The organism is Enterobacter cloacae complex sp. 2021EL-01169, from assembly GCF_020733125.1.
Lineage (GTDB): Bacteria > Pseudomonadota > Gammaproteobacteria > Enterobacterales > Enterobacteriaceae > Enterobacter > Enterobacter roggenkampii.
In genome coordinates this window covers 57,672-226,492 of sequence record NZ_JAJFTC010000008.1, presented here as the reverse complement: position 1 = coordinate 226,492, position 168,821 = coordinate 57,672, and the positions used below count along the sequence as shown (strand labels likewise).

The 168,821-nt window shown below is 55.7% G+C and carries 143 protein-coding genes, 3 pseudogenes, 1 riboswitch and 1 other annotated feature (1 of these 148 only partly in view); of the genes and pseudogenes, 80 read left to right on the top strand and 66 right to left on the bottom strand.

Annotated elements, in window-relative coordinates:
- Positions 1-466, bottom strand: a 466-nt coding sequence (locus LLF79_RS19025) for an alcohol dehydrogenase catalytic domain-containing protein (protein ID WP_227880167.1), incomplete at its 3' end; no start/stop codon positions are given.
- Positions 467-574: 108 nt separating this feature from the next.
- Here LLF79_RS19025 and LLF79_RS19020 point away from each other — a divergent pair.
- Positions 575-1,474, top strand: coding sequence for a LysR family transcriptional regulator (locus LLF79_RS19020; RefSeq protein ID WP_045353184.1), 900 nt, complete (start codon positions 575-577; stop codon positions 1,472-1,474).
- A 92-nt stretch (positions 1,475-1,566) separates the two neighbouring features.
- Here LLF79_RS19020 and ettA read toward each other — a convergent pair whose 3' ends face one another.
- The gene (ettA, locus tag LLF79_RS19015) at positions 1,567-3,234 is read right to left on the bottom strand and encodes an energy-dependent translational throttle protein EttA (protein ID WP_021240576.1); all 1,668 of its coding nucleotides are present in this window, start codon (positions 3,232-3,234) and stop codon (positions 1,567-1,569) included.
- 227 nt (positions 3,235-3,461) lie between these two features.
- Between ettA and sltY the strand changes: the two genes are divergently transcribed.
- The gene (sltY, locus tag LLF79_RS19010; RefSeq protein WP_227880166.1) at positions 3,462-5,399 is read left to right on the top strand and encodes a murein transglycosylase; all 1,938 of its coding nucleotides are present in this window, start codon (positions 3,462-3,464) and stop codon (positions 5,397-5,399) included.
- 55 nt (positions 5,400-5,454) lie between these two features.
- Positions 5,455-5,781 (top strand): trp operon repressor, encoded by a 327-nt coding sequence (gene trpR / locus LLF79_RS19005; protein ID WP_039265268.1) that lies wholly within the window; start codon positions 5,455-5,457, stop codon positions 5,779-5,781.
- Here trpR and yjjX read toward each other — a convergent pair.
- Complete coding sequence (gene yjjX, locus LLF79_RS19000; RefSeq protein ID WP_023326667.1) at positions 5,778-6,293, bottom strand: inosine/xanthosine triphosphatase; 516 nt, start codon at positions 6,291-6,293, stop codon at positions 5,778-5,780. The two genes, trpR and yjjX, sit on opposite strands and share 4 nt — an antisense overlap.
- A 50-nt stretch (positions 6,294-6,343) precedes the next feature.
- Here yjjX and gpmB point away from each other — a divergent pair, with 50 nt between their 5' ends.
- The gene (gene gpmB / locus LLF79_RS18995; protein WP_008502057.1) at positions 6,344-6,991 is read left to right on the top strand and encodes a 2,3-diphosphoglycerate-dependent phosphoglycerate mutase GpmB; all 648 of its coding nucleotides are present in this window, start codon (positions 6,344-6,346) and stop codon (positions 6,989-6,991) included.
- Here the strand turns inward: gpmB and robA are convergent.
- On the bottom strand, positions 6,988-7,857 hold the full coding sequence (robA, locus tag LLF79_RS18990; RefSeq protein WP_008502056.1) for an MDR efflux pump AcrAB transcriptional activator RobA: 870 nt from the start codon (positions 7,855-7,857) through the stop codon (positions 6,988-6,990). The two genes, gpmB and robA, sit on opposite strands and share 4 nt — an antisense overlap.
- 211 nt (positions 7,858-8,068) lie before the next feature.
- Here robA and creA point away from each other — a divergent pair, with 211 nt between their 5' ends.
- Genes creA through creD form a run of 4 tightly spaced genes read left to right on the top strand, consistent with a single transcriptional unit; the run spans position 8,069 to position 12,076 of the window.
- Positions 8,069-8,539, top strand: a complete 471-nt coding sequence (gene creA, locus LLF79_RS18985) for a protein CreA (protein WP_021240573.1) — start codon at positions 8,069-8,071, stop codon at positions 8,537-8,539.
- 14 nt (positions 8,540-8,553) lie between these two features.
- The gene (gene creB / locus LLF79_RS18980; RefSeq protein WP_032649878.1) at positions 8,554-9,243 is read left to right on the top strand and encodes a two-component system response regulator CreB; all 690 of its coding nucleotides are present in this window, start codon (positions 8,554-8,556) and stop codon (positions 9,241-9,243) included.
- Positions 9,243-10,667 carry a two-component system sensor histidine kinase CreC gene (creC, locus tag LLF79_RS18975; RefSeq protein ID WP_227880165.1) on the top strand — a complete coding sequence of 475 codons (1,425 nt, stop codon included), beginning with the start codon at positions 9,243-9,245 and terminating at the stop codon, positions 10,665-10,667. The genes creB and creC overlap by 1 nt, the downstream gene beginning before the upstream one ends.
- 56 nt (positions 10,668-10,723) lie before the next feature.
- The gene (creD, locus tag LLF79_RS18970) at positions 10,724-12,076 is read left to right on the top strand and encodes a cell envelope integrity protein CreD (RefSeq protein ID WP_227880163.1); all 1,353 of its coding nucleotides are present in this window, start codon (positions 10,724-10,726) and stop codon (positions 12,074-12,076) included.
- Between the two features lie 46 nt (positions 12,077-12,122).
- Here creD and arcA read toward each other — a convergent pair whose 3' ends face one another.
- Positions 12,123-12,839 carry a two-component system response regulator ArcA gene (gene arcA, locus LLF79_RS18965; RefSeq protein WP_003856501.1) on the bottom strand — a complete coding sequence of 239 codons (717 nt, stop codon included), beginning with the start codon at positions 12,837-12,839 and terminating at the stop codon, positions 12,123-12,125.
- A 95-nt stretch (positions 12,840-12,934) separates the two neighbouring features.
- Here arcA and yjjY point away from each other — a divergent pair, with 95 nt between their 5' ends.
- From yjjY to LLF79_RS18930, 7 genes are all read left to right on the top strand, one after another.
- On the top strand, positions 12,935-13,075 hold the full coding sequence (gene yjjY / locus LLF79_RS18960) for a protein YjjY (RefSeq protein ID WP_085928893.1): 141 nt from the start codon (positions 12,935-12,937) through the stop codon (positions 13,073-13,075).
- Between the two features lie 399 nt (positions 13,076-13,474).
- A complete protein-coding gene (locus LLF79_RS18955; RefSeq protein ID WP_032675919.1) occupies positions 13,475-14,161 on the top strand; it encodes a tRNA/rRNA methyltransferase in 687 nt (228 codons plus the stop codon).
- 211 nt (positions 14,162-14,372) lie between these two features.
- Complete coding sequence (gene thrL, locus LLF79_RS18950; RefSeq protein WP_015572623.1) at positions 14,373-14,441, top strand: thr operon leader peptide; 69 nt, start codon at positions 14,373-14,375, stop codon at positions 14,439-14,441.
- Positions 14,380-14,497 (top strand) — a sequence feature (Thr leader region). Its footprint overlaps the gene before it by 62 nt.
- 24 nt (positions 14,498-14,521) lie before the next feature.
- A complete protein-coding gene (thrA, locus tag LLF79_RS18945) occupies positions 14,522-16,984 on the top strand; it encodes a bifunctional aspartate kinase/homoserine dehydrogenase I (protein WP_008502052.1) in 2,463 nt (820 codons plus the stop codon).
- A gap of 1 nt (position 16,985) precedes the next feature.
- Positions 16,986-17,915, top strand: a complete 930-nt coding sequence (gene thrB / locus LLF79_RS18940; RefSeq protein WP_227880162.1) for a homoserine kinase — start codon at positions 16,986-16,988, stop codon at positions 17,913-17,915.
- A 3-nt stretch (positions 17,916-17,918) separates the two neighbouring features.
- Complete coding sequence (gene thrC / locus LLF79_RS18935) at positions 17,919-19,205, top strand: threonine synthase (RefSeq protein ID WP_135345810.1); 1,287 nt, start codon at positions 17,919-17,921, stop codon at positions 19,203-19,205.
- A 308-nt stretch (positions 19,206-19,513) separates the two neighbouring features.
- On the top strand, positions 19,514-19,795 hold the full coding sequence (locus LLF79_RS18930; protein WP_023293318.1) for a DUF2502 domain-containing protein: 282 nt from the start codon (positions 19,514-19,516) through the stop codon (positions 19,793-19,795).
- 32 nt (positions 19,796-19,827) lie between these two features.
- On the opposite strand, the gene yaaA is transcribed toward LLF79_RS18930, so the two are convergent.
- Positions 19,828-20,601: a peroxide stress protein YaaA gene (gene yaaA, locus LLF79_RS18925; protein WP_008502047.1), complete on the bottom strand. Its 774-nt coding sequence runs from the start codon at positions 20,599-20,601 to the stop codon at positions 19,828-19,830.
- Between the two features lie 66 nt (positions 20,602-20,667).
- Positions 20,668-22,098, bottom strand: coding sequence for a sodium:alanine symporter family protein (locus LLF79_RS18920; protein WP_045415575.1), 1,431 nt, complete (start codon positions 22,096-22,098; stop codon positions 20,668-20,670).
- Positions 22,099-22,360: 262 nt separating this feature from the next.
- Between LLF79_RS18920 and tal the strand changes: the two genes are divergently transcribed.
- The 3 genes from tal (at position 22,361) to LLF79_RS18905 (ending at position 25,457) form a co-directional block, all read left to right on the top strand.
- Positions 22,361-23,314 (top strand): transaldolase, encoded by a 954-nt coding sequence (tal, locus tag LLF79_RS18915; RefSeq protein ID WP_008502045.1) that lies wholly within the window; start codon positions 22,361-22,363, stop codon positions 23,312-23,314.
- Positions 23,315-23,424: 110 nt separating this feature from the next.
- Positions 23,425-24,012 (top strand): molybdopterin adenylyltransferase, encoded by a 588-nt coding sequence (mog, locus tag LLF79_RS18910; RefSeq protein ID WP_227880161.1) that lies wholly within the window; start codon positions 23,425-23,427, stop codon positions 24,010-24,012.
- A gap of 122 nt (positions 24,013-24,134) precedes the next feature.
- On the top strand, positions 24,135-25,457 hold the full coding sequence (locus LLF79_RS18905) for an MFS transporter (protein WP_227880159.1): 1,323 nt from the start codon (positions 24,135-24,137) through the stop codon (positions 25,455-25,457).
- Here LLF79_RS18905 and satP read toward each other — a convergent pair.
- Positions 25,434-26,000, bottom strand: coding sequence for an acetate uptake transporter (gene satP / locus LLF79_RS18900; RefSeq protein ID WP_008502042.1), 567 nt, complete (start codon positions 25,998-26,000; stop codon positions 25,434-25,436). The genes LLF79_RS18905 and satP overlap by 24 nt on opposite strands.
- Before the next feature lie 296 nt (positions 26,001-26,296).
- On the opposite strand from satP, the gene dnaK reads away from it, so the two are divergent.
- The 4 genes from dnaK (at position 26,297) to nhaR (ending at position 31,750) form a co-directional block, all read left to right on the top strand.
- Positions 26,297-28,210 carry a molecular chaperone DnaK gene (dnaK, locus tag LLF79_RS18895; protein ID WP_008502041.1) on the top strand — a complete coding sequence of 638 codons (1,914 nt, stop codon included), beginning with the start codon at positions 26,297-26,299 and terminating at the stop codon, positions 28,208-28,210.
- 87 nt (positions 28,211-28,297) lie between these two features.
- The gene (gene dnaJ / locus LLF79_RS18890) at positions 28,298-29,443 is read left to right on the top strand and encodes a molecular chaperone DnaJ (RefSeq protein ID WP_008502040.1); all 1,146 of its coding nucleotides are present in this window, start codon (positions 28,298-28,300) and stop codon (positions 29,441-29,443) included.
- A 173-nt stretch (positions 29,444-29,616) separates the two neighbouring features.
- Positions 29,617-30,792, top strand: coding sequence for a Na+/H+ antiporter NhaA (gene nhaA, locus LLF79_RS18885; protein WP_023326672.1), 1,176 nt, complete (start codon positions 29,617-29,619; stop codon positions 30,790-30,792).
- A 58-nt stretch (positions 30,793-30,850) separates the two neighbouring features.
- On the top strand, positions 30,851-31,750 hold the full coding sequence (gene nhaR, locus LLF79_RS18880) for a transcriptional activator NhaR (RefSeq protein ID WP_008502038.1): 900 nt from the start codon (positions 30,851-30,853) through the stop codon (positions 31,748-31,750).
- 59 nt (positions 31,751-31,809) lie between these two features.
- On the opposite strand, the gene rpsT is transcribed toward nhaR, so the two are convergent.
- Positions 31,810-32,073: a 30S ribosomal protein S20 gene (rpsT, locus tag LLF79_RS18875; RefSeq protein WP_008502037.1), complete on the bottom strand. Its 264-nt coding sequence runs from the start codon at positions 32,071-32,073 to the stop codon at positions 31,810-31,812.
- Between the two features lie 115 nt (positions 32,074-32,188).
- Here rpsT and LLF79_RS18870 point away from each other — a divergent pair.
- The 10 genes and pseudogenes from LLF79_RS18870 to LLF79_RS18825 form a co-directional block, all read left to right on the top strand.
- Positions 32,189-32,395 (top strand): annotated as a pseudogene (locus LLF79_RS18870) (DUF2575 domain-containing protein); the annotation flags it as partial.
- 7 nt (positions 32,396-32,402) lie between these two features.
- Entirely contained in the window at positions 32,403-33,329 is a 927-nt protein-coding gene (gene ribF / locus LLF79_RS18865) for a bifunctional riboflavin kinase/FAD synthetase (RefSeq protein WP_021240557.1), read from the top strand.
- Positions 33,330-33,374: 45 nt separating this feature from the next.
- Positions 33,375-36,191: an isoleucine--tRNA ligase gene (gene ileS / locus LLF79_RS18860; RefSeq protein ID WP_227880158.1), complete on the top strand. Its 2,817-nt coding sequence runs from the start codon at positions 33,375-33,377 to the stop codon at positions 36,189-36,191.
- Positions 36,191-36,691, top strand: a complete 501-nt coding sequence (gene lspA, locus LLF79_RS18855; protein ID WP_008502034.1) for a signal peptidase II — start codon at positions 36,191-36,193, stop codon at positions 36,689-36,691. The genes ileS and lspA overlap by 1 nt, the downstream gene beginning before the upstream one ends.
- A 117-nt stretch (positions 36,692-36,808) precedes the next feature.
- Positions 36,809-37,258, top strand: a complete 450-nt coding sequence (fkpB, locus tag LLF79_RS18850; RefSeq protein ID WP_008502033.1) for an FKBP-type peptidyl-prolyl cis-trans isomerase — start codon at positions 36,809-36,811, stop codon at positions 37,256-37,258.
- A 1-nt stretch (position 37,259) separates the two neighbouring features.
- Positions 37,260-38,210, top strand: coding sequence for a 4-hydroxy-3-methylbut-2-enyl diphosphate reductase (gene ispH / locus LLF79_RS18845; protein WP_032654909.1), 951 nt, complete (start codon positions 37,260-37,262; stop codon positions 38,208-38,210).
- 205 nt (positions 38,211-38,415) lie between these two features.
- Positions 38,416-39,237 (top strand): 4-hydroxy-tetrahydrodipicolinate reductase, encoded by an 822-nt coding sequence (gene dapB, locus LLF79_RS18840; protein WP_227880156.1) that lies wholly within the window; start codon positions 38,416-38,418, stop codon positions 39,235-39,237.
- Between the two features lie 454 nt (positions 39,238-39,691).
- Positions 39,692-40,840 carry a glutamine-hydrolyzing carbamoyl-phosphate synthase small subunit gene (carA, locus tag LLF79_RS18835; RefSeq protein ID WP_213802508.1) on the top strand — a complete coding sequence of 383 codons (1,149 nt, stop codon included), beginning with the start codon at positions 39,692-39,694 and terminating at the stop codon, positions 40,838-40,840.
- Between the two features lie 18 nt (positions 40,841-40,858).
- Positions 40,859-44,083 carry a carbamoyl-phosphate synthase large subunit gene (gene carB / locus LLF79_RS18830; protein ID WP_008502028.1) on the top strand — a complete coding sequence of 1,075 codons (3,225 nt, stop codon included), beginning with the start codon at positions 40,859-40,861 and terminating at the stop codon, positions 44,081-44,083.
- 139 nt (positions 44,084-44,222) lie between these two features.
- A complete protein-coding gene (locus tag LLF79_RS18825) occupies positions 44,223-44,456 on the top strand; it encodes a YgdI/YgdR family lipoprotein (protein ID WP_021240552.1) in 234 nt (77 codons plus the stop codon).
- 48 nt (positions 44,457-44,504) lie between these two features.
- Here LLF79_RS18825 and LLF79_RS18820 read toward each other — a convergent pair whose 3' ends face one another.
- Positions 44,505-46,718: an autotransporter outer membrane beta-barrel domain-containing protein gene (locus LLF79_RS18820; RefSeq protein ID WP_227880155.1), complete on the bottom strand. Its 2,214-nt coding sequence runs from the start codon at positions 46,716-46,718 to the stop codon at positions 44,505-44,507.
- A gap of 10 nt (positions 46,719-46,728) precedes the next feature.
- Here LLF79_RS18820 and LLF79_RS26980 point away from each other — a divergent pair, with 10 nt between their 5' ends.
- From LLF79_RS26980 to folA, 4 genes are all read left to right on the top strand, one after another.
- Positions 46,729-47,298 carry a hypothetical protein gene (locus LLF79_RS26980; protein WP_227880150.1) on the top strand — a complete coding sequence of 190 codons (570 nt, stop codon included), beginning with the start codon at positions 46,729-46,731 and terminating at the stop codon, positions 47,296-47,298.
- 335 nt (positions 47,299-47,633) lie between these two features.
- Positions 47,634-48,164 carry a glutathione-regulated potassium-efflux system oxidoreductase KefF gene (gene kefF / locus LLF79_RS18810; RefSeq protein WP_227880149.1) on the top strand — a complete coding sequence of 177 codons (531 nt, stop codon included), beginning with the start codon at positions 47,634-47,636 and terminating at the stop codon, positions 48,162-48,164.
- Positions 48,157-50,022 carry a glutathione-regulated potassium-efflux system protein KefC gene (gene kefC, locus LLF79_RS18805; protein ID WP_219369281.1) on the top strand — a complete coding sequence of 622 codons (1,866 nt, stop codon included), beginning with the start codon at positions 48,157-48,159 and terminating at the stop codon, positions 50,020-50,022. Before kefF ends, kefC begins: the two co-directional genes overlap by 8 nt.
- Positions 50,023-50,136: 114 nt before the next feature.
- The gene (folA, locus tag LLF79_RS18800) at positions 50,137-50,616 is read left to right on the top strand and encodes a type 3 dihydrofolate reductase (protein WP_227880148.1); all 480 of its coding nucleotides are present in this window, start codon (positions 50,137-50,139) and stop codon (positions 50,614-50,616) included.
- Between the two features lie 41 nt (positions 50,617-50,657).
- Here folA and apaH read toward each other — a convergent pair whose 3' ends face one another.
- From apaH to lptD, 6 genes are read right to left on the bottom strand one after another with little or no spacing between them, the layout of a single operon-like run.
- Positions 50,658-51,506, bottom strand: a complete 849-nt coding sequence (gene apaH, locus LLF79_RS18795) for a bis(5'-nucleosyl)-tetraphosphatase (symmetrical) ApaH (protein WP_032654900.1) — start codon at positions 51,504-51,506, stop codon at positions 50,658-50,660.
- Between the two features lie 4 nt (positions 51,507-51,510).
- Positions 51,511-51,888: a Co2+/Mg2+ efflux protein ApaG gene (apaG, locus tag LLF79_RS18790; protein ID WP_008502021.1), complete on the bottom strand. Its 378-nt coding sequence runs from the start codon at positions 51,886-51,888 to the stop codon at positions 51,511-51,513.
- Between the two features lie 3 nt (positions 51,889-51,891).
- Complete coding sequence (gene rsmA / locus LLF79_RS18785; RefSeq protein ID WP_008502020.1) at positions 51,892-52,713, bottom strand: 16S rRNA (adenine(1518)-N(6)/adenine(1519)-N(6))-dimethyltransferase RsmA; 822 nt, start codon at positions 52,711-52,713, stop codon at positions 51,892-51,894.
- Entirely contained in the window at positions 52,710-53,696 is a 987-nt protein-coding gene (pdxA, locus tag LLF79_RS18780) for a 4-hydroxythreonine-4-phosphate dehydrogenase PdxA (protein ID WP_227880147.1), read from the bottom strand. The genes rsmA and pdxA overlap by 4 nt, the downstream gene beginning before the upstream one ends.
- Entirely contained in the window at positions 53,696-54,982 is a 1,287-nt protein-coding gene (surA, locus tag LLF79_RS18775) for a peptidylprolyl isomerase SurA (protein WP_008502018.1), read from the bottom strand. The genes pdxA and surA overlap by 1 nt, the downstream gene beginning before the upstream one ends.
- A 53-nt stretch (positions 54,983-55,035) precedes the next feature.
- Entirely contained in the window at positions 55,036-57,387 is a 2,352-nt protein-coding gene (gene lptD, locus LLF79_RS18770) for an LPS assembly protein LptD (RefSeq protein WP_045353209.1), read from the bottom strand.
- 239 nt (positions 57,388-57,626) lie between these two features.
- Here lptD and djlA point away from each other — a divergent pair, with 239 nt between their 5' ends.
- Positions 57,627-58,442, top strand: coding sequence for a co-chaperone DjlA (djlA, locus tag LLF79_RS18765; RefSeq protein ID WP_008502016.1), 816 nt, complete (start codon positions 57,627-57,629; stop codon positions 58,440-58,442).
- 60 nt (positions 58,443-58,502) lie between these two features.
- On the opposite strand, the gene LLF79_RS18760 is transcribed toward djlA, so the two are convergent.
- The 7 genes from LLF79_RS18760 to araB all read right to left on the bottom strand — a co-directional run bounded on the left by LLF79_RS18760 (position 58,503) and on the right by araB (position 72,512).
- The gene (locus tag LLF79_RS18760; RefSeq protein WP_227880145.1) at positions 58,503-62,015 is read right to left on the bottom strand and encodes an autotransporter outer membrane beta-barrel domain-containing protein; all 3,513 of its coding nucleotides are present in this window, start codon (positions 62,013-62,015) and stop codon (positions 58,503-58,505) included.
- Between the two features lie 308 nt (positions 62,016-62,323).
- Positions 62,324-62,983, bottom strand: coding sequence for a bifunctional tRNA pseudouridine(32) synthase/23S rRNA pseudouridine(746) synthase RluA (gene rluA / locus LLF79_RS18755; protein ID WP_008502014.1), 660 nt, complete (start codon positions 62,981-62,983; stop codon positions 62,324-62,326).
- A gap of 12 nt (positions 62,984-62,995) precedes the next feature.
- The gene (gene rapA / locus LLF79_RS18750) at positions 62,996-65,902 is read right to left on the bottom strand and encodes an RNA polymerase-associated protein RapA (protein ID WP_008502013.1); all 2,907 of its coding nucleotides are present in this window, start codon (positions 65,900-65,902) and stop codon (positions 62,996-62,998) included.
- Between the two features lie 128 nt (positions 65,903-66,030).
- Positions 66,031-68,388, bottom strand: a complete 2,358-nt coding sequence (gene polB / locus LLF79_RS18745) for a DNA polymerase II (RefSeq protein ID WP_227880143.1) — start codon at positions 68,386-68,388, stop codon at positions 66,031-66,033.
- Positions 68,389-68,504: 116 nt separating this feature from the next.
- Positions 68,505-69,200 (bottom strand): L-ribulose-5-phosphate 4-epimerase, encoded by a 696-nt coding sequence (araD, locus tag LLF79_RS18740; RefSeq protein ID WP_227880141.1) that lies wholly within the window; start codon positions 69,198-69,200, stop codon positions 68,505-68,507.
- A gap of 89 nt (positions 69,201-69,289) precedes the next feature.
- Positions 69,290-70,792 carry an L-arabinose isomerase gene (gene araA, locus LLF79_RS18735; RefSeq protein ID WP_227880170.1) on the bottom strand — a complete coding sequence of 501 codons (1,503 nt, stop codon included), beginning with the start codon at positions 70,790-70,792 and terminating at the stop codon, positions 69,290-69,292.
- Positions 70,793-70,802: 10 nt separating this feature from the next.
- A complete protein-coding gene (araB, locus tag LLF79_RS18730) occupies positions 70,803-72,512 on the bottom strand; it encodes a ribulokinase (protein ID WP_227880139.1) in 1,710 nt (569 codons plus the stop codon).
- 337 nt (positions 72,513-72,849) lie between these two features.
- Between araB and araC the strand changes: the two genes are divergently transcribed.
- Together araC and LLF79_RS18720 are read left to right on the top strand one after the other, a co-directional pair.
- Positions 72,850-73,695, top strand: a complete 846-nt coding sequence (araC, locus tag LLF79_RS18725; RefSeq protein WP_023293301.1) for an arabinose operon transcriptional regulator AraC — start codon at positions 72,850-72,852, stop codon at positions 73,693-73,695.
- Positions 73,696-73,823: 128 nt separating this feature from the next.
- The gene (locus LLF79_RS18720) at positions 73,824-74,591 is read left to right on the top strand and encodes a DedA family protein (RefSeq protein WP_008502007.1); all 768 of its coding nucleotides are present in this window, start codon (positions 73,824-73,826) and stop codon (positions 74,589-74,591) included.
- 13 nt (positions 74,592-74,604) lie between these two features.
- Here the strand turns inward: LLF79_RS18720 and LLF79_RS18715 are convergent, their stop codons facing one another.
- From LLF79_RS18715 to sgrR, 11 genes are all read right to left on the bottom strand, one after another.
- A complete protein-coding gene (locus tag LLF79_RS18715; protein WP_039024330.1) occupies positions 74,605-75,984 on the bottom strand; it encodes a hypothetical protein in 1,380 nt (459 codons plus the stop codon).
- Positions 75,984-76,241, bottom strand: a complete 258-nt coding sequence (locus LLF79_RS18710) for a PAAR domain-containing protein (RefSeq protein ID WP_039024331.1) — start codon at positions 76,239-76,241, stop codon at positions 75,984-75,986. Before LLF79_RS18710 ends, LLF79_RS18715 begins: the two co-directional genes overlap by 1 nt.
- Before the next feature lie 17 nt (positions 76,242-76,258).
- Positions 76,259-76,948 (bottom strand): hypothetical protein, encoded by a 690-nt coding sequence (locus tag LLF79_RS18705; protein ID WP_045415595.1) that lies wholly within the window; start codon positions 76,946-76,948, stop codon positions 76,259-76,261.
- Positions 76,949-76,951: 3 nt separating this feature from the next.
- On the bottom strand, positions 76,952-77,644 hold the full coding sequence (locus LLF79_RS18700; protein ID WP_045415596.1) for a hypothetical protein: 693 nt from the start codon (positions 77,642-77,644) through the stop codon (positions 76,952-76,954).
- A 3-nt stretch (positions 77,645-77,647) separates the two neighbouring features.
- Complete coding sequence (locus LLF79_RS18695; protein WP_032654867.1) at positions 77,648-78,340, bottom strand: hypothetical protein; 693 nt, start codon at positions 78,338-78,340, stop codon at positions 77,648-77,650.
- A gap of 23 nt (positions 78,341-78,363) precedes the next feature.
- On the bottom strand, positions 78,364-80,544 hold the full coding sequence (locus LLF79_RS18690) for a DUF3274 domain-containing protein (protein WP_227880137.1): 2,181 nt from the start codon (positions 80,542-80,544) through the stop codon (positions 78,364-78,366).
- Positions 80,544-83,054 carry a type VI secretion system Vgr family protein gene (locus tag LLF79_RS18685; RefSeq protein WP_227880168.1) on the bottom strand — a complete coding sequence of 837 codons (2,511 nt, stop codon included), beginning with the start codon at positions 83,052-83,054 and terminating at the stop codon, positions 80,544-80,546. The genes LLF79_RS18690 and LLF79_RS18685 overlap by 1 nt, the downstream gene beginning before the upstream one ends.
- 338 nt (positions 83,055-83,392) lie before the next feature.
- Positions 83,393-84,094 carry a thiamine ABC transporter ATP-binding protein ThiQ gene (gene thiQ / locus LLF79_RS18680; protein WP_227880135.1) on the bottom strand — a complete coding sequence of 234 codons (702 nt, stop codon included), beginning with the start codon at positions 84,092-84,094 and terminating at the stop codon, positions 83,393-83,395.
- On the bottom strand, positions 84,078-85,688 hold the full coding sequence (gene thiP / locus LLF79_RS18675; RefSeq protein WP_045406416.1) for a thiamine/thiamine pyrophosphate ABC transporter permease ThiP: 1,611 nt from the start codon (positions 85,686-85,688) through the stop codon (positions 84,078-84,080). Before thiP ends, thiQ begins: the two co-directional genes overlap by 17 nt.
- Positions 85,664-86,647 (bottom strand): thiamine ABC transporter substrate binding subunit, encoded by a 984-nt coding sequence (gene thiB / locus LLF79_RS18670; RefSeq protein WP_023345430.1) that lies wholly within the window; start codon positions 86,645-86,647, stop codon positions 85,664-85,666. Before thiB ends, thiP begins: the two co-directional genes overlap by 25 nt.
- 31 nt (positions 86,648-86,678) lie before the next feature.
- A riboswitch (TPP riboswitch) is annotated at positions 86,679-86,779 on the bottom strand.
- 36 nt (positions 86,780-86,815) lie between these two features.
- The gene (gene sgrR, locus LLF79_RS18665; protein ID WP_023326690.1) at positions 86,816-88,471 is read right to left on the bottom strand and encodes an HTH-type transcriptional regulator SgrR; all 1,656 of its coding nucleotides are present in this window, start codon (positions 88,469-88,471) and stop codon (positions 86,816-86,818) included.
- Between the two features lie 88 nt (positions 88,472-88,559).
- Between sgrR and sgrT the strand changes: the two genes are divergently transcribed.
- Entirely contained in the window at positions 88,560-88,712 is a 153-nt protein-coding gene (sgrT, locus tag LLF79_RS18660; RefSeq protein WP_008502002.1) for a glucose uptake inhibitor SgrT, read from the top strand.
- Positions 88,713-88,832: 120 nt separating this feature from the next.
- Positions 88,833-90,011, top strand: a complete 1,179-nt coding sequence (locus LLF79_RS18655) for a sugar efflux transporter (RefSeq protein ID WP_032664609.1) — start codon at positions 88,833-88,835, stop codon at positions 90,009-90,011.
- 58 nt (positions 90,012-90,069) lie between these two features.
- Here LLF79_RS18655 and leuD read toward each other — a convergent pair whose 3' ends face one another.
- From leuD to leuL, 5 genes are all read right to left on the bottom strand, one after another.
- Positions 90,070-90,675: a 3-isopropylmalate dehydratase small subunit gene (gene leuD / locus LLF79_RS18650; RefSeq protein ID WP_023324149.1), complete on the bottom strand. Its 606-nt coding sequence runs from the start codon at positions 90,673-90,675 to the stop codon at positions 90,070-90,072.
- Positions 90,676-90,685: 10 nt separating this feature from the next.
- Positions 90,686-92,086 carry a 3-isopropylmalate dehydratase large subunit gene (gene leuC, locus LLF79_RS18645; protein ID WP_008501999.1) on the bottom strand — a complete coding sequence of 467 codons (1,401 nt, stop codon included), beginning with the start codon at positions 92,084-92,086 and terminating at the stop codon, positions 90,686-90,688.
- Between the two features lie 2 nt (positions 92,087-92,088).
- Positions 92,089-93,180 (bottom strand): 3-isopropylmalate dehydrogenase, encoded by a 1,092-nt coding sequence (gene leuB / locus LLF79_RS18640; protein ID WP_021240531.1) that lies wholly within the window; start codon positions 93,178-93,180, stop codon positions 92,089-92,091.
- Positions 93,180-94,751 carry a 2-isopropylmalate synthase gene (gene leuA / locus LLF79_RS18635; RefSeq protein ID WP_021240530.1) on the bottom strand — a complete coding sequence of 524 codons (1,572 nt, stop codon included), beginning with the start codon at positions 94,749-94,751 and terminating at the stop codon, positions 93,180-93,182. The genes leuB and leuA overlap by 1 nt, the downstream gene beginning before the upstream one ends.
- Positions 94,752-94,842: 91 nt before the next feature.
- Entirely contained in the window at positions 94,843-94,929 is an 87-nt protein-coding gene (gene leuL, locus LLF79_RS27085; protein WP_071530973.1) for a leu operon leader peptide, read from the bottom strand.
- Between the two features lie 606 nt (positions 94,930-95,535).
- Between leuL and leuO the strand changes: the two genes are divergently transcribed.
- From leuO to mutT, 23 genes are all read left to right on the top strand, one after another.
- Entirely contained in the window at positions 95,536-96,480 is a 945-nt protein-coding gene (leuO, locus tag LLF79_RS18625) for a transcriptional regulator LeuO (protein WP_025912169.1), read from the top strand.
- A 380-nt stretch (positions 96,481-96,860) separates the two neighbouring features.
- Entirely contained in the window at positions 96,861-98,585 is a 1,725-nt protein-coding gene (gene ilvI / locus LLF79_RS18620) for an acetolactate synthase 3 large subunit (RefSeq protein ID WP_227880134.1), read from the top strand.
- 1 nt (position 98,586) lies between these two features.
- Positions 98,587-99,078: an acetolactate synthase small subunit gene (gene ilvN / locus LLF79_RS18615; protein ID WP_008501994.1), complete on the top strand. Its 492-nt coding sequence runs from the start codon at positions 98,587-98,589 to the stop codon at positions 99,076-99,078.
- A 179-nt stretch (positions 99,079-99,257) separates the two neighbouring features.
- Positions 99,258-100,265, top strand: a complete 1,008-nt coding sequence (gene cra, locus LLF79_RS18610; protein WP_008501993.1) for a catabolite repressor/activator — start codon at positions 99,258-99,260, stop codon at positions 100,263-100,265.
- Positions 100,266-100,865: 600 nt separating this feature from the next.
- Positions 100,866-101,324, top strand: coding sequence for a division/cell wall cluster transcriptional repressor MraZ (mraZ, locus tag LLF79_RS18605; protein WP_021240528.1), 459 nt, complete (start codon positions 100,866-100,868; stop codon positions 101,322-101,324).
- Between the two features lie 2 nt (positions 101,325-101,326).
- Positions 101,327-102,268, top strand: coding sequence for a 16S rRNA (cytosine(1402)-N(4))-methyltransferase RsmH (gene rsmH / locus LLF79_RS18600; protein ID WP_021240527.1), 942 nt, complete (start codon positions 101,327-101,329; stop codon positions 102,266-102,268).
- Entirely contained in the window at positions 102,265-102,630 is a 366-nt protein-coding gene (gene ftsL, locus LLF79_RS18595) for a cell division protein FtsL (RefSeq protein WP_008501989.1), read from the top strand. Before rsmH ends, ftsL begins: the two co-directional genes overlap by 4 nt.
- 15 nt (positions 102,631-102,645) lie before the next feature.
- Positions 102,646-104,412, top strand: a complete 1,767-nt coding sequence (locus LLF79_RS18590) for a peptidoglycan glycosyltransferase FtsI (RefSeq protein WP_008501988.1) — start codon at positions 102,646-102,648, stop codon at positions 104,410-104,412.
- Positions 104,399-105,886, top strand: coding sequence for a UDP-N-acetylmuramoyl-L-alanyl-D-glutamate--2,6-diaminopimelate ligase (gene murE, locus LLF79_RS18585; protein ID WP_227880133.1), 1,488 nt, complete (start codon positions 104,399-104,401; stop codon positions 105,884-105,886). Before LLF79_RS18590 ends, murE begins: the two co-directional genes overlap by 14 nt.
- Positions 105,883-107,241, top strand: coding sequence for a UDP-N-acetylmuramoyl-tripeptide--D-alanyl-D-alanine ligase (gene murF, locus LLF79_RS18580; RefSeq protein ID WP_023293291.1), 1,359 nt, complete (start codon positions 105,883-105,885; stop codon positions 107,239-107,241). The genes murE and murF overlap by 4 nt, the downstream gene beginning before the upstream one ends.
- Positions 107,235-108,317 (top strand): phospho-N-acetylmuramoyl-pentapeptide-transferase, encoded by a 1,083-nt coding sequence (gene mraY, locus LLF79_RS18575; RefSeq protein WP_008501985.1) that lies wholly within the window; start codon positions 107,235-107,237, stop codon positions 108,315-108,317. The genes murF and mraY overlap by 7 nt, the downstream gene beginning before the upstream one ends.
- A gap of 2 nt (positions 108,318-108,319) precedes the next feature.
- Positions 108,320-109,636: a UDP-N-acetylmuramoyl-L-alanine--D-glutamate ligase gene (gene murD / locus LLF79_RS18570; protein ID WP_023345434.1), complete on the top strand. Its 1,317-nt coding sequence runs from the start codon at positions 108,320-108,322 to the stop codon at positions 109,634-109,636.
- Positions 109,636-110,880 carry a cell division protein FtsW gene (gene ftsW, locus LLF79_RS18565; RefSeq protein ID WP_008501983.1) on the top strand — a complete coding sequence of 415 codons (1,245 nt, stop codon included), beginning with the start codon at positions 109,636-109,638 and terminating at the stop codon, positions 110,878-110,880. Before murD ends, ftsW begins: the two co-directional genes overlap by 1 nt.
- On the top strand, positions 110,877-111,941 hold the full coding sequence (gene murG, locus LLF79_RS18560) for an undecaprenyldiphospho-muramoylpentapeptide beta-N-acetylglucosaminyltransferase (RefSeq protein WP_021240525.1): 1,065 nt from the start codon (positions 110,877-110,879) through the stop codon (positions 111,939-111,941). Before ftsW ends, murG begins: the two co-directional genes overlap by 4 nt.
- A 56-nt stretch (positions 111,942-111,997) precedes the next feature.
- Positions 111,998-113,473: a UDP-N-acetylmuramate--L-alanine ligase gene (gene murC, locus LLF79_RS18555; RefSeq protein ID WP_023326695.1), complete on the top strand. Its 1,476-nt coding sequence runs from the start codon at positions 111,998-112,000 to the stop codon at positions 113,471-113,473.
- Entirely contained in the window at positions 113,466-114,386 is a 921-nt protein-coding gene (locus LLF79_RS18550; protein ID WP_227880132.1) for a D-alanine--D-alanine ligase, read from the top strand. The genes murC and LLF79_RS18550 overlap by 8 nt, the downstream gene beginning before the upstream one ends.
- Before the next feature lies 1 nt (position 114,387).
- Positions 114,388-115,230 (top strand): cell division protein FtsQ, encoded by an 843-nt coding sequence (ftsQ, locus tag LLF79_RS18545; RefSeq protein ID WP_008501979.1) that lies wholly within the window; start codon positions 114,388-114,390, stop codon positions 115,228-115,230.
- Positions 115,227-116,483, top strand: a complete 1,257-nt coding sequence (gene ftsA, locus LLF79_RS18540) for a cell division protein FtsA (protein WP_006173845.1) — start codon at positions 115,227-115,229, stop codon at positions 116,481-116,483. Before ftsQ ends, ftsA begins: the two co-directional genes overlap by 4 nt.
- Before the next feature lie 63 nt (positions 116,484-116,546).
- Positions 116,547-117,698, top strand: coding sequence for a cell division protein FtsZ (ftsZ, locus tag LLF79_RS18535; RefSeq protein WP_008501978.1), 1,152 nt, complete (start codon positions 116,547-116,549; stop codon positions 117,696-117,698).
- A gap of 101 nt (positions 117,699-117,799) precedes the next feature.
- Positions 117,800-118,717 (top strand): UDP-3-O-acyl-N-acetylglucosamine deacetylase, encoded by a 918-nt coding sequence (gene lpxC, locus LLF79_RS18530; protein ID WP_008501977.1) that lies wholly within the window; start codon positions 117,800-117,802, stop codon positions 118,715-118,717.
- Between the two features lie 278 nt (positions 118,718-118,995).
- Positions 118,996-119,499 carry a secA translation cis-regulator SecM gene (gene secM / locus LLF79_RS18525; RefSeq protein WP_227880130.1) on the top strand — a complete coding sequence of 168 codons (504 nt, stop codon included), beginning with the start codon at positions 118,996-118,998 and terminating at the stop codon, positions 119,497-119,499.
- Positions 119,500-119,557: 58 nt separating this feature from the next.
- Positions 119,558-122,263 (top strand): preprotein translocase subunit SecA, encoded by a 2,706-nt coding sequence (gene secA / locus LLF79_RS18520; RefSeq protein WP_008501975.1) that lies wholly within the window; start codon positions 119,558-119,560, stop codon positions 122,261-122,263.
- Positions 122,264-122,320: 57 nt separating this feature from the next.
- Positions 122,321-122,722: an 8-oxo-dGTP diphosphatase MutT gene (gene mutT / locus LLF79_RS18515; RefSeq protein ID WP_008501974.1), complete on the top strand. Its 402-nt coding sequence runs from the start codon at positions 122,321-122,323 to the stop codon at positions 122,720-122,722.
- Positions 122,723-122,747: 25 nt separating this feature from the next.
- On the opposite strand, the gene yacG is transcribed toward mutT, so the two are convergent.
- Genes yacG through coaE form a run of 3 tightly spaced genes read right to left on the bottom strand, consistent with a single transcriptional unit; the run spans position 122,748 to position 124,315 of the window.
- The gene (yacG, locus tag LLF79_RS18510) at positions 122,748-122,942 is read right to left on the bottom strand and encodes a DNA gyrase inhibitor YacG (RefSeq protein WP_045415391.1); all 195 of its coding nucleotides are present in this window, start codon (positions 122,940-122,942) and stop codon (positions 122,748-122,750) included.
- A gap of 9 nt (positions 122,943-122,951) precedes the next feature.
- Positions 122,952-123,695 carry a cell division protein ZapD gene (zapD, locus tag LLF79_RS18505; protein ID WP_008501972.1) on the bottom strand — a complete coding sequence of 248 codons (744 nt, stop codon included), beginning with the start codon at positions 123,693-123,695 and terminating at the stop codon, positions 122,952-122,954.
- The gene (gene coaE / locus LLF79_RS18500) at positions 123,695-124,315 is read right to left on the bottom strand and encodes a dephospho-CoA kinase (protein ID WP_227880128.1); all 621 of its coding nucleotides are present in this window, start codon (positions 124,313-124,315) and stop codon (positions 123,695-123,697) included. Before coaE ends, zapD begins: the two co-directional genes overlap by 1 nt.
- Before the next feature lie 228 nt (positions 124,316-124,543).
- On the opposite strand from coaE, the pseudogene LLF79_RS18495 reads away from it, so the two are divergent.
- Positions 124,544-125,586, top strand: a pseudogene (locus tag LLF79_RS18495) (GMP reductase).
- A gap of 41 nt (positions 125,587-125,627) precedes the next feature.
- On the opposite strand, the gene hofC reads toward LLF79_RS18495, so the two are convergent.
- From hofC to nadC, 4 genes are all read right to left on the bottom strand, one after another.
- The gene (gene hofC / locus LLF79_RS18490; protein WP_045415388.1) at positions 125,628-126,812 is read right to left on the bottom strand and encodes a protein transport protein HofC; all 1,185 of its coding nucleotides are present in this window, start codon (positions 126,810-126,812) and stop codon (positions 125,628-125,630) included.
- Entirely contained in the window at positions 126,802-128,184 is a 1,383-nt protein-coding gene (gene gspE, locus LLF79_RS18485) for a type II secretion system protein GspE (protein ID WP_025912176.1), read from the bottom strand. The genes hofC and gspE overlap by 11 nt, the downstream gene beginning before the upstream one ends.
- 10 nt (positions 128,185-128,194) lie before the next feature.
- Positions 128,195-128,632, bottom strand: coding sequence for a prepilin peptidase-dependent pilin (ppdD, locus tag LLF79_RS18480; protein WP_023293279.1), 438 nt, complete (start codon positions 128,630-128,632; stop codon positions 128,195-128,197).
- Between the two features lie 174 nt (positions 128,633-128,806).
- The gene (gene nadC, locus LLF79_RS18475) at positions 128,807-129,700 is read right to left on the bottom strand and encodes a carboxylating nicotinate-nucleotide diphosphorylase (protein ID WP_021240514.1); all 894 of its coding nucleotides are present in this window, start codon (positions 129,698-129,700) and stop codon (positions 128,807-128,809) included.
- A gap of 87 nt (positions 129,701-129,787) precedes the next feature.
- Here nadC and ampD point away from each other — a divergent pair, with 87 nt between their 5' ends.
- Entirely contained in the window at positions 129,788-130,339 is a 552-nt protein-coding gene (gene ampD / locus LLF79_RS18470; protein ID WP_008501965.1) for a 1,6-anhydro-N-acetylmuramyl-L-alanine amidase AmpD, read from the top strand.
- 9 nt (positions 130,340-130,348) lie between these two features.
- A complete protein-coding gene (gene ampE, locus LLF79_RS18465; RefSeq protein WP_008501964.1) occupies positions 130,349-131,203 on the top strand; it encodes a beta-lactamase regulator AmpE in 855 nt (284 codons plus the stop codon).
- Between the two features lie 18 nt (positions 131,204-131,221).
- Here ampE and LLF79_RS18460 read toward each other — a convergent pair whose 3' ends face one another.
- The 4 genes from LLF79_RS18460 to LLF79_RS18445 all read right to left on the bottom strand — a co-directional run bounded on the left by LLF79_RS18460 (position 131,222) and on the right by LLF79_RS18445 (position 135,389).
- The gene (locus LLF79_RS18460; RefSeq protein WP_227880126.1) at positions 131,222-132,172 is read right to left on the bottom strand and encodes a family 43 glycosylhydrolase; all 951 of its coding nucleotides are present in this window, start codon (positions 132,170-132,172) and stop codon (positions 131,222-131,224) included.
- 10 nt (positions 132,173-132,182) lie between these two features.
- Positions 132,183-133,580 (bottom strand): glycoside-pentoside-hexuronide (GPH):cation symporter, encoded by a 1,398-nt coding sequence (locus tag LLF79_RS18455; protein WP_227880124.1) that lies wholly within the window; start codon positions 133,578-133,580, stop codon positions 132,183-132,185.
- Positions 133,581-133,744: 164 nt separating this feature from the next.
- Complete coding sequence (gene aroP, locus LLF79_RS18450) at positions 133,745-135,115, bottom strand: aromatic amino acid transporter AroP (protein WP_227880122.1); 1,371 nt, start codon at positions 135,113-135,115, stop codon at positions 133,745-133,747.
- A 46-nt stretch (positions 135,116-135,161) separates the two neighbouring features.
- Positions 135,162-135,389 (bottom strand): hypothetical protein, encoded by a 228-nt coding sequence (locus tag LLF79_RS18445; RefSeq protein WP_021240510.1) that lies wholly within the window; start codon positions 135,387-135,389, stop codon positions 135,162-135,164.
- Between the two features lie 263 nt (positions 135,390-135,652).
- Between LLF79_RS18445 and pdhR the strand changes: the two genes are divergently transcribed.
- The 4 genes from pdhR (at position 135,653) to lpdA (ending at position 142,714) form a co-directional block, all read left to right on the top strand.
- Complete coding sequence (gene pdhR, locus LLF79_RS18440; RefSeq protein WP_008501960.1) at positions 135,653-136,417, top strand: pyruvate dehydrogenase complex transcriptional repressor PdhR; 765 nt, start codon at positions 135,653-135,655, stop codon at positions 136,415-136,417.
- Between the two features lie 123 nt (positions 136,418-136,540).
- Positions 136,541-139,204, top strand: coding sequence for a pyruvate dehydrogenase (acetyl-transferring), homodimeric type (gene aceE / locus LLF79_RS18435; protein WP_008501959.1), 2,664 nt, complete (start codon positions 136,541-136,543; stop codon positions 139,202-139,204).
- Positions 139,205-139,218: 14 nt separating this feature from the next.
- Positions 139,219-141,114 (top strand): pyruvate dehydrogenase complex dihydrolipoyllysine-residue acetyltransferase, encoded by a 1,896-nt coding sequence (gene aceF / locus LLF79_RS18430; protein ID WP_227880120.1) that lies wholly within the window; start codon positions 139,219-139,221, stop codon positions 141,112-141,114.
- Between the two features lie 175 nt (positions 141,115-141,289).
- Complete coding sequence (lpdA, locus tag LLF79_RS18425; protein WP_003856313.1) at positions 141,290-142,714, top strand: dihydrolipoyl dehydrogenase; 1,425 nt, start codon at positions 141,290-141,292, stop codon at positions 142,712-142,714.
- Between the two features lie 53 nt (positions 142,715-142,767).
- On the opposite strand, the gene LLF79_RS18420 is transcribed toward lpdA, so the two are convergent.
- A complete protein-coding gene (locus tag LLF79_RS18420) occupies positions 142,768-143,559 on the bottom strand; it encodes a DUF2950 domain-containing protein (protein WP_227880118.1) in 792 nt (263 codons plus the stop codon).
- 10 nt (positions 143,560-143,569) lie between these two features.
- A pseudogene (locus tag LLF79_RS18415) lies at positions 143,570-145,121 on the bottom strand (DUF3300 domain-containing protein).
- A gap of 398 nt (positions 145,122-145,519) precedes the next feature.
- Between LLF79_RS18415 and acnB the strand changes: the two are divergent.
- A complete protein-coding gene (gene acnB, locus LLF79_RS18410) occupies positions 145,520-148,117 on the top strand; it encodes a bifunctional aconitate hydratase 2/2-methylisocitrate dehydratase (RefSeq protein ID WP_032675958.1) in 2,598 nt (865 codons plus the stop codon).
- Positions 148,118-148,324: 207 nt separating this feature from the next.
- Positions 148,325-148,687: a protein YacL gene (yacL, locus tag LLF79_RS18405; protein ID WP_008501954.1), complete on the top strand. Its 363-nt coding sequence runs from the start codon at positions 148,325-148,327 to the stop codon at positions 148,685-148,687.
- A 31-nt stretch (positions 148,688-148,718) separates the two neighbouring features.
- Here the strand turns inward: yacL and speD are convergent, their stop codons facing one another.
- The 3 genes from speD to LLF79_RS18390 all read right to left on the bottom strand — a co-directional run bounded on the left by speD (position 148,719) and on the right by LLF79_RS18390 (position 150,846).
- Complete coding sequence (gene speD / locus LLF79_RS18400; protein WP_008501953.1) at positions 148,719-149,513, bottom strand: adenosylmethionine decarboxylase; 795 nt, start codon at positions 149,511-149,513, stop codon at positions 148,719-148,721.
- Positions 149,514-150,383: a polyamine aminopropyltransferase gene (gene speE / locus LLF79_RS18395; protein ID WP_047745503.1), complete on the bottom strand. Its 870-nt coding sequence runs from the start codon at positions 150,381-150,383 to the stop codon at positions 149,514-149,516.
- Positions 150,384-150,498: 115 nt separating this feature from the next.
- Entirely contained in the window at positions 150,499-150,846 is a 348-nt protein-coding gene (locus tag LLF79_RS18390; RefSeq protein ID WP_014882582.1) for a YacC family pilotin-like protein, read from the bottom strand.
- 145 nt (positions 150,847-150,991) lie between these two features.
- Here LLF79_RS18390 and cueO point away from each other — a divergent pair, with 145 nt between their 5' ends.
- Positions 150,992-152,560, top strand: coding sequence for a multicopper oxidase CueO (gene cueO / locus LLF79_RS18385; protein WP_227880116.1), 1,569 nt, complete (start codon positions 150,992-150,994; stop codon positions 152,558-152,560).
- Positions 152,561-152,646: 86 nt separating this feature from the next.
- Here the strand turns inward: cueO and LLF79_RS18380 are convergent, their stop codons facing one another.
- Positions 152,647-155,037, bottom strand: coding sequence for a glucose/quinate/shikimate family membrane-bound PQQ-dependent dehydrogenase (locus LLF79_RS18380; RefSeq protein ID WP_023293268.1), 2,391 nt, complete (start codon positions 155,035-155,037; stop codon positions 152,647-152,649).
- Between the two features lie 208 nt (positions 155,038-155,245).
- On the opposite strand from LLF79_RS18380, the gene hpt reads away from it, so the two are divergent.
- Complete coding sequence (hpt, locus tag LLF79_RS18375) at positions 155,246-155,782, top strand: hypoxanthine phosphoribosyltransferase (RefSeq protein ID WP_008501948.1); 537 nt, start codon at positions 155,246-155,248, stop codon at positions 155,780-155,782.
- A 91-nt stretch (positions 155,783-155,873) separates the two neighbouring features.
- Here hpt and can read toward each other — a convergent pair whose 3' ends face one another.
- Positions 155,874-156,536 carry a carbonate dehydratase gene (gene can, locus LLF79_RS18370; RefSeq protein ID WP_008501947.1) on the bottom strand — a complete coding sequence of 221 codons (663 nt, stop codon included), beginning with the start codon at positions 156,534-156,536 and terminating at the stop codon, positions 155,874-155,876.
- Between the two features lie 107 nt (positions 156,537-156,643).
- Between can and LLF79_RS18365 the strand changes: the two genes are divergently transcribed.
- From LLF79_RS18365 to LLF79_RS18350, 4 genes are all read left to right on the top strand, one after another.
- Positions 156,644-157,570, top strand: a complete 927-nt coding sequence (locus tag LLF79_RS18365) for an ABC transporter ATP-binding protein (RefSeq protein WP_008501946.1) — start codon at positions 156,644-156,646, stop codon at positions 157,568-157,570.
- Complete coding sequence (locus LLF79_RS18360; RefSeq protein WP_008501945.1) at positions 157,567-158,337, top strand: ABC transporter permease; 771 nt, start codon at positions 157,567-157,569, stop codon at positions 158,335-158,337. Before LLF79_RS18365 ends, LLF79_RS18360 begins: the two co-directional genes overlap by 4 nt.
- Positions 158,338-158,441: 104 nt before the next feature.
- Complete coding sequence (locus LLF79_RS18355) at positions 158,442-158,882, top strand: PTS sugar transporter subunit IIA (RefSeq protein WP_008501944.1); 441 nt, start codon at positions 158,442-158,444, stop codon at positions 158,880-158,882.
- A gap of 64 nt (positions 158,883-158,946) precedes the next feature.
- Positions 158,947-160,194 (top strand): polysaccharide deacetylase family protein, encoded by a 1,248-nt coding sequence (locus LLF79_RS18350; RefSeq protein WP_227880114.1) that lies wholly within the window; start codon positions 158,947-158,949, stop codon positions 160,192-160,194.
- 3 nt (positions 160,195-160,197) lie between these two features.
- On the opposite strand, the gene panD is transcribed toward LLF79_RS18350, so the two are convergent.
- The 9 genes from panD to thpR all read right to left on the bottom strand — a co-directional run bounded on the left by panD (position 160,198) and on the right by thpR (position 167,137).
- Positions 160,198-160,578 (bottom strand): aspartate 1-decarboxylase, encoded by a 381-nt coding sequence (panD, locus tag LLF79_RS18345; protein WP_003856284.1) that lies wholly within the window; start codon positions 160,576-160,578, stop codon positions 160,198-160,200.
- 34 nt (positions 160,579-160,612) lie between these two features.
- Positions 160,613-161,464: a pantoate--beta-alanine ligase gene (gene panC / locus LLF79_RS18340; RefSeq protein WP_008501942.1), complete on the bottom strand. Its 852-nt coding sequence runs from the start codon at positions 161,462-161,464 to the stop codon at positions 160,613-160,615.
- Positions 161,465-161,475: 11 nt separating this feature from the next.
- Positions 161,476-162,267 carry a 3-methyl-2-oxobutanoate hydroxymethyltransferase gene (gene panB, locus LLF79_RS18335; RefSeq protein ID WP_023293249.1) on the bottom strand — a complete coding sequence of 264 codons (792 nt, stop codon included), beginning with the start codon at positions 162,265-162,267 and terminating at the stop codon, positions 161,476-161,478.
- Between the two features lie 123 nt (positions 162,268-162,390).
- Positions 162,391-162,870, bottom strand: a complete 480-nt coding sequence (folK, locus tag LLF79_RS18330; RefSeq protein WP_059358737.1) for a 2-amino-4-hydroxy-6-hydroxymethyldihydropteridine diphosphokinase — start codon at positions 162,868-162,870, stop codon at positions 162,391-162,393.
- Complete coding sequence (gene pcnB / locus LLF79_RS18325) at positions 162,867-164,264, bottom strand: polynucleotide adenylyltransferase PcnB (protein ID WP_072203850.1); 1,398 nt, start codon at positions 164,262-164,264, stop codon at positions 162,867-162,869. The genes folK and pcnB overlap by 4 nt, the downstream gene beginning before the upstream one ends.
- Before the next feature lie 42 nt (positions 164,265-164,306).
- Complete coding sequence (gluQRS, locus tag LLF79_RS18320) at positions 164,307-165,197, bottom strand: tRNA glutamyl-Q(34) synthetase GluQRS (protein ID WP_008501938.1); 891 nt, start codon at positions 165,195-165,197, stop codon at positions 164,307-164,309.
- Between the two features lie 59 nt (positions 165,198-165,256).
- The gene (gene dksA, locus LLF79_RS18315; protein ID WP_001155232.1) at positions 165,257-165,712 is read right to left on the bottom strand and encodes an RNA polymerase-binding protein DksA; all 456 of its coding nucleotides are present in this window, start codon (positions 165,710-165,712) and stop codon (positions 165,257-165,259) included.
- Between the two features lie 176 nt (positions 165,713-165,888).
- The gene (sfsA, locus tag LLF79_RS18310; RefSeq protein ID WP_021240498.1) at positions 165,889-166,593 is read right to left on the bottom strand and encodes a DNA/RNA nuclease SfsA; all 705 of its coding nucleotides are present in this window, start codon (positions 166,591-166,593) and stop codon (positions 165,889-165,891) included.
- On the bottom strand, positions 166,583-167,137 hold the full coding sequence (gene thpR, locus LLF79_RS18305) for an RNA 2',3'-cyclic phosphodiesterase (protein WP_227880112.1): 555 nt from the start codon (positions 167,135-167,137) through the stop codon (positions 166,583-166,585). Before thpR ends, sfsA begins: the two co-directional genes overlap by 11 nt.
- 73 nt (positions 167,138-167,210) lie before the next feature.
- On the opposite strand from thpR, the gene hrpB reads away from it, so the two are divergent.
- Positions 167,211-168,821 carry the 5' portion of an ATP-dependent helicase HrpB gene (hrpB, locus tag LLF79_RS18300; RefSeq protein WP_227880110.1) on the top strand. 819 nt of this gene lie beyond the right edge of the window, so the window shows 1,611 of its 2,430 coding nt (coding positions 1-1,611); it begins with the start codon at positions 167,211-167,213; its stop codon lies off the right edge, out of view.

The following is a 168,821-nucleotide window of genomic DNA, read 5'->3' as shown; positions in this document are numbered from 1 at the left end:
CCCCGCCGACGATCAGCAGGGTTTTGTCCGTACCGGCATCCTGAATATTCAGCCGTTCAAACAGGCCTTCCCACGCGGTGAGCGCGGTCAACGGCAGCGCGGCGGCAGCCGCCCAGCCGAGGCTTGACGGTTTGTGCCCGACAATGCGCGCATCGATCAGCTGATGTGTGGTGTTGCTGCCCGGACGAGTGATGTCGCCTGCGTACCACACTTCATCTCCCGCTTTGAATCCGGTGACGCCAGCCCCAACGGCTTTGACGATCCCGCTGGCATCCCAACCCAGCACGCGCGGCTCCTTCAGCCCGCTTTTAGCAATGCCCGCGTGGACTTTGGTATCGACCGGGTTAACGGAGACGGCTTTCACCTCCACCAGCAGATCGTGCTCGCCGGGCTGCGGCATCGGTGGAGTGATTTCAATGAAAGTAGAGGGATTTTCAGGGTTAACGGCGATGGCTTTAACTGACATGGTGTGCTCCTCAATGGCATGCGTTTTGTTGAGGCTAGTCTATTAAGTGGCCATCTGCATGATAAGATGGACAATCAAGAACTCAGCGTTCGTACAGGATGAACAATCATGTTTAAACAGCTGCAGGATATGGCGCTATTCGCGCTGGTGGCCGAGATGGGCAGCTTTACCGCGGCAGCCCAGAAGGCGGAGCTGCCAAAATCCAGCGTGAGCCAGCGGATTAGCCAGCTGGAGCAGCAGGTGGGCATTCGCCTGCTTAACCGCACCACGCGCAGGCTGAACCTGACGTTTGCGGGCGAGCACTATCTGGTGCACTGCCGCGAAATGCTGGCAGCCAGCGAGCGGGCGGAGTACGCCATCCAGCGCCTGCGCGAAAACCCCAGCGGGCGGCTGCGCATCACCTGCCCGGCGGGGATTGGCGCGACGCTGCTGGCGCATATGAATGCCGAGTTCCAGCTTCGCTATCCTGAGGTTTCGCTGGACGTGTCGATCTCTGATGACGTGGTGGATCTGGTCGAGGCCGGCTTTGACGTGGCGCTGCGTACCGGCAAGCCGCAGGACTCCTCCCTGATTGGCCGCATGATCGGGCACTGCCCGCGCTATATGCTGGCTTCGCCGGACTATCTGGCGCGCCGGGCGCCGCTGACGCATCCCCGTCAGCTGGTGGAGCACCGCAGCATTACGCATCGGGCGTGGTCAGAGTGGCTTCTGCGAAGCGAGAGCGAGGATTACCGCTACCTGCCGGATAACGCGCACATGACCGATAACCTGGTATACGCCCGCGAATGTGCGATTGCCGGTGCGGGGATTACGCTCCTTCCGGCTTTTTTGCTGGAAGATAAGGTCGAGAAAGGGGCGCTGGTGCAGGTACTGCCGGAGTGGAATGTTGAAGGAAACGACCTGTGGCTGGCCTATCCGAGCCGTAAGCTCAACTCACCCGCGCTGATGAGCTATATCGACTTTGCAATGCAGTTTGATGAGGTGAAGCGGTATTACGTGGGTAAATAAAAAAGCCGGGTGGCGGCTTCGCCTTACCCGGCCTACAAACAGCGCAGAACCGTAGGCCGGGTAAGCGTGAGCGCCACCCGGCTTTTGAGCACTTACTTAGAAATACGCTTGTACTTAATACGCTTCGGCTCCAGCGCGTCGGCGCCCAGCGTGCGTTTCTTGTACTCTTCGTATTCGGTGAAGTTACCTTCGAAGAACTCCACTTTACCTTCATCCTGGTAGTCCAGAATGTGGGTCGCGATACGGTCAAGGAACCAGCGGTCGTGCGAGATAACCATTGCACAGCCCGGGAACTCCAGCAGGGCGTTTTCCAGCGCGCGCAGGGTTTCGATATCCAGGTCGTTTGTTGGTTCATCGAGCAGCAGAACGTTACCGCCCACCTGCAGCAGCTTCGCCAGGTGCAGGCGACCGCGCTCACCGCCGGACAGCTCGCCCACGCGTTTGCCCTGGTCGGTGCCTTTGAAGTTAAAGCGGCCAACGTAGGCGCGGCTTGGCATCTCGGTGTTGCCGATACGCATGATATCCAGACCGCCGGAGACTTCTTCCCACACGGTTTTGCTGTTATCCATCGCGTCACGGAACTGGTCAACGGAGGCCAGCTTCACGGTCTCACCCAGGGTGATAGAGCCGCTGTCTGGCTGTTCCTGACCGGACATCATGCGGAACAGGGTCGATTTACCCGCGCCGTTCGGACCGATGATGCCCACGATAGCGCCTTTCGGTACGGAGAAGGTCAGATCGTCGATCAGCACGCGGTCGCCGTAGGACTTACGCAGGTTGGTCACTTCAACCACTTTATCCCCCAGACGTGCTCCAGGTGGAATAAACAGTTCGTTGGTTTCGTTACGTTTCTGGTATTCGGTGTTGTTCAGCTCTTCGAAGCGTGCCAGACGGGCTTTGCCCTTAGACTGACGGCCTTTCGTGCCCTGACGCACCCACTCCAGCTCTTTCTCGATAGACTTACGGCGCGCCGCTTCCTGAGACGCTTCCTGAGCCAGACGCTGATCTTTCTGCTCCAGCCAGGAGGAGTAGTTGCCTTCCCACGGAATACCTTCACCGCGGTCCAGCTCCAGGATCCAGCCGGCGACGTTGTCGAGGAAGTAACGGTCGTGGGTGATCGCCACAACGGTGCCTTCGAAGTCGTGCAGGAAGCGCTCCAGCCACGCCACGGATTCCGCATCCAGGTGGTTAGTCGGTTCGTCGAGCAGCAGCATGTCTGGTTTTTCCAGCAGCAGGCGGCACAGCGCCACGCGGCGGCGTTCACCCCCGGAGAGGTTCGCGATTTTTGCATCCCAGTCCGGCAGACGCAGGGCATCCGCCGCGCGCTCCAGCTGCACGTTCAGGTTGTGACCGTCGTGCGCCTGGATGATCTCTTCATACTTGCCCTGCTGTGCGGCCAGCTTGTCGAAGTCCGCATCCGGTTCGGCATATTTGGCATACACTTCATCCAGACCTTTCAGGGCGTTAACCACTTCGGACACCGCTTCTTCAACGGATTCGCGAACGGTGTGTTCCGGGTTCAGCTGAGGTTCCTGCGGCAGGTAACCAATCTTGATGCCAGGCTGCGGACGGGCTTCACCTTCGATGTCTGTATCAATGCCGGCCATGATGCGCAGCAGGGTGGACTTACCGGCACCGTTGAGACCCAGAACACCGATTTTTGCGCCCGGGAAGAAGCTCAGCGAGATATTTTTAAGAATATGACGTTTCGGCGGGACAACTTTGCCGACACGATGCATGGTATAAACGAATTGAGCCACGTTGGACTTCGCCTCTTTTATCGTAATGAGAAGGAATTTCAGCCTCGAAGTGTAGCCTTTTTCCCGCCCTAATCCCAGCCAGGAACGTCGGGAGTGTTAAAACGCGCAAGAAAGGTAAAAAAGTGTCCATGACGTGGCGCGTTGCAGGATGCCTGGTTAGCATAAGTTAATGAGACTTTGACGTGGCAAGACGCTGCAATTGACGAAAAAACAATGAGGAAGAGCTTGTGGAAAAAGCCAAACGGGTGGTCTGGCGTCTGCTGGCTGCCAGCGTATGCGTAATGGCGGTAAGCCAGGCGGTGCATGCCGATTCACTGGATGAACAACGTAACCGGTATGCCCAGATTAAGCAGGCATGGGACAACAAGCAGATGGATACCGTGCAGGCGCTGATGCCGACGCTCAAGGATTATCCGCTGTATCCGTATCTGGAGTATCGTCAAATTACGGACGATCTCATGAACCAGCCCACCGTTACCGTGAATAACTTCATTCAGGCGAACCCGACCCTGCCGCCAGCCCGGAATCTTCAGTCTCGTTTTGTGAACGAACTGGCGCGACGTGAAGACTGGCGCGGGCTGCTGGCGTTTAGCCCTGAAAAGCCGAATACCACCGAAGCGCAGTGTAACTACTACTACGCAAAATGGGCGACCGGCCAGCAGGAAGAGGCCTGGGCCGGGGCGAAAGAGCTCTGGCTGACCGGGAAAAACCAGCCGAACGCCTGTGATTCCCTGTTCGGCGCGTGGCGTGCTTCCGGCAAGCAGGATCCGCTGTCCTACCTTGAGCGTATCCGCCTGGCGATGAAAGCCGGTAATACGCGTCTGGTGACTGCGCTGGCGGGGCAGATGCCGTCCGATTACCAGACTATCTCCACGGCAGTTATCTCGCTGGCAAACGATCCCAACAGCGTCCTGACCTTTGCCCGCAGTACGGGCGCGACCGATTTTACCCGCCAGATGGCGGCGGTGGCTTTTGCCAGCGTGGCGCGTGACGATGTGGAAAACGCGCGGCTGATGATCCCGCAGCTGGTGCAGGCGCAGCAGCTTAATGAGGAGCAAACGCAGGAGCTGCGCGATATCGTGGCGTGGCGACTGATGGGCACCGATGTGACCGACGAGCAGGCGCGCTGGCGAGACGATGCGATTATGCGTTCGAACTCCACGTCGCTGGTGGAACGCCGCGTGCGAATGGCGCTGGGTACGGGCGACCGTCGTGGGCTCAATACCTGGCTCGCCCGGTTGCCTATGGAGGCCAAGGAGAAAGATGAATGGCGTTACTGGCAGGCCGATCTGCTGCTGGAACGCGGTCGTGATGATGAAGCCAAAGATATCCTCCATACGCTGATGCAGCAGCGCGGGTTCTACCCGATGGCGGCCGCGCAGCGCCTGGGCGAGGAGTACACCTTCCGCATCGATAAAGCGCCCGCTAACGCGAATCCGGCGCTGACCCAGGGGCCAGAAATGGCGCGCGTTCGAGAGCTGATGTACTGGAATATGGACAACACCGCGCGCAGCGAGTGGGCGAATCTGGTGACCAGCCGCACCACCGATGAAAAAGCTCAGCTTGCCCGCTATGCGTTTGATAACCACTGGTGGGATCTGAGCGTGCAGGCGACGATCGCCGGTAAGCTGTGGGATCATCTCGAAGAGCGTTTCCCGCTGGCTTACAAGGATCTGTTCGATCGCTACACCCGCGGCAAAGATATCCCGCAAAGTTACGCGATGGCGATTGCCCGTCAGGAAAGCGCCTGGAACCCGAAAGTCCGTTCCCCGGTGGGCGCCAGCGGCCTGATGCAGATTATGCCGGGCACGGCGACGCACACGGTGAAGATGTTTAACATCCCTGGATACAGTAGCCCGTCACAGCTTCTCGATCCGGATACCAACATCAACATCGGTACCAGCTACCTGCAGTATGTGTATCAGCAGTTCGGCAATAACCGTATCTTCGCGTCGGCGGCATACAACGCGGGGCCGGGTCGTGTGCGCACCTGGCTCGGCAACAGCGCCGGACGCATCGACGCCGTGGCGTTTGTCGAGAGCATCCCGTTCTCGGAAACGCGCGGCTACGTGAAGAACGTGCTGGCTTATGACGCCTACTATCGCTACTTCATGGGGCAGAAAGATACCCTGATGAGCGATGCCGAGTGGCAGAGACGTTACTGATCGGCGTGGGTTGTGTTATGCTGTACTCGCTAAAGAGTACAAGAGGCAGCATAACATGACCCAGCATTCCCCATATTCCTCGGCGATGGCCGAACAGCGTAACCAGGAGTGGCTTCGTTTTGTGGAGCTGCTTCGCCAGTCTTACGAGCAGGATTTGCATTTACCCCTGATGCAGCTAATGCTCACGCCAGACGAGCGTGAGGCGCTGGGCACGCGCGTGCGGATCATTGAAGAGCTGCTGCGCGGCGAGATGAGCCAGCGCGAGCTGAAAAATGAGCTCGGCGCGGGCATTGCGACGATTACCCGCGGATCGAACAGCCTGAAGTCGGCGCCCGTTGAGCTGCGCCAGTGGCTGGAAGCGGTGTTGTTGAAAAACGCCTAACGATAGATCGCGTTATGGAACGGGCTTAACGCCAGGATCACCGCCTGATGGTAAACGCCTGAACGCGTCAGCGCACCGGCGGTAAAGACGCCAATCGCCCCTTCTTTACGGCCAATCTCATCAATGCCGGTGTACTCCGACATCACCGGCCCGAGCGCTTCACCCGCACGCACTTTTTCCAGAATGATCTCCGGCAGGGGCAGGGTGGCCGAACGCGCTTCGCCGCGCTGCTCGCGGCTTTCGATCACCACCCAGCTAAAGGTTGCGCCTTCGTCGATACCGGCTTCAATCGCCACCCAAAAGTCCGCATCCGGGGCCGCAGCCCTGGCATTTGCCACGCGATTTCGTGCGCCAGCGCGCGTTTCCTCGCTGCCAAACGGCTGTTCAGGAACGCCACTCTCGACGCCGATGGCCTCAATATGGCAGGATCCTGCGCCGAAGATCTCGTCAAATGCCCTTAGAATTGCCTGAATTTTGGCAGGATTAGTGGTAGCAGAGACAACATGGTGCATAATTAAGCTCGATTCAAAAAAAACTCATCGCAGTATAACGGAAAAAAAGCATGTTACAGGTATACCTTGTTCGCCACGGTGAAACGCAGTGGAACGCCGAGCGACGTATTCAAGGCCAGTCAGACAGTCCTCTCACTGAGAAGGGTGTGCAGCAAGCGTGGCAGGTGGCGGAACGCGCCAGAACGCTGGGCATTACCCACGTGATTACCAGCGATTTAGGTCGCACACAGCAGACGGCGCGCATCATCGCGGACGCCTGCGGCTGTGACGTCATGCTTGAGCCGCGCCTGCGCGAGCTGGATATGGGCGTGCTGGAAAAACGCCATATCGATACGCTGACGGAAACGGAAGAGGGCTGGCGCCGCACGCTGGTAAACGGTACCGAAGATGGCCGTATTCCTGAGGGCGAATCCATGCAGGAGCTCAGCGTACGTATGCATGCCGCCCTGGCGGAATGCCTGAAGCTCCCGGCGGGAAGCCGTCCGCTGCTGGTGAGTCATGGGATTGCGTTGGGATGCCTGGTGAGCACCATTCTGGGACTACCGGCTTACGCTGAGCGCCGTTTGCGTCTGCGCAACTGCTCTATTTCCCGAATTGATTATCAGGAGAGCGCATGGCTGGCGTCAGGTTGGGTGGTGGAGATGGCAGGGGACATTTCGCATCTCGATGCCCCTGCGCTTGACGAACTGCAGCGTTAACGACGTATCGGAATCAAGAATTCCATACGCAGATTGATTGGGCCTTCTTCCGGTTTGGCATCCTGCGCCGGGTAGTAGCGCTCAATGTCCTGACCCTTACGGCGATTCAGATTCAGCATCGGCATGCAGGTTCCGTAAACGGTCAGGATGAACTCCTGAACGCCCGTTCCCAGCCCTTCATAGGCGAACATCACGTATTCACCGCCTTCCAGCACGACAGGTTTTGAACCCTGAATGTAGCCATTGGCCATCTCTGGCGTCAGCGCGGTGGTGTAGAACACCTCCTGCTCGTCGTCCTTTTCCTGGCTTGGGTGCGTTTCGTTGAGACCATACAGAATAGGCGGGATCGCCGGTGCGTGGCTCAGGAAGTCGCGCCAGAACTGGACGCGCATCTGATGACGGAACTCGGAAATCTGCTCCAGCGAACAGGAGTAGCTCTGCGTCGTGCCGATCAGATGGGTTTCCGGCAGGGTAATAATTTCATACTTCGGCATCGCGAACTCGCCCAGACGCAGCGGCGGACGCATGCCAAACGAGCTCCAGTCAGGCGAGCGACGATACAGCGCTGGCGTCAACGAGAACTGTTTTTTAAAGGCGCGGGTGAAGGTCTGCTGCGAATCGAAACGATATTGCAGGGCAATATCAAGAATCGGGCGCGCGGTCAGGCGCAGAGCCACAGCAGATTTCGATAAACGACGTGCGCGAATATAGGCCCCGATAGCATGACCGGTGACATCCTTGAACATCCTTTGCAGATGCCACTTGGAATAGCCTGCTTTAGCCGCCACATTATCCAGTGACAAAGGCTGGTCGAGATGACCTTCCAGCCAGGTGAGCAGGTCGCGAATAATTCCAGCCTGATCCATATACTATCCTCATCCTTAAAACAGCAGGTGCCTGATAACAGGTTAGCGGATAATAGCATTTTTTGATGTTTTAGCATTCAGTGTTTTTTTTGCGCATTCATGCTTTTTGCAGGGCATTATGGGCAAATATATTCTAATCCTGTGATCTTGCTACATTTTTGTCTAAAGTGTTGAATAATCGCTCAGTGTAATTTTAAAGAATGGTAACAATATGAAATACAAGACTTTGCTCTTCACCGCGCTGATGTTGATGGCCGGGCGCGTGGCACAGGCGGAACAGATAGGTTCTGTCGACACCGTGTTCAAAATGTTTGGCCCGGACCACAAAATCGTGGTGGAGGCGTTTGACGATCCGGACGTGAAAAACGTCACCTGCTATGTCAGCCGTGCGAAAACGGGCGGTATCAAGGGCGGTCTGGGGCTGGCGGAAGACACCTCCGATGCGGCGATCTCCTGTCAGCAGGTGGGCCCGGTTGAATTGAGCGATAAAATTAAAAACGGCAAAGCGCAGGGCGACGTGGTATTCCAGAAACGAACCTCGCTGGTGTTCAAAAAGCTGCAGGTTGTGCGTTTCTACGATGCCAAACGCAATACGCTGGCTTACCTGGCCTATTCCGACAAAGTGGTGGAAGGTTCACCGAAAAACGCGATCAGCGCGGTGCCGATTATGCCGTGGCAGTAATTCAGGGATGAATCATGCAACAACCTGTGGTCTGGCTGGTTGAAGACGAAACCAGTATCGCCGATACGCTGATCTACATGCTTCAGCAGGAAGGATTCGCGGTAAAGGCGTTTGAACGCGGCTTACCCGTGTTGGAGGAGGCGCGGCGGCAGGTTCCGGCGCTCGCCATTCTGGATGTCGGACTGCCCGACATCAGCGGGTTTGAGCTTTGCCGTCGGCTGCTGGCGCAGCATCCCTCGCTGCCTGTGCTGTTTCTGACGGCGCGCAGTGATGAAGTCGATAAGCTGCTTGGCCTGGAAATGGGCGCTGATGACTACGTTGCGAAACCTTTCTCCCCTCGTGAAGTCTGCGCCCGGGTGCGGACGATTTTGAGGCGCATGCAAAAATCCGCTGCACCGTCAGAAACGTTGCGTATCGGGCAGTTTGAACTGAACGAACCTGCCGCGCGAATCAGCTGGTGCGGGGAAGCACTGCCCTTGACCCGCTACGAATTCTTGCTGCTCAAAACCTTGTTACAGGCACCCGGGCGGGTCTTTTCGCGTCAGCAGCTCATGGACAAGGTATGGGGTGAAGACGGCGACAGCTTCGATCGTACCGTGGACACCCACATCAAAACCCTGCGCGCCAAGCTGCGGGCGGTGAACGAGGAACTGTCCCCCATCAGCACCCATCGCGGTATGGGCTACAGTCTGGGCCTTTACTGATGCGCATTGGGATGCGGTTGTTGCTGGGATACTTCCTCATCGTGGCCATTGCCGCGTGGTTTGTGCTGTCGATCTTTGTTCAGGAAGTGAAGCCCGGCGTGCGCAGGGCAACCGAGGGCACGTTAATCGATACCGCGACCCTGTTGGCCGAAATCGGACGTGATGATTTGCTTTCGGGTCATGCGCAGCAGGGCAAGCTGGCACAGGCCTTTTCCCAGCTTCATCAGCGCCCTTTCCGCGCCAATATCGGCGGGATCCATAAAGTGCGTAACGAGTATCACGTCTACATGACCGATGCGCAGGGCCGCGTCGTGTTTGATTCCGCCGGTCTGGCCGTGGGGCAAGATTACTCGCGCTGGAACGATGTCTGGCTGACGCTTCGCGGCGAATACGGCGCGCGCAGTACCCAGAGCCATCCCGACGATCCGGAGAGCACGGTGATGTATGTTGCCGCGCCGGTTGTGGATCAGGGCAAGATTATCGGCGTGCTGTCCGTGGGGAAACCGAACAGCGCGATGGCGCCGGTGATTCACCGCAGCGAGCGACGGATACTGTGGGCAGGCGGTGCGCTGCTCGGCATTGCCCTGCTGATTGGCTTGGCGGTGGCGTGGTGGATCAATCGATCTATCGGTACGTTATCGCGCTATGCCGACTCGGTAACCACCGATACGCCTCTCCCATTGCCTAATCCAGGCAGTAGCGAGCTGCAAAAGCTGGCACAGGCGCTGGAAAATATGCGTATTCGCCTTGAAGGAAAAAACTACATTGAACGCTATGTCCATGCGCTGACCCATGAGCTGAAAAGCCCCATCGCCGCTATACGCGGCGCGGCAGAAATTCTCTCCGAGCAGCCGCCGCCGCAGGTTGCCACGCGGTTTATCGATAATATTCTGGTGCAAAATGCGCGCATGCAGTCGCTGGTTGAAAAGCTGCTCACTCAGGCGCGGCTTGAAAATCGTGTCGAGATTACGCCTGATGCTGTCAGCGTTGACTCGCTCTTCACTCGGCTTGCAGACGCGCGAGCGACGCTGTTGGCAGCGAAAGAAATTGTGCTGACCCTTCAGCCGACATCGCTTTACGTGGCGGGCGATCCCGACCTTCTCGAACAGGCGCTCGGCAATTTGCTGGATAACGCTATCGATTTCACCCCGCAGGGTGGCGCCATTGCGCTGGCGGCCCGTGAAGATCGCAGGCAGGTAGAGCTGATCGTCACCGACAGCGGAAGCGGGATCCCGGATTACGCGCTGGAGCGTATTTTTGAGCGCTTTTATTCCCTTCCGCGCGAGAACGGGTTAAAGAGCAGCGGGCTCGGGCTGGCGTTTGTTCAGGAGGTGGCGCGTCTGCATCAGGGAGAGATTACATTGCGTAATCGTGATGAAGGTGGCGTGATGGCCACGCTGAGACTTCACCGTCCCTTCACATAACTTCAAACTGGCCCCACATAGCCTGGTTACGCTCTCCTCATCACAAAGGAGACGTAATGATGAAATCCCCCCTGTTCTGGAAAGTTAGCACCCTGCTGGGGTGCATCCTGCTGCTGTTAGTCCCGCTTTTTATGGTCAGTAACCTGATATCAGAGCGAGAGAGCTACCGCAATGATGTTGAAAATACGCTGCGTCAGAGTACCAGCGGGCCGCAAAAACTGGTCGGGCCGCTGATTGCTATCCCGGTAACGGAGATTTTTTACAAGGTAGAGGATGAGAAGAAAGTCGAGTACAAGAAAAGCTATATGCATTTTATTCTGCCGGAGTCACTGGTTGTTGAAGGTAGCCAGCACGTTGAGTCCCGAAATATCGGGATCTATGACGGACAAATCTGGAACACTGATCTCAGGATAAAAGTGCGGTTCAGCACCGAGAAAATGGCGCAGCTTAAAGGGGAAACGATGACCCTTGGGCAACCGTTTATCGTTGTCGGCGTGGGGGATGCGCGGGGCATTGGCACGGTGAACGTCTCCAGTATCAACGGTGAGACGCTGGGCGTAGAGCCGGGTTCAGGCGTGTATGGGGGGCTTTCCGGGATTCATATCCCGCTGACTGACAAAACGCTGGAGTCAAAAACGTTTGCCCTGGAGATGTCCCTGAATCTGGCCGGAACGGGGAGTTTTGCCGTGGTTCCTGTGGGACGCAACAGTGAAATGATGCTCAACAGCAACTGGCCACATCCGGGCTTTATGGGTAACTATCTGCCGGTAAAGCATAAAATTGGTGATTCTGGCTTTCAGGCGAACTGGCAGAGCAGCTGGTTTGCGAACAATCTTGAGAGCTGGTTTAACGGCAGTGAATCGCCAGAGTGGGAATCAATCCCTGCTTTTAGCGTTACGGTAGCCACGCCCGCCGATCAGTATCAACTGACTGACCGGGCGATAAAGTACGCTATTTTACTGATTGCGCTGACGTTTATGGCCTTCTTTGTTTTCGAAACTCTGACCGGGCTGCGCCTGCACCCGATGCAGTATCTGCTGGTGGGGCTGTCGCTGGTGCTGTTCTATCTGGTGCTGTTGGCGCTGTCAGAACACGTCGGCTTTACGCCAGCTTGGGTTGTTGCAAGTCTGGTTGGCGCGGCGATGAACGGGATGTACCTGCGGGCTGTGCTGAAAAGCTGGAAGCGTAGCGGGCTGTTCGTGCTGGCCCTGCTGGGGCTGGACGTGGTGATGTGGTTCTTGCTGCGCTCGGAGGATAGCGCGCTGCTGTTGGGGTCAGCGGTGCTGGCGCTGGCACTGTTCGCCGTGATGTACCTGACCCGACATCTCGACTGGTATTCACTTTCACAGCCGAAGCGGCCTGAGCCACCTGCATCGCCGGATGACGATACGATGCGGATCTGGAAATAAAAAAAACGGCGCAAATGCGCCGTTTTTTAATGCGTTAACTGCGGGATTACTCCTGCAGGTCACCGCAGAAACGGTACCCTTCGCCGTGGATCGTGGCGATGATTTCCGGCGTATCTGGCGTAGATTCGAAGTGCTTACGAATACGACGGATGGTGACGTCTACGGTACGGTCGTGCGGCTTCAGCTCACGGCCGGTCATTTTCTTCAGCAGCTCTGCACGGGACTGGATCTTGCCCGGGTTTTCGCAGAAGTGCAGCATCGCGCGGAATTCACTGCGCGGCAGTTTATACTGCTCGCCGTTCGGGCTAATCAGCGAACGGCTATTGATATCAAGTTCCCAGCCGTTGAATTTGTAGCTATCGACGCTACGACGCTCTTCGCTGACCGTGCCCAGGTTCATGGTGCGGGACAGCAGGTTGCGTGCACGAATGGTTAACTCGCGAGGGTTGAACGGCTTGGTGATGTAATCATCCGCACCGATTTCCAGGCCAAGAATTTTATCAACTTCGTTGTCACGGCCCGTCAGGAACATTAACGCGACGTTCGCCTGCTCGCGCAGTTCGCGCGCCAGAAGAAGACCGTTTTTGCCCGGCAGGTTAATATCCATGATCACCAGGTTGATATCATTTTCAGAAAGGATCTGATGCATCTCTGCGCCATCGGTCGCTTCAAAGACATCGTAGCCTTCTGCTTCGAAAATGCTCTTTAACGTGTTGCGTGTTACCAACTCGTCTTCAACGATAAGAATGTGCGGGGTCTGCATGTTTGCTACCTAAATTGCCAACTAAATCGAAACAGGAAGTACAAAAGTCCCTGACCTGCCTGATGCATGTCGCAAATTAACATGATCGGCTTAACGTGACTAAAGTACGTAATTGCGTTCTTGATGCACTTTCCATCAACGTCAACAACATCATTAGCTTGGTCTTGGGTACTTTCCCTTTGGACCCGACAGTGTCAAAAACGGCTGTCATCCTAACCATTTTAACAGCAACATAACAGGCTAAGTGACACCAGACACCCAATAAAACTACGCTTCGTTGACATATATCAAGTTCAATTGTAGCACGTTAACAGTTTGATGAAATCATCGTAGCCGAATGCTAGCCTTTGTCACAATTTTTCAATAAACCAACTAGTTGCGGACATTGATTTATAAACGAAGCGAATCCAATCAGAATAGAGTATTCATGTCACTATTATCATTATAAAACATAGGGATAATAGTGTTCTGTTAACATTCTAACTGATTGTTCAGACACAGAATAGTTTAGCGTTTTTAATTTGTTATGAAACGCTATTTCGGTGATTTGTGTTGCAATTTTGTAAATTCGCGCTGCGTAATATGTTGAAGTGCATCACATTTTTACCGGCTAACTGATTAAAAAGAGAGCATAAATGCATCTGTCGATTGTACTGGTTGCACCAGCCAGAGCAGAAAATATAGGCGCAGCGGCGCGTGCGATGAAGACCATGGGTTTTACCGATTTACGTATTGTGGACAGCACGGCCCATCTGGAGCCAGCCGCCCGGTGGGTGGCGCACGGTTCGGGAGATATTCTCGATAATATAACCACTTATGCTACGCTTGCCGACGCGCTGCATGACATTTCGTTTACCGTTGCAACCACCGCGCGCAGCCGGGCGAAGTTCCACTATTACGCCACGCCTGCTGAACTGGTACCCATGCTCGAAGAGAAAAGCCAGTGGCTGGAGAAAGCCGCGCTGGTATTTGGACGTGAAGATTCCGGATTAACCAACGAAGAGCTGGAATTGGCGGACGTTCTTACCGGTGCGCCGATGGTGGCCGATTATCCTTCCCTGAATTTGGGCCAGGCGGTCATGGTCTATTGCTATCAATTAGCCTCCCTAATGCAAATCCCTCAACCTCAGCCACAAGCGGCAAATGAAAATCAGCTGGCCGCGCTGCGAACTCGCGTGCAGGGGCTGTTATCGAGCCTTGGCGTCGCGGACGATCAGAAAATGGCCGACTGGCTGCAGCAGCGTCTTGGTCGTCTTGAGCAACGGGACACCGCCATGTTGCACCGTTTGCTGCACGATATTGAAAAAAAATTGACCGAGTAAAATACTGCCATAAGTTTTTATTATGGCGAATAAGTCTGTCTGAACGGGTTGCGTTTGGGGGAATTGGATGAAAATAAAGCGGTACGCAGCGGGACGTGAGAGTCTTCCGAAATGTGATCAAATTAAAAATCCATTGACTTAAGGGGCCCGATCCTTTAACCCTAAAAGAATACAGCACAGACAGATAATAATGACAGAGTACACAACATCCATGAAACGCATCAGCATCACCACCATTACCACAACCATCATCATTACCACAGGTAACGATGCGGGCTGACGCGTACAGGAAAAACAGAAAAAAGCCCGCACCTGAACAGTGCGGGCTTTTTTTTCGGCTAAAGGAAACGAGGTAGAACCATGCGAGTGTTGAAGTTCGGCGGTACATCAGTGGCAAATGCAGAACGTTTTCTGCGTGTTGCCGATATCCTGGAAAGCAACGCCAGGCAGGGGCAGGTTGCGACCGTGCTCTCTGCCCCGGCAAAAATCACGAACCATCTGGTGGCGATGATTGAAAAAACCATCGGTGGCCAGGATGCACTTCCGAACATCAGCGACGCAGAGCGTATCTTCGCTGACTTACTGCAAGGCCTGGCAGAAGCGCTGCCTGGCTTCCCGCATGCGCAGCTGAAGTCTTTTGTTGAACAAGAATTCGCGCAAATTAAACATGTCCTGCACGGCATCAGCCTTCTCGGCCAGTGCCCGGACAGCATCAACGCGGCGCTGATTTGTCGCGGTGAAAAACTCTCTATCGCCATCATGGCCGGCGTGCTGGAAGCGCGCGGCCATAGCGTGACCGTGATCGATCCCGTTGAAAAACTGCTGGCGGTGGGCCACTACCTCGAATCCACCGTTGATATTGCCGAATCCACCCGCCGTATCGCCGCCAGCAAAATTCCCGCTGACCACATGATCCTGATGGCAGGCTTCACCGCCGGTAACGAGAAGGGCGAGCTGGTGGTGCTGGGCCGTAACGGTTCCGACTACTCCGCCGCCGTGCTGGCCGCCTGTTTACGCGCGGACTGTTGTGAGATCTGGACTGATGTTGACGGCGTGTATACCTGCGATCCGCGCCAGGTACCGGACGCCAGGCTACTGAAGTCGATGTCGTACCAGGAAGCGATGGAGCTTTCCTACTTCGGCGCCAAAGTACTTCACCCGCGTACCATCTCCCCGATTGCCCAGTTCCAAATCCCTTGCCTGATTAAAAACACCGGTAACCCGCAGGCGCCGGGTACGCTGATTGGCGCGAGTACCGATGAGGACGGACTGCCGGTGAAAGGCATCTCCAACCTGAACAACATGGCGATGTTCAGCGTCTCGGGTCCGGGGATGAAAGGGATGGTCGGCATGGCGGCACGCGTGTTTGCGGCCATGTCCCGCAACGGTATTTCGGTGGTGCTGATCACCCAGTCTTCCTCCGAGTACAGCATCAGCTTCTGCGTGCCGCAGGCTGACTGCCTTCGTGCTCGCCGCGCGCTGGAGGAAGAGTTCTATCTGGAGCTGAAAGAAGAATTGCTGGAGCCGCTCGCGATTCAGGAGCGTCTGGCGATCATCTCCGTGGTGGGCGACGGTATGCGCACCCTGCGCGGTATCTCCGCCAAATTCTTTGCCGCGCTGGCGCGCGCCAATATCAATATCGTGGCGATTGCCCAGGGCTCGTCAGAGCGTTCAATTTCTGTTGTTGTGGATAACGACGATGCCACCACCGGCGTTCGTGTGGTTCACCAGATGCTGTTCAACACCGATCAGGTCATCGAGCTGTTCCTGATTGGCGTGGGCGGCGTCGGCGGCGCGCTGCTGGAGCAGGTGAAGCGTCAGCAGGAATGGCTTAAGAAGAAACACATCGACCTGCGCGTCTGCGGGATCGCGAATTCCAGAGCGCTGCTGACCAACGTCCACGGCCTGAACCTGGAAAACTGGCAGGCCGAGATGAATGAGGCAAAAGAGCCGTTCAACCTGGGTCGGCTGATCCGTCTGGTAAAAGAGTATCATCTGCTTAACCCGGTGATCGTTGACTGTACCTCGAACCAGGCGGTGGCCGACCAGTACGCCGATTTCCTGCGCGAAGGTTTCCACGTGGTGACGCCGAACAAAAAGGCCAACACCTCGTCGATGGATTACTATCACCAGCTGCGTCTGGCAGCGAGCAAGTCGCGCCGCAAGTTCCTCTACGACACCAACGTGGGGGCAGGCCTGCCGGTTATCGAGAACCTGCAGAACCTGCTTAACGCGGGCGATGAGCTGCAGCGTTTCTCCGGCATTCTCTCCGGCTCGCTGTCGTTTATCTTCGGCAAGCTGGATGAGGGAATGAGCCTCTCGGAGGCCACCCGCGCCGCGCGTGAGCTGGGCTATACCGAGCCGGATCCGCGTGACGACCTTTCCGGTATGGACGTGGCGCGCAAGCTGCTGATCCTCGCGCGCGAAACGGGCCGTGAGCTTGAGCTTTCCGATATTGTGATTGAGCCGGTCCTGCCGGCAGAATTTGACAGCAGCGGTGACGTCAGCGCCTTTATGGCCAGGCTGCCGCAGCTTGACGACGCGTTTGCCGCCCGCGTGGCGAAAGCCCGTGATGAAGGTAAGGTATTGCGCTATGTTGGCAACATTGAAGAAGATGGCGTGTGCCGGGTGAAGATTGCCGAAGTGGATGGCAACGACCCGCTGTACAAAGTCAAAAACGGCGAAAACGCCCTCGCGTTTTACAGCCACTATTATCAGCCACTGCCGCTGGTGCTTCGCGGCTATGGCGCAGGGAACGATGTTACGGCGGCGGGTGTCTTTGCCGATCTGCTGCGTACCCTGTCATGGAAGTTAGGAGTTTAACATGGTCAAAGTTTATGCCCCGGCTTCCAGCGCGAATATGAGCGTCGGATTTGACGTGCTGGGTGCGGCGGTAACGCCGGTGGACGGTTCGCTGCTGGGCGATACGGTGACGGTGGAAGCGGCAGACAGCTTCAGCCTGAATAACGTGGGTCGCTTCGCCAGCAAACTGCCGTCTGAGCCACGCGAGAATATCGTCTATCAGTGCTGGGAGCGTTTCTGTCAGGAGATCGGTAAAAACGTGCCGGTCGCCATGACGCTGGAAAAAAGTATGCCGATTGGCTCCGGGCTGGGTTCCAGCGCCTGCTCGGTGGTCGCCGCGCTGGTGGCGATGAACGAGCACTGCGGCAAGCCGCTGAACAACAACCGCCTGCTTGCCTTAATGGGCGAGCTGGAAGGGCGTATCTCCGGCAGCATTCATTATGACAACGTCGCGCCATGCTTCCTCGGCGGCATGCAGCTGATGATCGAAGAAAATGGCATCATCAGCCAGCAGGTGCCAGGGTTTGATGAGTGGCTGTGGGTGCTGGCCTATCCGGGTATCAAGGTATCAACCGCGGAAGCGCGTGCGATCCTGCCCGCGCAGTATCGCCGTCAGGTCTGTATCGCCCACGGGCGTCATCTGGCGGGCTTTATCCACGCCTGCTACACCCGTCAGCCGCAGCTGGCGGCCAAACTGATGAAGGACGTCATTGCCGAGCCGTACCGCACGAAGCTGCTGCCCGGCTTTAACGAGGCGCGACAGGCGTCCATGGATATCGGCGCGCAGGCGTGCGGCATCTCCGGCTCCGGCCCGACGCTGTTCGCCCTGTGCGACAAGCCTGACACTGCGCAGCGCGTGGCGGACTGGCTCTCTAAACACTACCTGCAAAATCAGGAAGGCTTTGTTCATATTTGCCGTCTGGACACGGCTGGCGCACGAGTACTGGGATAATTAATGAAACTCTACAACCTTAAAGATCATAACGAGCAGGTCAGCTTCGCGCAGGCGGTGACTCAGGGACTGGGCAAAAATCAGGGGCTGTTTTTCCCTCATGACCTGCCGGAATTCCAGCTGACCGAGATTGATGACCTGCTGAAGCAGGATTTTGTCACCCGCAGCACCAAAATTCTGTCCGCGTTTATCGGGGATGAAATTCCGCAGGAGCTGCTGGAAGAGCGCGTACGCGCGGCATTCGCCTTCCCGGCGCCGGTTCAGCAGGTTGAGCCTGATGTTGGCTGCCTGGAGCTGTTCCACGGTCCGACGCTGGCGTTCAAAGACTTCGGCGGCCGCTTTATGGCGCAGATGCTGACCCACATCAGTGGCGACAAGCCGGTGACCATCCTGACCGCGACCTCCGGGGATACCGGCGCGGCGGTCGCCCACGCGTTCTACGGCCTGAAAAACGTCCGCGTGGTGATCCTCTATCCGAAAGGTAAAATCAGCCCGCTGCAGGAGAAACTGTTCTGCACCCTCGGCGGCAACATTGAAACCGTGGCAATTGACGGCGATTTCGATGCCTGCCAGGCGCTGGTCAAGCAGGCCTTCGACGACGAAGAGCTGAAGGTGGCGCTGGGTCTGAACTCCGCCAACTCCATCAACATCAGCCGTCTGCTGGCGCAGATCTGCTACTACTTCGAAGCGGTGGCGCAGCTGCCGCAGGAAGCGCGTAACCAGCTGGTGATCTCCGTGCCGAGCGGTAACTTCGGTGACCTGACGGCTGGCCTGCTGGCGAAATCCCTGGGTCTGCCGGTGAAACGCTTTATCGCCGCCACCAACGCTAACGACACCGTGCCGCGCTTCCTGAAAGACGGTAAGTGGGCGCCGAACGCCACGCAGGCGACGCTCTCCAATGCGATGGATGTGTCTCAGCCGAACAACTGGCCGCGGGTGGAAGAGCTGTTCCGCCGTAAGATCTGGCGTCTGGGCGACCTGGGCTATGCTGCGGTGACGGATGAAACCACCAAATCCACCATGCGCGAGCTGAAGGCGGTGGGGTATACCTCTGAACCGCACGCGGCGATTGCTTACCGCGCGCTGCGCGACCAGCTTAACCCAGGTGAATACGGCCTGTTCCTGGGGACCGCACATCCGGCGAAGTTCAAAGAGAGCGTGGAGGCGATCCTGGGCGAAACGCTGCCGCTGCCGAAAGAACTGGCCGAGCGTGCCGACCTGCCGCTGCTGTCCCATGACCTGCCGGCGGACTTTGCGGCGCTGCGTAAGCTGATGATGACCCGCGCGTGATTTTTGTCGGGTGCGGCTACGCCTTACCCGACCTACAACTGATGATGACGCGTGCGTGATTGTGTTGCCCGGTGGCGGCTTCGCCTTACCGGGCCTACAAAGACGAACAAATCGTAGGCCGGGTAAGCGAAGCGCCACCCGGCTTTTTTTGTGAAGAAATTAAGGAGAAAAATAGCAGGGAAAAAGCAGAAATTCCCAATAAATGCGGTCACTTAGCGTTTAGGATTGCAGAGAATAACATCCCCCGTTCCCCTCGCGTACTCTCCTTACATCGGCCCACGTTGGGCAACGATAATAAGGAGTCACCGATGTCAAAACTGAAACCTGCGCTGATTGCGCTTTCACTGATGCTGGTCGCTCCCATGGCGGTTCAGGCATCTGAAATTACCCTCGTACCTGCGGTCAAACTGCAGATTGGCGACCGGGATAATAACGGGCACTACTGGGACGGTGGCCGCTGGCGCGACCATGACTGGTGGAAGGCGCATTATGACTGGCGCGATAACCGCTGGCGTCCTCACGATGAGCATCGCGAGCGTGACCATCATCATGACGATCATCGTCCAGGTCCGGACTGGAAACACCACTAATGCAAAACCCCGCCAGCCGGCGGGGTTTGTTTTTACTGCTCGTGGCGCTTAAACACCAGTTCGCCTTTCCCTGACGACGCCTCGTCAAAGAAATAGCCTTCGCTGTTGAAGGCGGTTAGCTGCTCCGGCTTCGTCAGGCGGTTCTGAATGATGTAGCGGCTCATCAGACCGCGCGCTTTCTTGGCGTAGAAGCTGATCACTTTGAACTTGCCGTTTTTCTCGTCGAGGAATACCGGCTTGATGATGTCGGCATCCAGTTTTTTCGGCTTCACCGACTTGTAGTATTCATCGGATGCCAGGTTAATCACCACGTTATCGCCCTGCGCGCGCAGCGCCGCATTCAGCTTATCGGTAATGATATCGCCCCAGAAATGGTACAGATCTTTGCCTTTGGCATTCTCCAGGCGAATCCCCATCTCCAGACGATAAGGTTGCATCAGATCCAGCGGTCGCAGTACGCCGTACAGGCCCGACAGCATACGCAGATGCTGCTGGGCAAAATCAAAATCGGCTTCGCTAAAATCTTCCGCCTGCAGGCCGGTGTACACATCGCCTTTAAACGCCAGAATCGCCTGGCGAGCGTTGGCAGGGGTGAAATCCGGGTGCCACTCGTGAAAGCGGGTCGCGTTCAAATCGGCCAGCTTGTCGCTGATGCTCATCAGCGAGGCGATTTGCGGCGCAGAGAGCTTACGCGCTTCGCGGATCAGCTGTTGCGAATAGTCCAGCAGTTCAGGCTGGGTATAGCGCTCGGTGGCGAGCGGGCTCTGGTAGTCGAGCGTTTTTGCAGGTGAAATCAGAATCAGCATATCCAGTCCTTGCAGGAAATTTAGAGCGACTTTAGCAAAAAATCGCCCTGAATTGATCGATAGCTGTTATTGCCGTGGCAAATCATCCCACGTGCCGGGGGCAAGCTGCGCCTTGATATCGGGATAGCGGGCGGGATCAAAGACCGGCGGAACGCCGAGTTTGCGCTGGCGCAGATAGTCTCTGGCAATCAGGGTCACCACGGGCGAGAGCAGCAGGATCGCCGTGAGGTTCGTGATTGCCATCAGCGCCATAATGATATCGGCCAGTTGCCAGACCAGCGGCATACTGAGCAGGGAGCCTGCTACCACCATCAGGATAACCCCCAGACGCAGGGTTCCGATCGCGGCGCGGGAGTCGAGTTTCAGGAAAATAAGGTTATTTTCGGCGTAGAGGTAATTCACCACAATCGAGCTGAAGGCAAACAAGATCAGGATGAGCGAGACAAATCCGGCTCCCCAGCCGCCGGTCAGGTTCACCAGCGCCTGCTGGAGAAGCTGTATCCCGACGGTTCCCGACGCGTGCGGTACGGGGCCTGCCAGCAGCAAAATCATGGCGCTGGCGGAACAGATAATAATGGTATCGGTAAAGACGCCAATCATCTGCACAATACCTTGTGCGGCCGGGTGTGGCGGCCAGGAAGAGGCGGCGGCTGCCGCGTTGGGGGTTGACCCCATACCGGCTTCATTGGAGAACATGCCCCGCTGAAAACCCGCCATCAGCGCCTGGCTGAAGGTGTAGCCCAGCGCGCCGGATGCCACTTCGCGCCAGCCAAAGGCGCTTTTGACGATGGTGGCAAGCACGCCCGGCACCTGGTCGAGATGCAGTGCGGCGACGAACAGGCTCGCGGCAACCCAGAGCAGCGCCATAATGGGCACCAGCCACTGCATCAGGCGAGCGATACCCTTGAGACCGAATGAAATGGTAAGCAGAACGATCGAAGCTAAAGCGAGACCCGCGAGCCACTCGGGGCAGGAGAAGGCATAGCGCATGGCATGGGCGACCGAGTTAGCCTGGACGGTATTAAAAATAAGACCGTACGCGAGCAGTAAAAAAAGCGAGAACAGGACGCCCATCCAGCGCATCCCCAGGCCACGCGCCATGTACCAGGCTGGACCACCGCGAAACTGGCCGCGCTTATCTTTCTCTTTGTAGAGTTGCGCAAGCGAACTTTCGGCAAAGGAGGTGGCCATACCGAGAAGTGCCGTCATCCACATCCAGAAGACCGCGCCTGGCCCACCGGCGCTGATGGCCAGTGCTACCCCCGCCAGATTCCCGCTGCCCAGGCGTGCCGCAAGGCTGGTACAGAGCGCCTGAAACGACGTTAATCCGCCCGGCTGGGGCGTGACGCTGTTTTTCAGACTTCTGCCAAACTTGCGAATATAGCGAAACTGGATAAACCCACTGCGTAGCGTAAACCAAATACCTGCTCCCAGAAGCAGGTAAATCATTATCGAACCCCAGAGGACTTCGTTAATAAAGAAAAAGAAATCAGGCATTAACGTCCCTCTTGTTGATGCCAACGTGAATATGTAAGCGCTACCACTGATTGGGCATGCTGTTGCTTAGCAGCCTGTTAATATTCTGAGTTTATCATACTCTGCCTAAGCGCACTGTCTGCGGTTGCGCTACCCCTCCGTCGTGTTATCATCAGGGCAGACCGGTTACATCCCCCTAACAAGTAAACCTGTCATTTTTCCGCTGCAGGCATGCTGTCGGTAGCGTGAATTATCCAGGGCACGTTAAAAGAGAAACACTATCATGACGGATAAATTGACCTCCCTTCGTCAGTTCACCACTGTCGTAGCTGACACCGGAGATATCGCGGCAATGAAGCTGTACCAGCCGCAGGATGCCACAACTAACCCTTCTCTGATCCTTAACGCCGCACAGATCCCTGAGTATCGCAAACTGATTGACGAGGCTGTGACCTGGGCGAAAGCGCAGAGCAACGACCGCGCGCAGCAGGTTGTGGACGCTACTGATAAACTGGCCGTGAACATCGGTCTCGAGATCCTGAAACTGGTTCCGGGCCGTATCTCTACCGAAGTAGACGCACGTCTTTCCTACGACACCGAAGCGTCTATCGCGAAAGCAAAACGTCTGATCAAACTGTACAACGATGCGGGCATCAGCAATGATCGTATCCTGATCAAACTGGCTTCTACCTGGCAGGGTATCCGCGCGGCAGAGCAGCTGGAAAAAGAGGGTATCAACTGTAACCTGACCCTGCTGTTCTCCTTCGCGCAGGCGCGTGCATGTGCAGAAGCTGGCGTATACCTGATTTCTCCGTTCGTGGGCCGTATTCTGGACTGGTACAAAGCCAACACCGATAAGAAAGAGTACGCACCGGCTGAAGATCCAGGCGTGATTTCTGTGACTGAAATCTACGAATACTACAAACAGCATGGCTATGAGACTGTGGTTATGGGCGCAAGCTTCCGTAACGTCGGTGAAATCATCGAGCTGGCTGGCTGTGACCGCCTGACCATCGCGCCAGCGCTGCTGAAAGAGCTGGCAGAAAGCGAAGGCACCCTGGAGCGTAAACTGTCTTACACCGGTGAAGTGAAAGCACGCCCAGAGCGCATCACTGAATCCGAGTTCCTGTGGCAGCACAACCAGGATCCAATGGCGGTAGACAAGCTGGCGGACGGTATCCGTAAGTTTGCTGTTGACCAGGAAAAACTGGAAAAAATGATCGGCGACCTGCTGTAATCATTCCGCGTGACCGGGCTCCCGGTCACGCGACTGCTTTCGTACCCTGTCTGAATTTCCTCTCTGCGTGTATCATTCCCTTTAATCAGTACTCTTTGAATGGAATGGATATGAATACCTTACGCATCGGCTTAGTGTCGATTTCTGACCGCGCCTCCAGCGGTGTTTACCAGGATAAAGGCATCCCCGCTCTGGAAGCGTGGCTGGCCAGTGCACTGACTACCCCGTTTGAGATCCAGACTCGCCTTATTCCCGACGAACAGCCGATTATCGAGCAGACCCTGTGTGAGCTGGTGGATGAGATGAGCTGTCACCTGGTGTTAACCACCGGCGGAACCGGGCCCGCGCGCCGTGATGTGACGCCGGACGCGACGCTGGCGATTGCCGATCGTGAAATGCCGGGCTTCGGCGAACAGATGCGCCAGATCAGTCTACACTTTGTCCCGACGGCCATTCTTTCCCGCCAGGTAGGGGTGATCCGCAAGCAGGCGTTGATTCTAAACCTCCCGGGCCAGCCGAAGTCGATCAAAGAGACGCTGGAAGGGCTAAAAGCGGAAGACGGCAGCGTCATCGTTCACGGCATCTTTGCAAGTGTACCGTATTGTATACAGCTGCTTGACGGCCCGTATGTCGAAACCGATGAGAAAGTGGTAGTAGCTTTTCGTCCTAAAAACGCGCGTCGCGAAACAATCTCCTGAAATTAATCAATATGTGACATAAGCTGAAGCGGCGATAGCGTGGTAACGGTTTTACGGTATAGTAATTTTTTCTTTACGATTGCTGTAAAAATAAATCCACAATACACGCACAATGGTTCGCTATGTCACATAACACCCGACCTCTGAATCGACAGGACTACAAAACCCTCACGCTCGCGGCCTTAGGCGGTGCGCTGGAGTTTTACGATTTCATTATCTTCGTCTTCTTCGCTGCCGTAGTGGGGGAGCTCTTCTTTCCGGCCGATATACCGGAGTGGCTGCGTCAGGTGCAAACCTTCGGCATTTTTGCTGCCGGGTATCTGGCGCGTCCGCTGGGCGGCATTATCATGGCCCACTTTGGCGATCTGGTCGGGCGTAAAAAGATGTTTACCCTCAGCATCCTGCTGATGGCGGTCCCCACGCTGGCCATTGGTCTGCTGCCCACCTATGCCTCGATGGGCATTCTCGCGCCGTTGCTGCTGTTGCTGATGCGCGTGCTTCAGGGCGCGGCGATTGGCGGTGAAGTGCCGGGCGCGTGGGTGTTTGTCGCAGAGCATGTTCCGGCGCGCCGCATTGGTATCGCCTGTGGAACCTTAACCGCGGGGCTGACCATCGGGATCCTGCTCGGCTCGGTGGTCGCCACCATTGTGAATACCAGCATGACGCAGCAGGCCGTACACGACTGGGGCTGGCGTATTCCGTTCCTGCTGGGCGGGGCGTTTGGCCTGGTGGCGATGTACCTGCGCCGCTGGCTGCAGGAGACACCGATTTTCCTCGAAATGCAGCAGCGTAAAGCGCTGGCGCAGGAGCTGCCGGTGAAGGCGGTTGTGGTACGTCATAAAAAGGCGGTGGTGGTGTCGATGCTGCTCACCTGGCTACTCTCGGCCGGGATTGTGGTGGTGATATTGATGTCTCCGGTGTGGCTGCAAAAGCAGTACGGTTTCGCCCCTGCCGTGACGCTACAGGCAAACAGTATCGCGACAATCATGCTCTGCTTTGGCTGTCTGGCCGCCGGGCTGGCGGCAGATCGTTTCGGGGCCAGCGTTACCTTTATTGTCGGCAGCCTGCTACTGGCCGCATCAAGCTGGGCGTTTTACCATCTGGCTGGCAGCCATCCTGAACAGCTGTTCCTGCTGTACGGCGTGGTAGGGCTGTTCGTGGGCGTTGTCGGCGCGGTGCCGTATGTCATGGTGCGCGCATTCCCGCCGGAGGTTCGCTTCACCGGGATCTCATTTTCCTACAACGTGTCGTATGCCATTTTCGGTGGGCTGACGCCGATTGCGGTGACGGTCCTGATGGGCGTGTCTCCCATGGCTCCGGCCTGGTACGTGCTGGCGCTGTCGGTGATGGGGCTGGTATTGGGATTTTGGCTTCGTCAGGCGGGGGGATGTCGTGCCCGCGAGGCGGGCACGACAGAGGGATCAGTGTTTTTCACCAATCGGTAGAACGGTGCGGTCAAACTGCTCGTTCAGCACTTCACCCATTGCCAGGTAGATAGCGCTTGCGCCGCAAACCAGACCAATCCAGCCGGCAACGTGAACGATGCCTTCGTTATCCACCAGGTGACCGATTGCCAGCAGGGCAAACAGCACGGTCAGGCTCAGGAAGACGAACTGCAGCATGCGGTTGCCTTTCAGGGTACCGAAGAACATGAACAGGGTGAAGACGCCCCACAGGCCCAGGTAGACACCCAGGAAGTGGGCGTTTGCCGCGTCTGCCATGCCCATTTTAGGCAGCAGCAGAATGGCGACCAGGGTCAGCCAGAAAGAACCGTAAGAGGTGAAGGCGGTTAAGCCGAAGGTATTGCCTTTCTTATATTCCAGCAGGCCCGCAAAGATTTGCGCGATACCGCCATAAAAAATGCCCATCGCCAGGATGATGCCATCCATCGGGAACATCCCGATATTGTGCAGGTTCAGCAGAATAGTGGTCATGCCAAAACCCATCAGGCCCAGCGGAGCCGGATTAGCCAACTTAGTGTTGCCCATAAGTCCTCAAAAAAATCATCATTAATATGGTGAAATGGTTAAACCCGCGTCAGTTCTCCCTGACGGGGCGCGGCATCATAATGGGCGCAATCGATGGCGTCTATGATCTCATCAGGGTGAAATTAAAATTTTTTTTATGCTTGCCCCTTGATGGATGCCGTCGCGACCCCATCTTGTAGTCAACCGCAGTGTGTGGACCTGAAAAAAATCAAATCTGGGCAGTTGAAAAAGCACGTTCTGCCCTTATTACAGGTACACAACCACATGTTGACTGAATTTTTAGTGGAGACGTTTAGATGGGTAAAATTATTGGTATCGACCTGGGTACTACCAACTCTTGTGTAGCGATTATGGATGGCACTACTGCACGCGTGCTGGAGAACGCCGAGGGCGATCGCACCACGCCTTCTATCATTGCTTATACTCAGGACGGTGAAACTCTGGTTGGTCAGCCGGCTAAACGTCAGGCAGTGACAAACCCGCAAAACACTCTGTTTGCGATTAAACGCCTGATCGGTCGCCGCTTCCAGGACGAAGAAGTTCAGCGTGACGTTTCCATCATGCCTTACAAAATCATCGCGGCAGATAACGGCGATGCATGGCTTGATGTGAAAGGCACCAAAACGGCACCACCGCAGATTTCTGCTGAAGTGCTGAAAAAAATGAAGAAAACCGCTGAAGATTACCTGGGTGAGCCGGTAACTGAAGCTGTTATCACCGTTCCTGCATACTTCAACGATGCTCAGCGTCAGGCAACCAAAGATGCTGGCCGTATCGCAGGTCTGGAAGTAAAACGTATCATCAACGAACCAACCGCGGCTGCTCTGGCTTACGGTCTGGATAAAGAAGTCGGCAACCGTACTATCGCGGTTTACGACCTGGGTGGTGGTACCTTCGATATCTCTATTATCGAAATCGACGAAGTTGACGGCGAAAAAACCTTCGAAGTTCTGGCAACCAACGGTGATACCCACCTGGGTGGTGAAGACTTCGATACCCGTCTGATCAACTACCTCGTTGACGAGTTCAAGAAAGATCAGGGCATTGACCTGCGTAACGATCCGCTGGCTATGCAGCGCCTGAAAGAAGCCGCTGAGAAAGCGAAGATCGAGCTGTCTTCCGCTCAGCAGACCGACGTGAACCTGCCGTACATCACTGCAGACGCGACCGGTCCTAAACACATGAACATCAAAGTGACCCGTGCGAAACTGGAAAGCCTGGTAGAAGACCTGGTGAACCGTTCTATCGAGCCGCTGAAAGTTGCTCTGCAGGACGCTGGCCTGTCCGTGTCTGATATCAACGACGTTATCCTCGTTGGTGGCCAGACCCGTATGCCAATGGTGCAGAAGAAAGTGGCTGAGTTCTTTGGTAAAGAGCCACGTAAAGACGTTAACCCGGACGAAGCAGTGGCTATCGGTGCTGCGGTTCAGGGTGGCGTACTGACCGGTGAAGTGAAAGACGTACTGCTGCTGGACGTTACCCCGCTGTCTCTGGGTATCGAAACCATGGGCGGTGTGATGACTGCGCTCATCAACAAAAACACCACCATCCCAACCAAGCACAGCCAGGTGTTCTCTACCGCTGAAGACAACCAGTCTGCGGTAACCATCCATGTGCTGCAGGGTGAGCGTAAGCGTGCGGCGGATAACAAATCTCTGGGTCAGTTCAACCTGGACGGTATTAACCCGGCACCGCGCGGCATGCCACAGATCGAAGTCACCTTCGACATCGATGCTGACGGTATCCTGCACGTGTCTGCGAAAGACAAAAACAGCGGTAAAGAGCAGAAGATCACCATCAAGGCATCTTCTGGTCTGAACGAAGCGGAAATCGAAAAAATGGTTCGCGATGCCGAAGCTAACGCGGAATCCGACCGTAAGTTCGAAGAGCTGGTTCAGACCCGCAACCAGGGTGACCATCTGCTGCACAGCACCCGTAAGCAGGTTGAAGAAGCAGGCGATAAACTGCCAGCGGAAGACAAGACTGCTATCGAAGCTGCACTGAGTGCGCTGGAATCCTCACTGAAAGGTGAAGATAAAGCGGACATCGAAGCGAAGATGCAGGAACTGGCACAGGCTTCTCAGAAGCTGATGGAAATCGCTCAGCAGCAGCACGCTCAACAGCAGGCGGGCGCTGACGCTTCGGCGAACAATGCAAAAGACGACGACGTTGTCGACGCTGAGTTCGAAGAAGTTAAAGATAAAAAATAATCGCCCTGATGCAGGGTAATTAATCGGCACGGGCGTAGGAGAACTCTCCACGCCCGTGCTCGCATGTTAAGGGGCTTAAAAAAACCAATGGCAAAGCAAGACTATTACGAGATTTTAGGCGTTCCGAAAACTGCGGAAGAGCGTGAAATCAAAAAGGCGTATAAGCGCCTGGCCATGAAATTCCACCCGGACCGTAATCAGGGTGACAAAGAGGCTGAAGCCAAATTTAAAGAGATCAAAGAAGCCTACGAAGTCCTGACCGATGCACAAAAACGTGCAGCCTATGACCAGTACGGTCACGCAGCCTTTGAACAGGGCGGCATGGGCGGCGGTGGATTCGGTGGCGGCGGCTTTGGCGGCGGTGCCGACTTCAGCGATATCTTTGGTGATGTGTTTGGCGACATCTTCGGCGGCGGTCGTGGTCGTCAGCGCGCGGCGCGCGGCGCGGATCTGCGCTACAACATGGATCTGACGCTGGAAGAGGCCGTTCGCGGTGTTACCAAAGAGATCCGTATTCCGACGCTGGAAGAGTGTGACGTCTGCCACGGCAGCGGCGCGAAAGCGGGTACTCAGCCGCAGACCTGTCCAACCTGTCACGGCTCCGGTCAGGTCCAGATGCGTCAGGGCTTCTTCGCGGTACAGCAGGCCTGTCCTCACTGTCACGGTCGCGGTACGCTGATTAAAGATCCGTGCACCAAATGCCACGGCCACGGTCGCGTTGAGAAAACCAAGACACTGTCCGTTAAAATCCCGGCTGGCGTGGATACGGGCGACCGCATCCGTCTGGCGGGTGAGGGTGAAGCTGGCGAACACGGCGCACCGGCAGGCGATCTGTACGTTCAGGTGCAGGTGAAACAGCACGCTATCTTCGAGCGCGAAGGGAATAACCTGTACTGTGAAGTGCCGATCAACTTCGCGATGGCGGCTCTCGGCGGCGAAATCGAAGTGCCGACGCTGGATGGTCGCGTCAATCTGAAGATCCCGGGCGAGACCCAGACCGGTAAGCTGTTCCGCATGCGCGGGAAAGGCGTTAAATCCGTTCGCGGTGGTGCGCAGGGCGACCTGCTGTGCCGCGTCGTCGTGGAAACGCCGGTTGGCCTGAACGATAAGCAGAAACAGCTGCTGAAAGAGTTGCAGGAGAGCTTTGGTGGTCCGACGGGAGAGAAAAACAGCCCGCGCTCCAAAAGCTTCTTCGATGGCGTCAAAAAATTCTTCGATGATTTGACCCGCTAATCCGTTAGCTGGTTTTCATCTTCAAAAAGCCCGGAAGCGATTCCGGGCTTTTTTTATTTACGGTTATTGCTCGGTAAAAGTGAATCTATACTCAATATTAATCTGTTTTTGCCGAGCTATTTGGCTTGGTATTATGGTTTTATCGAGGTATTGTTGTAAAAGAGAGAACTTTAATGAAATTACTACACCGTTTCTTTAGCAGTGAGGCGTCCGGTGGCGTGCTCCTGATTATTGCCGCAGCGGCCGCGATGGTGCTGGCTAATCTTGGCATCACGCGGGATCTCTATCATGCATTTCTGGAAACGCCCGTTGAGCTGAAGGTCGGGGCGCTGGAAATTAACAAGAACATGCTGCTGTGGATCAACGATGCGCTGATGGCGGTGTTCTTCCTGCTGGTGGGGCTTGAAGTTAAGCGTGAGCTGGTGCTGGGCTCGCTTGCCAGCCGCCAGCGCGCGGCGTTCCCGGTCATTGCCGCGCTCGGTGGGATGGTGGTGCCGGCGCTGCTCTTCCTGGCGTTCACCTGGCAGGATCCGGTTGCACGTCACGGCTGGGCGATCCCGGCCGCGACGGATATCGCCTTTGCGCTCGGGGTGCTGGCCTTGCTGGGAAGCCGCGTGCCGGTTGCCCTGAAAATCTTCCTGATGGCGCTGGCGATCATCGATGATCTTGGCGCCATTGTGATTATCGCGCTGTTCTACACCAGCGATCTGTCGATCCTGTCTCTGAGCGTGGCTGCCGGAGCGATTGCGGTACTGGCGCTGCTGAACATCTTTAATGTGCGCCGCATTGGTATCTACATCCTCGTGGGGATGGTGCTGTGGACGGCGGTGCTGAAATCCGGCGTGCACGCCACGCTGGCTGGGGTGATCGTCGGCTTCTTCGTGCCGCTTAAGCCGCAGGACGGCAAGTCGCCGGCCAAACAGCTGGAGCATGTACTGCACCCGTGGGTCGCCTTTATGATCCTGCCCCTGTTTGCGTTTGCCAATGCCGGGGTTTCGCTGGGCGGCGTGACGCTGGACGGGCTGACGTCCGTGCTGCCGCTGGGCATTATTGCCGGTCTGTTTATCGGTAAGCCGCTGGGTATTAGCCTCTTTTGCTGGCTGGCGACGAAACTGAAGCTGGCGTCATTGCCGCACGGCACCACGTTTAAGCAGATTATGGCCGTCGGCGTGCTGTGTGGAATAGGGTTTACGATGTCGATCTTTATCTCGACGCTGGCGTTTGGCGCGCATGCGCCTGAGCTGATCGTCTGGGCGAAACTCGGCATTCTCATCGGGTCATTACTGGCCGCCGTAATTGGTTATACCTTGTTGAAGGTGAAATTGTCCGGACAGGCCGTCCAGGCATAACGGAACACCGGGAGAAGGCGATCCTTCTCCCGAAACACACTCAAGGAGCGAAGACGCGATGTCTCATTTGAATTACAACCATCTTTACTACTTCTGGCACGTCTATAGACAGGGCTCGGTGGTCGGGGCTGCAGAGGCGCTCTACCTGACGCCGCAAACCATTACCGGGCAAATCAAGGCGCTGGAAGAACGTTTGCAGGGCAAGCTGTTCAAGCGTAAGGGGCGCGGGATTGAACCCAGCGAGCTGGGTGAGTTGGTTTTCCGCTACGCGGACAAAATGTTTACCCTTAGCCAGGAGATGCTGGATATCGTCAACTACCGCAAAGAGTCGAACCTGCTCTTTGATGTTGGCGTGGCGGATGCGCTGTCCAAACGGCTGGTGAGCGGCGTGCTGGATGCGGCGGTGGTCGAAGACGAGCAAATCCACCTGCGCTGCTTTGAATCCACTCACGAGATGCTGCTGGAACAGCTGAGCCAGCACAAGCTGGACATGATTATCTCGGATTGTCCGATCGACTCCACGCAGCAGGAAGGGCTGTTCTCGGTGAAAATTGGGGAATGCGGCGTGAGCTTCTGGTGCATTAATCCGCCGCCGGAGAAACCCTTCCCGGCCTGCCTGGAAGAGCGTCGACTGCTGGTGCCGGGAAGGCGTTCCATGCTGGGGCGCAAGCTCCTGAACTGGTTTAACTCGCAGGGGCTGAACGTGGAAATCCTCGGCGAATTTGACGATGCGGCGCTGATGAAAGCCTTTGGTGAAGCGCACAACGCCATCTTCGTTGCGCCAACGCTCTACGCGCACGATCTCTATTCGGACGACAAGATTACGGAGATAGGCAGAGTGGATAACGTGATGGAGGAGTATCACGCCATCTTTGCTGAAAGGATGATTCAGCATCCGGCGGTACAGCGAATCTGTAACCGTGACTACTCGGCGCTGTTTACGCCACCGGCAATCTGAAGATATAAAAAAACCCGCGTTAAGCGGGTTCTTTTAAAACAAGCAACAACAAGCGGCGATTAAGCCAGTTTGTTGATCTGCGCGGTCAGGTTTGCTTTATGACGCGCTGCTTTGTTTTTGTGGATCAGACCTTTAGCAGCCTGACGATCCACGATTGGTTGCATTTCGTTAAATGCGTTCTGCGCAGCAGCTTTGTCGCCAGCTTCGATAGCTGCGTATACTTTCTTGATGAAAGTACGCATCATAGAGCGACGGCTTGCATTGTGCTTACGAGCCTTTTCAGACTGAATAGCACGTTTCTTAGCTGATTTGATATTAGCCAAGGTCCAACTCCCAAATATGATCTATGTGGACAATTCAAAGGCCGAGGAATATGCCCTCTATACCTTCTTTTGTCAATGGATTTGTGCAAATAAGCGCCGTTAATGTGGCGACGCTACGTTACGTAGTGATGGCGCAGGATTCTACCAGCTTGTTGTCCGTGAATACAGCTTTTCGGCATAAAAATCGCAGTTCGCGAGCAGATTTTTTCGCTGCGAAAGGTCAGCCTGATGAAATCATTACGGCTTTCTGTTTTGCACGAACAATCGCCGGTTAACCTTAACCGCTGTACAAGGTATACTTTGGCGATTTTCACTGTTTTGAGCCAGACATGAAGCTGATACGCGGCATACATAATCTCAGCAGAGCCCCGCACGGGTGCGTGCTGACCATTGGTAATTTCGACGGCGTGCATCGTGGTCATCAGGCGCTGTTGCAGGGATTGCGTAAAGAAGGGGAGGCCCGCGGCCTGCCCGTTGTAGTGATGATTTTCGAACCGCAGCCGCTGGAGCTGTTTGCGGGCGATAAATCTCCCGCCCGTCTTACACGCCTGCGCGAGAAGTTGCGCTATCTGGCTGAGTCCGGCGTGGACTATGTATTGTGCGTACGTTTCGATCGCCGCTTTGCCGCGCTGACAGCACAAAATTTCGTCAGCGACCTGCTGGTGAAGCGTCTTGGCGTGCAGTTTCTTGCCGTGGGCGATGATTTCCGCTTTGGCGCTGGTCGTCAGGGTGATTTCTTGCTATTACAGAAGGCTGGTCTGGAGTACGGTTTTGACGTCACCAGCGCGATGACCTTCTGTGAAGGCGGCGTGCGCGTCAGCAGCACGGCAGTGCGGCAGGCGCTGGCCAACGATGAACTGGATACGGCAGAAAACCTGCTGGGACATCCGTTCACCATCTCTGGTCGCGTGGTCCATGGCGATGCGCTGGGCCGCACGATAGGTTTCCCGACGGCGAATATACCGCTGCGTCGTCAGGTTTCCCCGGTTAAAGGGGTCTATGCGGTAGAAGTGGCAGGACTGGGCGATAAGCCGTTCTACGGCGTCGCCAATATTGGCACGCGTCCGACCGTTGCCGGTGTGCGTCAACAGCTAGAAGTGCACCTGCTGGACGTTGTAATGGACCTGTATGGTCGCCATATAGATGTGATACTGCGTAAAAAAATACGCAACGAGCAGCGATTTGGTTCGCTGGATGAACTCAAAGCGCAAATTGCGCGAGATGAATTAACAGCCCGCGAGTTTTTTGGGCTTTGAACCCGGCTTAACTGCCTACGTGATAAATACGGAACCGAGAATCTGATGAGTGACTATAAATCAACCCTGAATTTGCCGGAAACAGGGTTCCCGATGCGCGGCGATCTCGCCAAGCGTGAACCGGGAATGCTGGCGCGTTGGACCGATGATGACCTGTACGGCATCATTCGTGCAGCCAAAAAAGGCAAAAAAACCTTCATTCTGCATGATGGCCCTCCCTATGCGAATGGCAGCATTCATATTGGTCACTCTGTAAACAAGATTCTGAAAGACATTATCGTGAAGTCCAAAGGACTCGCGGGATATGACTCGCCTTACGTTCCGGGCTGGGACTGCCACGGCCTGCCAATCGAGCTGAAAGTTGAGCAGGAATTTGGCAAGCCTGGTGAGAAATTCACCGCCGCTGAGTTCCGTGCGAAGTGCCGCGAATACGCAGCCACCCAGGTTGACGGTCAGCGCGCTGACTTCATCCGTCTGGGCGTACTGGGCGACTGGTCGCATCCGTACCTGACCATGGACTTCAAAACCGAAGCCAACATCATCCGTGCGCTGGGCAAAATCATCGGTAACGGCCACCTTCACAAAGGCGCGAAGCCGGTGCACTGGTGCGTGGACTGCCGTTCTGCGCTGGCAGAAGCGGAAGTGGAGTATTACGACAAAACCTCTCCGTCTATCGACGTGGCGTTCCACGCCGTCGATCAGGATGCGGTGAAAGCCAAATTTGGCGTATCGTCCGTTAACGGCCCGATCTCGCTGGTGATCTGGACCACCACCCCGTGGACCCTGCCAGCCAACCGTGCGATCTCCCTGTCCGGCGAGTTCGAATACGCGCTGGTGCAGATTGACGGCCAGGCGGTTATCCTGGCGAAAGATCTGGTTGAGAGCGTGCTCAAGCGCGCGAATATCGCCGACTACACCGTGCTGGGTACCGTAAAAGGCGACGCGCTGGAGCTGATGCGCTTCAAACACCCGTTCCTGGACTTCGACGTTCCGGCGATCCTGGGCGACCACGTGACGCTGGACGCGGGTACCGGTGCGGTACATACCGCCGGTGGCCACGGTCCTGACGACTACAACATCAGCCTGAAGTACGGTCTGGAAATCGCCAATCCGGTTGGCCCGGACGGTTCTTACCTGCCTGGCACCTACCCGGCGCTGGACGGCATCAACGTCTTCAAAGCGAACGACATTATTGTCGACATGCTGCGCACCAGCGGCGCGCTGCTGCACGTTGAAAAAATGCAGCACAGCTATCCGTGCTGCTGGCGTCACAAGACGCCAATCATTTTCCGTGCGACCCCGCAGTGGTTCGTCAGCATGGATCAGAAAGGCCTGCGCGATCAGTCTCTGAAAGAGATCAAAGGCGTGCAGTGGATCCCGGACTGGGGTCAGGCGCGTATCGAATCCATGGTGGCTAACCGTCCTGACTGGTGTATCTCCCGTCAGCGTACCTGGGGCGTGCCGATGTCGCTGTTCGTGCATAAAGAGACGCAGGAGCTGCACCCGAACACCCTGGAACTGATGGAAGAAGTGGCGAAGCGCGTCGAAGTTGACGGCATCCAGGCGTGGTGGGATCTCGACGCCCGCGACATCCTGGGCGCTGATGCGGATAACTACGAGAAAGTGCCGGATACCCTGGACGTATGGTTCGATTCCGGGTCTACCCACTCCTCCGTGGTTGACGTGCGTCCGGAATTTGCCGGTCACGCTGCCGATATGTATCTGGAAGGGTCTGACCAACACCGCGGCTGGTTCATGTCATCTCTGATGATCTCCACCGCCATGAAGGGTAAAGCGCCTTACCGTCAGGTACTGACTCACGGTTTCACCGTGGATGGTCAGGGCCGTAAGATGTCTAAATCTATCGGTAATACCGTTTCTCCACAGGATGTGATGAACAAGCTGGGCGCAGACATTCTGCGTCTGTGGGTGGCGTCGACCGACTACACCGGCGAAATGGCGGTGTCTGACGAGATCCTGAAACGCGCTGCCGACAGCTATCGTCGTATCCGTAACACCGCGCGCTTCCTGCTGGCGAACCTGAACGGGTTTGATCCGGCAAAAGACATGGTGAAACCGGAAGAGATGGTGGTGCTGGACCGCTGGGCGGTAGGCTGCGCGAAAGCGGCGCAGGAAGATATCCTGAAGGCCTATGAGTCTTATGACTTCCACGAAGTGGTGCAGCGCCTGATGCGCTTCTGTTCCATTGAGATGGGCTCGTTCTACCTCGACATCATCAAAGACCGCCAGTACACCGCGAAAGCGGACAGCGTGGCGCGTCGTAGCTGCCAGACCGCGCTGTTCCATATCGCAGAAGCGCTGGTACGCTGGATGGCGCCGATCATGTCCTTCACCGCGGATGAAATCTGGGGTTACCTGCCGGGCGATCGTGAGAAGTATGTCTTCACCGGCGAATGGTACGAAGGTCTGTTCGATCTCTCCAGCACCGAAGCGATGAACGATGCCTTCTGGGACGAGCTGCTGAAAGTGCGTGGCGAAGTGAACAAGGTTATCGAGCAGGCGCGTGCTGATAAGAAAGTCGGCGGCTCTCTGGAAGCGGCAGTGACCCTGTACGCGGAGCCAGAGCTGGCGGCGAAGCTGACGGCGCTGGGCGATGAATTACGATTTGTCCTGTTGACCTCCGGTGCGAAAGTTGCGGATTATGCCGAGGCTTCTGCTGATGCTCAGCAGAGCGAACTGCTCAAAGGACTGAAAGTCGCGCTGAGCAAAGCCGACGGTGAGAAATGCCCGCGCTGCTGGCATTACACCACCGATGTCGGTCAGGTGGCGGAACACGCAGACATCTGCGGACGCTGTGTAAGCAACGTCGCCGGTGACGGCGAAAAACGTAAGTTTGCCTGATGAGTAAAACTCTCTGTTCAACAGGACTGCGCTGGCTGTGGCTGGTTGTGGTGGTGCTGATTATCGATCTGGGCAGCAAGTTCCTGATCCTCCAGAACTTTGCTCTGGGGGAGACGGTGCCTTTGTTCCCGTCGCTTAACCTGCACTACGCGCGCAACTACGGTGCGGCGTTCAGTTTCCTTGCCGACAGCGGTGGCTGGCAGCGCTGGTTCTTTGCGGGTATCGCTCTCGGTATCTGCGTGATCCTGGCGGTGCTGATGTACCGCTCGAAGGCAACGCAAAAGCTGAATAACATCGCCTACGCGCTGATCATTGGCGGCGCGCTGGGCAACCTGTTTGATCGCCTGTGGCACGGCTTTGTGGTCGATATGATCGACTTCTACGTCGGCGACTGGCACTTCGCGACCTTTAACCTCGCTGATAGCGCCATTTGCATCGGTGCGGCGTTAATCGTGCTGGAAGGCTTCTTGCCGAAACCGGCCGCGAAAGAGCAGGCGTAAGCATCAATGCCGGGTGGCGCTACGCTTACCCGGCCTACAGAATTTGTGGCTGCCCGTAGGCCCGGTAAGCGTAGCGCCACCGGGCAACAGGTGACCCAAAACAAGCGAGCAATTTGCATGTCTAAATCCGTACAGAGCAACAGCGCGGTTCTCGTTCACTTTACGCTGAAGCTGGATGACGGCTCCACGGCCGAATCCACCCGCAACAACGGCAAACCGGCCCTGTTTCGTCTTGGTGATACCTCCCTGTCTGAAGGCCTTGAACAGCAGCTTCTGGGTCTGAAAGAGGGTGAGAAAAAAGCCTTTTCGCTGGAGCCGGATGCCGCGTTTGGTGTCCCGAGCCCGGATCTGATCCAGTACTTCTCCCGTCGTGAGTTTATGGACGCGGGTGAACCGGAGATCGGGGCAATTATGCTCTTTACCGCTATGGACGGCAGCGAAATGCCTGGCGTGATCCGCGAAATCAACGGTGACTCGATTACCGTTGACTTCAACCATCCGCTTGCCGGGCGTACCGTTCATTTTGATGTTGAAGTGCTGGAGATCGATCCGGTACTGGAGGCCTGAAATGCAGATCCTGTTGGCTAACCCGCGCGGCTTTTGCGCCGGTGTAGACCGCGCTATCAGCATTGTTGAAAACGCGCTGGAGATTTACGGCGCGCCGATTTATGTGCGTCACGAAGTGGTGCATAACCGCTACGTGGTCGACAGCCTGCGCGAACGCGGTGCCATCTTTATCGAGCAGATCAGCGAAGTGCCTGACGGTGCGATCCTGATCTTCTCCGCGCACGGCGTCTCTCAGGCGGTCCGTAACGAAGCGAAAAGTCGCGATCTGACCGTCTTCGATGCCACCTGCCCATTGGTGACCAAGGTGCATATGGAAGTGGCGCGCGCCAGCCGTCGTGGTGAAGAGTCGATTCTGATTGGCCATGCCGGGCATCCGGAAGTCGAAGGCACCATGGGCCAGTACAGCAACCCGGAAGGGGGAATGTATCTGGTGGAGTCGCCTGAAGATGTGTTAACGCTGAACGTGAAAAATGAAGCGCGACTGTCGTTTATGACCCAGACCACGCTCTCCGTAGACGATACCTCTGACGTGATTGACGCCCTGCGTCAGCGCTTCCCGAAAATCGTCGGGCCGCGCAAGGATGACATCTGCTACGCCACCACCAATCGTCAGGAAGCGGTGCGCGCGCTGGCTGAACAGGCGGACGTGGTGCTGGTGGTCGGCTCTAAGAACTCCTCCAACTCCAACCGTCTGGCTGAACTGGCACAGCGAATGGGCAAAGCGGCGTTCCTGATCGACGATGCCACGGATATTCAGGAAGCGTGGGTTAAAGACGCGGCCTGCGTTGGCGTGACGGCCGGGGCGTCCGCGCCGGATATTCTGGTACAAAACGTCATTTCCCGTCTGCAGGAGCTGGGCGGCGGCGAAGCGGTGCCGCTGGAAGGACGTGAAGAGAACATTGTTTTCGAAGTGCCGAAAGAACTGCGCATCGACGCCCGCGAAGTCGAATAGTCCCTTTTCTGATGAAAGGCCAGCACCTCCTGTGCTGGCCTTTTTTTTACCCGTTACTTTATCGTGACGACAAAATCATGTCTTTTACTGATATTTAAGTCGGTTTCACGTTAAATTCTAATTATTGGTGTTTTCAGTTGGCAGTGCTCAGAAAGGCTGGTTAATCTGAAAACGGTTTACATCATTTTAACGTAAGAGAATAACTATGCATGATGCACAGATCCGTGTCGCCATTGCGGGCGCGGGTGGACGTATGGGCCGTCAGCTGATTAAGGCGGCACTTCAGATGGATGGCGTAGCACTTGGCGCGGCGCTGGAGCGTGACGGTTCATCACTTCTGGGGACCGATGCTGGTGAGCTGGCGGGCGCGGGAAAGACCGGCGTCACCGTACAAAGCAGCCTGGAGGCGGTTAAAGAGGACTTCGATGTCTTCATCGATTTTACCCGCCCGGAAGGGACGCTCACGCATCTGGCATTTTGCCGCCAGCACGGCAAGGGGATGGTGATCGGCACCACCGGTTTTGACGATGCGGGCAAGCAGGCTATCCAGGATGCATCCAAAGAGATTGCGATTGTCTTCGCCGCAAACTTTAGCGTGGGGGTTAACGTCATGCTGAAGCTGCTGGAGAAGGCCGCGAAGGTGATGGGCAACTACACCGATATTGAGATTGTTGAAGCTCACCACCGCTATAAGGTTGATGCGCCATCCGGCACGGCGCTGGCGATGGGCGAAGCGATTGCTCATGCACTTGATAAAGATTTAAAAGACTGTGCGGTCTATGCCCGCGAAGGCCACACCGGGGAGCGCGTGCCAGGCACTATTGGTTTCGCAACCGTCCGGGCGGGTGACATCGTCGGCGAACATACCGCGATGTTCGCCGATATTGGCGAGCGCGTCGAAATTACGCATAAAGCGTCCAGCCGAATGACGTTTGCCAATGGTGCCGTTCGGTCCGCTTTGTGGTTGAAAGAGAAGAAAAATGGACTTTTTGATATGAGAGATGTGCTGGATCTCAACAATTTGTAAGCATTATTACCCATCGTGATGTGGTTATTGCAGTCGTAATCATTTGATTGCATAGGGCAATAATTTATTGCCCTTTTATTTTATCTGTTTCGTGATTATTTTGTTCATTTAGCCTTGAAAGTATAGCTGTTCCTCTTGATTCTCGTTACTGAAATGTAAATTTTGACCATTTGGTCCACTTTTTGATGCTGCGTCGACTCATTTTTCATTAAACCCGGCGCGCAAGCGTTTTCCGCAGTGATTTACCTGATCTTTTTGTCGCTTAAGCTTCACTCGCCTCGCCAGATACGCAAAAGACTAAACAAAATATCGGTTTTAAGTTGACTTTTACCCACCAAATCTCCAGAATGCCGCCGTTTGCCAAAAATCCGCTGGCAACACATTTGCATTGATCCATGACATGGTTATGAATTAATATGCAAATAAAGTGAGTGAATATTCTCTGGAGGGTGTTTTGATTAAGTCAGCGCTATTGGTTCTGGAAGACGGAACCCAGTTTATCGGTCGGGCCATAGGGGCAACGGGTTCGGCGGTTGGGGAAGTCGTTTTCAATACTTCAATGACCGGTTATCAAGAAATCCTCACTGATCCTTCCTATTCTCGCCAAATCGTTACTCTTACTTATCCTCATATCGGCAATGTTGGCACCAATGCGGCTGACGAAGAATCCTCTCAGGTACATGCGCAAGGCCTTGTCATTCGTGACCTGCCGCTGATTGCCAGCAACTTCCGCAACACTGAAGATCTCTCTTCTTACCTGAAGCGCCATAACATCGTGGCGATTGCCGATATCGATACCCGTAAGTTAACGCGTCTGCTGCGTGAGAAGGGTGCACAGAACGGCTGCATCATCGCAGGTGATAACCTCGATGCGACGCTGGCGCTGGAAAAAGCGAAAGCTTTCCCGGGCCTGAACGGCATGGACCTGGCGAAAGAAGTGACTACCGCTGAAGCCTACAGCTGGACTCAGGGTAGCTGGACGCTGGAAGGCGACCTGCCGGAAGCGAAAAAAGAGAGCGAGCTGCCGTTCCACGTGGTGGCCTACGATTTTGGCGCCAAGCGCAACATCCTGCGCATGCTGGTTGACCGCGGCTGCCGCCTGACGGTGGTGCCTGCAGAAACGTCTGCCGAAGACGTGTTGAAGATGAATCCGGACGGTATTTTCCTGTCCAACGGCCCTGGCGACCCGGCGCCGTGCGATTATGCCATCGCTGCTATCAAGTCCTTCCTGGAAACCGATATCCCGGTATTCGGCATCTGCCTCGGCCATCAGCTGCTGGCGCTGGCGAGCGGTGCGAACACCGTCAAGATGAAGTTCGGCCACCACGGTGGTAACCACCCGGTGAAAGACATCGATAACAACACGGTGATGATCACCGCGCAGAACCACGGCTTTGCCGTCGATGAAGCCTCAATGCCGGCTAACCTGCGCGTGACCCATAAGTCGCTGTTCGATGGCACCCTGCAGGGGATTCATCGCACCGATAAGCCAGCGTTCAGCTTCCAGGGCCACCCGGAAGCGAGCCCGGGCCCACACGACGCCGCGCCGCTGTTCGATCACTTCATCGAACTTATCGAGCAATACCGTAAGACCGCTAAATAATCAGGAGCCGAGAAGACAATGCCAAAACGTACAGACATAAAAAGCATCCTGATCCTTGGCGCTGGCCCGATCGTCATCGGCCAGGCCTGCGAATTCGACTACTCCGGCGCGCAGGCGTGTAAAGCCCTGCGTGAAGAGGGCTACCGCGTCATCCTGGTGAACTCTAACCCGGCCACCATCATGACCGACCCGGAAATGGCTGATGCAACCTACATCGAGCCGATTCACTGGGAAGTGGTACGTAAAATCATCGAAAAAGAGCGCCCGGACGCGGTGCTGCCAACCATGGGCGGCCAGACGGCGCTGAACTGCGCGCTGGAGCTGGAGCGTCAGGGCGTGCTGGCCGAGTTCGGCGTGACCATGATTGGCGCGACCGCCGACGCGATTGATAAAGCCGAAGACCGTCGCCGCTTCGACGTGGCGATGAAGAAAATCGGCCTCGACACCGCGCGCTCCGGTATCGCACACAACATGGAAGAAGCGCTGGCCGTTGCGGCTGAAGTGGGCTATCCGTGCATCATCCGTCCATCGTTCACCATGGGCGGCACCGGCGGCGGTATTGCCTACAACCGCGAAGAGTTCGAAGAAATTTGCGAACGCGGTCTGGATCTTTCCCCAACCAAAGAGCTGCTGATTGATGAATCGCTGATTGGCTGGAAAGAGTACGAGATGGAAGTGGTGCGTGATAAAAACGACAACTGCATCATCGTCTGCTCCATCGAAAACTTCGATGCGATGGGTATCCACACCGGCGACTCCATCACCGTTGCGCCAGCCCAGACGCTGACCGACAAAGAGTACCAAATCATGCGTAACGCCTCGATGGCGGTACTGCGTGAAATCGGCGTGGAAACCGGCGGTTCTAACGTGCAGTTCTCCGTGAACCCGAAAACCGGCCGTCTGATTGTTATCGAAATGAACCCGCGCGTGTCCCGTTCCTCCGCGCTGGCCTCTAAAGCGACCGGCTTCCCGATTGCGAAAGTGGCGGCGAAACTGGCGGTGGGTTATACCCTCGACGAGCTGATGAACGACATCACCGGTGGCCGCACCCCTGCGTCCTTCGAGCCGTCCATCGACTACGTTGTGACCAAAATTCCTCGCTTTAACTTCGAGAAATTCGCAGGCGCGAACGACCGTCTGACCACCCAGATGAAATCCGTCGGTGAAGTGATGGCGATTGGCCGCACGCAGCAGGAATCCCTGCAGAAAGCGCTGCGCGGCCTCGAAGTGGGCGCGACCGGCTTTGACCCGAAAGTGAGCCTGGACGACCCTGAAGCGCTGACCAAAATCCGCCGCGAGCTGAAAGACGCGGGTGCGGAGCGCATCTGGTACATCGCCGATGCCTTCCGTGCCGGCCTGTCCGTCGACGGCGTGTTCAACCTGACCAACATCGACCGCTGGTTCCTGGTACAGATTGAAGAGCTGGTGCGTCTGGAAGAGAAAGTGGCAGAGCTGGGCATCAACGGCCTGGACGCAGACTTCCTGCGCATGCTGAAGCGTAAAGGCTTCGCCGACGCGCGTCTGGCTAAGCTGGCGGGCGTGCGCGAAGCGGAGATCCGCAAGCTGCGCGACCAGTATGACCTGCACCCGGTTTACAAGCGCGTCGACACCTGTGCGGCAGAGTTTTCTACCGACACCGCGTACATGTACTCCACCTATGAAGACGAGTGCGAAGCGAATCCGTCAGTTGACCGCGACAAGATTATGGTGCTGGGCGGCGGTCCAAACCGTATCGGCCAGGGCATCGAGTTCGACTACTGCTGCGTACACGCCTCGCTGGCGCTGCGTGAAGACGGTTACGAGACCATCATGGTCAACTGTAACCCGGAAACCGTCTCCACCGACTACGACACCTCTGACCGCCTCTACTTCGAGCCGGTGACGCTGGAAGACGTGCTGGAAATCGTGCGCATCGAGAAGCCAAAAGGTGTTATCGTGCAGTACGGTGGCCAGACTCCGCTGAAGCTGGCGCGCGCGCTGGAAGCGGCAGGCGTACCGGTTATCGGTACCAGCCCGGATGCGATTGACCGCGCGGAAGACCGTGAACGTTTCCAGCAGGCGGTTGACCGTCTGAAGCTGAAACAGCCGGCGAACGCCACGGTGACGGCCATCGAACAGGCCGTAGAGAAGGCGAAAGAGATTGGCTACCCGCTGGTGGTGCGTCCTTCTTATGTGCTGGGCGGCCGCGCGATGGAAATCGTCTACGACGAAGCCGACCTGCGTCGCTATTTCCAGACGGCGGTGAGCGTCTCCAACGATGCGCCAGTACTGCTCGACCGCTTCCTCGACGATGCGGTAGAAGTGGACGTTGACGCCATCTGCGACGGCGAAATGGTGCTGATTGGCGGCATCATGGAGCATATCGAGCAGGCGGGTGTACACTCCGGCGACTCCGCCTGTTCTCTGCCAGCGTACACCCTGAGCCAGGAGATTCAGGACGTGATGCGCCAGCAGGTACAGAAGCTGGCCTTCGAGCTGCAGGTTCGCGGCCTGATGAACGTCCAGTTCGCGGTGAAAGATAACGAAGTCTACCTGATTGAAGTCAACCCGCGTGCGGCACGTACCGTACCGTTCGTCTCTAAAGCCACCGGTATTCCGCTGGCGAAAGTGGCGGCGCGCGTGATGGCAGGCCAGACGCTGGCACAGCAGGGCGTGACCAAAGAGATCATTCCACCGTACTACTCGGTGAAAGAAGTGGTGCTGCCGTTCAACAAATTCCCGGGCGTTGACCCGCTGTTAGGGCCAGAAATGCGCTCAACCGGGGAAGTGATGGGCGTGGGCCGTACCTTCGCAGAAGCGTTTGCCAAGGCGCAGCTGGGCAGCAGCTCTACCATGAGAAAATCGGGCCGTGCGCTGCTCTCCGTTCGCGAAGGCGATAAAGAGCGCGTGGTTGACCTGGCAGCCAAGCTGCTGAAGCAGGGCTTTGAGCTGGACGCGACCCACGGTACGGCAATTGTGCTGGGCGAAGCGGGTATCAACCCGCGTCTGGTGAACAAGGTGCATGAAGGTCGTCCGCACATTCAGGATCGTATCAAGAATGGCGAATACACCTACATCATCAACACCACCGCAGGCCGCCAGGCGATTGAAGACTCCAAGCTGATTCGCCGCAGCGCACTGCAGTACAAAGTGCACTACGACACCACCCTGAACGGCGGTTTCGCAACGGCCATGGCGCTGAACGCGGATGCCACCGAGAAGGTGATTTCGGTTCAGGAAATGCACGCGCAGATTAGCAAGTAAGTAAAAATGCCCGGTGCCGTTCGGTTGCCGGGCATTCACCCCATCTTCAGAACCTTCTGGTTTTTCATCCTCTTTCAGTCAGTTAGCCTAAAATTGTTAGGTCGATAACGAAATTCAACTGAGAGCAGGGGAAAACACCATGCAAAATAAATTACTGATCGCCACCCTTCTTGCCGCCACTGCAACGTTTACCGTCGCGGGCTGTTCCTCTAACCAGGCAGTGAAAACCACCGATGGCAAAACTATTGTCACCGACGGAAAACCGCAGGTCGATGACGATACCGGTCTGGTGTCGTATAAAAATGCGGAAACGGGTCAGACCGAGCAGATCAACCGCGATCAGGTGAAATCAATGGGCGAGCTGGATAACTAATAAAAAAAGCCGTGGCGTTTGCCACGGCTTTTAGTCTTTCAGGAACGATTACCAGCGGTGGTTCAGCAGGATATGACCGCCATAAGCAGCATAGCTGTTCTCACCCCACTCGCCGCTGGCGCGCAGGGAGAGCGTCGTGGTTTCGTTCAGGTTGCCGGTGACGCCCAGCTCTAACTGACCACGATCTTCCGGCGTATCGTTGCTGACGGTCTCGCCGTTAAACGCCAGATCGTTCTGACCTGCGCCTTTCAGCCAGTTCACGGCAACGTACGGCTGCCAGGCTTTCACGTCTTTCTGTTCGAAGTAGCTTGATTTGACGCCCAGACGACCAAACAGACCGTCGTTGTCCAGCGTGGTAATCCGCACGCCGTCGCGATCGGTATGGTTTTCCTGATCCAGATAGCTGTAGATAACCTGCGCCTGAGGTTCGATTTTCCAGGTGCGTTCATTTTCTGAATCAATCACCCATGCATGGCCCACTTCGACGGATGCCGCGAAGCCCTCACTGTCGTAATCTTCATCATTACGGTTGCTGGTCACTTTATTGTTGTACCAGCTATAGGCGGCCCAGGTATCAACGTAGCTGCCCAGACGCAGCTTCTGATCTTCCTGCCAGGTTGCATACAGGCCGACGTTAAAGCCATCCACTTTGCCCTGCGCATCACGTACGTTGTGTTTTGCATCAGAGTGGGTCTTCGCCTGGCCTGCCCCGAACATGCCACCCGCACGCAGGATGCCGTTGTCCATTGGCTTACTCATGAAGTCGCTGCCTACCTGAAGGACAGTGGTGGTGGTGTCATAGCTGACTTTGTCACCGCCCGCATTGTTTTCATGGTAGCGACCTTTGACGTACATCCAGGTGTTGAGATCTTCCTCGTTACGGAAGGTGATCTGATCGCGATCGTCACGCTTGTGCAGGAACATGCTCTGCGCGGCAAGGTAGTTACCTAAGTAAGCGCCGACCTCAGGAGCCATGACTTCGGGACCGCTATTGCTGCCGTTGTCGGTGTTACCACCGTTGTCGGTATTATCAGACGGTTCATCGGAAGGCGTGGCCTTTGACTCCAGGTACCAGTTGCCGTTGCTGTGCTGATAGAGATTATATTCCCACGCACCGGCAACCACCGGTTTGGCAAGGGTCAACTTGGCTTCGGAGCTGCCGCCAATGCTGACAATTTCCATGCCGTTAACGGTTTGCGCGCCCAGGCCGCCAATGTTGTTCACGCTGACGTCGGACTGGCCAAAGCTGCTGCCGGTAATGGTGAGATGATCGGTTGGCGAGTTGTCTTCACCCAGGGTACTGTTCATCACGATCTGACTGCCCGCAGAGCCGGTATAGTCGCCGTTAATAGTGAAATTATTGCCAACGCTGTGATTGGCGGCGCTGAGTAACAGTGTGCCACCATTGGTGACGTTGCCGTTGACCGTATCGATACCTGAAACGCTCAGCGTATCGTTACCCTGAATCGCATTCCATGCTGCCAGCGTACCACCCGTGAGGATGTTGATATTGTCGTTTACTTCGCCAGCAGTGGCAAACTGAGCGCCATTTTCGACAGTAATCGTCGCGTTGCTACTCTTTGTACCAAGCGTTGAACCAACAGCGACCAGCGTGGTGCCGCTATGCAGAACGGTATCACCCGTGTAGGTGTTTTTGCCGGTTAGCGTCAGGGTGTTGGAATCCACTTTTTCAACATTGCCGCTACCGGTAATGCCGGTGGCGAACGCCGTATTACTGCCCTGATTAAAAATAAGTGTGCCGTTGTTGGTCAGTCCACCACTCAGCGTCGCGGTTTTCGTACCATCACCCAGCTGGAGAGAAGCATCTTTGGCAACGAGAGTCGTACCTGCATTAGACACATTCCCCGACAGGATTAAATCACCGCTGTTAACCAGCAGCGAATTGCCAGAACCGATAATGTCGATATTCCCTGAGAGCGCCCAGCTTTCGCCGTCCATTTCTAAAGAAGCAAAGCCATCGCCTTCCGATAAGCCAACAAAATTGCTGTCTTCTGTGCCGGTTCCTGCCAGGGTTATCGTATTTCCTTTAGAGATGCTCGAAATGACGTCGCCTTTCAGTGACGAGCCAGTGTCAAGCACCAACGTATTATTTTTGCTGCTGGCAAACGTAATAGCCGTACCGCCACCACCGATCGAACCGTTGTTAATGATATCAACTTTCGCCGTATCCGTTACGTTGATGCCGTTTTGCGCACCCTGAACGGTTCCAGTATTGGTGATTTTTGAATTGCCTTCGCTCACGGTAATACCATTGTCACTTGTACCGCTTATTGTACCGCTGTTATTTATACCGGCACCTGTTTGGGCGTTGATACCTGTCTTGCCTTTTATCACTCCCGATGACTTGTTGTTAATATTTATTGCAGAAGAGGACTCACTGACAAAGATTCCATTTTCAGAACCGGAAATATTCCCCTCATTATTTAAATCTCCCAGCATTGACTCGATGTTAATGGCGTTGCCAGTTGTAGATGTAATATTTGCGTTGAGATCGTTATTAATAATGACATGTTGCGCACGAGTATTAATCTCCAGACCATTTTCCATTCCAGAAATATTACCCTGGTTGGTGACCGTTTTTACGTTAAATCCTGTAACGGAGACGGCAGCTTCATTCCCGGAAGAGGTTATCGTAACGTCTTTATTAATGACGTATTCAGCGTCGGTGGAGAAGTTTTGTGGAATTGAGGTTGATTGGTCAATCGTGCTGGCAAAAGCGCCGGCGGGGGTGAATAACAATAGGGCAGGAAAGAGACTTCCCAGAGTTTTAGTCGTTTTATTGAGTCTGAAATTTTTGTTGCTCATTTACACATCCATTTGAATTAGAAAGGCGCGATACGACGTATTAAAATCACGTCAGTATGCGGAGAAAAAGAATGAGCTCGCTACAAAGAGCGTAAAATTATTATTTTTTCAATGTTTTATGTATAGATCGATTTATTAAATAATTATTTTAGATTTTCTTAAAATATCTCATTCCTATATGGATTGAAGTGAGATATTCACATCCTGGATTTTTTGGAGAGGAAAAATCGTCCAACGAATGATGATTACCAATAGCTGCGCTTTCCTTTTCATGGCTGCTGCGCCCCTTTCACCGGGCGGGTTAACTGTCTACACTCACTGCTACAAGAAGAGAAGAAGACAGGCCATTTGATGATACTCATAATTTATGCGCACCCCTATCCGCAGCACTCGCATGCGAATAAGCGGATGCTTGAGCAGGTAAGGACGCTTGAAAACGTCGAGATACGTTCCCTCTATCAACTCTATCCCGATTTCAACATCGATATTGCCGCCGAACAGGAGGCGCTCTCCCGTGCCGATCTGATCGTCTGGCAGCATCCCTTGCAGTGGTACAGCACGCCCCCGCTCCTGAAATTATGGATTGATAAAGTCTTCTCCCACGGCTGGGCGTATGGCCACAATGGCCATGTCCTAAAAGGGAAAAGCCTGATGTGGGCGGTCACCACGGGTGGAGGGGAAAGCCACTTTGATATTGGTTCCTTCCCGGGGTTTGAGGTTCTGGCACAGCCGCTGCAGGCGACCGCACTTTATTGCGGGCTGAACTGGCTCCCGCCTTTTGCGATGCACTGCACCTTTGTCTGCGACGATGAAACGCTGCAGGCGCAGGCGCGCCATTATAAACAACGCTTACTTGAGTGGCAGGAGGCGCACCATGGATAGCCATACGCTGATACAGGCGCTGATATACCTCGGCGCGGCGGCGCTGATTGTGCCCGTGGCGGTTCGCCTGGGACTGGGCTCTGTTCTCGGCTATCTGATTGCGGGCTGCGTCATTGGGCCGTGGGGCTTTCGACTGGTGACGGATGCAGAGGCAATCCTCCATTTCGCTGAAATCGGCGTTGTGCTTATGCTCTTTGTGATTGGTCTGGAACTCGATCCGCAGCGCCTGTGGAAGCTTCGCGCCTCGGTGTTTGGCGGCGGGGCGCTGCAGATGGTGGCCTGCGGCCTGCTGCTGGGTGGGTTCTGCATCCTGCTGGGCATGGACTGGAAAGTGGCAGAGCTTATCGGCATGACGCTGGCGCTCTCCTCGACCGCCATTGCCATGCAGGCCATGAACGAGCGAAATCTGACGGTCTCCCAGATGGGACGCAGCGCGTTCTCGGTGCTGCTGTTCCAGGACATTGCCGCTATCCCGCTGGTGGCGATGATCCCACTGCTGGCGGCCAGCGGTTCCGCCACGACGCTGGGGGCGTTCGCGCTGTCGGCATTAAAAGTCGTGGGGGCGCTGGCGCTGGTGGTGGTGCTTGGTCGCTACGTCACCCGTCCACTGCTGCGGTTCGTTGCCCGCTCGGGCCTTCGCGAAGTGTTCAGCGCCGTGGCGCTCTTCCTAGTGTTTGGCTTTGGTTTGCTGCTGGAGGAAGCCGGGCTGTCGATGGCGATGGGGGCGTTCCTGGCCGGCGTTCTGCTGGCGAGTTCCGAATACCGTCACGCGCTGGAAAGCGATATCGAGCCGTTTAAAGGCTTGCTGCTGGGGCTGTTTTTCATCGGCGTGGGGATGTCCGTCGACTTCGGCACGCTGGTGACGCACCCGCTGCGGATCGTCATCCTGCTGGTTGGCTTCCTGATCATTAAAATGGCGATGCTGTGGCTGATTGCGCGTCCGCTCAAGGTGCCGAATAAGCAGCGCAGCTGGTTTGCGGTTCTGCTGGGGCAGGGGAGTGAATTTGCGTTTGTGGTCTTTGGCGCAGCACAGATGGCAAACGTCCTCGACCCAGAATGGGCGAAAGCGCTGACGCTCGCGGTCGCGCTGTCGATGGCCGCGACGCCTATTCTGCTGGTGGTGCTGACGCGTCTGGAAAAATCGGGTAGCGAGCAGGAGCGCGAAGCCGATGAAATTGACGAAGAGCAGCCGCGCGTCATTATTGCCGGATTTGGCCGCTACGGGCAGATCGTTGGCCGTCTGCTGCTGTCCAGCGGGGTGAAAATGGTTATCCTCGATCACGACCCCGACCATGTCGATACCCTGCGAAAATTTGATATGAAGGTGTTTTACGGCGATGCAACCCGCGTCGATCTGCTGGAATCTGCCGGGGCGGCAAAAGCGGAGGTGTTGATTAACGCCATTGACGATCCGGAGACCAGCATGCAGATGGTGGAAATGGCGAAAGAACATTTCCCGAATCTGACCATCATTTCCCGCGCCCGCGATGTGGATCACTATATCCGGCTGCGGCAGGCGGGGGTAGAAGCACCGGAGCGTGAAACCTTTGAAGGTGCGCTGAAGTCTGGCCGCATGGCGCTGGAAAATCTGGGGCTCGGCGCGTATGAAGCGCGCGAGCGTGCGGACCTGTTCCGCCGCTTTAACACCGAGATGGTCGAAGAGATGGCGGCGATGGCCGGGAGTACGGCCACCGAGCGTGCGGCGGTGTTTAAACGCACCAGCGCGATGCTGACGGAAATCATTAACGAGGACCGTAATCACCTGTCGCTTATCCAGCGTCACGGCTGGCAGGGAACGGAAGAGGGCAAGCATACCGGGGATCCGGCTGACGAACCGGAGAGTAAACCTTCCGCGTGAAGTGGAGTTGCCAGCAATAATAAAAAATTTCTTTATCTTTACCCTGCCGCCAGTCGACGAAAGATTAAGCTTTCCGTATAGTGGCGGCAATTTTTTGCATCCGGGAAATTTTCAATGATCAGTCTGATTGCAGCGCTGGCGGTGGACCGCGTTATCGGTATGGAAAATGCCATGCCGTGGAACCTGCCTGCCGATCTCGCATGGTTTAAACGTACTACGTTAAACAAGCCGGTAGTGATGGGCCGCCTGACCTGGGAGTCGATTGGTCGTCCATTGCCGGGCCGTAAAAATATCGTTATCAGCAGCCAGCCGGGCACTGACGATCGCGTCGAATGGGTAAAATCAGCCGACGAGGCGATTGCTGCATGCGGCAATGCCGAAGAGATCATGGTGATTGGCGGCGGGCGCGTGTACGAGCAGTTCCTGCCAAAAGCGCAGAAGCTGTATCTGACCCACATTGATGCGGAAGTGGAAGGGGATACCCATTTCCCTGACTACGATCCGGACGAGTGGGAATCGGTATTCAGTGAATTCCACGACGCGGATGCACAGAATTCTCACAGCTACTGCTTCGAGATCCTGGAACGTCGTTAAGTGATTTTTTCCCTCTCCCGGCCGGGAGAGGGAAGTGCATATCAGGAGGCAACCGCCTCATCTCCCCCTAAATCCAGCTGTCGGTTGGACGGCTGAACAAAGTAAGTTTTATCTTCCCAGCGTAAGCAGGTTAACTCTCCGCCCCAGCAGCATCCGGTATCCAGACCGTAGATCCCTTCCGGCGTGCCTTTTCCTTCCAGTGCAGCCCAGTGACCAAATACCACGTTGTACTCACTTGTCACCGGCCCCGGAATGGCAAACCACGGTTTGAGCGGAGCGGGCGCGCTCTCCGGCGTCTCTTTGGAATACATGTCCAGCTGTCCGTTCGGGAAGCAGAAACGCATGCGGGTGAAGGCGTTGGTAATAAAGCGCAGACGCGCCAGACCGCTGAGATCCTCGCTCCAGTGGTTCGGCATATCGCCGTACATGGCATCGAGGAAGAAAGGATAGGAGTCGCTCGCCAGCACCGCCTCAACGTCGCGCGCACAGGTTTTCGCCGTCTCAAGATCCCATTGTGGCGTGATCCCGGCATGCGCCATGACCAGCTTTTTCTCTTCGTCGACCTGCAGCAGCGGCTGACGACGCAGCCAGTTAATCAGATCGTCGGCATCTGGCGCATCCAGCAGCGGGGTGAGGCGATCTTTAGGCTTGTTGCGGCTGATCCCGGCGAACACTGCCAGCAGATGCAGATCGTGATTGCCCAGCACCATGCGCACGCTGTCGCCTAGCGATTTGACGAAACGTAATACTTCAAGGGAGCCGGGGCCACGCGCGACTAAATCGCCCGTCAGCCAGAGTGTGTCCTGTCCTGGCGTAAAGTCGACCTGTTTTAATAATGCGATCAGTTCATCGTAGCAACCGTGAACGTCGCCAATCAGATATGTAGACATTAGATTAATGAATGAGTGTGGTTACGGCGAGACGGAACACAGGAATGGCAACGCGGAAATCATTGCCATCGACGTCGACCATTTCATAATGGCCTTGCATGGTACCCATCGGCGTTTCAATCACCGCGCCGCTGGTGTACTGGTATTCTTCGCCAGGGGCGATATGAGGCTGTTCACCGACCACACCTTCCCCCTGGACTTCGATTTCGCGGCCATTGCCGTTGGTGATAAGCCAGTAGCGTCCGCGCAGCTGCACGGGCGTCCGCCCCAGATTGCGAATGGTCACGGTGTAAGCAAAGACAAAACGTTCTTCATCCGGTGAGGACTGTGATTCAACATAGACGCTTTGTACATGGACACATACGCGGGGCGAATCAATCATGGCTTAACTCTCCTTCGGCGGCGCATTTTCGCTGATGTAATTAGCCAGCTTGCAGTATTGCTCTACGGAGATGTTCTCCGCACGCATTGCCGGGTCGATCCCAAGCTCAGCTAACACCTCAACGGTGAAGGAATTGCTGAGGCTGTTACGGATCGTTTTACGACGCTGGTTAAAGGCTTCAGTGGTAATGCGGCTCAGTACACGCAGATCTTTTACCGGGTACGGTTTCGTTTTGTGCGGCACAAGGCGCACAACCGCTGAATCCACTTTCGGTGGTGGTGTGAACGCTGACGGCGGTACTTCGAGTACCGGGATCACGTTGCAGTAATATTGCGCCATCACGCTTAAACGACCATACGCTTTACTGTTCGGGCCTGCAACCAGGCGGTTAACCACCTCTTTTTGCAACATGAAGTGCATGTCGGCAATGGCATCAGTATAGCTAAAGAGGTGGAACATGAGCGGCGTGGAGATGTTATACGGCAGGTTGCCGAATACGCGCAGCGGCTGACCCATTTTTTCTGACAGTTCGCCGAAGTTCATGGTCATGGCGTCCTGCTGATAGATGGTCAGCTTCGGCCCGAGGAACGGGTGCGTTTGCAGGCGTGCGGCCAGATCGCGGTCCAGTTCGATGACGGTCAGCTCGTCGAGGCGCTCGCCTACCGGCTCGGTCAGTGCGGCAAGGCCCGGGCCGATTTCGACCATCGCCTGGCCTTTTTGTGGATTAATAGCCGAGACAATGCTTTCGATCACGAACTGATCGTTAAGGAAGTTTTGCCCGAAACGTTTACGGGCTAAGTGGCCCTGATGGACTCGATTAGTCATTGAGTATTAACAATCATTTTGATGGCGAGATTAAGCGCCGTAATAAAACTGCCGACATCCGCCTTCCCCTGGCCTGCAAGATCCAGCGCAGTACCGTGGTCAACGGACGTTCGAATAAAGGGTAAGCCGAGGGTGATATTCACGCCGCGGCCAAAGCCCTGGTATTTTAGCACGGGCAGGCCCTGATCGTGGTACATCGCGAGCACGGCGTCGGCATTATCCAGGTATTTCGGCTGGAAAAGGGTATCAGCAGGCAGCGGACCGCTGAGATTCATCCCCTTCGCCCGCATTTCGTTGAGTACCGGAATGATGGTGTCGATCTCTTCGGTACCCATGTGCCCGCCTTCGCCGGCGTGCGGATTCAGGCCGCAGATCAGCACATGCGGCTGCGGGATCCCAAATTTTGTCTGCAGATCGTGATGCAAAATCCCGATGATCTCGCGCAGGAGTTCAGGCGTGATCGCATCAGGAATCGCTTTGATCGGCAGATGGGTGGTCACCAGCGCAACGCGCATTTCTTCCGTCGCCAGCATCATCACCACTTTCGGACTGTGCGAGCGCTCTTCAAAGAACTCCGTATGCCCGGTAAACGGTATGCCCGCTTCGTTGATCACGCCTTTGTGGACGGGGCCGGTAATCAGGGCGGCAAATTCGCCCTTCAGGCAACCGTCGCAGGCGCGCGCAAGGGTTTCAACGACATAGTGGCCGTTTTCCGTGCTGAGCTGGCCAGGAATGACCGGCGTACGAAGGGGAACAGAAAGAAGGGTGAGGGTACCGGCTTGCTGCGGTGCAGGCTGTTGACCTTCAAGGTAAGGGATGAGCGTTAAAGGCAGACCGAGCAGCGCTGCCCGGTCTTGTAACAGTGTTGCATCGGCGCAGACAACCAGTTCTACTGGCCAGCTGCGCTGAACAAGCTGGACAACGAGGTCAGGCCCAATCCCGGCGGGTTCGCCGGGCGTGATAACAACACGATGCTGTTTCATTAGTTGCTCAGCACTTTCACGTAAGCACTGGCGCGTTGTTCCTGCATCCAGGTGGCTGCTTCTTCAGAGAACTTACGGTTAAACAGCATGCGGTAGGCTCTGTCTTTTTGTGCTGCATCCGTTTTATCAACGTTACGAGTGTCCATCAACTCGATCAGATGCCAGCCAAACGAAGAGTGGACCGGCGCGCTGATCTGGCCTTTGTTCAGCTTCATCAACGCGTCACGGAAGGCAGGATCGTAAATATCCGCCGCTGCCCAGCCCAGATCGCCACCCTGGTTAGCAGAGCCAGGATCCTGAGAGAACTCTTTTGCTGCTTTCGCAAACGAGGTTTTACCGCTCTTAATATCTGCCGCAATCTGTTCCAGCTTCGCACGCGCCTGATCGTCAGTCATGATTGGTGACGGCTTCAGCAGAATGTGGCGAGCGTGAACTTCGGTAACGGAGATATTTTGGCTCTGGCCGCGCAGATCGTTCACTTTCAGAATGTGGAAGCCCACGCCTGAACGGATTGGACCAACGATATCGCCTTTCTTAGCCGTGCTCAGTGCCTGAGCAAAGAGGGATGGCAGCTCCTGAATACGTCCCCAGCCCATCTGGCCGCCTTTCAGCGCCTGTTGGTCTGCGGAGTAGGTGATGGCCAGCTTGCCAAAGTCACCGCCGTTACGCGCCTGTTCGACAATTGAACGTGCCTGGCTTTCTGCTTCCGCAGCCTGATCGGACGTAGGGTTCTCTGGCAGTGGGATCAGAATGTGGCTCAGGTTCAGCTCTGTGCTTGCATCGTTCTGGTTACCCACCTGTTTTGCCAGCGCGTCCACTTCCTGAGGCAGGATAGTAACGCGGCGACGCACTTCGTTGTTACGCACTTCCGAAATCAGCATCTCTTTACGGATCTGGTTACGGTAGGTAGCGTAGCTGATGCCGTCATAGGCCAGACGGCTGCGCATCTGGTCTAAAGACATATTGTTCTGCTTTGCGATGTTAGCGATCGCCTGATCGAGCTGCTCGTCAGTAACCTTCACACCCATTTTCTGCCCCATCTGAAGAACGATCTGATCCATGATCAGGCGTTCCAGGATCTGGTGGCGCAGCGTAGCGTCATCCGGAAGCTGCTGACCCGCTTCGCCCGAATTGAGCTTCACCGATTTCATCAGACCGTCAACGTCACTTTCAAGCACGACGCCGTTGTTAACCACAGCAGCGACTTTATCAACAACCTGGGGGGCCGCGAAGCTGGTATTCGCAACCATAGCGACACCGAGCAGCAGCGTTTTCCAGTTCTTCATACTTTTTCCATTTCAATTAACCGCAAAGCGGATTACGTTGCAAATCAAGCACATTACAAGGAACTGCGGTAAGGCAGAATGTTCGAGCGCAGCATTTTCTGCGTACCCAGACCGTAGTTGGAACTCAGGCCGCGTAACTCGAAGTTAAAGCCAATCACGTTATCGTATTTGCTCTGATTGTTTTCCCAGCCGTTAAGCTTACGTTCGTAACCGACACGCAGCGCGTAGCAGCAGGAGTTATATTGCAGCCCCAACATCTGGTCAGCAGCTTTATTGGTGTTAGTGTCAAAGTAGTAAGCGCCTACGATTGACCAACGGTCGGCGATAGGCCAACTCGCTGCGCCACCCACCTGCGAAATACCGTCTTTATACTGCTCGGCAGTACCATAGTTTGGTAATGTCGCCTGAATATATTCGGGACTGGCATAACGATAGGTCAATTGCACCATCCGATCTTCATCCCGGCGATATTCTATAGCCGCCGTGCTGTTAGCGATATTGTCGAGACGGGTGTCATACTGAACGCCACCACGCAGGCCCCAACGATCGGTCATACGCCAGTAGGTATCGCCAGCCCAAATCAGCGAACCCGTCTTATTATCTTTCTCCCACTTAATGTTGTCATCGCCCGTGCGAGACTCGGTGAAATAATAGATTTGACCAACAGAAACGTTAAAACGTTCAACGGCAGCATCATCATAAACGCGCGATGTGACCCCGGTCGTTAACTGGTTCGCTGATGCGATGCGGTCAAGGCCACCGTAGGTACGGTCGCGGAACAGGCCACTGTAGTCAGACTGCAGTAAAGAAGAGTCGTAGTTATTGATGTTGCTCTGATCGCGATAAGGCACGTACAGATACTGCATACGTGGCTCCAGCGTCTGGGTATAGCCATCCGCCAGAAGATCCATATCGCGTTCGAAGATCAGCTTACCGTCCATTTTGAACTGAGGAAGCGTACGGTTTACTGATTCTTCCAGGTGACCGGTATTGTTTGGGTTCGCGTTGTAATCATCTATGTTTTTCTGCTGATAGTGTGTCGCCATCAGCTTAGCTTCCGTGTTCAGACTAGCCCAGTCATTCGACCATGGAAGGTTAATGACGGGCTCCAGGTGAACACGGGTGGCTTCCGGCATAGAGGAATTGGTGTTTACAAAATGCACTGCCTGGCCATAAATGCGGGTATCAAATGGCCCTACGTCATTCTGGTACCAGTTAACGTCCAACTGCGGTTCGGCACCATAGGTACTCGCCGTCTGGCTTGAGAACACCTGGAACTGCTTACTGGTTACCGTCGCATCGAAGTTCTGCACCGCATAGCCAACGCTGAAGATCTGCGTTGCATAACCGTCGGTACTCGAACCGTATTTTGACGAAAAATCGTTGAAGTAGTTCGGGTCACTGACCTTGGTGTAATTGACGTTGAAACGCCACACCTGATCCATCACCCCGGAATGCTGCCAGAAATACATCCAGCGGTGCTTATCACCTTCAGTGGGATGCTCGTCCTGGAAGACTTTATCCGACGGCAGATAATCCAGCTCCATCAGACCCGCACCGGCGTGGGTCAGATAGCGGAACTCGTTCTCCCACATGACGTTACCGCGCTTGTGGATATAGTGCGGCGTGATCGTCGCATCCATGTTAGGCGCGATGTTCCAGTAATACGGCAGGTAGAACTCAAAGTAGTTCGTGGTGCTGTATTTGGCATTCGGGATCAGGAAACCGGAGCGACGTTTGTCACCCACCGGAAGCTGCAGATAAGGGCTGTAGAATATGGGGACCGGACCCACCTTGAAGCGGGCGTTCCAGATCTCAGCGACCTGCTCTTCGCGGTCATGGATAACTTCGCTCCCGACCACGCTCCAGGTATTTGAACCCGGCAGACACGACGTGAACGTGCCATTTTCCAGGATCGTATAGCGGTTTTCACCGCGCTGTTTCATCAGGTCTGCGTCACCGCGCCCCTGGCGACCCACCATCTGGTAATCACCTTTCCAGACGTTAGTGTCTTTGGTATTCAGGTTTGACCAGGCTTTCGGACCTTTCAGGATGACCTGATTGTCGTCATAGTGCACATTACCCAGCGCATCCACCGTTCGGACCGGCTCGGCCGCACCTTCCGGCTGCTTCTGGTGCAACTGCACTTCATCTGCCTGCAGGCGGCTATTGCCCTGGTTAATATCGACATTGCCTGTAAAGGTGGCATTGTCAGGGTAAGTCCCTTTTGAACTGTCGGCAGTAATGGTTACCGGCAAGCTATTTGTATCGCCACTCACCAGTGGGCGATTATAACTTGGGACGCCAAGCATGCACTGCGAGGCGAGATCGGCCGCCAGCCCCTGTTGACTGTACAGGGCGGTGCCAATCATTGTGGCCAGGAGGGTGGGGATACGTTTTTTCATACGTTGTATTTTATTGTTCCGTCATCAGTGGCTACGGCTTACAAACGCTCAGAGACTATCTTACTCATCTGCGCAGTACCAGCGTTAATCCTGCCCGTTTGCGTGCCAGAGTGTTAGGCTCGCTATCGAATGACGAGTATGATAAAGCAAATTATAGGCGATGTCCTTCAATTGACCGTGACTTGAACACAGTGATGATGACGTTGCGTCGGCCAGGAATATGACTATCCGGGGAGTATATGCAGTATTGGGGTAAAATAATCGGCGTTGCGTTCGCCATCATCATGGGTGCCGGGTTCTGGGGAATAGTGCTGGGGCTTATTATTGGCCATATGTTTGATAAGGCGCGCAGCCGTAAAATGGCCTGGTTTGCCAACCAGCGCGAGCGCCAGTCACTCTTTTTCTCCACCACTTTTGAGGTGATGGGGCATTTAACCAAATCCAAAGGGCGCGTCACGGAAGCCGATATTCAGATTGCCAGCGTCTTTATGGATCGCATGAATCTGCACGGTGACTCCCGCCTGGAGGCGCAAAATGCGTTTCGCATCGGGAAATCCGATAACTACCCGCTTCGCGAAAAAATGCGCCAGTTCCGCAGCATCTGCTTCGGCCGTTTTGATTTAATTCGGATGTTTCTGGAAATTCAGATTCAGGCGGCCTTCGCCGACGGCTCGCTTCACCCTAACGAACGCGATGTTTTATACGTGATTGCGGAAGAGCTGGGTATCTCCCGTATGCAGTTCGATCAGTTCCTGCGCATGATGCAGGGTGGCGCACAGTTTGGCGGCGGGTATCACCAGCAGTCTTCTGGCGGTGCCTGGCAGCAGGCGCAGCGTGGTCCGACGCTGGAAGATGCCTGCAACGTGCTTGGCGTAAAACCCTCTGACGATCAGACCACCATCAAACGTGCCTATCGTAAGCTCATGAGCGAGCACCATCCAGACAAGCTGGTTGCAAAAGGCTTACCGCCTGAAATGATGGAGATGGCGAAGCAAAAAGCGCAGGAAATTCAGAAAGCGTACGAGCTGATTAAAGAGAAGAAAGGCTTCAAATAAGCCCCTTTTTAGAATGATGAAGGGCCTGACGGCATGAGCTGCCAGGCCCTTTATACAGCGTTACCAGCTGTAGCGCACGTTCAGGCTACCGTTTACATCGCTGTAATCATTATCACCTTTCTGTCCGGAGACCTGGGCAATAACGCTCCATTGCTTGCTCACATTTGCCTGAATACCCGCTTTCAGCTCCGCACGATCGGCAGGAAGGTCCTGTTTGATCTGTGTGTCACCAAAGTCGACTGCCGTGTCTTCAGAGGTATGCAGCCAGTTGGCCTCCGCAAACTGCTGGATAACCGCGTCGTTCGACTTATTCATCTTGCTGTCAATGCGCAGGCCTAAACGGGTGGTCCAGCTTTCGCCGTTTTGCCCATCAATCGTCGTGCCGCTGCTGTCTTTGATGTCATCCGCACTGTAATCCTGCCAGACGACCTGTGCCTGCGGCGTAAGGCTCAGCGTGTTGTCGCCGAGTGCGATATCGTAGCGGTAGCCTGTTTCCAGCGAAACGGCGTTGGCGTTTGAATCGTAATCCGTTGAGCCAACGTCACCGTTATCTACGCTGTTGTGGTACATCCCATACTGATACCAACTGTCGACATAAAAACCCTGATGCTGTCGGGCATCGGCAAACCACGTTGCATAGACTCCGAGGTTATAGCCATCGACTTTACCGTCAGCGCTAAAGCGGCTGCCGTCAGCACCTTTATTGCCAGTGCTGTCGCTGCTGGCGTTGATATAGCTACCCATAACCCCGACCACCAGGCTTTGTTCGCCGTTGTTCCAGGCGGCAACATCGCCCCCAATCTGGAACTGGGAGTAGTTGCTGTCGATATCAATATTGCTCTCTGCTGCAGTAGACTGGTTCTTACCTGCTTTGAAACGCGCCCATGTCGTGCCGTTTTCCGATTTGAACTGACTGCCTTCTCGGTCTGACAGGGTCTGCATTTGCAGATCGCGAGCCAGCCACTGGTTGCTGAGGTATGAACCGATATCGGCACGATACTGAGGCGTTACGTCGCCATTATCACTCGTGGCCTGGGAACGAAGATACCAGTCCCCTGAGTCCTGATACAGGCGGTATTCGTAGGCGTTAATCTGGACCTGATTACCCTGAACAAAGGTACCGTTTGATGCACCGCCGACCTGAATCACTTCAATACCGTTTTGGGTCAGTGCGCCCTGACCGCCAACGTTGTTAATGTACAGGGTGGTGTTCCCGGACGTATTCCCCGTAATGTTAAGCATATCGGTTGGAGACGTGTCGTCGCCTAACTGCGTATTTAGCGTCACAGAACCCTGGTTGCTGGTGTAATCGCCGTTTACGATCAGCGTGTTGCCGGTCGTCGCACCATTGGTTCCCTCAATATTGCCGCTGACAATGCTGCCTGCGTTGCTCAGATCACCATTGATCGTTAGCGTGTCGTTGAACTTAACGGTGCCGTTGCTATTAACATTGCCGTTCACCACACCGTTGGAACCGCCAAACGTGGCGCCTGCCGCGACATTCACGGCCTGCTCGCTGTTTTGTACGCCGATAACGCCAGCCTCGTCCAGCCAGAGCGTGCCCTGGTTCACATCCGTTGTGCCGCTGTAACTGTTTGCGGCATTAAGGATCAGCGTACCTTGCCCCTCTTTGGTCAGCGATTTTCCGTCCCATCCGGTCGTGGCTTCGGCGTTTTGATCGACAAGCGCCGTGCTCAGCGTAAAGCTGCCGTCAGGATTGTTCAGAGTGAATGTGCCGTGAGCCGCTGTTGCCGCTGGGTTCTGGCTGGCATACCAGGTTAATGACGGTGTCAGGACGTAATTGGTCACGTCGGCGGGATCAATGGTGCCGCTAAAGGTGATGAAGTCAACGGAGCCAGATGCCATGCCCGCGACGGTGAGGTTGGTAAAATTGCCATTGATTGCATTTTCAGCGTCAATCACCGTGAAGGCGCTATCCGCGGAAAGCGTGCTGGCACTACCGTAACCTGTAATATTTAGTGTGCCATCAAGCGTCGCATTCTGAGCGACAATAGGCGCACTGGTCGCGTTTGCGTCAAGATAGACATCAGTTTGGCTGTTAGCCAGAAGGGTGAAATTACCGACATTGAGTGTACCAGTGCTGCCGTTTTCATCGCCGAGTGTGATGCGTCCGCTGCTGGTAAGATTACCGACGCTGGAATCGGCCGTCAGCAGCCATTGGCTGTTCGCATCCAGCGTCATGCTGACGTTATCACCGCTGGCCTTAACGGCGCCGGACAGCTTGCTGTTTTCAGCGCGAAGGGTGACTGCATCAGTGGTATTGGCCACGGTGAGCAGATTGTCTGCGTTCATCGTTTGCACATTCTTCACGTTAATATCGGCAGATCCGGAATCCACCGCAAAAGCACTTCCTCCTGACGCGGTTGCCGTAATGCTCCCTCCGTCAATCGTAGCGACATTTTTTCCACCGCTGAACGAGAAGGCGACATTGCTACCGGAAACGTTGCTGTGGGTGACGGTCGCGCTGCTGGCGCTTTCTAAGGCAATGGCAGCAGATTGTTCGCTGGTGATATCTGTGCTGTTCGCCTCAAGGGCTCCACCGTGAGTCATCGCCACTGCCCGCGAATTTTCTCCGGACGCGATCGTTGAACCGTTATTCAGTACGAATGTGCTCTTTGCCCCGTCAGAGGATATTGCGTCAGCATTTTTCCCATGAGTGACGATATGAGTGTCAGTGAGTTCTGCGCGTCCGGTATTCATTATGCCAACTGACTGCTCACCGTAAGTTTCAACGTGGGATGCCGCTAAATTAAATGTGTTGGTATAGTTTTGAATACCAAAGCTCTGACTTCCGGTAGTGGTAATCGTGACGTTTGAGCCGGTCAATTCACCGTCGTTATATATACCTGCATTACCAAAATCTCCCGTGGTGTTTATATTCACATTGTCTAATGAAAGGGTGGCATATCGGTTAACAATAGCCCGAGCCATGCCATACCCGGAAGTCGTAATGGTCGCGTTTTTTATCGTCAGGTCTGCGCCATTCAATATCTCAACACCATAAGAACCCTCTCCCGTCGCCGTATAGCTCCCCCCGTCAATGGTGCCTTTTGCATTAGAGCTAAACAATACGGCAGATGCGATCTCGCCTTCCGTCGAAACGGTAAGGTTGTTCAACATGGCTTCTGAGTTATCACCGACAATGGTTATCGCATGACTGCCTTCCCCGGAAGTGCGGATTGTGGATCCCGAATCATCGAGCGTGATTTTCGCTCCATTCGACACGGATAGCCCCATGCCTGCATCCCCGGTTGTGGATATCGTTAAGGCGCCGTTATCGGTGACGATGACATCAGAGCCAGAGGCGGATACCGCCGAGGTATTAGGGCTCGTCGTTGAATATTCACCACTGATGGTATTATTACCCGGGACTGCAACAAACGTCGTGTCACTGGCGTGTGCGGTACTCACAACACCTGACAAGATAAACGTTGCGATCGCGCTTCCGGCGCGTACGCAGGATTTGACTTTGCTGTCCCCTTTTGAAAACTCCGAGGCAACGATGTACATATTTCTGGCGCAATTCCAGACGATGTTATACGAACGGTTCATACACTTCCTTGTGAATCAATGAGTAAACTAAGTGTGGCTGTTGAGTAGAAAAATAACTCCGTTTGGATAGGGTAGAGTTAGTATTTCCTTAAAATGAGCTGGATTATCAGTAATAAATTGCATCGTGTTCAATTTAATATTTTTTAATCCAAACCTTAGTCTTTCTAAAAATACTGAGTGTTATTTAAGGAAGAGATAATTATCGTGAATGAACTTGGGCGGGTTTTCAGATGAGCAGGGGAGATATATATGCTGTGTGAATATTTACCGTCGACAGTGAGCTGACAGTAAATATTCACATCAGGAATTTAAAAATCGACCGGGGCTTTAAACGTCATCGCGTTACCGAAGGCCGGATGGGTGATGGTAAGCGTCTGCGCGTGCAGCTGCAGACGTGGCGCTAAGGCCAGCGCTTCAGGCGGCGCGTAAAAGCGGTCGCCCAGAATCGGATGACCCAGCGCAAGCATATGCACGCGCAGCTGGTGTGAACGTCCGGTAATCGGCTTAAGCAGGACGCGCGCAGTATTATCCGGCGCGTACTCAAGCACTTCATACTCGGTTTGCGCGGCCTTGCCGGTTTCATAACACACCTTCTGCTTTGGCCGATTCGGCCAGTCGCAGATCAGCGGTAAATCCACCAGCCCTTCCGCCTGCGCCGGGTGACCCCAGACGCGGGCGACATACTGCTTCTTCGGCTCGCGCTCGCGGAACTGGCGCTTCAGCTCGCGTTCTGCCGCTTTGTTCAGCGCCACCACAATCACGCCGCTGGTCGCCATGTCCAGGCGATGGACCGACTCCGCCTGAGGATAATCGCGCTGAATGCGCGTCATCACGCTGTCTTTGTGCTCATCCAGACGACCCGGCACAGACAACAGCCCGCTGGGCTTGTTGACCACCATAATGTGTTCATCCTGATACAGAATGACCAGCCAGGGATCCTGCGGCGGATTGTACGGCTCCATCACCATCTTGCGCTCCGTTTACTGATGCGTCACAACGATAAGACGCAGGGCATCCAGACGCCAGCTTGCCTGATCCAGGCTTTCCAGCACCTGCTGACGGTTGCTTTCAATCGCCGCCAATTCGTCGTCACGGATGTTCGGGTTCACGGCCTTCAACGCCTCCAGACGCGACAGCTCTGCAGACAGTTTCTCGTCGGCTTCACTGCGCGCGGCGTCAATTAGCGCTCTGGCCGCTTTTTCAATCTGGGTTTCACCCTGCTGGAGAATGGCATGCACGTCCTGCTGCACCGCATTGACCAGCTTGCTGCCGGTATGGCGGTTCACCGCGCTCAGCTGGCGGTTGAAACTCTCAAATTCAACCTGTCCTGCGAGGTTCGTGCCGTTTTTATCCAGCAGCAGACGCACCGGCGTTGGTGGCAGGAAGCGGTTGAGCTGCAGCTGTTTCGGCGCCTGCGCTTCCACAACGTAGATCAGCTCCAGCAGCAGCGTGCCTACGGGCAGCGCCTTGTTTTTCAACAGCGAGATGGTGCTGCTGCCGGTATCGCCAGAGAGGATCAGATCCAGCCCGTTACGGATCAGCGGGTGTTCCCAGGTGATGAACTGGGCATCTTCGCGGGACAGCGCCACATCACGCTCGAAGGTGATGGTGCAGCCATCTTCCGGCAGGCCCGGGAAATCTGGCACCAGCATGTGATCGGACGGGGTCAGGACAATCAGGTTCTCGCCGCGGTCGTCCTGGTTAATGCCAACGATGTCGAACAGGTTCATGGAGAAGCTGATGAGACTGGTGTCATCATCCTGCTCTTCAATGCTCTCAGCCAGCGCCTGCGCTTTTTCCCCGCCGTTGGAGTGGATCTCCAGCAGGCGGTCGCGGCCTTGTTCAAGCTGCGCTTTCAGCGCGTCGTGCTTCTCACGACAGGACTTAATCAGATCGTCAAAGCCGTCGGTGTTTTCCGGCGCGGCCAGATAGCCGATCAGATCGCCGTGCACCTGATCGTAAATGGTGCGGCCCGTCGGGCAGGTATGTTCAAACGCATCCAGACCTTCGTGGAACCAGCGCACCAGCACGGACTGGGCCGTTTTTTCCAGATACGGCACGTGGATCTGAATATCGTGCGCCTGACCGATACGATCCAGACGACCGATACGCTGCTCGAGCAGATCCGGGTTGAACGGCAGATCGAACATCACCAGGTTGCTGGCGAACTGGAAGTTACGGCCTTCAGAACCGATTTCAGAACACAGCATAACCTGAGCGCCGCTGTCCTCTTCGGCAAACCACGCCGCGGCGCGGTCGCGTTCAACGATGGACATGCCTTCGTGGAACACGGCGGCGCGAATGCCTTCGCGCTCGCGCAGGACCTGCTCCAGCTGCAGCGCGGTGGCCGCCTTGGCGCAGATCACCAGCACCTTCTGGGAGCGGTGCGCGGTCAGGTAGCCCATCAGCCACTCTACGCGCGGATCGAAGTTCCACCAGGTGCCGGTATCGCCTTCAAATTCCTGGTAGATTTGTTCCGGGTAGAGCATGTCGCGGGCGCGCTCTTCCTGCGTTTTGCGCGCGCCCATGATGCCGGAAACTTTAATTGCCGTCTGATACTGCGTCGGCAGCGGCAGCTTAATGGTATGCAGCTCGCGTTTCGGGAACCCTTTCACACCGTTACGAGTGTTACGGAACAGGACGCGACTGGTGCCGTGGCGATCCATCAGCATGTCGATCAGCTCTTTACGCGCGGATTCTGCGTTGTCGCTGTCGCTGTTAGCGGCCTGCAGCAGCGGCTCGATATCCTGCTCGCCAATCAGATCGCTCAGGGTGTTGAGTTCATCATCAGAAAGACGCTTGCCCGCCAGCAGCAGCGCGACGGCATCCGCAACCGGACGGTAGTTATTCTGTTCTTCAACAAACTGCCCGAAGTCGTGGAAACGGTTTGGATCGAGCAGGCGCAGACGGGCGAAGTGGCTTTCCAGACCCAGCTGTTCCGGCGTAGCGGTCAACAGCAGGACGCCAGGCACGCGCTCGGCAAGCTGCTCGATAGCCATATATTCGCGGCTCGGCGCGTCTTCGCTCCAGACCAGGTGGTGCGCTTCGTCGACGACCATCAGGTCCCACTCGGCATCGCACAGATGCTCAAGACGCTGCTTGCTGCGGCGCACGAAGTCGAGAGAACAAATCACCAGCTGTTCGGTTTCAAACGGGTTGTCCGCATCGTGCTGGGCTTCGGCGTAGCGTTCGTCATCGAACAGAGAGAAGCGCAGGTTAAAGCGGCGCAGCATCTCAACCAGCCACTGGTGCTGTAAGGTTTCTGGCACCACAATCAGCACGCGCTCGGCAGCGCCGGAAAGCAGCTGTTGGTGCAGGATCATACCCGCCTCGATGGTTTTACCCAGGCCCACTTCATCTGCCAGCAGCACGCGCGGCGCATGGCGACGGCCCACGTCATGGGCGATGTTCAGCTGGTGGGGGATCAGGCTGGTGCGCTGGCCGCGCAGGCCGCTCCAGGGCATGCGGTACTGTTCACTCTGGAACTTACGCGCGCGATAGCGCAGGGAGAAGCGATCCATACGGTCGATTTGCCCGGCAAACAGGCGGTCCTGCGGCTTGCTGAACACCAGCTTGCTGTCGAGCAGCACTTCGCGCAGGATGACATTGGCCTCGTCGGTGTCCAGGCGAGTGCCGATGTAGGCGAGCAGTCCATTCTCTTCTTTTACGTCTTCAATCTTGAGCTGCCAGCCGTCGTGGCTGGTCACGGTGTCACCCGGATTAAACATCACGCGGGTTACAGGGGAGTCATTGCGGGCGTACAGGCGGTTTTCACCGGTGGCAGGGAAGAGGAGGGTAACCATGCGCGCATCAACGGCAACGACGGTTCCTAATCCAAGTTCGCTTTCTGTATCGCTGATCCAGCGTTGACCAAGTGTAAAAGGCATAGTTGTTCGGCTCTAATCTTTAATTGCAGGCAATAGTTCGACCACCGTCAAAAAAGACGGTCATCGAAAAATGGGTCCGGGAATGGAAAGGGCGCTATGGTACTGGATGGCAGCCATTTCGTCACGCGTCAAAATAGGCCAAGTTGCCCTGTCACTAGTGTAGCAAAATCATCGTCGATGAAGGGCAAAATTCCGTCGGCAACCGGCTGAAGCTGACGCGTCAGATAGTGTTCATAATCCAGAGGCGAGTGCTGATAATCCACCGGTTCCGGACCGTTTATCGTCCAGACGTATTTGATGGTTCCCCGATTCTGATACTGCGGCGCGCGGCCACGGCGGACGTTTTCTTCGTCCGCGAGGCGCGCGGCGCGAACGTGCGGAGGAACGTTACGCTGGTACTCCGCGAGCGGGCGGCGCAGGCGTTTGCGATACACCAGCTGCGCGTCAAGTTCGCCTGCCATCAGGCTGGCGATCGTTTCGCGCACGTAGTCCTGATACGGCTCATTGCGAAATACCCGCAGATAGAGCGTTTGCTGGAACTGCTGGGCCAGCGGCGTCCAGTCGGTACGCACTGTCTCGAGCCCTTTAAACACCATCCGCTGCGCGTCGCCTTCCTGAATCAGCCCGGCATAGCGCTTCTTGCTGCCCTGATCGGTACCGCGGATGGTGGGCATTAAGAAGCGGGCAAAATGGGTTTCAAATTCCAGCTCCAGCGCGCTGGTTAAGCGCGATTTCTGCAGATGTTCCTGCCACCAGTCGTTCACGAAGGCAACCAGCGCTTTGCCGATTTGCGCGGCATCGTCTTCGGAATGCGCGCCCTTAAGCCATACAAAGGTGGAGTCCGTGTCGCCGTAGATGACGTCATAGCCCCGGGATTCAATCAGCGCTTTAGTCTGACGCATGATCTCGTGCCCACGCATGGTGATCGAGGAGGCCAGCCGCGGGTCGAAGAAGCGACAGGCGCTGGTGCCCAGCACCCCGTAGAAGGCGTTCATGATGATTTTCAGCGCCTGTGAGAGGGGCTTGTTGCCGTGGCGCTTGGCCTCGTCGCGGCCGTGCCAGATGTTGCCCACGATGTCGGGCAGGCAGTGTTTTTCCCGCGAGAAGCGTGCGCCGAGGAAGCCTTCGGTGCTGTGTCCATCATCCGGCTGGGCCAGCCCCTCAACCAGCCCGACGGGATCGATCAGGAAGGTGCGAATTATCGACGGGTAGAGGCTTTTGTAGTCCAGGACCAGAACGGAGTCATACAGTCCTGGTCGGGAATCCATGACGTAGCCGCCGGGGCTGGCCTGCGGCGGCACGTCCCCGAGGTTGGGGGCGACGTATCCTGCCCGGTGCATTCGGGGAAAATAGAGGTGGCTAAAGGCCGCCACGGAGCCGCCGTGCCTGTCGACCGCAAGGCCGTTTACCGTCGCGCGCTCCAGCAGGAAGGGCATGATTTCGGTTTTGTGGAAAATCCGCGTGACCAGCTCACAGTCTTTCAGGTTATAGGTGGCGAGCGCGGGCTTGTCTTCGTTAAAGCGCCGGTCGATCTCGTCCATTCTGTCCCAGGGGTTGTCGATGGATTTGCCTTCGCCAAGCAGCTCCTGCGCCACCGCTTCGAGGGCGAATGACGAGAAGTTCCAGAAGGCGGACTTGAGCGCCTCGATGCCGTCGATAATCAGGCGGCCATTCGCCTGTGCGAAGAAAACGCCGTTCTTAAAACCGTGTTCGCGCCACTCAAGCTCGCTGTTGCCGCGCCCGAGCATCAGCGGGATGCGGTAACGCTCGGCGTGTTTTTGCAGCACGCGCAGGTCGAACTGCACCACGTTCCAGCCGATCAGAACGTCGGGATCGAAGTCGGCAAACCACTGGTTGAGCTTCTCCAGCAGCTGCGGCCGGCTGGTAACATACTCAAGCCGGAAATCCAGCGCGGAGTCATCACCATTCGGTGGCCCAAGCATATAGACAACCCGATCGCCGCAGCCTTCAAGTCCTATACTGTACAGTTCGCCGTGACGGGTGGTTTCGATATCCAGGGAGACCCACTTCAGCGGCGGGCGGTAGTGCGGGTTCGGCTTCAGCCGCGCGTTAACGAGGCTGCCGTTGTGCGCGGTGCCATCGACCCAGACGGGCGCGGTAATAAACCGCTCCATCAGAAACCGTTCCGGTGGGCGGATGTCGGCTTCGTAGAGCGTCACGCCCGCCTCGCGGAGCAGTTTTTCATAGCGCATCAGCTGACGATGGGCGCGACAGTAGAGGCCGTGAACCGGCTGACGGTGGAAATCTTTCAGTTCAAGCGGGGTAATGCGCCAGCCGTTTTCACCGCGCAGCAGCTGCTTCACTTTTTCGACGTGCGCTTCAGGAATAAACGCCACGGACTCCTGCGGCGGCAGCGTCACCTGCAGCGGGCCGTTGTCCGTTGCCAGCCAGAATTCAACCTCGGTGCCCTGAGGCGTATCCCGCCAGTGTCGGGTCAGTAAAAAGCCTTCTTGCGCCTGCGCCACGCCGTTATCCCATAAAACAAAACCAGGCCTGATTATAGCCTGGTTGAGGTGGGTTTGCTGGGGTTTTATACAGTGCCTGTTTAGCCGGACGGCGCTGCACTTATCCGGCCTACAAGCTACTGCCCGTAATACGCTTTCGCGCCGTGCTTGCGCAGATAATGCTTATCGAGCAGGCTCTGCTGCATGTCCGGCAGCTGCGGCGCCAGCTGGCGGCAGAAGATCCCCATATAGGCGATCTCTTCGAGCACAATCGCATTATGCACCGCATCTTCCGCGTTTTTACCCCAGGCAAACGGGCCGTGGGAGTGCACCAGCACGCCGGGCATTTGCGCGGCGTCGATGCCCTGTTTTTCGAAGGTTTCGACAATGACGTTGCCCGTTTCCCACTCGTACTCACCGTTGATCTCCGCATCGGTCATCAGACGCGTGCAGGGAATGGTGCCGTAGAAGTAGTCCGCGTGGGTGGTGCCTGTCGCCGGGATGGACTGGCCCGCCTGCGCCCAGATGGTGGCATGGCGTGAATGGGTATGCACGATACCGCCGATGGTTGGGAATGAGCGGTACAGCAACCGGTGGGTTGGCGTATCGGAGGAGGGCTTTTTGTTCCCTTCCACCACTTCACCCGTTTCGATGCTGACCACCACCATATCGTCCGCCGTCATCACCGTGTAATCGACGCCGGAAGGCTTGATCACGAACACGCCTTTTTCGCGGTCAACGGCGCTGACGTTGCCCCAGGTCAGGGTGACCAGATTATGTTTCGGCAGCGCCAGGTTGGCTTCGAGCACCTGGCGTTTGAGCTCTTCTAACATTGTTGTCTCCAGTGCCGGATGGCGCTTCGCTTATCCGGCCTACAGGATCGTAGGCCCGGTAAACGCGGCGCCACCGGGCATTCAGTGCTTTAGCGTTTTGAACCGTAATAGACTTCGTTCCAGCGCAGCGCGTCTTTAAAGGCGGGCAGGCGGGTATCGTTATCAATCACGGTCAGCTCGACATCATGCAGCTCGGCGAACTGACGCATGTCGTTCAGATCCAGCGCGTGGCTGAAGACGGTATGGTGCGCGCCGCCGGCCAGGATCCAGGCTTCTGACGCGGTCGGCAGATCCGGCTGTGCTTTCCACAGGGCGTTGGCGACCGGCAGTTTCGGCAGGGAGTGTGGCGTTTCAACCGCATCGACGCAGTTCACCAGCAGGCGGAAACGATCGCCCAGATCGATCAGGCTGGCGTTGATGGCCGGGCCCGTGCGGGTGTTGAAGATCAGACGCGCCGGATCGGCTTTACCGCCGATGCCGAGGTACTGCACGTCGAGGATCGGTTTTTCCTCTACCGCGATGGAAGGACACACTTCCAGCATGTGCGAGCCGAGCACCAGGTCATTGCCGTTTTCGAAGTGGTAGGTGTAGTCCTCCATAAAGGAGGTGCCGCCCTGCAGACCGGTCGACATCACCTTCATGATGCGAAGCAGAGCGGCAGTTTTCCAGTCGCCTTCGCCCGCAAAGCCGTAGCCCTGCTGCATCAGGCGTTGTACTGCCAGACCCGGCAGTTGTTTCAGACCGTGGAGGTCTTCAAAGGTGGTGGTAAACGCGTGGAAGCCGCCCTGTTCCAGGAAGCGCTTCATGCCCAGCTCGATGCGCGCCGCGTCCAGCACGTTCTGGCGCTTGTCGCCGTTGATTTGTGCCGCAGGCGTCAGGCGGTAGCGGCTTTCGTACTCGTCCACCAGCGCGCTCACGTCGCCATCGCTGATGTCATTCACCACCTGCACCAGGTCGCCCACGGCCCAGGTATTCACGGAGAAACCAAACTTGATCTGCGCGGCCACTTTATCGCCGTCGGTGACCGCCACTTCACGCATGTTGTCGCCGAAACGCACCACTTTCAGGTGGCGGGTGTCCTGCTTAGAGACCGCCTGACGCATCCAGGCGCCGATACGCTGTTGCGCCTTGCCATCCTGCCAGTGGCCGGTGACCACCGCGTGCTGCTGACGCATACGCGCGCCGATGAAGCCGAACTCGCGGCCGCCGTGTGCGGTCTGGTTCAGGTTCATAAAGTCCATGTCGATGCTGTCCCACGGCAGGGAGGCGTTAAACTGGGTATGGAACTGCAGCAGCGGTTTGTTGAGGATAGACAGGCCGTTGATCCACATTTTTGCCGGTGAGAAGGTGTGCAGCCACACCACCAGACCGGCGCATTTATCGTCGTAGTTGGCGTCGCGGCAGATGTGGGTGATTTCGTCCGGCGTCGTGCCCAGCGGTTTCAGCACCAGTTTGCACGGCTGTTTGGCTTCCGCGTTCAGCGCGTTAACGACGTGCTCCGCGTGTTTCGTTACCTGCTGCAGCGCTTCCGGTCCGTAAAGATGCTGGCTGCCAATCACAAACCACACTTCATAATTATTAAAAATGGTCATCATCGTGTCCTTAATGGGTCAGGGTTGCCGTAGTGTCCGCGGTGCTTTTGGCCGGGGCGGCGACAGGGAGATAGTGAAGTTCGGCGCTTTTTGCCCATTGCTGGTAGCGCTGATAAAGCTGTTCAAAGCGTTGTGCCTGCTGGGCACGCGGCTGAAGGGTGTTTTCGACGGCACTCGCCATATGCTGCTGCGCGGTGGGGATATCCGCATGGACGCCAGCGGCTACGGCGGCGAAAATTGCCGCCCCCAGCGCGCAGCACTGATCGGAGGCCACAATCTGGAGCGGACGGTTCAGCACGTCGCAGCAGGCCTGCATGATCACCGGGTTTTTACGGGCGATGCCGCCCAGCGCCATCACGTTGTTCACGTCGATGCCCTGCTCGGTGAAGCACTCCATAATCGCGCGGGCGCCGAAGGCGGTGGCGGCAATCAGACCGCCGAACAGCGCAGGCGCGTCGGTCGCCAGGTTGAGGTCGGTAATCACCCCTTTCAGGCGCTGGTTGGCAAACGGCGTGCGGCGGCCGTTAAACCAGTCCAGCACCACCGGGAGGTGGTCGAGAGACGGATTTTTAGCCCAGGCGTCGGTAAGCTGCGGCAGGAGCTGCTTTTTGCTCTCGGCGATCTGGGTTTTCAGTTCAGGATGTGACGCCGCCAGCCGATCCAGCGGCCAGCCGAGCACGCGGCCAAACCAGGCGTAGATATCGCCAAACGCGGACTGACCGGCTTCGAGGCCGATAAAGTCTGGCACCACGCTGCCGTCAACCTGGCCGCAGATGCCTTTTACCGCGCGGTCGCCGACGGTGGCTTTATCTGCCGTCAGGATGTCGCAGGTGGAGGTGCCGATCACTTTGACCAGCGTGTTTGGCTGTGCGCCCGCGCCCACGGCGCCCATATGGCAGTCAAACGCGCCGCCGGAGATAGCTACGTTCTGCGGCAGGCCGAGACGCGTCGCCCACTCTTCGCAGAGGGTGCCGACGGGAATATCGGCGGTGAAGGTGTCGGTAAACAGCGGGTATGACAGGCTCTTGTTGATGATCGGGTCGAGCTCATCAAAGAACGCGGCCGGAGGCAGACCGCCCCAGCTTTCATGCCACAGGGATTTATGCCCGGCGCTGCAGCGGCCGCGGCGGATATCCTGCGGGCGCGTGGTGCCGGAGAGCAGGGCGGGAACCCAGTCGCATAGCTCAATCCAGGACGCCGCTGCCTGTGCGACAGACGCGTCCGCGCGGGTGACGTGCAGGATCTTGGCCCAGAACCACTCGCTGGAGTAAATCCCGCCGATATACCGTGAGTAGTCCGTTTTGCCCTGCTGATGGCATAAGCGGGTGATGGCTTCGGCCTCTTCCACGGCGGTATGGTCTTTCCACAGCACGAACATGGCGTTCGGGTTGTCGGCAAACTCCGGGCGCAGAGCCAGCACGCGGCCTTCGGCATCCACAGGGGCAGGCGTAGAGCCGGTGCTGTCGACGCCAATCCCCACAACATCGGCCCGCTGGGCGTCGGTCAGGTCTGCCAGAACGGTTTTGATCGCCGCTTCCATCGACTCGATGTAATCCCGCGGGTGGTGACGGAACTGGTTGTTTGGCGCATCGCAGTAGCGCCCCTCTTGCCAGCGCGGATACCACTCAACGCTGGTTGCTATCTCCTGGCCGGACGTACAGTCCACTGCCAGCGCGCGAACTGAATCGCTGCCAAAATCGAGGCCAATCGCAATTGCCATGGTGTTGCTCCATCGAAAAAACAGGTATGGAAGAACATTAGAGACTGGGGACAAAAGTCGTCAGGCAGGATCCGCTAATCTTATGGACTAAATTGCTGTTACAACGGAAAGTGTGACGCCGTGCAAATATTCAATGTGGACATTTCTGCCGCACTTATAGACACTTTTGTTACTGGTTATCTGCCTGCTCTGGCGGAGAAATCAGGGGGAAAGGCTGAAACATGGCGGACGTAAAAGCGGCGTGATGCTTTTTGGATCTTTTCGCGGGCCATTTTTAACCTGCATTTAGTGATATGGACAATTGGTTTCCTTCAGGACCCTTGGGAGAACTGAATCTATGGCCGAAACGCAGAACGATCCCCTGCTGCCGGGATACTCGTTTAACGCGCACCTTGTGGCGGGGCTGACCCCTATCGAGGCTGAGGGATATCTCGACTTTTACGTCGACCGACCGCTCGGGATGAAAGGGTATATCCTCAACCTGACCGTGCGGGGGGAAGGGATCATCAAGAACGGTGACCAGCAGTTCGTCTGCCGCCCGGGGGATATCCTGCTGTTCCCGCCGGGGGAGATCCACCACTATGGCCGTCATCCGGATGCCAAAGAGTGGTATCACCAGTGGGTCTACTTCCGTCCGCGCGCCTACTGGCAGGAGTGGCTTTCCTGGCCGGCTATTTTTGCTCACACCGGGTTTTATCGCCCGGATGAGGTGCATCTGGCGCAGTTTCGCGAGCTTTTTGCCCAGATAATCGAGGCGGGGCAGGCTGGTGGACGCTATGCCGAACTGCTGGCGATAAACCTCCTTGAACAGCTGCTGCTGCGGCGGATGGAGGCGATTAACGCGTCGCTGAATCCGCCGCTGGATAACCGCGTGCGCGACGCCTGCCAGTACATCAGCGACCACCTGGCCGATAGCCAGTTTGATATCGCCAGCGTTGCCCAGCACGTCTGCCTGTCGCCGTCGCGGCTGTCGCACCTGTTCCGCCAGCAGCTTGGCGTCAGCGTGTTGAGCTGGCGCGAGGACCAGCGGATCAGCCAGGCGAAGCTACTGCTCAGCACCACCCGGATGCCCATCGCCACCGTGGGGCGCAATGTGGGCTTTGAGGATCAGCTCTATTTCTCCCGGGTATTTAAAAAATGTACCGGTGCCAGCCCCAGTGAATTTCGCGCGGGATGTGAATAAACGGTAAAAAAAGATAAACAAACAGGTGAATGCGGGAAGCAACCTGTAAACTATTCAGACAATTGTTGCCTTGACGCGGTGCAGGGCGCTAAGCAGAATCGCTGATTCGTTTTCTGACCGGAATAGTTATGCAGGCATTGCTGGAACACTTTATTACCCAGTCCGTTATGTACTCGCTCATCGCCGTGGCGCTGGTGGCGTTTCTGGAATCGCTGGCGCTCGTCGGGTTAATCCTGCCCGGCACCGTGATGATGGCGGGGCTTGGGGCACTGATCGGCAGCGGCGAGGTCAATTTCTGGCAGGCATGGCTGGCCGGGATTATCGGCTGTCTGCTGGGCGACTGGATCTCATTCTGGCTGGGCTGGCGCTTTAAGAAGCCGCTGCACCGCTGGTCGTTCATGAAAAAGAACAAAGCGCTGCTGGATAAAACCGAGCATGCGCTGCACCAGCACAGCATGTTTACCATCCTCGTGGGCCGTTTTGTTGGGCCAACGCGTCCGCTGGTGCCGATGGTGGCCGGGATGCTGGATCTCCCCGTCGCGAAATTTGTGGTGCCGAACATCATCGGCTGCGTCTTCTGGCCGCCGTTCTACTTCCTGCCGGGTATTCTGGCGGGCGCGGCCATCGATATTCCTGACGGTATGCAAAGCGGTGAGTTCAAGTGGCTGCTGCTGGGCACGGCGGTGCTGCTGTGGCTGGCGGTCTGGCTCTGCTGGCGCCTGTGGCGCAGCGCGAAAGCGAGCGTCGATCGCCTGACGCGCTATCTCCCGCGCTCTCGTCTTTTGTGGCTGGCCCCGCTGACGCTGGGTGTGGCCGTGGTGGCGCTTGTGGCGCTGATTCGCCACCCGCTGATGCCGGTGTACGGTGAGATCCTGTTGAAGGTGGTGAGCCGTTAATCGGTTTCCCGCTCTAGTATCCCATATCTCGGTAAGCCCGGTTTGAGCTGATGATCGACAGTAAAGCGCCTGTTACCGCTGGAACCAGAACAGAGAGTATTATGCTTGCCGCTAATGCCAGTATGGAAGGCATCTCACCGGGCTTATTGGTTATCATCATAATGAAAAATAACGAGAATAATAAAAATAGCCCCGTCATTACCCCATTAACAAAAGGAAGCAGCCAAACGTCCCATCGGCAGATTTCGGGTACATGAGTTTCATGCGAGGAAAGGGCTGTGACGGAGAATTTATTCATTGCTGAATTTGCCACCAGCTGAGTTCCCTGCGCATATTTTACCGCATCGGCAGCCAGCGCCAGCGCCAGCCATCTGTATCCCTCGCTCTTTTCCCCGAGTGAGGATTCCATTTCCAGCCGTTCCATAACAACGTTTTTAGCATCCAGCGCCTGCATCAAAGGATATTTTTCCGTACGGGATAATCCGCTGTACCAGAGCGCTTTTGGGGCCGTCACAGGGCCAACATCCAGATAAACCGGCATCGTTTCTTCTACGTCCGTGATCTTACTCATCGGTTGGTACAGATAAACCGGTTTCTCTCCCTCTGTATGCACGTATTGGTTAGTGAACAGAAAAGCGCAGGCGTTTTCCATGCGCTTACTGTCACCGTCTTCACCATGCATATCGACGACGATCAGCAGCCTGTTAACGATGAACTTGTCGCTTGCCGCTATCCATTCCCCGATGAGCGAGTAGTCAGGGCACTCGCTGATAAACTGAATTTTGCCGCTTTGCGCACTGTGTAACTTCAGATTTCCCAGCACTCGTCTCAGATCCTCAACACAGTTCGCATCGCCCCCGCGAACCCAGACGTATGTTTGTCTTAGCTGATACGCACTCATTTTGAGCTTATCGGCCATCGGCGCGAGCAGGCGCGAAAAGACGGCTTCGTCTGGAGTCTGGTCAAACGCTTCGGTTGCCTCAATCTTTAGCGGCGTTTTGGGCGCCAGCGGAAACTCACCTTCAAGCTTTAGCATATTCAGCGCCAGCTGATCGACCGGAGAGAGAACCGACCAGGCTGCAATGGTAATGTTCTGACGCGCAAAACGTTTTAGCCGGATAGCCCTCTCCTTTGCTATATATTTGCGAGTTTCTGCATAGTTTACTGACGTACTTATTATCATTTTCAGCGCAAATACCAGACACGTTACCAGGCTGAGCGGAAGCAGTACGGACGGCAAGAAAAAAAAGAGCGTCACATGTTTATTCTGAGGCCAGTTAACAATCTCAAGAATGATCCCTACGACAACAGCGGCGACATACACAGCAACGATCGCTAATGTTGGCATTTTCACGTCAGCATCTTTCTGCTTCGAATATAACCACCACTCCATTATATAGCCCCCGCCGTTGGCAGCGTTGTCCTTATTTCACACCCGCACGCCGCTTTACACCGGTCGACAACCACGCCTCGTCCGAGCATCGTCCAGCGTGGATGGCACTCTGTAATCGGGTACTTCCCTTTGTGCAGCAGGCATTCAACGATGTCATCTTTTAGCGCCACGGGTTTACCCATGAAATTGGCCCCTGAAGCTGAAGTCACTTTTCCACCGTTCGCCAGCGGATCGTCTAAGCGAATTACGCCGTTCATTGTTTATCCTTAGTCGTTTATCGCGCATCCATGTCACAGCGCATATGGTCCCAGCCGGTGTAACCTTTCACTTCAGGGACCTTATCGGGTAAGTTCTGATAATTAGTATGGAATTTTGCCGTATCGTTCTCCAGTGCCTCCTTAGTGATGTAATCGAGCCCCCACGCAGGTCCTGGTGATTGTGGTTTAATTCTGTGAGTTACGCCTTCAACTACATAATCAATTCCTGGCCCACCAGTTGCCAGGCGTGGATCATCAAACGGTCTGGAGGACATATAAAGCCGGTGCTTTGTATGCAGAAAGCCTTGATCGTTTATTACCGTCAGAGATAGCACCTCATCATAAGCTGGTGAGGAATCACCATTCGGCTCGTTTTCTCCGGGAGAAAACTGCGCTAACTGCCAGGTCTTTCCGAAATCTTTTGATACGGTAAAGGCACCACCACCCCATGATGTGAGGACAATATATCGCTCTGAAGGGTGAATAAATTTTTTGGTAAAAATGCGATAAAATTGTGAATACGGCTGCGAATGAATCCCCCGCTGCGTATCGGTGTACCAGAGCTCGCCTTCGCAGTCCCAGCCCTTCAGTTCGAGATAACGATGGTCATCAAAACGATAGACTACCTGTGTCGGCGGCTCTTTCGCCTGACAGCCTGAAGTCATCAGTACAGCAGCGGCAGCTATGCCTGAGAATATTGCTTTCATCAGTTAGCGCCCCGCATCCATGTCACATTGCATATGGTCCCAGCCGGTGTAGTTTTTTACTTCAGGGACCTTATCGGGTAAATTCTGATAATTGGTATGGAATTTTGCCGTATCGTTCTCCAGTGCCTCCTTAGTGATGTAATCGAGCCCCCACGCAGGTCCTGGTGATTGTGGTTTAATTCTGTGAGGTACGCCTTCAACTACATAATCAATTCCTGGCCCACCAGTTGCCAGGCGTGGGTCATCAAACGGTCTGGATGACATATAAAGGCGGTGCTTTGTCAGCAGAAAGCCCTGGTCATTCACCACTGTGAAAGAAAGAACATCATCTCGCGGAGGTGAGTTCATTCCATCCGGTTCGTTTCCACCGGGAGAAAATTGTGCAACCTGCCACGTTTTCCCGTAGTCCTTAGAGACACGAAACCCACCGACTCCCCAGCCTGTAATAGCGATGTATCGTTCTGAGGGATGGACAAACTTTTTAGTAAATATTCTGTAAAACTGGCTGACAGGTTCAGAATGAATCCCCCGCTGCGTATCGGTGTACCAGAGCTCACCTTCACAGTCCCAGCCTTTCAGTTCGAGATAACGATGGTCATCGAAACGGTAAATCACCTGTGTCGGCGGCTCTTTCGCCTGACAGCCTGAAGTCATCAGTACAGCAGCAACAGCCAGGCCTGAACATAATGCTTTCATCAGTTAGCGCCCCGCATCCATGTCACATTGCATATGGTCCCAGCCGGTGTAGTCTTTTACTTCAGGGACTTTATCTGGCAAATTCTGATAATTGGATTCACGCCTGACGACTTTTCCCTCCAGCCATCCTTTTGTGAAATACACCATCCCCCATTTCCAGCCAGGTGCATCTGAAGTTATTTCGTCCACCTCTCCATTTTCAAGCTGGTACTTAATTCCAGAACCACCGGGCAATACGCGTGGATCGTCAAACGGTCTGGATGACATATAAAGGCTGCGCTTTGTCTGCAGAAAGCCCTGGTCATTCACCACTGTGAAAGAAAGAACATCATCACGTGGAGGTGAGTTCATCCCGTCCGGTTCATTCCCACCTGGTGAATAGCTGACAGACCGCCAGGTCTGGCCGTAATCTTTAGAAACGATGAAACCATCAACTTCCCAATTGGGGATCACGATGTAACGCTCTGAAGAATGGATAAATTTTTGTGTAAATACCCGATAAAATTGGAAGTAAGGCTGAGAGTGAATTTTTCTTTGAGTATCCGTATACCAGAGCTCGCCTTCACAGTCCCAGCCCTTCAGTTCGAGATAACGATGGTCATCAAAACGATAGACCACCTGCGTCGGCGGCTCGTTGGCCTGACAGCCTGAAGCCATCAGCAATACAGCCAAGGCTGTACCTATTCTATTTTTCATTTCCCTTTACTTCCCTGTTTTGTTCAATAAGGGCGAAGATCGAGCGCCGATATCTGATTTTGTAATCCCAGTTCACGGTCACTTTTTGTTTTGGGCATATCCCATTGCAGATTTGCGACTTCCTGGTTACCAGCTGCCAAATCTCGTGATAGTTTCACCGTAGTTGCATTGTTAAAGTCATTTACAACTCCAAAATTACCTGCGGGTAAAATTTCATTTGGCTTATTCATGTAATTTTTAGTCGTTGCTATAGGCAGCTTTCCTGAACGGTAATACTCCACTGCCTGCAAATTTGTATTCAGCGGATCCCGCCAGTCCGCACGGTGCAGCAGGTCTTCCCAGAATTTGCCCGCCTTATAATCAAAGGACCGGCACTGGCCGATGGCCAGGTCATAAGCCATCGCATGGGACGGGGCATATTCACTCATCACGATTGACGAGTGCTGGCTGTAACTTACCGGGTCGGACTTCGCCCATTCCTTTTCCAGCTCTTCGCGCGGGCGAAGCCAGGTTAATGTCACGGTCGGAAAATCCTTTGAACCTGCCACCACGCCGTTAATCACCTGGACACCGCGCTCATAGCTTTCCATTTTCAGCTCATCGGGCGTCAAGACATGGCCGGGATGCCAGCTTAGGCTTTGGTATCTGCTAACACCGTATGTGGCGCTTTGCGTCCGTTTGATGGCGTAGGCTTTTGCTGAGTAGGAGATATAGGCGTCCGGGCTGTCCGGATCGATGGAGGCGGTATACGGCTTATCTCTCGTTTTTGGATCGTCGCCTTTATAATTATTTGCCCCCTGCAATGTGAATATAAACTTCACCGGTAGCTCTTCACCGTTCACCATCACGTCATGCGCGGTGTAAGAGGCGTTACCGACTGAACCGTAATCCGCATCACCCGTTCTCACGGGCGGCAGGCTAAACGGTTTCCCGTCCGGCGTCGTTCCCACCTCTCCATGTTGATAAAATACCCGCTGATACAGGTTTGGAATATGGCTGGCAATATCTTCAGGAATACCGCGCCAGCCGAACCCCTGTATGTTCTTGAGGGAGACGGTGCCGTCATTCGGACAAAAATAGTTATAGACCCGGCCGTTATTATCGCGTCTGTATCTTGTATCCGTCCTTAACGGGTTGTCGGACGGTTTACGCAGCGTGCAGGCCGCTTCCATTGCCAGAATATCGGCTTCTGTTATCTCACCGCCTTTGTAATGCGTCGCCATCAGTGCGCAAAAGTTCTTAAACGTCTGCACCCGCGCATCGGATGTCTGATGATGACCCGGTTGAATATCTTCAGCCAGCCGACTTTCGAGCGAGTAAGGGGAGTGATTGAGAATGACGCAGTTAACCGGCTCATATCCCGCCTGCTTCACCAGCATGTTTGCCAGCATGGTGATAATCGTCCCCTGACTGTGGGCTACGATATTGATAACGTCATTTCTTGTTACGTCTTCTGCACGTATCTGAAGAATCACATCCGCTAGGCGCTGTGCGGCAAAGAACTGGTAAATCCGGTGAGGATTAGAAAAAATAGGATGGGTAAAATCACCATCATTCGCATGCAACGTTATAATCCCTGCTGCGGACGTTGCGAATCCCCCTGCGCCTGGCCCCAGCATATCCGGAATATTGGTTGTCGCATTCGCAAAGGTGCCGCCGCCCTTGGCATAGTTCACATCAAGCGCGTTACCAAAATTGTCGTTCTGGTATTTAAACGCCCCCTGGCCGTCATTACCCAAATCCGCTTTTTTCTTCGCATCATCCTCGGGGTAAGCGTCGAACGGCAGATGTGCCTCCGCCTTGAGCTTGCTGACTTCATTGCGATAGCGCTGCTGATCTGCGCGGTATTCTTCATGCGTTACAGGCTTATAGCCCCAGTAAAACGGGATAACAGGCGAGCGGCCCGGCGCCGCGATTTTCTTTTGCGCCTCTTCATTGTGCGTCATGATGAAGTGATTCCATTCATGCGCGTACATATCTGTCCGGTTAAGCCGTTTATTTAACCCGGCGATAATGCCCTTCTCCTGATTCTGATAAGCTTCACCCACATCGTTTACCCCATGAACCAGAATCACGATCCCCGGCATCGGACGAGGAATGCCCACCCTGCATGTCTGCGCCGTCAGGCTTAATGATTTGGGGACGGGGATATCGTTCTCAGAGACCACGCGCGGGCAATACGGGCTTTTCTTCTCATCAGCCATCAGAGTACCTCCAGTTTGTACGAATCAAGGTCGGCCGCATCCAGCAGCGGGGAACAGCCATTGCTGTCGGTCACGCCTTCAATCATTTGGCCCGCCGAGCTTTTAAGGCGGAACGCGCGATTAGCGAGGATCTGCTCCGGGTCGTCAGACGCATGCAGCTGATAGCGCTGTGCAAACGCGCCCTGGTTAAACGCAGGCGCTTGCGTTTGCACGCTTTCCGCCCCTTTATAGGCAAAATTCGGCGCTTTAATGTCCACGCCGGTTGGCGAGAAAATTTCAACCAGCCCGCTGGGACTAATACGAATGCCACCACCACCGCATACCAGCTGTATTCCCTGCTTCGCACTGCCGTTAATTTTGCCTGCCGTGCTCGTGACGGTGAAATCATCCTGAGAAAGCATGTGCAGGGCTCCGCGCTGCGCCTCTGTTTTGATATCACCGGCACTGGCAATCAGCTGTATGCCAAGTTTGCGGGCGAACAGAGAGAGCCTTTCCCCTACGGCCAGCGAGAACTTTTTCACCACGTTTACGCTGCCGTTGCGGCCAGCGGTTGCAATCAGATCCTGACCTGCCGAAAGCTGCAGGCTTTGCGGCGTGATGTGGGCCTGTCCTTCTCCGGCATAGGTCAGCAGGCCCGCGCCTGTAAGCTTATTCAGCGTCTTAAGCAGGGCATTTTGCCGTTCGGTATCCACCTCATCGGCACCGGCCGTCATTGCGCACTGCTGCAGCGTTATGGCCAGCGAGAGTGCTTTTTCGAGCTGCGCGATGGCCGCCGTCATATCCAGCTGTTGTCCCTGGGCGCGCGGTTGCGCTTCAGTGCTGATCATTACGCCTTTTGCCGCTCGCAGCGCCATCCAGTCATCTGTTCGCGCTTCAAGACCTTCCCCGCGCGGCTTTCCTTCCGCATCGACAAGATGGCCCACGCTGAGCTGTCCCTTTCCGCGCTCTGTTGAAATCTTGATATGTTCCTGGCCCCTCCTGTCTTCCAGACGGATTTTATTCAGGCCAGCAGTACGGATGATGTTGCGGGTATCATTGCGGTTTGTGACTAAATCAGTGTGCGCGCCGTTATGCATGGCATGGGCGATGAACGGGCGATCCGGATCGCCGCCTTCAAACGCAATGGCGACCTCCGTGCCTTCGAGCAGTGGAAAATGAAAACCGTAAACATCTCCGGCGTACGGTCTGGCAAGGCGCACCAGCGCACTTTCAAAGCCTGAACGTTTCTCATCGAGATCAAAATCGAACTTCACCCGGTAGCGTCCGGCGGCATCAATCCCCGCATAGATTTTATTGCTACCTATCGCCATTACCCGTGCGGGAACGGTACCTGCAATTTGTGGTCGGGGAAGAAATTCTGGCCTGAAACTATACTCATGCCGGCAAGGGATGCCTGACAGCAGGGCTTGATAATGCTCTGCGCGACTGCCCGTTATCGTCATTGACGTAACGAAAAAACCTTTCTTAAAGCCATCAGGGATTTGACCGGTTATGTCGAACTTTATGCCCGGCTGCAGTTCCGCTGCGCTGGTTGTGGCACCGAGTACACATTGGGTATTTAGCAGGCGCTCATAGCGCAAACGTGCATAGAACGTAGCGGTTTCACTTTCTTCTCCATAAAAATCCCCGCCCTGCAGAAAATGATCTGAATGGTGGTATTCGCTACCTGTCGTAATGCCACCGGGAATGTTGTTACTGACAATAGTTTTATCCGCCTGCGGTGAAAGAGGATCGCGGTAGTTATAGGACCTCACCATTATATTTTCGGGTATTAACGCGTGTCGTTCTTCCAGTTCTGTCACGTACTCATCATGACTGGTCATCCCGGAGCGACGAACAAAGGGGAATTTCTTCTCGCTAATGATATAGCGGCTGGCAGAGTCACCAAAAATAACGACCGTTTCCGTCGGCGTGGTGCTGTGATTTTCAAGACGGAACCATATTCCAACTTCGGCCAACAGGCGGCGAATAAACTCCAGGTCGGTCTCTTTCCACTGAATAATCATTTCCCTGCGTGGATAGGTACATCTGAGGCTGTCGAAATCAATATTGAAGCCTTCAAAATAACGGCTCTCTTTCATCAACTGCGTGACGACCTCCGGCACGGTGACATCGGTGTACACTGCCGAACGGAAGTTTCTGTTCAGTAACGCAAGCTCATGTTCAAGCACGCATTCATAGAGCGCTTCATCTGAAGATGACTTAACGCGGGAAAACGCAGTAATTGTTCCATTAATCTGGCGCACTGGGAGCCAGGATGACTGACCATGCCATGACGCCTTAGGGTTAGGGGCGCGAAGAAGAAATTCCGCCTTCTGATTCAAAATGGCGTCAGGTGAAATATTTGCATTGGGGCTGGTAAATCGGATGGTATAGCGATAGGGCTGGCTGAGTGCTTCTTCGCCTGTAAAGGAATGTACGTCATTTAACGCGTTAGCGTTACGTGGGAAAAAAAGTAAATATCGATTTAGCGTGTCGTTTTGCTGAAAGTTTCCTGGGCGCACTGCCATGATAATATCCCTTACAAGAGCAGTAGAATCATAAAATAATACTCTCTTAGCAAACAAACGTAAGGGTTGAAACCATTCTGATGTGTTTATTTTTTTCTTGATGTATTTATTGTTCGTATAATTAAAAATTATTAATTCATAAACGGAATGTGATTTAAAATAATAATGAAAAAGCTCGATTTATTATTGGTCAGGATCGTCGGTCGCCAAACCAGTTTATATGCGCTCTGACTTTTCATTCAGAGCGACATTCGGCTATGACATTAAAGAAGGGGCTTTCATTGCTTTTGAAAAAAATGACGGAGGACTTTTTAGTCCTTTTAGTGAAGGGGAGGGCATCAGATTGCCCTGATGCCTAACAGTGAAGACGCGGTAGCTTTACCACTCAGCAGTTCTTCTGTCTTCCCATTCCACAAAATACGTCCTTCGGCAACCACCACCGATCGCGGCGCAATCCGTGCGGCATCTTCGATACTGTGCGACACCATCAGCATCGTAAGCTGTTGGCGCTGGCAGACCTCCTGCACCAGGGCGAGCATCTCCTGGCGCAGCGCGGGATCGAGCGCCGAGAACGGCTCATCCAGCAGCAGCAGCGGCTGCTCGCGCACCAGACAACGCGCCAGCGCCACGCGCTGACGCTGGCCGCCGGAGAGCTCGCCCGGCAGCCTGTCGATGAATTCAGCGATCCCCATCTGTGCGGCAATCACTTCAAGTTTTTCGCGTTGGGCATCGTTCAGCCTGAGCCCCGGATGCATTCCCAGCGCGATGTTTTGCCGCACCGTCAGATGGGTAAACAGGTTGTTTTCCTGAAACAGCATCGACACAGGACGTTTAGCCGGAGGGGCGTTGGTGAAATCACGATTATCGATGGCTATCGACCCACTGGCAGGTTGCAGAAAACCGGCGATCAAATTGAGCAAGGTGCTTTTCCCGGCACCGCTTGGGCCAAGCACCGCAATCCGCTCGCCCTGCTGAACGGAGAGCGTAAAGCGCATCGGCAGATGCTGATAGAGCCAGGTTACATCAGTCAGTTTTAACATCACGCCCCGGGAGTTTTTCGATAACGGTAAATAAGGCAAAGCACAGCAGCAGCAGTAACAGCGCGGTAACCGCGCCGTCCTGACTGCGGTAAGAGCCGATTTGCTGATAAAGCCAGTACGGCAGCGTGCGGAAATCGTCATTACCGAACAGCGCCACAACCCCAAAGTCTCCAATGGAGAGCACGCAGGCAAACGCCAGCGCCTGAGCCAGCGGACGTTTTAGCGCGCGCAGTTCCACAACCTTCAGCCGCTGCCAGCCCTGCATGCCCAGCGACTGACACAGCAAACCGTAGCGGCTATTGACGTCGCGCATCGGGTTTTCCAGCACCTTAAGCGCGTAGGGGATGGCCATTAAGGCGTTAGTGAATATCACAATGCCATCGGCCCTTTCCGGCAGGCCGAGGGTGCTGTTGAACAGTAAAAAGAAGCCCGTTGCCAGCACGATCCCCGGCATCGCCAGTATCAGCATGCCCGTCAGTTCCAGCATTTGTCCGGCTTTTTGCGCCTGGCGGGCGTAGAGCTCACGGCTGCTCCACAGCAGCATCATGGTCAGCATAACGCACAGCAGTCCGGCAGCCAGCGCTATGCGTACCGAGGTCCAGGTCGCCTGCCAGAGAACGGGCTGTTGCAGGACGGATATAAGATTGAGGTTCAGGCCGTCAACGATAACGGCCAGCAGCGGCGGCAGCAACAGCAGCAGCGCCAGCGCGATCAGGATAACATCGCTGATGCGGCTGTGCAGGCTGTCCTGCGGATCGCGCCAGCCGGTTATTTGATGACTACCTGCGGGAATGGCTTTACTCAGCCGCTGGCTCAACAGCACCAGCACCAGACAGCACGCCATCTGGACTATCGCCAGCAGTGCGGCGCGACCGGGATCGTAGTCGTAACTCAGCGCCTGGTAAATCGCCAGCTCAATGGTGGTGGCCTGCGGCCCGCCGCCAAGTGACAGCACGGTGGCAAAGCTGGCAAAGCAGAGCATAAAGATTAATGCCGCCACGGGCGGGAGCTGGCGGCGCAGCCACGGCCATTCGACAAAACGAAAGAACGACCAGCCGCGCATGCCGAGCTGGGCGGCAATCTGCCGCTGCTCGCCGGGAATGTTCTCCAGCGCCTGCAAAAAGAGGCGCGTTGCCATCGGCATATTGAAAAACACGTGCGCCAGCAGAATGCCCTGCAGTCCGTAAGGCGAGAATGACCACTCAATACCAAGCTGGCCGAACAGCGAAGCCAGCCAGCCCTGACGACCGTAGACACTCAGAATGCCAAAAACGGCCACCAGAACCGGCAGGATCAGCGTCATGGCGCACAGGCGCAGCAGGGCCTGCCTGCCGGGGAAACGCCGCCGATAGAGCGCGCGTGCAAGAAAAATAGCCGGGATCGCCGACAGCAGGGCAGAAAGAGACGCCTGCCAGAAGGAGAACCGGATAACGTGCCAGAGGTAGCTGTCGTGCCAGAGGGCGAGCAGGTCGCTCTCCGGTGCGTTAAACCACAGCGCAAGAAAGGCTCCCAGACTGACCGCCACCATCACGACGGCGGCGAGCAATCCGGGGAGTAACCAGCCGGGAATTAACGGCTGACGGCGCGTTGCCATTCACTTACCCATGCGGCACGCTGCGCGGCGACCTGCTGCGGCGTAAACTCCAGCGAGGTTTTCGGCTTGGTCAACTGTTCAAAACCTGCAGGCAGCGCAACGCTGGTGACCGGATACATCCAGTTGCCCGCTGGAATGGCGTTCTGGAATGCTGGTGAAACCATAAACTTCAGGAACTTCTCGGCCAGTTCCGGCTGTTTGCTGGCGGCGGTACGCGCGGCCACTTCCACCTGCAGATAGTGCCCTTCCGCAAAATCAGCCGCAGCATAGTTGTCTTTCTTCTCGGCGATAATGTGGTAGGCCGGGGAGGTGGTGTAGCTCAGCACCAGATCGCTTTCACCTTTCAGGAACAGGCCATAGGCTTCGCTCCAGCCTTTGGTCACGGTGACGGTTTTGGCGGCCAGCTTCTGCCACGCTTCCGGCGCCTTATCGCCGTAGACTTTCTGCATCCACAGCAGCAGGCCCAGGCCCGGCGTGCTGGTCCGCGGATCTTCATAAATCACGCGCCACTTCTGGTCGCTTTCCACCAGCTCTTTCAGGCTCTTCGGCGGATTTTTCAGCTTGTTTTTATCGTAGACGAAAGCAAAGTAGCCGTAGTCGAACGGCACAAAGGTGTCGTTCTTCCAGCCGCCCGGCACGTTAACGGCCTCTGCCGCGACGCCGCTTTTGGCAAAGAGTTTGGTTTGCGAGGCGGCTTCCAGCAGGTTGTTATCCAGTCCGAGCACCACGTCGGCCTTGCTGTTTTTCCCTTCCATGCGCAGGCGGTTGAGCAGCGAAACGCCATCTTCCAGCGCCACGAACTTCAGCTCGCAGTTGCAGTCGGCTTCAAAGGCTTTTTTGACGACCGGGCCAGGGCCCCAGTCGGCAGAGAAGGAGTCGTAGGTGTAGACCGTCAGAACGGGCTTGGCTAAAGCGGGCAGCGCGAACAGCGCCAGCAGGGGGAGAACTTTTTTTAACACTTTGCACCTCAGGGTTGAGTGGCAAAGGATTTTGAGCGACAGCCTCAAATCCCTTCGCCGGCGTTATCCGGATCAGGTTCGACGGGTATTATCTCAGCGCACATCTGTGATGCAGCACCCCGTTGAGAACGACGCTATTGTAATGATTTGGTGAATATTACGAAAGCGTTATGGCTCCGGGGGCGCAAACCAGGCGGATTTAAAATCAAACCAGCCCAGGGTGTTCATCCGCAGGCCGCGCATGCTGCGCTGGCCCTGGATCATCAGCCAGTGGTGGATCAGCGGGACGATCGCCTGTTCGGCCAGCAGCTGCTGGCACCATACGGCAAGATTCATCTCGCCCGCACGCCACAGGGCGGCATCCTGCTGCCAGTCCCGGTCGATGCAGTGCTGGATCAGCGGGACTTCATACAAATGCGAGAAGAGGGAAAAATCGAGCGGCAGGGTAAAGTTAGCGCTGTTGAGCCAGATATCGCTGGCGATTTCCCCCTGATGCCATTCGTCATAGTCCACTTCCCTGATGTCCAGCCTGACCCCCTCCGCTGCCAGCAGGCGGGTCATGATTCTGGCGATAAAACGATGCTCAACATGCTCGCGGTAGTAGGTCAGGGTGATGGACTCCAGCCCTGCGGGTTTGTCGCAGCGCGTTGGTCGGGCATGGTGCCAGCGCGGAAGCAGGCCGTACGCCGGGAACCAGTATGTCTGGTACTGCTCTTCCGCATGGTAGATAAGATTGGAAGGAGACAGCACGTGGCTGATCCACTTGCGGACAGCCGGGTTTGCCCCACGGTGGGTGCGGCGGTCAAAGAGGAGATAGTAGCAGCCCTCCTCCAGGCGGCTCTCCACGGCCTTTTCTCCGGTGGTGGGACCTTCAAGCGTCAGCCCGCAGCTCAGGTCTTCATTGAGATCCGGCAATACCCACACGTTCACTTCGTCGATCAGCGCCCGATAGCCAAAGTAGTCATCGAACGCGCGGATTTTCAGCTGGTTGCTGTTATTGCGGGAGACGGAGTAGGGCCCGGTGCCAATCGGCAGGCTGGCAAAATTGTTCAGTGATTCCCACTCGGCGGGCAAAATCATCGACGGCACATAGCCCAGCAGCCAGGGAAGCCACTTGTCCTGCTGCGCCAGCTCGATATCCAGCGTCCAGGCCGTGGGGGAGTGGATGCGCGAAATATGCGAGTAGAGCGGCAGCCTGCGGGCGCGTTCCAGAGAGGCGATGACGTCGTGCATCTCCAGTTCGCGACCGTGGTGAAAGTGGATGCCGGGGCGTAAGAAGAAGCGCCAGTGGCGCGGGGAAAGCTGCTGCCAGTGGTGCGCGATATCCGCCTCCAGTTCCCCGTTTTCCTCATTTATCCGCGTCAGGCCGCTGAAGATTTGTCGGGCCATGTGGGTTTCAGAACGCCGTAACGCCGTGCCGGGCAACAGATTTTTCATCGGACGGTAGTAGAGCACCCGCAGAATGTGTCGGCCCTGACGAAAACTGCGTCCGAGATGGGAGACCAGCATCTGGCGCACGGCGGCCTTGTCGCCCACCAGCTGGACCAGCTGATCGATACGGTCCTGCTCGAGCAGGTCTTCTGCACGCTGCTGCTGCAATGCCAGCCCGGTGTAGAGAAAGGTCAACCGCGAGCGTTTCCCGCGTCCCGCCTCCGCTTCCCAGCTTAACCACCCCTGCTGCTGCATGGTATTGAGCAGCGTGCGCATATGGCGGCGGGAACAGCTAAGCAGGTCAGCCAGCTCGTTGAGCGTGGTTTCCTGCGATTGCCCCTCGCAGCACTGCCAGAGGCGGATAAATTGTTGCTGCAGACGACCGGAAGGCATAAAAGAGGAACTCCTGACAAAAAACCAGCAATTTATTAATCCCTATATTAGGCCAATAATGCTTCCCGATGAAGCGAGGAGGTAAATGATGAAGAGGTCTACCGCACGTCAGTTTTATCAGCAGTACTTTTCAGCGACAAAAGGATCGTCCTGGCTGGCCCGCCCGTGTGCAGAGCAACGGCTGAAAATGTTAGAAGAACTGATGCAGTGGGACGTTACGAAACCGGCCTCTTCTCGCTGACTCGCCTCGATCATGTGTGACTGAGTATTGGTGCTAATCACCCGCCAGCAAAATGTTTTTGCTGGCTTTTTTCGTTTATTCTTTCACCCAATTTCGATTCGCTTTCACAAGGACTTGCGCATGCTGTGGTTGATGACGATGGGGCGACGCCTGAACGGCGTGTATGCCGCTTTTATGCTGGTGGCCTTTATGATGGGCGTGGCGGGAGCGCTGCAGGCGCCGACGCTGAGCCTGTTTCTCAGCCGCGAGGTGGGGGCACAGCCGTTCTGGGTGGGGCTGTTTTATACCGTCAACGCGATTGCCGGGATCCTGGTCAGCCTCGCGCTGGCGAAACGATCGGACAGCCAGGGCGATCGTCGTAAGCTGATCCTCTTTTGCTGCGCCATGGCCGTGGGCAACGCGCTGCTCTTTGCCTTTAACCGCCATTACCTGACGCTCATTACCTGCGGCGTGCTGCTGGCCTCTCTTGCGAACACCGCCATGCCGCAGCTGTTTGCGCTGGCCCGGGAATACGCGGATAACTCGGCGCGGGAAGTGGTGATGTTCAGCTCGGTGATGCGTGCCCAGCTCTCGCTGGCGTGGGTCATTGGCCCGCCGCTGGCCTTCATGCTGGCGTTGAACTACGGCTTTACCGCGATGTTCTCCATCGCGGCCGGGATTTTTGTCATCAGCCTGGCGCTGATAGCCTTTGCGCTGCCGTCCGTGGCGCGCGTCGAACAGACAGCGGATAAACCGCTCACCCAGGTGAGCGGCTGGCAGGACAAAAACGTCCGCATGCTGTTTATTGCCTCCACGCTGATGTGGACCTGCAACACCATGTACATCATCGACATGCCGCTGTGGATCAGCAGCGATCTGGGCTTACCGGACAAGCTCGCGGGGATCTTAATGGGCACCGCTGCCGGGCTGGAAATTCCGGCGATGATTCTGGCGGGCTATTACGTTAAGCGCTTTGGGAAGCGTCGGATGATGATCGTCGCCGTGGCGGCCGGGGTGCTGTTTTACGCGGGACTGATCCTTTTCCATTCGCGTGAAGCGCTGCTGGCGCTGCAGCTGTTTAATGCTGTGTTTATTGGCATCGTTGCCGGGATCGGCATGCTCTGGTTCCAGGATTTAATGCCGGGCCGCGCCGGGTCGGCGACCACGCTTTTTACCAACAGCATTTCGACCGGAGTGATCCTGGCGGGGGTGATTCAGGGGGCGCTGGCGCAAAGTTACGGGCATGGCTCAGTTTACTGGGTGATTGCCGCGATTTCGGTGGTTACGCTTGGGCTGACTTGCCGGGTTAAGGATGTCTGATTCTGGAAGGCGGCTTTACGAAACAAATCAATGGCCCGCTTTTTGCGGGCCATTGTCTTTAGCCCATAAACGCAGGCTGTTTTTTCTCGTACGCGGAGATGGCGTCTTCGTGCTGGAGAGTTAAACCAATGCTGTCCAGACCGTTCAGCATGCAGTGGCGACGGAAGGCATCAATGCTGAAGCTGTAGGTTTTATCCCCGGCTTTCACCACTTCCCCTTCCAGATCCACTTCAAACGACATGCCCGGATTTGCCTTAACCAGCGCGAACAATTCATCGACCTGTTCGTCGCTCAGCGTCACCGGCAGCAGCTGGTTGTTGAAGCTGTTGCCATAAAAGATATCCGCGAAGCTGGGGGCAATGACCACCTTAAAGCCGTAGTCTGTCAACGCCCAGGGGGCGTGTTCACGCGACGAGCCGCAGCCAAAGTTTTCCCGCGCCAGCAGGATGGATGCGCCTTTGTACTCCGGGAAGTTCAGAACGAATTCCGGATTAGGCACCTCGCCTTTATCGTCCAGGAAACGCCAGTCGTTGAACAGGTGCGCGCCAAAGCCAGTGCGGGTCACCTTCTGCAAAAACTGCTTAGGAATGATCGCGTCCGTATCAACGTTAGCGGCGTCCAGCGGGACAACACGGCCCGTATGTTGGGTAAATTTCTCTGCCATGATTGTCTCCTTATTTCAGGCTGCGAATGTCGGCGAAATGACCGGTGACTGCCGCAGCGGCGGCCATTGCCGGGCTGACCAGATGGGTGCGCCCACCGCGGCCCTGACGGCCTTCAAAGTTACGGTTGCTGGTGGAGGCACAGCGCTCACCCGGATTCAGGCGATCGTTGTTCATGGCCAGGCACATGGAGCAGCCAGGCAGGCGCCACTCAAAGCCTGCTTCGATAAAGATCTTATCCAGACCTTCGGCTTCCGCCTGGGCTTTCACCGGACCGGAGCCTGGAACCACCAGCGCCTGCACGCCCGGTGCGACTTTACGGCCTTTGGCAATCTCTGCCGCCGCACGCAAATCTTCGATACGGGAGTTGGTGCAGGAGCCGATAAATACCTTATCAATGGTCACGTCGGTCAACGGTACGCCGGGTTTCAGCCCCATATAGGCCAGCGCTTTTTCCGCACTGGCGCGCTCGACCGGATCGGCGAAGGAGGCCGGATCGGGAATGGCGTCGTTGACGGAAATTACCTGGCCCGGGTTGGTTCCCCAGGTCACCTGAGGGGCAATCTCTTCTGCCTGCAGCGTGACAACGGTATCAAACGTTGCCCCGTCGTCGGTTTTCAGGGTTTTCCAGTACGCTACCGCGTCGTCAAAATCCTGGCCCTTCGGCGCGTGCAGACGGCCCTTCACATAGTTGAAGGTCGTTTCATCTGGCGCGACCAGACCGGCTTTGGCACCCATCTCAATGGCCATATTGCACAGGGTCATGCGACCCTCCATGCTCAGCGCCTGAATCGCGTCGCCGCAGAATTCAACGACGTGGCCGGTACCGCCTGCGCTGCCGGTTTTACCGATGATCGCCAGCACGATGTCTTTCGCGGTAATGCCAGGTGCCGCTTTGCCCTTCACTTCAATCTTCATCGTTTTGGCGCGGCCCTGCTTCAGGGTCTGCGTCGCCAGCACGTGTTCAACTTCAGACGTGCCAATCCCGAACGCCAGGGCGCCAAACGCGCCGTGGGTTGCGGTATGGGAGTCGCCGCAGACGATGGTCATGCCCGGCAGGGTAATTCCCTGCTCTGGCCCCATCACGTGAACGATGCCCTGATAGGGGTGGTTCAGATCGTACAGCTCAACGCCAAATTCGTTGCAGTTCTTGATCAGCTCCTGCATCTGGATACGCGCCATCTCACCCGAGGCATTAATGTCTTTGGTCTGGGTGGAAACGTTGTGATCCATCGTCGCGAAGGTTTTACCCGGCTGACGTACCGGGCGCTTGTGCGCGCGCAGGCCGTCAAATGCCTGAGGAGAGGTCACTTCGTGTACCAGATGACGGTCAATGTACAGCAGTGGGGTTTCGTTTGGTGCCTCGTAGACAACGTGCGCATCAAACAATTTTTCGTATAACGTTTTGGCCATGATTACACCCCTTCAGCGACATAGCGGGCAATAATGTCGCCCATTTCATCGGTACTGACTGCCGCCGCGCCGCGTGATAAATCACCGGTACGAACGCCTTCTTCTAACGCCCGGTTAATGGCATTTTCAATTGCGGTTGCTGCATCGCCTGCATCCAGGCTGTAGCGCAGCAGCAGGGCCAGAGAGAGGATCTGCGCAATCGGGTTAGCGATGTTTTTGCCCGCAATATCCGGCGCGGAACCGCCTGCCGGCTCGTACAGGCCAAAACCTTCTTCATTCAGGCTGGCGGATGGCAGCATGCCCATAGAGCCGGTGATCATCGCGCACTCGTCTGACAAAATGTCGCCGAACAGGTTGGAGCACAGCAGCACGTCAAACTGGGACGGATCTTTAATCAGCTGCATGGTCGCGTTGTCGATGTACATGTGCGACAGCTCAACGTCCGGGTACTGCTTCGCGACTTCGCTGACGATCTCGCGCCACAAGATGGAAGACTGCAGCACGTTCGCTTTATCAATGGAGGTCACTTTATGGCGGCGCTTGCGCGCTGACTCAAAGGCGATATGGGCGATACGTTCAATTTCGAAGCGGTGATACACCTCGGTGTCGAACGCCTTCTCATGCTGGCCGCTGCCTTCGCGCCCTTTTGGCTGACCGAAATAGATCCCGCCGGTCAGTTCACGCACGCACAGAATGTCGAAGCCGTTGGCGGCGATATCCGCGCGCAGCGGGCAGAACTCTTCCAGGCCCTGATACAGCTTCGCCGGACGCAGGTTGCTGAACAGCTTGAAATGTTTACGCAGCGGCAGCAGCGCGCCGCGCTCTGGCTGCTCTGCAGGCGGCAGGTGTTCCCACTTCGGGCCACCGACGGAACCAAACAGCACGGCATCGGCATTTTCACAGCCTTCCACGGTCGCTTTCGGCAGTGGCGTACCGTGGTTATCAATCGCAATACCGCCCACATCGTAGTGGCTGGTGGTGATTTTCATCGCAAAACGCGCGCGAACGGCTTCCAGTACTTTCAGCGCCTGTGCCATCACTTCCGGGCCAATACCGTCGCCCGGTAACACAGCAATATGGTAATTCTTCGACATTACACGGTTTCCTTGTTGTTCTCTTTATTCTGAGCTTTGCGTTGCAACTCTTTTTCGACTTCGGCGGCGCGCCAGATGTTGTTCAGCACATGCACCATCGCTTTCGCGGAGGATTCAACGATATCGGTCGCCAGGCCCACGCCATGGAAACGGCGGCCATTGTGGGTCACAACAATGTCGACCTGGCCCAGCGCATCTTTGCCGTGGCCCTTGGCCGTCAGGTCATATTTCACCAGCTCAACGTCGTACTCGGTGACGCGGTTGATCGCCTGATAAATGGCATCCACAGGGCCGTTTCCGTTCGCCGCTTCGGCCTTAATTTCATCACCGCAGGCCAGCTTGACAGAGGCAGTGGCGATGTCGCTGGAGCCGGACTGCACGTTGAAGTAATCCAGACGGAAGTGCTCTGGCTCTTCCTGCTGCTTGTTAATAAAGGCCAGCGCTTCCAGGTCGTAGTCGAACACCTGACCTTTTTTATCGGCCAGCTTCAGGAAAGCGTCGTACAGCTGATCCATGTTGTAATCACTGTCCTTATAACCCATCTCTTCCATGCGGTGCTTCACCGCCGCACGGCCGGAACGGGAGGTCAGGTTCAACTGGACCTGATTCAGGCCGATAGATTCCGGGGTCATAATTTCGTAGTTTTCACGGTTCTTCAGCACGCCATCCTGGTGAATGCCGGAGGAATGCGCGAAGGCGCCCGTGCCGACGATCGCTTTGTTGGCCGGAATCGGCATGTTGCAAATCTGGCTGACGGTCTGGCTGGTGCGCCAGATCTCGTTGTGATTGATGCGGGTGTGCACGTCCATGATGTCTTTGCGCACTTTGATCGCCATGATCACTTCTTCCAGCGAGCAGTTGCCCGCGCGTTCACCGATACCGTTCATCGCGCCTTCTACCTGACGCGCGCCGGCGTGGACGGCTGCGATGGCATTGCCCACGGCCAGACCCAAATCATCGTGGGTGTGGACGGAGATAATCGCTTTATCAATGTTCGGTACGCGGTCATACAGGCCGGTGATGATATTGGCGAACTCAAACGGCATGGTGTAGCCGACAGTGTCCGGAATGTTGATGGTTTTGGCGCCGGCATTGATGGCGGCTTCCACCACACGGGCCAGATCTTCAATCGGCGTGCGGCCCGCATCTTCACAGGAGAATTCAACGTCATCGGTGTAGTTGCGTGCGCGTTTCACCATATATACCGCGCGCTCAATCACCTCATCCAGCGTACTGCGCAGCTTGGTGGCAATGTGCATAGGTGAGGTGGCAATAAAGGTGTGAATACGGAACGCTTCGGCCACTTTCAGCGACTCAGCCGCGACGTCGATATCTTTTTCAACACAGCGTGCCAGACCGCACACGCGGCTGTTTTTAATGGTGCGGGCGATAGTCTGGACGGATTCGAAATCACCCGGAGACGAGACCGGGAAACCCACCTCCATCACGTCGACACCCATACGTTCGAGAGCCAGCGCGATCTGCAGTTTCTCTTTTACACTCAGGCTTGCCTGTAATGCCTGTTCACCGTCACGTAAAGTAGTATCGAAAATAATGACTTGCTGGCTCATGGGTTAGGTCCTTGTCAGTCTTAGGGCGCCTTGCTACGAGCATAAAAAAACCCGCGCAGTGGCGCGGGTTTTTAGTCTTACTGGTGACGATTCAACGCTGAATTTCGCCCGCCAGTCTACCGCGCACAGTGGATGCGTTTAGTAGTAGTAGACCGGTGAAACGAATGGTGCGAATCATGAATCGTGCTCCGTTAAATTCAATATGCTTTTAGTGGTACTGGATACGCCAGTTGATGTCAACCCCTGATGATAAAAACGGGCCCGACGGGCGTAATCAGCAGGATAATTACTTTAGCTAATTGTGCTGGTTTTGGCTTTTACGACCCGACTAATTGTCTAATTTTGGACTGAAGAAAACAGTTGCAGAAACAAATAAATATAATTGTTTCAAATGAGTGACGCGCGTTACTGAGAATGTTCTGTACGTAAAGGGTTTTAATATCATTAAGTTATAATTATGGTGAATCTATTGCGCTTCGCTGAAAAACGAAAAGAGATAACATGTTATTAACTAACTGCAGAGCGGTGGCGATAACAGTTTAATAATACTTAAGTCATCATTAACCTGGCGGTCATTGTGTATTTGTTTGGTTTATGGTTTCATTTTAATCCTAAAGTCAAACATATCATTTGCGCTATTTTCTTTTCGTTTATATAGCGTCTTTATATATTCTGAATTTTAAATAATTCTCTTTCGCTGATCGTATTTGCATGATAAATCATATTTTTCGAGATGATTAGCGTACGTTGGCAAAGGGAGTTTAGCGTGACAGTGGAGTCAGAAGTGCCAGAAAATAATATTAAACAACCTCAAGCTACTGATGGGATTAAACCGCAGTTACGCACGGTGGATCTTAATCTTCTGACGGTGTTTGATGCGGTCATGCAGGAACAGAATATCACCCGCGCCGCCCAGGCGTTGGGGATGTCGCAACCTGCTGTGAGTAATGCCGTTGCCAGACTCAAGCTCATGTTTAACGACGAATTATTCGTTCGTTACGGGAGGGGGATCCAGCCTACGGCACGCGCATTCCAGTTGTTCGGTTCCATCCGCCAGGCGTTGCAGTTGGTGCAAAATGAGCTGCCGGGATCGGGCTTTGAACCCTTGAGCAGCGAGCGCGTATTCCATCTTTGTGTCTGCAGTCCATTAGATAATTATTTAACGTCGATTATTTATAATAAAGTTGAAGAAATCGCACCAAATATCAATCTGGTTTTTAAATCATCCCTGAATCAAAACACGGAACATCAGTTACGCTATCAGGAGATCGAATTCGTGCTGGGGTATGAAGAGTTCCGTCGTCCGGAATTTTCCTGCGTGCCGCTCTTTAAAGATGAAATGGTTCTTGTCGCCAGTAAAAAACACCCACGTCTCAATTCTCCGCTGCGAGAACACGATGTTTATAACGAACAGCACGCCGTTGTTGCTCTCGACAGATATGCTTCCTTTAGCCTGCCGTGGTATGACACTGCGGATAAACAGGCGTGCGTGGCTTATCAGGGCATGGCTATGGTCAGCGTATTAAACGTGGTCTCCCAGACACAGCTGGTGGCGATTGCACCGCGCTGGCTGGCAGAAGAGTTTTCTGACCCATTAAATCTGCAAATTTTGCCACTGCCGCTCAAGTTAAATAGCCGAACCTGTTATCTCTCCTGGCATGAAGCGGCCGGACGGGATAAAGGACACCAGTGGATGGAAGAGTTGCTGGTTGGTATCTGTCGCCGGTAAACGCATCGGGATAAATCGCATCGGATCATGTGATTTATCCTGAGTTTTTTTGGATAGTTGCTATTTTGTTCTGTGAGTCTTTTTTTCGGGCGGCTCTTCGGCACGCAAAAATAGATGATTTCCTGCATTGTCCTGCTTTTCAGCGATGATTTATCACACCGCCCTCTATTCTCAGAGGAATTAACCATATCTTCTGTTAACGGCTGCGTTTTCTGCTTTACGCACCGTTTATCTCCCCGGGTTTGCTAATTGCCTGCCTCATAACGAGCGGTTAAGGTAAAGAACACTCTGCAAAATATAAGATTGGTTCATCCCAATCGTAAGACGGTGCGGAAATGAATTCGGCAGTCCGTCTATAACAAAATGCCTGGAGGCAAAGCATGGAGATGTTGTCTGGCGCGGAAATGGTCGTCCGGTCGCTGATCGATCAGGGCGTAAAGCAAGTGTTCGGCTACCCTGGCGGCGCGGTCCTCGATATTTATGATGCCCTCCATACGTTAGGGGGCATTGACCATGTTTTGGTACGTCACGAGCAGGCGGCCGTACATATGGCCGACGGCCTGGCGCGTGCGACGGGTGAAGTGGGCGTGGTCCTGGTCACGTCCGGCCCCGGCGCGACAAACGCCATTACCGGCATTGCGACGGCGTATATGGACTCTATCCCGCTGGTGATCCTCTCCGGGCAGGTAGCCACCTCGCTGATTGGCTACGATGCTTTTCAGGAGTGCGACATGGTTGGGATTTCGCGTCCCGTGGTGAAGCACAGCTTCCTGGTTAAGCAAACCGAAGATATTCCCGGCGTACTGAAAAAAGCCTTCTGGCTGGCGGCAAGCGGACGCCCGGGACCGGTGGTGGTCGATCTGCCTAAAGACATTCTGAACCCGGCAAACAAGCTGCCTTACGTCTGGCCGGAATCGGTGAGCATGCGTTCTTACAACCCGACAACGCAGGGGCATAAAGGTCAGATCAAGCGGGCGTTGCAAACGCTTCTGGCAGCCAAGAAACCGGTCGTCTATGTCGGGGGCGGAGCGATCAATGCAGCCTGTGAAGCCCAGCTTCGTGAACTGATTGAAAAACTCAACCTTCCTGTTGCGTCGTCGCTGATGGGGCTGGGGGCGTTTCCCGCCACCCACCGCCAGGCGCTGGGTATGCTGGGTATGCACGGTACCTATGAAGCCAACATGACGATGCACCACTCCGATGTGATCTTTGCCGTCGGTGTGCGTTTTGACGATCGTACCACCAACAACCTGGCGAAATATTGCCCGAATGCCACCGTGCTGCATATTGATATCGATCCGACGTCAATATCTAAAACGGTGTCGGCTGATGTGCCGATCGTCGGTGATGCCCGTCAGGTTCTGGAACAGATGCTGGATCTGCTGGCCCAGGAGAAAGCGACCCAGCCGCTGGATGAGATCCGCGACTGGTGGCAGCAGATTGAACAGTGGCGCGCGCGTCAGTGCCTGAAATATGACACGCAGAGCGAAAACATTAAGCCGCAGGCGGTCATCGAAGCGGTGTGGCGACTGACGAAAGGTGAAGCGTATGTGACCTCAGACGTGGGCCAGCATCAGATGTTTGCTGCCCTGTATTATCCGTTTGATAAACCGCGACACTGGATCAACTCGGGTGGCTTAGGCACCATGGGCTTTGGTCTGCCTGCCGCACTGGGCGTGAAGCTGGCGCTGCCGGATGAAACCGTCGTCTGCGTGACCGGAGACGGTAGTATCCAGATGAACATTCAGGAACTGTCTACCGCGCTGCAGTATGAACTGCCGGTTCTCGTGCTGAACCTGAATAACGGCTACCTCGGCATGGTGAAGCAGTGGCAGGATATGATTTATTCTGGCCGTCACTCACAGTCATACATGAAATCGCTGCCGGATTTTGTTCGTCTTGCTGAAGCTTACGGCCATGTTGGCATGCGGGTAACCGATCCGGCCGAGCTGGAAACGAAGCTCGCACAAGCGCTTGAGCACGTTAAAAACAACCGCCTCGTCTTTATGGATGTGATTGTTGATGGAACCGAGCACGTCTATCCGATGCATATTCGGGGTGGTGGTATGGATGAAATGTGGTTAAGCAAAACGGAGAGAACCTGATATGCGCCGGATATTATCAGTTTTACTGGAAAACGAGTCTGGCGCACTGTCGCGCGTCATTGGCCTTTTTGCGCAGCGCGGTTATAACATTGAAAGCCTGACCGTCGCCCCGACGGAAGACCCAACGCTGTCGCGCATGACGATCCAAACCGTTGGCGACGCTAAGGTGCTTGAACAGATTGAGAAACAGCTGCATAAGCTGGTCGACGTGCTGCGCGTGAGCGAGCTGGGGCAAGGGGCCTACGTTGAACGTGAGGTCATGCTGGTGAAAATTCAGGCCAGCGGCTACGGGCGTGAAGAAGTCAAACGCAATGCGGATATTTTCCGCGGACAGATTATCGACGTCACGCCTTCTCTTTATACCGTTCAGCTGGTCGGGACGAGCGACAAGCTGGATGCGTTCCTGGCGTCCGTACGGGATGTCGCAAAAATTGTCGAGGTGGCGAGATCGGGTGTTGTGGGTCTGTCACGCGGCGAGAAAATCATGCGTTAGTTGTCAAAAAGGTTCGCCTCTTTCTGCCCGGTCACCAAAGCCGGGCTTTTTTTTGCGTAATCAGCCGACAACGCAGATAAAAGCGGTTGCCGCGAAGGCTTTTCTGCGTTTAGATGTTAAAAGATTTAACCATAACCTTGACAGGGCCATGGACTCTTTTCTTTTTTTAAGGGGCAATTGTGAAACTGGATGAAATCGCCCGGCTAGCCGGCGTGTCACGAACAACGGCCAGCTATGTGATTAACGGTAAAGCAAAGCAGTACCGTGTCAGCGACAAGACCGTTGAAAAAGTTATGGCGGTGGTTCGTGAACATAACTACCATCCGAATGCTGTCGCAGCCGGTCTACGCGCCGGGCGCACCCGCTCTATTGGTCTGGTGATCCCGGATCTGGAAAACACCAGCTATACCCGTATCGCCAACTATCTTGAACGTCAGGCGCGTCAGCGCGGCTATCAATTGTTGATTGCCTGCTCGGAAGACCAGCCTGATAACGAAATGCGCTGCATTGAACATCTGCTTCAGCGCCAGGTGGATGCCATTATTGTTTCGACCTCCTTACCGCCGGAGCATCCTTTCTACCAGCGCTGGGCGAATGATCCGTTCCCGATCGTTGCGCTTGACCGTGCCCTCGATCGCGAGCATTTCACCAGCGTGGTGGGTGCCGATCAGGATGATGCCGAAATGCTGGCCGCAGAGCTGCGGACGTTCCCGGCGGAAACGGTGCTGTATCTTGGCGCGCTGCCTGAACTTTCCGTGAGCTTCCTGCGCGAGCAGGGATTCAGAACGGCATGGAAAGACGATCCGCGCGAGGTTCACTACCTCTATGCCAACAGCTACGAACGTGAAGCCGCCGCGCAGCTGTTCGAAAAATGGCTGGAAACGCATCCAATGCCTCAGGCGCTGTTCACTACCTCGTTTGCGCTCTTGCAGGGTGTCATGGATGTGACCTTACGTCGTGAAGGTAAACTGCCTTCCGATCTGGCGATTGCCACGTTCGGGGATAATGAGCTGCTCGACTTCCTTCAGTGCCCGGTGCTGGCGGTTGCACAGCGCCATCGCGATGTGGCTGAACGCGTGCTGGAGATTGTGCTGGCGAGTCTGGATGAACCCCGCAAACCGAAGCCGGGCCTGACGCGTATCAAACGTAACCTCTACCATCGCGGAATTTTAAGCCGCCAAAAATGAAATGACCGGGGCGGCGAAATCTGCCCCTTTTTGCTGCAATAATTCGTGCAGATAATTCCCGGAGAGAAATTAGGATAATTCTTGGGAGATCATAATCGCCTATTTTTCTTTATTCATTTTGGCTTTTAAATTGCCCTTTAAACAACATCTCAGCGATTTTAAACGGCACTCTTTGTATTATTTTGTTACAAACCCTCTTCGGTCGATGAATATTCAGACGTTTTTTCCTCTTCCTTTGACAGCTTACGCGATAACCACTGCGCTTACCGCTCGCCTGAGTGAATCTGGCGCTGTCATCCCCTGAGAATCTGTCATAAAATGCTGCCCGCGTCGCAAACTGACACTTTATATTTATCTGCGATGATATTGAGTGAGCCTTAACGCTAGTGTGCATATTCGGTTTTTTTCTTACAAATATTCATAACGTTAATTTTGCCTCGCCAGTTGTGCAGTTATTAACCAGGACTGTTTATCTCTGTAAATAGAGGGCTTTCGAGTCCTTATGCCGAGAGTCCTGGCTTGACAAGCTTTTCCCTCGCTCCGTAAACTCCTTTAGGTGGGAATTTGTGGGTTAAAGTGGTGAGGAGGGGTGAGACTGGCATGTTCCGTGGAGCTACGTTAGTCAATCTCGACAGTAAAGGGCGTTTATCGGTACCAACCCGATACCGCGACCAGCTGATTGAGAACGCTGCGGGTCAAATGGTTTGCACCATTGACATTAACTCCCCCTGCCTGCTGCTTTACCCCCTGCCTGAATGGGAAATTATTGAGCAAAAGCTGTCGCGACTGTCGAGCATGAACCCGCAGGAACGCCGCGTGCAGCGGTTGTTATTGGGACATGCCAGTGAATGTCAGATGGATAACGCAGGGCGATTACTGATCGCGCCTGTGTTACGGCAACATGCCGGTCTGACCAAAGAAGTGATGCTGGTCGGGCAGTTCAACAAATTTGAACTGTGGGATGAAACGACCTGGTATCAACAGGTCAAGGAAGATATCGACGCTGAGCAGTCTGATTCCGCGACATTATCGGAACGGCTGCAGGACTTGTCTCTATAAATATGATGGAAAATTATAAACATAAAACGGTGTTATTGGACGAGGCCGTTAACGGCCTGAATATTCGTCCGGATGGCATCTACATTGATGGCACTTTTGGTCGCGGTGGTCACTCGCGTTTGATCCTCTCCCAACTGGGTGAGGAGGGGCGTCTGCTGGCAATCGATCGCGATCCGCAGGCAATTGCCGTTGCACAGACTATCAATGACCCACGCTTTTCCATCGTGCATGGACCCTTTTCTGCGCTCGCGGACTATGTGGCTGAGCGCGGCCTGACGGGCAAGATCGACGGGATTCTTCTCGATCTTGGCGTCTCTTCACCCCAACTTGATGATGCTGAACGCGGTTTTTCCTTTATGCGTGATGGTCCGCTGGACATGCGTATGGACCCGACTCGCGGCCAGTCTGCCGCCGAGTGGTTACAGACCGCTGACGAAGCGGATATTGCATGGGTCATCAAAACCTTCGGCGAAGAGCGCTTTGGCAAACGTATTGCGCGCGCCATTGTTGAGCGCAATCGCATTGAGCCGATGACCCGCACCAAAGAGTTGGCCGAGGTGATCGCGGCGGCAACACCGGTGAAGGATAAGCACAAACATCCCGCGACCCGTACCTTCCAGGCGGTTCGCATCTGGGTAAACAGTGAACTGGAGGAAATAGAGCTGGCGCTAAAAAGCTCGCTCGACGTGCTGGCCCCGGGTGGGCGGTTATCCATCATCAGCTTCCATTCGCTGGAAGACCGTATTGTTAAACGCTTTATGCGTGAACAAAGCCGCGGTCCACAGGTACCAGCGGGGCTGCCGATGACGGAAGAACAACTCAGGAAACTGGGTGGCCGTCAGTTGCGAGCATTAGGCAAGTTGATGCCGGGCGAAGAAGAGGTGGCAGAGAATCCACGCGCCCGTAGTTCAGTGCTGCGTGTTGCAGAGAGGACGAACGCATGATCGGCAGAGTGACAGAGACCCTAAGCAAAGTTAAGGATTCGTTAGGAAGCAACGAGCGCCATGCCTTGCCTGGCGTGATCGGCGACGATCTTTTGCGGTTTGGGAAACTGCCACTCTGTCTGTTCATTTGCATCATTGTCACGGCTGTGACGGTGGTCACCACCGCCCACCACACACGTTTATTGACTGCGCAACGCGAGCAGATGGTACTGGAACGCGATGCGCTGGATATTGAATGGCGAAATCTGATCCTTGAAGAAAACGCGCTCGGCGATCACAGCCGGGTTGAACGGATCGCAACGGAAAAGCTGCAGCTGCAGCATGTGGATCCTTCACAGGAAAATATCGTAGTACAAAAATAAGGGAAAACGCGACGCATGAAAGCAGCGGCAAAAACGCTAAAACCAAAACGTCAGGAAGAACAGGCCAACTTTATCAGTTGGCGTTTTGCGTTGCTTTGCGGCTGCATTTTACTGGCGCTGGGTTTTCTACTGGGCCGCGTGGCCTGGCTGCAAATCGTCGCCCCTGACATGCTGGTACGCCAGGGCGATATGCGCTCTCTGCGCGTGCAGGAGGTTTCCACGTCCCGCGGGATGATCACCGACCGCTCCGGTCGTCCGCTGGCGGTGAGCGTGCCGGTGAAAGCGATCTGGGCCGATCCGAAAGAGCTGCACGACGCCGGTGGCATTACCCTTGATAACCGCTGGAAAGCCCTCTCTGATGCGCTGAAAATGCCGCTGGATCAGCTGGCTTCCCGCGTTAACGCGAACCCGAAAGGACGTTTTATCTATCTGGCGCGTCAGGTTAACCCTGACATGGCGGACTACATTCGCAAACTGAAGCTGCCGGGTATTCATCTGCGTGAAGAATCCCGCCGTTACTACCCATCCGGCGAAGTAACCGCTCACCTCATTGGCTTTACCAACGTCGACAGCCAGGGGATTGAGGGCGTTGAGAAAAGCTTCGATAAGTGGCTCACCGGCCAGCCGGGCGAGCGAATCGTGCGTAAGGACCGTTACGGGCGCGTCATCGAAGATATCTCTTCCACGGATAGTCAGGCAGCGCATAACCTGGCCCTGAGTATCGACGAGCGCCTGCAGGCGCTGGTCTACCGCGAGCTGAACAACGCGGTGGCGTTCAACAAGGCGGAGTCAGGCAGCGCCGTGCTGGTGGATGTCAGCACCGGTGAAGTGCTGGCGATGGCCAACAGCCCGTCCTACAACCCGAACAACTTTACCGGCACCGCAAAAGATGCCATGCGTAACCGGGCAATTACCGACGTGTTCGAACCCGGCTCCACGGTGAAGCCGATGGTGGTGATGACCGCGCTCCAGCGCGGTATTGTCAATGAAAACACGGTCCTGAACACTGTCCCATACCGTATTAACGGCCACGAGATAAAAGACGTGGCGCGCTACAGCGAATTGACCCTGACCGGGGTGTTACAGAAGTCGAGTAACGTCGGTGTTTCAAAGCTGGCGTTAGCGATGCCGTCCTCAGCGTTAGTAGAGACTTACTCACGTTTTGGACTGGGAAAGGCGACCAATTTGGGGTTGGTCGGAGAACGCAGTGGCTTATATCCTCAAAAACAACGGTGGTCTGACATAGAGAGGGCCACCTTCTCTTTCGGCTACGGGCTAATGGTAACCCCGTTACAGTTAGCGCGAGTCTACGCAACGATTGGCAGCTATGGCGTCTATCGCCCGCTGTCGATTACCAAAGTTGATCCACCGGTCCCGGGCGAGCGTATCTTCCCGGAATCCATCGTTCGTACCGTGGTGCACATGATGGAAAGCGTGGCGCTGCCGGGCGGCGGCGGCGTGAAGGCGGCGATTAAAGGCTATCGTATCGCCATTAAAACCGGTACAGCGAAAAAAGTGGGGCCAGACGGCCGCTACATCAACAAATACATTGCCTATACCGCAGGCGTTGCGCCTGCAAGCAATCCGCGTTTTGCGCTGGTGGTCGTGATAAACGATCCACAGGCGGGTAAATACTACGGCGGCGCCGTCTCCGCGCCTGTGTTCGGGGCCATCATGGGCGGCGTGTTACGCACCATGAACATTGAACCGGATGCGCTGGCGACGGGCGAAAAAAGTGAATTTGTAATTAATCAAGGCGAGGGTACAGGTGGCAGATCGTAATTTGCGCGACCTTCTCGCTCCGTGGGTGCCAAATGCACCGGAGCGAGCACTGCGAGAGATGGTACTGGACAGCCGCGTAGCGGCTTCTGGCGATCTTTTTGTGGCGGTGGTCGGTCATCAGGCGGACGGGCGTCGTTATATCCCGCAGGCGATTGCGCAAGGTGTGGCTGCCATTATTGCTGAGGCCAAATATGAGGCAACCGACGGTGAGATCCGTGAAATGCACGGCGTGCCGGTCATCTATCTCAGCCAGTTAAACGAACGTCTTTCCGCACTGGCGGGACGTTTTTATCACGAACCTTCCGACCAGCTGCGTCTGGTTGGCGTAACGGGTACGAACGGTAAAACCACCACCACGCAGCTGATGGCGCAGTGGGCACAGCTGCTGGGTGAAACCGGTGCGGTGATGGGGACCGTGGGTAACGGTCTGCTGGGCAAAGTGAGCCCGACGGAAAACACCACCGGCTCGGCGGTTGACGTACAGCACGTGCTTGCCGGTCTGGCAGGGCAGGGCGCAACCTTCGCCGCGATGGAGGTCTCTTCGCACGGTCTGGTACAGCACCGCGTCGCGGCGCTGAAATTTGCTGCATCCGTGTTTACCAACCTGAGCCGCGACCATCTTGATTATCATGGCGATATGGAGCACTACGAAGCCGCGAAATGGCTGCTGTTCTCTACTCACCATTACGGTCAGGCCATCATCAACGCCGACGACGAAGTGGGCCGCCGCTGGCTGGCGAAGCTGCCGGATGCGGTTGCCGTCTCGATGGAAGACCATATCAATCCGAACTGCCACGGCCGCTGGCTGAAGGCGGTTGAGGTGAATTATCACGACAGCGGGGCGACCATCCGCTTTGCCTCTTCCTGGGGGGAAGGCGAAATTGAAAGCCGCCTGATGGGGGCGTTTAACGTCAGCAACCTGCTGCTGGCCCTGGCAACGCTGCTGGCGCTGGGTTACCCGATGGCTGAACTGCTGAAAACCGCCGCGCGACTGCAGCCGGTTTGTGGCCGTATGGAAGTATTTAGCGCGCCGGGTAAGCCGACCGTTGTGGTTGATTATGCCCACACGCCGGATGCGCTGGAAAAAGCGCTGGAAGCGGCGCGCCTGCACTGTACCGGTAAGCTCTGGTGCGTGTTTGGCTGCGGCGGCGATCGCGACAAAGGCAAACGCCCGCTGATGGGGGCGATTGCGGAACAGTTCGCGGATATTCCGGTTGTCACCGATGACAACCCGCGTACCGAAGAGCCGCGCGCCATCATTAATGACATTCTGGCGGGTATGCTGGACGCAGGCCGCGCGCGCGTCGTGGAAGGCCGTGCTGAAGCCGTGACGAACGCCATCATGCAGGCGCAGGAGAATGATGTTGTTCTGCTGGCGGGCAAAGGCCATGAAGATTATCAGATCGTTGGCAATCGCCGTCTGGACTACTCGGATCGCGTAACGGCAGCTCGCCTGCTGGGAGTTGTCGCATGATTAGCCTCTCCTTAAGCCAGGCCGCAGAAGTACTGCACGGCGACCTGCACGGGCAAGACCTGACCATCGATGCCGTGACGACGGACACCCGTAAAGTCACCGCAGGCTGTCTCTTTGTGGCGCTGAAAGGCGAGCGTTTTGACGCGCATGATTTTGCCGAGCAGGCCAAAGAGAACGGCGCCGGTGCGCTGCTGGTCAGCCGCAAGCTTGATATCGATCTGCCGCAGGTTGTGGTGAAAGATACGCGTCTCGCGTTCGGTGAGCTGGCTGCCTGGGTTCGTCAGCAGGTGCCGGCTCGCGTCGTCGCGCTGACAGGGTCATCAGGCAAAACGTCAGTGAAAGAGATGACGGCGGCGATCCTCAGCCAGTGCGGCAATACGCTTTATACCGCGGGCAACCTCAATAATGACATCGGCGTGCCGATGACATTGCTTCGCCTGACCAAAGAGCATGACTATGCGGTGATCGAGTTAGGCGCAAACCACCAGGGTGAAATCGCCTGGACCGTGAGCCTGACTCGCCCGGAAGCGGCGCTGGTGAATAACCTCGCGGCTGCGCACCTGGAAGGCTTTGGCTCGCTGGAAGGCGTGGCGAAAGCGAAAGGTGAAATTTACACCGGCCTGCCGGATAACGGTATTGCCATTCTGAACGCCGATAACAACGACTGGCTTAACTGGCAGAGCATCATTGGTGCGCGTAAAACCTGGCGCTTCTCACCAAATGCGGCCAACAGTGATTTTACGGCGACCAATATCCATGTGACGTCGCACGGCACCGAGTTCACCCTCACTACCCCAACGGGTGGCGTGGAGGTGCTGCTGCCGCTGCCGGGTCGCCATAACATCGCCAATGCCCTTGCGGCGGCGGCGCTGGCAACGGCGGTGGGCGCTTCACATGCGGCAATCAAAGCCGGGCTGGCGAACCTGAAAGCCGTGCCGGGACGCCTGTTCCCGATTCAGCTTTCGGAAAACAAGCTACTGCTGGATGACTCTTATAACGCGAATGTTGGCTCGATGACGGCGGCGGTGCAGGTGTTATCTGAAATGCCGGGCTACCGCATCATGGTGGTTGGCGACATGGCAGAACTGGGCGACGAAAGCGAAGCCTGTCATACCCAGGTCGGTGAAGCGGCGAAAGCGGCGGGGCTGGACTGTGTACTGAGCACAGGAAAATTGAGCCAGGCGATTAGCCAGGCCAGCGGCGTTGGCGAGCATTTTGCCGATAAAGCCGCCTTGATTGAGCGCCTTAAGGCATTAATGACAGAAAAACAAATTGTGACAGTGTTAGTGAAAGGTTCACGTAGTGCCGCCATGGAAGAGGTTGTGCACGCATTACAGGAGAACGGGACATGTTAGTTTGGCTGGCCGAACATTTGGTCAAATATTACTCAGGCTTTAACGTCTTTTCATATCTGACGTTTCGCGCCATCGTCAGCCTGCTGACTGCGCTGTTCATCTCGTTGTGGATGGGCCCGCGCATGATTGCCCGTCTGCAAAAGCTCTCTTTCGGCCAGGTTGTGCGTAACGACGGCCCGGAATCGCACTTCAGCAAGCGCGGTACGCCGACCATGGGCGGGATCATGATCCTGACTGCCATCGTCGTTTCCGTGCTGTTGTGGGCGTACCCGTCCAACCCGTACGTCTGGTGTGTGCTGACGGTACTGGTGGGTTACGGGATCATCGGTTTCGTCGATGATTACCGCAAAGTCGTCCGCAAAGATACCAAAGGCCTGATTGCCCGCTGGAAGTATTTCTGGATGTCGGTGATCGCGCTGGGCGTGGCCTTCGCACTGTATCTTGCCGGGAAAGACACGCCAGCGACCGAGCTGGTCGTGCCGTTCTTTAAAGACGTGATGCCGCAGCTGGGTCTGTTCTACATTCTGCTGGCGTACTTTGTGATTGTCGGCACCGGTAACGCCGTTAACCTGACCGACGGTCTGGATGGCCTGGCAATCATGCCTACCGTCTTCGTGGCGGCCGGTTTTGCGCTGGTGGCGTGGGCGACCGGTAACATGAACTTTGCGAACTACCTGCACATCCCTTATCTGCGTCATGCGGGTGAACTGGTGATCGTCTGTACGGCGATTGTCGGTGCGGGTCTTGGCTTCCTGTGGTTCAACACCTATCCGGCTCAGGTCTTTATGGGTGACGTCGGTTCACTGGCTTTGGGCGGCGCGCTGGGCATTATTGCCGTGCTGCTGCGCCAGGAGTTCCTGCTGGTGATCATGGGCGGCGTGTTTGTGGTTGAGACGCTGTCGGTGATTTTGCAGGTCGGCTCCTTCAAGCTGCGCGGTCAGCGCATCTTCCGTATGGCGCCGATTCACCACCACTATGAACTGAAAGGCTGGCCGGAGCCGCGCGTCATTGTGCGCTTCTGGATTATTTCGCTGATGCTGGTGCTGATTGGCCTGGCAACGCTGAAGGTACGTTAATCATGGCAGATTACCAGGGCAAAAAAGTCGTTATCATCGGGTTGGGCCTCACGGGGCTCTCCTGCGTGGACTTTTTCCTCGCGCGTGGCGTGACGCCGCGCGTGATGGATACGCGTGTCTCTCCGCCGGGTCTGGACAAGCTGCCGGAACAGGTTGAACGCCACCTGGGTGGTCTGAATGATGACTGGCTGCTGGCAGCCGATCTGATTGTCGCCAGCCCGGGTATGGCGCTGGCGCATCCTTCCCTGAGCGCTGCCGCAGATGCGGGCGTTGAGATTGTTGGCGATATCGAGCTGTTCTGCCGCGAAGCGCAGGCTCCCGTTATCGCGATTACCGGTTCTAACGGTAAAAGCACCGTCACCACCCTGGTGGGGGAAATGGCAAAAGCGGCGGGCATGAACGTCGGCGTTGGCGGTAACATTGGTTTGCCTGCTCTGATGCTGCTGGATAAAGGCTGTGAACTGTATGTTCTCGAGCTTTCCAGCTTCCAGCTGGAAACGACCTCCAGCCTGCATGCTGCCGCTGCGACGATCCTCAACGTGACTGAAGATCATATGGACAGATATCCCTTTGGTCTGCAGCAGTACCGTGCCGCCAAGCTGCGCGTTTATGAGAATGCCAAAGTCTGCGTGGTGAACGCCGATGATGCGCTGACCATGCCGGTGCGTGGCGCAGACGAGCGCTGCATCAGTTTTGGCATCACCATGGGTGATTACCATCTGAACCGCCAGCTGGGCGAAACCTGGCTGCGCGTGAAAGGTGAGAAAGTGCTGAACGTGAAAGAGATGAAGCTCTCTGGTCAGCACAACTATACCAATGCGCTGGCGGCGCTGGCGCTGGCGGATGCCGTGGGGCTGCCGCGCTCCTCAAGCCTGAAAGCGTTAACCACGTTTTCTGGCCTGGCGCACCGTTTCCAGCTGGCGCTGGAGCACAACGGCGTGCGCTGGATCAACGACTCCAAAGCCACCAACGTGGGCAGCACGGAGGCCGCGCTGAACGGGCTGCACGTTGACGGTACCCTGCATCTGCTGCTGGGCGGCGACGGTAAGTCTGCTGATTTCTCGTCCCTGAAGCCGTATCTCTCCGGCGATAACATCCGTCTCTACTGCTTCGGCCGTGACGGCAGCGAGCTGGCTGAACTGCGCCCTGAGATCGCCGAGCAAACCGAAACCATGGAACAGGCGATGCGGCTGATTGCCCCTCGCGTGAAGCCGGGTGATATGGTGCTGCTCTCTCCGGCCTGTGCCAGTCTCGATCAATTCAAGAATTTCGAACAGCGTGGTGATGTCTTTACCCGCCTGGCGAAGGAGTTAGGCTGATGCGTTTATCTCTCCCTCGCCTGAAAATGCCGCGCCTGCCAGGATTTGGGATCCTGGTGTGGTTGTTTGCGGCGCTCAAAGGCTGGGTGATGGGCTCTCGTCAAAAAGATAACGACAGCCTGATCATGTACGACCGCACGCTGTTCTGGCTCACAATGGGGCTCGCGGCGGTCGGCTTTATTATGGTGACGTCAGCGTCAATGCCCGTCGGGCAGCGTCTGGCGAACGATCCTTTCCTGTTTGCCAAACGTGATGGTCTGTACATCATCCTGGCATTCTGCCTGGCGCTGGTGACCTTGCGTCTACCGATGGAGTTCTGGCAGCGGCACAGTACGGCCATGCTGATCGCCTCGATCATTATGCTGCTGATCGTTCTGGTGGTGGGGAGCTCCGTAAACGGGGCATCACGCTGGATCGCCTTTGGCCCGCTGCGTATTCAGCCTGCGGAATTTACCAAGCTCTCCCTGTTCTGCTACCTGGCGAACTACCTGGTGCGTAAAGTAGATGAAGTGCGTAACAACCTGCGCGGCTTCTTAAAACCGATGGGCGTGATTCTGGTGCTGGCGGTCTTACTGCTGGCGCAGCCTGACCTCGGTACCGTGGTGGTACTGTTTGTGACCACGCTGGCCATGCTGTTCCTGGCGGGCGCGAAGCTGTGGCAGTTCATCGCCATCATTGGGATGGGGATTTCAGCGGTTGTGCTGCTGATCCTCGCCGAGCCTTACCGTATTCGCCGCGTGACCTCTTTCTGGAACCCGTGGGAAGACCCGTTCGGCAGCGGTTATCAGCTGACGCAGTCACTCATGGCCTTTGGTCGTGGTGAGCTCTGGGGACAGGGGCTGGGTAACTCGGTACAGAAACTGGAGTATTTACCGGAAGCGCATACTGACTTCATCTTCTCCATTATTGCGGAAGAACTGGGTTATATCGGTGTGGTATTAGCGCTATTAATGGTATTCTTCGTCGCTTTCCGCGCCATGTCCATCGGCCGGAAAGCGCTGGAGATCGATCACCGTTTCTCAGGCTTCCTGGCCTGCTCAATTGGTATCTGGTTTAGTTTCCAGGCATTGGTTAACGTCGGGGCCGCAGCGGGTATGCTGCCGACCAAAGGTCTGACGTTGCCGTTGATCAGTTATGGTGGTTCTAGTCTGTTGATTATGTCGACGGCCATCATGCTGTTGTTGCGCATAGATTATGAAACGCGTCTGGAAAAAGCCCAGGCGTTTACACGAGGTTCACGATGAATCAACCGAAGCGGTTAATGGTGATGGCAGGCGGTACCGGCGGACATGTGTTCCCGGGACTGGCGGTTGCGCACCATTTAATGGATCAGGGCTGGCAGGTACGCTGGCTGGGAACCGCAGACCGCATGGAGGCCGACCTGGTACCGAAACACGGTATTGAGATCGACTTTATTCGTATTTCCGGCCTGCGCGGCAAAGGCCTCAAGGCAATGCTGCTGGCTCCGGTGCGCATTTTTAACGCCTGGCGTCAGGCGCGCACCATTATGAAGCGCTTTAAGCCCGATGTGGTGCTGGGCATGGGCGGCTATGTCTCGGGTCCGGGCGGGCTGGCAGCGTGGTCGTTAGGTATTCCCGTCGTACTGCATGAGCAGAACGGTATTGCCGGTCTGACCAACAAATGGCTGGCGAAAATCGCCACCAAAGTCATGCAGGCGTTTCCCGGCGCGTTCCCGAAAGCGGACGTGGTAGGTAACCCGGTCCGTGTGGACGTGCTGGCGCTGCCGTTGCCGGACGCTCGCCTGGCGGGCCGTGAAGGGCCGGTTCGTGTGCTGGTCGTCGGTGGCTCTCAGGGGGCACGCATTTTAAACCAGACGATGCCGCAGGTTGCTGCAAAGCTGGGGGATGCCGTCACCATCTGGCACCAGAGCGGAAAAGGCGCTCAGCAGACCGTTGAGCAGGCTTACGCCGAGGCGGGGCAGCCGCAGCATAACGTGACGGAATTTATCGACGACATGGCGGCAGCGTATGCCTGGGCCGATGTCGTGGTCTGTCGTTCTGGCGCCTTAACGGTAAGCGAAATCGCTGCCGCGGGTCTGCCAGCCCTGTTTGTGCCTTTCCAGCACAAAGACAGACAGCAGTACTGGAATGCCCTGCCGCTTGAGAAAGCCGGTGCGGCGAAAATTTTTGAGCAGCCACAATTTACCGCTGACGCGGTCGCCACCACCCTGGCGGGCTGGAACAGAGACGTATTGCTTGAGATGGCTGAACGCGCGCGCGCGGCGGCTATCCCTGATGCGACGGAACGGGTGGCAAAAGAAGTGAGCCTGGCAGCCCAGGCTTAACCCTCGCAGCGCGTGAAGCGCGGCACGAATTTTAAGTAGTCGATGGCGTTTAGAGAATGAATACACAACAACTGGCAAAACTGCGTTCAATCGTGCCCGAGATGCGTCGCGTCCGGCACATTCACTTTGTTGGCATCGGTGGTGCCGGCATGGGCGGTATTGCCGAAGTGTTAGCTAACGAAGGCTATCAGATCAGCGGGTCTGACCTGGCGCCAAACCCTGTAACGCAGCAGCTGGCGTCGCTTGGGGCGACTATCTATTTCAACCATCGCCCGGAAAACGTGCGCGATGCGAGCGTGGTGGTGGTCTCAAGCGCCATCTCTTCTGACAACCCGGAAATCGTTGCCGCTCACGACGCGCGCATTCCGGTGATCCGCCGTGCCGAAATGCTGGCGGAACTGATGCGCTTCCGCCACGGCATCGCGATTGCCGGGACCCACGGTAAAACCACGACCACGGCGATGGTTTCCAGTATTTATGCAGAAGCGGGTCTCGACCCGACGTTCGTCAACGGCGGCCTGGTCAAAGCCGCGGGCGTACATGCGCGTCTGGGCCACAGTCGTTATCTGATTGCTGAAGCGGACGAGAGCGACGCGTCGTTCCTGCACCTGCAGCCGATGGTGGCGATTGTCACCAACATCGAAGCTGACCATATGGATACCTACCAGGGTGACTTCGAGAACTTAAAGCAGACCTTTATCAACTTCCTGCACAACCTGCCGTTCTACGGGCGCGCGGTGATGTGCGTGGACGATCCGGTGATCCGCGAGTTGCTGCCGCGCGTGGGGCGTCAAATCACCACCTACGGCTTCAGCGAAGACGCTGACGTCCGCGTGGAAGAGTACAAACAGATTGGCGCGCAGGGACACTTCACGCTGGCGCGTCAGGACAAAGAGCTGCTGCACGTGACGCTGAATGCGCCAGGGCGCCATAACGCGCTCAATGCCGCAGCGGCAGTGGCCGTCGCGACGGAAGAAGGTATTGATGATGATGCGATTCTGCGCGCACTGGAAAGCTTCCAGGGCACCGGGCGTCGTTTCGATTTCCTCGGTGAATTCCCGCTGGATGCCGTGAACGGTAAAGCCGGTACGGCGATGCTGGTGGACGACTATGGCCACCATCCGACCGAAGTGGACGCCACCATTAAAGCCGCTCGTGCAGGCTGGCCAGATAAAAATCTGGTGATGGTGTTCCAGCCGCACCGCTTCACGCGTACGCGCGATCTGTATGACGATTTCGCCAGCGTCCTGTCACAGGTAGACACCCTGTTAATGCTGGATGTGTACGCCGCAGGCGAGACGCCGATTCCTGGTGCAGACAGCCGTTCTCTGTGTCGCACCATTCGTGGACGCGGTAAAGTTGACCCTATTCTGGTTTCTGACCCTGCGCAGGTGGCGGAAATTCTGGCACCGGTCCTGACAGGTAACGATCTCATTCTGATTCAGGGCGCGGGAAATATCGGCAAAATCGCCCGTACCTTAGCTGAAATCAAACTGAAGCCGCAAAACCAGGAGGATGAGCATCATGGCTGATAAGATTGCTGTCCTGTCTGGCGGCACCTCCGCCGAGCGCGAGGTTTCCCTGAATTCAGGCGCCGCTGTACTGGCTGGCCTGCGTGAAGGTGGCGTCAATGCGCACCTGGTCGATCCAAAAGAGGTCGACGTGACGCAGTTAAAAGCCATGGGCTTCGATAAAGTCTTTATCGCTTTACACGGTCGTGGCGGCGAAGACGGCACCCTGCAGGGGCTTTTGGATCTGATCGGTCTGCCATACACCGGCAGCGGCGTGATGGCGTCTGCTATCTCGATGGATAAACTGCGCAGCAAGCTGCTGTGGCAGGGCGCAGGTTTACCTGTTGCGCCATCGGTGGCACTGACGCGTCGCGAATTTGAATTGGGCCTGCCGGATAGCGTTAATGCACGCATTGCTGAACTGGGCTTACCGGTTATTGTAAAGCCCAGCCGGGAAGGCTCCAGCGTGGGAATGTCCAAAGTCGACAAAGCTGACGATTTAGCGTCCGCTTTAGCGCTGGCATTTCAACATGATGATGAAGTTCTGATAGAAAAATGGCTTAGCGGGCCGGAATTCACCGTCGCGATGCTTGGCGAAGAAATTTTACCGTCAATCCGTATCCAACCCGCCGGAGTCTTCTATGATTATGAGGCGAAGTATCTCTCTGATGAGACGCAATATTTCTGCCCAAGTGGTCTTGAAGCTGAGCGTGAAGACGATTTACAGTCCCTGGTGCTTAAAGCCTGGCATGTTCTGGGTTGCCAGGGCTGGGGACGCATCGACGTGATGCAGGACCGGGATGGACAATTTTATCTGCTGGAAGCCAACACCTCTCCGGGTATGACGAGCCACAGCCTTGTGCCGATGGCTGCGCGTCAGGCGGGGATGAGCTTCTCGCAGTTAGTCGTACGCATTCTGGACCAGGCGGGCTGATATGTCTCAGGCTGCATTGAACACGCGCAACCGCGATGACGAGGAAGAATACACCTCTTCACGCCGCAGTAATGGAACGCGTCTTGCAGGCATCATTTTCCTGCTCGGGGTGCTGTGCACCGTGTTTATCAGCGGCTGGATGGTCCTGGGCTGGATGGAAGATGCGCAGCGGTTGCCGCTTTCTAAGCTGGTGGTCACCGGTGAGCGTCACTACACGCGTAACGACGATATTCGCCAGTCAATACTGGCGCTGGGCTCGCCTGGCACCTTTATGACGCAGGACGTCAATATTATCCAAAGCCAGATTGAACGTCTGCCATGGATAAAACAGGCGAGCGTAAGAAAGCAATGGCCTGATGAATTGAAGATTCATCTGGTTGAATATGTGCCCATTGCGCGTTGGAATGATCAGCACATGGTTGACGTCGACGGAAATTCCTTCAGCGTCCCGACCGATCGTGTCAACAAGCAGAATTTACCGATGTTGTATGGCCCTGAAGGCAGCGAAAACGAGGTGTTACAGGGTTTTCGTGAAATGGGCCAGGTGCTGGCGAAGGACAGGTTTACGTTAAAAGATGCTGCAATGACGGCGCGCCGCTCCTGGCAGCTTACGTTAACGAACGGCATTAAGCTCAACCTGGGACGCGGGGACACCATGAAGCGTCTGGCGCGTTTTGTCGAACTTTACCCGGTTTTACAGCAGCAGGCACAGACTGACGGCAAACGGATAAGCTACGTTGATTTGCGCTATGACTCAGGCGCAGCAGTCGGTTGGGTACCGGCTCCGGTCGAGGAACCTAATCAGCAACAGAATCAGGCACAGGTACAGGCAGAACAACAATGATCAAGGCGACGGACAGAAAACTGGTAGTTGGACTGGAGATTGGCACCGCGAAGGTTGCCGCTTTAGTAGGGGAAGTTCTGCCCGACGGTATGGTCAATATCATTGGCGTGGGCAGTTGCCCGTCACGTGGTATGGATAAAGGTGGGGTAAACGATCTTGAATCGGTGGTGAAATGCGTCCAGCGCGCCATCGATCAGGCTGAATTGATGGCAGATTGCCAGATTTCTTCTGTCTATCTTGCCCTTTCTGGTAAGCACATTAGCTGCCAGAACGAAATCGGTATGGTGCCGATTTCCGAAGAGGAAGTGACGCAGGAAGACGTTGAAAACGTTGTGCATACGGCGAAGTCCGTGCGTGTTCGCGATGAGCATCGCGTATTGCACGTGATCCCGCAGGAATATGCGATTGACTACCAGGAAGGGATCAAAAACCCGGTTGGTCTGTCAGGCGTTCGTATGCAGGCAAAAGTGCACCTGATCACATGTCACAACGATATGGCGAAGAACATTGTAAAAGCCGTTGAACGTTGTGGCCTGAAAGTTGACCAACTTATTTTCGCCGGTCTGGCGGCAAGTTATTCCGTGCTGACCGAAGATGAACGTGAACTGGGTGTCTGTGTGGTCGATATTGGTGGTGGTACAATGGACATGGCCGTGTATACCGGCGGTGCGTTGCGCCACACCAAAGTGATCCCGTACGCAGGAAACGTCGTGACCAGCGATATTGCTTACGCTTTTGGTACGCCACCGAGCGATGCAGAAGCGATTAAAGTGCGCCACGGCTGTGCGCTGGGTTCTATCGTTGGCAAAGATGAGAGCGTTGAAGTGCCAAGCGTCGGTGGTCGTCCACCGCGCAGCCTGCAGCGCCAGACGTTGGCAGAGGTGATCGAGCCGCGCTATACCGAGCTGCTCAACCTGGTCAACGAAGAAATTTTACAGTTACAGGAACAGCTTCGTCAGCAGGGTGTTAAACATCATCTTGCGGCGGGGATTGTATTAACCGGCGGTGCAGCGCAAATTGAAGGTCTTGCGGCCTGTGCGCAGCGCGTCTTCCATACGCAGGTACGTATTGGGGCGCCGCTGAATATTACCGGTTTAACGGATTATGCTCAGGAGCCGTATTATTCAACGGCTGTGGGCCTGCTCCACTACGGGAAGGAATCTCATCTCAGTGGTGAAGCGGAAGTGGAAAAACGCGTCTCAGTGGGGTCGTGGGTCAAACGACTGAACAACTGGTTGCGAAAAGAGTTTTAATTTTTTTAAGAGACCGGAGAGAATTAGCGGTCTCGGGCGACAGGCACAACGGAGAGAGAAATTATGTTTGAACCTATGGAACTGACCAACGACGCGGTGATTAAAGTCATCGGCGTCGGTGGCGGCGGCGGTAACGCCGTAGAGCATATGGTGCGTGAACGCATTGAAGGTGTTGAATTCTTCGCGGTTAACACCGATGCGCAGGCACTGCGTAAGACGGCGGTAGGCCAGACTATCCAGATCGGCGGTGGTATCACCAAAGGGCTGGGAGCTGGGGCTAACCCGGAAGTGGGTCGCAATGCGGCTGAAGAAGATCGTGAAGCCCTGCGCGCTGCACTGGAAGGTGCGGACATGGTCTTCATCGCAGCAGGTATGGGGGGCGGTACCGGTACCGGCGCAGCACCTGTTGTGGCTGAAGTTGCTAAAGATTTAGGTATTCTGACCGTTGCTGTCGTGACCAAGCCTTTCAATTTTGAAGGCAAGAAGCGTATGGCCTTCGCGGAGCAGGGTATCACCGAGCTGTCCAAACATGTGGACTCGCTGATCACCATCCCGAACGACAAACTGTTGAAAGTTCTGGGTCGCGGTATCTCCCTGCTGGACGCCTTCGGTGCAGCAAACGACGTGCTGAAAGGCGCGGTTCAGGGTATCGCTGAACTGATTACCCGTCCTGGCCTGATGAACGTTGACTTTGCAGACGTTCGCACCGTGATGTCCGAAATGGGCTACGCGATGATGGGCTCTGGCGTGGCGAGCGGTGAAGACCGTGCAGAAGAAGCGGCTGAAATGGCTATCTCTTCTCCACTGCTGGAAGATATCGACCTGTCTGGTGCGCGCGGCGTGCTGGTCAACATTACCGCTGGCTTTGACCTGCGTCTGGATGAGTTCGAAACCGTGGGTAACACCATCCGTGCGTTCGCCTCTGACAACGCTACCGTGGTAATCGGTACTTCGCTTGACCCTGAAATGAACGACGAGCTGCGTGTTACCGTTGTTGCAACCGGTATCGGTATGGACAAGCGTCCTGAGATCACCTTAGTGACTAACAAGCAGACTCAGCAACCGGTAATGGATCGTTACCAGCAGCACGGTATGTCTCCGCTGACTCAGGAGCAGAAACCGGCCGCGAAAGTGGTGAACGACCCAACGCCGCAAACGGCGAAAGAGCCAGATTATCTGGATATCCCGGCGTTCCTGCGTAAGCAAGCTGATTAAGAATTGGCTGGAATTAGGGGATTTGCGCTCTTTGTGCTAAACTGGCCCACCGTTAGTGATATACACTCTCGGTTGGATAGTTAATTTGGCGAGATTATACGATGATCAAACAAAGGACACTTAAACGTATCGTTCAGGCGACGGGTGTCGGTTTACATACCGGCAAGAAAGTCACGCTGACGTTACGCCCTGCGCCGGCCAATACCGGGGTCATCTATCGTCGCACCGACTTGAATCCACCGGTAGATTTTCCGGCCGATGCCAAATCTGTGCGTGATACTATGCTCTGTACTTGTCTGGTGAACGAGCATGACGTGCGGATTTCTACCGTAGAGCACCTGAACGCCGCCCTGGCGGGTCTGGGTATCGACAACATTATTGTTGAAGTCGACGCGCCAGAAATTCCGATTATGGATGGCAGTGCTGCACCGTTCGTCTATCTGTTGCTGGATGCCGGCATCGAAGAACTGAACTGCGCGAAGAAATTTGTCCGCATCAAAGAGACCGTTCGCGTCGAAGATGGCGACAAGTGGGCTGAATTTAAACCGTACAATGGTTTCTCGCTGGACTTTACCATCGACTTTAACCATCCGGCGATTGATTCCAGCACCCAGCGCTATGCGATGAACTTCTCTGCCGATGCGTTTATGCGTCAGATCAGCCGAGCCCGTACGTTTGGCTTCATGCGTGATATCGAATATCTGCAGTCCCGCGGCCTGTGCCTGGGCGGCAGCTTCGATTGTGCCATCGTTGTTGACGATTATCGCGTACTGAACGAAGACGGCCTGCGTTTCGAAGATGAATTCGTTCGTCACAAAATGCTGGACGCTATCGGCGACCTGTTCATGTGTGGTCACAACATCATTGGTGCATTTACCGCGTTCAAATCCGGTCATGCGCTGAACAACAAACTGTTGCAGGCCGTCCTGGCAAAACAGGAAGCCTGGGAATATGTGACCTTCGAAGACGAAGCAGAACTGCCGTTGGCTTTCAAAGCGCCAAGCATGGTTCTGGCGTAACGGTTCACGCCGTTTCGTAAAAAATCGACTGGTTAACCTGGTACTCTCTCCGGCCAGGAAGACCAGTCGTTTTTATTTTTACCCTTCTTTGTTTGTCCCAGCGTTATTTCTAGTCTGTCCTGCGTAGAAAGTGTGTGCGTTAGCTGCATTCTTGACCGTTTTTCCCCGCGGCGGCGCCTCATTCCTGCTGATGTGTATTGGCTTTAGTGGTAATATCTGGGCGCTTAAAAAAATAACTGAAGATAGCCTGTAACAGGCTGGCTTATGTGGTGGAGCAAGTGAGCGGAATACTGACGCGCTGGCGACAATTTGGCAGACGTTACTTCTGGCCGCATCTCTTATTAGGGATGGTCGCGGCGAGTTTCGGCTTGCCTGTGCTCAGCAACAGTGCCGAAGCGGCGACGCCGACGAAGACCTCTACCAGCAAACACGATCTCAATACGCGGGTTAACTTTACAAATCTCGCCTGGCTTGAAGCCAATCGCCGCCCGAATTTCTCCGTTGATTACTGGCACCAGCACGCTATCCGCACGGTTATCCGACATCTCTCCTTCGCGATGGCGCCGCAGGCAATGCCTGTTGCGGAAGAGGCGCTGCCGGTGCAGGCGCAGCATCTTGCCCTGCTGGACACGCTCAACGCGCTGCTCACGCAGGACAGCCAGCCGCCGGTCATGGTTCGCCAGACGGCGCAACGCGCGCTCGTTCCTCCTGTTTCATTCTCTGTTTCAACCTGGATTAGCCAGGTTCACGGCATTCGCGCCGGGCCTCAACGCCTCAGCTAAATTAACTTTTTCAATACCTTAATTTATCTGCCCATGATGGGGCGTTTGAGAATTTATTATGCTAATCAAATTATTAACTAAAGTTTTTGGTAGTCGTAACGATCGTACCCTGCGCCGTATGCGCAAAGCTGTTGCCGTCATCAACGGTATGGAACCGGCGATGGAGAAGCTCTCTGATGATGAGCTGAAAGCGAAAACGGCGGAATTCCGTGCGCGTCTGGAAAAAGGTGAAACCTTAGAAAGCCTGATCCCGGAAGCATTTGCTGTCGTGCGTGAAGCAAGTAAGCGCGTGTTCGGCATGCGTCACTTCGACGTTCAGCTGCTGGGCGGGATGGTGCTTAACGAACGCTGCATCGCGGAAATGCGTACCGGTGAAGGTAAAACCCTGACCGCAACGCTGCCGGCTTACCTGAATGCGTTGACCGGTAAAGGCGTTCACGTCGTTACCGTCAACGACTATCTGGCGCAGCGTGACGCCGAAAACAACCGTCCACTGTTCGAATTCCTCGGCATGACCGTCGGCATCAACATGTCTGGCCTGCCTGCACCAGCCAAGCGTGAAGCGTATAACGCAGACATTACCTACGGTACCAACAACGAATACGGCTTCGACTACCTGCGTGACAACATGGCGTTCAGCCCTGAAGAGCGCGTCCAGCGTAAGCTGCACTACGCGCTGGTGGATGAGGTGGACTCCATCCTGATCGATGAAGCGCGTACTCCGCTTATCATCTCCGGCCCGGCTGAAGACAGCTCCGAGATGTACCGTAAGGTCGACAAAATCATTCCACACCTGCTGCGCCAGGAGAAAGAAGACTCGGATACCTTCCAGGGTGAAGGTCACTTCTCCGTGGATGAAAAAGCGCGCCAGGTGAACCTGACCGAGCGTGGTCTGGTGAAAATCGAAGAGCTGCTGGTGGCTGAAGGCATTATGGAAGAGGGCGAGTCTCTGTACTCCCCAAGCAACATCATGCTGATGCACCATGTGACCGCCGCGCTGCGTGCCCACGCGCTGTTCACCCGCGACGTCGACTACATCGTAAAAGACGGCGAAGTGATCATTGTCGATGAGCACACCGGTCGTACCATGCAGGGACGTCGCTGGTCTGACGGTCTGCACCAGGCTGTAGAAGCCAAAGAAGGCGTGGATATTCAAAACGAAAACCAGACGCTGGCGTCTATCACCTTCCAGAACTACTTCCGTCTGTACGAGAAGCTGGCGGGCATGACCGGTACAGCCGATACCGAAGCGTTTGAATTCAGCTCTATCTACAAGCTGGATACCGTGGTCGTTCCAACCAACCGTCCGATGATCCGTAAGGATATGCCGGACCTGGTGTACATGACCGAAGCGGAGAAAATTCAGGCGATCATCGAAGATATCCGCGAGCGTACCGCGAAGGGCCAGCCGGTACTGGTGGGGACCATCTCCATCGAGAAGTCCGAAGTGGTGTCTAACGAGCTGACGAAAGCAGGCATCAAGCACAACGTTCTGAACGCCAAGTTCCACGCTAAAGAAGCAGATATCGTTGCGCAGGCAGGTTATCCGGCAGCGGTAACCATCGCCACCAACATGGCGGGTCGTGGTACCGATATTATGCTGGGCGGTAGCTGGCAGGCCGAGGTGGCTGAGCTGGAAAACCCAACGCCTGAACAGATTGCTCAGATTAAGGCCGACTGGCAGGTGCGTCACGACGCGGTGCTGGCATCCGGCGGTCTGCACATTATCGGTACCGAGCGTCACGAATCGCGTCGTATCGATAACCAGCTGCGTGGTCGTGCGGGTCGTCAGGGTGATGCCGGTTCTTCCCGCTTCTATCTGTCGATGGAAGATGCGCTGATGCGTATTTTCGCCTCCGACCGCGTGTCCGGCATGATGCGTAAGCTGGGCATGAAGCCGGGTGAAGCCATTGAGCACCCGTGGGTTACCAAAGCGATCGCGAACGCACAGCGTAAAGTGGAAAGCCGCAACTTCGATATTCGTAAGCAGCTGCTGGAATACGATGACGTGGCTAACGACCAGCGTCGTGCGATCTACACCCAGCGTAACGAACTGCTGGACGTGTCCGACGTGAGCGAAACCATCAACAGCATTCGTGAAGATGTGTTTAAAGCCACGATTGATGCGCACATTCCGCCGCAGTCTCTGGAAGAGATGTGGGACATCGAAGGCCTGCAGGAACGCCTGAAAAACGACTTCGACCTCGACCTGCCAATCAAAGAGTGGCTGGATAAAGAGCCTGAGCTGCACGAAGAGACCCTGCGCGAGCGTATCTACGAAACCGCGCTGGACGTCTACAAGCGTAAGGAAGAGGTCGTTGGCGCTGAGATGATGCGTCACTTCGAAAAAGGCGTGATGCTGCAGACGCTGGACTCCCTGTGGAAAGAGCACCTGGCGGCGATGGACTACCTGCGTCAGGGTATCCACCTGCGTGGCTATGCGCAGAAAGATCCGAAGCAGGAATACAAGCGTGAGTCCTTCTCCATGTTTGCCTCTATGCTTGAGTCGCTGAAGTATGAAGTCATCAGCACCCTGAGCAAGGTTCAGGTGCGTATGCCGGAAGAGGTGGAAGCGATGGAACAGCAGCGTCGTGAAGAAGCCGAGCGTCTGGCGCAAATGCAACAGCTGAGCCATCAGACCGACGACAGCGAAGCCGCAGCGGCGATCGCCGCGCAAACCGGCGATCGTAAAGTGGGTCGTAACGATCCATGCCCGTGCGGTTCTGGTAAAAAGTACAAGGCGTGCCACGGCCGTCTGAGCTAAGTTCATAAAAAAACAAAAAGGCGCAGATTTCTGCGCCTTTTTTATGGAAGTGACAATATGAAAATACTGCAAATTGCCGTCGGGATTATTCGCAACCCGCAAAATCAAATCTTCATCACCCAGCGCGCTGCCGACGCCCATATGGCGAACAAGTGGGAGTTTCCAGGCGGTAAAATCGAGTCAGGTGAAACGCCGGAAGCGGCGCTGGTTCGCGAGCTTCAGGAGGAGGTGGGGATCACCCCGCTTGGCGCAACGCTGTTTGATAAGCTTGAATACCAGTTTCCGGACAGACACATCACGCTGTGGTTCTGGCTGGTGGAAAACTGGGAAGGTGAACCCTGGGGGAAAGAGGGGCAGCCGGGTAACTGGGTGGAGCTTCAGGCAAGTGATGCCGAAAAATTCCCGCCAGCTAATGAGCCTGTGATCCTGCGGTTAGTCGAACAACCGAAGGCCTGCTAAGCGACGCGCCAGCAGGCTTTACGGATTACTGCTGGCTTTCACTCCAGTCATCGCTGTCCGAAAAATCGCCTTTACTCGGAATGCGTTTCTCTTCCGCCGCCCATTCGCCCAGGTCAATAAGCTGGCAGCGTTTGCAGCAGAATGGGCGGAATGGACTCACTTCGCCCCAGACAACGGTTTTACCACAGGTCGGGCAGTTTACGGTGGTGACATCAGACATCGGCACTCCTTAACAACAGGCCAGTTCAAAATCGAGGCGTTCCGGCACGGTGCCATTTTCGCTGTCCAGCGGCATAAAGCGAATCGCAAAGCGGCTCTTATGCCCGGAAATTTGCGGATAAAGCTGTTCGCCAAGCGATAAATTCAGGCGCAGAAGATCGGCATCATCACCGTTGTCCTGGTAGAAACCGTTCAGGCTGGTTTGCTTGCGGAACGGCGCTGAGTTACGGATCAGATCGAGGATCAGCGACAGCGTCTGGTGCATCGGCTCCAGGCTTGCCAGCCAGCTGTTCACCTGCGCGTCACGCTGCGCTTGTGGCATATGGAGCCACATATGCAGCGTCGGCAGGTCGAAGCTGCAGCAACCGCCAGGGATGCTCAGGCGCTGGCGCACCAGGCCAATCAGGCGGTCCTCACGCAAAAACTGCCCGACGCGCGGTGCGGCCATCAGGATGCTGCTGCTGGTTTTAAGCTGCTGACGAAGGGAATCGATACGGCTTACGTCCACCCCCGGAACCTCAGCCCATGCCTGCAATTTACGCTGCTGGCGCTCCAGCTCTTTAAGCAATTCTGTGCGGACATCGCCGCGTTCAATCACATCCAGCAGATCGCCTACATTGCGGAAGAAGTGCAACGCCGTAGCATGATCGTTAACCGGCAGATGTTGTGAAAGCTGCTGAATGAGGAATTCGATGCGCAGCCAGGTACGCATTTTTTCGTTGAGCGGATGCTCAAAAAGGATGTGAGTCGACATTATGGTTTTTCCTGTGCAACGGCCTGCCCGGCTAACGTCAGATACTGCGCGTGCAGACGGGCAACATCCGATGCAATAGCATCTGGTGCGCCGTTATTATCAATAACATCATCCGCCACGGCAAGGCGCTGAGCGCGCGTGGCCTGAGCGGCGAGAATATGTTCAGCATGCTCGCGCGAGACGTGGTCTCGCATCATGGTTCTCTGGATTTGCGTCTCGGGTGCGACATCAATCACCAGTACCCGATCGGCTTTCTGATGCAGCTGATTTTCCACCAGCAGCGGAACCACCCACAAGACATAGGGCGAGCGGGCTTCGGCTATCTGACGCTGTGTTTCCTGGTGGATAATGGGATGGAGCAGGGCATTAAGCCAGGCTTTTTCCGCTGAATCGGAAAAAATGCATTCGCGAAGCTGACGGCGATTTAGCGTGCCATCGGCATTGATGATTGCCTGGCCAAACTGTTCTGCGATGGCCTTAAGCGCGGGTGTATTGGGCTCTACCACCTGGCGGGCAATAATATCGGCATCGATAATCGTGATACCCAAACGAGAAAACGCGTCTGCAACGGTACTTTTGCCACTACCGATGCCACCGGTTAATGCAACGATATACCCCATTAAATCAAATCCTGGGAATTATTCATTATTAAAATCAGTTGATTAAAACTCTCAGGTGCGCCAGCAACTGTTTAGCCCTGTTTACCGGCTTTTTACCAGGTAAATTTATAGGATTGTAGCGTAAAAAAAGAGAATTTCGCAGTCTTGCGGAGCAGGTATTAGTGCGTATGATAGCGTCACTGGAGTTGTGCTTTTAACATATTTGCCTCTAACCCCAGGAATCCGCACATGCGTATCGAAGAAGATCTGAAGTTAGGTTTCAAAGACGTTCTTATCCGCCCTAAACGCTCTACACTGAATGTCGCTCAGACGTTGAACTCGAACGTCAATTCACCTTTAAGCATTCCGGTCAGACCTGGTCTGGCGTGCCGATCATCGCTGCCAACATGGATACTGTGGGAACCTTTGAGATGGCAACCGCGCTGGCACAGTTCGGCATCCTCACCGCCGTGCACAAACATTACAGCCCTGAAGAGTGGGATGCGTTTGTGGCGTCCGCCTCTGCTGATGTGGTGAAGCACGTGATGGTCTCCACCGGTACCTCCGATGCGGATTTCGAGAAGACCAAACAGATTCTGAAGGCTAACCCGGCGCTGAACTTCGTTTGTATTGATGTGGCGAACGGTTACTCCGAGCACTTCGTACAGTTCGTCAGCAAGGCGCGTGAGGCCTGGCCGACGAAAACCATCATCGCGGGCAACGTGGTGACCGGTGAAATGTGTGAAGAGCTGATCCTCTCCGGTGCCGATATCGTGAAAGTGGGCATCGGTCCGGGCTCCGTATGCACCACGCGCGTCAAAACCGGCGTCGGTTATCCGCAGCTCTCTGCCGTCATTGAATGTGCCGATGCGGCGCACGGGCTGGGCGGCCAGATCATCAGCGACGGTGGTTGCACCATGCCGGGTGATGTTGCAAAGGCCTTCGGCGGCGGCGCGGACTTCGTGATGCTCGGCGGCATGCTGGCAGGTCACGAAGAGAGCGGCGGTACCGTAGTAGAAGAGAACGGCGAGAAATTTATGCTGTTCTACGGTATGAGCTCTGAGTCTGCGATGACCCGCCACGTCGGCGGCGTGGCAAAATACCGTGCGGCAGAAGGTAAAACCGTCAAGCTGCCTCTGCGCGGCCCGGTTGAAAACACCGCACGCGATATCCTCGGCGGCCTGCGCTCTGCCTGCACCTACGTTGGCGCCTCCCGCCTGAAAGAGCTGACAAAGCGTACGACGTTTATTCGCGTTCAGGAACAAGAAAACCGCGTATTCAACAGCCTGTAATGGCTATCGCTGGCGCATGCCCGTGCGCCAGCCCTGTTGTACTATCCCGCGCTCATCGCATCTCCCAGGTGGAATATCGGCAGGTACATTGCCACCACCAGCGTACCGATAATGACCCCCGTCACTATCAGAAGCACTGGCTCCAGAAGCGCCGCCAGATTCTCTGCACGTTGAAAGGTCTGTTCCGTATGATGGCGGGCAAGGTTTGCCAGCATGATATCCAGCGCACCTGACATTTCACCGGTTCGTAAAAGCTGAACACAGAGCGGGGTAAAGATTGCCGCTCTTTGAAAGGATGACCAGACGGGAAGGCCTTTTTCAATGTCCTCCCGCACGCCGCGCAGTATTCCCTGCCAGTACTGACTTTCAACGGTCTCCTCGGCACTCTCCAGGCCCTGTAAAAAGGGGATACCCGCCTGTTGCGTGAGTGACAGCACGGTAAAGACGTGTCCCAGCTTTTGACCTTTTGCCAGTGCGCCCATCACGGGCGTATGCAGCAGGATGCACTGCCAGCGAGGATTCTGCCGCAGAGCCCAGGCGACGGCTAAGGGGGCTAATAGCAGGACGAACAACGCAAGGGCATATGACTGCATAAAGGCGGCCATCCCCATAACCATCTGTGTCAGCACGGGAAGCGGGGTATTAAACGTTTTGTAGATCGCGGCAAATTCGGGCAGGACCAGAGTGACCATCGCCAGCACGACGAGCACAGCCAGCGTCAGGACGATCGCCGGGTAGCGCAGCGCCTTTTTCACTTTTGCACTGAGCTGCTGCTGCGCTTTTTGTTGCTGCGCGAGCTGACGACAGCACACCTCCAGCTTCCCCGTCAGCTCTCCGGTTTTCACCATCGAGACATGCAGCGGGCTAAAAACAGCTGGCCACTTTTTTAGCGACTCAGAAAACGGGCATCCTTCACTGAGCTCATCGGCAATGCTTTGCAGCAGCGCCTGCCACGGTTTTAACGGATGTTGCTCTGCCAGCATTTGCAGGCTGTGGGACAGCGTCAGCCCAGCCTGCAGCAGCGAGGCGAGCTGATGAAACATCTCGTCGCAGTGGTGTGGCCGCCAGCGCTGTCGCTGCGCGCATCGGGTCAGCGTCAGAGGATGGAGGTCGTTACGCATCAGCCGGGTGAAGGCCGCATTGCGGTCTGTGGCCCAGAGTGTCCCGCTTCGGGGTTCTCCATCTTTGGTGAGCGCACGCCAGCGCCAGAGCTGATTAGCCGCCATTGGGCATTCCCAGGACGCGCAGCAACTCTTCAATCGTGGTTAGCCCTTGTTCGACGGCCCTGCAGCCGTGTTCAAAAAGAGAAACCATCCCCGCCTGCCGGGCGCTCGCCTCTATGACGTCAGTTCCCGCCCCGCTGGCAATGGCCTGCCGCAGGGCATTGTCGATGGCGAGTACTTCAAAAATGGCCACGCGGCCATAAAAGCCGTGATAACAGCGATCGCAGCCGGTGGGCTGCCAGCGTGGAAGCGGCCTGGGCCATACTGAGCGAGGTAGTTGAGCCTGATCGCGGGTTTCCCGGCGACAATGTGGGCACAAACGCCGGACCAGTCGCTGGGCAATCACCATCGTCAGCGCGGAAGAAATCATCCAGCGCGCGACGCCCATCTGCTCCAGGCGAATCAGCGTTTCCGTCGTCGAGTTGGTGTGCAGGGTCGACAGCACCAGATGCCCGGTCTGGGCAGCATTAATGGCAATCCCGGCCGTTTCTCCGTCACGGATTTCGCCGACCATAATGATGTCGGGATCCTGACGTAGCAGTGCGCGCAGCACGTTCTGGAAGGTTAAACCCGCCCGGGGATTAATCTGCGTCTGGTTTAATCCGGCAAGGGGGATCTCAATAGGATCTTCCACGCTGCAGATGTTGACGTCAGGGGTGTTACGCGACTGCAAAGCGCTGTACAGCGTCACGGTTTTGCCGCTGCCGGTAGGGCCGGTGACCAGAATCAGCCCCTGCGGCTGGTGGAGAACCGCATTAAAACAGGCCAACTGTTCAGCATTCATGCCAAGCGCTTTCGGCTCAAGGGCCTGCGGAACCTGATGCAGGAGGCGCAGCACAATTTTTTCGCCGCCGCTGCAGGGAAGCGTCGCGATCCGAAACGAGACCGGCTCATTGGCCAGTTCAATCGTAAACTGGCCGTCCTGAGGCAGCCGGCGTTCTGCAATATCCAGGTTACCCAGCACTTTTAAACGTGCGCTTAACAGGTTAGCCAGTTCAGCGGCAAGCGGAGGCTGCGGACAAAGTACGCCGTCGATACGTAAACGAATCTGGCACGCGTGCTCCATCGGTTCGATATGAATATCAGAGGCGCGCTGGTTGATTGCCTGCTGCAGCGTGTGGTTAAGGACATCTACCGTAGAGTGTGTTTGCGAAACGCCGGGCAGATGCGATTGAGACGTCAGCTGCCGGTGTTTTTCCATGCGCTCCGCGCTCCAGCACTCAATATCAATCCGTTTCTGGGTCGCGAAACGCAGCGCCTCCATGAGTTCGGCCGCGGGCTTTCCCACGACGGCAATGTTGATCCTCTCACTGTCGCTGGATAACAGCAGTGCGTGATGGCGAAGACAAAGCGCCACGAGTTGATCGGTATTCATTCTCCGCTCCTCAGTTATTGCTGAAGCGGAAAACGTCTTCGCAGGCCTGCTTCAGAGCGCTATCAGCACTGATGTTGCAGACGCGCGTCCAGCCCGTCATACCGTTACCATCGCTCCACTGCGGCGTCATGACCACTTCCAGCCCGTTAAGACTTTCCTGTCCTGTTAAGGTCACGATCCCTTTCGCTACGCTCATTCCGGAAACGTAGCGTGTCGTGGTGGGGGAAGGGATGCCGTTGCTGTTGGCATCGCAGCTCTCCACACCACCGTGATCCAGCGCGCAAAGTTCAATGGCGGTGCGGTAGGGAACGAAGGTTTGCAGCATATCGGTCAGCGCCGCTTTGCGCAGGTAGTTCTGATAGGCAGGTATGCCGATGGCGCTCAGAATCGCAATAATGCCGATGACCACCATCAGCTCAATAAGAGTGAATCCGTGTTGTCTGTTCATATCTGCTCCTTACGTTAAGTGGCGCTACTCTGTCAGCGCAAAAGGGCAGAAACGAGGGGCAAAAAAGGGAACGGGAAAGCGCGTTCAGAGAATTAATGCGGTGTTGCAGGAAAGAACAGCGGATTTGCGAGCGGGGCTGAAATTCCCCTCTCCAGGCGGAGAGGGGAGGAATCACTATTTAAAACGCATCGAGAGGTCGAGGGCGCGAACGTGCTTGGTCAGCGCGCCGACGGAGATGTAATCCACGCCGGTTTCGGCGAATTCACGGATCGTTTCGAAGGTGACGTTTCCGGAGACTTCGAGCTGGGCCCGGCCATTGGTCAGTTTTACCGCCTCACGCATCTGCTCGGTTTCGAAGTTATCGAGCATGATGATATCGGCCCCGGCCTTAATCGCCTGCTCCAGCTCGTCCAGGTTTTCTACTTCTACTTCAACCGGCACATCCGGATGCAGCCAGAAGGCCTTCTCCACCGCCTGACGTACGGAACCCGATGCAATAATGTGGTTCTCTTTAATCAGGAAAGCGTCGGACAGGCCCAGACGATGGTTTGCGCCGCCGCCGCAGAGCACCGCGTACTTCAGCGCCGTGCGCAGGCCAGGCAGCGTTTTGCGGGTATCCAGCAGCTGGGTTCGGGTGCCGGCCAGCAGGTCAACGTAACGACGCACTTCGCTGGCGACGCCAGAGAGCGTTTGTACAAAATTGAGCGCGGTACGTTCGCCGGTCAGCAAGACGCGGGAAGGGCCGTCCAGCTCGAACAGCGGCTGATTTGGCGTGACGCTATCGCCGTCCTCCACGTGCCATGTGACCTGCACATCATCGCCCGCCAGCTGGGTAAAGACCTCTTCAACCCAGCGCTTACCGCAAAACACACCCTCTTCACGGGTGATAATGACCGCGTGGGAGCGCGTCTCTTTCGGCAACAATTGTGCGGTAATATCTTTATCGGCATTGACGTCACCGCCCAGATCTTCTTTCAAAGCATGGGCAACGCTTGCCGGAATATCCATATTAATACGTTCCAGAAGCGCTTCACGTCGGTGGTCGGGGTTGTAGCGGCGAGGCGGCATGATAAAACTCCAAATTGGTAACGAATCAAAATATTGAAACATGCTACTCTGAACCGAGTAACAGCACCATACATAAGGAGTTCCAGCATGTTGTTAGAAAACGGATGGCTGGTGGATGCGCGGCATGTGCCTTCGCCGCACCACGACTGCCGCCCGGAGGATGAAAAGCCCACACTGCTGGTGGTTCATAATATTAGTCTCCCGCCGGGGGAATTCGGCGGCCCGTGGATCGATGCGTTATTCACGGGAACGATAGATCCCGATGCCCATCCTTTCTTTGCTGAGATTGCGCATCTGCGCGTGTCGGCTCATTGCCTGATTCGTCGCGATGGTGAAGTGGTTCAGTATGTTCCCTTTGATAAGCGCGCCTGGCATGCCGGGGTGTCGATGTATCACGGGCGCGAACGGTGCAACGATTTTTCTATCGGGATCGAACTGGAAGGCACGGATACCACGCCCTACACCGATTCACAGTATCAACAGCTAGCGGCTGTGACCCGCACGCTTATCGGACTTTACCCGGCCATCGCCGACAATATTACCGGGCACAGCGATATCGCTCCGGCGAGAAAAACCGATCCCGGCCCGGCATTTGACTGGCCGCGGTTCCGCGCCATGCTCACCGCGTCGTCAGAATAAGGAGATACCATGACGTTGTTTACCATGCTGCTGGTTATCATCGCTGAACGCCTGTTCAAGCTCGGTGAGCACTGGCATCTGGATCACCGGCTGGAGGTGTTATTCCGCCGTATCAAGCACTTTTCCATGCTGCGCACGCTGCTGATGATGGCGGGCGTGATGGTGATTACGTTCCTGCTGCTGCGCGCGCTGTATGGACTCTTTTTCAACGTGCCGCTGCTAGTGGTGTGGATCCTGCTCGGCGTGCTCTGCATTGGAGCGGGCAAGGTGCGTTTGCACTATCACGCGTACCTTAAAGCTGCCTCCCGTGACGATGCCCATGCGCGCAATGCCATGGCGAGCGAGCTGACGATGATCCACGGCGTGCCGCCGGACTGCGACGAGCGCGAGTTCCTGCGCGAACTGCAGAACGCGCTGCTGTGGATTAACTTCCGTTACTACCTGGCGCCGCTGTTCTGGTTTGTGGTGGGCGGTCCATGGGGACCGGTCTTGCTGATGGGGTATGCGTTCCTGCGCGCCTGGCAGACCTGGCTTGCTCGCTATCTGACGCCGCACGAGCGTTTGCTGTCCGGCATTGATGCCATCCTGCACGTGGTTGACTGGCTTCCGGTGCGTCTGGTGGGCGTGGTGTACGCGTTAATTGGCCACGGTGAAAAAGCGCTGCCCGCGTGGTTCGCCTCGCTTGCCGATCGCCATACGTCGCAGTATCAGGTGTTAACGCGTCTGGCGCAGTTCTCGCTGGCGCGCGAGCCGCATACCGACAAGATTGAAACGCCGAAAGCCGCTGTCTCCATGGCGAAGAAAACGTCGTTTGTGGTCGTGGTTATCGTGGCGCTGCTGACGATCTACGGCACGCTGGTGTAAGCCAGCGCGCCGTAACGATTAAAGCGTGTCCGCAGGCGGGATGCCGAAATCAGGCATCCCGTTTTCGTCCCAGCGGACAAGCTTCAGGCGAGTATGACGGTTCGGATCGTAAAGCGGATCGCCTTCAATTTCGGTGTAATTTCTTGCGTGGTATACCAATACATCTTCCCCTTCCGGCGTTTGCGTAAAGCTGTTGTGGCCTGGCCCGTACTGGCGGTTCTCGTAGCTGGTGACGAAAACCGGGCGAGGGGATTTGTGCCAGTTTGCCGGGTTTTGCGGATCGGCGTTCAGGTCTATCCACAGTAATCCCATGCAGTAGTTCTCATCGGTGGCGCTGGCGGAGTAGCTGATAAACAGCTTATCGCCGTGAACCAGCACCGCCGGACCTTCGTTGACCCAGAAACCACGGCATTCCCAGTCGTATTCTGGCTTGCTGAGCATCACCGGCTCACCTTTCAGCGTCCACGGGTTCTCCATTTCGCACAGATAGAGGTTAGAGTTACCGGAAATATCCGGGGCTTTTTGCGCCCACAGGTACCAGCGTTTGCCCTGATGAACAAAGGTGGTGGCGTCCAGGGCGAAGGTGTCGAACGGGGTGTTGATTTGCCCTTTCTCGATCCAGGTACCGCTGAGCGGATCGCGGTCCGCACACTCAATCGCAAACATGCGGTGCTGGAACATCCCGAGCGCGTCGAGCGCCTGGGTGTGCGTGGCGGCAAAATAGATGTACCACTTTCCGTCAATGTGGTGCAGTTCTGGCGCCCAGATTAGCTGGCTCATCGGGCCGGTCTCGGATTTGCGCCAGACCACCACTTCTTCGGCATGACGTAAGCCTTCCAGCGAGTCTGCGCGGCGGATCGCCAGCCTGTCGTACTGCGGCACGGAGGCAATAAAATAGTACTGTCCCTCATGGCGTAAAATGTACGGGTCGGCGCGTTGTTCGATAAACGGGTTTGGCCAGTTATGCATGCGGCTTTCCTTATTTAGTCTCAGCGGCTTTGAGTTCCTGATAGTCATTCAGCTCGCGGTAATTGTTGCGGCGTTTTTCCAGATCGGACTGGATCTGCTTCATGGTCTCACGGTCCACTTTCAGCAGACGTACCACCCCAGCGGTAATTAAGTATCCAATGCCCGGAATGACGGTAAAGAGCAGTACGATCCCGTTAATGGCGTCCGCGCTTTGCGCTTTTGCGCCCGCGTCATAACCGTACCAGGAGAGCAGGAAGCCGACCATCGCACCGGCAATCGCCAGGCCCAGCTTCAGGAAGAAGATGTTACCCGAGAAGCTGATCCCGGTGATGCGTTTTCCGGTTTTCCACTCGCCGTAGTCGTCCACGTCGGCCATCAGCGACCAGTGCAGCGGAGACGGGATCTGGTGCAGGATGTTCAGCAGGACGTAGAGCACCACGATGGTGACGGTCGCTTTCGGGTCGAAGAAATAAAAGGCGCAGGAGAAAATCGCCAGCACGATGTTGGTCCAGAAGAAGACCTTCAGCTTGCACCAGCGGTCGGTCAGCACTTTTGCCAGCACGCTGCCGAGCATCATGCCGACAACGCCCAGGCTGATAAACAGCGTGGCGAAGTGGGTGCTCTGGCCCATCACCCAGGTGACGTAATACATGGTGGCCGCCATGCGGATAAAGCCCGGGCAGACGTTGCAGAGCGTCAGGAGCAGAATGCGCACCCACTGGTCGTTCTTCCACACGTCTTTCAGGTCGTTTTTCAACTGGTCATTGGTCTGGACTGCCGGGCGCACGCGCTCGCGCACGGTGGCGAAGCAGAACAGGAACATGCAGGTGCCAATCAGCGCCAGCACGGTCATGGCCATCTGGTAGCCTTTGGCTTTGTTGTCCCCGCCAAACCAGTCGGCCATCGGCAGCAGCGTTAATGAGAGCAGCAGCGTGGCGATGCCGACCAGCACGAAGCGATACGACTGGCAGGCCACACGTTCTTTTGGATCGTTAGTGATCACCCCGCCCAGCGAGCAGTAGGGGATGTTGATGGCGGTGTAGGTGAGTGACAGCAGGAAGTAGGTGACAAAGGCATAGATAACTTTGCTGTTATAGCTCCACTCTGGCGTGGTGAACATCAGGATGCTGAACAGCGCGTACGGGAAAGCGATCCACAGCAGCCATGGACGAAAGCGGCCATATTTGCTGCGGGTGCGGTCGGCAATCGCACCCATGATCGGGTCCGTTACGGCGTCAATCACGCGGACAGACAGCAGCAGCACGCCGACCAGCGCAGGAGCCAGACCAAAAATATCCGTATAAAAATAGTTAACAAACAGCATGATAGCGCCGAAGATGATGTTACATCCGGCGTCGCCCATCCCATAGCCGATCTTTTCTTTTACTGACAGCTTTGCGTTATCCATAGACTGCTCTCCGGGTTACGGTATGGAGAGAATTATTTGCTGGCGAAGGGATATATGCGTTGCAGTATCAGGGCGGTGATATGGATAAATGCGCTGTGGGCGTGAAAGTGTGAGGGAGGTAACAACGCGCGGCACCCGCAAAAGCAGGCACCGCGGTGGGAGGCTTAGTGCGCCTTCATGGCATTACGGCTTTTCTGACTGAAGAGATAGCCAACGCCGAGTAATGCAATCCAGACCGGAATCAGGTAGACGGAAATCGCCATACCTGGGGTGATCAGCATGATCACCAGCACGGCCGCCATGAACAGCAGGCAGATCCAGTTACCCAGCGGATAGAGCAGGGCAGGGAAGCGCGTGGTGACGCCCTGCTGCTGCTTCGCGCGGCGGAACTTCATGTGCGCCAGGCTGATCATCGCCCAGTTGATGACCAGCGCAGAGACCACCAGCGCCATCAGCAGGCCAAACGCCGATTCCGGTGCCATGTAGTTAATGAGCACGCAAAGGGCGGTCACGATGGCGGAAACAATGATGGTATTCACTGGCACGCCGCGTTTATCAACGTTAAGCAGCATCTTCGGCGCGTTACCCTGCTGGGCCAGGCCGAACAGCATGCGGCTGTTGCAGTATACGCAGCTGTTGTAAACGGAGAGCGCTGCGGTCAGCACCACGATGTTCAGCGCGTTGGCGACAAAGGTGTCGCCCAGCTCGTGGAAGATCAGCACAAACGGGCTGGTGTCAGCAGTCACGCGCGTCCACGGCAGCAGGGAGAGCAGCACCGCCAGTGAGCCCACATAGAAGATCAGGATGCGGTAGATAACCTGATTGGTGGCTTTCGGGATGCTCTGCTCCGGGTTGTCGGCTTCAGCAGCGGTGATGCCCACCAGCTCCAGGCCGCCGAAGGAGAACATTATGATCGCCATCATCATCACCAGGCCGGTCATGCCGTGAGGCAGGAAGCCACCCTGTTCCCAGAGGTTGCGCACCGTGGCCTGCGGGCCGCCGTTGCCGCTGAACAGCAGCCAGCCGCCGAAGATAATCATCGCCACCACGGCAATGACCTTGATGATGGCAAACCAGAACTCCATCTCCCCGAACACTTTAACGTTGGTCAGGTTAATGGCGTTGATAATGACGAAGAAGGCTGCAGCAGAAGCCCAGGTTGGGATTTCGGGATACCAGAACTGAATGTATTTCCCGACGGCGGTCAGTTCGGCCATGGCAACCAGAACGTACAGCACCCAGTAGTTCCAGCCCGAGGCGAAACCGGCAAAGCTGCCCCAGTACTTATAGGCAAAGTGGCTGAAGGAGCCTGCGACCGGCTCTTCCACGACCATTTCGCCCAGCTGGCGCATGATCAGAAAAGCAATGAAACCCGCAATCGCGTAACCCAAAATAATGCCCGGACCGGCAGACTGGATAACGGATGCGCTGCCCAGAAACAGGCCGGTACCAATCGCACCGCCCAGTGCGATGAGCTGAATATGGCGGTTTTTAAGCCCGCGCTTTAGCTGATCGCCGTGCTGTTGAGCTTCCATTTGAAACCTCGTGTGTGGTTGTTATGTTCACGCTGAGCGTGTGTAATTATGAAAATCCATATTCTGTATTTATTTCTTTACGGTTAACGAGACCGAAAAAAGCGGAGATGACTTCCGTAAGCGCCAGAATAGTGGTAAGTGCCTGCGAATGCACCTGCTTTATGAAGGGGTGATGACGACTTGAATAAAAAGAAAGCATTTGTAAATCGGCCCGCTCGTTGTTCCTCACCCAACCTATAGAATAGAAATGCGCCTTAAGTGGGCGAATTTTCATTATTTGCCTTGTTGAATCGCTTCAGATTGCAAAAACCCTCGTTTCATTATGGTTAAAACTCCCTCTTTGTGGGTAATCAACTCATTTGTGCAAAGTTACATTTCTGAAACGTTATTTCTGTAAGGTTGTTAAAATGTGCAGGGTTTACTGATTTCAATCAAAACCAATATGGACAGAAGGTGAATACTTTGTTACTTTAGCGATACGAAATAGAAATTGGTAAGACCAATTGACTCCGGGCAAAAAGGCGTAAGACAGGGAATATGGCCTACAGCAAAATTCGCCAACCAAAACTATCTGATGTGATTGAGCAGCAGCTGGAGTTTTTAATCCTCGAAGGGACTCTGCGCCCGGGTGAGAAACTTCCGCCAGAACGCGAACTGGCAAAACAGTTCGACGTTTCACGTCCCTCTCTGCGTGAGGCGATTCAACGTCTCGAAGCAAAGGGCTTGCTGCTTCGTCGCCAGGGCGGCGGAACCTTTGTGCAAAACAGCCTGTGGCAGAGCTTCAGCGATCCGCTGGTAGAACTTCTCTCTGACCACCCAGAATCCCAGTTTGACCTGCTTGAGACCCGTCACGCGCTGGAAGGTATTGCGGCCTATTACGCCGCCCTTCGCAGCACTGATGAAGATCGCGTGCGTATCCGCGAGCTTCATCAGGCCATTGAACGGGCACAGCAGTCCGGCGATTTAGACGCCGAGTCCAGCGCCGTCGTCCAGTATCAAATTGCCGTCACCGAAGCGGCCCACAACGTGGTGCTCCTCCATCTGCTACGCTGCATGGAGCCGATGCTGGCCCAGAACGTTCGTCAAAATTTTGAATTGTTGTATGCCCGTCGGGACATGCTCCCACTGGTAAGCAACCATCGCACCCGAGTATTCGAGGCGATAATGGCCGGGGAACCGGAGCAGGCGCGCGAAGCGTCGCACCGCCATCTGGCTTTCATTGAGGAAATCTTGCTGGACCGCAGCCGTGAACAATCGCGTCGCGAACGTTCATTACGCCGCATACAGCAACGAAAGGATTAAGCGCCAGGTACTTTTAGAGCGCGGCAACTAAACGCAGAACCTGTCTTATTGTGTTCTTGCCCAAGAGCACAATGGGACAGGTTCCAGACAAATCAACGTATTAGATAGATAAGGAATACCCCCATGTCAGAACGTCTCCAAAATGACGTGGATCCGATCGAAACTCGCGACTGGCTACAGGCGATCGAATCGGTCATCCGTGAAGAAGGTGTTGAGCGCGCTCAGTATCTGATTGATCAGCTGCTTTCTGAAGCCCGCAAAGGCGGCGTGAAGGTTGCTTCAGGTGCAGGGGCTAGCAACTACGTAAACACGATTGCCGTTGAAGACGAACCGGAATACCCGGGCAATCTGGATCTGGAACGTCGTATCCGTTCTGCCATCCGCTGGAACGCCATCATGACCGTTCTGCGCGCATCCAAGAAAGACCTGGAACTGGGTGGCCACATGGCGTCCTTCCAGTCTTCTGCGACCGTTTACGAAGTGTGCTTCAACCACTTCTTCCGTGCAGCGAACGAGAAAGACGGCGGCGATCTGGTGTACTTCCAGGGCCACATCTCTCCGGGCATCTATGCACGTGCATTCCTGGAAGGTCGTCTGACTGAAGAGCAGATGAACAACTTCCGTCAGGAAGTTCACGGTAAAGGTCTGTCTTCTTACCCGCACCCTAAACTGATGCCTGAATTCTGGCAGTTCCCGACCGTATCCATGGGTCTGGGCCCAATTGGTGCGATCTACCAGGCGAAATTCCTGAAGTATCTGGAACACCGTGGTCTGAAAGACACCTCTGAGCAGACCGTATACGCCTTCCTGGGCGACGGCGAAATGGATGAGCCAGAATCTAAAGGCGCGATCACCATCGCGACCCGTGAGAAGCTGGACAACCTGTGCTTCATCATCAACTGTAACCTGCAGCGTCTGGATGGTCCGGTAACCGGTAACGGCAAGATCATCAACGAACTGGAAGGCATCTTCGCAGGTGCTGGCTGGAACGTGATCAAAGTCATGTGGGGTTCCCGTTGGGACGAACTGCTGCGTAAAGACACCAGCGGTAAACTGATCCAGCTGATGAACGAAACCGTTGACGGTGACTACCAGACCTTCAAATCCAAAGACGGTGCCTACGTACGTGAGCACTTCTTCGGCAAATATCCAGAAACCGCAGCCCTGGTTGCAGACTGGACTGATGAGCAGATCTGGGCCCTGAACCGCGGTGGTCACGATCCGAAGAAAATTTACGCTGCACTGAAAAAAGCGCGTGAAACCAAAGGTAAAGCGACTGTAATCCTGGCCCACACCATCAAAGGTTACGGCATGGGTGATACCGCAGAAGGTAAAAACATCGCTCACCAGGTTAAGAAAATGAACATGGACGGCGTGCGCTATATCCGCGACCGTTTCAACGTTCCAGTGACCGATGAGCAGGTCGAAAACCTGTCTTACATCACCTTCCCGGAAGGCTCCGAAGAGCACAAGTACCTGCACGAACGTCGTCAGGCGCTGAAAGGCTACCTGCCAGCTCGTCAGCCTAACTTCACCGAGAAGCTGGAACTGCCAGCGCTGGAAGACTTCTCTCAGCTGCTGGAAGAGCAGAACAAAGAGATCTCTACCACTATCGCTTTCGTTCGTGCCCTGAACGTGATGCTGAAAAACAAGTCGATCAAAGATCGCCTGGTGCCAATCATCGCCGACGAAGCGCGTACTTTCGGTATGGAAGGTCTGTTCCGTCAGATCGGTATCTACAGCCCGAACGGCCAGCAGTACACCCCGCAGGACCGTGAGCAGGTTGCATACTACAAAGAAGACGAGAAAGGTCAGATCCTGCAGGAAGGTATCAACGAGCTGGGCGCAGGCGCATCCTGGCTGGCTGCTGCGACCTCTTACAGCACCAACAACCTGCCGATGATCCCGTTCTACATTTACTACTCCATGTTCGGGTTCCAGCGTATCGGTGACCTGTGCTGGCAGGCAGGCGACCAGCAGGCTCGCGGCTTCCTGATCGGTGGTACTTCCGGTCGTACGACCCTGAACGGTGAAGGTCTGCAGCACGAAGATGGTCACAGCCACATTCAGTCTCTGACTATCCCTAACTGTATCTCTTACGACCCGTCTTACGCGTATGAAGTGGCAGTCATCATGCATGATGGTCTGCAGCGCATGTACGGTGAAGCGCAGGAGAACATTTACTACTACATCACCACCCTGAACGAAAACTACCACATGCCGGCAATGCCAGCAGGTGCCGAGGAAGGTATCCGTAAAGGTATCTACAAACTCGAAACCATCGAAGGTAGCAAAGGTAAAGTTCAGCTGCTGGGCTCCGGTTCTATCCTGCGTCACGTTCGTGAAGCAGCGCAGATCCTGGCGAAAGACTACGGTGTCGGTTCCGACGTGTACTCTGTGACCTCCTTCACTGAACTGGCGCGTGATGGCCAGGATTGTGAGCGCTGGAACATGCTGCACCCACTGGAAACCCCACGCGTACCGTACATCGCTCAGGTGATGAACGACGCGCCAGCGGTGGCGTCTACTGACTATATGAAACTGTTCGCTGAGCAGGTTCGTACTTACGTTCCAGCTGATGATTATCGCGTTCTGGGTACTGACGGCTTCGGTCGTTCTGACAGCCGCGAAAACCTGCGTCACCACTTCGAAGTTGATGCTTCTTACGTGGTTGTAGCAGCACTGGGCGAACTGGCTAAACGTGGCGAAATCGATAAGAAAGTGGTTGCAGACGCAATTACCAAATTCAACATCGATGCAGAAAAAGTTAACCCGCGTCTGGCGTAAGAGGTAAAAGAATAATGGCTATCGAAATCAATGTACCGGACATCGGGGCTGATGAAGTTGAAATCACCGAGATCCTGGTCAAAGTAGGCGACAAAGTTGAAGCTGAACAGTCGCTGATCACCGTAGAAGGCGACAAAGCCTCTATGGAAGTCCCGTCTCCTCAGGCTGGCATCGTTAAAGAGATCAAAGTCTCTGTTGGCGATAAAACCGAGACTGGCAAACTGATCATGATTTTCGATTCCGCCGACGGTGCAGCAGCTGCTGCACCTGCGCAGGAAGAGAAGAAAGCCGCTCCGGCCGCCGCTGCTCCAGCCGCTGCCGCGAGCGCGAAAGACGTGAACGTGCCTGACATCGGCGGTGACGAAGTTGAAGTCACTGAGATCCTGGTGAAAGTGGGCGATACCGTTGCGGCCGAGCAGTCACTGATCACCGTAGAAGGCGATAAAGCCTCTATGGAAGTGCCAGCGCCGTTCGCAGGTACCGTTAAAGAGATCAAGATCAACACCGGCGACAAAGTGTCTACCGGCTCTCTGATCATGATCTTCGAAGTGGCAGGTGCTGCACCTGCTGCCGCGCCTGCACAGGCCGCTGCTCCGGCTCCGGCCGCTGCACCAGCTGCTGCTGGCGGCGCGAAAGACGTTAACGTACCGGACATCGGCGGTGACGAAGTTGAAGTCACCGAAGTGATGGTAAAAGTGGGCGACAAAGTTGCCGCTGAACAGTCACTGATCACCGTTGAAGGCGACAAAGCTTCCATGGAAGTGCCTGCGCCGTTCGCGGGTACCGTTAAAGAGATCAAAATCAGCACCGGCGACAAAGTGTCTACCGGCTCTCTGATCATGGTCTTCGAAGTGGAAGGCGCTGCGCCTGCCGCAGCTCCGGCTGCCGCGGCTGCTCCAGCACCGGCTGCTGCACCGGCTCAGGCTGCTAAACCAGCGGCACCTGCTGCAAAAGCGGAAAGCAAATCTGAGTTCGCTGAAAACGACGCTTACGTCCACGCGACCCCGCTGATTCGTCGCCTGGCGCGCGAATTCGGCGTGAACCTGGCGAAAGTGAAAGGGACTGGCCGTAAAGGTCGTATCCTGCGCGAAGACGTTCAGGCTTATGTGAAAGACGCGGTGAAACGCGCCGAAGCTGCACCAGCTGCAGCCGCAGGCGGCGGTATCCCGGGCATGCTGCCATGGCCGAAAGTGGACTTCAGCAAGTTCGGTGAAATTGAAGAAGTGGAACTGGGCCGCATCCAGAAAATCTCTGGTGCTAACCTGAGCCGTAACTGGGTCATGATCCCGCACGTTACGCACTTCGACAAAACCGATATCACCGATCTGGAAGCGTTCCGTAAACAGCAGAACGCCGAAGCTGAGAAGCGTAAACTGGACGTGAAATTCACCCCAGTGGTCTTCATCATGAAGGCGGTTGCTGCGGCTCTGGAACAGATGCCACGCTTCAACAGCTCCCTGTCCGAAGACGGCCAGAAGCTGACGCTGAAGAAATACATCAACATCGGTGTTGCGGTTGATACGCCAAATGGTCTGGTTGTTCCGGTCTTCAAAGACGTGAACAAGAAGAGCATCACTGAGCTGTCCCGTGAACTGACCACCATCTCCAAGAAAGCGCGTGATGGTAAGCTGACTGCCGGCGAAATGCAGGGCGGCTGCTTCACTATCTCCAGCATCGGCGGCCTGGGTACTACCCACTTCGCACCGATTGTTAACGCGCCGGAAGTGGCTATCCTCGGTGTGTCCAAGTCCGCGATGGAGCCGGTGTGGAATGGCAAAGAGTTCGTGCCGCGTCTGATGATGCCAATCTCTCTGTCCTTCGACCACCGCGTGATCGACGGTGCTGATGGTGCGCGTTTCATCACCATCATCAACAACATGCTGAGCGACATTCGCCGCCTGGTGATGTAATCGAAAAGCCGGCCAGTCGGCCGGCTTTTTTCTGATAATCTCATGGCGTTTGTGAGGTTATTGGCGAAAGCGACAATTCGTGAGCCGTTTGTTGTTTCAAAATTGTTAACAATTTTGTAAACTGCGGGCGGATAGAACGACCCGGTGGACGACGGGTATAAACTAAGAGGTCATGATGAGCACAGAAATCAAAACTCAGGTCGTAGTACTTGGGGCAGGCCCGGCAGGTTACTCCGCAGCATTTCGCGCAGCGGATTTAGGTCTGGAAACCGTCATCGTAGAACGTTACAGCACCCTCGGCGGTGTTTGTCTGAACGTCGGCTGTATCCCTTCTAAAGCGCTGCTGCACGTAGCGAAAGTTATCGAAGAAGCCAAAGCGCTGGCTGAACACGGTATCGTCTTCGGCGAGCCGAAAACCGACATCGACAAAATTCGTACCTGGAAAGAGAAAGTTATCACTCAGCTGACCGGCGGTCTGGCGGGTATGGCCAAAGGCCGTAAAGTGAAAGTGGTAAACGGTCTGGGTAAATTCACCGGTGCGAACACCCTGGAAGTAGAAGGCGAAAACGGCAAAACCGTGATCAACTTCGACAACGCGATCATCGCGGCAGGCTCTCGCCCAATCGAACTGCCATTCATTCCACATGAAGATCCACGCGTGTGGGATTCCACCGATGCGCTGGAGCTGAAAACCGTTCCTAAGCGTCTGCTGGTGATGGGCGGCGGTATCATCGGTCTGGAAATGGGTACCGTGTACCACGCGCTGGGTTCAGAGATCGACGTGGTTGAAATGTTCGACCAGGTTATCCCGGCTGCTGACAAAGACATCGTTAAAGTCTTCACCAAGCGCATCAGCAAGAAATTCAACCTGATGCTGGAAACCAAAGTGACTGCCGTTGAAGCGAAAGAAGACGGTATTTACGTTTCCATGGAAGGCAAAAAAGCCCCATCCGAACCACAGCGTTACGACGCCGTGCTGGTGGCGATCGGCCGTGTGCCGAACGGTAAGAACCTCGACGCGGGCAAAGCTGGCGTGGAAGTGGACGACCGTGGCTTCATCCGCGTTGACAAACAGCTGCGCACTAACGTGCCGCACATCTTTGCTATCGGCGATATCGTCGGTCAGCCAATGCTGGCGCACAAAGGTGTTCACGAAGGTCACGTTGCCGCTGAAGTTATCGCCGGCATGAAGCACTACTTCGATCCGAAAGTGATCCCATCTATCGCGTACACCGAGCCAGAAGTGGCGTGGGTAGGTCTGACTGAGAAAGAAGCGAAAGAGAAAGGCATCAGCTACGAAACCGCCACCTTCCCGTGGGCTGCTTCTGGCCGTGCTATCGCGTCCGACTGCGCAGACGGTATGACCAAACTGATCTTCGACAAAGAGACTCACCGCGTAATCGGTGGTGCGATTGTCGGTACCAACGGCGGCGAGCTGCTGGGTGAAATCGGTCTGGCTATCGAAATGGGCTGCGACGCGGAAGACATCGCGCTGACCATCCACGCTCACCCGACTCTGCACGAGTCCGTGGGCCTGGCGGCAGAAGTGTTTGAAGGCAGCATCACCGACCTGCCAAACGCGAAAGCGAAGAAGAAATAAGTTTCTTCAGATGAAAAAAAGCGGCCTGAGGCCGCTTTTTTTATGCGCTGCGTTCAGGGAGCCACGGGTTGCCAGGTTTTATCCGGGTTATAAGCGGTTAACGCCCGGGCTTTCTGCTCAGAATCCTTGCCGAGATCGGACTGATACACCTTGTCGTCCTGATTTATCACAAAGCTCATCACGCCCGTTTGACCGTAGCTGACCGGCCACGCCACCATCGCGAAACCGTTATTATCCGGCAGGATCCGGAAGCGATAGCCGTGATAGCCGGTACCCGGCTCTTTCGGGCTAAATGCCGGTCCGAGCGGACTGGGCGTTTCGCCGGGTGAGACGGGCCAGTACAAACCGTCTTTCTTCCCTTCCGAGCTGACAATCTTCTGCGCGTATTTCTGGTTCATCGCAAAGTAGCTTTGCTGCGCATCAACATAGGCATGCAGGGCTTCAATGGCGGCAAGTTCGTTACGCCCGATTTCACGGGTCAGGATCTCTTCAGCCCCTTCTTTGATATCGAATTGCCAGCCGGCGGCGGTTTTGATCACCGGGATGGGAAGCTGCCAGTTGTTGTCTCCAACAACAAGATGCGCCGTATCTCCTTCGACAACGGTGTTATGACGAACTTTCCAGTCGCGCAGGAAACGATCGACGGCATCCGGATCAACGCCTTCGGGGGGGAGAAAATCGCGCCAGTTCTCTCCAAGCAGATTGCTCATCGCGCGCTCATTATGCTCACTAATGGCGCTGGCCAGCGCATCGGTCGCCTGGTCGGGCGTGCTAAAGGACTGCTGCGCCATCACCGAGGCCGAAAGCATGAACAACACCATTCCACTGAGTAGTTTACTTTTCATGTCGGTTCCCTTAGCGATGTCTAAATTCACGGCGTTCAGCGCGTCCACCAGACACCTGACGGGGCTGCTGCTGGCAGCTGCCTGCTTTGCGCACCGCGCTGCTGCTGCGCCTGCCAGTTCGCGGAACGGCTGTCGTTGCCGCTCAGCGCATTGGCCCGGGGCTGACCTTTTCGCTGCTGCAGAGCGCGTTGCTGCGCGGGCTGTGAAGCGCGTTTCTCCTGTCTTTGGGTTACAGCCTGACGATTTTCTCGCTGCTGCGTGGTGGTCCGCTTCGCCGTCTGCGGTTTGGTGTCGTAGCCACGGTAGTTGTTGCGCTGCGAAATTTGCTTCAGCTGTTCACTCGAGGCCTGACGCTGCACATCCTTCGTGCCGGGACGTGCCGTTTGCGGGAAGGTTTTCCCCGTGGATTTCTCCATCTGGCTCAGGGCCGCCTGACGCTGGCTATCCCGGTTAACCGGTTTTTGCTGCGTTGAGCTTAGCCCGGTGACTGTGCTGGTGGAGTGAAAACGGGTGTTGAGCTGGTTAGTCGGATAGGGCACACCCTCCCGGTAGGCCGGGTTGTGCTGCCAGGTACGGTTGGCGTCCGTCAGACGCTGTCCGCTGATTTTATTGAAGTTCTCAACGTTGATATTGATGTTGTTATCACCGTTGCGGTTATAGCCGCCGTGATTATCCCAGTCACCGTCATGGTGGTGGTCCCAGTCATCGTCGTCATCCCAGTCGATATTGCTGAAAATGGCATAGGTTGTGGCAACGCCCAGGCTGAAGCCTAAGCCGTTGACGAAGCTGTTGCCAAACTGCTCTCCGGGCGTGGGCGGGAGATAGGTGGGTGGATAGGCGGTGTTGGGCCAGGTCCCGTAAACCGTATTGGGGTTATAGGTGGGAACATAAACGACCTGCGGATCGGCAGATTCAATTTTGATCACCGTTGGGGCGGGCGCAGACGCGGTTGTTGTTGTTGTTGTTGCCTCGGTGGCGCGGGTTTTCGCTGGTGCTGGCTTTGTCACGGTGGTGACCGTCTGCTGAGGCGTAGATTGTAAAGCACCGGTCTTCTGTGCCAGCGCGCGCAGACGTTGAACGGAATCCATCACGTCTTTCGGCTGCGCGAGAAACGCATCGCCCAGATTTTGTACCCACGGCGGGTTTTCACCCATCAGCGACATGAGCTGAGGAAACGCGACCAGCGATTTTACGCTCGGATCCCAGGGCTGGCTGGCAACGGCCTGAATGGCGGCGTCCCCTTCCATTTTAGGGTTGTCTTTTGACCACTGAGCCGCCTGAATCACGTTGGCCGGGTAAGTCGAGGCCATCAGAATTTGTGAAAGCAGGGCGTCAGGGTAGAGCGCAATGGGGGCAACCCACTGATCGATTTGCGCGGCAGTGTAGGTCGGCGCGACCACAGGGGCGGGCTGGGCTACGGCAGGTGCCGCCGGTTGTTGAGCGACGGGGGCTGGCGCAACGGGTTCCGTTGCACGACTTTTGACAAACAAGACGCCTGAGGCGGCAAGCAGCCCGGCACTGCACAGAAGGATGAGCAGATGTGGCTTAAAGGGCAACTTCATAAAATGACTCCAACGAGACCAGCGCTGTGCCGTGAGGCGTTACGGTTGGCGTGAGTATTATTCACCCGTCTTTTACTGTTTTGACTTTTATTGGGAAGCGTCCGGTACGTCCGGATAAAGAGTGTGAGTATTTATTACACAATTATATCTGATGAAGAAAAAACTGAAGCGTCACGGTGCAGAAGAACCGCAAAATGATGCCCTAAATCCCCGCTACACCATGCTTAACGATTCAGCAAACTTTTTAATGTTGCTTTTTTGTAAACGGATTAACACTGTGCAGAAATCCTGCTATGCTGCCCGACGCGGTATCGGGCATTTACCCTACAAACTGCTGTCTCACAGGAGCGTGAAGAGAACGCCCGCCGCATATGACAATGAGAGCGAGGAGAACCGTCGTGCTAGAAGAATACCGTAAGCACGTAGCAGAACGTGCCGCCGAGGGAATTGTACCCAAACCGTTAGATGCAACCCAAATGGCCGCGCTCGTCGAGCTGCTGAAGAACCCGCCTAAGGGCGAAGAAGAATTCCTGTTAGATCTGCTGATCAACCGCGTACCGCCTGGCGTAGATGAAGCTGCCTACGTAAAAGCCGGATTCCTTGCTGCTATCGCCAAAGGCGAAGCCACCTCCCCACTGGTTACTCCTGAAAAAGCCATCGAACTGCTCGGCACCATGCAGGGTGGTTACAACATTCATCCGCTGATTGACGCGCTGGATAACGACAAGCTGGCACCGATTGCCGCTAAAGCGCTCTCGTCAACGCTGCTGATGTTCGATAACTTCTACGATGTGGAAGAAAAAGCCAAAGCAGGCAACGTCTATGCGAAGCAGGTGATGCAGTCCTGGGCCGATGCCGAATGGTTCCTGAATCGTCCAGCGCTGGCTGAAAAAATTACCGTTACTGTTTTCAAAGTGACCGGTGAAACCAACACCGATGACCTCTCTCCGGCACCGGACGCGTGGTCTCGCCCGGATATCCCGCTGCACGCCCTGGCGATGCTGAAAAACGCCCGTGAAGGCATTGAGCCGGATCAGCCAGGCGTTGTCGGCCCGATCAAACAGATCGAAGCGTTGCAGAAAAAAGGCTTCCCGCTGGCTTACGTGGGTGACGTTGTGGGTACCGGCTCTTCCCGTAAGTCTGCCACCAACTCCGTGCTGTGGTTCATGGGCGACGACATTCCGCACGTGCCGAACAAGCGCGGCGGCGGCCTGTGCCTGGGCGGTAAGATTGCGCCAATCTTCTTTAACACCATGGAAGATGCGGGCGCACTGCCAATTGAAGTGGATGTTTCTAACCTGAACATGGGCGACGTGATTGACGTCTACCCGTATAAAGGCGAAGTGCGTAACCACGACACCAACGAGCTGCTGGCAAGCTTCGAGCTGAAAACCGACGTGCTGATTGACGAAGTGCGCGCCGGTGGCCGTATTCCGCTGATCATCGGCCGCGGCCTGACCACCAAAGCGCGTGAAGCGCTGGGTCTGCCGCACAGTGATGTATTCCGTCATGCGAAAGACGTGGCGGAGAGCAATCGCGGCTTCTCGCTGGCACAGAAAATGGTGGGTCGCGCCTGCGGCGTGGCCGGTATCCGTCCTGGCGCCTACTGCGAGCCGAAGATGACCTCCGTAGGCTCTCAGGACACCACTGGCCCAATGACCCGTGACGAACTGAAAGACCTGGCGTGCCTGGGCTTCTCTTCCGATCTGGTGATGCAGTCCTTCTGCCACACCGCGGCGTATCCGAAGCCGGTTGACGTGACCACGCACCACACGCTGCCTGACTTCATTATGAACCGTGGCGGTGTCTCCCTGCGTCCGGGCGACGGCGTTATCCACTCCTGGCTGAACCGCATGCTGCTGCCGGATACCGTGGGTACCGGCGGTGACTCCCATACCCGTTTCCCAATCGGTATCTCCTTCCCGGCGGGCTCCGGTCTGGTGGCGTTTGCTGCCGCGACCGGCGTGATGCCGCTGGATATGCCGGAATCGGTGCTGGTGCGCTTCAAAGGTAAAATGCAGCCGGGTATTACCCTGCGCGACCTGGTTCACGCGATCCCGCTGTATGCGATTAAACAGGGTCTGCTGACCGTTGAGAAGAAAGGGAAGAAAAACATCTTCTCTGGCCGCATTCTGGAAATTGAAGGTCTGCCGGATCTGAAAGTAGAGCAGGCGTTCGAGCTGACCGATGCCTCCGCCGAGCGTTCGGCTGCGGGCTGTACCATCAAGCTGAACAAAGAGCCGATCATTGAGTACCTGAACTCTAACATCGTGCTGCTTAAGTGGATGATTGCAGAAGGCTACGGCGACCGTCGTACGCTGGAGCGTCGTATCCAGGGCATGGAAAAATGGCTGGCCGATCCGCAGCTGCTGGAAGCCGATGCTGACGCAGAGTACGCGGCGGTGATCGACATCGATCTGGCGGATATCAAAGAGCCAATCCTGTGTGCACCGAACGATCCGGACGACGCGCGTCCGCTGTCTGAGGTCCAGGGCGAGAAGATCGACGAAGTGTTCATTGGTTCGTGCATGACCAACATCGGTCACTTCCGCGCGGCCGGTAAGCTGCTGGATACCCACAAAGGCCAGCTGCCAACCCGTCTGTGGGTGGCGCCGCCAACCCGTATGGACGCGGCTCAGCTGACCGAAGAGGGCTACTACAGCGTGTTTGGTAAGAGCGGGGCGCGTATCGAAATTCCTGGCTGTTCCCTGTGTATGGGCAACCAGGCGCGCGTAGCCGACGGCGCGACGGTGGTCTCCACTTCGACCCGTAACTTCCCGAACCGTTTAGGTACCGGTGCGAACGTCTTCCTGGCTTCTGCTGAGCTGGCGGCGGTTGCGGCGCTGATTGGCAAACTGCCAACGCCGGAAGAGTACCAGACCTTTGTGGCTCAGGTGGATAAGACGGCGGTGGATACCTATCGCTACCTGAACTTCGACCAGCTCTCTCAGTACACTGAGAAGGCAGACGGGGTTATCTTCCAGACGGCAGTATAAATGCTACCCTCTCCCGTGGGAGAGGGGCTGGGGGTGAGGGCACCAGACCGCACCTGACCCATTGCCCGGTGGCGCTACGCTAACCGGGCCTACAAAACCCATCGCAACTACGGTGGGTTTTTTATTTTCATTCCTCCCACCTCCCACGCTTTTTTTCTTCCTCGCTGCTGCGATAATTACCTTAATGGCTTTGCAGAGGAAAACACTATGGATTACGAATTTCTGCGCGACATCACCGGAGTGGTGAAAGTGCGTATGTCGATGGGCCACGAAGCCGTTGGACACTGGTTTAACGAAGAGGTGAAAGAAAATCTCTCCCTTCTTGATGAGGTTGAACAGGCGGCAAAGACGGTGAAAGGCAGTGAGCGCTCCTGGCAACGCGCCGGGCACGAATACACGCTGTGGATGGACGGTGAAGAGGTCATGGTGCGTGCCAACCAGCTCGAGTTTTCAGGCGACGAGATGGAAGAGGGGATGAGCTACTATGACGAAGAAAGCCTGTCGCTGTGCGGCGTAGAAGACTTCCTTCAGGTGGTGAATGCCTACCGCGAGTTCATGAAACAGCGGTAATTTCCCGAAGCATCCCTGCTCCGGGCAACACTTACACGGCCGGAATGTTGCGGCCGTAGTAGATCTCGCGCATCTCTTTCCAGAGCAGGTCAGTAATCGCCTTACGCTCTTCTTCGCTCAAATCTTCCGGCTTCGTGTGGAACATATAGTGCTTAAGGTCGAACTCCTTAAGTAACATCTTGGTATGGAAGATGTTTTCCTGATACACGTTCACGTCCATCATGTCGTACAGCGACTTCATGTCCTCGGACATAAAGTTCTGAATAGAGTTGATCTCGTGGTCGATGAAGTGCTTCATGCCGTTGACGTCACGGGTAAAACCGCGCACGCGGTAATCAATCGTGACGATATCCGATTCCAGCTGGTGGATGAGATAGTTCAGTGCGTTCAGCGGGGAAATCACGCCGCAGGTCGACACTTCAATATCGGCGCGGAACGTACACAGCCCGCCTTCCGGGTGACTCTCCGGGTAGGTATGGACGCAGATATGGCTTTTATCCAGGTGAGCAACCACTACTTCCGGCAGCGGGCCCGGATGTTCCGTTTTGTCGATAAGCTTCGGATCGACCGGCTCTTCGCTGACCAGTATGGTCACGCTGGCGCCCTGGGGTTCATAATCCTGTCGGGCAATATTCAGAATGTTGGCGCCGATAATGGAACAGGTTTCTGACAGGATCTCGGTCAGACGGTTGGCGTTGTAGAGTTCGTCGATATAGGCGATGTAACCATCGCGTTCTTCCGCTGTTTTGGCATAGCAGATATCGTAAATACAAAAACTCAGGCTTTTGGTCAGATTGTTAAAGCCATGCAGTTTAAGCTTTTTCAATTAGCTCACCCCCTTAGTGGATAATGCGTCATGCAGGTACTGCGGCAGAGCAAACGCTGCGGTATGAATAGCCGGATTGTAGTATCGGCACTGAAGACCGGCCTGATGGAAGCGGGCCTGAATAATTTCGGTGGAAAGATGACGTAATACGTCGTTATCCGTCGCCCAGGCAAAGGTCATGATCCCACCGTAGTACGTCGGAATGGCCGCCTGATAGAAGCTGACATCCTCGAAATAGGTGCTGAGCTTGCGATGGCTATCCAGCGCTTCATCCTGTTGCAGGAAGCAGACGCCGTTTTGGGCGACGAAGATCCCGCCCGGGTTCAGGCAACGCTTGCAGCCTTCGTAGAACGAGGAGGTAAACAGCGACGCGCCAGGGCCGATAGGATCGGTGCAGTCGGAGATAATGACGTCAAAGGTCTGGGTTGTCTGGTTAACAAAGTTAACCCCGTCATCAATCACCAGATTAAAACGCGGATCGTCATAGCTACCGGCATTGTGGTTGGGCAGGTACTGGCGGCAGAACGAGACGACGCCCGCATCGATTTCCACCATGGTGATGGTTTCAATGGAACGATGGCGGGAAACTTCACGCAGCATTGCGCCGTCGCCACCGCCGATAATCAGGACATGCTTCGCGTGGCCGTGCGCCAGCAGCGGGACGTGGGTCATCATCTCATGATAGATAAACTCATCTCGCTCGGTCGTTTGCACGACGCCGTCCAGCGCCATCACGCGGCCAAAGGCAGCATTCTCGAAGATGATGAGATCCTGGTGATCGGTTTTTTCATGATAGAGCACGTTATCAACGGCAAAGTACTGACCAAACTGGTCATGCAGTGTTTCATGCCACAACGTGTGGTCGGCCATACGCGGACTCCTCCTTTGTTAACATCCGTTACGCTCACAAAAAATGAGCGAAACATGATAGCTAACTCTAACCGTGGTTGCACGGCCATAGGTTTAACAGGAGGCGTCGGGAAGGTTATTTGACGTAGGCTAGCAGGCTGAGCGAATCGCGAGCCAGCGCTTTGCATTTTTTAGCCGTGGGAATGCCAATACCGCTTAGGTCACGGTAGCTGTCTTCGCCGAGCGCCTTCATGTCAAAGCTGTCGTAGTTGCTGAGATCCCACTGGTTCTGCTGGGCAAAAAAGACCAGCGCGCGGCGAATTTGCCCGTTGGGTAAATTCTGGTAGCCACAATCATTTTTCAGGAATACAAAAACCGCCGTTAAATCGGCCATATCTTCCGCTTCATTTTCACTGAGCGCATAGCTGTTCGCACACATTGCCATCAGGCTACCGAACAAAATTGTCCTGAAAAACGTCTTCATTGCTTCTACCACTTCTTCACGGAAAATTAACGTTAGCATACTTGATGCCAGTGCGACGATCTTTATTATTGCCGCTTTACTTGACCTTCCGGTAAGGGGAGGGTTTATGCTCAAAAGATCGCCTGCTGGAAATAAGGAAATGAACATGCAACGTCGTGATTTTTTAAAATATTCCGTGGCGCTGGGGGCTGCCAGCGCCTTACCCCTCTGGAGCCGTGCGGTTTTCGCGGCTGACAGGCCTGCCTTACCCATCCCTGATTTGCTGACCGCTGACGCCCGCAGCCGTATCCAGCTTGTCGTTCAGTCCGGTAACACGCTGTTCGGTGCGCACAACGCGACAACCTGGGGCTATAACGGCAATCTTCTCGGTCCTGCGCTACAGCTGCGCAAAGGTAAAGCGGTGACGGTGGATATCCACAATACGCTTGCTGAAGAGACGACGGTGCACTGGCACGGACTGGAAGTGCCGGGCGAGGTAGACGGCGGGCCGCAGGGCATCATCAAAGCGGGCGGCACGCGCAGCGTCACCTTTACGCCCAACCAGCGCGCGGCGACCTGCTGGTTCCATCCGCATCAGCATGGCAAAACGGGCCATCAGGTAGCGATGGGGCTGGCGGGGTTGGTGCTGATTGAAGACGACGAAAGCCGCCTGCTGCGCCTGCCGAAGCAGTGGGGCATCGACGATGTGCCGGTGATTGTGCAGGACAAGAAATTCACCGCTGACGGGCAAATTGACTACCAGCTGGACGTGATGAGCGCGGCGGTCGGCTGGTTTGGCGACACGCTTCTGACCAACGGCGCCATTTATCCTCAGCACGCCGCGCCGAAGGGCTGGCTGCGCCTGCGCCTGCTTAACGGCTGTAACGCGCGTTCCCTCAACTTCGCCACCAGCGATAAGCGTCCGCTGTACGTGGTCGCCAGCGACGGCGGGCTGCTGCCTGAGCCGGTGAAGGTCAACGAACTGCCGATGCTGATGGGGGAACGTTTTGAGGTGCTGGTGGATATCAGCGACGGCAAGGCGTTTGACCTCGTGACCCTGCCGGTTAGTCAGATGGGGATGGCGGTCGCGCCGTTTGACAAGCTGCATCCGGTGCTGCGTATTCAGCCGTTACAGGTGACCGCTTCCGGCACGCTGCCTGATACGTTAACCACTCTGCCGGCCCTTCCGTCGCTTGATGGGCTTACGCAACGCAAACTGCAGCTCTCCATGAACCCGATGCTCGATATGATGGGCATGCAGGCGCTGATGGCGAAATATGGTGATAAGGCGATGGCGGGGATGCATCACGGGCAGATGATGGGCCACATGAATATGGACCACGGCAAAATGGGCGGCATGGGTAACATGAATCACGGCGACCATGGCTTTGATTTCCATAACGCCAATATGATCAACGGTAAAGCGTTCGACATGAACACGCCGATGTTTGCAGCGACAAAAGGGCAGTTTGAGCGCTGGGTGATTTCAGGTGAAGGGGACATGATGCTGCACCCGTTCCACATCCACGGCACGCAGTTCCGCATTCTCTCTGAGAACGGCAAAGCCCCGGACGCGCATCGCGCGGGCTGGAAGGATACGGTGAAGGTGGAAGGCGGCGTCAGCGAGGTGCTGGTGAAGTTTGACCACGATGCGCCGAAGGAGTTTGCCTATATGGCGCACTGCCATCTGCTGGAGCATGAAGATACGGGGATGATGCTGGGCTTTACCGTATAAAAAAAGCCGGGTGGCGGCTTCGCCTTACCCGGCCTACATAGCGTATCCATAGGCCCGGTAAGCGTAAGCGCCACCGGGCTTTTCAGTTACTTGTTTTCGTCAGGCAACGCATACGCGACAATATAGTCGCCCATCTTCGTGCCAAACGAACCGTGACCGCCAGCGGAGATGACAACGTACTGCTTGCCATTCACTTCATAGGTCATCGGCGTGGCCTGGCCACCCGCTGGCAGACGGCCTTGCCACAGTTTTTCACCGTTGGTCATGTTGTACGCGCGCAGGTAGTTATCTGCGGTTGCCGCGATGAACAGCACGTTACCGGCGGTGGAGATTGGGCCACCCAGCATTGGCATACCCATATTGAACGGCACCGGAACCGGCATTGGGAACGGCATGCTGTCCTGTGGCGTACCAATACGTTTTTTCCATACGATCTGGTTAGTTTTCAGATCCAGACCGGAGATATAACCCCAGGCAGGCTGTTTACACGGCAGACCGAACGGCGACAGGAACGGATTCAGCGTTACGCCGAACGGTACGCCATACTGCGGCTGAATACCGGCTTCGGTACCGCTGCCTTTCGCGTCTTTTGGCTGCTCCATTGGGTTGCCAGGACCGCGTGGGATCAGACGGGAAACGAACGGCAGCGCCATTGGGTTGGCAATCGCGACCTGACGGTTAGGGTCAACAGAGATCCCACCCCACTCGAACATCCCCAGGTTACCCGGGAAGACCAGCGTGCCCTGCTCAGAAGGCGGCGTGAAGATGCCTTCATAGCGCAGCTGATGGAACATCACGCGGCACACCAGCTGGTCAAACATCGTGGCACCCCACATGTCTGCCCCGCTGAGGTCTTTCTTCGGACGGAAGCTCAGATCGGAGAACGGCTGGGTTTTGCTGACGTAATCGCCTTTCGCCGCACCCTGCGGAACCGGTTTTTCCGGTGCAGGCACAACCAGCTTGCCGTTGCTGCGATCCAGCACGAAGATGTTGCCGGTTTTCGCCGGGGCGTAAATCACCGGAACGGTTTTACCGTTAACGGTGATGTCCGCCAGCGTCGGCTGGGACGGCATATCCATATCCCACAGATCGTGGTGAACGGTCTGGTAGCTCCAGGCCAGCTTACCGGTGGTCGCGTTCAATGCCACGATAGCGCTGGCATAACGTTCCTGCTCCGGCGTGCGGTTACCGCCCCAGATATCTGGCGTAGTAACGCCCATCGGCAGGTAGACCAGGTCCAGCTTCGCGTCATACGCTGCAGGTGCCCAGGAGTTTGGCGAGTTAAAGGTAAAGGTGTGTTCGTCCGACGGGATCGCATTCGGATCTTTCGCGCCCGGGTCGAAGGCCCACAGCAGTTTACCGGTATTCACGTCGAAACCACGGATAACGCCGGAGGTTTCACGGGTGGAGAAGTTATCCGTTACCGAACCGGCAATCACGATGGTTTTATCGGTGATGATGGGCGGGGAGGTCGGCTCATACAGACCCGGCGTGGTGTCCGGCATATTGGTCTGCAGATTCAGGATACCTTTGTTGGCAAAGGTTTCGCACAGCTTGCCCGTTTCGGCATTGATGGCGAACAGACGACCATCGTTCACCGGCAGCATGATGCGGCGAGGACAGTCGGCAATGACTTCCGGGCTCGCATTATCCGGGCGCGCTTCGTGATAAGAGACGCCACGGCAGGTCACGTGCTGGAAGGACGGGTTGGAGTTCAGCTGCGGATCGAAGTGCCATTTCTCTTTACCGGTGGCCGCGTCGAGCGCGAACAGACGCTGGTGCGCCGTACAGAGATAAAGCATATCGCCGACTTTAATTGGCGTCACTTCGTTGGTCAGTTCACCCGGATCGTTCGGCATCTTCAGATCGCCGGTACGGAACACCCAGGCTTCTTTCAGGTTTTTAACGTTGTCCGCGTTGATCTGCTTCAGCGGAGAGTAGCGCTGACCTTCCTGGTTGCGGCCATAGGCAGGCCAGTCGCCGTCAGCAACCTGAGAGATCGCCGCCGCAGGCGTCGATTCTGCGTTCAGCGTACCGTTGATCTCCTGCGGATCGTTGAAGCCAGCCCAGGTCAGGATACCGCCGCTGATTAACAACGCTACCACCAGCGCCGCGACCGCACCGCTGGACGGCACGATCAGGCGACGCCAGACGAACGGCAGGATCAGCCAGATGCCGAAGAAGACCAGGATGTCACTGCGCGGCGTCAGCGCCCAGAAGTCAAAGCCGACTTCCCAGACGCCCCAGATCATGGTGGCAAGAAGGAGTGCGGCATACAGCCACAGTGCAGATTGTTTTCTACGCCAGAGCAGGACGGTTACGCCAAGCATAACCAGGCCCGCAATCGGGTAGTACCAGGAGCCGCCGATCGCGACCAGCCAGACGCCACCGATTAACAGGTACAGGCCGCAGAAGGCGGCGAATAGCGCTGTTAATGTCACCAGTAGACGCGGCTGTTTAGAGTTTGTTTCAGCCATAGAAAGTGTACTCGTCAGTTTTTGTTAATAATTTGCTAGCAACTAATTATAGGTATTAACAAGTGTGATCGGAATCACAATATTTGCTTTTTATAACTCATACGCCAGGGTTATCCATTTGCTGATATAATGGCTGGCTTGCGTATCAGTGCTGGATATTAACTCATCCGTATTGAGAGATTTTCATTAAAATCATTTGGTTAGTAATATGAAACATACTGTTGAAGTGATGATCCCGGAAGCCGAGATCAAAGCGCGTATCGCCGAACTGGGTCGTCAAATCACCGAACATTACAAGGACAGCGGCAGCGAAATGGTGCTGGTCGGTCTGTTGCGCGGCTCTTTCATGTTCATGGCAGACCTGTGCCGTGAGGTGCATGTGCCCCATGAGGTCGATTTTATGACCGCCTCCAGCTACGGCAGCGGCATGTCCACCACCCGTGATGTGAAAATCCTGAAAGATCTGGATGAAGATATTCGTGGCAAAGATGTGTTGATCGTTGAGGACATCATCGACTCCGGCAACACGCTGTCAAAAGTGCGCGAGATCCTGAGCCTGCGTGAGCCAAAATCGCTGGCGATTTGCACCCTGCTGGATAAGCCTGACCGCCGTGAAGTGCAGGTGCCGGTGGAGTTCGTCGGTTTCTCTATCCCGGACGAGTTCGTCGTCGGTTACGGTATTGACTACGCACAGCGTTATCGTCATCTGCCGTATGTTGGGAAAGTGGTATTGCTGGACGAGTAATTGCGGTTTGTTGCCCGGTGGCGCTGCGCTTACCGGGCCTACGAATGGGCACATGTAGGCCGGGTAAGGCGCAGCCGCCACCCGGCTTTGTTTATTTATGGTTTACGTGCTTAAGCTGAAGGTTGGCAATTCCTGAACGGTAACGCTGCTCCAGCGTTTCGCGGTTGGTGGCGGTCACTTCAAGGTTGCGCAGCAGACCATCGTGAATACCGTACGCCCAGCCGTGGATCGAGACCTTCTGCCCGCGCTTCCACGCCGATTGCATGATCGTTGAGTGGCCCAGGTTATACACCTGCTCCATCACGTTGAGTTCGCACAGGGTATCCATGCGGCGCTCCTGCGGCATTTCGCCTAGCAGTGAGCTATGTTTGAACCAGATATCGCGGATGTGGAGCAGCCAGTTATCAATGAGCCCCAGCTCCGTGTTTTCAACCGCCGCCTGCACGCCGCCGCAGCCGTAGTGGCCGCAGATGATGATGTGCTCGACTTGCAGAACGTCAACGGCATACTGAACAACAGAAAGACAGTTGAGATCGGTGTGAATCACCAGGTTGGCAACGTTGCGGTGAACAAACAGTTCGCCGGGCTCGAGGCCGGTCAGGCGCTCCGCCGGTACGCGGCTGTCGGAGCATCCAATCCAGAGAAAGCGTGGGTTTTGCGCCTGCGCGAGTTTTCCAAAAAATCCGGGGTCTTCCTCCACCAGCATTTTTGACCATAGTGCATTGTTGCTGATGAGTGTATCTATGTTGTTCATGGAGGTTAGCGACCTGTAACCGAGTAATTGCGTTGCGCTACTATAGGGTAACCCGACTTTTAATGAAACCACACAACGTGTGTCAGAACTGAAGGTAAGTTAATTTCATGGCAATTGCACTGGAGCTTGAGCAGCTTAAAAAAACCTATCCGGGCGGCGTTCAGGCGCTGCGCGGAATAGATCTTAAAGTAGAGGCCGGTGATTTTTACGCGCTTCTGGGGCCGAACGGGGCGGGGAAATCGACTACCATCGGCATCATTAGCTCGCTGGTGAACAAAACCTCCGGCCGCGTCAGCGTGTTCGGATACGACCTGCAAAAAGATGTGGTCAACGCCAAGCGCCAGCTGGGTCTGGTCCCGCAGGAATTCAACTTCAACCCGTTTGAGACGGTGCAGCAGATCGTCGTTAACCAGGCGGGTTATTACGGCGTTGAGCGTAAAGAGGCCCTGGAGCGGAGCGAAAAATACCTCAAGCAGCTCGATCTGTGGGAAAAGCGTAACGAACGCGCCCGGATGTTATCCGGCGGGATGAAGCGCCGCCTGATGATTGCCCGTGCGCTGATGCACGAGCCAAAGCTGCTGATCCTCGATGAGCCGACGGCGGGCGTAGACATTGAGCTGCGCCGCTCCATGTGGGGCTTCCTGAAAGACCTCAATGACAAAGGCACCACCATCATTCTGACTACCCACTACCTGGAAGAGGCGGAAATGCTGTGCCGCAACATCGGCATCATTCAGCACGGCGAGCTGGTGGAAAACACCTCGATGAAGAACCTGCTCTCCAAGCTGAAATCAGAAACCTTTATTCTCGATCTGGCGGCAAAGAGCCCGCTACCGAAGCTTGAAGGGTACCAGTATCGTCTGGTGGATACCTCGACGCTGGAAGTGGAAGTGCTGCGCGAGCAGGGGATTAACAGCGTGTTCTCCCAGCTGAGCGCGCAGGGTATTCAGGTTTTAAGTATGCGTAACAAAGCGAACCGACTGGAAGAGCTGTTTGTCTCTCTGGTGCAGGATAAACAAGGAGACAAGGCATGACGCATCTTTACTGGGTCGCGCTGAAAAGTATCTGGGCGAAAGAGATTAACCGTTTTATGCGCATCTGGGTGCAAACCCTGGTGCCGCCAGTCATCACGATGACGCTCTATTTCATCATCTTCGGTAACCTGATTGGTTCCCGGATTGGTGAGATGCACGGCTTTACCTATATGCAGTTTATCGTGCCTGGCCTGATCATGATGGCGGTGATCACCAACGCCTATGCCAACGTGGCGTCGTCCTTCTTTAGCGCCAAGTTCCAGCGCAATATTGAGGAGCTGCTGGTGGCACCGGTGCCAACGCATGTGATCATTGCCGGTTACGTCGGTGGCGGCGTGGCGCGCGGTCTGTGTGTTGGGATCCTGGTGACGGCCATTTCGCTGTTCTTCGTGCCGTTCCAGGTGCACTCCTGGCTTTTCGTGGCCCTGACCCTGCTCCTGACGGCGATCCTCTTCTCGCTGGCCGGTCTGCTGAACGCCGTGTTTGCCAAAACGTTTGACGACATCAGCCTGATCCCGACCTTCGTGCTGACGCCGCTGACCTATCTCGGCGGGGTGTTCTACTCCCTGACGCTGCTGCCACCGTTCTGGCAGGCGCTGTCGCACCTGAACCCGATCGTCTACATGATCAGCGGTTTCCGCTTTGGCTTCCTCGGCATCACCGATGTGCCGCTGTTTACCACGGTGGCGGTGCTGGTGGTGTTCATCATCGTCTTCTACCTGCTGTGCTGGTATCTGATCCAGCGCGGACGCGGTCTGCGCAGCTAGCCCTCAGCCCGGCGACATTCTGTCTGCCGGGCACTTTCTTTGACAGTTATCACCGAAAGCTAACCTTCACTCCGCTAAACTACTTGCCTGCTAAGGAGAGAGTTATGCTGGGATGGGTTATCACCTGCCACGATGAACGGGCGCAGGACATGCTGCTGAAGCTGGAAGCCAGGTTTGGTCCGCTGCCACAGTGTCGCGCGGTTAACTACTGGCGCGGCTTGAGTACCAACATGCTTGGCCGGATGATGTGCGATGCCCTTCATGAAACCGACACCGGAGACGGCGTGATTTTTCTTACCGATAAATCCGGCGCGGCGCCGTACCGTGCTGCGGCCCTGATGAGCCATAAGCACGACTGCTGCGAGGTGATCTCCGGTATTAGCTTTCCACTGCTTGAAATGATGTATCCCCATCGCGAGACCTTAACCAGCGCAGCGTTCCGTAACGCTATCGTTTCGCTGGGTACCCCGGGCGTCAGCAGCTTGTGGCATCAACAGCAAAAAAATCCTCCCTTTGTCCTGCTGCATGACCTGTATAAGAATTAAACATTGGTATTGATGTCGCTTTTGCTACAATGGCGTAAGTATTTCCGCTTCGAATAAGACCCTCATGTCCACGCGTATTGTTTTCCTGCTATTGATGTTCGTGTCCGGCACTGTTTCTGCCAGTTTATTAAGTCAGCAAAGACTGCCTGCTCAATATATGCAAACCACCGAAGATGCGGCGATTTGGGCGCAGATCGGCAACAGCGTCATTAACGTTGGCAACGTGCGGGCAGGGCAGATCCTCGCGGTGGTGCCTGCGGCGGCGGACTACTATGAATTTCGCTTCGGATTTGGCACGGGCTTTATCGACAAGGGGCATCTGGAGCCGGTTCAGGGCAAACAGCGCGTCGAGGATGGCCTGGGGGATTTGAATAAACCGCTGAGCAATCAAAACCTGATAACGTGGAAAGACACGCCCGTTTATAACGCCCCGAACAACGGCAGCGCACCCTTCGGCACCTTAAGCGCCAATCTTCGCTATCCGATCCTGAACAAACTTAAAGACCGTTTAAACCAGACCTGGTTTCAGATCCGCATCGGTAATCGTCTGGCGTGGATCAGCAGCCTGGATGCGCAGGAAGATAACGGCCTTCCTGTTCTGACCTACCATCATATTTTGCGCGATGAAGAAAACACGCGCTTTCGACATACGTCCACGACGACCAGCGTACGTGCGTTCAATAACCAGATGGCATGGCTTCGCGATCAGGGCTATACCACCCTGACGATGTACCAGCTGGAAGGGTACGTGCGTAACAAAATGAACCTGCCTGCGAAATCGGTGGTGATAACCTTTGACGATGGCCTGAAATCTGTCAGCCGCTATGCTTATCCTGTGCTAAAAGAGTACGGCTTCAAGGCTACCGCGTTTATTATCTCTTCCCGCATAAAAGGCCATCCGCAGAAGTGGGATCCTAAATCCCTGCAGTTTATGAGCGTGCAGGAGATTAAGGGGATTCAGGATGTGTTCGATATTCAGTCTCATACCCACTTCCTGCACCGCGTGGATGCCAATAAGCATCCGATTTTACTGAGCCGCAGCTATCACGTGATTTTGTTTGATTTTGAACGCTCGCGTCGCGCGCTGGCGCAGTTTAACCCGCGCGTGCTGTATGTCTCTTACCCCTTCGGCGGCTACGACAATAAAGCGATAAAGGCGGCGAATGATGCCGGTTTCCATTTGGCGGTGACGACGGTGAAAGGAAAGGTGAAGCCGGGGGATAATCCGTTCTTACTGAAACGCCTGTACATCTTAAGAACGGATTCGCTGGAGACGATGTCGCGGCTGATCAGCAATCAGCCGCAGGGGTAGTGCTTATGCAACCTGAACCGGAATCGCCTTTGCGGTGCGCTTCATTTCATTGTCGCCTTCGAAGTAGGCGACTTTAGGCTGCCAGCGGCGCGCTTCTTCGTCAGACATCATCACGAAGCTGGCGATGATCACGATATCACCCACGTCCGCGCAGTGCGCGGCTGCGCCGTTAACGGAGATGATTTTGGACCCGCGCTCGGCGGCAATCGCGTAGGTAGAGAAGCGTTTGCCGTTGTTCACGTTCCAGATATCAATCGCTTCGTTTTCGAGGATACCTGCTGCATCAAGGAAATCCTGATCAATGGCGCAGGAGCCTTCATAGTGCAGGTCGGCCTGCGTGACTTTCACACGGTGAAGCTTACCTTGCAGCATTTTGCGAATCATTACGTTTACCTATCATTATCAGGGGTGAAGGGAACTACGCCAGCTCAACCACTTTATTGTCGATCAGACGCGCCTGACCTAGCCAGGCCGCCACCAGGATGACTGCGCGCTTGCTGTTCTGGGTTAATTCCAGCAGCGTATCAGCATCACGAATTTGTACGTCGTCAGCACGAAGGCCTTTATCGTTAAGCGCCTGCTCGGCAAGGGCGATAATCTCTTCTGCTGTTAACTCTTTTGCCAGCATCTGCTCTGCCATGGTGTTCATGACCTTGCTTAAGCCCGGCGCGATTTTACGCTGTTCGGCAGTCAGGTAGCCATTTCGCGAGCTGAGTGCCAGACCGTCTTTGGCGCGTACAATCGGTACGCCGACAATCTCGATATCGTAACCCATATCCGCAACCATCTTGCGGATCAGCGCCAGCTGCTGGAAATCTTTCTCGCCAAAGCAGGCTACGTCCGGCTGTACCAGGTTGAACAGCTTGCTGACGATGGTGGAAACGCCGCGGAAATGGCCCGGGCGGCTCGCGCCTTCGAGCATGGTGGAAATGCCCGGGACGTCAACGTAGGTTGCCTCTTCGGTACCCTGCGGGTAAACATCCGCCGGTGCAGGTGAGAAAACGATATCCGCGTGGCGTTTTTTGAGCTTCTCGCAATCTTCCTGCAGGGTACGCGGGTAGCGTGCCAGATCGTCTGCGCGGTCAAACTGCATGGGGTTCACGAAGATACTGACCACCACGATATCTGCCCGTGCACGGGCTTCGTCGACGAGCTTCATGTGGCCGTCATGCAGATTGCCCATGGTCGGGACCAGTGCGATACGTTTACCTTCCTGTCGCGCGCGGCGGATATGCTGGCGAAGCAGCGGCAGGGTTTCAATGATTAGCACAACGAGACTCCTTAATGGAAACTGTGTTCTTCACCCGGGTAAACACCGGATTCAACGTCGGCAATATACTGCCTGACCGCAGCGCGCATGTCGCCCGCTTCGGCGAGGAAATTTTTGGCAAATTTCGGGATGTGTCCGCCGGTGATACCGAAGGCGTCGTGCATCACCAGAATCTGACCGTCGGTGACGTTGCCTGCACCAATACCAATCACCGGAATGGACAGCGCGTCGGTGATGCGTTTCGCCAGCTCAACCGGCACGCACTCCAGCACCAGCAGCTGGGCACCTGCGGCTTCCAGCGCCAGGGCATCATCCAGCAGCGTCTGGGCGGCATCGCCACGGCCCTGCACCTTATAGCCGCCAAAGATATTGACGGACTGCGGCGTCAGGCCTAAATGCCCGCACACCGGCACGGCGCGCTCGGTGAGCCTCTTCACCGTATCCACAAGCCAGGCGCCGCCTTCAATTTTGACCATATTGGCACCGGCACGCATCACTGCCGCCGCGTTTTCGAATGCCTGTTCCGGCGTGGCATAGGCCATAAACGGCAGATCGGAAAGCAGCAGGCAGGCTGGGGCGCCACGGCGCACGGCGCGGGTATGGTAAGCGATATCCTCAACCGTTACCGGCAGGGTGGAATCATGTCCTTGTACCGTCATCCCTAACGAGTCCCCGACCAGCATGACGTTGATCCCCTCTTCGGCAAACAGTTTGGCGAAGCTGTAGTCATACGCGGTGATGGTGGCGAAGCGTTTTTTTTCCTGTTTGCATTTCTGCAGTAAGGAGATGGTGGTTGGTTTCATACTGTTTCCTGATAGCCCAAAAGCGAATCTTTGCGCATTCTAACAGTAACATTCGAGGGAACAATGATTTTAGGTAAACGATTAACCATAAATATTTTATGGTTAATCGCCAAAAAAACAGCCTTACCAGCGGGCGGGTTTCTCCGCACCGAGACTATTGAGAACGGCCTTTAGCGAGAGCCCGTCAGGGAAGGTAAGGGAAGGGGCAACTTCATACAGTGGCCAGAGCATAAACCCGCGATTTTTCATGTCGTAATGCGGAACGGTGAGACGTTCAGTGTTAATCGTCTCGTGACCAAACAGCATAATGTCGAGGTCGAGCGTGCGGGGGCCCCAGCGTTCAGCTTTGCGCACGCGGCCCTGTTGAAGCTCAATACGCTGGGTATTGTCCAGCAGCGCTTCGGGATCCAGCTCAGTCTCAAGAACCACGGCGGCGTTGAGGTAGTCTGGCTGATCCTGCGGCCCCAGCGGCGGGGTGCGATAGAACGAGGAGACCGCCACGATGCGGCTTTGCGGGATCTCACCCAGCGCCTCTACGGCAGCATTCACCTGCTCCAGCGGTGAGGCTAAATTGCTGCCGATGGCGATATACGCGAGGGTCATGCTGTCCCTTCACGACGCGGCGCGCGTTTGCGCGGGCGACGATGACGGCGACGCGGTTCCGGCTCTTCATCCAGCCCGGTCAGCATATCTTTCTGCTCTGGCGGGGCGGAGACCTGGAATTCAGCCCACCACTGCGCCAGACGCTGCAGCTCCTGGTTGCGTTCAATTTCAGCGCGCAGCGACAGGAGATCGAAGGCGGCACGGAACTTAGGATGCTCCATCAGCTTCCAGGCGCGTTTGCCCTGACGACGTGACATGCGCAGCTGAAGCTGCCAGATGTCGCGCACCAGAGTGGTAATACGTTTCGGAATGGCGAGCGTGCGGCAGCCTTCGTCCAGCACGTCGTTGGCGGCCAGCGCGAACGCATCGTAATAGGCGAGCCCGCTCTCCTGGGTAATGCGCTGGGCCGTTTCCAGCAGCGGATACCAGAACATCGCGGCAAACAGGAACGCCGGGTTCACGCGCATGTCGTTGCGAATGCGGGTATCGGTATTCTTCAGCACCTGCGCAATCATCCGCTCCATTGGGCTGTCACCGTTTTCGGTGAAGTAGCGGGTAATGGTCGGGAACAGCGGCTGGAACAGGTTGTATTCGCGCAGAAGATTATAGGTTTCAAAACCGTGGCCGGCCTGCAGCAGCTTCAGCGCTTCTTCGAACAGGCGAGCAGGCGGCACGTCGTTAATCAGCGTCGCCAGACGCGGGATCGGCTCGGCCGTTTCCGGGCTGATGCGCATATTGAGCTTGGCGGCAAAACGCACGGCGCGCAGCATACGTACGGGATCTTCACGGTAGCGCGTTTCCGGCGTGCCGATCAGGCGGATCAGACCTTCTTTCAGGTCCTGCATGCCGCCGACGTAATCGCGCACGGTGAAATCCGCCACGCTGTAATAGAGGCTATTGATGGTGAAGTCGCGACGCTGGGCATCTTCTTCGATAGAGCCGAAGATGTTGTCGCGCAGCAGCATACCGTTCTGGCCGCGCTGCGACGTGGTGCGATCGGATGCGCCCGCTTCGTGGTGGCCGCGGAAGGTCGCCACTTCGATAATTTCCGGCCCAAACATCACGTGAGCCAGACGGAAGCGGCGGCCAACGAGACGACAGTTGCGGAATAATTTGCGCACCTGCTCAGGCGTGGCGCTGGTCGTCACGTCGAAATCTTTCGGTTTTTTGCCCAGCAGTAAATCACGCACCCCACCGCCGACGAGATAGGCCTCGTAGCCCGCTTTATTCAGACGATAGAGTACCTTGAGGGCATTTTCACTGATATCTTTGCGGGAAATAGAGTGCTGCTCACGCGGAATAACCGACATGTGTGGCTGTGCAATAGCATCATTCGCCATGCTCTCTTCGCGGCTTAGCACTTTACGGCAAAAATTAGCGACTCGGGTAAAAATGGTACACCTCGTAGTGTGTTTTGTTATGAAAAAAGCGGCTAATCATAGCTCAGCGCAACGCATTTGAGAATGCTGGATTTTTGGCACAGCCCTGAGCGTCCAGTTGGCGATGGCCATTTTCAGCAGTTCGTCAATACGCAGATCCTGCCATTCGTTGGTTACATTCTGGTTGAGAAAACGCAGCGCGTCGATCAAAACAGGACGCGGATCGCCGTCTGGCAGGGCCGGGGCGTGGTTCTGCTTTGATAATTTTAAGCCCTGCGCATTAACCGCCAGCGGCAGATGAATGTAGTCCGGTGCCGTCCAGCCAAACTGGTGATACAGCGAGATTTGCCGTACGGTGGGCTCGACCAGATCCGCCCCGCGCACAATTTCCGTCACGCCCTGGAAATGATCGTCCACCACCACGGCCAGGTTGTAGGCGAACAGGCCATCGCGACGGTGAATAATAAAATCCTCACGCGCCAGACGTTCATCGGCATGAATCTCACCGGAGAGTAAATCGTGAAAGCGCGTCACCGGTGAGCGCTGCAGTATTCGCACGGCGGCATTTTCAGGACCGTTGTTCAACGTGCGGCAGTGGCCGTCATAGACGCCGCCTGCGCTCTGGATACGCGCGCGGGTGCAGGTGCAGTTATAGGAAAGCCCCTGAGCGCGAAGCCAGGCCAGACGTTCCCGATACGCCTCGTGACGTGTCGACTGCCACAGAACCTCGTCATCCCAGTGAAGACCGTAATGTTCCAGCTGACGCAGAATCGTCTCTGCTGCACCGGGAACTTCACGCGGAGGGTCAATATCTTCAATGCGGACGAGCCATTTTCCCTGACGGGCGCGAGCCTGCAGGTAGCTGCCGAGCGCGGCAATTAATGAGCCGAAGTGTAATTCACCGGAAGGAGATGGCGCGAAGCGCCCAATATAGTGTGATTCAGACATATCAACAGTAACAAGGCGGGAGAGACTCCCGCCTTTGGAGTGTGTAAACAGCGCTGGTGTTAACCGGCCATCTGTTTTTCGCGGATTTCGGCCAGCGTTTTGCAGTCGATGCACAGATCGGCGGTTGGACGCGCTTCCAGGCGACGAATGCCAATTTCAACACCGCAGGATTCGCAGTAGCCAAAATCTTCGTCTTCGACTTTTTTCAGCGTTTTCTCGATCTTTTTGATCAGTTTGCGTTCGCGGTCACGGTTACGCAGTTCGAGGCTGAACTCTTCTTCCTGAGCGGCACGGTCTACCGGATCCGGGAAGTTAGCAGCTTCATCCTGCATATGAGTAACGGTGCGATCGACTTCATCCCTGAGTTGATTACGCCATGCTTCAAGAATACGCTTGAAGTGCGACAGCTGGGCTTCGTTCATATACTCTTCGCCCGGTTTCTCTTGATACGGCTCCACCCCAGCGATGGCGAGAATACTCAGGGACGATGTTTTACGGTTTTGCCCTTCTTGCATGTTGCTTCTCCTTAACACGCACTATCGATCCCCGTGTTGGGGGAAAAATCAGGTCGCTATAAATAGCAGATGCTTTTCCGTATGGCAATTATCTAAACGTAACACTTGACAAGCCTGTGAGGAAAAGCGTATTTGCGCACGCGGCCAGAACACTTAATAGTCAATCGTCTAATCCCTTATAAGACAATGGGAAGAGAGGATCTCAGAGTCATATTATCGGCAGAAAGTTCCGCTTTATAAGCGAAAACCTCTACCCCCTGCTTTTGTGCCTCATTCAACAATTGCGCGTATTTAGGATCAATATGGCGGGCAGGGGAGAAACGTTCAATGGCTGAATGCAATACCGCAAACAGCAATACGGCGCGTTTGCCCGCCGCCGCAACACTCATTAGCTCTCGCAGATGCTTCTGACCACGTAGCGTTACCGCATCCGGGAAGTAGCCATTTTCCTGTTCCGCTAACGTCACTGATTTTACTTCAATATAGCACTCCGGCCTGTCTTCCGCCTGTAACATGAAGTCAATTCTGCTGCCTTCATCGCCATATTTCACTTCGCTTTTATGCGTGCCATAACCAACAAGTTCGGGAATAACGCCATGGGTCAGCGCTTCCTTAACTAACTGATTGGCGCGCAGGGTATTAACGCAAATAAATGCCCCGTTTTGGGTTTCGGTCATTTCCCAGGTATGAGCATATTTGCGTTTAGTATTTTCTGATGTGGAATACCAGACCCTGTCACCCGGCGTCGCACAGCCCGTCATGGCACCGGTATTGGGGCAGTGCAGGGTGAGCTGTTCGCCTTCTGGCGTGATCACATCGGCGAGGAAGCGTTTGTAGCGTTGGACAAGCGTAGCGTGCTGCAGGGGAGGACTAAACTTCATCAGTATTCCTTTCGGTGTCGCCCAGCGTCCAGCGCTGTAGCGGCGTATAGCGGGTGCGTCCCTGAATAAAGACGGATTCATAAAGCGCGAATGTGTTGACCTGAAAGGCCCAGTGAAAACCCGGCGGCGGGATGGCAACGGCCTGACCGGCATCGCGCAGCAGGGTGATATGCGGATGAAACGGCTGTGGGCTTTGATAACAGCCGCTGCGCGCCGCCTGCGCGCGCAGCATGTTCGCCAGCTGTAATAATCCGCGCGGAGGCTGTCGCGTACCCAGCCAGACCACGCGCGAACGCAGCCACTGGCCCGCGTCGTCGAGGTGCAGCGTAAATTCCGGCTGGGCAATACGCCCTGCCAGGGCGGCTAGCGCCCGCTGTTTTTCGGCACTGACGTCGCCCAAAAAGGCCAGCGTCAGGTGCAGGTTGGCCGCCGCGACAGGGCGACCGGCCTCCGGCGAGAAGTGGTCAGCGCGCCAGCGAACAATTTGACGCTGTAAGGGGGTGGGCAATTCAATGGCAAAAAACAGCCGTTTCGACTCAGGCATACGGAGGACTCGGTAATGATATGCGCCGATGCTACAATGTACGCCGACGAATGTTAACCCTCTGGAGCTGTTAGTGTCCTCATTGCCGGTCGCCGTTGTTCTTCCTGACCTTCTCGCTGCCTTACGCCATTCCCCGCAGGTTTTGCTGAATGCCCCGACGGGGGCGGGTAAGTCCACCTGGCTGCCGCTGCAGATTCTGAAAGAGGGGAACATCAGCGGGAAAATTATCCTGCTGGAGCCGCGCAGGCTGGCCGCGCGCAACGTAGCGCAGCGCCTCGCGGAACTGCTGAATGAAAAACCGGGCGAAACGGTAGGGTACAGGATGCGCGCCGAGACCTGCGTGGGTCCGACAACGCGCCTTGAGGTGGTCACCGAGGGCATTCTCACCCGCATGCTGCAAAACGATCCGGAGCTGACCGGCGTCGGGCTGGTGATCCTGGATGAATTTCACGAGCGCAGCCTGCAGGCGGATCTGGCCCTCGCGCTGTTGCTGGACGTTCAGCAGGGACTGCGTGACGATCTCCGGCTGCTGATAATGTCGGCCACGCTGGACAATGCGCGGCTACGGCAGGCGCTACCCGATGCGCCTGTCATCAGCTCTGAAGGGCGGGCGTTTCCTGTTGAACGCCGCTATCAACCGCTTCCCTCCCATCAGCGTTTTGACGAAGCGGTCGCCATTGCCACCGCAGAACTGCTGCGTCAGGAACCCGGCTCGCTGCTGCTGTTTTTGCCGGGCGTCGGGGAGATCCAGCGCGTGCAGGAGCAGCTTTCCTCTCGCGTAGGCGGTGATGTACTGCTCTGCCCGCTCTACGGCGCGTTGTCGCTGCAGGAGCAGCGTAAAGCTATCCTTCCTGCCCCGGTTGGACAGCGCAAGGTGGTACTGGCAACCAATATTGCTGAAACCAGTTTGACCATCGAAGGTATTCGCCTGGTGGTCGATTGCGCGCAGGAGAGGGTGGCAAGCTTTGACCCGCGCACCGGGCTGACTAAACTCCTGACGCAGCGCATCAGCCAGGCATCAATGGTGCAGCGCGCGGGCCGCGCGGGGCGACTTGAGCCGGGTATCTGCCTGCATTTGACCAGCGCAGAGCAGGCGGAACGCGCGGCGCAGCAAAGCACACCGGAAATTTTACAAAGCGATTTGTCTGGCCTGGTAATGGATCTGTTGCAGTGGGGCTGCCCGGAGCCTGGACAGCTTACCTGGCTTGATTCCCCGCCAGCCGTGAACCTCACCGCTGCGCGCAACCTGTTGACCCAGCTTGGTGCGCTGGAAGGCGTACGTCTGACGGTACGCGGCCAGAAAATGGCGGCACTGGGCAACGATCCGCGTCTGGCCGCGATGCTGGTGGCCGCGCAGGGGGAAGATGAGATTGCCACGGCAGCCAAACTGGCGGCTATCCTTGAGGAGCCGCCGCGCGGAGGCAGCAGCGATCTGGGGCAGGCGTTTTCGCGCAATCAGGGGAACTGGCAGCAGCGGGCGCAGCAGCTCTGTAAGCGGCTTAACAGCCGCGGCGGCGTGCCAGACAGTGAGAGCATCTCCCGGCTGTTAGCGCAGGCGTTTCCGGACCGGATTGCGCGTCGGCGCGGGCTGGACGGTCGCTACCAGCTGGCAAACGGTATGGGGGCGATGCTGGACAGCGATGATGCCCTGACGCGTCATGAGTGGCTGATTGCGCCGCTCCTG

Bases quoted from the DNA above. Each gene is read 5' to 3' on its own strand.
- creC (WP_227880165.1), top strand. From the start codon at position 9,243: ATGCGCATTGGGATGCGGTTGTTGCTGGGATACTTCCTCATCGTGGCC.
- LLF79_RS18350 (WP_227880114.1), top strand. From the start codon at position 158,947: ATGTCCACGCGTATTGTTTTCCTGCTATTGATGTTCGTGTCCGGCACT.
- dnaJ (WP_008502040.1), top strand. From the start codon at position 28,298: ATGGCAAAGCAAGACTATTACGAGATTTTAGGCGTTCCGAAAACTGCG.
- carB (WP_008502028.1), top strand. From the start codon at position 40,859: ATGCCAAAACGTACAGACATAAAAAGCATCCTGATCCTTGGCGCTGGC.
- lpxC (WP_008501977.1), top strand. From the start codon at position 117,800: ATGATCAAACAAAGGACACTTAAACGTATCGTTCAGGCGACGGGTGTC.
- thrB (WP_227880162.1), top strand. From the start codon at position 16,986: ATGGTCAAAGTTTATGCCCCGGCTTCCAGCGCGAATATGAGCGTCGGA.
- mraZ (WP_021240528.1), top strand. From the start codon at position 100,866: ATGTTCCGTGGAGCTACGTTAGTCAATCTCGACAGTAAAGGGCGTTTA.
- ispH (WP_032654909.1), top strand. From the start codon at position 37,260: ATGCAGATCCTGTTGGCTAACCCGCGCGGCTTTTGCGCCGGTGTAGAC.
- LLF79_RS18700 (WP_045415596.1), bottom strand. From the start codon at position 77,644: ATGAAAGCATTATGTTCAGGCCTGGCTGTTGCTGCTGTACTGATGACT.
- LLF79_RS18445 (WP_021240510.1), bottom strand. From the start codon at position 135,389: ATGAAAATTCGCCCACTTAAGGCGCATTTCTATTCTATAGGTTGGGTG.
- dksA (WP_001155232.1), bottom strand. From the start codon at position 165,712: ATGCAAGAAGGGCAAAACCGTAAAACATCGTCCCTGAGTATTCTCGCC.
- creD (WP_227880163.1), top strand. From the start codon at position 10,724: ATGATGAAATCCCCCCTGTTCTGGAAAGTTAGCACCCTGCTGGGGTGC.
- LLF79_RS18720 (WP_008502007.1), top strand. From the start codon at position 73,824: ATGCAGGCATTGCTGGAACACTTTATTACCCAGTCCGTTATGTACTCG.
- can (WP_008501947.1), bottom strand. From the start codon at position 156,536: ATGAACAACATAGATACACTCATCAGCAACAATGCACTATGGTCAAAA.
- ampE (WP_008501964.1), top strand. From the start codon at position 130,349: ATGACGTTGTTTACCATGCTGCTGGTTATCATCGCTGAACGCCTGTTC.
- ppdD (WP_023293279.1), bottom strand. From the start codon at position 128,632: ATGAACAGACAACACGGATTCACTCTTATTGAGCTGATGGTGGTCATC.
- sgrT (WP_008502002.1), top strand. From the start codon at position 88,560: ATGAAGAGGTCTACCGCACGTCAGTTTTATCAGCAGTACTTTTCAGCG.
- leuB (WP_021240531.1), bottom strand. From the start codon at position 93,180: ATGTCGAAGAATTACCATATTGCTGTGTTACCGGGCGACGGTATTGGC.
- panB (WP_023293249.1), bottom strand. From the start codon at position 162,267: ATGAAACCAACCACCATCTCCTTACTGCAGAAATGCAAACAGGAAAAA.
- nadC (WP_021240514.1), bottom strand. From the start codon at position 129,700: ATGCCGCCTCGCCGCTACAACCCCGACCACCGACGTGAAGCGCTTCTG.
- LLF79_RS18710 (WP_039024331.1), bottom strand. From the start codon at position 76,241: ATGAACGGCGTAATTCGCTTAGACGATCCGCTGGCGAACGGTGGAAAA.
- araC (WP_023293301.1), top strand. From the start codon at position 72,850: ATGGCCGAAACGCAGAACGATCCCCTGCTGCCGGGATACTCGTTTAAC.
- trpR (WP_039265268.1), top strand. From the start codon at position 5,455: ATGACCCAGCATTCCCCATATTCCTCGGCGATGGCCGAACAGCGTAAC.
- sfsA (WP_021240498.1), bottom strand. From the start codon at position 166,593: ATGAAGTTTAGTCCTCCCCTGCAGCACGCTACGCTTGTCCAACGCTAC.
- LLF79_RS18460 (WP_227880126.1), bottom strand. From the start codon at position 132,172: ATGCATAACTGGCCAAACCCGTTTATCGAACAACGCGCCGACCCGTAC.
- LLF79_RS18715 (WP_039024330.1), bottom strand. From the start codon at position 75,984: ATGGAGTGGTGGTTATATTCGAAGCAGAAAGATGCTGACGTGAAAATG.
- gpmB (WP_008502057.1), top strand. From the start codon at position 6,344: ATGTTACAGGTATACCTTGTTCGCCACGGTGAAACGCAGTGGAACGCC.
- secA (WP_008501975.1), top strand. From the start codon at position 119,558: ATGCTAATCAAATTATTAACTAAAGTTTTTGGTAGTCGTAACGATCGT.
- thrC (WP_135345810.1), top strand. From the start codon at position 17,919: ATGAAACTCTACAACCTTAAAGATCATAACGAGCAGGTCAGCTTCGCG.
- LLF79_RS18690 (WP_227880137.1), bottom strand. From the start codon at position 80,544: ATGGCTGATGAGAAGAAAAGCCCGTATTGCCCGCGCGTGGTCTCTGAG.
- LLF79_RS18955 (WP_032675919.1), top strand. From the start codon at position 13,475: ATGCATCTGTCGATTGTACTGGTTGCACCAGCCAGAGCAGAAAATATA.
- leuD (WP_023324149.1), bottom strand. From the start codon at position 90,675: ATGGCAGAGAAATTTACCCAACATACGGGCCGTGTTGTCCCGCTGGAC.
- araA (WP_227880170.1), bottom strand. From the start codon at position 70,792: ATGACCATTTTTAATAATTATGAAGTGTGGTTTGTGATTGGCAGCCAG.
- ilvN (WP_008501994.1), top strand. From the start codon at position 98,587: ATGCGCCGGATATTATCAGTTTTACTGGAAAACGAGTCTGGCGCACTG.
- pdhR (WP_008501960.1), top strand. From the start codon at position 135,653: ATGGCCTACAGCAAAATTCGCCAACCAAAACTATCTGATGTGATTGAG.
- LLF79_RS18420 (WP_227880118.1), bottom strand. From the start codon at position 143,559: ATGAAAAGTAAACTACTCAGTGGAATGGTGTTGTTCATGCTTTCGGCC.
- LLF79_RS18695 (WP_032654867.1), bottom strand. From the start codon at position 78,340: ATGAAAAATAGAATAGGTACAGCCTTGGCTGTATTGCTGATGGCTTCA.
- yacG (WP_045415391.1), bottom strand. From the start codon at position 122,942: ATGTCTGATGTCACCACCGTAAACTGCCCGACCTGTGGTAAAACCGTT.
- yaaA (WP_008502047.1), bottom strand. From the start codon at position 20,601: ATGCTGATTCTGATTTCACCTGCAAAAACGCTCGACTACCAGAGCCCG.
- murC (WP_023326695.1), top strand. From the start codon at position 111,998: ATGAATACACAACAACTGGCAAAACTGCGTTCAATCGTGCCCGAGATG.
- rapA (WP_008502013.1), bottom strand. From the start codon at position 65,902: ATGCCTTTTACACTTGGTCAACGCTGGATCAGCGATACAGAAAGCGAA.
- thpR (WP_227880112.1), bottom strand. From the start codon at position 167,137: ATGCCTGAGTCGAAACGGCTGTTTTTTGCCATTGAATTGCCCACCCCC.
- rsmA (WP_008502020.1), bottom strand. From the start codon at position 52,713: ATGACTAATCGAGTCCATCAGGGCCACTTAGCCCGTAAACGTTTCGGG.
- yjjX (WP_023326667.1), bottom strand. From the start codon at position 6,293: ATGCACCATGTTGTCTCTGCTACCACTAATCCTGCCAAAATTCAGGCA.
- rluA (WP_008502014.1), bottom strand. From the start codon at position 62,983: ATGGTGATGGAGCCGTACAATCCGCCGCAGGATCCCTGGCTGGTCATT.
- LLF79_RS18590 (WP_008501988.1), top strand. From the start codon at position 102,646: ATGAAAGCAGCGGCAAAAACGCTAAAACCAAAACGTCAGGAAGAACAG.
- ampD (WP_008501965.1), top strand. From the start codon at position 129,788: ATGTTGTTAGAAAACGGATGGCTGGTGGATGCGCGGCATGTGCCTTCG.
- thrA (WP_008502052.1), top strand. From the start codon at position 14,522: ATGCGAGTGTTGAAGTTCGGCGGTACATCAGTGGCAAATGCAGAACGT.
- kefC (WP_219369281.1), top strand. From the start codon at position 48,157: ATGGATAGCCATACGCTGATACAGGCGCTGATATACCTCGGCGCGGCG.
- ftsZ (WP_008501978.1), top strand. From the start codon at position 116,547: ATGTTTGAACCTATGGAACTGACCAACGACGCGGTGATTAAAGTCATC.
- LLF79_RS18685 (WP_227880168.1), bottom strand. From the start codon at position 83,054: ATGGCAGTGCGCCCAGGAAACTTTCAGCAAAACGACACGCTAAATCGA.
- LLF79_RS18455 (WP_227880124.1), bottom strand. From the start codon at position 133,580: ATGGATAACGCAAAGCTGTCAGTAAAAGAAAAGATCGGCTATGGGATG.
- yacL (WP_008501954.1), top strand. From the start codon at position 148,325: ATGGATTACGAATTTCTGCGCGACATCACCGGAGTGGTGAAAGTGCGT.
- LLF79_RS18655 (WP_032664609.1), top strand. From the start codon at position 88,833: ATGCTGTGGTTGATGACGATGGGGCGACGCCTGAACGGCGTGTATGCC.
- LLF79_RS18360 (WP_008501945.1), top strand. From the start codon at position 157,567: ATGACGCATCTTTACTGGGTCGCGCTGAAAAGTATCTGGGCGAAAGAG.
- ftsW (WP_008501983.1), top strand. From the start codon at position 109,636: ATGCGTTTATCTCTCCCTCGCCTGAAAATGCCGCGCCTGCCAGGATTT.
- speE (WP_047745503.1), bottom strand. From the start codon at position 150,383: ATGGCCGACCACACGTTGTGGCATGAAACACTGCATGACCAGTTTGGT.
- rsmH (WP_021240527.1), top strand. From the start codon at position 101,327: ATGATGGAAAATTATAAACATAAAACGGTGTTATTGGACGAGGCCGTT.
- LLF79_RS18760 (WP_227880145.1), bottom strand. From the start codon at position 62,015: ATGAACCGTTCGTATAACATCGTCTGGAATTGCGCCAGAAATATGTAC.
- LLF79_RS18920 (WP_045415575.1), bottom strand. From the start codon at position 22,098: ATGCCTGATTTCTTTTTCTTTATTAACGAAGTCCTCTGGGGTTCGATA.
- murD (WP_023345434.1), top strand. From the start codon at position 108,320: ATGGCAGATTACCAGGGCAAAAAAGTCGTTATCATCGGGTTGGGCCTC.
- hpt (WP_008501948.1), top strand. From the start codon at position 155,246: ATGAAACATACTGTTGAAGTGATGATCCCGGAAGCCGAGATCAAAGCG.
- creB (WP_032649878.1), top strand. From the start codon at position 8,554: ATGCAACAACCTGTGGTCTGGCTGGTTGAAGACGAAACCAGTATCGCC.
- zapD (WP_008501972.1), bottom strand. From the start codon at position 123,695: ATGTCGACTCACATCCTTTTTGAGCATCCGCTCAACGAAAAAATGCGT.
- ilvI (WP_227880134.1), top strand. From the start codon at position 96,861: ATGGAGATGTTGTCTGGCGCGGAAATGGTCGTCCGGTCGCTGATCGAT.
- cueO (WP_227880116.1), top strand. From the start codon at position 150,992: ATGCAACGTCGTGATTTTTTAAAATATTCCGTGGCGCTGGGGGCTGCC.
- dnaK (WP_008502041.1), top strand. From the start codon at position 26,297: ATGGGTAAAATTATTGGTATCGACCTGGGTACTACCAACTCTTGTGTA.
- LLF79_RS18930 (WP_023293318.1), top strand. From the start codon at position 19,514: ATGTCAAAACTGAAACCTGCGCTGATTGCGCTTTCACTGATGCTGGTC.
- LLF79_RS18705 (WP_045415595.1), bottom strand. From the start codon at position 76,948: ATGAAAGCAATATTCTCAGGCATAGCTGCCGCTGCTGTACTGATGACT.
- ftsA (WP_006173845.1), top strand. From the start codon at position 115,227: ATGATCAAGGCGACGGACAGAAAACTGGTAGTTGGACTGGAGATTGGC.
- mog (WP_227880161.1), top strand. From the start codon at position 23,425: ATGAATACCTTACGCATCGGCTTAGTGTCGATTTCTGACCGCGCCTCC.
- leuA (WP_021240530.1), bottom strand. From the start codon at position 94,751: ATGAGCCAGCAAGTCATTATTTTCGATACTACTTTACGTGACGGTGAA.
- pdxA (WP_227880147.1), bottom strand. From the start codon at position 53,696: ATGAAACAGCATCGTGTTGTTATCACGCCCGGCGAACCCGCCGGGATT.
- djlA (WP_008502016.1), top strand. From the start codon at position 57,627: ATGCAGTATTGGGGTAAAATAATCGGCGTTGCGTTCGCCATCATCATG.
- apaG (WP_008502021.1), bottom strand. From the start codon at position 51,888: ATGATTGATTCGCCCCGCGTATGTGTCCATGTACAAAGCGTCTATGTT.
- lspA (WP_008502034.1), top strand. From the start codon at position 36,191: ATGAGTAAAACTCTCTGTTCAACAGGACTGCGCTGGCTGTGGCTGGTT.
- araD (WP_227880141.1), bottom strand. From the start codon at position 69,200: ATGTTAGAAGAGCTCAAACGCCAGGTGCTCGAAGCCAACCTGGCGCTG.
- araB (WP_227880139.1), bottom strand. From the start codon at position 72,512: ATGGCAATTGCGATTGGCCTCGATTTTGGCAGCGATTCAGTTCGCGCG.
- leuL (WP_071530973.1), bottom strand. From the start codon at position 94,929: ATGATTCGCACCATTCGTTTCACCGGTCTACTACTACTAAACGCATCC.
- dapB (WP_227880156.1), top strand. From the start codon at position 38,416: ATGCATGATGCACAGATCCGTGTCGCCATTGCGGGCGCGGGTGGACGT.
- aroP (WP_227880122.1), bottom strand. From the start codon at position 135,115: ATGGAAGCTCAACAGCACGGCGATCAGCTAAAGCGCGGGCTTAAAAAC.
- hofC (WP_045415388.1), bottom strand. From the start codon at position 126,812: ATGGCGGCTAATCAGCTCTGGCGCTGGCGTGCGCTCACCAAAGATGGA.
- ileS (WP_227880158.1), top strand. From the start codon at position 33,375: ATGAGTGACTATAAATCAACCCTGAATTTGCCGGAAACAGGGTTCCCG.
- aceF (WP_227880120.1), top strand. From the start codon at position 139,219: ATGGCTATCGAAATCAATGTACCGGACATCGGGGCTGATGAAGTTGAA.
- tal (WP_008502045.1), top strand. From the start codon at position 22,361: ATGACGGATAAATTGACCTCCCTTCGTCAGTTCACCACTGTCGTAGCT.
- LLF79_RS18380 (WP_023293268.1), bottom strand. From the start codon at position 155,037: ATGGCTGAAACAAACTCTAAACAGCCGCGTCTACTGGTGACATTAACA.
- coaE (WP_227880128.1), bottom strand. From the start codon at position 124,315: ATGGGGTATATCGTTGCATTAACCGGTGGCATCGGTAGTGGCAAAAGT.
- apaH (WP_032654900.1), bottom strand. From the start codon at position 51,506: ATGTCTACATATCTGATTGGCGACGTTCACGGTTGCTACGATGAACTG.
- mraY (WP_008501985.1), top strand. From the start codon at position 107,235: ATGTTAGTTTGGCTGGCCGAACATTTGGTCAAATATTACTCAGGCTTT.
- LLF79_RS18365 (WP_008501946.1), top strand. From the start codon at position 156,644: ATGGCAATTGCACTGGAGCTTGAGCAGCTTAAAAAAACCTATCCGGGC.
- LLF79_RS18905 (WP_227880159.1), top strand. From the start codon at position 24,135: ATGTCACATAACACCCGACCTCTGAATCGACAGGACTACAAAACCCTC.
- LLF79_RS18825 (WP_021240552.1), top strand. From the start codon at position 44,223: ATGCAAAATAAATTACTGATCGCCACCCTTCTTGCCGCCACTGCAACG.
- murG (WP_021240525.1), top strand. From the start codon at position 110,877: ATGAATCAACCGAAGCGGTTAATGGTGATGGCAGGCGGTACCGGCGGA.
- folA (WP_227880148.1), top strand. From the start codon at position 50,137: ATGATCAGTCTGATTGCAGCGCTGGCGGTGGACCGCGTTATCGGTATG.
- mutT (WP_008501974.1), top strand. From the start codon at position 122,321: ATGAAAATACTGCAAATTGCCGTCGGGATTATTCGCAACCCGCAAAAT.
- satP (WP_008502042.1), bottom strand. From the start codon at position 26,000: ATGGGCAACACTAAGTTGGCTAATCCGGCTCCGCTGGGCCTGATGGGT.
- kefF (WP_227880149.1), top strand. From the start codon at position 47,634: ATGATACTCATAATTTATGCGCACCCCTATCCGCAGCACTCGCATGCG.
- LLF79_RS18550 (WP_227880132.1), top strand. From the start codon at position 113,466: ATGGCTGATAAGATTGCTGTCCTGTCTGGCGGCACCTCCGCCGAGCGC.
- thiP (WP_045406416.1), bottom strand. From the start codon at position 85,688: ATGGCAACGCGCCGTCAGCCGTTAATTCCCGGCTGGTTACTCCCCGGA.
- aceE (WP_008501959.1), top strand. From the start codon at position 136,541: ATGTCAGAACGTCTCCAAAATGACGTGGATCCGATCGAAACTCGCGAC.
- folK (WP_059358737.1), bottom strand. From the start codon at position 162,870: ATGACCCTCGCGTATATCGCCATCGGCAGCAATTTAGCCTCACCGCTG.
- ftsQ (WP_008501979.1), top strand. From the start codon at position 114,388: ATGTCTCAGGCTGCATTGAACACGCGCAACCGCGATGACGAGGAAGAA.
- nhaA (WP_023326672.1), top strand. From the start codon at position 29,617: ATGAAATTACTACACCGTTTCTTTAGCAGTGAGGCGTCCGGTGGCGTG.
- LLF79_RS18390 (WP_014882582.1), bottom strand. From the start codon at position 150,846: ATGAAGACGTTTTTCAGGACAATTTTGTTCGGTAGCCTGATGGCAATG.
- thiQ (WP_227880135.1), bottom strand. From the start codon at position 84,094: ATGTTAAAACTGACTGATGTAACCTGGCTCTATCAGCATCTGCCGATG.
- nhaR (WP_008502038.1), top strand. From the start codon at position 30,851: ATGTCTCATTTGAATTACAACCATCTTTACTACTTCTGGCACGTCTAT.
- arcA (WP_003856501.1), bottom strand. From the start codon at position 12,839: ATGCAGACCCCGCACATTCTTATCGTTGAAGACGAGTTGGTAACACGC.
- fkpB (WP_008502033.1), top strand. From the start codon at position 36,809: ATGTCTAAATCCGTACAGAGCAACAGCGCGGTTCTCGTTCACTTTACG.
- gspE (WP_025912176.1), bottom strand. From the start codon at position 128,184: ATGAATACCGATCAACTCGTGGCGCTTTGTCTTCGCCATCACGCACTG.
- gluQRS (WP_008501938.1), bottom strand. From the start codon at position 165,197: ATGTCTGAATCACACTATATTGGGCGCTTCGCGCCATCTCCTTCCGGT.
- lptD (WP_045353209.1), bottom strand. From the start codon at position 57,387: ATGAAAAAACGTATCCCCACCCTCCTGGCCACAATGATTGGCACCGCC.
- robA (WP_008502056.1), bottom strand. From the start codon at position 7,857: ATGGATCAGGCTGGAATTATTCGCGACCTGCTCACCTGGCTGGAAGGT.
- lpdA (WP_003856313.1), top strand. From the start codon at position 141,290: ATGAGCACAGAAATCAAAACTCAGGTCGTAGTACTTGGGGCAGGCCCG.
- sgrR (WP_023326690.1), bottom strand. From the start codon at position 88,471: ATGCCTTCCGGTCGTCTGCAGCAACAATTTATCCGCCTCTGGCAGTGC.
- leuC (WP_008501999.1), bottom strand. From the start codon at position 92,086: ATGGCCAAAACGTTATACGAAAAATTGTTTGATGCGCACGTTGTCTAC.
- ribF (WP_021240557.1), top strand. From the start codon at position 32,403: ATGAAGCTGATACGCGGCATACATAATCTCAGCAGAGCCCCGCACGGG.
- creA (WP_021240573.1), top strand. From the start codon at position 8,069: ATGAAATACAAGACTTTGCTCTTCACCGCGCTGATGTTGATGGCCGGG.
- surA (WP_008502018.1), bottom strand. From the start codon at position 54,982: ATGAAGAACTGGAAAACGCTGCTGCTCGGTGTCGCTATGGTTGCGAAT.
- panD (WP_003856284.1), bottom strand. From the start codon at position 160,578: ATGATTCGCAAAATGCTGCAAGGTAAGCTTCACCGTGTGAAAGTCACG.
- ftsL (WP_008501989.1), top strand. From the start codon at position 102,265: ATGATCGGCAGAGTGACAGAGACCCTAAGCAAAGTTAAGGATTCGTTA.
- murF (WP_023293291.1), top strand. From the start codon at position 105,883: ATGATTAGCCTCTCCTTAAGCCAGGCCGCAGAAGTACTGCACGGCGAC.
- LLF79_RS18355 (WP_008501944.1), top strand. From the start codon at position 158,442: ATGCTGGGATGGGTTATCACCTGCCACGATGAACGGGCGCAGGACATG.
- LLF79_RS19020 (WP_045353184.1), top strand. From the start codon at position 575: ATGTTTAAACAGCTGCAGGATATGGCGCTATTCGCGCTGGTGGCCGAG.